Source organism: Pedobacter sp. CAN_A7, from assembly GCF_015752175.1.
GTDB lineage: Bacteria > Bacteroidota > Bacteroidia > Sphingobacteriales > Sphingobacteriaceae > Pedobacter.
On sequence record NZ_JADOUW010000005.1, the window covers coordinates 1 to 200,332 of the forward strand.

Here is a 200,332-nt window from a genome sequence, read left to right on the forward strand (position 1 = left end):
GATGGTACTGCGGTAACACGTGGGAGAGTAGGTCGGTGCCAAATCTTAAAGAAAGCCTGTAGGAAACTACAGGCTTTTCTTGTTTATAAGAAATTCTAACTGGCTTCCTGGCCAATCTATTCTGGGCATTCCATGATCATTTTTGACAAGCATGATACCCAGCCCTGGGTCATTAGAAATGTTAAAAAACCTTAAATCTTTTAAGCTTGGAGAATAAAAAACGTATTATTGTTTTATCTGTTATAGGTCAATACCATTGTCATAGCTAACCATTCATGAAAAATAAGTATACCTTCCTCCTTCTACTCCTGTCTTTTTGTTGCCTAAATGTTTCTGCCCAAAAGAAAGATGTGGTACTCCCTCCAAATTGGTATAACCTGGACCTGTTAAAGGATGGTTATTTTGGGGTAAGTACGGAAAAGGCATATCTGGAATTGTTAAAGGGAAAAAGTCCCAAGAAAAAAGTAATTGTAGCCGTAATTGATGGTGGCATTGAAATTACGCATGAGGATTTGAAAGGTGCCATTTGGACAAATCTAAAGGAGATTCCTAATAACGGTATTGATGATGATCAAAATGGGTATATCGATGATGTAAATGGATGGAACTTTATTGGCTCTAAAAAGGGCAACCTTGCCTATGATAACCTGGAACTTACGAGAATTTATAGGAAGTATAATCCAAAATACCGGTCAACCATTAATTCATTGCAATTGGATAGTGCAGAAAAGGAGGAATTTGACTTATACCGACGTGTGACTAGCGAATTTGGGAAACGTTATGACGACGCAGATAAGAGTTTTTCTGTGCTTACCTTAATTAATAACCTGTTAGATTCTGTAGCCGTAACAAATAAAACAGACACCCCCTCGTATACACAAATAGAGGAGTATAAAACTGATGATGCACGTGATTTGCAGATCAAAAAGATTATTCGTTCGGGAACCAAGGAGAGTGGAAGTTTTGACAAGTTTTATAAGGAGATCAAAGACGCTTACCGGCAGTTTAATGTGATGCTCAAGTATAACCTTAACCCTAAATATGACCAGCGGCAAGAGCTTGTTGGTGACAATTATGATAACCCGAGGGAAAGAATTTATGGCAATCATGATGTGATGGGGCCAAATGCCGAGCACGGTTCTCATGTGGCAGGTATCATTGCTGCAAATAGGAATAATGATATCGGAATAAAGGGTATTGCTGACCATGTGTTGATTATGCCCATCCGGGTGGTGCCAGAGGGTGATGAGCGTGATAAAGATGTGGCGAATGGTATACGCTATGCAGTTGACAACGGGGCCGACATTATCAACATGAGTTTTGGTAAAAGCTATAAATGGGCGAAGGAAGTGGTGGATGAAGCGGTTAAATATGCAGAAAGTAAAGGGGTGTTGCTGGTTCATGCAGCAGGTAATGACAACAAAGACAATGATCGTGTGGATAATTATCCAACTAAATATTACGATAGCCCGGAATCCATAGATTACCGTAAAAAAAATAAACCCAGGACAGATAGTTTACGCAGGCCTCCTGTGCCGATTAGGTCAAACCCTAATGCTTATAATGCACCAAAACCTGCTAAACCTTTACCTGTAGATACCGCAAAGTTTAATTTGCCTCATGCCAATAATTGGATTGAAGTAGGGGCAAGTGCTTATGCTGATGACCTAGACTTAAAGGCTGGTTTCTCCAATTATGGAAAACATACGGTAGATGTATTTGCACCTGGATTTATGATCAAATCAACTGTCCCTAAATCTAAGTATGAAGAGTTTGATGGCACCAGTATGGCTGCTCCGGTAGTATCGGGTGTGGCCGCAGTACTTTTAAGTTATTACCCAGATCTTCGTCCGAAGGATATCCGGGAAATTTTGATGCAGTCGGCAGTAAAGGTAAACCGTAAGGTGAAGCACAAAAATGAAAAGGGGGAAACGATACGGGTTAACTTTGAAGAGTTGAGTAGAAGTTCTGGTATCGTGAATATGTACAATGCGCTGAAACTAGCGGAGACTTATAAAAAATAGCATTTTGTTTCTGATGTTGTGTACGCATGCGTGCAGCAACTGTCCGTAAATGTACAATGCTTTTGCAATAGCTGCTTTGAAATGGGATAAGGACGTTATTTTGTCATGGCATAAGGATTGAATCAGCGGATAAAACTATCATTGTTATGTTTCAACATCATCTGCTTCTGATTTATCGAAATTTTAAAAGGTATAAAAATTCCTTTTTCATTAACCTGATAGGCTTGTCTGCAGGATTATCTTGTGCATTGCTTATTTACCTTTGGGTGAATGATGAGGTACAGAAGGACCAGTTTCATGCAAACCGTTTGTACCAGGTCATGGGAAATGAACACACAGCAGAAGGTATTAATACCGTGGATGGCACACCTGGCCCTTTGGCGGAAGCCATGTCTATGGAGCTGCCGGAAATAGAACATGCAGTTACCACTTCACCAACTTACTGGTTGGGGAAAAGTAAAATCGCTGTAGGTGAACAGCTCGCGATAACTGGGGCAGGGAAGTTTGCCGGACCTGACTTTTTCAAGATGTTTTCATATCCACTGCTTACGGGGAGCGCTGATCAAGTGCTAACCGAAAAGAATACTGTGGTTATTTCTGAATCCCTAGCCTTAAAGTTATTTAAGCATACTGATGTAGTAGGAAAGGAAATGGTGTTTAGTAATACGGAGATTAAAAATGAGAACCATGTTTTGATTGCTGGTGTTTTTAAGGATCTTCCTGAAAGCTCATCCGATCAGTTTGATTTCCTGGTGTCTTTGGACGTGCTCTTTAATGATGGAACTTATCAGAAATGGAGTAACTCTGGCCCTAATACTTTTATTACCTTAAAAGAAGGTGAAGATCCTGCGGCTTTTAACCAGAAGATTAGCGATTTCCTTAAGAAAAAGGGACAAATGACAAGTACGTTATTCATCAGGCCTTATGCCAACAGCTACCTCTATGACAATTTTGAGAATGGCAAAATGACTGGCGGCCGTATCGACTATGTGAAACTCTTTTCGCTGATTGCCGTGTTTATTTTAGTCATTGCTTGTATCAACTTCATGAACTTGTCTACAGCAAGGGCATCCAGAAGGTTGAAAGAAGTGGGTATTAAAAAAGTGATGGGTGCCCATCGATCAACTCTCATCTTGCAATACCTGGCTGAGTCTATGCTACTTACATGTATAGCCTTGTTTGTGTCACTGGCTGTGGTAGAATTACTGTTGCCGCAGTTCAATACGCTGGTTGGTAAGGAATTGTCCCTGCGCTTCACCGGCACCCTAATTTTAACCTTGCTTTGCATTACTGTATTCACGGGGCTATTGGCAGGAAGTTATCCAGCATTTTACCTTTCAGGTTTGAAACCTGTGTTGGCTTTAAAAGGCAAACTTAACCTCACCGCTAATGCTTTATGGACCAGACAGGGCTTGGTTGTATTTCAATTCGCCTTATCTATCCTACTAATTGTAGCCGTATTGGTGGTATATAAACAAATAGCGTATGTACAATCGAAAAGCCAGGGTTATCATAAAGAAAACGTCCTTTACTTTGAAACGGAAGGGGCTTTACAAAACAAAGTTCCATTTATCTTAGCGCAGGTAAAACGAATACCTGGTGTGTTGAATGCTTCCAGTATTGATCGGGAATTATTAGGAGATTTAAGTTTTACTTTCGGCGATTTCAATTGGGAGGGCAGGAACCCTAAAGAGGTGATTAAATTTCAGCGCGCGCACGTTAATGCAGATCTAATTGAAACGTTGGGCATAGAAATGGCTGAAGGTCGTAGTTTTTCAGACCAGTTTGGATCAGATACCTCCAAAATTATTGTTAATGAAGCGGGTATCAAAGTCATGCGCATAAAAAATCCAATTGGCAAAATCTTTAGCGTTTGGGGGAAAGATTTGCAAATCATTGGTGTGATCAAAGACTTTCATTTTGAATCTTTGCATGAACCAGTAAGGCCTATGTTTTTAAAATATGCTCCTTTGCGTACCAACCGAATTATGGTTAAAGCCAGTGCAGGAGAGGTTGGCAGCGTCATTAAAGATTTGCAAGCATTTTACGCCAAATATAATCCAGGTTATCCCTTCCAATATAGGTTTCTTGACCAAGACTTCCAGGCACAATATGAGGCAGAAAATCGGGTAGCGCTATTATCACGTTATTTTGCCATGCTGGCCATTACCATTTCCTGCCTGGGATTATTTGGGCTGGCCACATTTACAGCAGAGAAAAGAGCAAAGGAAATCGGGATAAGGAAAATACTTGGTGCTAGTGGCCTGAACATCATTTATACCTTATCGAAAGATTTCGCTAAACCTGTTATGGTAGCTATTGTGTTAGCGCTTCCCTTAAGTTACGTGCTGACTAAGACCTGGCTCGATAGTTTTGCTTACCGTATTGATCTACAGCTATGGTATTTTGTTGCGGCTGGCGTCTTGGCACTGCTTCTCTCTTTGGTCACTGTATTTTTTCAGGCCTTAAAAGCGGTAGGTACAAATCCAATTCAATCAATTAGAACGGAGTAAGTTTAAGGACTAACCGTTTCAACGGCATCGCGGGCATCATTTTCTCCTTTTTGGGTTCCTTCTGTGTTATTTTGATTTTCCTTTTCCTCAGGTGTGCCTGTGTTTGTATCGCCAGTTTCATCTTGCGCTTTTGTTTCTTCAGGTTGTGCCACAGGTGCCGGTTGGCTTGGCTCTTCAGCTTGTTTCGGTGCTGTAGGTTCCTCAGTTTGTTTTGGCGCTATATTTTCATCGGTTTGCACGGTGGGCGGTACTATGTTTTCCGTATCCGGTGTAACCGTTTCAATATCCATTTGTACTTCTTCTGATGGCTTTGGGTGGTTATTTGTTTCTTTTTCTGTATTTTCCATAATAATCAGTTGTTAACTATATATACAATGAAATAAATGATGGTTTTGTTTGAAAAGATCAATAATGAGCGCACCAGAGGCTGATTTACAGTTGAAAATAGGGCTTTAAAATGTGTTCGAAATTATAAAGGCCCTTAGGTAGTTTAATTAAATCTTTTGCTACAAATATAGCCCCATTGCCAAAAGCTTCTCTGGATATGGATTCGTGGATCAGCCTGACAGTCTGGAAAGGGAAACCAAAGATTAACTCATGTTTGCCAACAATCCCACCAGCCCTGACAGAGTTGATATTAGCCACGTCAATATCAAGTGCATGCGCAATTTTAATTGCCGTTCCGGATACGCCTTGCTTTTGTTTAAAATGCTCTTCAATGATTTCGATATCTACACCTGGTGCAATTTTTTGAAGAAATTTAGCAGAGAATAAAAGGTAATTGACACCAAGGGTGATATTTGGCGACCAGAAAACTGTAGTTTTTTCGGCAAGTACCGTCAAAAGGTCCAACTCTTCTGATTCGTAATGTGATATGGCGGAAATGATTTTTATATTTCTATCTGCGGCCGCATGACCATAAACATGGATACCTTCTTGTGATGAAAAGTCAATGATAACATCTACTGGGTGTTGAGCTAGCAAGTCTGCCACAGCAATATGCTCCGTTGAATAAATTAGCCCAGGCTCTTCACTTTCTAAACCTAAGAATTCAGGTACTGAACGGTTTTCTAATGTTGTTGTCCTTCTTAACACCCACTCCAGAGAAAACTCTTTGTTTTGTAAAATGACGGCAGCAACCGCTTTCCCTGTTTTCCCAAATCCTATTAAGCCGACTTTTATTTTCATATTAACGCTAGTGTTTTTTTGCAAAAGTAAGTATAATAAAATAAAGGTAATTTTCGGTTATGGTAAGGTGATGCTTTTGTAAAGAATGATGCGGATTTTCCTAGTTTTGAGTGGCTTTTCCTTTATTTGATCTATTATTAGGAAATGGATTGGGTGTTATCTAATTTGGTTCCATAATTCATTAACACCTAATAAAAAAGATGGATAAAATACATTCTGCCTACTTTTTTCTGGAGTTGGCCGGCACCTTTGCGTTTGCTTTGAGCGGTTCGACGGCGGCCAGGCAAAGGGGACTAGATCTGTTTGGGATTTGTGCCATTGCATTTACGGTAGCCTGCGGGGGAGGCATTATCAGAGATCTTTGTATTGGTGCCATCCCGCCCGCCGGATTAACTAACTGGTACTACCTGGTGGCAGCGCTCACTGCCTCAGCATTGACGGTAAGCTTTTTTCCTATTGTGCAACGAGTTAATCATCCAGTATTGTTGTTTGATGCCATTGGTTTAGCCTTATTTGCGGTTACGGGTGCTCAGAAAGCATTATCCTATGGGCATAATGCGCAGGTGGCTATACTTCTAGGAATTACCACCGCCGTGGGGGGTGGAGTATTGCGCGATGTATTATTAAACCGCGTTCCTATTATTTTACAGAAAGAGATCTACGCCTCGGCAGCGCTCATAGGAGCGGTGATTGTAGTTTTAGGGAATTACTTAAACTTATCAAGTGACTGGGTAGCTATTTTTTCGCTAATTACTTGTTTTACGATCAGAATGTTGGCACTGCATTTTCATTGGAATTTACCTTCGTCTGCTACCCCGTCTTCAAAAGAAAAACAAGAGGAATAAAGGGTACCCTAATTTGGTGCAATAGGGGCATAAGTTTTTTTGTAAACTTAGCCCCTCATTTTTAATTCCGGTTGCCGCTCTTTGCCTGCCTAACGGACTGGTCGCCGCTTAAATTAAGGCGGTAAACAAAGGTTAAACGATATCTTGCTGCATTTGGACTGCTTATTTGAGAAATGTTAAAATCTTTCCCGTTGGTGGTGGTAGCGTAACTGCGTAGGTTAAAAAGATTGCTCACATCAAATAACAGGCTGATCTTATCTTTCATAAGATTCTGACCAACAGCCATATCGATGCCGTGTATAGATTTTACATGACTTTGTGCATTGTTAACTGCAGCGCTGAAATTGTAACGAGCCTGTACACTAAATTTGTTAGGTAATTTAACCTGTGTACCAAATCGTGAGGTAAAGGTATTGCCGGCATAACTAAAGTCCTGGTTTGCATATATGCCAGCCTGGCTAAAATGATAGGCATTAAGCTCCAGATTCATTTGTATCCATTTATAAGGATTATAAAGCATGGAAAGCTCAGCGCCTGAGCGTTGTTCGAGCCTGATGTTCACCGGCATGGATATAAAAAGTTCGTTTTCGCGGTAACTGTAGTCGATGATCATCCCACTATTGTGCTGGTAATAAAAGGATGGATTTATAGTAAGCGTACCCATACGTTTTAGTAAACCAAGTTCGAACACGTCAGCATAGGATGGATTAAGATTGGGATTTCCAACATATCGCGAATTGTAATCGGGTATTTCATTAAAAGGATAAAGGCTATTTAAATCGGGGCGGTTAATACGTCTGCTGTAACTCAGTTGCAGTGAAGTGCGCTTGGCAACTTCATAGCCTATATGTATGGTCGGGAACAGTCTGATATAGTCTTTTTGGCTGTCATATATTCCTTTTTTGTCGATGATCTTTATTTCTGTGTATTCGCTACGAAGCCCGAGCTGGTACGAAAAACCCTTGGTTTTGCTTCTGAGTTGTACATAACCACTACCTATAAATTCATTGTAGGCTACCTCATTGTCGATTTGATCCATGATGGTCCAGACATTTGCTGTTCCGCTTTCTGCAAGGAAATTGGTGCTCACCTTACGGTTTTCGGCTTTTAGCCCGTATTCTAAGGTTGAATTACTATCCAATGGGATAACCATATCGCTTTGCGCTGCAAAATCTTTGCTCGATCCGATTGAATTTGTTCTGATTTCAGGCCTTTGCTGAATAGATGGCCATATACTTTTGGTAGAAAGGTTCCAGTTTTTAGCACTGTTCCAGAAATCATATTGCATATCCAGGGTTAACTTTTTATTCGTTTTTTTGAAAAGCCTGGTGTAGTTAAATTCAAGCTGGTTATAATTTCTGCGCTCCCATGATTCGCCTGATCGAACAAGCGCACTATCCTGCGCAGCACTTGAATAATTATAGGTTAATGTGGTTTTATCGTGGTCTTTGGTTGCATTACGTAGATAGGCAATCGTGATGGTGTTTAAGCTGTCTGGCTGATAATCGGCGCCGAAATAGGCCAGCCTACCATCATCGTGGCGCTTTTCATCCTGCCTCTGGTTTAGTTTTGAGCTTATGCCATTTTGGTTTACCGTTTGATCAGTTATATACAGGCCTACGTAATCAGAAAATCTCAGTCCAATGGTAGAAAATAGATTGAGTTTGTTTGATTTATAACTTAAACTGGGTGTAAACCTGGTGTCATTCGGACTGCCAGCAACCAGTCTTACCTGACCGTTAAAACCGCCATTTTTGTTCTTTTTAAGCACAATGTTAATAATGCCTGCCGAACCTGATGCATCATATTTAGAAGAGGGGTTGGCAATCACTTCCACTCTTTCAACCTGGTCTGCGGAGAGTTGTTCGAGCGCAGCTCCGGTAATTAAGCCTGATCGTCTGCCGTTGATGAGTACAAGTACGCTGCTATTTCCCCTTAGGCTTACTGCGCCACCCGGGGTAACGCTTACCGAAGGAACACCAGACAGCAATTCTGTGACCGAACCCGACTGAGCAAGGATGTCTTTGCCTACTTCGAAGATTTTTTTATCCAAGGTTAGGCTTACCGCCGATTTGGCGGCTGTAATCGACACCTCCTTTAATACCATTGGGTCAGGCTCCATAAAAATGGTTCCCAAATCAAGCTTATTTTTGTCGGTTTCTACAACCTGGCTCACTTTACGGTAGGACATAAAATTAAGTTCTAGTATAAGTTTACCATTTTGTGTTGTGCCTAAAGAAAAATTTCCTTTATCATCAGCCATGCCCGATGCGACAATTTTTCCATCCGTGTTTAGCATGGAAAGTGTAACAAAAGGTATTTCTAAGTTGGAGATATGTTCCTTTACCTGACCTGAAAATACCCGCTCTTTTAGTTGAGCGGAAACGTTTGCTGAAAAGCAGACTAAGAGCGTAAAAATGATGGCGATATGTTTCATACAGCAAGGTTACCACCTCAGCACTAGATGTAAATGGAAAAATAGGTGAACTGCTCTATATCCTTTTGAAATGCACCTTACCTAGTTTTCTTTATGTTACATTTGAAATATGAAGCGCTTATTCTCTTTTTTATTACTGGCTATTTTATGTTGTTCCTGCAAACCAGATGTATGGTATGAACAAGATGATCCGGTATTTAAAACAGGGGATGATGCTGCCTGGTCTGCAAAAAACTTAGACGAGACAGGCTGGTCAAAGGATCGTGGCCAGACGGGCCGTCAGGTATTCTGGATTAGGGCGCAGGCAAATTTGCCTGCTCCTGTTGCCGGAAGGCAAGGGGTTCAGGTAAATGCTTTTGGTGGTTATGAAATATATTGGGATGGCGTTAAAATTGGAGTAAATGGAAAGCCTGGCTCAGCTACCATTCAGGAAATTCCTGGTACGGAAACCAGGTATTATCTTATTCCGGATTCACTATCAGCGCCAGGCGCCCATACGATAGCTATTCGAAGTACGCAATTCAACTATCCGCAGTTGCAGCGGGGTATGTTCTTCAGGATCGATACCTATATTGATTTAATCAGGAAGCCACTCCTTGTATCGTCGATGATGTTCATCATGGCCGGGGCTTTTCTTGTCGCCTCGCTATATTATCTCCTCCTGTATTTCAATAGTCATAAAAAGCAATATCCGGTGCTCATATTTTCTATACTTTGCCTGTTGTTTTTCTCTCTGCTGGTTGTGGAATTTCTGAAATTCTATATTGAAATTCCTTATACCAAATTTTTTATCCGGTTGGAAGCAATCGGCTGGCTCACTTTTTCCATTTCTTTCCTCGTACCGCTTTATTTTTGCATTCAGTTTGCAGTTAAAAAGAAATACCTGCTCCTCTCGGCGCTATTTTGCGTGTTGTTATTTATTTACTTCTATCACTATGGCCATTATGACCTCACTGCATTTAATTACAGCAGGGCGATGTGGGCAGCGATGGTGCTGATTGCCATTGATGCCATCTATAGAAAAGAAAAAGGTAGTTTGCTTGTTCTGGTAGTTGTTTTAGCCGGTTCGATGATCAACTATCAACAGTTTTACGATTTAGGAATATTCATCTTTTACACGCTCCTTGTACTCTCTATGTTGTATCTGCATACCATGGGAATGAGAAAAATTGAACAAGAACATTCAGATTCCCTGCTGCTCTCTTCCCGTTTGCAGCTTGAACTGATTAAGAAAAATATCCAGCCACATTTTATAAAAAATACGTTAACATCGCTGATGGATTGGGTGGAGGAATCGCCGAAACAAGGCGCCGAATTTATACAGGCACTGGCCAGCGAATTTGATATCATGAATGCCATTGCCGAACAGCGTTTGATTCCCATCAGGCAGGAAATTTCCTTATGCCAGATGCACCTTAAAGTGATGGGCTTCAGAAAAGAGATCTTTTATACCTGGGAAGAATCGGGTATTCTGGAGGCAGAAACTGTCCCCCCGGCAGTTATTCATACACTATTAGAAAATGGAATTACCCACAATACCCCGCATGAGGATGGAACTATCGGGTTTAAACTTTCTTTTGTCAAGGCAGCGAATTACCAGGAGTATATCTTTGAAACGATAGGGGGGAACAGAGAAATGGAAGTAGGCAGGATTGGTGGAAATGGTTTTAGGTATATTAAGGCAAGACTGGAAGAGAGCTACCCAGGAAATTGGAGATTTAAATCTGGAGAAACGGCACAAGGATGGATAAGTACAATTAAAATAATCAATACTTAAGATGCGAATACTGATTATAGAAGACGAAGCGCGTATAGCGAGGAGAGTGGAGCGGATGGCTGCACTTTATTTTGAAGGAAACGCAGTGATTACCATTTGCGATTCGCTAAAAAAAGGCACGGAATTTATAGAAAAAGAAGCTGTCGACATTTTGTTACTCGATCTTAACCTTAACGGAAGAGATGGCTTCGAAGTGCTGCAGTCCGTTACCTCAAGATCTTTTCAAACCATCGTAGTTTCTGCGAATACGGAACATGCCATGCGGGCCTTTGAACTCGGCGTGTTGGATTTTGTAGCGAAACCCTTCGATCAGGATCGTCTCTCACTTGCCTTAAGTAGGGCTACGACCATAAAAAAGGAACTAACTGGTGCTGTCCGGTATCTTTCTGTCAGAAAAAATGGGAATATCCAGCTTATAGACATTGACCGGCTCAACTATATAAAAGGTGCTGGAATATATAGCGAGCTGCATCTTTTGGATGGCAGTACCGCACTTCACGATAAGGGCCTGGACGCACTGGAGAAAATTTTGCCAGCCGGTTTCGAACGTATACACAAATCCTATATCATTGAAATCAGCCAAACCGATCATATCGTCGTTGCTTCGGGTAGTAAGTATTCTTTGCGGTTACATAACGGCGTGATTTTACCCATCGGCAGGTCAAAATATAAAGCATTCAGAGCGCGGATTGACTGCGATTTGAGTAACAAATTCTTGGGAGTGTAAAAACTTTTAGGCATAAAAAAAGGAAACAATCATGTTTCCTTTTTAGTAGCGGGGAGCAGAATCGAACTGCCGACCTCAGGGTTATGAATCCTGCGCTCTAACCATCTGAGCTACCCCGCCGGGTGGTTATTTTTTAAAGAGTTGCAAATATAGAATAATTTCGCTTTCTTTAGAAATAAATCATCAAAATTATTCATTTAAGTCAAAATATAAGGGTTTAGAGATGTCAGAAAAGAAAAAGTTCACGCTAGAATACGAAATGAAATCATCTCCGCGTATTTTGTTTAGCTTTATTAGCGAGCCTAACGGCCTGTCACAGTGGTTCGCAGATGATGTATTATTTCGTGATCAGGTTTATACTTTTACCTGGGATGATGAAGTGCAGAAAGCAAAGCTGCTGAGCATAAAAGAAAACAAATTGGTAAAATTCAAATGGATTGACGATGAACCGCATTGTTATTTCGAAATGGAGATCGTTCAGGATGAGCTGACCAATGATGTAGCATTAAGCATTACTGACTTTGCCACGGCTGAAACGATTGCCGAACGTACCTCTATCTGGGATAACCAGATTACGTATTTGCTCAGTGTAATTGGCGCTTAATTATTCCGCCGCATTGACTACCTTTGTATATTGAAAAAGATACACTTACTTTTAGTCAAAGCTTTCATCAAGCCATTTATCGCCACGTTTTTTATCGTGATGTTTATCTTGCTGATGTTTTTCCTGTTTAAATATGTAGATGATTTAATCGGGAAGGGTTTCGAATGGTATGTCATTCTCGAGCTGATGTTATATGCATCGGCAGCGAATGTATCCATGGCGCTACCGCTTTCCGTATTGCTGTCGTCGATTATGACTTTCGGCAGCCTGGGTGAAAACTACGAGCTTGTAGCCATAAAATCTGCAGGGGTTTCCCTCCAAAAAGCCATGCGACCCTTGTTTATGGTGATCGTCATTATGGCTTTTAGTTCCTTTTTGTTTTCTGATTATATCCTTCCTAAGGCCAACTTAAAATTCGGGTCCCTGCTTTGGGATGTCCGCAATAAAAAATTATCCTTTTTAATCAAGGAAGGAGTATTTAATAACAGTATCCCTGGTTACTCTATCCGGGTAGATAAAAAGGGAGAGGATGGGATCTCCCTTGAAGGCATTATGATTTACGATCATAGTGCTACCAGTGGCATCGCCAAGGTAATTATGGCGAAGAATGGGAAAATGTATAAAACTACTGACGATCAATACCTCGTGTTGAAACTTAATGACGGAGTGAGGTACGAAGAAAAAACCGGTAAAACGGCCTATTATAATCCCCGCCAAGAACTCTACCGCATGCGTTTTAAAGAAACAGAGCAAAAGTTCGACTTTTCCAGTTTCAAAATGAACCGTACCGACGAAAGTAGCTTCCGGTCTAATACGCAAATGCTTAACCTGAAAGGCCTTGTAAAAAAGGAAGATTCACTGGCTAAAGTAATTGACAGCACCAACAACTTTGCTAAAATAAGTATAGGCAGTTATTATAAACAAAATAATTATACCAAGGGCTATACCAAAATTAAAGTACCTGTAAAGGTGCTTAAAGGTTCAATAATTAATACTTTTCCTGAAGAACAACGTTTGTCAGTTACACAATCTGCATTAGACCAGGTGACTTCTATTCAGCAGTCCACTGCCGGAAAAATTGCTGAACATAAAGATATGTTCCGGAATTATGTAAAAGTCAAAATAGAATACCAACGTAAATTTGTCTTAGCAGCCTCCTGTCTGTTATTGTTCTTTATTGGGGCCCCTTTAGGCGCCATTATCAGAAAAGGTGGACTTGGATTGCCAGTCGTGATGGCAGTCATGTTCTTTTTGATCTATCACATTATTTCTACGGTAAGCGAAAAATCGGCCATACAGGGCACCATTGACCCGGCGCTGGGGATTTGGATGTCAATCATTGTATTAAGTCCCCTTGGTGCCTTTTTAACCTATAAGGCAACCGTTGATTCTGCACTTTTTGATACCACCTATTACAAAAACCTGGTGGCAAGTCTTTTCAAAAAGAAAAAAGTATAAACCCTTCAGTTAGCGCTTTGGCGAAGGGGGTATCAATAGCTATTAATGATATTTTAAGGACATTAATTACCCTGAAGATTGTAACTTTGTATAGTAGCCAATAGTGCACATTTACACTATCGGACAAGAACATTTAAAAATGGAAATTAAATTGAACACAATAGAAGATGCTATTGTAGATATTAAAGCTGGTAAGCTGATTATTGTAGTTGACGACGAGGATAGAGAAAATGAAGGTGATTTCGTTGCTGCAGCCGAAAAAATAACTCCCGAATTAGTAAATTTCATGGCCACTTATGGCAGAGGTTTGATTTGCGTGCCTTTAACAGAAGAGCGCTGCGACGAACTCGGACTTGAATTAATGGTTGGAAAAAATACCGCTGCTTATGAAACTAATTTCACGGTTTCTGTAGATTTAGTTGGGCATGGTTGCACAACGGGTATCTCTGCCACCGATCGTTCCAAAACCATACAGGCCCTGGTGAATCCGAATACGGATCCTGATGAATTAGGAAGACCAGGTCATATTTTTCCCTTACGTGCAAAACATGGCGGTGTACTTCGTCGCTCCGGGCATACTGAAGCTAGTGTAGACTTGGCGAGGTTAGCGGGTTTACACCCTGCAGGCGTGTTGGTTGAAATTATGAAAGACGATGGGGAAATGGCTCGTTTGCCTGATCTTATTAAGATTGCTGCCCAGCACCAGTTGAAAATTATTTCTATTAAAGACCTTATTGCTTATCGTCTAGCCAATGAGAGTCTGATTATACCTGAAGTAACGGTCAACCTGCCTACAGAATGGGGAGATTTTAAATTAACAGCTTATACACAAATTGATACCGCCGCACAGCATTTAGCCTTAAGTAAAGGAGAATGGGCAGAAAATGAGCCGATATTAGTCCGCGTTCATAGTTCTTGTGTTACAGGCGATATTTTCGGCTCTTGCCGCTGCGATTGTGGACCACAACTACACAAATCGATGGAGATGATACAAAAAGCCGGAAAAGGCCTGATCGTTTACATGAACCAAGAGGGCAGAGGCATTGGATTGGTAAACAAACTGCTTTCTTACAACTTACAGGATAAAGGTTTTGATACCGTTGAAGCTAACATTAAATTGGGCTTCAAAGGTGATGAAAGAGACTATGGCGTAGGGGCACAAATCATCAGGGCACAAGGTGTGACTAAGATGAAATTGCTATCTAATAATCCTACCAAAAGGGCTGGCTTAATTGGTTATGGTCTGGAGATTGTTGAAAACGTTGCCATAGAAATTGAAAGTAACGTGCATAATGAATCGTATTTGAAAACAAAGAGAGATAAAATGGGCCACCAAATTATGAAAGGATAATCCTTTATTTACTCTTGGTCTTATTCTCTTTATCTTCTTTCAAAACAGCTTCCTTAATCAGGAGCTGTTTTGCTGCTTTAGCATCTTCTTCTTCTTTCAGTTTGCGCTGGTTCTTTTTATATTGACCAGTCATTTTCTGTAAAAACTCCCTAAAGTTTTCAAACTGCTGGGTGTAAATTAAACCAAAGGCTGTAACGTTGTTATTCTGGTTAATGCCACTGTTTAAAAAAATACTTTGCTGTGTCGGCGGTTTATTGGCCAGTTTACCCACTAGCGAGCCATCTTTTTTGATCAGAGCAAGTAATTCTACCTCTCCACCTACATTATTATCATTGAAGCCTATTGATAAGTCACTGGTACTGTTTTTATCAACAATACCTGCATTTAATATGATACGATCGTTAAAGAATTTAAAAGAAGCGTTGGCTTCACTAAAGGACCTGATGTTAATGTCTACGAAGTCCAGATTGAGTGACGAAAGCACGTTATTAAATTGATTAAACAATAGTTCAGTGGCCGTACTAGCTACACCTGAGGTCAGTTGTTGGCCAAGGTCTTGTTTTCCGTTTCCTGGTGCAAAACTCCTGCGAATGATTAAACTAAAAGCTTGTAGGTTTAAGTTGTTCGGATCACTGAAATATGCCTGTAAATCTTCTTTAATGGCAGGATTGGAAGGGAAGAATATATCTAGCTTAATTTCAGGTTTTAAGAGTAAACCCGAAAGCCCCATTTCCACTTCTGTTAGTACCCGGTCGCCCGAGTTACTGTTGGTTTCGCGGTTAGCTGCAGAAAATAAATCGTCCAGACTGGCCCTCAAAGAATAGATTGCTTTTAATTGGATCTGTGCAGCCGTCGGATTACCCGTCCAGCGTATACTACCACCCTGACGGATGGTAAATTTTTTGTTAATGACTTCCTGTGCTGTGAAATCGAAGTTACCAGATTCAATCACATAATCACCGGTCATTTCAAAATCGCCCAGGCTATTAATCTCCAGATTTAAATTCCCATTTCCTTTGCCACTTAGTTTACCCAGGTTAGTAAATATGTTAGCAGTACTGTTAGCATCAACGACCAGGTTAAAGCTCATTGTCAAGCCATCAAAACTTGTTTGTTTTTTAGTAACAATGGTGGTGTCCTTGCTTACAAAAGTGATAAAGTCTTTGGAAGTGACTGTTTCCGAGCTGTTGAGTGGTAAATTAAACACTGTACCGCTTTCGGTTTTTGCATCAATACCAATAAACATTTTATTAGTTGGCCCCCTAAAAATAAAGGTTCCTGTAGCATAAGCTTGTCCGAAGTAAAGTGGATTATCTTTCACTGTCGTATTTAAGGCCATAAAATCTAATGCCTTAACCACAATATCCAGGTCTGGTCTGCTAATGTTATTCAAATCCACCGTACCATTTGCCTGGGCTTTATTGCCACCAATATCTTGTAGCTCCAGGTCGTCAATTCTAATGATGCTGTTTCTTACAGTAACCTCGTCTGTAATGGTATAATTCGTTTTTAGGTAGTTAACCGTTAGCTGCGCTTTATCCAATGCAATATCTCCGTTGATTTCCGGTTTGCTAAATGGGCCGTTAATACGTAAGTCTGTAGTTATTTTTCCTTTTAAATCGCTTACCAATGTCTTCACAAAAGGAGCAAGGATGGCCATTTCACTGTTTTTCAATCTAACGGTCAGGTCAATTAGTTTTTCATTTAAATCTAGGTTTCCTGTTAATTTCAGTGTTTCCTCATTATTAGCCAAAATGCTGGTGTATACGTTGGCTATATTTTTGGTGCGGTCGTACGAAGAGGTGTCGGTAAGCGAGCCGATATAGGTGTCATTAAAGTTTAAGGAGTCGATACGGATATTATCAGAAACCCTGATGGAGCTAGTTATGCCATATAGTGAGGTTTCGCCATTTAACTGACCACCTAAATTCACACCAAAGCCTTTCAAAAAGGGATTAAGGGTTTTTAATTGAAAATCTTTAAAGCCAATGGTTAACAAATCTGTAGGGTCATTGGAAATCATACCGTCTATAGTCAATTGCTGATCTCCATTGCTCAGGTCAAAATTACTAACCTCAGTTTTGCCTGCGTTAAAGTTGATCTGAACTTTCTCTTGTATCGCCCAATCCTCCCGGTTTATGGTTAACAGAGAAGGCAAAATGCTAATGCGGGCTGTATTGTTCGTTCCAAATTCCACCAAGCCGTTTAAATCCAGTTTATTAACATCATCGGCATCAGACAATTTTACGTTCATTAACAAACTATCACTTCTGATAATGTTAGAAATGTTGACATTCTTAATATAAAGACTATCGTTGAGGTCAACACGGTCTGAGGTGATAATTGCATGCAACTGTTCATCGCTGGTGTTTTCATCGATAATGATGTTATTAACCACCACACCTTTGTATGTAAGTTTCCTGATGAATCCATTGAGGGTAGCAATTTTCTTTTCTGAATTAAAGTTACCGATCAGTATGGCGTCATCTTCAATTTCTAATCCAGGTATTAATAAGTGCGAAAGTGGCTCAAAGTGTTTGACTTTTAAGTTAAACTGGAAGTTCTGCACGCCATAGTTCCCAATATTCGTTTTTAATGATGGGATATAAGCTTTTGCCAGGGCTTTGTAATAAGATGGAATGGTGTTTAAATCATACTGGCCTTTAATGCTGGCGTCTAATATATCCGATTCAATGGTTAAAGCCCTTTCTATGCCAATGCCCTGGGCAGTAAGCTGCACAGAATCGATGTCATAAATGCCTTTAACATTATTCAGTTTAATATTACCAATGGAAAGATTTCCCTGAATATTATTTAAGTTGTTACCGGAAAAGTTTGTAGTGAAATCCGCATCTATTTGCAGCGAATCTTTAGTCAGGTTTAAAGATTTGAGCCTCGCTTTCTTAATGCTTGCTGTAAAATTGAATACAGGTAGCGTTGGGTTTAAATTTACCCCGCCATCAAATACGAGGTTAACATTTTTATCATCAATGGTTAATCGGCCATCAAAAAACTTCTTTTCAAACGTGCCGTCTATGTTTACATTGCTGTAGCGGTACTGGTTGAAGTCAATATATTTGATTTTACCATTAATTTTTTCAGTTAAGTTATTTATTTCTGTACCACGGCCTTTAATATTAACATCGGCGGTTACCCTTCCTAATGATTTTTCATCTAGTAAATTACCTATGTTAAAGTCGTAAGTTTTTACGTAACCTGAATAACTAGGTACGCCGGCTTTATCAATCTTCATGTTAACATCAGAAACTACTCGTCCTAGCTTGGTTTTGAATTCTCCATAAGCAATAAAGTCATTCTGAAAACCAGTAAAACTTCCTTTAAAATTAATGTTCCCAAATTTGTCTATAATAACCGGAATCTGTTTTACCTTTTTACCTGTTGTGCGGCTTAATAATAGATCAAGGTCTTTTTTATTGGTTCCCGCCATTTCAATCTTCAGGTCCATAAAGGTTTCACTTATCACCGGGAGACCTTTTATATGAAAGTCTCCTTTTATGTGCGTTGCTTTCCCTGCTTTAATGCTTAAGCCATTTGCCCTCAGGTTGTTTACATAGCCATTCACATCTCCATCCACATCAATGTTCATGTTCATTTCCTGTAGCGTCGGAGTGAAAAAGGAAATATCTTTGGAGTCTAGGTGACTGTTTTTTAAAATTGCTTTTATGCGTACTTTATTGAAGAAGTCACTGAAATCGCCGAATTTATTATAAGATAGCTGGAAATAGTCTGTTAGCCTACTTTGATTTGTGATCAACAATAAGTCTTTCAATTCTATCCGATTAGAATCGATGGTGGTAATTGCGGTTAAGTTTTTAAGGTAGAAACCACTTTTCTCTTTGAATGTGAGGTTTTTTACACTGGTTTTTAGAAAATGGTCCTTAGTATTGAATCCATCAAATATTCCATTCACATTGGTCAGGTCGATATCGTTAAAGTTGACACCTTTCATCATGGTATCTACTTTTTGATTTTTGTAACGGAAGCGCAGGTTATTGATAATGGCTGTTTTCAACGTCACATCGAAAGGTTTCTTTTCCTTTTTTACTTTTGGTGTTGCACCTGAACTGAAATAATTGATCAGGAAGTCTAGGTTGGTTGTGCCGTCTTTGTAGGTTTTTAAGTAAAAATTACCATCATTTACTTGAACGGAGGAGACATCTATAATTCGTTGTTTTAAAGAAAAGGTATTGACATCAACCAAAAATAGGGGAGTGTTCAACATGGTGTCTTTCTGTTGGTCTAACACCACCAGGTCTTCAAGTACCAATGATTTAAAAGGTTTTATATAGATGCTGCTTAAGGATACGGTTGTTCTAAGTTCCCTGGATAAATAAACAGCTGCTTTTTTTGCTACATAGGTTTGTACAGGCTTAAATTGAAGCGCAAATATCACGATGCAAAGCAACAATAGAATTGATGCGATCACCCAAAGAAGTATTTGTAATAGTTTTTTGATATTTTTGTAGCTTAAATTATTTAAACGTGTCAGTAATACTTGCTATCGAATCTTCTTGTGATGAAACTTCAGTTGCTATTTGTAACAACGGCAAAATTACAGCCAATGTTATTGCGAACCAAACAATTCACGAAAATTATGGTGGTGTAATTCCAGAGCTTGCTTCCAGGGTTCATCAACAAAATATCGTGCCAGTAATACAGCAAGCATTAATTGATGCTAATGTAAATAAAAATGAACTCAATGCCGTTGCTTTTACAAAAGGCCCCGGACTTTTAGGTTCTTTATTAGTAGGGGTTTCGTTCGCAAAATCTTTTGCCCTGGCATTAGATTTACCACTTATTGCCGTGAACCATATGCATGCGCATATTCTAGCCCATTTCATTGATGAGCCTAAACCGCAATTTCCATTTTTATGCCTGACGGTGTCAGGTGGGCATACCCAAATTGTGCTGGTAAGGGATTACTCCTCCATGGAAATTGTTGGCGAAACGCTTGATGATGCTGCAGGCGAAGCATTTGATAAAACTGCTAAAATTTTAAATCTGCCTTATCCCGGTGGACCATTGATTGACAAGCATGCCCAAAAAGGGAACCCAATTGACTACAAATTCCCCGAGCCTCAAATAAAAGGACTTGATTTTAGTTTTAGCGGTTTTAAAACCGCTATACTATATTTTATCAGAGACCAGGAAAAAATTGACCCTGATTTTATTGCGAAAAACCTTAATGATATTTGCGCTTCTGTACAATACAGCATTGTTAATATCTTACTTAATAAATTAAAAAGGGCAGCCAAAGAATATGGCATTAAAGATGTAGCTATTGCTGGAGGGGTTTCTGCTAATTCTGGCTTAAGAAACGCTTTACAGGAATTAGCGTTAACCCAACAATGGAATGTATTCATTCCTGCTTTTGAATACTGTACAGATAATGCGGCAATGATTGCCATTGCTGGTTACCATAAATATTTAAATAAAGACTTTGTGGGCCAGGATGTTTCTCCTGCAGCCCGAATGGAATTTTAAAACACGCGATATGAATTCAATGAGCTTATTATTTATAGGACTAATGTTAGTTCCTTATACCGCTTTTATTGTTTGGTTACTTAAACAAGATAAGCGCAAAAACACCATGGGTATTGTTGTGCTTATGGTGGCTATTTTAGCTACTTTATTGGTGGCCATCTATATCGATGCCAAGTACATGTAATCCGCATTGGGATCAAAAAAAATGGCTGCTTCCGTTCGGAAGCAGCCATTTTTTTATATTTAATACGAGAATAAGGCTTACAGTTTTTCTTCTAGCTTTTCGCCTGAAACCTCTGCCCTGATTTTTGCTTCAATTTCATCAGCCAATTCTGGGTTGTCTAACAATAATTGTTTCACGGCATCTCTTCCCTGACCCAATTTCGTCTCTCCGTAAGAAAACCATGATCCAGCTTTCTTAATAATGTTGAAGTCAACACCAATATCGATGATTTCCCCAACTTTAGAAATTCCCTGGTTAAACATAATATCAAACTCGGCAATTCGGAAAGGTGGCGCCACCTTGTTTTTTACAATCTTAACTTTAATTCTATTTCCAGAAACCTCATCAGAATCTTTGATCTGCGAAGTTCTGCGGATATCTAAACGTACCGAAGCATAAAACTTCAAAGCATTACCACCGGTTGTAGTTTCTGGATTTCCAAACATCACCCCAATTTTTTCACGCAACTGGTTGATGAAAATACAGCAACATCCTGTTTTAGAAATGGTACCTGTAAGCTTACGCAAAGCCTGTGACATTAAACGTGCTTGTAGGCCCATCTTAGATTCACCCATTTCTCCTTCGATCTCTGCTTTTGGAACCAATGCCGCTACAGAGTCAATCACAATTACATCAATTGCACCTGAACGGATCAGGTTATCGGCAATTTCTAATGCCTGCTCACCGTTATCAGGTTGTGCAATTAATAGGTTTTCTACATCAACACCTAATTTCTTCGCATAGAATTTATCAAAAGCATGTTCCGCATCAATAAAGGCGGCAACACCACCAGCTTTTTGTGCCTCTGCAATAATGTGAGTAGCCAAAGTGGTTTTACCTGATGACTCCGGGCCATAGATTTCGATCACACGTCCTTTAGGTACGCCCCCAATGCCTAAAGCAATATCAAGCCCGATAGAACCCGTTGAAATAGATTCGATAGCTTCAATAGCCTGGTCTCCTAGTTTCATTACAGCCCCTTTACCGTATGATTTTTCAAGCTTGTCAAGGGTAAGTTGTAACGCTTTTAATTTGTCTGTGTTTGGGTTCATCTCGTTAAGTTTTGTTCTTAAATATAAAATATTTATTCTTTATTATAACTATCTAATTGAATATCGGTACTAATTATTTTAGCAAAAATACTGAAACATTTGGTGATAAACAAAGATCTTTTAAATTATTATTTAGCTCATTTCCTGTTCACTAATATTCTTAGTTTTGAACAGTCGTTCATAATAACGGCATATATGTGTAATTTCACATATGCTGCATTTTGGTGAACGTGCCACACAAACATAGCGGCCATGCAAAATTAACCAATGGTGCGCTAAATGTATGGTATGTTCAGGTAAGTGTTTAACCAGGTCTTTTTCCACAGCCAATGGCGTTTTACCAGTAGTAAGGCCAATACGGTTAGCCACGCGAAACACATGGGTATCTACTGCCATGGCAGGCGCGTTATATATAACAGAAGCAATTACATTTGCTGTTTTGCGCCCAACGCCTGGTAATTTTTGCAGGTCATTTATATCCGAAGGTACTACGCTATTAAAATCATGAAGCAGCATATTCGCCATACCAACAAGGTGTTTGGCTTTATTGTTTGGATAACTTATGCTTCTGATGTAATCAAATACAATATCTGGTGTAACTTCCGCTAAGGCCTTCGGGGTAGGGAAGCGCTCAAACAAGGCTGGAGTAACCATATTTATTCTCTTGTCTGTGCACTGTGCCGACAGGATCACGGCAACTAGTAATTGAAAAGGATTATGATAATCCAGTTCCGTCACCGCATCTGGCTGTTTAACAGAAAAATGATTCACAAATTCTCTGTACCTTTCTTTTTTAAGCATCTGCAAATATAATATACCGGAAATAAAAAAAGCTGCCTGGTTAAGGCAGCTTCATTAATTACTTGGTCTTGGCATAAGCTAAGATTTTGTTTATGACATCATCACTTGGATCCCGAGTTAAAGAATCCAATTCTTTCTTCAGGTTGTCATAAAAGAAATTGTCATTTTCATCAAGATCTACCTGTAACAGGTGATCGTGTTGACGATAATGATCCGTGTTGTTAGTTGAAGTAGAGGTTGTTACCATAAGCATAATGCTGTTTTGTTTATTTATTAAACGCAGCAGTTTGCTATTTATTTTAACCTACACAACAATTTTAAAAAACATAATTTCGTACGGCAATTAACTTACCTCTTTTACTTTCATCATCTTCCTTAAATTACTCAATGCATACCTCATACGGCCTAATGCAGTATTAATGCTCACATCAGTAAGGTCCGCAATCTCCTTAAAACTAAGGTCCGCATAGTGACGCATAATTAGAACCTCTTTTTGCTCATCTGGCAATAGCCTAATCATTTCCCTCAAATCCGTATAGGTTTGTTCTTTTAGAATCTTGTCTTCAGCACTTTCCTCGTGGATCTGTAATAAGTTCAGTATGTCGGTCCCATCCGCACTGGTAATTACCGGTGCACGTTTTTCCCGTCTGAAATAATCGATCACCAAGTTATGGGCAATACGCATTACCCAAGGTAAAAATTTACCTTCTTCATTATATCTGCCAGATCTAAGTGTGTTAATTACCTTAATAAAGGCTTCCTGAAATATATCTTCTGCCAAATACTGATCTTTGACCAATAAATAAATAGACGTATATATTTTGGATTTATGTCTTCGAAGAAGTTCTTCCAATACCGATTCATCACCGTTAAGGTATAACTTCACCAATTCCTGATCACTATTTAATTGTAATTTCATAGGAGTGTCAATACTAAATTCCCTGCTGTTTGCTTTAAAATATTTAGTAGTCGTTTAATCGATAGTCTTTCTCCTTTAGTTGATTAGTGATGGTGGTTCAATTGTTGTGGTTAATTCTTCCAAAAGAAGCACTTTTTTATTAGAAATCAACAATAAATGTGCTAAAAAAAAATAAAAACCTCCTGACATACTTATTTTTACATTCTCAAAAAATGACCATCAATAAAATTCAGGGTATATTTGCAGTTCTATCCAATAACAATGACTAAGGAAACAGAGAAAGATCCACATAAAAATATAATCATAAAAGGTGCCAGAGTCCACAACCTCAAAAATATTGATGTTGCTATTCCTAAGAATAAGCTTGTTGTCATTACAGGAATGTCCGGTTCAGGTAAATCATCCCTCGCTTTTGACACTTTGTATGCAGAGGGACAGAGGCGTTACGTAGAAAGTTTGTCGTCCTATGCCCGTCAGTTTATGGGAAGAATGAACAAACCCGATGTGGATTACATCAAAGGAATTGCGCCGGCAATTGCCATTGAGCAAAAAGTAATTACCTCTAATCCCCGGTCTACTGTAGGAACCTCTACGGAAATTTATGACTACCTGAAACTGTTATTTTCGCGAATTGGTAAAACTTATTCCCCTGAATCAGGAAAGCTGGTAAAAAAAGATACGGTGAGTACAGTGGTCGATTACATCTCCAAGTTAGGAGATGGCACTACGGTAACGATCTATTGCCCTTTGTATCCGCATAATAACAGAACCATTAAGGAAGAACTAGCCGTATTACTCCAAAAAGGTTTCCTCCGGGTTTTATTTGAAGAGAAAATCACTAAAATTGAAGCCATACTGGAAGATGAGGATTTTGTTGACCAGGAACTGACCAGCGAAATGACTATTCGCATCATGATTGACCGCATAGTGGTTGATGAAGAAGAAGAAACCTTAAGTAGAATAGCTGATTCGGCTCAAACAGCATTTTTTGAAGGTAAAGGGGATTGTTACGTCGAGCATGATGGTAATACCGCTCATTTTTGCGACCGCTTTGAATTAGATGGCTTGAAATTCGAAGAACCTACACCTAATTTTTTTAGTTTTAATAATCCTTACGGGGCTTGTAAAAGATGCGAAGGTTATGGAAACGTGATCGGAATCGATGAAGACCTGGTTATTCCTGATAAAAGTAAAAGTGTTTACGATAGTGCCATTGCCCCATGGCGTGGTGAAAAAATGCGTGAATGGCTTAATAAACTGATTCGCACGGCAGATAAATTTGACTTCCCTATACACCGTCCTTACCATGAGCTTACTGATAAACAGCGTGCTTTATTATGGACGGGTAATAAACATTTTGGCGGACTGGATGCTTTTTTTAAAGAGCTGGAAACACAGACCTTTAAAATTCAATACCGCGTCATGCTCTCGCGATACCGTGGAAAAACTATCTGCCCCGATTGCAAAGGGTCGCGCTTGCGTAAAGATGCCTCCTTTGTCAAGATCGGAGAGAAATCTATCATCGATATCGTATTGATGCCACTTTCTACCATCCTTAATTTCTTTGAAAATCTTAACTTATCTAAAACTGATGAAAAGATTTCTAAACGCTTACTTGCAGAGATTTTTAACCGGGTGGAATACCTAAATAACGTTGGTTTAGGTTACCTTACCTTAAACCGATTGTCCAATACCTTATCAGGCGGTGAGTCGCAAAGAATTAACCTGGCAACATCTCTGGGCAGTAGTTTAGTTGGCTCCATTTATGTTTTAGATGAACCCAGCATTGGCCTGCATCCCCGTGATACCAATAAATTAATCGGCGTACTTAAATCCCTAAGGAATGTAGGTAACACGGTTATTGTGGTAGAACACGAAGAAGAAATGATGAAAGCCGCTGACCATATTATTGACATTGGTCCCGAAGCAGGTACCCACGGTGGTAACCTGGTGTTCAGTGGAACGTATGATCAGATTATAAAAGATAAAAAAAGCTTAACTGGCAGGTACTTAAGCGGTAAAGAAAGTATTGCCATACCTGAGCGCCGTCGTGCCTGGAATGACCATGTGCTCATTAAAGGTGCCCGTGAAAACAACCTCAAGAATATTGACGTTAAGTTTCCTCTTGGCATTTTTACCGTAGTAAGTGGGGTATCCGGATCTGGAAAAACCAGCTTAATCAAGAAAATACTCTTCCCGGCTTTACAAAAAGCGATCGGTAATTATGCTGGTGAGCAAACCGGGGCTTACGATGGTATCTTTGGAAACCTTGATCTGGTTAGCCAGGTGGAAATGGTTGACCAGAACCCAATTGGTCGCTCTTCTCGGTCTAACCCTGTGACGTATGTTAAAGCATGGGACGACATCCGCGCTTTATTTGCGGCCTTGCCTGCTTCAAAAGCGACGGGACTAAAACCATCAGCTTTCTCATTTAACGTAGAAGGTGGTCGTTGCGATGTATGTCAGGGTGAGGGAGAAGTGAAGATCGAAATGCAGTTTATGGCCGATATTTACCTGCCATGTGAAGCCTGCAGTGGCAAAAGATTCAAACCACAAGTGCTTGATGTTACCTACCAGGACAAGAATGTTTCAGAAATTCTTGACCTTACCATAGAAGAAGCTGTGGCATTTTTTAGTAAGGAACAAAAGATTTTGAACAAGCTGCAACCCCTGTTAGATGTTGGTTTGGGTTATGTTCACCTGGGGCAATCTTCAAATACCCTTTCTGGCGGAGAAGCACAAAGGATTAAACTGGCATCCTTCCTGATTAAAGGAAATAATGCCAATAAAACCATGTTCATTTTTGATGAACCAACTACCGGACTGCATTTTCACGATATCAAAAAACTGTTGATTGCATTAAACACCTTAATTGAACAGGGTAATACCATCCTGGTGATTGAACACAATATGGACATGATTAAATCTGCCGATTGGGTAATCGACATTGGTCCGGAAGGTGGCGACGGGGGTGGACAGGTAGTGTTCGAAGGTACACCTGAGGACTTGGTTAAAGCCAGTGATTCCTATACGGCGAAGTATTTAAATGAGCATTTGAAATAATTAGAATTCCACAAAATGCTTTTTTTAACCTTCTTCCTGGGGGTGGTGTTAAACGCAATTGGTTACATCCCTCCAGGTAATATTAACCTCACGGTGGTACAGATCACGGTAAATAGGGGTATCAAACAGGCATATTACTTTATCGCTGCCTTTGGTTTCGTGGAAGTAATTTTTACCCTGGTCATGATGCGCTTTGTGCAATGGCTTTCACTGAGTATCGAGCTGGATAACATTATCGATGTGGTTATGGTATTTCTATTTCTGGGGTTAGGATTCATCACATGGAAATCAAGAAAAGAGATGCCAAAAGACGATTACAGTAGCAAAGATAGTGTGCGCTACGGCTTATTACTAGGTGCAGTAAACCCTATGCAAGTTCCTTACTGGCTGTTTGTGGGTACCTATCTTATTTCGCATGATTGGATCGATATCGGCTACCTTTCCTTAAGTATCTTTAGCATAGGCTCAGGTATCGGTGCCGCATTGGCATTATATGGTTTCGCACGTTTCGCAAACTACATCAAAGAGAAATTTGCACTCAGTAGTTACCTAATCAATAAAAGCATCGCTATTTTGTTTTTCTGTTTGTCGGCCTATCACATTATCAAGGTTATTTATATTCACCTTATCAAAACCTAAGTTATTTCTTCAAAAACTCTACATTCCATATCTTTTCTGCTCTCCGTCCAATAATCCAGAACGAGGCGGCGAGCACACAAAAAAACAGGGCTTTATGCCAGGTATCCCAGAAATATTCGAAATAGCGGGTGTAGAGGTTTAAAAATAGAAAAGTAATGCCAAATTCCCTGGCCACATCATCTCTGTATTTAAGTCCTGCAAAAATGCTGATCAAACAAACAAGTGCCGATAAAATAGCCCAATAAAAAAGGCTAATCTGCCGAATATTATACCACTCTTCAATAGAGGCATAATTGCCGAATACAGAAATAAGCCAGAGGGACACAAACAGGTAAAGCATGCCGCCAATATAAGTAGTGCTATAAAATAGACTAAACTTTGGCTTGTTCTTAAACAAAAGTGCAGCACCAGTAAGCGCAAATCCAAAGATTACAAAACGTAAGGGATAATTCAAGCCCAGGAAATAGTAATCCCAGCGAGACAGGTATCCGGTTTCCGTACCAAACCAGGCTCCAAGAGAAATCAATACGAAAGCCCAAATTAACCTCGATTTAAAAATAAAGGCCAGTACAGCATAAATGATGACAGAAAACAGGATAAGTAAGGAAAAATGCGAATCGTTATTTCCAATGGCCTTACCTAAATAGGCTATGGCGTTCGCGGTTAGCATCACCGCTGTAAAAATGAGGGCATCATTGCTAAATACCTGCATGTAATGGGTCCTGCTACGTTTAAAACCCGTATAATATAATACGCCAGCCACCATCGCAGAGAGTAAACTGATCAGGCCATCTGGAGTCTCATAGAGTTTTTCTAAATAGGTGAGGATATCTTTATCCAATAATAAAGCGCCCAAGGAAATCACTCCGCAAGCCATGGCCACCCAGAAGGAATACTGCGCTAATCTGCGCCAATCGAAACTCTTGGTTTCATAGCTGTCCTTTAACTTCTTAACATGTTCTTCGGTCAGCAGTTGCTGGTCCTGCCATTGCTGAAGCATCTCGTCCAAAAACTCGCTCTTTTCCTGGTCTAATTTCATGTAAAAGTATTGATAGCCAAAATTAAGCTTTCTTAAGTAAATCTGGAATCTTCTTGGTATTCCCAACGATCCAAACAATATCCTCATTTTCAAACACCAGATCCGAGTCAGGATTTAAAATTCGTTCCCCTCTTCGCTCTATGCCTACAACCAGGCCTTGTGTAATGTCGCGTATTTTAGAATTACGGATACTAAAACCGTAAACTGGCGATTGGCTGTTAATCACCACCTTTTGTAAGGTCATGTCTTTTTTAGGGAAAGCCACTTCATCTGATTCATCATCCTTACCCTCAAATAAGGATTGCACCGATGCCAGTTGGTCGTCAGTACCAATCACCAGGATCTTATCATGCGGATATAACCTTTCATCCCGCCCTGGGGTAGGAATAATGATCTTTCCTCGTTCAATCATGGCAATATTAACACCGTATTTTTCTCTTACTGCCAACTCCATGAGCGTCTTGCCAACCATTTTAGATTCTGGAGCGATATCAAGCTCCACCAGGTGAGAATCCCAGGGTAAAATTTCTGGCTTTTTCTTTTGCTCTTCCCTGGCATTCAGGTTAATTAAAAACCGGGTCTCCAGTCGGGTGTAAAAAGACTGCAGTCTTCTGGAAAAGATCGTCATCACCAGAATTATCAAAGCTATAGCAATGCCTACGGAGATCCAGGTATTATAGAACTGGAAAATCAGAAAACCCACTATAAATACGGCAAGTCCTACACGTAAACTTTCCAACGCTACTAAAGGACCGCGGGTGTATTTTTTATTCAGCCATAAGTTACTATAGGCTTTGCGTTCCATTCTGCGTAGGGCAAGTGCCCACAGAAAGGGAATCATAATCATTAAGGTAAGCAATAAGCTTACGATGGTGCCATTCTGTCCGTCAATCAGGTTTTCTGCTACAAAAGGCTGCAGCATTCGCGACCCTAAGAATACCAGGGCTATCAGGATTACCGAGTGTATAATTACGCCAAAGGTATAAGCACGAAGAAACACCTTCCAGTCGCTTAAAGTGGTTATGCCTGCAGTACTGGTACTATACCTGTTTATGCCGGCAATCCATTTTCTTGGTAGCCTACGTTCGATAAATTCATAAATAGGTTCTGAATGTTTTATGAGGTAGGGCGTGGTAAAGGTGGTAATAGCAGAAACGGCTACAGCAATGGGGTATAGGAAATCGCTCGTTACCTTTAACGTAACCCCAAGGGTTGCAATGATAAAAGAGAACTCTCCAATTTGTGATAAACTGAGTCCTGCTTGTATAGATGTTTTTAAGGGTTGCCCAGAGAGTAAAGCGCCAAGACCAGAACTTATAAATTTACCAAAAACGGTGACAAGGGTGATGATCGCAATAGGCCCGGCGTAATCAACTAGTACACGGGGGTCAATCAACATACCCACGGATACGAAAAATATAGCAGCGAAGAGGTCTTTAACCGATTTCGTTAAATGTTCAATACGTTCTGCCTGTGTAGTTTCTGCTAAAATAGAACCCATAATGAATGCGCCGAGGGCAGGAGAGAAGCCTACTTTTACGGCTAGGATGACCATTAACAAACATAAGGCGATAGAAACAATCAGCATGGTTTCATCATTCATTAGTCTCTTTGTGGCCTTTAGAAAGGTAGGTACCAAAAAAATACCCCCAATAAACCAAAGCACCAGAAAGAAAGAGAGTTTCAGGATGGAAATTAGCATGTCGGCTCCTGCAAATTGACGACTAACAGCTAGGGTGGTCAGTAATACTAACATTAAAATGGCCACTAAATCTTCAATAATGAGAACGCCAAACACTAAGCCGGCAAACTTTTTATGCTTTACACCCAGTTCATCGAATGCCCTGATGATGATGGTGGTAGAGGATACGGAAAGCAGTCCGCCTAAAAATATGCTGTCCATGGTCGACCAGCTCATCAGCTTTCCTGCAAAATACCCAATGGTCAACATGAATACGGCTTCTACAATAGCAGTAATAGAAGATGATCCGCCTACCTTTGCCAGCTTTTTGAAACTGAATTCCAGGCCTAAACTAAACAATAGGAAAATTACGCCTATCTCTGCCCAGATGGTAATGCTTTTTAAATCTGCAACACTAGGAAAAAAATCAACATGTGGGCCTACCAGCAAACCTGCCAGGATATAGCCCAGAACTAATGGTTGTTTAATTTTTTTAAATAAAAGGGTTGTCACCCCTGCGGCGGCAAGTATTAACCCAAGGTCACTGATCAGTTCGGGAAGATGTATCATGCTCGTATTTCGTTTGAAAAAAGCTAAATGGTTTGGCGAGTAAGCATGTAACTGATTTGCAGGAATGCAAATAGCAATACCTCATGGCGTTAAATATACAAAAAAAACGATTTTATTTGCAAGGCATTAGGGCTGCGGGATATTATTTCAGCTGATTAAAATAAGCTAGCGTATTTTGCTTGTCCTCATGCAATTGCACCTTTAACGCTTCCAGCCCAGTAAACTTAACGTCGTGACGTAAAAATTGGAGGAAAGTCATCACTATGGTTTGCCCGTAGATCTCTTTATTGAAATCAAAAATGTTGACTTCAATATTGCGGGTCATGCCATTGATGGTTGGCCTTTGGCCAATGTAAGCCATACCGCGGTAATTTTCGTCGCCCATTTTAACGGTCACTGCATAAATACCATCAGAGGGGATTAATTTATAGGTTTCTTCAATGAAAATGTTGGCTGTTGGGTAGCCAATGGTGCGGCCAATTTTATCGCCTTTCACCACCCGGCCCTCCATAGAAAATGGGTATCCCAGGTATTCGGCAGCCAGTGCTACGTCGCCCTTCAACAAGGCTTGTCTTATTTTAGTGGAGCTAACAGCAACATCGTTAATGTCCTGCTCTTTGATCAACTCAATTTTATAGTCGAAATCTTTGGCATATAACTCCAGTTCCGGCATACCGCCTTTTCTGTCTTTCCCAAAACGGTGGTCATAACCTACGATGATGTACTTTGTGCCAATGGTATCTATCAGGATTTGCTGAATATATTCTCTGGCACTTAAATTAGAGAAATCGCGTGTAAATGGAATGATAATCAGGTGATCTACCCCTAAGCCTGCCAGTATTTCCGCTTTTTGCTTCACGGTATTGATCATCTTTAAGTTCTGGTTTTCCGGATCAAGGATCAACCTCGGATGTGGAAAGAACGTTAAGATTACACTTTCTCCACCCGTTTCCTTTGCCAGTTCGCAAAGTCGCTTCACAATCTTTTGGTGGCCGTAATGAACGCCATCAAAGGTGCCAATGGTGACAACGGCATTTGCTAATTTCTTAAACTCCGATAGGTGCTGATATATTTTCAATTTCTTTTTTATTCTTTAAGAAAGCTACCAGATCGGCAACCTCTAATGCGTTGGTTAAGCTAAATTCACCACTTCGGGTACGGGTGAGTTTAGATAGATAAGCGCCATTGTTCAGGTGTTTACCAAAGTCGGATACCAGCGACCTGATGTATGTTCCCTTGCTGCAAACAATACGGAAGTCTACTTCTGGCAAATCGATACGGGTAATTTCGAACTCCGGAACAGATACAAAACGTAACCGCGCTTCTGTTTCTTCGCCACGGCGTGCTTTAACGTATAAACGTTCGCCATTCACTTTTACTGCAGAATGTGCCGGTGGATATTGTTGTATGTCGCCAGTAAATGGAGCGGTAGCTGCATAAATAGCTTCTTCCGTCAGGTTGTCGATCGCAAACTCCTGATCTACTACGGTCTCCATATCATAAGAAGGGGTTGTAGCACCAAGTACCATTGTACCCGTGTATTCTTTTTCCTGAGCCTGAAAAGTGTCTATCTGTTTGGTCAATTTACCTGTACAGATAATCAGCAAACCCGTTGCCAATGGATCAAGCGTGCCGGCATGGCCAACCTTTAGTTTTAAAGGTTTCAACGAGTTCCTGATCTTGCCCACCACATCAAAGCTTGTCCATTGATAAGGCTTGTTGATCAGTAATAGTTCGCCTTCTGTGAAATTAAATTCTCTATCTATCATTATGCAACGGTCAATGGCACATCAGCAAAATATAACGCTAATATCACCACACCTATTATTATTCTATACCAGCCAAAGATACGGAAACCGTGCTTTGACAAAAATCCTATAAACGACTTGATGGCTATAATGGCCACTATAAAAGCAACCAGGTTTCCAAAAAGTAATAACTTAATATTCTCTTCATTCAGCAAATGATATCCTTGCAGCATTTTATAACCTGTTGCGGCACACATAGTAGGTACGGCAAGAAAAAATGAAAATTCTGCTGCCGCCTGGCGGGTTAACTTTTGTTGCATACCACCAATAATAGTAGCTGCGCTTCTGCTTAAGCCAGGAAGAGCAACTGCCAGAACCTGAAAACAACCGATCTTAAAGGCCGTCATGTTGCTGATTTCTTGCTCGTTATGTACCGATGGGTTTTTAAATACCTTGTCTATAAATAGCAGAACAATGCCACCTAATAACAACACCACAGCAATGAAAATAGGGTCGCCCAAGGTATTGTCGATAAAGTCGTTCAGTAAAAAACCAAAGAAAAGTGCCGGGATCACCGCAATGATCAGTTTCATGTAAAACTGCCACTTGCTGAAATCAATGAATTTTTTCCAGTACAACACTACAACGGCTAAAATAGCACCTAACTGTATCGCCACTTCAAATAACTTCACAAATTCGTCTTTGCCAATTCCCATAATGGAACTTGCAATAACCATGTGCCCGGTTGAAGATACCGGTAAAAATTCTGTTAATCCTTCTATAACAGCAAGGATAAAAGCCTGAAGATAGTCCATGTTTTACGCTATTTCTTAAGTATAGCGTAAACGCCAAAGCCAAAACCAAATAACACCACCAAGGGTGCCAAAAGTGTTTTTCTGAAATCGTAAATATTGGTGTCTCCAATCATGAGCACAAAGCCTAATACAACAATAGCAATGCTGATCAGGAGCAATTGATAATTTTTCTTGGTAAACACCAGTTCACTTTTGTGATCCTGATGTCCGGGAATTGTTTTTTTATCAGTCATTATCTATATAGATCGTAAATTTTAAGTCTTAAATATTTGCTAACAGCCATGGCAGTACAAATGGCCGTAATAAAGATACCTACAGCAACCAGGAAAATCAACACAAAGCCAAATTCGGTATAGTTTCTTAAGATAAGAATCTCAGGAATTTGCTTTTGTGTGTAATAAAGAATTCCTAATAACAGGATTACAGCAATTATAGCTGAAATCAAGCCATGTAAGGCGGCAACCAATACAAAGGGCTTGCGTATGAAATTTTTCGTTGCACCTACAAGTTGCATGCTTTTAATTAAAAAGCGCTGAGAATAGATAGCCAGACGAATGGTGTTATTAATTAAGGCTATAGAGATGACCAATAGAATGGCTGCGAAACCAAGGATAATTAAACTGATCGTATTGATGTTCTGGTTTACCATGTCAATCAGTGAGCTTTGGTAAATTACTTCTTTCACTACCGGACTTTGTCCGATCTGTGCTTTTAAAGCCTCAATACTTTTATTATTTGCATAATCGGCTTTCAGGTACACGTCAACTGTGGATAGTAAAGGGTTATACCCAAGGAAATTCACAAAATCCTCACCCAGGTCTTGAGTCAGGTTCTTGGCCGCTACTTCTTTGTTTACATATTGAGTGTTTTTGATGGCTACATTGGCATCAAGCTCTTTTTGAAATTGAAGAACATCTGCTTCTTTAGCGCCTTCGTTCAAAATAATATTAAGCACAATATTTTCCTTAACATAGTTGGACAAATTTTTGGCGTGAACCAAAATTAAGCCTAACATACCCAGCATCAGCAGAACTAAGGTGATACTGAATATCGTAGAAATATAGATGGTCTTCGTCTTCTTAGAAGCATCGCTCACTTCAAATTCTTCCATGTATTTGTATTTATGTTTGCGAAAATAAAAAAATTAAAGCAACTAAAATAAATTACTTGCCGATAGCGCCTTATTAATATCAATTGTACAACGGTTGTTTGAAAGAAATAGTTTAAAATGATGTGGAAAAGATGACCACCCAATTGTTTGCTTACAGCTCAAGTTTTTTATACAACATATAGATATGGAAGGTATATTTAGCGATTAAAATTAGAACCAATCAAATATACTTGAGTAAGAATGCGTATCAACCCACTTAAAATTGTTCTGCTTTATTTTCTGATCAGCCTGTGCTGGATATTGCTCGGTAGCGTAGTCGTTGATATGTTACATAGCTGGTTACCCTTTAGTAAAGATAAACTGGAGGTGATTAAGGGAGTTCTTTTTATTTCTCTTACAGCACTTCTTTTATACTTCGCTATCAATCGCCAGGGCGAAGCTGCTGATCGGTTAAGAAAATCTGAACATGAAAAGCTTCAGCAACTCTATGATACTGAAAAAGAGTTAAATCAATCTTTGAAAGAAAACCAAAAGTTGGCCGAAGTTATTGACCGCATCCATAATATGGTGGTCATTACAGATACCTATGGGCGGGTTTCCTGGGTTAACCAAACTTTTATAAATTTCACGGGTTATCAGCTCGAAGACATTCAAGGTAAAACCACCGACTTACTGCATGGACCTGAAACAGATAAAAAACTGCAACACAAAATTATGGGGGTGCTAGAAACTAGTCACCATGGTGTTTTTGAAGTACTAAATTACACCAGGTCGGGTACGAAGTACTGGGTTGAAATGACTATTTCAGGAATTTATAATGAACAGAATGAATTAATCAGGTACATTTCCATTCAAAACGTTATTACCGAAAGAAAGTTAAGCGAAGCCAAACTACAACAACAGAACAGGATATTAAGAAAAATGTCGTGGACAAACTCCCATGCCATTAGAAAGCCTGTCGCTTCCATCATTAGTCTGGTAGAATTAAGTAAACAGATGTCAGACCCAGACGAATTAAATGCCATACACGGACTCATCGGTATCTGTGCTGCTGAACTAGATGAGATTACCAGGGAAGTGAGCAAAATGATGAGTGATTCGATCTTAAAAGAGTAATCTGCTGTATACTGCATTGTTAGAAGGTTACAATTTACCAGAACTGCTGTAATAAGTCAACAAGTTTGCCGTTAAATTTTAAAAAAGTACGGATAAACAGTTGGTTATGAAATTAAAATTATTCAATATTAGCGCATTCATTTGCTTGTTAACCCTAAGCATTGCTTGTAAAAAAGAATCGTCAGATAGTATCCAGCCCAATATGAGCGGCTGGTGGCAAATTGAAAGAATTGAAACACGTACTTACGATGCCGGTGGCACCGCTGTTGTATCGTCGGCTTCCATCCCTTACCAACCCACAGATTACATCGACTTTAAAAACAATAAAAGTGATGAACTCGAAATAAACCTGGGTGATGGAAATCGCGTAATCGGCAACTACGTGGTGTTAATGGGAGGAATGTTTAACATTAGCCTGTCCAATAAATTGCTTTATTGTAGTGTCGATAACCTCACGGAGAAGGCTTTCACCTTTACCGGAACGGTAGATAAATCCAATCCTAAGGTTACCGAAACTTACTACCTGGTGAGGTAGCTTCCAAGGTAACATTGCTAAAAGGTAATTAATTTCATTATTTTCGCGCTATATAAGCAGAGCTGAAATGGATTACCAATTTAAAGACATAGAAAAAAAGTGGCAGGATTTCTGGGCAGAGCATAAAACGTTCCAAGCAGAAACTAATGCCGAAAAACCTAAATTTTATATATTAGATATGTTCCCTTACCCATCGGGAGCAGGTTTACATGTAGGCCATCCCCTGGGTTATATTGCCTCAGATATATTTTCAAGGTATAAAAGGTTAAAAGGTTTTAACGTTTTACACCCCATGGGTTACGACTCTTTTGGTTTGCCAGCAGAACAATATGCCATTCAAACCGGACAGCATCCCGCCATTACCACCGAAACCAATATTAACACTTATCGCAGACAGCTAGACCAGATCGGCTTTTCGTTCGACTGGAGCCGTGAAGTGCGTACCAGCGATCCGGGTTATTATAAATGGACGCAGTGGATTTTCATGCAATTGTTCAATTCCTGGTATAACCTGGAAACCGATAAGGCTGAAGACATTTCTACCCTGGTAGAAAAGTTTAATACCATAGGTTCTGAAGGCATCAAAGCGGTTTGCGATGAAGAAGTACTCAGGATTCTGCCTAGCGATTGGGCAACCATGTCATTTGAAGACAGACAAATAGAATTACTAAAATACCGACTTACTTATCTAAGGGAAAGTACCGTAAACTGGTGCCCGGCATTAGGAACAGTATTAGCCAACGACGAAGTGATCGGTGGTTTTTCTGAACGTGGTGGCCACCCGGTTGAGCAAAAGAAAATGATGCAGTGGAGCATGCGCATATCGGCCTATGCCGAGCGTTTGCTACAGGGCTTAAATACGATCGACTGGCCAGAGCCGGTAAAAGAAATGCAACGCAACTGGATTGGTAAAAGTGTGGGTGCCAGTGTGAGATTTGATATTGACAAAACCGCGGTAACAGCAGATTTGCCAGCAAGTTATATTGAAGTGTTTACTACCCGTGTAGACACTATTTTTGGTGTATCGTACTTGGTGTTAGCACCAGAACACGAGTTGGTTGCAGCTTTAACTACACCTGCGCAACAAGACCAGGTGTTGCAATACATTGCACAAACACGTAAGAAATCGGAGCTAGACCGCATGGCGGATACCAAATCTGTATCGGGAGTGTTTACCGGCAGTTATGTGGTTAACCCGGTAAGTGGCGACCGTGTGCCTTTATGGATCGCCGATTATGTATTGGCTGGTTATGGAACAGGGGCGGTCATGGGTGTGCCAAGTGGCGACCAGCGTGACTGGGCTTTCGCTACTCACTTCGGTTTACCGATCGTACAGATATTAGATGCGCAGCAACATATCGATGTGCAGGCTGATCCAACTAAGGAAGGTTTGTATATCAACTCTGGCTTTATCAATGGCATGGGCTATACTGAAGCTACCGAAACATTAAATGCGTGGCTGGAAGAAAAACAAGCGGGTAAAGCCAAAATCAATTACCGCATGCGTGATGCTATTTTTGGTCGGCAGCGTTATTGGGGTGAGCCCATTCCGGTTTATTTTAAAGACGGACTGCCTTATTTAACAAAAGAGGAAGAATTACCACTGGTGCTTCCGGAAATTGACAAATACTTGCCTACAGAATCAGGTGAACCGCCATTAGGCAGGGCCGAAAACTGGAGCTATGATGATGAATATGAGTATGAATTGAGTACCATGCCGGGTTGGGCGGGTTCCAGTTGGTACTGGTACCGTTACATGGATACAAAGAATGACCAGGAATTTGCTTCGAAAGATGCTATTGAGTACTGGAAAGATGTTGACTTGTACATTGGTGGCGCAGAGCATGCTACAGGGCACCTATTGTATAGCCGCTTTTGGAATAAGTTTCTAAAAGACATGGGTTATGTAACCGAGGAAGAACCCTTCAAAAAACTAATTAACCAGGGCATGATCCAGGGACGCAGTAATTTTGTGTACCGGGTGGTCGACGAAGAAGGTAAGGGTACGAATACCCTGGTTTCTCATGGTCTGAAAAATCAATATAAAACTTCGGCATTACATGTTGATGTTAACATTGTGGAAAACGAAGTGTTAAACATCCCTAAGTTTAAGCTGTTCAGACCAGAATTTCAGGATGCCGAATTTATCCTCGAAAATGGCAAATATATCTGTGGCGTGGAAGTGGAAAAGATGTCGAAATCTAAGTTCAACGTGGTTAACCCCGATGTGCTTATGGAGAGTTATGGTGCCGATACACTGCGGATGTATGAAATGTTTTTAGGACCGCTTGAGCAAAGCAAACCATGGAACACCAATGGCATCGAAGGGGTGTTTAAATTCCTTCGTAAATTCTGGCGTTTGTTCCACAATGAGCAATGGGAATTCCGCGTGTCTGACCAGGAGCCGAGCAAAGCAGAATTAAAAGCGCTACATAAAATCATCAAAAAGGTACAAGATGATGTGGAGCGTTTCTCATTCAATACTTCCGTATCTGCTTTTATGATTGCTGTAAATGAATTAACAGACCTGAAGTGTAACAACAAAAGTGTCTTGTCTGATTTAACCCTGGTTTTATCACCCTATGCCCCGCATATTTGTGAGGAACTGTGGACTTTATTAGGCAATGAGGCAGGCAGCTTGTCGTACACCTCATATCCAGAGTTTAATCCAGCGCACTTGTTGGAAGATGAGTTTAGCTACCCGATATCTGTAAATGGAAAAACCAGGTTAAACTTAAGTTTAAGCGCTACACTTGACGTGGCCGAGATTGAATCCGCTGTTTTAGCGAACGAACAGGTACAAAAATACCTGGATGGTAAAGCGCCTAAAAAAGTAATTGTGGTCAAAGGTAGAATTGTAAACCTAGTGATATAACCTTTATTTGTTATTGCCAATGTGAATAGCCTATATCGTTGAAAAACGGTACAGGCTATTTTTGTTTTAACTGTTTAAAGCGATCAACTAGCACCCATATCCGTTCAAATGTTCGCTTTTTGTAACATTAACATTGTTTTTAGTGCATGATGTAACAATTTGTCGTCACTTTGGACTAACAGAAAACGACACAGAATTATATGAAAAGAATTTTACTATTGTTTATAGTTTTAGGAATGGTGAGTAGTGCAAAGGCACAATTCCCAATGGGCGGCGGAGCTGCAAAAGTTACCGTAACAGGTAGAATCACCGCGGTGATAATTGATTCGCTTACCCAAAAGCCTGTCGATTATGCTACCGTATCGTTGGTGAAAGTGAAAGATAACAAGTCAGTTAATGGGGGTTTAACAGATGATAAAGGTAAAATCGTCATGCAGAATGTTGTTCCTGATGAATACAAATTATCCATCGGTTTTATGGGTTATAAAACTAAATCGGTACAGGTGAAAACCACACCTGAGCGTCCTGATAATAACATCGGTACCATCATTTTAGCCCCAACTGCAAGTAACTTAAAGGAAGTGGAAATCAGTGGCCAAAAGGCAATGGTGGAAAATAAAATCGACAGAATGGTCTATAACGCTGATCAGGATGTTACTGTAGCTGGTGGTACAGCAGGTGATGTGATGAGAAAGGTTCCATTATTATCGGTAGATATTGAAGGTAACGTTACCTTAAGGGGTTCTGCAGTCAGGGTGTTAATCAATGGTAAACCCTCAGGTACCATGGCTAATAGTGTGGCAGACGCCTTAAAAATGATTCCTGCAGAAGAAATTAAGACGGTAGAAGTGATCACCAGCCCTTCAGCTAAGTATGATGCGGAAGGTACTGGCGGTATCATTAACATCATCACCAAGAAAAAAACGGCACAAGGGGTAAGTGGTTCAGTAAATACGTCCGTAGGTACCCGCCAGAACAATGGCAACGTAAGTTTAAACGCCAAAAAAGGTCGTTTAGGTTTTACCAGTAACATCGGTACTCAATATGCCATCCCACAGGACACCCGTGTGGAGATTCTTAACCAGAATTACATAACCAATAGGGGAGTGTTACAACAGGGTACAACTAAAGCCAATCGCTGGGGTTACAATGGTAGTGCAGGTTTGGACTACGATATCAATAACTACAACAGTTTATCAACCAATGTGAAGTTCAACCGTTTTGAGAATGGTTCGGATGGTTCTTTAGACGTGCGCAATATCAACGCTGCTGGCGATACTGAAAATTATTCCAGGTATACAGATAATGCCATGGTCTTTAAAAATGTAGATTGGAGTGCAGATTATAGACGGACTACTAAAAAAGAAGGTGAAGAATTTGCTTTGATGGGCCAGGCTTCATTTGGACAAAATGTTAATGAATTTAACACGGTTGACCGTTTAGCGAATGGAAATTCAACCACTATTAATGGCGACAATACGGGTAAAAACAATGAATATACGGTACAGGCAGATTATACCTATCCCTTTTCGAAAGTAACGGTATTGGAAACCGGAATGAAAGGTATTTTTAGAAATATCCAAAGTAAATACCAGGATTCAGAACAAGATTTCGATTACGACCAGAATGTAGGTGCGGTTTACGGAGTAATCAGTTTTAAACTGGCTAAGAAAACAACTGTTAAAGGTGGTTTACGTGCAGAATACACCAAAATCGGCGGACAATCAGGCACCGAACTGAACTTTGATAACGACTACTTTAACTTGTTCCCTAGTGTGATCTTGTCGCAAACCCTAAAAGGAAATTCCAGCGTGAAGTTAAGTTATAACAAACGCATGTCGCGTCCAAGTCTGTTTTTCTTAAACCCCTTCCAGAACCAAAATGACCCGGAGAATAAAACACAAGGTAACCCAGGTTTGAGTCCGGAGTTAAGCGATAACATTGAACTGGGTTATTCTACTTATATCAAAGGTTCTGTGATTAATGCCTCTGTATTTTATAGAAATACACAGGATGTGATTGAAAATGTATTTGACCCTGCACAAAAGTTAACTTCTTATTATAACGTTGGTACGCGCAAGTCTTATGGTGCCAATGCTTTTGCATCGTATAACATCAAACCGAAATGGACAGTAATGGGTAATTTTAACCTAAATACATATGAAGTAGATGGTCAGGAATCGGGTGCTTCTACCGGTGTGAAGTTAAACTATAGTGCATTCTTACGCTCGGCAATATCCTTTAAAGGGGGATGGAACACAGAAATATTCGGAGTGTATAACGGACCGCGTTATACTTTCCAGGGTAAAAGCGGTGCCATGCAATTTTATGGTGGTGCAGTAAAAAAAGAAATCCTGAATAAAAAAGGAACAGTAGGTATTAACGTGTTTAATGTGTTCGCTAGAGACCTGCACATTGAATCGGTTAACCAATCGCCAACCTTTTTGCAAAGCACAAATATTTATTACCCTATTCGTTCTTTCGGTATTAACTTCAGCTATAGCTTTGGTAAGATTAATTATAACCCGACCAAAAAAAAGAAAATTAACAACGATGACCAAAAACAAGGGGAGCAACAAGGCGGCATGGGTACTGGCACTGGGCAAGGAGGTTTGTAGCCTTAATGTTTTTGAACCCTTTTAAGCACCATCAGGTTTAAGGGGTTCATCAAATAACCCGAGATGTTGTTTTGTAACATCACTACCGACTGGTCATAATAAACAGGCACTACAGAAGCATGTTCTAAGATCATGTTGTCCATTTGATGATATAGTGCATAACGCTTTTCGGGATCATTCTCGTAATAACTTTGCTCAAACAAACGGTCAAAATCATCATTAAAATACCCCGTGTAATTTGGTCCGAAAGGCACACGGTTTTTAGAATAAAATACACTGAGGTAATTTTCTGCATCGGGATAATCTGCAATCCAGGATCCCCTGAAGAAAGTTACCTCATTTTTTGACATCAGGTCGCGTAAACTGGCGCTTGGATTTACATCTACCTTTACTTTAATGCCGATGGCATGCAACTCCCCCTGGATAAATTCAATCAGGTCTTTTGACGTGGTGGAGGCACTCAGCGTAATTAGCGGCAGGCCTTTGCCACCGGGGAAACCTGCTTCTGCCAGTAAGGCTGCAGCTTTTTGCGGCTGATAGGAATAACCCTTTACTTTTACACTGTCGAAACCAGGCATGCCTGCAGGCACAAAGCCGGAAGTGGCTGGCGTGCCAATGCTGTTACGCAGGTACTTGATCAGTTTCTTCTTGTCGATGGCATAATTAATGGCCTGGCGCACCAGCTTATTTTTCAAAGGCGAATTTTTAACAATCGTCTTACTCGTGTCAACCAGTATGCCCAGGTATTCCGTACAAAGGTATTCGCCTTTTTTTAATTGAAAAGCATTCTTGTATTTGCTGGTCATTTTGCCGCTTTTGGTTAAAATATCATCGCGGTAGCTGCCATCTACCTTATCAAAAAAGTCAAGTTCTTTTTTAATAAAATTCATGAAGGCACTTTGTTTGTCGTTAATGAAAGTCACTTTCACCGCATCGAGGTAGGGCAGGTATTGCTGGCCATCGGTTTCCCAATAGCGCTCATTTTTAAGCAGCACCATAATTTCATCCTCTTTCCAGTATTTGAAGGTAAAAGGACCGGTTCCTATCGGGTGACTGCGGAAATCCTTACCATAATGTTCTACAACTTCTTTGGGTACCACTGAGCAATATTGTGCCGTTAGCAGGTTCATGAAGGCCGGGAAAGGTTTTACCAATTGTATCTGGAAGGTGCTGTCATTAAGGGCCACGAAACTCTTTGCGTCTTTCACCTTGTCGCTAAAAATCCATCCGCCTGATGAGCCTACTTCAGGGTCGATCAAACGGTTAAAGCTATAGGCAAAGTCGGCCGCCACTACTTTTCTCCCTTTGCCACCGGCAAACAGCGGGTCGTCATGGAAATAAACATCCTGGCGCAGGTTAAAGGTATATTGTAGTCCATCAGCACTCACCTGCCAGGTTTTGGCAATCGCTGGAACGGTGTTTAAATTGCTGTCTATTTGCACCAAGCCATTAAAGAGCTGGTTGATCATCCAAATGGCATTTTGGTTTCTGGCAAAAGCTGGATCCAAGGAAGTAAGGCCCTGGTCGATGTTTAGGTTGAATACTTTTTTATCGCTGTGATCAGGTTTATCTTGGCAGGAAAACAACAGGATGAATGGCAGGCTCCAAAAAATATATTTAATAGTACGATGCATCAGATAAGGAATATTACTTTTGCACAAAGTAATAAATAAATCGATATGTCTTTTTTAAATGCCGCTATTAATAATGTTGAGGATGAATTGGTCAGAGAAGAATTACAAGACCGTGTGGATCTGGTAAGGCATAAGATTAAGTTTATGGATAAAGTGCCGGTGGCGGTTCTTGATGCGCATAATGCACCTAACCCGGCGCTAAATGAATTGCTTAACCTGGCAGGAGGGCAGCTTGAAATTGACCCGAAATTAGCCAGGGTGGTGCTTTACCTGGAGCCTGGCAGCAGCATGCTTAACCTAATGGGAGTAGTGCCCGCCATGCTGGAAAAAGAATGGCCAGCGGTAGAATATAACCGTTTATACTTATTGGATGAAATCCAACCAACAGAACATCCTGCAGAACAAATAGCGCTGTTAGAAGACCTGGCGGAAATATTAAATCCAGGTTATTTTGTGTTTGGTAACGAAGGGAAAACCTGGATCAGCTTCGGGGTATAACCCGTTTTTAGAAAGCAATAAATTTATCCATTTGCTCATTGGTAAACTTCAGGGTGTCTTCTTTAAAAAGGTCTTCGCTATTGTTCATTTCCAGTTTTATCGACGATAAGTGTAAACGTAAAGGCATCACATTTAAGTGCAGGTAACTGCTGATGCCAGCGAAATGATCGATGCCCCGGATGTTACCATATTTCCCGGAAGATATGCCCACCAGGCAGGCTTTTTTATTGTAAAAACTTGCCGGAAATTCACAGGCGTCAACAAAGGTTTTTAACACGCCTGGAAAACTGCCGTTGTATTCAGGAATAATAAAAAGAAACTTCTCTGTATTGGTCACCATTTCCTGAATCGGTTTGAAGGCCTCACTCCGTTGCCCGTAAAGATCTGTTTTTATCAGGCTGTCGGGCAATTCTTCTAAACTAAATAACCGGGTGTCCGTTCCTTTTTTCAATAAAGTTTTCTGATAATATTTCGCGATTTTCAGCGTATTACTATGTGGTCTGTTGGTGCCTGATATGATGGTTATCATGTAAAAAGTGTTAGTAATATGTTTAAAACACTTACCGCTTTGACAGCATATATGCCAATAAGTTTGTATCTTAGCTAATCATTAAAAAGTGCCTGAATTGTACAAAAATAGCATTTTTTGGTGTAATAAAACCACGAATAATTAAGCCTCAGGCAAATAATTTATAATTTTTAAAAAAATAAATGAGTAAAATTATTGCACTGGCAAATCAAAAGGGTGGAGTAGGGAAAACCACTTCATCAATTAATTTAGCCGCTAGTTTAGCTGTATTAGAGTATAAGACCTTATTAGTTGATGCAGATCCTCAGGCCAACTCGACTTCTGGAATTGGTTTCGATCCCCGAAATATAAAGAACAGTATTTACGAATGTATCATTAACGATGTAGAGCCTTCAGAAGCCATACAAAAAACAGATACCCCTAATTTAGATCTTCTTCCTGCACATATTGATTTAGTAGGTGCCGAAATTGAGATGATAAACCTGAACAGCAGGGAATACAAAATGAAGGCGGTACTGGAGAAAGTTAAAGACCAGTATGATTTTATCATTATCGATTGTTCTCCTTCCCTTGGTTTAATTACCATCAATGCCCTAACTGCCGCAGATTCTGTAATCATTCCCGTTCAATGTGAGTATTTCGCACTGGAAGGATTAGGCAAGTTATTAAATACCATCAAAATTGTTCAAACCCGCTTAAATCCTGAACTGGAAATAGAAGGCATTCTGTTAACCATGTACGATGTGCGCCTTCGCCTGTCAAACCAGGTGGTGGAAGAGGTACGTACGCACTTTCAGGACTTAGTTTTTGATACCATTATTCAACGTAACACCCGCTTAAGTGAAGCCCCTAGTTATGGTATTTCTGTGATAATGCACGATGCCAATTGCAAAGGTGCAATCAATTACCTGAACCTAGCCCGCGAGATTGTTCGTAAGAATGGCTTGCTTGGTGAAGTTGACCATTTGAAAACCGCTATATAATTATACACCATGACATCTTTTCAGCGAAAAACAGGTTTAGGTAAAGGTTTAAGTGCGCTTTTAGATGACACCGATTCCGTTCATCAACCGAAAGGTTCCAAGAACGTTCCCAGCCACCAGACAACGATCGATCAGCGTCAGGAAAATAGCATTGGCGATATTAATATCAGTGAAATTGAAACCAACCCTTTTCAGCCGCGCACAGAATTTGACCAGGTTGCTTTAAACGAACTTTCTGAGTCGATTAAAACCCAGGGCTTAATTCAACCCATAACGGTAAGAAAAATCGCTGCCAATCAATACCAGTTGATTTCTGGAGAACGCCGTTTAAGGGCTTCTAAATTGGCAGGTTTGACCCGCATCCCTTCTTATATCAGAAGTGCTAACGACCAGCAGATGCTGGAAATGGCCTTAATTGAAAATATCCAACGGGAAAACCTGAATGCCATAGAGGTGGCATTGAGCTTCCAGCGGATGATGGAAGAGTGCAACCTGAAACAAGAACAACTAGGCGAAAGGGTAGGTAAAAACAGGAGTACCGTAACGAATTACCTTCGTTTACTGAAATTGCCACCGGTGATTCAAATCTCTATTCGCGACCAGAAAATATCTATGGGCCATGCCCGAGCACTGATTAACGTGGATGGTACCGATAAACAGCTGTTCCTGCACCAGGAGATCATTGAAAAAGGTCTTTCGGTGAGGAGAGTAGAAGAACTGGTGCGCGACCTGAATAACCAGCAGCTAAAGCCTAAGTCGGCAAAAGCGGCAGCTACGGCTTCTTTTGAATATCAAAAATTACAAAAAGACCTGGCATCCAGGTTTGCTTCCAAAGTGAAGCTGAAAGTAGGACAGAATGGAAAAGGAGCAATCGAGATTCCATTCGTATCTGATGATGACTTAAACAGAATACTTGAATTGTTGGATTGGTAATGTCTAAATGCTTAAGCTTTGCGGTTTGTTTGTTTTTTGCTGCCCTGGTAGTTAAAGGACAAGAACCTATGCCAATAAAAAAAGACAGCACAACGGCTAAAATAGATACGTTGAAGCCTGCTTATATCAATCCGGGTAAAGTTGCCGGTCGTCGTGCCGCCATCCGTTCTGCTATCGTTCCGGGTATGGGACAGATAGGCAATGGGGTAACGGTTTACCGCATCGCCAAGGTGGCCGCCATTTATACTGGTGCCACATTACTCACGCTATCCTACATAGATAACAATAAAGAATATCATAGGTACCTGGAAGAGCTACAATACCGGGTTAATAACGGTGGAGTAGGTAGGCCAGGTGGAGATTTGGAGCCATACCCCACAGAGGGTTTAATCCGCGCAAAGGATACCTATGGTAGAAACCGCTGGGTAATCATCTTCTCTTTCGGCGCTTTGTACGCGGTTAACATTATTGAAGCTTATGTAGATGCCCGTTTAAAATACTTTGACGTTGGCGACGACCTTTCTTTGAAATTATCACCCAGCCTGAACATGAACTCGGGAACCATGTATGGTTACGCCGCTGCGGCTCCGGGTGTAAAACTCACGTTGAGGTTTTAAGGCTGCCGGTAGTACAAGAAGACAAAGAATTATAAAATCAAACACTGATGAAATGATCATCAGCAAATACGCATAACCAACATGAATATAGTTGACGACTGCTTAAATAGAAAATACTAAAACAATGAAACTAGCTTTACTGGGTTACGGAAAAATGGGTCAGCTGATAGAGCGTTTTGCTTTAGAGCGCGGCCATGAAGTGGTGTTGAAAGTCAACATCGATAACATCGCTGATTTAACAACCTCCAATTTACGCAAGGCCGATGTAGCCATAGACTTTAGTGCACCAGACGCTGCCCTAAGCAATATTTATGCTTGTTTTGATGCCAACATCCCGGTTGTGGTAGGTACCACAGGTTGGTATGGAGAGTTACAGCAGGTTAAAAATGACTGCCTTGGCCGTAACAATACCCTGCTTTATGGGTCAAACTTCAGTATAGGGGTTAATTTGTTTTTCCATATCAATGAAATGATGGCCAGGTTGATGAATAATTTTCCTGACTATGAAGTACAGGTGGAAGAAATTCACCATACCGAAAAACTGGATGCGCCAAGTGGTACAGCCATGACTATCGCCGAAGGTATTATCGAAAACCTTGACCGTAAAGAAGAATGGGTGAACGAAATAGAAGGAACGCCATTTGACGATGTGGTAAAAGAGGAGCAACTGTTAATCACTTCACAACGTGTTGATCAGGTTCCAGGTACACATACAGTTGTTTACAGCTCTGAGGTAGACGATATTGAGTTAAAACATACCGCCCACAGCCGTGCCGGTTTTGCATTGGGCGCAGTGATTGCCGCAGAATGGCTGCAACATAAGCAAGGTTTTTATAACATTGCTGATATCTTTAATTTTAACAAATCATAACATATGAACTATAAGTTCTGGGAAAAGAAAAAGGATACTGATCATCAGGATACTACTCCAAAGAAAAAGAAAACTAAAAGCAGAGAATGGTTTGATGCCATCCTTTTTGCTGTTGTAGCTGCCACTATCATCCGTGTATTTTTTATTGAAGCTTATACCATTCCTACCGGATCCATGGAGAAGTCTTTAAAAATTGGCGATTTCTTATTTGTTAGTAAGGTTAATTATGGTGCCCGTATCCCGATGACACCTGTTGCCTTCCCTTTTGCACACCATACCATGCCAATTACTGGTGGTAAAGCCTATTACGATGGCATACAGTGGGCTTACAAAAGATTACCTGGATTCCAGGACATAAAACGTAATGATGTAGTCGTATTTAACTTCCCAGAAGGAGATACCGTTGCTTTAGAGCAGCAAGAGCATGATTATTACGACATGATCCGTAACCTAGGCAGAGAAACGGTACACAACCAGTTTACCATCGTGGCCAGACCAGTAGATAAACGTGAAAATTATATTAAACGTTGTATCGCCATTGGTGGTGATGTGGTGAGTATGCTCAATGGAGTGGTTTCTGTAAACGGAAAACCAGAGAAACTTAAAGCAACCGGACAAACGGGTTATGCAGTAACGTTTAAAACCAGCGATGTTAACTTCCAGGTATTTGAAGACATGGGTTTTAACCTGCAGAATGACATTACCGGAATGTCGGATAACACCTATGAGTTTACCGCTACTGAAACCATGATGAATGAAGTCCGTAAACTAAACTTTGTACAATCTGTGAAAGAAAATACACAAGCTACGGGCGTACAGGAATTGTCAGTTTTTCCACATGATCCTAACAGACCGTGGAATGTAGATAATTTCGGACCGATACAGGTGCCTAAAAAAGGCTGGACCGTGAAGTTAGATAGTTTAACCCTGCCTTTATACGAAAGAAGTATCCGTGTTTACGAAGGCAATACGCTAGAAAAAGTGGGTAATGATTTCATCATCAATGGCGTTAAAACCAATAGTTATACCTTTAAAATGGATTATTACTGGATGATGGGTGATAACAGACATAACTCTCTGGATTCGCGTTACTGGGGTTTTGTACCAGAAGACCACGTGGTAGGTAAAGCCTTATTCATCTGGATGAGCTACGATACCAATGGTTCGTTCTTCAGCAAAATCAGGTGGAACAGGTTATTAAGAGGGATTCATTAAAATCCCTCTTAATAACCAAAAAATATATTTACGACAGGGACTCGATACCGAGCTTTACAGCCAGTTCGTTTAAATCTTTTACAACGGCATCCACCAAAGGGATGCCGTTTTTTTTGCGCTCAATTTCTGCGGCATATTCAGGCTCACCAGGAATAATAACTTTTTTCTCCGGATCAATGGTGCCCGAGCTTTTAAACCTTTCAATCCAGTTATCCAGGTGGTTTTTGAAATCTTCGGCAGGGCGGAAGCCATCCACACGCATGGCCCCAAAGAAGTGCCCAATGCCTTCGCCAACCGGGTCGGTTGGTGGATCTAAAAAGGCAACAAAAGGAGGAACCCATGGCCCGTAATTGGCACCCGAAAGTACTGCCGATAAAATATCTACCGTGGCGCCTAAACCATAACCTTTGTGACTGCCATGGTCTTTATCACTCCCTAAAGGCAATAAAGAACCGCCGTTTTTTAAAGTATTAGGGTCGGTAGATGATTGCCCGTTTTTATCCTGTGCCCAACCTTCCGGAATGCTTTCATTTGCACGTTGTGCAATCTCCAATTTACCATTTGCTGCGGCTGCAGTCGCCATGTCTACAATCACCGGTGGGTATTTACCAGCTGGAAAGGCATAACACATGGGGTTGGTACCCAATAAACGTTCACTGGAATACGTAGGGGCTACCAGCGGACTGGCATTAGTCATGCTGATGCCGATCATATCCTGCTCAACAGCCAGCAAAGCATGGTATCCTGCAATACCAAAGTGGTTGGAATTTTTTACCGCAACCCATCCGCTTCCATAAGTAGCTGCTTTTTCCATCGCCAATTTCATGGCAAATGGTGCCACCACTAAGCCTAAACCGCCATCACCATCTACGGTGGCCGTAGTTGCGGTTTCATGAACCACTTTAATCACAGGTTGTGCATTGATGCGTTTCTTTTCCCATAGACGTACATACCCGGTTAAACGGGCCACCCCATGCGAATCAATACCACGAAGGTCTGAACGTAACAACACATCAGCGGCCAGGTAAGCATCAGCCACACGGCAGCCCATGGTTAAAAATACCCGCTCCGTAAAAGAACGCAGTTTTTCTTCAGTAAACGTATGGAAAGTCATATCAACTAGGCGTAAAGTATCGTGAATTTATAGTCTAAAGGTTTAAAGTTTTGTAGCAAAGCATCCAGGAAATCATCACCGTATAAAACGTATAGAGGCGCTAGATTCAATACCCGCTCTTGCAGTACACCTGTAGGAAACAGCCTGCTTTTTAAACCATCAATCTGGTTCAGGGAAGTGACATGTTTGCGTTTTTCAGCACGCAACATCTTCTTCTCTAAGGTGTAGATCAGTTTGAGGGCTTTGGTTTTTGCTCCGTCGGCGGTTTGCGACAAGGTTTTGTCTATTTTATAAGCATTCAGCTTAATGTGGTCAAATATGGCTGTAATAGAACGACGCTGGTCTTCAAGCGAGAGGTCTTGACTCACATGTGCTTTAATCCATGCATTTTTTAAATCTGCATTTGCATCAAAGATGTTTTGGTGGCTAATGCCCAAAATATGCATTTTGCGTGCACTTTGCTGGTCGATCACCATCGCCGAATTCCTCAGCATCACGACGGGGAAAGGAACTTTATAAAAGTCGAAATTGCTTTTTAGCTGCAGCCAGTAGGTTAATTCTGCCCCTCCACCAATGTAAGCCAGGTTTGGCAGGATCACTTCCTGGTATACAGGGCGCATCACTACATTCGGACTAAAACGTTCGGGGTATTCATTAATTTCTTGTTGTAAACTTTCTTTAGTAAAACGGATTTCCGTATTGTTCACCAGGTAGCCATCACCATCGTTCACTAACCGCTCCCTTAACTGGTCGGTCATGTAAAAGAAGTTGATTTCCCTGGGGTTTACCTGAGGTTTATAACCAATATCCGTTAAGGCGTTATTTGCTGCACTAATATGCTCGAAGCTGTGTTGTCCGGTAATATCCTGATAAGCGATAGACGCAAACTCCTTTTTTAATTCCCGTTCATCAGCATCTATACAAACCAGTCCATGCTCCCCAAATATACCGTTTACCAGTTCACGAGTAGCAGCACTAAGAGTTTGGTGACCAGCATAAGCCTTTTCAACCAGTTCACTTAACCTTTGTCCATTTTCAGTAATGCCCAGGTAACCCTGGTAGGCTTGTAACACCTCGGCCATGTCGGGTGTAGATAAACGTCCGGTTGCACCGGCAGCCTGTTTTTCCCAGGTCAGCATTTTATCCTCTACCTTAATGTGGTTAATCTCTTCAAAATCGTGGTCTTCCGTAGCCATCCAGTATACCGGTACAAAATTATAGTCGGGATAGGCCTGCTTTAACTCTTTCGCCAGGTTAATGGCAGTCACAATTTTATAAATAAAATATAAAGGACCGGTAAAGATATTCAGCTGGTGACCTGTAGTAATCGTGAAGGTGTTTTCTGCTTTAAGCAGTTGAATATGCCCATCGAGGGCAGCAGACTTGGAGATGCCTGTATATTGCTTTTGTATAATATCGGTTAACAGTTGCCTGTTAACCGTATATTTTCTGTTATTAATCGCTTCTTTAAAGCCTGCCAGTACAGGTTTATATGCATAAAAAGGCTCAAGCGCTTCTTTTCCATCCAAGTAATCTAATACAATAGGGGAAAAGGAATTGGTTTCTTTGTAGGATATGTATTTGGCAAGCATCGGTACGAATTTAAGTTTTTATGCCATCATTCATAGTCCGCTTGTTTTATTTTACAATTTGACCATACAGATCAAAATCCTCAGCCCGGTCTATCTTCACATTTACGAAACTTCCGTTAGCAGCATAACCAGTGGCTGCATCAATAAGAACCTCATTATCTACTTCTGGAGAGTCATATTGCGTACGGCCGATAAAGTAGTCGCCTTCTTTTCTGTCTACCAACACTTTGTAAGTTTCACCAATTTTTTCCTGATTGATATCGTAAGAAATTCCTTGTTGCAGTTCCATGATGGCATCTACACGCGCTTGTTTCACTTCTTCGGGCACATCGTCAATCAGTTGGTGTGCATGGGTTTTCTCTTCATGAGAGTAGGTGAAACAACCTAACCTGTCGAAACGTGTATCTTCTACCCAACGTAACATTTCTTCAAAGTCCTGCTCGGTTTCTCCAGGGTAACCACAAATTAAAGTGGTACGCATGGCAATTCCAGGAACTTTATCCCTAATCTGGTTAACGATGTCGATGGTTTTTTGTTTAGTAATACCACGACGCATAGATTTCAACATATTGTCAGTAATATGCTGTAAAGGCATATCCAGGTATTTACATATGTTTTCTCTTTCATTCATGGCATCCAAAATTTCCATTGGGAAACCAGAAGGGTAAGCATACTGCAACCTGATCCACTCAATACCCGGTACATCAGATAAGCGACGTAACAACTCATCCAAATTACGTTTGCCGTAAATATCCAGTCCGTAGTACGTTAAGTCCTGTGCAATTAAAATCAGTTCCTTGGTTCCGTTAGCAGCTAGTATCTTTGCTTCGTTCACCAGTTCATTCATGTCGCGGGAAACATGTTTACCACGCATCAACGGAATGGCGCAAAAAGAGCAGGGGCGGTTACAGCCTTCTGCAATTTTAAAATAAGCAAAGTGAGAAGGAGTGGTTAACAAACGTTCGCCAATCAGCTCATGTTTGTAGTTAGCACCTAAAGAGTGCAGGATGTTATTTAAATCGTTGGTACCAAAAAAGGCATCAACATTGGTTATTTCAGCTTCCAGTTCAGGTTTGTAGCGTTCCGATAAACAGCCGGTCACAATAACCTTGGCTACTTTACCTTCCTCTTTCAGCGCACTATATTGTAAAATGGTATCAATAGACTCCTGTTTGGCATTGTCGATAAAACCACAGGTGTTGATCACCACGATATCGTCTTTGTCCATGGTATCCGATTCATGAACAACATCCATGCTGTTTCCACGTAGCTGCCCCATTAAAACCTCCGAATCGTAGATGTTTTTAGAGCATCCCAGGGTAATCACATTTACCTTAGGTTTTTTTACGGGAATTATTTTGGAAGTAACTTTAGTATTCATGAATTGTTTTTTAATAATTTAGTTGAACAAGCTGTCTACAAAAGCTTTTTTATCAAATAGCTGGAGGTCGTTCACGCCTTCACCTACACCAATATATTTAACTGGAATTTTAAACTGGTCAGAAATACCAATCACGACACCACCTTTTGCTGTACCATCTAATTTGGTAATGGCTAAAGCATTTACGTCTGTGGCATCGGTAAATTGTTTACACTGTTCAAAAGCATTCTGGCCTGTAGAGCCATCCAATACCAACAGAATTTCATGCGGTGCATTCGGTATTACCTTTTGCATCACATTCTTAATTTTACCTAACTCGTTCATCAGGCCTATTTTATTGTGTAAACGACCAGCAGTATCAATAATCACCACATCCTCTTTATTGGCCACTGCCGATTGAAGCGTGTCGAAAGCAACGGAAGCAGGATCAGAACCCATGGCTTGTGCAACCACACGTACGCCAACACGTTCACCCCACAATTTAATCTGTTCTACTGCTGCTGCTCGAAAAGTATCAGCCGCACCAAGTACCACTTTAAGGTTTTCCGCTTTAAGTTTATGTGCCAATTTACCAATGGTGGTCGTTTTACCTACACCATTAACGCCAACCACCATAATTACGTATGGTTTATGATCGCCGTATTCAAATTTGCGAAAATCGTTACTGTTGTTCTCTGCAAGTAGCAGTTGAATTTCCTCCCTTAACAGGCGGTGTAGTTCTGAAGTTGATAAGTATTTATCCTTCGCTACGCGGTCCTGTATGCGGTCAATTATTTTCAGAGTTGTGGAAACACCGACGTCCGAAGTCACCAGTACTTCTTCCAGGTTATCGAGAACATCATCGTCTACGGTAGATTTACCAGCAACAGCTTTCGTAATCTTACTTAAAAAACCATTCTTAGTTTTCTCTAATCCCCTGTCTAAAGCCTCTTGAGCTTCAGGAGCAGTCTCCTTTTTTTTAAAAAAATCAAATAAACCCATACGGAATGTTTAGAAAAACAAAAAAAGCCCTCCCATAGTTAAGGGACGGCTCTAATATTATAGAATATTGAGATTACTTACCTGATTGAGGTCCAGCAATAGCATCTTTAACGTGTTCGTTATGAACAATGATTTCTTTGAAAGAGTAAGCACCAGATTTTGGTGATTTAGTCATTGTGATAACTTTCGAATACTCTTTTCCATTTCCCGTTTTAAGGGTTGCAACTACTTTTTTTGCCATGATCTAAATAGATTGTATTTAGTGAAATACTAAACGTATTACTTAATTTCTTTGTGTACAGTTACTTTTTTCAATACTGGATTGAATTTTTTCAATTCTAATCTCTCAGTAGTGTTTTTACGGTTTTTAGTAGAGATATATCTAGACATACCAGGCATGCCACTTGTTTTATGCTCCGTACACTCTAGAATAACTTGTACTCTGTTACCTTTCTTTGCCATTTTATTATAATTGTTAGTCGGTTAATACCGGCTTTTGTTTTTACAAAAATCCTTTTTTCACGAAGCGGTTGATTGCTTCTGTAATACCAATTTTATTGATGGTTTTGATAGCTGAAGTAGAAACTTTCAGTGTTATCCAACGATCTTCTTCAGGAATAAAAAATTTCTGAAGTTGTAAGTTCGGGTAAAACTTACGTTTAGTTTTAACGTTTGAGTGAGAAACATTGAAACCCGACATTGCTTTTTTACCGGTTAAATCACAAACTCTAGACATGCCTTTAAATATATGTTGTTAATTATTAGTCGCTTAATTTTTTAAGAGTGTGCAAATATCCAAATAATATTTGTAACCGTCAAGCCGGTACATCATATTTTTAAAAATAATGTTTTATCCCTCGCACAAAAGCGTTTTTTGCTTCGCTGCAAAGCTAATCATCTGGAGTTAAAATCTGCTATAAACTTTACATAACTTTTTATAAAAGCTATATTTGAGTTTTGCAAACTGAATTATCGAGCCACATGATACAAATTAACACCAAAGAGGACTACCAAAGGAGTTACCAGTTTAGTATAGAACAGCCAGAAGAATTCTGGGCAGGCATTGCCAATACTTTTCAATGGAGAAAGAAATGGGATAAAGTATTATCCTGGAATTTTAAAGAACCCAATATTAAATGGTTCGAGGGTGGTAAATTAAACATTACCGAAAATTGCCTGGACCGGCACCTGGAAAAAAATGGCAATAAACCAGCCATCATCTGGGAATCAAACGACCCGGAAAAACCTAGTATTACCCTCACCTACAAAATATTACACGAGCAGGTGTGCCGCTTTGCCAATGTACTTAAAAAGAACAATGTGCAAAAAGGCGACCGCATCTGTATCTATATGCCCATGGTGCCCGAGCTGGCCATTGCCGTCTTAGCCTGTGCCCGTATTGGCGCCGTACACTCCGTGGTGTTTGGTGGTTTCTCTGCCAAATCCATTGCCGATCGTATTAATGATGCGGAATGTAAACTAGTGATTACGGCCGACGGATCTTTCCGTGGTAATAAACAAATTCAGTTAAAAGAAGTGATCGACGATGCCTTGATTGGCTGTCCTACGGTGGAGAAAGTTATCGTGTTAACCCATACCCGCACGCCGGTATCCATGTTAAAAGGGCGCGACCTTTGGTTTGAAGATGAGTTGAAATTAGTAGATACCCATTGCCCGGCTGAAGAAATGGATGCCGAAGACCTGCTGTTTATTCTTTACACCTCAGGTTCTACAGGCAAACCTAAAGGGGTAGCCCACACGGTGGGTGGTTATATGGTTTATGCAGGTTACACTTTTTCCAATGTGTTTAATTACCAGCCTGATGAGGTGTTTTTCTGCACTGCTGACATAGGCTGGATCACCGGACATTCATACATCGTTTATGGTCCGCTTTCACAAGGGGCTACCACCTTAATGTTTGAAGGCATACCTACTTACCCTACACCTTCCCGTTTGTGGGAAGTGGTAGACAAACATCAAGTCAATATTTTATACACCGCACCAACCGCTATACGCTCCTTAATGAGTTTTGGTACTACACCATTGGATGGCGCCGATTTAAGTTCTCTGCGGGTCTTAGGGTCGGTTGGAGAGCCTATTAACGAAGAAGCATGGCATTGGTTTGATCAGAATATTGGTAAAGGGGAGAGCCCGATTGTGGATACCTGGTGGCAAACCGAAACTGGGGGCATCATGATTTCACCTGTTGCTTTTGTTACCGACACCAAACCGGGTTATGCTACCTTGCCTTTACCAGGCGTACAACCGGTATTAGTAGATGAGCAGGGCCAGTTAATTGAAGGCAATGGGGTGAGTGGAAACCTGTGTATCAAGTTCCCATGGCCTGGCATGTTGCGTACCCTTTACAAGGATCACGAACGTTGTCGCCTAACTTATTTCTCTACTTATGAGAACCTTTATTTTACCGGCGATGGTTGCTTGCGCGATGAAGATGGTTATTACAAAATTACCGGCAGGGTAGATGATGTGATCAATGTATCCGGTCACCGGATTGGTACTGCCGAAGTAGAAAATGCCATTAACATGCATGCTGGTGTAGTAGAAAGTGCGGTGGTTGGTTTTCCACATGATGTGAAGGGACAAGGGATATATGCCTTTGTGATCTACCCCAATACGCATGGCGATGACGAATTGACGCGTAAGGATATTTTGCAAACCGTTACCCGTGTTATTGGGGCCATTGCTAAACCCGACAAGATTTTATTCGTGACCGGCTTGCCAAAAACACGCTCAGGAAAAATCATGCGCCGCATCTTGCGCAAGATTGCTGAGGGCGATGTTTCCAACCTCGGCGATACCACTACTTTGCTTGATCCGGCGGTGGTTGATGAGATATTGGCCAGTGCAAAAAAACTTTAAAACAAACATTTTCGGGGTATAGGTGTTTTATTGACAGTAAATACGATTGTTAAACTTAAAATATACTATCATGGATAAGTTAGAATTAAAAGGAAAATGGAATGAAATGAAGGGTAAAGTTAAACAAGCATACGGAGATCTTTCGGATGATGATTTGACTTATCAGGAAGGACAAGAAGATGAATTGTATGGAAGATTACAACAGAAAACTGGTAAAACCAGAGAAGAAGTTGTAGACTGGTTAAGATCTTTGTAATCAACATCTTTATACGTTACCAATATTCATAAACGTATAATTAAATATAGTAAATAAAAGGGGCTGTATCATTTGCAAAATGATCAGCCCCTTTTTAGTTTAAAGAAATTCGACATTGATTCTGCTAGAATATAAGTTGTAAACAACTAGCATGTATGATGTATCCGTGTTTTTCCAGGAAAACATATATTCAACACGGATTCATGTCGTATTCATCTCGCTTTCAGGTGTAGCTTGTGTGGGGTCAAAATCAGGAGATTTTGCTGGAAATCCATTGCTTGTCTTTAACTCGCGGTAATGTATATTTCGTTATTACAATAATAAATTCTGCTGTTAGAAAACTAACAGGTGGTGAGCAAATCACCAGGTGCATGCGGTGTCATTTAGAAAGACAGTGCCTGTCGTAATGATTAATGGGAAAGGCTTATTTGCTTTTTCTTCCACTGAAAAATCAAGCCAGGACCAACCACAATTACTAATAAATCTTGTATTTTTGTTTTTTCCACCCATAAGATTATCCCTTATACAGCATATTTTTCCATGAAGAAACAACAAACAAGACCAAATATATTAGTCGTAAACGATGATGGTATTACTGCGCCGGGCATCAAGAATTTAATTGAAGTGATGCAGGAGTTGGGTAATGTTGTGGTAGTGGCACCCGATGGTCCACAATCGGGCATGGGGCACGCCATCACCATTGGAAAACCATTACGTTTTGACAAAGTTGATTTATACGAAGGTGTAGAAATGTATAAATGTTCGGGAACACCGGTCGACTGTGTAAAATTGGCGGTTAATAAAATTTTTAAAGGTAAAAAACCAGATTTATGTGTATCCGGCATTAATCATGGTTTAAACAACTCCATCAATGTTATTTATTCAGGTACCATGTCGGCAGCCATGGAAGGTGCTATAGAAAGCATTCCCTCCGTAGGTTTTTCACTGGATGATTTTTCTCAGGAAGCTGATTTTGAGCCTTGTAAGAAATTTGTGAAAATCATATGTGAGCAGGTGCTGGAACATGGTTTACCTGCAGCGACCTTACTGAACGTAAATTTCCCGAAAGATGGCGGACAAAAAGGAATCAAAGTGTGTAGACAGGCCAACGCCAAATGGGCGGAGGAATTTGATGAACGTGAAGATCCACATGCAAGAAAATATTATTGGTTAACTGGTGTATTCCAGAATTACGATAAAGGAGAGGATACAGATGTTTGGGCATTGGATCATGGTTATGTATCGGTAGTGCCGGTACAGTTTGATTTAACGGCACACCACGCTATTCCAGTATTAAATACATGGTCGTTTAATGATTAAAAAATTAACGGATACCGTGTGGACGGGCTTTAGTATCGGCTTGCTGGTGCCGGGTGTACTGGTTGGCATCACCTGGTTTGTGATGCAGCAGGTATCGTACCTGGCGAAAGCCGATCTGCTGCTTATTGGCTGTATTGGTGTTAACGCTGTGCTGTTAAAATATTTTTTCAAACAAAATAAAGAAAACATAGGCCGCGGCCTATTAGGGGCCACCTTTATCTGGGGCCTTGCTTTTTTTATTTATAAAGTGCGTCAATAATGCGGTATTATTTAGTAGCAGGGGAGGCTTCGGGCGATTTACATGGTGCCAATTTAATGCGGGCGCTAAAGGCACAGGATGCCGATGCGGAGTTCCGGTATTTTGGCGGCGACAAGATGAAAGCTGAGGGCGGCGAGCTGGTAAAACACTATTCTGATATGGCCTATATGGGTTTTGTGGAGGTAATGCTCAACCTGCGCACCATCCTTAAAAACATGAAAACCTGCAAAAATGATATCCTGGAACACCGTCCTGACGCCTTGATTTTAATTGATTTCCCGGGTTTTAACCTAAAAATTGCCGAATTTGCGGAAGCAGAGGGCATCCGCGTATTTTATTACATTTCACCTAAAGTCTGGGCCTGGAACCAAAAAAGGGTATTAAAGATTAAAAAGGTGGTCGACAGGCTCTTTTGTATTTTACCCTTTGAGGTGGCTTTTTACAAAAGCTGGGGCATGGATGTGGACTATGTAGGCAATCCGCTGCTCGATGAAATTGCCAGGTTTACGCCTGACACCACCTTCAGGGCTCAGCACCAGTTAACGGAACAGCGTATTATTGCTTTATTACCGGGAAGCCGTGTGCAGGAAATTGAACGGCTGTTGCCGGTGATGTTAAGCTTAACCGAGCAACTACCCGGTTATCAATTTGTGGTGGCGGCGGCTCCTGCTTTTACAGCCGACTATTACCAACAGTTCATTGGTTCAAAGAAAGTAAAACTGGTTTTTAACCAGACTTACGACCTTTTGCATCATGCACAGGCGGCGGTAGTGGCCTCGGGTACGGCGAACCTGGAAACAGCATTGCTTAAAATACCACAGGTGGTGGTGTATAAAGGGAGTCCGATATCCATCGCCATTGCTCGTATGGTGATTAAAATCAGGTTTATTTCACTAGTTAACCTCATCATGGATAGAAAGGTGGTGGAAGAGCTGATCCAGGAGGATTGTAACCCTACGAAGGTATTTCAGCACCTGGAGCCTTTACTCGATGGCCCTGAGCGTGTGCAGCAGCTGGCGGATTATGAGGCCTTAGCCAAGCTTATGGGAGAGCCTGGTGCGTCGGGTAGAACAGCTAGTTTGATTCTGGAGAATTTGGGTGATGTTTAATTATATTGCTGGCGTCAATTCATATTCCTAAATTCAACAGGGGTTTTCCCTGTCTTTTGCTTAAACAGTTTGTTAAAGTATTGAGGATAATCAAATCCTAATGCAAACGCGATCTCACTAACAGATTTATTTGAACTTATAAGTTTGCTTTTTGCTTCCTCAATTAAATAAAAATGGATGTGGTCCTGCGTATTTTTACCCGTTTCTTTTTTGAGTAAATCGCTTAAATACCCAGGTGATAAATGCACCTGATCTGATAGGTATTTTACAGTAGGCAAGCCCTTTACTTCTTTATTATCCTGGTTGTAATACTCGGTGAGAATTTTCTCAAGCTGAACGAGAACTGAATTATTGGAACTCTTCCTTGTTATAAATTGTCGTCCGTAAAAACGACTGCAATAATTGAGTAGCAATTCAATCGTCGAGACGATAATATTTTGGCTATGTACATCTATGTTTTCTTCAAGTTCAGTGTCAATTTTGGATATGCATTCATATAAAATCTGCTTTTCCTTTTCTGACAAATGAAGTGCTTCTGAAGTTTCATAAGAAAAAAAGCTGTAGTTCTTTATTTTGTCATTTAATGAAGTTGCCCGGATTAGTTTAGGATGAAAGAATAATCCCCAACCCTTTATGTTTTCTGACGCTTGTTCATCTTTATCAATTTCAATGACCTGGTTGGGCGCCATACAGATCAAACTGCCATCTTGAAAGTCAATGATCTTGCGACCGTATTTAAACTTATTACTGGGGTAGTTTTTGAACATAAGGGAGTAATAATCAGCAGAAAGTTTTATGTCATCGTCTAACTGCTGATTCACTTTGCTAAAGTCTACCACACCAACTAGAGGATGATGGATATCATTGTGCAGCCCGAATAATAAAAACATCTCCGAGATCGTTTGTACATGAATAAATTTACTCATCATATCATAGGGCTTTTTGTAAATATCATGATTATTGAAGCCATTACCAATCCAATCGTTCCAATAATCAGGTTAAAGGGGTTATATACCAAATTGGGCTTTTATCCCAGCTTCAAAAGATTCGTCATTATTTTGCTTATGATTTGCGATCATTAATTCCGCATCTACGCCTGCTGTATATCTTAATTGCGTAGTGCCATCTGTGGCTGCTTGGTAAATGACATTAGCAATAACACTTGCCGGGGAAGCATTTTGAAATAAAGACTGCATAGCCGACATGATCTTTCCAATAAAGGGTTGGTATTCTGTGAGGGTTTCATTGTTACTAAAATCAAGGGAACGCCCCGTAAAATCAGTAGTCATAGCACCTGGTTCAATTATCTTTATTTTCACTCCAAACTCTGCAACTTCATATTTCAAGGATTCAGAAATACCTTCCACTGCAAACTTAGTTCCATGGTACAAAGCTCCTAATGGAAATGCCATTTTGCCTCCAATAGAAGAAATATTAATGATTGTGCCGCTTCTATTTGCACGAAAATGCGGTAGCAATGTTTTTGTAACATCTAAAAGCCCAATCACATTTGTGTTAAACTGACGGATGATTTTCTCTCTTGGAAAAGATTCTAAAGGACCATAGGCACCATAACCCGCATTATTGAGTAGGACATCAATACTTCCAAAATTTTCGATCCCCTTATTTATCGCGTTTTTAATAGAATCTAAATCCAAAACATCTAGCCTGGTTACCAGTACATTTTCTAATGAATTTAATTCAGTTTCACTTTCAGGTGTACGCATGGTGGCAATAATGTTCCAACCTTCCTGCTGAAATAGTTTTGCTGTTTCTTTTCCTAACCCACTGCTTGCTCCCGTTATTAAGATTGTCTTTCTCATTTCTTTGATTTTATATTATGATATAAAGGTCGAATTAATGAATTGATGGCAGATAAGACGAATTCAGGAAATTTGTATTGTTTTTACTGAATTCTATGCCTAAGGGGGGGAAGACAGCCGTAAATATGGAGTTATTCTATTGTCACACCTAATTATATATTTCGTTTGTTGCTTTCCATTGCAATGAACTCCGGCAAGTAATTGGGAGTACAGCCTTTTGATACCATTTCACCTTTATAGAGACCTGTTTTCTCGCCAAGAACGATACACCTGTTTCGATACTGTTTTTCATAAACGCCAATCCAGCCTGCAGTGAAATTCATGGCCCATTGAACTTCAGGGTCTTCTGTGTTAATACGAGTCTCCATGGCAGAAAGTAATTCGGGCGTGTTATTTGGGGGCGTCTGTCCCATCCATCTCAATCTTGCTTGGTAGTACCAATAACTACGTCTTTGAAGTGAAGAAGCACTATTTTCCCAAGACAGAATCAGTGCAATTGTTTTTTTGTCCTTCATAAGCTGATTAGCCATTAGCCAATCCATTAGCTGAATTCGCTCATCAAATGAATGAGACTGCATATTCTTATCCAGTTTATTAATTAAATCTTCGGAAAGAAGCTTATTATCCATAATCAAGATGGCCAATAACCTGGGCAAAAATATTTCGGTTGACCATAGTTCCATAGCCAGTTCGTGATCCTTTTTGATCTCCTTAGCAATTTTCCGTAAGTCCCCTAACTTAGTTTTGGAATTGATTTGAGCTAAAATATTTTCAGCCTGTGAAGAGCGTTTCATATCAAAATCTATTGATGTTATAACCATAAATAATTCTACCCTACTTCATGGGGCGTTAATCTTATTCCTCGAAAGGTGGTTATTCAAAAAGCTGGTAAGCTTTGCGCAAAAACAGCGGATAAAGGGGCGCTCGACGCGGCATATTCAGGTAAAATAAGGCGATCATATTGTTTTCCGGATCAATAATATATTCAGTGCCGTACATGCCTCCCCAGGCGAATGCAGTGTTAGAGACCTCAGGAACGGGTTTCTTTTCTGCATTAAACAACTCAAAGCCCAACCCGAACTGGAATCCTTTGCCACCAGCATTAACTACAGGTAATTGGTTCACGGTGGTCATCAAGGCAATCGTTTCTGGTTTTAGGATACGCTGTCCATGGAAAGATCCTTTATTAAGTAGCATCTGGCAGAATTTAGCATAATCCGAAATAGGCCCGTTGAGCCCTATAGCGCCTTCAAAATAAGTCTGTTCCTTGCTGATCGTGCCCTCGCTAAACTTATTCGATTCAGCAACCAGCTTGCCATCCACAGCACTGTAAGCTTTCACAAAACGTTGCAGCGAAGCTGGTTCGTAATACCAGTCTGTTTCTGTCATGCCCAGTGGATCCAACACACTTGATTTTACATATTCGCGAAGTGTTTTGCCTGAAATGCGTTCAATCATATAACCAAGCATATTGGTGCTCACGTGATAATTCCACTCGCTTCCCGGATCGAATCCCAGGGGGTATTTGGCTAAGGCAAGCATATCCTCTTTGAGGTATTTCAGGTTGCCAGTACCAAAACTACGTTGTCCTACCACCCATTCCGGTTCTGGTGCTTTAACGCCATTGGAAGCGGCCAAACGGTTTGCCTTTTCTATTTGTCTGATTTTATCTACCAATCCTGCATTCAAGCCAGAGGAGTGCGATAGGAGGTGTGCAAAAGTCATCGGTCTTACAGCCTGACGGGTTTCATAGCTGCCATCCTTGTTCACCATGGTAACCACCTGATCTGAAATTTCCGGGAAATATTTTGACACAGGATCATCAATAGCGACCATGCCTTTTTCTACTAATGTCATGAATGCCACGCTTACTACCGCTTTAGTCTGTGAAAACAGAATATAATAGTCGTTCACACTTGCCGGTACCTGGGCTTCCATATCCTTCCAGCCAAAAGCTTTGTTGTAAACCACTTGACCACCTTTGGCAACATAAGCAACTACGCTGCTCGCTTTTTTCTGATCCACAAAACTTTGGAGTAAGGAGTCTATACCAGCAACCCTTGCTGCATTTGTACCTGCCGATTTTAATTGGATTTTGTGATTCAACTGCTGGGGTGCCTTAGTTTTTTCCTGCGCCATGGCGCTGAAGGTTAAAGCCGATAGGGCTAGGTATACGAAAGTTTTTTTCATAAATATTGGCGCTACTATTATCCGTCACGTAGTGGTAAATCAAATATAACCTTCTATCTACAATACTTATCAATAGAATTGACATCTTTCCATTTCAGGTTTCTTGTCACAAAATAATTTTTCGATATTGCACAAACCAAATACGCATGCCACTCAGGTAGCAAATAGAACCAACTGATCTTGAAAAACATCCGATATTTAAAATCCTGCGCCTTTACCATAACCTTTGTATATCTATTTATTTACGGTGGCCATATCCAGGCAGCGCAGGTCGATAGCCTTCAAAAGGTACTTAATAGCAGACTTTCACAGCGAGCAGCCTTTGATCAGCGAAAGGTTCTTACTATCGAAAGCATCAGGAGTGATCTTTATCGCAATTTTGCCTCGCCACAGCAACGTTACCAAAATTACGACAGGCTGCTAAATGCCTATAAGTCTTATGTCCACGATTCAGCCTATGTTTACTGTAAAAAACTTAACAGTATGGCTAGGTTATTGAATGATCCGAAGAAAATAAACCTATCTAAAGTTAAAATGGGATTTGTGCTCATTTCCGCTGGGATGTTTAAAGAAGGACTTGACACCCTTGAATTGGTGGATGCCACTAAACTTGAGGAGAAGGATAGGTTTAAATATTTATTCTTACAGGCGAGAAGCCATTTTGATCTCGCTGATTATGATAGGATCAGTGATTATTATTCAAGGTATAATCAGGTTGGGCTAAATTACTGCGATTCCATCATGAAAGGGGCAAAGAAATCATCATATGAATACCTTGCTGCGGAGGGGCTAAAATCTATCCGGCAACAAAAATACCTCAAAGCCTCCCGTGTGTATGAGCAGATTCTTAATTTAGAACAATCCTATCAGGATAGTGCCGTTAACCTGAGCTGCCTAAGCTTCACTTATTTTGAACTTAAAAAAACGAATCTGGGACTTGTAAATTTAATGAAAGCAGCCATCATTGATAATACACACTCTACCAAAGAAGGTGTGGCACTTACTAACCTGGCTAATTATCTTTATCAGCAGGGAGACATTAAAACAGCATTTACTTATATCAATTATGCTATTGACGACGCAGTTTTCTATGGCGCAAGGCACCGGGAAGCGCAGATTAGTAACATTATGCCCATTATTCAGAGCGAAAAAGTCAATGGCATAGAAAAAGAAAAAACCCGCCTAACGGTGTATGCTTCCACTATTACGGTGCTGGTTATCATCGTGATTATTTTTGCCTTCATCACCTTGCGTCAGCTTGGAAAGTTAAGGTTAGCAGACAAGCTGATTGTAGAAAAAAATGAAGATCTGAATAATGCCAACCAGAATCTTAAAAAGGTGATTTTAGAACTCGATAATTCCAATAAATCTCTATCCAGAATAAATATCAAACTGGATGAGGCCAACCTGATCAAAGATGACTACATCGGCCATTTTTTCAACATGCATTCCAGTTATATCGACAAAATTGATAAATTGAAAAGAGCGATAGAGAAAAATATTAAAACACAACAATTCTCTGAAATCAGTTATATCCTCAATAAGCTTAACATTAATATCGAAAGGGAAAACCTCTTCTACAGTTTCGATGAAGTATTCCTTAACTTATTTCCTGATTTTATAGGAGATTTTAATGCACTTTTCGAAGATAATAACCGGATCGAATTGCAAAAGGATAAGCTGTTAAATACTGAACTCAGGATCTTTGCACTCATCCGTCTTGGCATCAACGATAACGAGACCATTGCAAAAATCCTGAATTATTCAGTAAACACGATTTATACCTATAAAACTAAGGTGAAGAATCGCTCATTTATTCCCAATGACGAATTTGAGCATAGAATCATGCAGATCAGAGCCGTAAGGGAAGTGGTAGAATAGTTATTTTTCCAGCACTAAATAACTGTAAGGCTCCAAATTAACTTGATTGCCCATTTTGAAGCTTACCCCAGTAAAAGCATTTTTCCACTTTGATCCACGCAGTGATTTTGGGACTGTAAAGGTTTTCGCATCGTTTCTGAGGTTGGAAAGCACAAAGACCTTTTCCGAATCTTTAGTTTTTACAAAAGCACATACATCGTCGGAGCTATAAGATTCCAGGCTGCCCTTTCTCAACGCAGTACTGCGATTACGAAGCGCAATGACTTTTTTGTACTCCGCTGTAACCTCCGGATTCAGGCTCCATTCGATTTTCTTTGTTGTGAAAGGAAAAACCAAACGGAAAGGTGTACCAACTTCCTGCCCATTGTAAATCATTGGGATACTGTTCATGTAGCTGATGACAACAAAAGCGGCCATCGAACCTTTTTGACCTCCGAAAAGTTCTTGAGGCGTCCCATCAGATCCGTTAACATCATGATTGGTAACATACCTTACGATATCCTGGCCGTTTGTTGCACCTTCATGATCTGTAATATTAAGACTGTCAATAGATTTTACAGATCTGTGATCCTCGTAGATCTCTTTAAGGTGTTCAAAAAACTTAAATCCAAAAGTGTAGTCAAAGCCTGCTTTATAGTGATCGCTTCTTTTACCCTCCGCTAAAAGAAGCAATTTACGGTCTGTTTTTCTAAGTTCAGCTACTGCCTGCTTCCAAAAATCAAAGGTAGGTCCATCTGCATAATCGCAGCGGAAACCATCAATATTGGCGGCAGATACCCAATATTTCATTGCTGCAATCATTTCTGCCCTCATGTCCATGTTTTTGAAATTCAGCTGGGCTACATCATTCCATCCCATTCCCGGCGGACTGACGATTTTCCCCGTACTATCCTGTAAATACCAGGATTTGTCCTTTATCCATTTATGGTCATACGATGTGTGATTAGGTACCCAGTCTAAAATAACAGCCATCTTTCTACTGTGGATGCTATCCACCACAGTCTTCAGGTCTTCCAGCGATCCAAATTCTTCATTTACGCTGGTAAAATCGCTAATGCAATAAGGAGAGTTTACGGAGTTTACTTTACCAATAGGATAGATGGGCATCAGGTAAACGACATTAATGCCGAGATTTTTGATGGAATCGATCCTTGGAATGATTCCGCGAAGATTCCCTTCTTTACTGAAGGTCCTGATATTGATCTGGTAAAGGTTTACATCACTGCGCGCTGGTACAAGAGATGTGTTCGACTGCGCATAAATTATATTCAGATGGCAGAAATAAATAATTAGTGCTGACAACAATACTTTGGTGATTCTCATAACATTTAAAATTTGGTTATTCCCGCAAAATACGACTCATCAGCTTCAAGTGTGGTGCATAAAAATACCGATATAGAAAATTTGGCGCTAAAATTTTTATATAATGCTGGTATAAAGATCGTTAACACAGTATGTTGCCTTGTTAAATATGAATCTAAAACAGGGGAATTGTTATTGTTTATGCTGATTTTTTTGATTTTAATCGCCGTTGCTATCTATATATTCCAAAGCTGTATTTGATTTCAATTATTTCATTGTCAATAAGTTAATGGATAATTCTGTGTTTATTTTTAATATATGGATTCCATGACCTTGTTTTTGCTTCCCGCTTGAGCTTTATTTGATGTGCTCAAAGTAATTACCGGAGCAAAAATTAAAAACCAAATATATTCTTATGAAACAAGTTTACCTATACAAGTATGGTCTTACCATACTGTTCCTTCTCTTATCAATGCATTTATTTGCGCAAAATGGCACCTTTAAAGGTAAAGTTGTTGATGAGCGAAATCTGCCACTTCCTGGTGTTACAGTCAGGGTAAAAGAAACCGCCCAGGGTACTACCACAAATCAGGAGGGAAAGTTCGAATTTACGACGCCTAATAAAGGCCCTTTAACACTTAACGTGAGTTATGTAGGGTATGATGCTATTGAAAAAACCATTCTAGCAGATGAAACGCTCACGGTAGCGCTGGTTCCCAATGCGGAAGCCCTCTCAGAAGTTGTGGTTGTAGGTTATGGTACGGTGAAGAAATCTGATCTTACCGGATCTGTTTCTACGGTAGCGAGCAAGGACCTGAATCCCGGTGCTGTTACCAATCCTCTTCAACAATTGGCAGGAAAGGCCGCTGGCGTAAACATCACCCAGACCGGAAGCGAACCTGGCACCTCTCCCAGTGTACGCATCAGGGGAATTACCTCCCTAATTGGTGGCAATGATCCCCTGGTTGTTATTGACGGTGTACAGGGAAATATGGACCTGCTTACCCAGGTTCCACCGAGTGAAATTGAATCTGTTGATATTCTAAAAGACGCTTCAGCCACGGCCATTTATGGTTCCCGTGGCGCACCTGGGGTCATTATTATTACCACCAAGAAAAACAAGGCTGGCCAATCCAGTGTGGATTATACCGCCAATACCTCTGTTGATGTTTTGCCTAAAGGGTTGAAGATTCTAAATGCAGACCAGTGGTGGGAACAGGCGCAATTGTACAATGTTCCCGCATCTGCCAATCATGGTTCCAGTACGGATTGGTACGATTTGCTCACCCAGACCGGCGTAACACAGAACCACACCCTGGCCTTTGGGGGAGGTGCCAACAACTTTAATTATAGGGCCTCGGTTTCTGCTATTCTTCAGACTGGCTCGGTCATCAAATCAAATTACAAAAATTATATAGGCAGGATACAGGCAACCCAAAAAGCCTTTGATAATAAGTTGACATTGACCATGAATCTGAACAATGGGGTTAATAACACCAACTACAGTCCTACGGGGGTGGGCAGGGAAAGTTTCAGGTCAAATCTGATCACCAATGCTTACGTGACCAGACCGACGGATCCAGTGTTAGCTACGGACGGCAGCTATTATGCAGACCCTAACATTTTCCAGTATATTAATCCTTATGCCGTGGCAAATACCGTGGTTAATCAGAATCAAATTAACAGCTTGTTTGGTAGCTTTCGTGCCGATCTTCAGTTATATAAAGGGTTGAGCGCGGGATGGTTCGGCAGTTGGAGAAAGGTTGACGGTAACTCGGGTTATTACCTTCCTGCGATGTCAACAGTGGCCGCAGCAGTCGACAACAAGGGGATTGCGAACATCAATAATTTTCACAATGATGAGAAACTGATGGACATCAGCCTGAATTATAAGGCGGATTTAGGCGACCATCATGTGGATGCTATTGCTGTTTATGAAACACAGGGGCAAACCTATAATGGGAATTTTGCACAGGCTAAGGGGTTTATTAATGATGTTACAGCGTTTAATGCGCTGCAACTGGGAGATCTTACGAGGGTGACACCTGGTGATCTCTCTTCTTATAAAAACGACAGGTACCTGGTGTCCTTTTTAGGTAGGGTAAATTACAGTTTTAAGAACCGTTACCTGTTTACGGCCAGTTTTAGGAGAGACGGATCTTCCGTATTTGGCGTCAACCATAAATGGGGCGATTTTCCTTCCGGATCTGTGGCCTGGAAGATAGATGAAGAACCATTCATGAAAAACCAGCGGGTTTTTAGTTCCCTTAAGTTACGGGGTGGCTTTGGTGTCACCGGAAACCAACAAGGACTGTCACCACAAGGATCACTTCAGTTAGTCGGCTACTCGGGGGTAACTTATTTCGGCGGTGCGCCGGTCACCAATTTTGTGATTAGCCAGAACGCAAATCCCGACCTGCGCTGGGAAACACGTGAGCAAACTAATGTCGGAATTGACTTTTCCATGTTCTCCGGGCGCCTGAGCGGAACGATTGATGCCTTTACGGCAACAACGGATAACCTGCTTTTCGGCTATACTGTCCCTCAGCCACCATTTCCTTATCCTAATATTACGGCCAATGTAGGAAGTATCCAGAACAAGGGTTTAGAACTATCCTTAAGTTACGAGGTCATCAAAAAGGAGCACAGCGGTTTAACCCTTGCCGGCAATGCCTCCTTATTAAAAAATAAGGTGCTTAACTTAAGCGGAAACATTGCAGGGGTGCCCCTGAATACAAATTATGTGCCCTGGGGAGCTAATTCCTACCTGATCGAAGGCATGCCTATCGGTACCTATAACATTCTTCAGCACTTGGGCAAAGACGAGTCCGATGCAGAGACCGTCGTTGATCAAAACGGAGATGGACTTATCGATCAGGGCAGCCAGAGTCCTGACAGGGTTTTCAATGGTTCTGCTATCCCTACCTACACTTATGCATTTACACCAAGTTTCTGGTACAAAAATTTTGATGCTTCCATGGTATGGAGAGGTTCTGGTGGAAACAAGATATATAATTCCATCCGCCCAAATTTGAGTTATTTCGAGAACCTGGGTAAGTCGAATGTGCTGGAGAGTGCCATTCCTTTAGGCTTGTACACCTCACAATATGGGTCAGACCTGTGGTTGGAGAACGGTGCTTTCTTAAGGTGGGAAAATCTGTCATTCGGTTATACGATAAAAACCAAAAAGATTAAATATGTAAGCGCACTGCGGCTTTCACTTACGGGGTCAAACCTGTTGCTGATTACGGATTATACGGGCATAGATCCGGAACTCAATGTGAGCGGAGGGAATGGGTCAGGCGCAGATGGAGGTATTTATCCAAGAACGAAGACTTTTGCCCTTGGTTTAAATGTAGTTTTTAAATAGAAATGGATATGAAAAAGATATTAACAGTCATTTTGATCATTGCACTGGCAGCACCTGGCTGTAAAAAAGTAAATGAGCGTGTTTATGATAAATATGCTGCAAATGAATTTTACGGGTCTTCGGAAGGCGCCGATATTGCCCTTGCCAATGTTTATTCTCAGGTGTCTGGAAACTGGGGTACCGGATATGCTGGTGCCGATAATTGCTGGTATGACCTCAATACCATGTCGTCTGATGAACAAGTTATTCCACATCGAAATACAGGAGATTGGCAACTGGATTTTGCGCAGCTTTATAAACGGCAATGGCTACCCACTGCCGGTATCATTAACAATACCTGGAACTGGCTTTATAAATCCATTTACACTGCAAATCTTGCTGTTGATCAATTGGAGCAATCAAAGGCTGAGGCGTCAAAAATTGCGGAGGCAAAAGTATTGCGAGCCTTTTTCTACTACTTATTGATAGATGATTTCGGTTCAGTACCTTTCTATACGGACAACAATATTACCGTAGATAAAATACCACAGGCGAGCAGGGCTACGGTATACGAATTTATCGAAAAGGAACTTACCGAAAACGTTGATCAATTGGCGGAGACCAAAGGTGGTCAATATTATGGCAGGTTCAATATATGGGCGGGTTATGCCTTATTGGCAAAAGTTTATTTAAATGCGGAGGTCTACACCGGAACTGCGAAATGGGCAGAATGTCTGGCGGCTTGCGATAAAGTTTCCGAGGGTGGTTTTAGTCTACATGCCGGAAGCGCCAATGCGTCCAGTCCTTTAGGTTTTCAGTATTATGAGCTATTCGGAGATAAGCTGCCGGAAGATGAAACCATTCTTTCCATCTTTGCCACAGCAAACATCGTTTCCAGAAACATTTATGCCCTTCGCAGTGTAAACGGAGCAAATGGAATCGCTTTATTTGGTTTCAGCGGTTGGAATGGCACCATTGTACCGCGGCCCTTTTATGACCGTTATGACGACAATGATATCCGTAAAAAGCAGTTTTTAGTTGGCCAGCAGCCTGGCGGCGTAACCTATACCCTTGATGTCACTTCGCTAGACAACCCTGGCGCAGCACCAAACGAGGGAATCAGGAACGTCAAGTTTTTCCCTGTTCCACCACAGGATGGCAGCGGTGAATCAAACGATTTCCCGATCTATCGTTATGCTGATGTCTTATTAATGAAAGCAGAATGCCATGTCCGCATGGGCAATTCTGGCTTAGCCAAGCCATTCATTGATCAGGTCAGACAAAGAGCAGGCTTAAACGTCTTGTCTAGCCCTCCAACATTAGAGGATGTTTATAATGAACGTGGATTTGAACTCAATTGGGAAGGTCACCGCAGACAAGATATGATCAGATTCAATACATTTCTCCTCGCACATGATTTTGCGCCTGCAGCACCTGCATTTAGGTTATTATTTCCTATCCCTACAAGTGCACTTAATGCAAATCCAGGCTTGAAACAAAATCCAGGCTATTAACCTCAACGCCATGAAAAAACATATATATCTATTTGTATTTATTTGTGCAGGTATTTTACAATCCTGTAAAAAAGATATAGAACTTACCATGCTTCAAGCTGTTGCTTTTAGCACGCCATTAACAGCAGATCAAACATCGGTTAACCTGTCAGAGGCGAACGATACCACTGCAGTGATCACTTTCTCCTGGCCTGCGGTAAGTTATCCTATTAAGGCTTCCGTTTCCTATACGCTGGAAGTAGCTGTTCCGGCAGATACCATTGGAAGTGCGGCCTGGACTAAAGCCACAAGTGTTCCTATTGGGAATGATGTATTAAGTAAATCTTATAAAGGAAAAGACCTGAACGACCTGGCTTTACTGATGGGCATTGCCAGCGGTGCCACCGGCGAGCTGGTCTTCAGGCTGAAGGCCGAGCAAGACCGTGGCACCTATAGTAATCCAGTAACGGTTATGGTAACACCTTACGTTGCCCGGGTGATTTATCCATTGTTATATATCCCAGGAGATTTTCAGGGCTGGGCACCAGCCACTGCACCTACCGCAGCTGCCCTTCAGCCGGGCATTTACGAAGCCTATATCTATATTCCTGCAGGTGGAACCAATTATTTTAAAATGACCTCTGCAAGAGACTGGAACCACATCAATTATGGAGATGCGGGGGAAGGAAAAATATCTGTTGCGGGTGATGCAGCCGGATTACTTGCTGCGGAGTCAGGTTACATTCAAGTCGCTGTAAACCTCAACAGCAATACCTGGTCTGCCACCAAAATTACCTGGTCCATTCTGGGGGACGCCACTTCGGGTGGTTGGGATTCTGATACGCAGCTAACTTATGATCCTGCTGCTCAGGTATGGACGGTGACAGCAGATATGCTTGCTACCGGATCATTTAAATTCAGGGCAAATAATGCCTGGATTATCGATTTTGGAGTGAATGAAGAGGGGAAACTTGCCTATGCTAATAGTCCGGTTTATGGCTATAATTCTGCAGTGAGCAACATCACTGTGCCATCAAGCGGAAACTACACCATAACGCTGGATTTACACGATCCATCTAAGTACAATTTTAAGCTAAAGAAAAATGATTAATTATAGCAAAGCCACCATTCTAAAAATATTTTTATTATGGAGTGTAACACTTTTTACATTTTGTAAGAAAGACAATAGCCCTATTGTTCCGGATGGTTCTTACCCTCAATATGGCACACGTTTTAATCAGGTTCCAGATCCTGAAGATGCCATTATTTACCAGGTTAACCTGAGGGCATTTAGCGAGGAAGGCACTTTCAAAGGGGTTACAGCCAGAATGGATTCTATCAAAGCACTGGGCGTAAATGTAGTTTACCTGATGCCTGTTAATCCGATTGGTAAATTAAATAAAGCGGAGGGCTTAGGTTCACCCTATGCCGTTAAAGATTATAAAGAGGTGAATCCCGAATTGGGCAACCTGGATGATTTAAGGGCCCTGGTAAATGCTGCCCATGAGCGGGAGATGGCTGTGATTTTAGATTGGGTGGCCGGACATACGGCCTGGGACAATGCCTGGATTAGCAATAAAAGCTGGTATCAACAGGATGCGAGCGGAAATATCATTCAGCCTGCAGGAACAAACTGGAGTGACGTAGCTGCACTGGATTATACGAATCAGGAAATGAGGACATCCATGATTGATGCCATGAAATACTGGATTTTTAGTGCAAATATTGATGGGTTTCGTTGCGACGCAGCCGATTATGTTCCATTTGATTTTTGGAAAGAGGCCAATGATGCTTTAAAGAATATAAGTAATCGTAAGTTATTCATGATAGCGGAAGGAGCCCGGGCTAATCATTTCAAGGCTGGTTTTCCAATGGTTTATGGTTTTGGGTACTATGCGGCCCTAGAAAACAAGGTATTCAGAAACGGCAATTCAGTCACCCTCCTGCAGGAGCAGAATACAAGTGAATATGCAAGTGCATTGCCAGGATCTCATGTGATCAGGTACATTACCAATCACGACGTTTACCATACTGATGGAAGTCCGATAAATCTCTATGGCGGTAAATTCGGGTCTCTGGCTGCTTTCCTGGTTACGGCATATATGAAAGGTGTACCCATGATTTACACCGGACAGGAGGTAGGCAGTACGCGGTCGATGGACTTCTTTTATCGTACACCAATAGACTGGTCTAAAAATCCAGACATGACAGCCGCCTATAAAAAGATAATCAGTTTCAGAAAAAACAGCGATGCTGTGAAACGAGGTGATCTTGCGGTTTATCATAATGATGATGTGGCTGCATTTACCAAGTCGACCAGTAAGGAAAAGGTATTTGTCATAGCGAGCCTGCGTGGGAACAATACGACCTTCACTGTTCCCGTTGAACATCGTGGGATTTGGAAGAACGCCTTTACTGGCGCTTCAGTTACCTTAAACAATCAGGTATTCTTTCAACCTTATCAATACATGGTATTAACAAAATAATTATTAAGCGCAGCGGTTCAAATCAACCGCTGCGCTAATAAACATCATGAATTGAAACTGGGAGATATTTACTTCTCAAATTAAATTGATGTTAAACATAATGATGTCACCATGTGCTTATCAGTTAAGCTATGCGTTTAGTAACGCCCAGTTAACATAGAGTTAAAGTGTGAAATCAATCTTTGTGCTGTTAAAAAAGGTACACACAAAGAAAAATGAACAAGAATTTTACTAATCAAAGGCAAATTAAAAAAGCCATGCAATGCATGGTGTTTTCTATCCTTGCCGCTTCTACATTAAACCCTCAACTCACACAGGCTAAGTCGGCCCTCCGTGTTCAGGTGAGTCAGCAGCAAGAATCTATTCTCGTTAAAGGAACCGTAAAAGACGCCAAAGATGGTTTGCCTATTCCGGGCGTTACCATCAGTACAGCGCAAGGTCAGGTGTTTGCCGCCACCAATCAGGATGGCGCATTTAGCCTGCAGGTTAAAAAAGGAACCGTATTATCATTTAACATGATCGGGTATACCGCACAAACGCTGGTTGCTAAAGAAGCTACTCAAAATTTCAATATTCAATTAGCCGAATCCAGCAATGCACTGAATGAGGTAGTAGTTACCGCATTAGGTATTAAACGTGAGGCAAAATCTCTGGGTTATGCCATTACTACTGTAGAGGGAAAGGCGATTGCCGATGTTCCTTCCAACAACTGGTCTGACGCCCTGAAAGGTAAAGTGCCAGGACTAAACCTAACACAAGCAGGCTCAGGACCGCTAAACAGCACACGGATCAACTTGCGTGGCGACCGCTCCTTAAAACCGGGTGGTAACGATGCCCTGATCGTGGTTGATGGTATTCCATTGGCTTCAGGATCTGTAAGCTCGGGTGTTAATGATGCTTATGGCGCCGGAACTTCTGGCAGTGATAAAGATATTCCAATCGATTTTGGTAATGGGGTCTCGGATATTAATCCGGATGACATTGAATCGGTTACCGTTCTAAAAGGTGCGGCAGCTTCAGCCTTATACGGTAGTCGCGCTAACAATGGTGCGTTAATTATTACCACTAAATCGGGTAAAAGAACAACAAATGGTTTAGGTGTGAGTGTTAATTCAAACACGAGTTTTAATGATGTATTGCGCTGGCCAGATTTTCAACACCAATATGGTCAAGGCAACCTGAACAAAAATGCGGCAGGTGAGCTTTACTATTCCTATGGTGCATCAGAAGATGGACCAAGCACCAGTGGAACCTCCAGTGCCTGGGGACCAAAATTCGATGGTCAGGAGTTTTTTCAATATGACCCTAATGTAGAAGGACAAGGTGCGGTTAGAACGCCCTGGGTACCCTACGAAGACAATGTGAAAAGCTTTTTCCGTACTGGTTATACCTTGCAGAACAGCGTATCGGTTGATGGTGGTAATGAAAAATTTACGGCCAGAAGCTCGGTTTCGCATACTAAAAACGAATGGATCATGCCTAATACAGGTTTTGAACGCTTGGTGGCTTCTTTTAACTCCAGCATGCAGCTATCAGACAAACTGAAGTTAAACGCTAAGTTTAGCTATACCAATAAAAATAGCGACAACTTACCTGGAACAGGCTATAATAACCAGAGTATCTCTTATTTTATGATCTTCCAAAATCCTAATGTGGATTTGGAATGGTATAAACCGATGTGGCAAAAAGGGCAGGAGCAATTAAAACAGATTCATCCTTACAGTTCTTATATTGAGAACCCCTATTTGATTGCTAATGAGATGACCAATAGCATTAACAGTCATAATATTGATGGAAACCTTCAGGGGGTCTATACCTTCAGCAGCAAATGGGACTTAATGTTCCGCTCTGGTTTAAGTACCAGACAGGATCAGATTGAGCAACGCCGTACGTTCGATACCGCTAATTTCCCTGTTGGTTACTTTAAACAACAAGATATCACTTACTTCGAATCGAATACCGATGCGATGTTGAACTTCAATGATAAACTATTGCCTAAACTTGATTTCAGAGCTTCCTTAGGTGGAAACTTGATGAAAAGAAGTCTTAAATCAAATAATGCCATTGCTAGAGGTTTATTACTACCTGGTATTTACAAGTTGTCGAATGCTTTAACGACGGCAGTAGCAGAAAACGAGTTAACCGAGAAAGCGGTAAACAGTGTATACGGATTTTTAAACTTCGGATGGGATGATAAAGTGTTCCTTGATGTAACTGGCCGTAACGACTGGTCATCTACTTTACCTAATGGAAATAACAGTTATTTCTACCCTTCGGTAAGTACCAGTTATATTTTAAGTGAAATGTTCCAAATGCCTAAAGCGGTTTCCTTTGCTAAATTAAGGCTTTCTTGGGCGCAAGTAGGATCGGATACTGATCCTTACCAAACCCGTAAATATTATGGAACATCGGATTTTCCAGGATCAGCAGAGGCACCAAGTGTATTGCACAATGCATTGCTTAAGCCAGAACGTACCAATTCATGGGAAGCTGGAATGAACTTCGGCTTGTTTAATAACCGGATTACTGCAGATGTGAACTATTATCATACCACCACTAAAGACCAGGTATTACTTGTTCCTTTAGATGTGACCACCGGTTTTAGCAGTGCCTATATTAATGGTGGTGTGATTAAAAATAGTGGCGTAGAGGTGATGTTAAGTGGCAGACCAATTGTAACGGATAACTTTAGCTGGACCACAACTGCTACCTGGGCAAAAAACCAGAATGAAATTGTGTCGTTAAGTGAAGATTATGAAGGTTACCAACAGATCCTTGCTCAAAGTGGTTCTGGTAGTGTACAAATCATCGGTACCAAAGGTGGTTCTACCGGCGATATATGGGGTTTTCCCATGGTTCGTAATCCGGAAGGACAGATTATCTATACGGAGAAAACAGGCCTGCCTGTTAGACCGACAGAGAAGTCGTATATCGGCAATGCATATGCCGACTGGAAAGGTGGTTTCCAAAATGAGTTTGCTTATAAAAACTTTAGCCTGAGCGTATTGGTAGATGGACAGTTTGGTGGTATCGTTTATTCGCAAACCAACCACAAAATGTCGGAGCAGGGTAAATTAAGCCATACCATTGCCGGACGTGAAGAAGGCGGAATTATTGGTGATGGTGTGATTCAGAACGCAGATGGTTCTTATTCGCCAAACACGACCAAAGTGCCTGTTAATACTTTCTATGCCGACTTTTATCGTCGTGCTAACACAGAGACCAACAGTTTTGATGCTTCTTATTTGAAATTAAGAGAGGTGCGTTTTGAGTACCGTTTGCCAAAAAGCTTGTTAAGTAAGTTAAAAGTTTCTGGCGCAAGTGTGGCGGTGTACGGCAGAGACTTAGCTATGATCTCTAAATTCCCAATTTTCGATCCGGAAACAGCGGCTTTAAATGGTGGAAGTATTATGCCAGGTGTAGAAATGGGCCAGATGCCAAGCACCAGAACTTTTGGTTTAAACCTAAGGTTGCAATTATAATTTAACAATTGACAGAAGGCTTGTTGTAAGCCAAAAAAATATTTGATGATGAAAACAAAGATAATAGCTGTTTTTGCCCTGATGAACGTGATGGTGCTTGGCGCTTGTACGAAAGATTTTGAAGAGCTGAATACCAATCCAAACCTGATTGAGAAAGTTACCCCCGGAAGTTTAGTTACGCCGACGATATATGGCATGAGTACTTACTTTTCGGTAAGAAGTTACGATTTTACCTGGCAGATGATGCAGGTGGGTTTACCTAACCCCAGTGTGGCTTTAGGGGCACACCGTTATGATATTTCGGAATCTGCTGGTAACGGTACCTGGAATGCGGCTTATAAATACTTGCGTAATATTCGCGAAATGGAATCGGCAGCAGTAACTTATAATCAGCCAGTTTACGGGGCAGTGGCTACCACCTTAAAAGCATACATTACTGGAATTTTAACGGATAGTTTTGGTGATGTTCCTTATTCAGAAGGCTTGCTGGCAGAAGAAGGGATAACAAAACCTAAGTTTGATACCCAGGAAGAGATCTATACCAGTTTAATCCAGGAATTGGAAGCGGCGAACACTATTTATGCCGGTGAAGGCGTGATGAGTGGTAACGATTTACTTTACAACAATAATAAAGAGAACTGGCGTAAGTTTAACAACTCGCTATTGATGCGCATGTTGTTAAGGGCATCTAATAAGCCGGCTTTTAACAGTTATAACCGTTTGAAAACCATGATTGCTAATCCGGCAACTTACCCGGTATTTACCAGTAATGCCGAAGCGGCCTTAGTTAAAGTAAATGGTATTGCACCTTATGATTATGCCTGGGGCAGACGTCAGGATTACGTGAATAGCCAAGCCATGGGTAGTTTCTTTGTTGATATGCTTAATGGTTTAGAGGATCCACGACGTGCATTGTTCATGACCAAGGCTAGTCAGATTGTAAACAAAGTACCGGTAGACCTGGGTTACAAAGGTATTCCTCATGGTCACTCGGGTGATGCATCACAATTTGGCTATTCACCAAGTACCCCTAACGGCGATATCATGTATCCGAATGCTGTAGGGACTGAAATTTTAGAGGTAATGATGGGGTATGCGGAAGTAGAATTTATAAAAGCGGAAGTGGCTTTGCAAAGCAGTGATATGGCTGCGGCAAAAATAGCCTATGAAAAAGGGGTAACTGCTGCGATCACGCAATGGAAAACCGCGGTGATGCCGGCTACGTATTTCCAAAATACCAAAGCTGCATTTAACGGAACCTTAGAACAGATTATGAATCAAAAATACCTTGGTTTGTTCTTTAACGATTACCAGCAATGGTTCGAATACCGCCGTACAGGTTTTCCAAAACTACCAAAAACAGAATATATGCTGCACGGTGGGGTGATGCCGAGTCGGTTTATGTATCATACCGATGTGAAACAAACTAACTTAGAGAATTATAAGATTGCAGCTGACCGAATTGGTGGCGATAATGTGATGACAAAAGTTTGGTGGGAAAAGTAATTATTGATAGTTTCGTTTAGACATCCAGGTGCCTAAACGAAACTATTGTTTTATCATGTAAAAAACATTCCGATGGTATTTAGCAGGACCGTATTCCTTAAAGAATTAGAACGTCAGCAGACCTGGGATGTTATTATTATTGGTGGTGGTGCCACCGGACTGGGTATTGCAGTTGATGCTGCCAGCAGGGGCTATCGCACTTTATTGTTAGAACAAAGCGATTTTGCTAAAGGTACTTCGAGTAGAAGCACCAAGTTGGTGCATGGTGGCGTGAGGTACCTTGCACAGGGCGACATTGCCCTGGTTTACGAAGCGCTTCATGAGCGCGACATGCTGTTGAAAAATGCGCCACACCTGGTGCATGAGCAGCAGTTTATCATTCCCTGTTTCCATTGGTTTACCAAGTTGTTTTACCTGATTGGGTTAACCTGTTACGACCTGCTTGCTGGTCGCAGTTCCTTTGCCAAATCGGCTTCCTTAAATTCTTCACAAGTGCTAAAGGCTATACCCGGACTTTCGAAAGAGAAACTGGTGGGTGGCGTAAGCTATAGCGATGGGCAGTTTAATGACGCGCGCCTGGCAATTAACCTTGCCCAAACTGCTGCTGAACAAGGTGGCGTGTTATTGAATTATGTTAAAGTTTGTGGTTTAGTAAAAAACGCAAGGGGTAAGTTAAACGGGGTAGTGGCTAAAGATTTAGAAACTGGCCAGTCGTATCATTTGAAGACTTCCGTGGTTATCAATGCCACTGGTGTTTTTGCAGACGACATTTTGAAAATGGATGTGCCTGGAGCAAAACCATTGCTGCGGCCAAGTCAGGGTGCACATATTGTAGTCGATAACAGCTTTTTGCAAGGCAATGTAGCCCTGATGATCCCTAAAACCAGTGATGGGCGGGTGTTATTTGCCGTGCCCTGGCATGATAAGGTGCTGTTGGGTACCACAGATACACCGGTTGAACAGCACAATATGGAGCCGAAACCATTAGCTGCAGAAATTGACTTCATTCTTAAAACAGCAGGGCAGTACCTGATTAAGAAACCGGTACATGCTGATATTTTATCTTCTTTTGCAGGTTTACGGCCGTTGGCAGCGCCAGACGACCATCATTCTGCAACCAAGGAGATTTCCAGAAGCCATAAGTTAATGGTGAGTGCTTCAGGGCTGATAACGATAACTGGAGGAAAATGGACCACCTATCGTAAAATGGCAAAAGATACATTGGATAGGGCTATACATGGAAAACAACTGTCACCCGCGGCCTGTGTTACCGAAAAGCTGCGCATACATGGGTCTTTAGGTCCTGCTGAAATTGGCGAATGGGCATTTTATGGTAGCGACGCTGCAAAAATAAGGAGCCTTATTCAATCGTCAACAGATTTAAGGCTCCCCGTTTATCCGGGATTGCCTTTGTTGAGGGGGGAGGTGATTTGGATGATGCGGCAGGAGATGGCGCGAACGGTAGAGGATGTTTTGGCCCGCCGGAGCCGCCTGTTGTTTGTAGATGCCGAAGCTGCGAGAAAACTGGCGCCGGCAGTGGCACAGCTTATCGCAGAAGAATTACATCGGGATGCAGATTGGGTAACAGCACAACTGTTATCTTTTAATTTGCTGGTTCAACAGTATTTGTTCAAATTTGAGAAACAAGAAGTGGAAGGACCGGTACTTCCTTAAACAGTAAAACCAACGATATCGATGAATAAAATAAAAAATAGCCTTTTATTAACACTGGCCTTTTGTGCCGCTATGGGCTTATCGCCATTAACAGCGCAAACTTTACCTTGGGATAGCACCATGCGCCCTCAAAACTTTAAGGCAAAATTGCTGGAGTATCAAGCCAATCCGATTGTGAAAGGTGATTACGTTTTTATGGGTAACAGCATTACGGCAGCAGGTAATTGGTCGCAGTTGCTAAATTTACCTCAGGCAAAGAACCGTGGTATTTCAGGCGACATTACTTTTGGGTTGCTGGAACGTTTGGATGAAGTGATTGCAGGGAAGCCAGCGAAGTTGTTTGTGTTGATTGGCATCAACGATATTTCCAGGAACATTCCTGATTCGGTGATTCTGGCTAATTATAAGAAACTGATTAGCCGGGTAAGAAAAGGATCTTCAAAAACACAGCTCTATTTTTATACCTTATTGCCGGTTAACGCCAGTTTTGAAAGGTTCAAAAATCATTACGGTAAAGACGAACATATTTTATGGCTGAATGAAGAGATTAAAAAGCTAGCCGCAAGGAAAGTAAAGGTAATTGACTTGTATTCTCATTTTACTGATCAGGATAAACGTTTAAAAGCAGAATTGACCAAAGATGGTTTGCATTTAATACCGGAGGGATATAAAGTATGGGCAGAAGTGCTTAAAAATGGAAAATATTTAAGGTAATCTGCCCTTCACTCGTGTCTTAATGTTTTTTTCTTTGTCCGGGTGCGTAATATTTCGCTGAATTCTTTCCCTTTTTCTGGCCGTTATATTTTTTTGCCTGCCCAGGAGGAACTTTACCGCTGCGGCCGGCAGTTTGAGTGTAACAAGAGCTGAAAAGCAAGAGGCCCGAAAGCGCTAGTATAGTGTATAATTTTCTCATGTGTATTTTTATCGGGTAACATGCTAAACTCATGCCAGAAAGCTAATCACAAAAAAAACGGATGCTTTTAAGGGCACCCGTTTTTACATAGTTGGTTGGTTTGGTTTAATTATCGGTCATGAGTTTGTTTAATGATAATTCGTCTGAAGATATAGGCCAGATGTAACCCACTTCGCCTAATGTTTTAGCTGGTGCACTTCCTTTTGCTGGAAGAGGTAACAGCAGTCGGGTAAGGTCCGGACCTCTCAGGCCTTCGCCTAAAAACTCAATCCTACGCTCTGTTAATAGGGCATCTGTGAAAGCAGCAACCGTAGCAGGGGCAATTACCGCTGCGGCATCGGAACGTTGTCTAACCCTGTTGATTAATGCTAAAGCCTGTGCGTCGATCGTGTTGGTGCTGCGCACCCGGGCTTCGGCAAGGTTTAATAACACTTCTGGCCACCTGATGACCGGCACAAAGTCGATATATGGATTTGGGGCGGTAAATTTTGCCATAAACGTTTTTCCCGCTGCGCTTCTAAACAATAAACTCCTTCTTTTATCTGTAGCCGACCAGCTGGTGTTGGCAATAATTCCCGTTGGGTTTAAAGAGTATTCCGTTGTTCCTGGAAGATTTCCTGTAAAATAGAAATACGATGCCAGGGAGTTTTGAGTGCCAGGGTAATCTATAGGACTCGCCGCACTTGACATGGGTAAGGAGAAAATAGACTCGTTGGTGGTATAAGGTGCTTTAAACACATTCGTTACATCGGCTTCTAAAGCATGCGGTACATTTGCAGTGGCCTGAAAAGGGAAAGTCGGGGCTACAATTTTATTAGCTTCAGTAATTACCTCTGCCCATTTGCCCATGCTCAGGTAAACCCTTGTTTTTAGGGCGATAGCTGTGTTTTTATGTGCCCGGGTTGTATTTAATAAAGGTGATGCGTTAGTAGAAGCCAGGTTGGTTTCTGCAAAGTTCAAATCGTCAATAATTTGTGCATACACTTCGGCCACCGTGCTTCTGGCCAGGTCAGAAAACCCTGGCCCGGTGATACCCGTTAACCGAATGGGCAAGCCCGGTTTGTTTCCTTCGCCATCGGCATAAGGAAGGGCGAATAACTGTAGGAGGCTATAGTAGGACAAAGCCCTGATTAAACGCGCTTCTGCAATGTATTTGGTCGTGCGCTGGTCGCCAACCACAGCGCTTCCTTTTGCGGTCATGCCATCAATAAATACGTTGCAGCGATTGATGGTTAAATAACCTTGCGACCACAGGCCTTTGGCCGAAGTAGCACTATTGGCTACGTTCATACTCCACACATCAGATGCAGTAACCAAGTTGCTTGTTTCGTTAATAAAATCTTCGCCACGGAGGTTGCCATACACCAGGTAACGGCCGCCGTATAAAGTCCCTGATTTTAAGGAACCATATAATGACAAGGCCTGACTTTCGATTCTAAATTCGGTGTCGAAGGCATTGTCGGCCGCAACAGCTGTTTCCAACGTTGGATTAAGGTATTCTCTTTTGCAGGCACTGGTAAATAGGAGGGTGGCGCCTAAAGTGATGATATATAAATTTCTTTTATTCATGATGTTTGCTGTTTATGATCAATTAAAAACCTACGCTTAAGCCCATGGTATATGTTCTGGCATTAGGACCAGAGTTCCTGTCTGAACCCTGACCCGAGGCACTTGTTCCATTGGAAGAAACCTCCGGGTCTGAGCCTGGATAATCGGTGATCATGGCCAGGTTTTGTCCTGCAACATATAACCTAAGGTTGTTAAGTTTAACTTTTCCTAAAACTGATTGTGGGATGGTGTAACCCAGGCTAAGGTTTCTTAGTTTAATAAAATCGCCTTTGAACACGTTGATGTCTAGGGGTATGGTGTTTCCGTAAGAAACGTTATCACCGTAAATTGGTCTAGGGAAATCGGTGACGTCTCCAGGGTTCTGCCAGCGGTTTAATACATCGTTAGCATTGTTCCAGTAACGCTGATCGTGTAAGCCGGCATTGGTTCCATAAGAAACATAAAAGCCTAATTGGTAGGTTAACATCACATTCAAATCAAATCCTTTGTAGCGGAAAGTATTATCGAAACCACCATAGATTTTTGGTGCTGTATTTTGGTACATCATGGCATCTGCACTTTGCGTAATGGCCGGCGCTCTAGATCCATCATCAAGGTAAGTCCAGTTAGATCCGCCTGTAGGCACAATGTGCTGGTAAGTTACCGCACGGCCATCCTTGTTGTAGAAAATTCTTCTGCCAGTTTCAGGGTCAACACCACCAGTTTTAACCACATAAAGGTAACCCACTGAATAACCAGGAACGGTTCTGTTGACGTTTTCTCCTGTTGCTGTTGATCCTGTTGGGGTAACGATTTCTGTTAAGCCAGGTGCCAGTTCGGTAACTTCGTTTTTATTGAACGAGATGTTGAAATTGGTGTTCCATGAAAAAGCAGCGCTTTGCACTGGTGTAGCACCAATTGCTAATTCTACACCACGGTTATACATAGAACCTACATTGGCCAATACACTGGTAGGAACACCTGTAGAAGGCGCCTGAGCGACGTTAAGTATCAAGCCATCAATACTGTTTTTGTAATAGGCGACTTCTACCGTAATGCGGTCCTGCAGGATGCCGAAGTTAAAACCTAAGTCCAGTTTTTTGCTGGTTTCCCAGGTCAGTTCACTATTGCCTGCTGCAGAATATAAAGAGCTTGGTACACCGCCATATAAACCGGAGCCAAAAGTTGAGAAGGTTGCGTAATTGCCAATACCAGAGATGTTACCAACTTTACCGTAGCTTCCTCTTAATTTGAAGCTGCTAAAGATGTTGCTGGCATTGGAGTTAATCCAGAAGTTTTCTTTAGTGATTTCCCATCCGGCAGATGCACCCCAGAAAGTTCCTTTTTTCTCACCCAGTGCAGAATATTCATCCTGACGTAAGTTGCCACTTAAGAAATACTTGCCAGCGTAATTATAGTTTAAGCGGCCGAAGAAAGACAGTAGGTAGTTTTCGCCATAAGTTGTACCGGTTGAGTTATTGGTTTGGTAACCTGCCTGAACCACATCGTATGCCGGGTCAGTTAAGCCCCTACGATCGATTCCATAGCCTGTTACGGTGTTCCTTTGTTGTTCCTGGCCTACCAGTAAGTCGAAATGGTGTTCGCTCAGGCTGTAGTTAGCCTGCGCCGTGTTGGTCCAGGTCCAGTTTTTAGATTTTCTGAATATACTGATGGCCTGGCCATTGAATCCCTGACCGGTACCGTGAATGGGGTTGTAAAATTGGTTGTTATCACTATTGATGTAGTCGATGCCGTAAACAGATCTTAGGTTAAGCCATTTTAGGGGTGTCAATTGTACATAGGCATTGGATTGCAGGTGGTCCATCTCATTGTTCTCCCTATCATTTTCCAAAATCTGTGCAAAGTTGTAAAAGCCAACCTGGTTACCACTTACCACATTATTCATAGGGCCTACAAAGGTTGCACCCAGGTTATAAGTGCCATCATTGTTAAAAGGTGATACGTTAGGAGCGTTTACCAGCGCTGTTCTGGCTATACCAGCGGTGCCATAAGCTTCTCCGTTTAAGGAGCCTGAAGAAATGGCGGCTAAGTTTTTCTCATTAGAATAAGATAATTTACCGCCTATGCTGATAAAACTGTTGATTTTGCTATCGATGTTAAAGATGGCATTTAGACGTTGGAAGTCGTTTTTCTGAATAATACCCTCTTGGTTGGTATAGCCTACTCCCAAGTAGTATTTTGTGGCTTCGGTACCTCCGGAAACATTCATGTTATGGTTTTGTGAGAAACCAGTGCGGTAGGCATAATCGTACCAGCGGGTATTGATGGGCTGACCATCAGGGCCGTTGGTTAAGGCAAAGACTGGAAGTTGAGAAACCCCGTTTACAGAGATATTTACACTTCCACTGCGAATGGCATTGGCATTGGCCAAGGCTTCATTTTTATAATCTGTATACTCAAAGGCATTTAACAATTCAGGTAGGCGGTAGGGGCTGGACCAGCCTGCGTAAGTATTGTAAGACACTTTAGGGACCCCGGTTTTACCTTTTTTAGTGGTAACGAAAACCACACCGTTAGCGGCCCTGCTTCCGTAGATGGCGGTAGATGCTGCATCTTTAGCGATATCGATGCTCTCAATATCATTAGGGTTGATGCTGGATAATGCATTCCCTGCTGCTGCGGTTAGTCCCTGATCGCCAGTGGTAGCCACGATACCGTCAATGACAAACAAAGGCTGTGAACTTAAAGAGATGGAGTTGGTACCGCGAATACGGAATACCGGCGGACTGTTTAATACACCGGTGGCATTGCTGACTTGCACACCTGAGGCGCGACCAGCTAAACCAGCTTCTAAACTTTGGATAGGCTTATCGGCAATGGCGGCACCGCTAACAGAGGAAGTGCTTCCTGTAGTTTCGCCTCTTTTCTGAGTGCCATAACCCACAACCACGACGTCATTTAAAGTTTTGGCGTCGTTTTCTAAAATAACGCTCATGCTTCCGGAAGTAATCGTTACGTTTTGGGGAAGGTAGCCAATAGTAGAAACTTCTAAGGTGGTCACGTCTTTTGGTACGCTTAGGGAAAAATTTCCGCTGGCATCAGTCTGAGCACCGCCTTTCGCACCTTTTAATCGGATGGTTGCTCCTGGAATGGGAAGCTTGTCGTCTTTGGCGGTCACTTTTCCAGAAATGGTTCTATCCTGAGCTAACGCGATGTTCGCAAAAAGCGTAAGGATACATAAATTGAGTAGAAGTTTTTTCATAAAATGGTTTAGTTTTAAGTTAATTGAAGTTGTTTGTTGGTTTTTTTAGGGTTATTTTGTTTGTATTATGAGTAATTAAGTAATTTTTAATGAATAAATGATTTTAATTTGTGCTAAATTATAATTTTACTTGAAATATTAGTGTTTTTTTTCAGTATTTTATTTGGGTTTATTAGTTAAAAGCTAGATATTTTTAATGTTTTGATGTGATTTAATAGTTTTTTTGAGATTAATTGCTAAAATATTACGTTGTTTCTATGGATTTTTAGTTGAATAAGCTCAAAAAAGTGGCATATAAATATATTTAACATTTTATTTGCAACACACCTATTTTTATTTACTTTTGCCCCACTACGGGGGATTAGCTCATTTGGCTAGAGCGCTTGCCTGGCAGGCAAGAGGTGACCGGTTCGAATCCGGTATTCTCCACTCCGTAAAAAAGCCTTTCAGAGAAATCTGAAAGGCTTTTTTGTTTTGAAACTATAAGATATAGCAGGTAGGTTCAGGGATAGAAAATTGTAACCTAATTTTATGATAATAGTTTGTCGGGCGTAATTGGGAGTGATCTGATTCTTTTCCCTGTTGCATTAAAAACAGCATTGGCAATTGCAGCGGCGACACCTACGATGCCTACCTCTCCAATACCTTTCACGCCCATTTTATTAGGTATCAAATCTATTTCGTTGATAAATATGGCGTCTAGTTTGCCTACGTCAAGGTTTGAAGGTACGTGGTAATCCGCAAAAGACCTTGTTGCAAAATTTCCATAACGGGGGTCAATAATGGATTCCTCGGTCAAAGCCATTCCGATACCCCAAACTGCGCCGCCAATAATTTGTGACCGCGCCGTTTTAGGGTTTAAGATTTTACCGGCACCTGTAACCGCAAGAAAACGGGTCACTTTAACCATACCAGTAATGTTATTTATCCTCACCTCCGCAAAATTAGCATTGAAGCTATGGCAGGAATACTTTTCCGCCTCTCCTGGAGCAGTGGATTCCGATCGGGTCTCGAAAGAAGCAGTATTTTCTGAGATCATGAGATCGCTAGCTGTTGGGCGAACAAAAAACTGTTTGCCTGACTTTAAAAGCAGCTCATCGGTAATTTTGGTACAAGCATCATTAACTGCATTGGCAAAACTGGCAGCACCAACAGAACCCACCGAGCCTGCAGCAGGAGGGAGGGAAGAATCGCCAATCTTCATAGTGATTTGCGAAACGGGGATCCCCAGTCCATCTGCGGCCGTTTGCGCAAGAATGGTATTTGTTCCGGTACCAAGATCTGAAGCCGCAATTTCTACAGTTGCAAAAACAATCTTATTTTTGAGGCTGAGCTTTATTACTGCAGAACTGTCGCGTTGCCGGGCAGGGTATGTTCCACAAGCTACCCCATAACCAACAAGGTCATCCCCGATTTTATTTGTTCCGGGTTCCGTTTTTCTCTTGTTCCAGCCGAAGGCTTTTGCGCCTTCTTTTAAGCACTGTACTGTGGTTCTTGAACTCCAGGGCTTTCCATTGGAAGGGTCTTTTGTAGGTTCATTTATTATTCTCAGGTCTATGGGGTCCATTCCCAGTTTATGGGCAAGCTCATCCATAGCAGATTCCAAAGCAAAACTTCCTGTTGATTTTCCCGGGCCACGGGTATAGGTTGGCAGGATAATATGCATGGGTACGGAGCGGTAAGAAATCAAAACATTTGGTACCTCGTACATAATCTTCGAACAATCGCCACAAGGTTCAATATATTCATCATCTATTGCCGTGTGCGAAACTGTTTCATGCGCAAGGGTGGTAAGCTTACCGTCTTTGCTTGCGGCTAGCGTTATTTTTTGAACATTCCGTTGACGCAGGCCAACTGAATTGAACATTTGTTGTCGGGTTAGAGCAAGCTTTACAGGTCGGTTAACCATTTTGGCGGCAACCGCTGTAAGTACCAGATTTGCCCATTGACCTCCTTTAGAACCGAAACCACCACCTATATAGGGTGAGATGATTCTAACCTGTTCGGGTTTAAGATTCAATGTAGCTGCTGCGGAATTCTGTGCCCCGTTAATAATCTGTGAGCCATTGTATAGGATGAGGTTATCGCCTTCCCATACGGCAACGGTGGAATGTGGTTCTAATGGGTGGTGGTGTTCAATAGGGGTTTCGTAGTGTTCTTCGATTTTAACATCCGCAGATACCGTTGCTGATTTGCCAGCACCCTTGACGAAATCCTGAAGCGCTGCCCCTTTTGGCATCACAGGATTTTTAGCTTCCTGCTCAAAATCAGTTTTTTCGCTTTTGCTTTGCTCGTATTCAACCTTTATTAGGTGTGCTGCGGTAGTAGCCTGTTCAAAGGTTTCGGCAACGACAAGGCCAATGTGCTGGCCGTGAAAAGTAATTTCTGGATCTTGCAACAAAGCGCCACCCCTTAGCCCCCCTTTGATGTTTAACTTTGGCGCATTTTCATGGGTAATAACAGTTAAAACCCCTGCTGCGTTTTTAGCTTCATCACTATCTATCTTTATGATTTTACCAGAAGCAATAGTACTTTTAAAAAGGACGGCATAGGTCATGTTTTTTGCAGGGTAATCTGTTGCATAAGCTGCTTTTCCTGTTATTTTAAGTATGCCGTCTATACGATCAATACCTTTGCCAATAGTTTTATTTCTATCTTCCATTGTCATGTGATCATTAGCCTTTATGTGCTACTTGGAGTGCACTGGTTATCGTATTGATGCCCATTTCTACTTTAAATTTATTATGCGAAAGCGGTCTTGCGGCATTCATTTCCTCCTCGGCAGCTTTTCTGAAATGCGCCGCTGTTGCCGGTTTGCCCTGCAAATATTGCTCTGCTTTTAAAGCCCTCCAGGGTTTATGAGCCACCCCACCCATCGAAATGTGGGCAGCACCAATCCTGCTGCCTTCCATTTCTAGTCCGGCGGCGACTGAAACCAGCGCAAAAGCATAAGAATTACGATCTCTGACTTTAATATAGGCAGAATGTGAAGCAAAGTTATTTCTCGGGATTTCAATGGAAGTAATCAGTTCGCCATAGGTTAAGGTATTATCCTTTTCCGGATTGTTACCAGGAAGGACATGGAAATCATCAAAATTAATCACCCTTTCGGCTCCATTCAGCTGTAACACCTTTACCGATGCATGTAAAGCGGAAAGGGCAACAGCCATATCTGATGGATAAACGCTTACACATTTATCCGACCAACCAAAAATAGCATGCATCCTATTGAATCCTTCCATGGCTGCACAGCCGCTGCCGGGAAGGCGTTTGTTGCAGGGCATGGAAATATCATAGAAATAACTGCAACGTGTCCTTTGTAATAAATTTCCACCGTTTGTTGCCATATTTCGTATTTGTGCTGATGCACCGGCAAGAATTGCCCGGCTTAATATTGGGTAATCTTTTCTGATTGCTGGATGCTGAGCAGTATCCGTGTTATTTGCAAGTGCGCCCAAGGTGACGCCGGTGGTAGTTTGATTAATAGCTTTTAAATCCAGGCGCCCGATATAAATGATTTCACTTGGGTTATAAACATGCTCTTTCATTAAATCCAGCAGGTTGGTGCCCCCACCGAGGAATGCAGCGCTGTCATTTTTTGCCAGCATTGCAACGGCATCAGAAGGTTGCTTTGCAGTTGAATATTTAAAAGGATTCATAGCGTAGGGTTAAATTAATCGGCATAAAGCCAGTTTTGTTCAATGCTTTTACCAGTTTGTGCTTCCTTAATCGCTGCTACAATATTTGGATAGGCTCCACAACGGCATATATTACCAGACATTCTTTCTGCGATCTCTTCGTCAGATAACATTAGTTTCTGTTGATTATCTCGAATGTCTGTCGTCACAAAACTTGCCTGACCTTCTTTCGCTTCTTTCATTAGCGCTACTGCAGAACAAATCTGTCCGGGTGTGCAAAAGCCACACTGAAAACCATCATGTTTTAAAAATGCATTTTGCATAGGGTTAAGTTCGTTACCCTTTGCAAGTCCTTCAATGGTGATCACCGATTTCCCCTCACAGCTTGCGGCGAGGGTGAGGCAGGAAAGTACCCGGTTACCATCAACAATTACGGTACAGGCTCCGCACTGGCCATGATCACAACCTTTTTTAGAACCCGTTAAACCGATCCGTTCACGCAGGGTGTCCAGCAAAGTCATTCTCGAATCCACAAGAACCTTTCTAGTGCTTGCATTCACCTTAAAGCTTACATTAACCCCGTTTTCAACTGCTTGAGGAATTAAATCTGGAATTTCTTCGATGTCAATTGCCCTTGCAAAGAGCTGCTCAGCACCGATGAGGTGACTAGCCAATAGCCCCGCAGTCGCCAGGCCAATTAGTTTTAGGAAATGCCGTCTGTGGAATCCCGAATGTAGAACCTCTTCCAATTCTTCGGGCATTAAATCGCCGAAAAGCCTTTGCTCTTCAGGTGTTAGGTCCGTTTTGTTTTGTGTCATGGTGCTGAGTTTTGATGATAACAGCTTGCAACCAATAGAAAATGTGATCACTTATATTAAACAACATCGTTAATACAAGGTTTCAATTAATCAATAATGATACAAAACATTAAAAGCCACATCACGCAAAGTATCTTATAGCGGCAGGTTGCCAAATAAAATTACTAAAACTTAACATTATATTAACATTACTTTACGTCCCCCAAAACCCCTTCTTGCTAAACCCCCACTTTTAACAAATTATTGTAAAATTTAATTTTTTCGCCCTTTTTACGGGTGACTAGAGCTGTTTTTCAGCCCCTGCCTGCCTGAAATTTCTTATATTGAGCAAATATGCGCTGAAATGAAGCACATAGGTAATGCGAGATGAAGGAAAGTAATCACGTTAGAAATTTAAAATAGAGGATTGAAAATAAACCATAAACTATACCACCATATCTCCTTTGATTTATGGTTAACCCTGATCAGATCAAATCCTGAATTTAAAGGTAAGAGAAACCTGCTATTCAGAGATTTTTTTGAAATCGATGCATCCATGGAGGAAGTTACCCAGGTGATTAGGTACTATGATGTGTTGTGCAATAAAATGAATGAAAAAACAGGGCTTAACATCAATACGTACGAGATTTATTACTTTATATTGAATAAATTGAATGTTGATATATCAGAAGTTAGCCTTACTCAGTTAGATCAATTTTATAAAGAAACAGAAACGTTATTTTTTGCCTACAAACCCCAATTAATGTACCCGGGTATTGACCGTCTTTTTGAAGAACTGAAATCAGAAAATAAGTCCATGAATATATTAAGTAATACCGGATTTATTAAAGGCAAAACCTTAAGAAAACTGATGACGGAATATGGCTTTGAACAACATTTTGACTTTCAGATTTACTCAGATGAGGTTGGAGTATCCAAACCAAACCTTGAGATATTCAAATTAGTGGATGATCAAGTTAAAAAGAACAGGAATCTAGAACAAAAAGACGTGGTACACGTAGGTGATAATATTATTGCCGATTATAATGGGGCTAAATCCTACGGTTTTGGTGCAATTCTTTTAAATACATAAACGTGAATAGAAGTTATAGCTTACATAAAATTGTAGAAGAGCTGAATAGTCCGTTTAAAATGGACGAGTATAGCTGGTTTAAGTTCGGCGACAAACATTATGCAGAGAAATTTGCAACACAATTGTTCGATGGCTTTATTGCAGAACATGAAGACCTTGTACTATCAGGACAAGATATTGTGATCTTACCAAGTCCGTACCTTTCCATCCCGACGGCTTCAAATTTCCTATGCCATTTTTTTAAAATGAAATTGAACAACTACTTGTTTCAACATCATAAAAAAGCGTGTGCAGAATCTAAAATATATAGAAACCAAACCTATGTAACGGATTATGGTAACCTGGATTTTGAAGAAAGGGTGTTGTTGATCTCAAATGATACCTATTACATCGATAGAAACTTTATTGAAGGCAAGCTGTGCATATTTGTAGATGACATCAAAATCACCGGTAGCCATGAGCATACTGTGAACAAGATATTAGACCAGTACCAGGTAAAGGGAGATTTTATCTTCTTATATTACGCTGAGTTAATTAATAAAGAAATTCATCCCCGGGTGGAGAACTTTTATAACTATTACGCGATTAAAGATGTCGCTGATATTGTAGAGGTGATTAACAGGGCAAGTTTTCAGTTCAATACGCGAATTGTAAAGTATATTTTAAGTTTTAACCAGGAGCAGTTTAATTACGTGCTGGACCACATTCCTGTAGAGAAACGTACTGATTTATTCCACCTGGCGATAAGCAATAATTACCACCAGATTACAGATTATCAAAATAATATAAACACTATTAAAACAGCTTAATTATGGCAATTAATTTACAGAAAGGTCAGCGCGAAAATATCAACGCCCCTAAATTTACCATTGGCTTAGGATGGGATACCAACAGCAGTTCTACAGGAACTCAATTTGACTTGGATGCCTCCATTTTTATCTTAGGTGCAAACCAGAAATTAGTATCAGATAATCATTTGATATTTTATAATAACCTTCAGTCACCTGATGAAGCAGTAATACATACCGGTGATAACTTAACCGGCGACGGTGATGGCGATGATGAGCAAATCAAAATTGACCTGACTAAAATAGATCCATCCGTAAAAGAACTTTGCATTGTGGTAACTATTGACCAGGCTGAAGCACGTAACCAAAACTTTGGTCAGGTGAGAAACTCTTTTGTAAGAATCGTTGATGAAGCCACTAATACTGAATTGGTTAAATATGAATTAGATGAAGACTTTTCTATTGAAACGGCCATAGAATTTGGCAGGTTATACAACAGAGAAGGACAATGGAAATTCGAAGCCATCGGTATGGGAATGAAAGGCGGCTTACAAGATTATTTAAACAAATATCAATCATAACAACATGGCAATCAATCTTCAAAAAGGACAACGTATAAATCTTGAAAAAAGCAACGGCAGTAAACTCCAAAGTATTTGTGTTGGCATAAACTGGGGCGCAATAGAAAAGAAAAACTGGTTAGGTATCGCTAAAAAAGAAGCGGTTGACTTAGATGCTTCCTGTGCGTTATATGACGATAATAAAAATGCGATCGATGTGATCTACTTCGGAAGCCTGACTTCAAAAGATGGTGCTGTAAAACACAGTGGCGATGATAGAACCGGGGATATGGGTGGCGATGACGGACTAGACAATGAAGTGATCACACTTGATTTTCAACGCTTAAATCCTTCAGTTAACCATGTGGCTTTTGTATTAAATAGCTTCCAGGGGCAGGATTTTGCTACAATTCCTTTCGCATCTATCCGCATCTATGAGGGCTCACCTAAACAGGTAAGAGAAGTATTCGCCACATTTGATATTGCTAATGGAAAAGGCTTCGCAGGAAGTGTATCCATGGTGATGGGCGTGTTCTATAAAAGAAATGGTGAATGGAAATTCAATGCGATTGGCGAGCCAACAAAGGATAGAAAATTAGAAGAAACTATTAAAACTGTAACTAGTCAGTACTTATAGCATGAGAAGATTACCAGTATACTTATTGTTAGATACTTCTGGATCCATGTCTGGAGAGCCGATTGAAGCCGTGAAAAATGGTGTTCAAATTATGATCAGCTCTTTGCGTCAAAATCCACAAGCTATAGAAACCGCTTTTTTAAGTGTCATTACTTTTGATAGCTCGGCGCAGCAAATTATTCCATTAACTGATTTGGCTTCTTTCCAAATGGTCGACATCAGAGCTACCGGGGTTACAGCCTTAGGCGAGGCCTTGAAATTGGTAAGTAGCAAAATTGATTCTGAAGTTGCAAAAACAACAACTGAGCAAAAAGGCGACTGGAAACCTTTGGTATTCATCATGACAGATGGTATACCTACAGACGACTGGCAAAGTGGTTTAAACGAATTCAAACAAAGAAAAGTGGCCTTTACTGTTGCCTGTGCTGCAGGTAGTGGTGCAGATACCAATATCCTTAAACAGATTACCGAAAATGTAGTGAGCTTAGATACAGCAGATAGTGCAAGTATCGGTAAGTTCTTCCAATGGGTGACAGCCTCTATCGGCGTAACTTCTACAAAAGTGGAAGATTCTGGGAAAGAGGTGACTGGCCTGAATGAATTGCCGCCACCGCCTTCTGAGTTGAATATCGTTGTTTAAGATACTACCAGTAGGTATTCAATTTAATCCAATGCTATTGAGAGATCTAAAAATAAAATGAGAAGATTACCTGTATATTTTTTATTAGACACCTCCGGGTCCATGTTTGGCGAACCCATCCAGGCGTTGAACAATGCTTTAAGTGGAATGATCAATACCCTTCGATCAGATCCACAGGCATTAGATTCGCTGTGGATTAGTATCATCACTTATGACCGGGCAGTGACCGAAATTGTTCCCTTAACGGAGTTAGTGAGCTTTCAACTGCCCGAAATTACTTGTCCTCAAAGTGGGCCCACCAACACAGGTGCTGGTTTAGACTTCGTTATCCAAAAGGTAAAGGTGGACCTCATCAAAGGTTCAGCTACTGAAAAGGGCGACTGGAAGCCTTTACTTTTTGTTTTTACCGATGGTAAACCTTCTGATATTCAATTGTACAGAGAAAAGATACCTGAAATTAAAGCATTGAACTTTGGCGCTGTGGTGGGGTGTGCTGCAGGGCAGATGGCTGATGATGCCATTCTGAAAGAATTAACCGACAATGTTGTTCATCTGGATTCAGCAGATAGCTCCACACTAAAACAGTTTTTTAAGTGGGTATCAGACACCATTGAACAAGGAAATAAAAGCCAGGGAACTGGTGAAACAATGACCTTGCCTCCACCACCAAGTGAAATTACCGTTATCATATGATCAAATTAATCCCAATACTGTTCAGCTTTCTCATTGTAGGCTTGTTTTTATATTCGAAATTACTTCCTTACCAGGATAAGTTAAGTCCTGGTTATAAAAAGGTTTTTAATGTGTTTCATAAAATTTTCTCGCCTATTTTTGGCTTTTTGAAGAAACGCATGCAACCTGTTCAAGTAGGCACAGGTATTTTCGTCGACATGAGTCAAATCTTTATCCTGGTTATTTTTCTGGCGCTTGTAAACTCCTTCTAAATGCGTAGACTTCCTATTTACTTTTTAATTGATGTTTCTGAATCGATGGTGGGCGAGCCTATCCAGCAGGTGGAAGAAGGCATGGCAGCCATTGTGTCTGCGCTAAAGTCTGATCCTCATGCCTTGGAAACAGTGTACGTATCGGTCCTGGTATTTGCCGGTCAGGCAAAAACATTGGTGCCCTTGCAAGAAATCGTGTCCTTCTATCCCCCTAAATTTCCCATTGGTAGCGGAACCTCGTTAAGCAAAGGACTTAGCCATTTGATGGCCGAGTTAAAAGCAAATGTGGTGAAGACTACCTATGAGGTAAAGGGAGATTGGAAGCCGATCGTGTTTTTGTTTACTGATGGGGTACCAACAGACGATTGTCAAAAGTCAATAAGCGAATGGAAGCAGAACTGGCAAAAGGCCGCTAATTTAATAGCAGTTTCTTTTGGTGAGGAAACCGATATTAAGGTGTTAAGTGATTTGACAGATCAGGTGTTAAACTTCAAAAACACCAATCCGCAAGCTTATAAGGAGTTTTTTAAATGGGTAACGGATTCTATTAAAACGAGTAGCATCAGTGTAGAGAAAAGTTCGGCAGGTTTTGAATTAGCTAAAATATCTGGACAAACCTTGTCTAAAATTGACCTGACTAAACCTGCTCCTGTACAGCAAAAGGTTGATGATAACTTTGTGGTGCTTAATGGAAAATGCCAAAATACTAAGCGTCCCTATTTACTTAAATATAAGAAGTCAATTTCCCCGTCTTCTTTCAAAGAGATGCCTTTAACTACCCGGAGTTATGAATTAGTTGGCGCCTATCAGGTAGACCAGAGTTATTTTGAACTGGCTGATCAAAGTAAAATCGACCAGCGTGTAAACACCCAGGAGTTGATTGGCGTTCCGCCTTGTCCTTGTTGTGGCAACCACATCGCGTTTGCCGTTTGCAGCTGCACTAAAATACATTGTATAGGGCAGGAGAAGGTAAGCAAGTGTGCCTGGTGTGGCACAGAAGGAACTTATGGGCAAGGAAAAGCTGGCATTGACGTAAACCGAACGCAGGGCTAATGATAGAGGAGATGAAAAAATTCATGGAGGCTTTATTAGCCTCTAAAAAAATTGACATTCCAATCAAGAAAAGACCATTGCTTAATGATTTTGTTGCCAACGAAATGAACATTAACCTGGTGCGGGTAATACATGAAAACCAACAAAAACTTATGGCCAACTGGAAGTTAAAAACTCGTATTGATGATATTCTTTCACAGGTAGTTTATGTGCCAAATGGGACAGTAAATAAAGACTATCGTGCCCCTGTAGATTTTATAAAATTAGGCTGGAACGATATTGTCTATTCTGAAATAAATGGTTTAGAAGATTCTGGTTTAACTTACGACAGCAGTGAGGAACTAATTACCGGAACTCCAAAAGTGAGTGGCGATCTTAAAATTAAATTATTATTCAGGATTGAAGGCGAAGCCGAAGATTCGACCCTTAATGAAAAAGAAATTGTCATTATTATCAACCCTGATCCAAAGTCCTTATGGAAACATATAGACAGCGATGTTAACGATCCTTATTGGAAAGCAGATGATACCCATGTGGCAGGTGACTTTTTAGACAAAAAAATCGTCATTTCTTCCAAACGGGGCAGAAGCCATGCTAATGTGGGCTCTTTCAGAGATGACGACTTTGCTTTTAAAAACCTGGAAAGTACAGGCTGGAGTATACTCGCCGTTTCTGATGGCGCAGGGTCCGCTGCCTTGTCGAGAAAAGGTTCTCAATTGGCATGTGACTTCGTGCTGAAGTACTTCGAAGAACACTTTACCCCAGAACACTTGAAAGATTTTGATGAAGTATTGTGGAGTCACCATAACAAAACAGATGTTGATTCTTCTAAGAAAATCAGTCGTTTTGTGTATGACAACCTGTCGAAAGCGGCACACTCCGTACACAAGCAATTGGCGGCTTTTGCATTGAGTGTTGAAGCTCCATTAAAAGATTTCCATTCTACCTTAATTTTTGCTGCGGTTAAAAAATATGAGTTTGGATATGCTATTTTGTCCTTCGGCGTGGGTGATTGTCCCATTGGCTTGTTGAACAAAGATTTAACTGAAATTAAGTTAATGAATTGGCTAGATGTTGGCGAGTTTGGTGGCGGTACCCGTTTCATTACCATGCCCGAAATATTTCAAAGTGATAAGTTATCCACACGTTTTGGTTTCAAACTGATCGAAGATTTCTCTTATTTGATGCTGATGACCGATGGTATTTACGATCCTAAGTTTGTGGTAGAAGCTAACTTAGAAAAAATTGAATGCTGGAAAGCCTTTTTAGAGGATTTAAAAGGGCAAAATGAGGATGGCATAAGTGTAGACCTCAGCCACAGTAATGATGCCGTTGCAGAACAACTTTCCAGCTGGATGAATTTCTGGAACCCCGGAAATCATGACGACAGGACGCTGGCCATAATTTATTAATCCATGAAGACAATTACCGTAAAATCCGTTAACGATCCTTCAAAATCCTATCAATTTGTTGATAGTAGTGAGCCGATGCGTGGGGGTGTCAAAGACGTATTCTTTAGTCCTGATCGTAAATACGTAGTCGCTATCTTCAGAGATAAATTAGATTTTAATCAGAAAGAAAGACTAAAAAAAATCACCAGTTATTATTTACCTCAAATTGAAACTAAGGAAGCTGGCGACTATTATTTAAACGAGGTTTACCGCTGGCCTACTGATGTGATAGACCATAATGGTTTAACCGGCGTCATTGTACCCATCTACAATGGGAAATTCTTCTTTAAAAAAGGTTACGAAACCAGTGACCTGATTAGGGGCAAAGAGAAAAATGGGAAATGGTTTGCCGGTGCTAAATTTAGAAATAAAAAATTCCCGTTAAGTCTGGCCAGTTCAGAGTTAGGCGATTGGCTTAGCTATTTTCAAATCTTAGTGAACTTAACGCGTGGCGTTAAAAAAATGCATGCCATGGGGCTTGCCCATTCAGATTTATCTTATAATAATGTATTGGTAGATCCGGTAGAGAAATCTGCATGTATTATCGATTTGGATGGTTTGGTGGTGCCTGGTTTATTTCCCGCAGAAGTTATTGGTACGGCAGAGTTTATTGCCCCTGAAGTGCTCTCCACAAAACACTTAAGTAAAACAGATCCTAACCGGAAATTACCGAGCAGGCTAACTGATTTACATGCATTACCTGTGCTGATTTATATGTTTTTATTGCATAGACATCCGCTTAAGGGAGGCAAGGTGCACGACCTGGATACTGAAAAGGATGATTTATTATCCATGGGTGAAAAAGCCATGTTTATCGAACACCCAACAAATCCAGCCAATCGGCCAAAGCTTAACCAGGTTTCTAAATGGGATCTTCCATGGGCAGACATTTCTCTACTGCCTTATACCATTACCGGACCTTACCTGAAAGCACTTTTTGATAAAGTGTTTATTGACGGGCTGCACCAGCCTATGCAAAGACCTACCGCAGAGGAATGGGAAATAGCCTTGTTAAAAACCACGGACCTCATGCAAAAGTGTTTTAATCCGGCTTGTGAGCAAAAGTGGTATGTATTCGATAATAGCCATACCCCTAAATGTCCTTTCTGCGGCACAAAACACCAGGGTACCTTGCCGGTTTTAGATCTTTACTACCAATTTAAAGAATCGGTATGGAAACCAGAAAACCATAGGTTAATGGTTTATAAAGACCAGTATTTATTCCAATGGCATGTGAACCGAAATGTGACCAGAAATGAGAAATTAAGTGCTGCACAAAAAATTCCTGTGGGTTATTTTACGTTTCATCAAAACAAATGGGTGTTGATAAATCAGAAATTAACATCTTTGAAAGATTTAACGGAAGGGAAGGAAATTCCTACGGGGGCCATGGTCGAATTAACAGATGGAAAAAGACTACTCCTTTCAAAAGAAGATGGCGGTAGGGTAGTGGTCATCACCATGGCAAATAAATAGTATACACACGTTTAAACTGATAAAAATAATGCAAACAAGTATTTTAGATTTACATCCCGGGTTAGTTTGGGGTTTTGTTATCGTCGTGGTAATCATGTTATTACTCGATCTGGGCGTTTTCAATAAGAAAAGTCATGAAGTTACCTCCAAAGAAGCTACCATATGGTCAGTGGTCTGGATTTCATTATCCATGTTATTCTCTTTGGTGGTCTACTATGTATTTAATAATGATGCAGGCGGTCATGATGTGGCCATTGAAAAACTAACACAGTACCAGGCAGCCTACTGGATAGAAAAGGCCCTGTCTGTAGATAATTTATTTGTATTTATCCTGGTCTTCGGTTATTTCAAAGTACCTAAATATTTACACCATAAAGTGTTATTCTGGGGAATTATAGGTGCCCTTGTCTTCCGTGCAATTTTCATTTTTGCAGGTGTTGGTATCATTAACATTACCTTTTTGCCAGAGATGGAAATTTTCGGAAAGTCTGTGCAGATAAACGCAGTACTTGCCTTATTTGGAATCTTCCTGATCTATGCAGGTATAAAATCATGGGGTGGTGGTAATGAGGATGAAAACGAAGATTATAGCAGCTCGACTGGTGCTAAAATGGTGAAGAGTTTTTATAAAGTGAGCGACAACTATGATGGAGATAAATTTTTCACCGTTAAAAATGGTGTAAAAATGGCTACGCCTTTATTAGTGGTGGTTGCTGTAATTGAGTTTACAGATATTCTATTCGCCGTAGATTCAATCCCAGCTATTTTTGCTATTTCGAATGATCCATTCATTTTATATACCTCGAATATTTTCGCAATCTTAGGCTTAAGATCTCTTTATTTCTTGCTGGCCAATTTCATCTATATGTTCAGTAAACTGTCTTATGGATTATCCATCATCCTTACGTTTATTGGTATTAAGATGCTTATCGCACCTTGGTTACATATTTCATCACCGGTTTCATTAGCTATCGTGGCAGGGGTGTTAATTGTATCTGTAATCGTTTCGCTGATCTTTAAAGACGAACCACCTGCAGAGAAGGTCTAATTAATTTGCTTATAGCTAGTTAAGTGTTTTAACTGGCTATAAGCAAATTTTATATTACTATCGAACAGCCTGATTGGCTGTTTTTTTTTGCTCTTTTATGGCGTTTATTGCATTTATATGCAGTTTTTTACTGCGCGGATCGTATATTTGAGCCGTTAGCCTTAACAAAAGTAAGGGGGGATACCAGAGTGGCCAAATGGGACAGACTGTAACTCTGTTGTCGCGAGACTTCGAAGGTTCGAATCCTTCTCCCCCCACACTCAAAAGCAACTGCTTTTTATTGCAGCTAAGTCACTACAACACTCCCTTGATTTTTCCTTAGCCCGCTAACTTCATGTTATTGCAGCAAAGCGATTTGAGGTCTTTAAACATCAGTTTTTAACTTGTCGCTTACTGGTGTAGCGGGTATCAAGTTTTCTGCACGCAATTGCTCAAATAAATCATAAAAGCTTTCCTCGGTATTTTGAAACACGGTGAAGCCTAATTTCCGGCTTTTAGCCATGTCCGTCATCACCTCAATGGGCCTTCCAAGATCCAGGTCGGTATGCCAGGCTGTTGCCATGCGACTTAAATCCTGTTCCTTTAATTGATGTTTTTCTGCTATTTGACGCCAAAGATCAGTATCGTTTGCCATTTCCTTTTCCAGAGGTTGAATGCTTCCATGATAACCAACTGCTTCTACACCAAAATAATTGGCTAAACGATTCCATAACCAGCTCCAACGAAAAATATCACCATTAACTACGTTAAATGCCTCATTGCGTGCAGCATCTGTAGTAGAAGCCCAGATTAATTGTTTCGCTAATACCCTGGCATCGGTAACATCCGATATTCCATTCCATTGTGCTGCTGATCCAGGCCAAACAAACGGTCGCCCTGTTTCCTGACAAATCGTGGCATAAACTGCCAGCGTGGTGCCCATATTCATGGCATTGCCAACGGCTTTTCCAATGACAGTATGTGGCCTGTGGATGCTCCAGCTGAAGCCATCACGATCAGCTGCGGCATAAACCTCATCTTCCTGTGCATAATAAAAGTTCTCTACATCTAACCTTGGGTGCTCTTCTCTAACGGGGGTGTCTGGTAAAAAACCATCTTTGGCATAGGCCTCAAAGGGACCTAAATAATGTTTTAACCCGGTTACCAAGGCTACATGTTCAACCGATTGATGCGAGGACAATACTTCTAAAAGGTTGCGGACCATCAGGCTATTTACCCTAATGTTTTCGGCTTCCGTATCGTTGCGCAACCAGGTGGTAAAGTATACATGGGTAGGCCTGATGTCTGCTAATGCGGTTTGAAGACTATTTTTATCTAAAAGGTCTGCAGCTATTGGTTTAAGATCTTTGTTTTCTGTATTGGGATTGCGGGCTAAACCGTAAGTGTTCCATCCCTCTTTAATTAGCTGCTCGGCAAGGTTGCTGCCCGCCAGGCCGCTTGAGCCTACTACTAATGCTGTTCTTTCCATCATATCTTTTTTTCTTATCAAGTAACCAGCGCCGTGGCCTACTTGTTTTGCTGCAAAATTACCTATTCCTTGTCAGGCGGCCTATGGTTATGGTGCACTACGAAGTTTTATGTGATGGCAATGACCTATTGCATGAGGGCAAACTGCGTAGTACGATGGTTAGGTTTTGTTAGCTACTGAAGGGAACCTCTGGCAAGGTACAGTTAAGCCAATAGTAGGCAATCCTCACCAATCAATTCAAAGAAAAACCCCGGTTAGTACCTTAAATTAATCTTGGTTTAGTAATTTAGCAATATTAGTTCAAAGTTTTACCTGTTCATTTTATTACATGAAACGATCTGCAATTCTTTATTTTTTCCTGGTATTATGTTGTTTCGGTTGCGGCCTGGGCGACCGTGAAAAAGAGCTTAAAATAAAAGAAGATGCGGTAAGCAAAAAACAACAGGAACTGATTTTATGGGAACAGCGCCTTACCATTAAAGAGAAGGATCTTGATGCCCGTAAGCAGTTACTCGATAGCAATAAAATTATTGATACCGTCATGGTATACGACAAAAATCTGCCAGGTAAGTGGTTGGTTAAAATGGTATGTACAGAAACCAGTTGTGACGGATCTGCTATTGGCGATACAAAAACCGAACAGTGGGAGGTAACCTCTACCAATAATAATGTGGTGGCCAAAGCGTATACAGGTAAACAATTGAGCCGTATTTACAATGGGGTGTATAAGCAAAACGGACTATTGTTAACCGACCAACTGTCTACCACCGAAAGTTTGATTCGCATTAACTTACGCCCAACGGCAAATGATGTGCTGGAAGGCACCAGAGAGATTATTCAGGAGAATTGTAAAATTGTTTATTCATTGGTTGCTAAAAGAATACCATAAAGGTTATGTATACAAGTATGGTTTTATTATCTGCCCTGGAATTCTCACTACCTTTAAAAAATCCGGTGATTATCTTTTCGCTGGTCCTTTTTATTATCCTCTTTGCCCCAATTCTATTCAATAAAATTAAAGTCCCCCATATTATCGGATTAATCATCGCCGGTGTCATTATTGGCCCCTATGGTTTAAACCTGTTACGACGCGACGCCAGTATGGTGTTGTTTGGTACGGTAGGGCTCTTATACATCATGTTTCTTGCTGGATTAGAAATTGACCTGGCCGAGTTTAAGAAAAACAGGAACAAGATCCTGGTGTTTGGTTTAATCACGTTTATATTGCCCCTGGTTTTCGGTACACTGGCCAGTTATTACATATTAGGTTATGGATTTCTGGCATCGCTACTTTTAGCCAGCATGTTTTCCACACATACCCTGGTATCATACCCTATTGCCAGTAAATATGGGGTGTCGCGTAGCCGTGCGGTTTCGCTAACCGTAGGCGGTACCATGATTACCGATATCCTTGCCTTATTAATCTTAGCCGGTATTGCGGGTATGACTAAAGAAGAGGTTACCGCAGGCTTCTGGATACAATTAGGCTTATCATCAGTAGTATTTGTGTTGACCGTTCTTTTTGTGTTTCCTATTATCATCCGCTGGTTTTTTAAACATTTTGAAGACAGTGTATCACAATATATTTTTGTACTGGCCATGGTTTTTCTGGCCTCGTTCCTTGCCGAGGCAGCAGGTATCGAAGCCATTATTGGTGCCTTTTTCTCTGGATTGGTGCTCAACAAGTTTGTGCCGAATTCTTCGGCTTTAATGAACCGGATTGATTTTGTTGGGAACGCTATTTTTATCCCATTTTTCCTGATTGGTGTGGGGATGCTGGTGGATATCAGTGTGCTGGTTAAAGGTTGGGGTGCCTTGAAAGTTGCGGGTGTAATTATCAGTGTGGCCCTGGCTACAAAATATGCTGCGGCCTACATTACACAAAAGCTGCTGCGTTTATCGCCTGCCGAAGGAAAGATGATTTTCGGGTTAAGTGCATCGCATGCCGCGGCTACCTTAGCCATTATTTTAGTGGGTTATAACATTATCATTGGTGAAACGCCCGCAGGGGAGCCCATCAGGTTGTTAAATGAGGACGTGTTAAACGGAACAATTTTATTGATCCTGGTGAGTTGTGGCGTGGGGTCTTTTGTGGTGGAACAAGCCTCACAAACCCTGGCTTTGCAGGAAGAAGAAGCCAGTGGTCAGGCACAAACGCAGGAATCGGAAGACAAAATCATGGTTTCATTAGCCTATCCGGATATGATTACGGAGCTTATTGATTTCGGGATCAGGTTAAGGCCACAAAAAAGTAACATCCCGATCTACGGACTGAATATCATTGATGATGAAAACACTATCAATAAAACGTCTAATGGCAGCAAAAAAATCCTTGAAAAGGCGGTTTCTTATGGTGCGGCATCCGATAATACCATTATACCTTTAACGAGGTATGATTCCAGCATCAGCAACGGAATTGTGTATACCATTAAAGAACATCACATTAGTGATGTGGTGATCGGGATGCATAAAAATGCAGATCAGCACACTTTCCTGGGGCAGAAGGCGGAGAATATTATTAAACGTGTTCACGAAACCATTTATATCTACAAACCGGCACAGCCTTTCAATACCTTAAAAAGGATGGTGATTGCGGTTCCGCCGCTTGCAGAAACAGAACCTGGATTCCTGCACTGGTTACACAAGTTAGTGGTGATGGCCAAAGAATCGGGCATGGCGGTGAGCTTTTATGCCAATGCCGACACGCTTGAAGTGATTAAGGATGTATTGGAGCGCAGTTCGGCTTTCATTTCGTCGTCTTCACACTTATTCAGCAATTGGGATGACTTCCTGATCTTTAAAAGTGAGCTTAAAGTGAACGATATTCTCATTATTATTTCGTCTAGAAAAGGCCACGATTCTTATCAGCCACAATCACAAAAATTGCCTTACTACCTGTCTAACTATTTCGGGAAGTACAGTTTTATTATTTTGTACCCTAAACAACTGGAACTGGGTATTAACATGGGGAATATAGAACAAACAGATAGTGCTTTAATCGAAAGCATCAGCGAGCAGATTGGTGCCATTGGAAAAGCAGGTGACTTTCTGAAAAAGGTGTTTCAACCGACGAAGAAGTAAACAGGTTTCTTAAACAAATGCTTTTCAGGGATGTTTATACATTAAAGTATCCACATTCCTATGTCAGATCAAACCAAGAAAACCGTTATAGTTACCGGTGCCAGCTCTGGCATCGGCCAGGGAATCGCCATCGCCTTTGGTAAACAGGGCGCTAATGTTGTTGTCAATTATTATGGCGACGAAAAAGGTGCTCAATTCACTTTAGATGAAATTATTAAAGCCGGCGGCCAGGGTTTTATCCACCAGGCCGATGTGAGCAAAGAGCAGGAAGTAATTGGTCTTTTTGAAAAGACAAAGGAAAAATATCAAGACCTGGACGTGTTAATTAACAATGCCGGTATACAAAAAGATAGTGCCTTTGCGCATATGTCGCTCGACGAATGGAATAAGGTGATCAGTACCAATTTGACAGGTCAGTTTTTATGTGCCAGAGAGGCCATTAAACAATTTGAACACAAAACTACAGTGCAGGCACATGAAGTGGCTAAAGGCAGCATCATCTTTATCAGCTCCGTTCACGATTTAATTCCCTGGGCCGGGCATGTGAATTATGCCTCTTCAAAAGGAGGGGTATTGATGTTAATGAAGTCTCTTGCATTAGAGGTTGCCCCTAAAAAAATCCGCGTCAATGCGATCTCCCCGGGTGCCATAGCCACCGATATTAATGAGGAGGTATGGAGCGATGAGGAAAAGAGAAAAGAACTGATCAAATTAATTCCCTACCAACGTATTGGTGAGCCTGAAGATGTTGCCAAAGTGGCCGTATGGCTGGCTCATGAAGATAGCGACTACATTACCGGAACCACCATCTATGTAGACGGTGGTATGACCTTATATCCCGGCTTTGTAGACAATGGATAGTGCGATCAGGCTATATTTTTTTCATGTTCTATAGAGATTACACCGTCACCCTCAATGAGGAAACAGATTAATCCGATCAATACGAAAGATGATAACCAGATTTCTGCATATGGCCTAAATATATCCTCCCGGGTGTTAACAAAGAACACTGCAAAAAAGAGGATGGGGATGTTGAGCAGGCAGGAGGTTCTGGTTCTTGAGCCAATAGCGATTAGCAAACCTCCAATAATATGAATGACGATGACCAGGTGTGCTGCCAGGCTAATGGAAGCAGCACCAATCAGGTTGGTTTTGTTCATTAGGCTTGTAAAGGCATCCAGGTTGGTCATAAAAGCAATGCCTTTCCAGATAAGAATTAAGCCCAATAACATTCTGAAATAGTCGAGCCATTGTGGGTGATGATTGTCTCCCCAGTTGCGGATTTTCGTAAGTAGGTTCATAACAAGATATTTTGGTTATTATAAGTTACACAACCTTCTTGTATATTCCAAATGATTAGTGGGTTATCTGGTTTTATATATTGTGTAAACTATTAGCAGATTATACATTTTTTATACGAAATACATCACTATAATCAATATAGCCTTGGCGTGTAAAATTTCATTGGTAATTTCAAATTCCAAACCCATGAATATGAAGGTTATTTTTTATACTGCAAACTGCTTTATGGACACTTCCATAGAAGTCATCAATATTTTAAAGCAGGTTGTAGAATTACATGTGATCATTGAAGTCAGACAAGCGACTAAAAGTCAAACGATTATTGATGTGACGAATTTTCCAGAAGGCCAGGACATTGTACCTGTGGAAAAGATGTTGAATTCGACAAATTACGCAAAGCTTAAACCTTATTTAGACGGCACTGCAAGTGCAAATTTTGTGGCCTATGCCCGCCCAGGCATTGCAGGTCAGCTGAAAACCGCTAAAGCACTTCACCGGCATATCAAATCCATCAACGCAGATACCCTTCACCTGGAAGCGTTATTAGTGAGGTCGCTGTCCCTTTTACCTATCTTGTTTTCTTTCAAAAAAATATACCTCACCATACACGATCCACTGCCGCATATGGGTGAAAAGGACTTTAAGATTGACCTCACCAGGTTTATTTATTTTCATCTGCCTAAGCTAAAAGGTTTTTTCTTCTATTCAGAGTATGCAAGGAAACAGTTTCAGCAGCATTATAAAATTAAAAACAAACCTTGCTGGGTAATCAAAATGTACCCATTGTCGTACTATAAGAAACTAGCTGTTAATAGAAATATTGATAAGCGAAGTTTATTGTTTTTTGGCCGCTTATCGGCCTATAAAGGGGTAGAAGTTTTGTTAAACTCCATATCTAACGTATTTGAAAAATTCCCACTTACCCACCTGGTCATTGCCGGACGCAGTATCAATAATTATAAAATACCACAGGACGTTTTAAACAAGTTTCCTGATAAAATAACGGTGCTAAACCGCCATATTTCTAATGAAGAACTGGTCAAGTTAATTGGGGAGGCCAAGTTTGTCATTTGCCCTTACATCGAAGCTACACAAAGTGGTGTGCTGATGACCAGCTTTGCGCTGAATACACCTGTCCTGGCTAGTGCTGTGGGTTCTTTTGAAGAATATATTGTAGATAACCAAAACGGCTGCCTGGTTGCCCCAAATGACAGTGATTTACTGGCTGAAAAGACCATGGTGCTGCTGGAAAATGACTTTTATAAAAGCTTGTCCATGAACTTAAAGATGCACCAGCACCGTAACCCCTGGGATTTAAATCAGCCTATCTATCTTCATGCTTATCAAACCAATTGATGATAAGCTGTACAGCATTAATTCAGGCTTTTCTCTATTTTTAATTGTAAAAACTGTAAAATTGCATCATATTTTAAGTTACAGTTGAAACAACGATGAGTATTTCTGAAATTTTACTTGCATTATCCCTCCTGGGAATGATCTATCTATACGCTCGTAAAAACCGAAAAGTAAGTAGTGAAAAACCTGCAAAAACTGATCTTTCTGCACAAACATTGCGCATTAGCCCTGAAAAAATAATTGCCGCAAAGTTGTTAACAGCCGAACAACAGGCCGCCTTAAAACCACAGGAAGTGCTAGCCATTCTAAAAAAAGGTAATGAAGATTTTGTGAATGGCGACCTGACCGTCAGAAAAAATGCAGAGCGAGTATTACAGGCTTCAAGCGGACAGTTTCCACTTGCGGTGGTGTTATCTTGTCTGGATTCCAGGGTCCCTGTAGAAGACGTATTCCAAAGAGGTGTTGGCGATATATTCGTTGTACGTGTTGCAGGAAATATTGTTAATGAAGATATTTTGGGTAGCCTGGAATATGCTTGTAAAGTATCAGGATCAAAAGTGATCGTGGTATTAGGTCACGAAAATTGTGGCGCCATTTTTTCTACAGTAGCCAAAGTAACTTTGGGAAACATCACCCCACTATTGGCGAAAATACAACCAGCGGTTGAGGCCTCTGCCAGTTTTCCAGGTATTCAAAACGTTACCAATCCGGCTTACCTGCATCACGTATGTGCTGAGAATGTGAAAAACTCTGTGCAGAATATCAGGTCAAAGAGCCAGATATTAAATGATATGGAAGCAGCCGAAGAAATCATCATCGTATCTGGAATTTATGATATGGAGACTGGAAAAGTTAACTTTATGTAACATAAATACTAGATTTGGGCATTATGGCAAAATTGTTGCTATTATCCGTGTTTAAACGCACGCTATACAAACTATTATGGTAAAAAGAATACATGTTCTTGAAGACGATACTGATATCAGGTATATCATAGAATTTCTGCTTAAAGATGAAGGTTACGAACTTCAGTTATCTTCTTCGTTTTCAGAGCTTAAAGAAAAATTAACGGATTCTGTTCCAGATCTGTTTATACTTGATGTAATGCTTCCTGACGGTGATGGTGCTGAAATCTGTTCTGATTTGAAGAATGATCTGTTTACTAAACATATCCCGATCATTGTGATGTCAGCAAATGACCAGAACAAAGATAAAAGCATTGAAGCCGGTGCCGACGATTACATCAAAAAGCCTTTTGATATTGATTACATTGTCACTAGAATCGATAAATTAATTGGTAAAACGGTAAAATAATTAATTTACTATATTTGAATTCTCAATATATAAATTAATATGCCAGATCAGAAAGAGGAAATATTTAACGGTATTGCACAACGACTTAAGATAGAAGGTTTTAATGTTGTTAATGTTGACGATACCCGCCCATGGGGTGGTTTTTTTGTCATCGATGAGCAGCAAGCCCAACAGTTTGCTAATGTTTATTTCGACGGATTAAATGTTGATGAACTTAAAATTAGTGGAAAATTAAGTCCTAAAATTCTTGTTGTTGCACCAGAAAAACGTTTATCATGGCAGTATCATCACCGCAGAGCCGAAATATGGCAGGTAGTGAGTGGAACTGTTGGCGTGGTCACCAGCAATACAGATGAAGAAGGTAGTTTACAGAAACTTCCCCCTAATACGCGTATCAAGTTGGAAAAGGGCGAAAGACACCGTTTAATCGGCCTAGAAGATTGGGGCATTGTTTCAGAAATCTGGCAACATACCGACCCCGAAAACCCATCCGATGAATCGGATATTGTAAGGGTACAAGACGATTTTGGGAGATAAACAACACAAAATATAATTAAACGCCCGCATCAATTTTTGATACGGGCGTTTTTTTTACCAAAAAACCATACCAAAAACGAGTCAGATTCGTTTAATAAAGCAACTACCCTATATGACTATTTTATTATTTTTTTTACTACACTGGTTTCTATCCCTTTTCTCCCAAACGTTTTTTCTCCATCGTTACGCTTCGCATAAGATGTTTAAGATGAATCCTTTCTGGGAAAAGTTCTTTTATACCATCACCTTTATCGCACAGGGATCATCCTTCCTGAATCCGCGAGCATATGCTATCATGCACAGAATGCACCATGCTTACAGCGACACGCCTAAAGATCCGCATTCGCCACATTTTATTAAAGATGTTTGGGGTTTGATGATACAAACAAAAAACATATACCTGGATCACCTGAAGTTTAAAACTGAACCTGAAGAGCAGTTCCGTGGTCATTACCCAACCTGGGCATTTATAGATAGAATTGGTGATGCCTGGCCAACAAGAGTAGCCTTTATCCTTTTCTATATTGGATTTTATGTTGCTTTTGCTACACAATGGTGGATGTTCTTCTTATTGCCCATTCACTTTTTAATGGGGCCCATTCATGGTGCTATTGTTAATTGGTGTGGTCACAAATATGGTTACTCCAACTTCGATAACCACGACCACAGTAAAAACTCCTTACCATTAGACTTCCTGATGATGGGCGAATTGTTCCAGAACAATCACCACATGCGTCCTAATAGTCCAAATTTTGCCGCTAAATGGTATGAATTTGACCCAACTTACCCTATACTAAAAATGATGCACTGGATGCGCATCATTAAAATTAGGAAAACCTAGAAATTTGTTAAAAGAAAGAACTAGCGAAGGCTAGTTCTTTCCACTCCAACGGCGACTTCCGCTTTTGGGTGTTCTTTTTGCTCCGCTTAAGTTAGGATCACGATCCTGACTACGTGGTGCTGATTTACTTTTAGCAGCAGCAGATGCATTCGCATTGCCACCTCTGCGGTGATTACTTGCAGATGGTTTACCACCCTTAGGCTTATCTTCTTGTTTCGCCATCAGGCCCTGCCAGCTCATTGCGTAAGGGTTATCTTCCGCAACTGGAATAACCAGCCCAATCAGCTTTTCAATATCTTTTAAATATTCCTTTTCTTCTGCATCACAGAAAGAGAAAGCCGTTCCGCTTAATCCTGCGCGACCCGTACGGCCAATTCTGTGTACATAAGTTTCTGGAATGTTTGGTAATTCGTAGTTGATCACATGTGTCAATTCATCCACATCTATACCACGCGCAGCAATATCTGTTGCTACTAAAATGCGGGTTGTTCTATCTTTGAAATTTGACAATGCTCTTTGTCTGGCATTCTGCGATTTATTACCGTGTATCGCTTCTGCTTTAATGCCCGATTTAATCAGGTCTTTAACCACCTTATCTGCACCATGTTTGGTACGGGTAAAAACTAAAGCAGTTTGTATTTCTTTATCCTGAAGGATATGGTTTAATAATGTTCTTTTGTCGTTTTTAGCAACATAGTAGATCGATTGCACAATTTTCTCTGCGGTAGATGATACAGGTGTAACCTCTACTTTTGTTGGCGCATTTAAAATGGTGTTCGCCAGTTTCTGGATTTCTGCAGGCATGGTGGCCGAGAAAAACAAGGTTTGTCTTTTTGCAGGAATTTTGGTGATAACTTTCTTCACATCGTGAATAAATCCCATATCCAACATTCTGTCGGCCTCATCCAATACAAAGATCTCCAGGTCCTTTAGGTGAATGAAACCCTGGCCCATTAAGTCTAATAACCTTCCTGGCGTAGCCACTAAAATATCAACCCCTTTGTGCAGGGCATCGGTTTGTGCTTTCTGACCTACACCACCAAAAATAACCTGGTGTTTCAAAGGTAAGTTCTTGCCATAAGCTTTAAAACTTTCTTCTATTTGTATAGCCAGCTCACGGGTAGGGGTCAATACCAATGCTTTAATCGGTCGTGGACCTTTCGTATTTGCATGTGGTTTATGCAGCAATTGCAACATCGGGATGGCGAAAGCAGCAGTTTTACCTGTTCCTGTTTGCGCACAACCTAATAGATCTTTGCCTTGTAATATAGTTGGAATAGATTGTTCTTGTATGGGGGTTGGTTGAGTATAACCTTCTGATTGCAGCGCAGATAAAATGGGCTCAATCAGATTTAATTCGTTGAATAACAATATGTAAGTATTTAATGTTTAATAGTGTGGATAGAACATATTTCAATCCATCGCAAAGGTACGTATAATTTTATCCTTAAATAGATTTTTTACACCCGCTAAATTTGCTGGTAAAATTTAGTTTTATAATTAAAATTACAATTAACCCGCTTATTGATTAAATTTGCAAATCTAGAACCTCACAATCATCATGGCAGAACCGAAATATAACGAAGACAGTATACGGTCACTCGACTGGAAGGAACACATTAGGTTGCGTCCCGGAATGTATATCGGGAAATTAGGCGATGGTTCTGCACACGACGATGGGATTTATGTGTTGCTGAAAGAGATCTTCGACAACTCCATCGATGAGTTTGTGATGGGGGCAGGGCGCACCATTGAAATTACCGTTTCTGAGCATAAAGTGAACATCCGCGATTATGGTCGCGGTATCCCTTTGGGTAAAGTGATTGATTGTGTATCTAAAATTAATACTGGCGGTAAATATGATAGCAATGCCTTCCAGAAGTCTGTCGGTCTAAACGGTGTGGGTACAAAAGCGGTAAATGCCTTATCTAACTCCTTTATTGTACAATCGTACCGCGATGGAAAAACTAAAAAAGTAGAGTTTTCCAAAGGAGAGATTGTGGTTGATCATCCGGTGATTGATACCACCCAAAGAAATGGTACTGCCATCACGTTCTATCCTGATGAAAGTATTTTCAGAAACTATCATTACATCTCTGAATTTGTAGAAAGCATGATCTGGAACTATGTGTTCCTGAACGCTGGATTAACCGTGAATTTTAACGGTCAGAAGTATTTCTCTGAACGTGGTTTATATGATTTACTGAATAAAGTAGCCGATGTAGAACACCTTCGTTACCCCATTATACACCTGAAAGGTCACGATATTGAAATCGCCATGACCCATGGTCAGCAATATGGCGAAGATTACCATTCCTTTGTTAACGGACAGCATACCACACAAGGGGGTACACACCAGGCGGCTTTCCGTGAAGCGGTGGTAAAAACCATCCGTGAGTTTTACAAAAAAGAATACGAAGCATCAGATATCCGGTCCTCCATCATCGCCGCCATCTCCATCCGCGTACAGGAGCCAGTTTTTGAGTCGCAGACCAAAACAAAATTGGGTTCACAAAACATGGGTCCCGATGGACCATCGGTTCGTACTTTTATTAACGACTTCGTTAAAAAAGAACTGGATGATTACCTACACCGCCATACAGATGTTGCCGATGCCTTGTTAAAACGCATCCTGCAATCAGAACGCGAAAGGAAAGATATTGCAGGCATTAAAAAGCTGGCGAACGACCGTGCTAAAAAAGCTTCCCTGCACAATAAAAAACTGCGTGACTGTAAAGTGCATTTTAACAGTACACACGATAAACGCTACGAAACTACGCTATTCATTACCGAGGGAGACTCCGCTTCTGGTTCCATCACTAAATCTCGTGATGTGGATTGTCAGGCGGTATTTAGCTTGAAGGGCAAACCTTTAAACTGCTACGAACTTACCAAAAAAGTAGTGTATGAAAACGAGGAGTTCAACTTATTGCAACATGCGCTAAATATTGAAGACGGGCTGGAAGGTTTGCATTACAATAACATTGTGATTGCTACAGATGCCGATGTGGATGGCATGCACATCAGGTTGTTGATGATGACTTTCTTCCTGCAATTCTTCCCAGACCTGGTGCGTGCAGGGCATGTCTATATCTTGCAAACGCCATTATTCAGGGTGCGTAATAAAAAGGAAACCATCTATTGTTACAGCGACGAAGAACGTAAACGCGCCATTGAGAAGTTGGGTAGTAAACCGGAGATCACGCGATTTAAAGGGCTAGGGGAGATCTCACCTGATGAGTTTGGCTTGTTTATCGGAAAAGATATCAGGTTAGACCCAGTGATCCTGAAGGAGCAAACCATCAAAAGTTTGTTGGAATATTACATGGGAAAAAATACACCGAGCAGGCAACAGCACATTATCAGAAACCTTCGTGTAGAAAAAGATACCGTGGAAGAGCTGATCTCTGCCGATTCCGACGCTGCCGTAGCTGCGGTTACTGAAGATATTGTTGACCTGGCCTAAACACCAGGTCTGGTTTAATCTGTAGGCACTTTGGTTTCTTCAGGATGCTGTGGTGGAAGCACGTCCACTTCTTTCTCAATAATGATGATCTTAGTGTGAACCGCATATTTGCTTGGCACAATACCGCCATCATATTTCTCTACATAGGCCTGGGTAAATTCGGCGCCGAAGTAAAGGATGATCGATGAATAATAAATCCACAGCAGCATAATGATAATGGAGCCGGCGGCACCAAAAGCTGAACCCGGATTACCCTTATCCAGGTAAATTCCAATCACTGCCTGACCTAGAATAAATAATACCGCAGTAAAAAGCGCACCTACAAAAGCACTTTTCCATTTGATCAGTACATCGGGCAATACCTTAAAAATGATGGCAAATATACCTGTAACCACCGCTAGGGTAACAGCGCGGGTGGCGAGGTCCATCATCAGGGTGGTCACCTCAGGAATGTACTGTGAAACTTTATTGCCCAGGGCTACAATCACACTGTTGACCACCAAAGAAACCAGTAGCAGGAAACCCAGGGAAACAATCAGTGAAAAGGATAAAAAGCGGTTCACCAGCATTTTCTTCCAGCCTTTTTTAGGAATTGCTTTTACTTTCCAGATCAGGTTAATACTGTCTTGAATTTCTATGAATATCGCTGTAGAACCCACCACCAGTGTGCCTATCCCTATAATAAGGCCGAAGCTGCTCTTTCCACTTAGGTTAGCATTGATCACGTAACTTTGTAATTGCCGCGTAGCGGGTTCACCTATATAATCATTAAGCTGTTCAAATAACTGTGTACCTGGATTAAGCTCGTGGCCAAAAAACAAAGTAGCCGAAGCAATCACAATGAGCAACAAAGGCGTGAGGGCAAAGATGGTGTAATAAGCCAGTGAAGCACTTAACTTGGTCACCTTATCTTCCATAAAACCTTTACCAGCTGCCATGAACAGGTGCCCCATTGATTTAAAAAAACTCTTTATCTTCTTCATGCAGCAGAATTACGTTAAAACGGGTAACCTATACCAATGTTGTAGATCAGGTTGTCCTTACGCCATGTTTTGTCGCCAAAATCAACCTCATCCATTACCCAGCGTTCACCCGGAGCAAGGTATGGTTTTCTAATTGGGAAGGCTACATCTAAACGGATAACGAATATTTTTGCATCTACACGTAGACCCGCACCAGTACCTACGGCCATTTCACTTAATGCATTTTTAAAGTCAAATCCCGAACCTGGTTTTGTAGGATCTTCCTGTCTCAACCACACGTTTCCTGCATCAGCAAATAAAGCCCCATGTAAAACACTTACCAGTTTAAAACGAAGTTCTGTATTAAACATCGCCTTTACATCACCACTTTGATCTGCGTAAGATTCACGGGTAGGTACCCTATATGTTCCGGGACCTAAAGAACGGGCGGCGAATGCACGGATGTCATTACTACCTCCTGCAAAAAATTGCCTTACAAAGGGTAGGGAAGAACTGTTGCCATATGCATAACCATAACCAAAGTTTAAACGGTTAGCCCAGATCAGATTTCTTGTAATTTTGAAATAATCCCTGAAATCAAGTTCCAATCGAACAAACTGATTGATGGGAACACCTGCCACAACTTTTTCACCTGCTTCATTTTTGTTGGCAAATAAACCCCATACATTTCCGCCGGTTTCTACGCCCCCAAAGAAATACATGTTGTTTCTCCGGCTGTCATCCATCTGGTTGGTATAAGTAAAGTTGTAATTACTACCAATAATGAACTGCTTTTCTAAAACCTTCCTCAAATCAGGAATAGCTGCTAATAAACTGTCCGGATTGTTGGCTGTGATTTTCGAAGTCACAAAGTTTACGGAGACCGGGTTAAAGGTGTGGTCTTTATATAAGTTTTCTTTCCAGGTATAACCAAACTCGCCTTTGAAACTGTTCAGGTTATAATTAGAGCCCCTGTTTAACAATTGATAAGACAAGGAAGCAACCGTTTTAGGAATAAAGTTGTTGGTGTTGGAAGGGCGGAAAAAAGGCACAATAAATTGTGGAAAGGTCAGTTTTCCCGTAGCTGTAAAAGAAGAAGAGTTTAGGTTTTGCGTTTGCCCGCTCACCTGGGTCTCAAAGCCACCACTTACACTTAAATCCAGCTGCTCTGCCCCCCTGAATACGTTACGCGTGGTATGTGTCAGGGTAATTTCAGATCCAACAAAGTTGTTTGATTTACTTGTTCCTGTTGCCGAAAAGGACATTGACTTTTTCTTTAATGGCGTAAGGTAGATGTTTAAGTCCAGCTGGTTGTTTTTAAAGCTGTCTAATGGTAAAAATTCCGCTTTCACATATTGGAAAGCGCCAATGTTAACCATCCTGTTCAGCGACTGATTGTGGTCGCGTCTGTTGTACAACTCATCTTTTTTGAAAAACACCAGGCGGTCAAATAACTTAGGCTTAAAGGTTTGTCTGCGGTCGTAAATGTTAAAGTCGTTGTATACCTCTGGCGTCGAGCTCCTCAAGGCGCTGTCGCGACGCAGTGAATAATTTGGGTAGATGTTAATGTCGTTGATGGTGTAAGGTTTCAGGCCTGCCTCAGGGGCAATGTCTTTCACCCTAACCGTTACATCTACCTTGTTATTTCCAATGGTACTGTCCACCTGCAGAATAAGGTAATCCGGACTAAAATAAAAATAGCCGGCTTCTTTAAGGTCATTATCGATCCGCTCTCTTTCAGTTTTGAAAACATCCAGGTCATAATTGTTACCTGCTTTTAAAAGTGTTTTATCCAAATGTTGGTTAATAATACGAGGGATTCCCGCACTGTCTTTAGGGAAAGTAACACTATTAATGGTATACCGATTACCCGTATTGACCGTATAGATGGCTGTTGCACGTTTGCTTTTTACAACGGTATCGCCGGTAACCACCGATTGCAGGTAGCCCTGGCTAATCAAATAACTGCTCAGTACGGCATTATTATAAGTCAGGTTTACCTCACTTAATAATACAGGTGGTTCACCCACTTTATTACGCAGCCAGTTCCTGATGCCCTTAGGTTTTTTAGGTTCACCGGCCAGGTTATATATTCCTAGTTTAAAGCGTATTCCTAAAATCTTTTTGTTCGGTCTTGGTCGCGTTTTCGCCAGCAGGGTGTTTTTTACGTCCTTCTGGTTGTCAATTCTCACTGACGAGTCCGGGTTAATTTTTACCTCAGCGCCCACGTACAAATTCTGCCCTGGTTTCAAGTGCCTGGTATTGCTGCAGGCACTTAAAATCAAACATCCTAGTATAAATAAGCTGGTCTTAATTCGTTGTCTCATCCTTTGGTCGCTGTTCTATTTTAACTTTATTTCTCTTTTTCAGGAAGTTTCTGAAAACTTCCCTGAACCGGTTATAGTCTACCACTAAAGCGAAACCTATACCCGTTTCTATAATTTGTCCTTCAATAATTCCTTCATTCTGGTTCCTCCTATAGGCCCGTAGTCTATACCTGCCATCTGCCGATAACATGTACTCCACGTTTACGTTTCCAGCAATATTGGTTGAACTCTGGCCCTGGCGTTCTGCTCCTTCCAATCCAAACGAACTTCCTACAGTAACCACCAGGCGGTCGTTAAGCAGCTTTTTCGAAAGCCCTACTTCCAGGTCTGTACGTTGCTCTAGGCTACCGCTAGAGTAATCTTCTGATGAGTTCACCCCGAAGTTGATATCAACCCCCTGTATCAGGTCGGATGCCAGGTTGTTTAGTTGCTCCGTTAACAACTTACTCACACTCGAACGTGCCAGGGTAGACATGCCACCGCCGCCGCCAGCTAAACTCTGGAAAGGGTTGTCGGCAATGAAACGGTTTAAGGCCAACAAAGCAAACACTTGTTTGTTGAGCTCCCCTTCATCATTGTTTACCTGCAGAAGTTTAGTATACACTTCACCGCCTAATGCACCACGTTCGTTTTCCGGCAAGTCAAGTCTGAAACTAATAATCGGCTTCATCAGCTCTCCCTTCATCATCAGGTACACCTGGAAAGGCAATTTGGTTTTATAGGTATTTCTGGTGTTATCATTTTCAGCATTAGCCTGATTTGCCAGTAAGTCAATCGGTGCTGCGTTCACTTCATAGAGAGCGGTCAGATCTACATTGGCCGACATTACTTCTCCTGTCCACACAATGGTACTTCCCTGCACCAATTTGAACTCTTTCTTACCCATAGGGCCTACAGAAAGGTTGTAAGAGCCGTCGGAAATCTCATAACTTCCGGTTAAACTCATTTTTCCACTCGGATCCATGGTAGCGGCTAATGTGGCCTGGCCCCTTATATTTAAGGCATCACCATTGGCTGGGTCAACCACTACGTTTAACTCCGCATCCGGATCAATCGCAATGTTTGCGCTAAGGTTCATCCCTTTTACCGGAGCCTTACTTACAGAATCAGATGAACTTAATACTTTCTGGCCATTATAAGGTGCCACATCCATATCAATAAACTGCACAATACCTTCCTGATCAATCACTGCAGGGTCATTTGGTGGCATCGCATAAAAAAACCTGGTTTTATCTTCAACCTTCAAATCCATGTCCACGTCGGGCTGGTTTAAATCGCCTCTCACACTGATGGTACTGGTCAGGTAAACCTGCCCATAAATCAATTCATTATCGGCCGCGGTGGAGTTCATCAACCTGAAATTATCAGTTTTGATGTCCATGTTAAACTTAAAGTCCTGATAGTTCGTGGTTAACACCCCACCGTTAATAGTTGCCTTCTGGTTTAAGGAATCGATAATGGTAAAGTTGTCAAAGTTTACCCCGGTATTGGTAAATCTGATGGTCTCATTTGGCATCCTGAAATAAGAGTTTACATAAGTGGCATTGAAAGCCGCTTGATTAAACTTAATATCGCCTAATACCTGTGGCGCATCCAGTGTGCCAGTAATCCCAAGCTTTCCAGTAATGGTTCCTGATCCTTGTTTTATTTGCCCCATAGACAAACTTTCCAGGTTCTTTAAATCTATTTTATCGATATTCAGGCTCAAGTCTAATGCACTTTGCGGTGCGGTATAATAAAAACCGTTAATCCTCATTTCGTGGACACCTGAAAGGGCAATATTGGCTTCGTAAGCATTTTCAGTATTGTTATTCACGGCAATCCTTAAAGTGCCCAGCATGTCTTTCTGGTAACGCAGCTGTTCCACAATTAAGTTGGCTTCTACCTTTGGTGTGGCCTGCAAGTCTTTAACGTTTACTGTTCCGTTAATTGATCCGCCAGCTAAAGAGCTGTCTTGTTCAGCAAAGCTGGTTAATGTCTCAATCCTGAAATCTTTAAAAGTCACTTCCAGTGGAGAATTTGGTGTGCTTTCCGTACTGTTTATTCCTAATAACTGACCCTGATTCGTCAGGTTAAACTGGTTCGCCAGGATGCCCGATTGCCCAAATTGCAGGTAGTTTTCCGGACTTACTGCCCATTTCTGATAGTTTAATAACAACTTTTCCGGGTCAAAACTAAAGCGGAAGTCTTTCTGTATCGATTGGAAAGTACCACCCATCACATAACGGTCTTTTAATTTACTATCCCTTAAAAAGATGTTTACGCCTAAGTTGTTATCTGACGCGGCACCACTAATTTCAGAGTTGTAAAGGGCCACCGACGGGTTCTGTATACTTTTAACCGTAAGCTTGTAATTCAGCATCTGGTTATCATTATTGATGTTCAGACGCGTGGTATCCAATTTATTGCTGCCATACACCACTTGTGGGAAGTAAGCATTCATCACCAAACTGTCTTTTTGTGTATCCAGTAAACCAAACATGCGCGAAGGGGCGAAAGTGGTTAATTCAGGTACAAAATCACTTAAAATTTTGGTGTTATAAAAGTTGACGAAAAAGCGGAAACGCTGGTCAGGAATTTGTTTAACCTCGCCAAAGGCATAGTATTTATTAATCTGGTTAATGATAGCAGGAGCAAGGTTGGTTAACTGGTACTTTCCATCCACGCGTGCCCGCAAAATTTCTGAACGTAACGTAAGCAGGTTATGATCAGCCGTAGCTTCTGAGTGCAACACGATGGTATCAATGTTAATACGCTGACTTTCTTTAACCACCTGTAAGCCAAGGATGGATACATCACCGTTCAGGTAATCTGGGTCGGCACTGGTTATATCCATGTCTACCAAACCTGCAAGTTTAAATTCTGTCGGACTAAAGTTTAGCTTTTGTAAGTCAACTTGTTTCAAGTCGAGCGTACCTTTAACTGCAGGATATTTACCCGCGATATTCACCATGGCATCCAGGTTAAAATTGGCATTGGTATCGGCCATGCTGCTTTTAAGGTTCAGCTTTTCTTTCGCATAAGTACCACTTAGTAATAAGTTGCGGTAAGTATATTTGTTATAGGTGGCACTTACCACATTGGCTTTAATATTGGCAGCAGCAGTTTTAGCATCCAAGCCAGTACCTTGTACTTGCGCTTTAAGTGTTAAACGGCCCAGCTGGTCTTCCATCTGCATCATACGCCCTACATTAAAGTTGTTCAGGTTAACGGTTGCCGTATAACGTTCACGACCTTTAGGACCCTTCATGCTGGCCAGTAATTTAGCCGCTCCCATGTCGGTGTTCACATTAAAGTTGGTATTAAAATCTGTCATCGTTCCTTTGAACTTACCATTTGCCTGAATGGTGTTCGGCAGCGTAAGGTTAGTAGGAAGTGTGTTTTTTGGAATCACCACCATCAGGTCCCTTTTGGTCATGTTGAACTTTTTAATGTTCATATCCAAAAAGGTTTTATTCATATCCGGTAAACCTTTAACCGTTCCGTTTACGTCAATCACCGTGCTTTTTAAGCCTGTAACCTGCAAGCGGGGAATAACCAGGTTATTCATATAACCCTTGGCCAGCGCATTTACCTTAATGGTTTCGTTGCGGTAGCTGGCAGGTACAGCATCACTAAAATAAGCAGCATCCCTTAAGCCAATGCTGGTGTTTTTTACCTCCACAAAAATCTTCACCTTTTCAGGGTTTTTAGTCAAGTCCTCCATAGACGTATAGTCTAACTGGGTATTGTTTTCAATGGTAGTGTTTGGTGTTTTTAACAAAAGGTTATTAATGCGTGTCTGTTTGCCTGTATACAACACATCGCCTTTTAGTGCCAGTAATTTAAATCCACTTTTTTCGCTTAGTTTACCCTCTTTTACATTTACCCTAATGGCAGTATCGCTATAAGCGATGCCGGTGGCATTCATGCCTAACTGCGTTAATTTTAAATGGTTAAAATCCATGCCTTTCATCGGCTTTTCAGCCATGTTATCAAACTGGATGGAGTTGTCGGCCAGGCTGAGGCTGTTCAGCAAAAAACTCAAAGGGGCAGCTGCTGTAGTATCGACTTTCTGATCAGTGGATTTTACGGCTGCTACAGGTTTAAAAGCAAACACTACGTTTGATTTGTTCAACTTCGCATCACCAACTGTATATTTCCCTTTGGTTACATCTGCCAGCATATTGGTAAAGCTAAACTCCCTTAACTTAAGGTCTGCCTTCATGTCGTTTGTGGCACTGTTAAACTTCACTAAAGTTTCATTCAGTTGTGCATCGTCCAGCTTATACACATTTTTTGTTAAGTCGATAAACAACTTTGTTAAAGCCAGTTTATTGAAGTTTACGTCGGCATCCATTTTTGTAATGCGATCGTTGAATTTCACTTTAACATTGTCAAAGGCAAAGTTTTGAATCTCGACCAGGGGAAGTTTACCACTTTCAGTTTTAGTGGTATCAATACTTTTTTCCAGGTGCGCCTGTAATTCTGTTAATGGTTTCTGCTGAAGGTAACTCACCGAAGTGTTATTCAGGTTGACATTATTAATCACATAATGCTGGTTATCGAGGTCGAAAGTTTTCAGGTTGGTGGTCAGCTCACCTAAGTTCAGGCGCATTTCATTTCCTGCAACGTCATCGCGATAATTAATACCAATGTCGGTGAGGGCTACTTTGTCTATCGAAAATTTAAGGGTAGAGGTAGTGTCGGCTTCCACCTGTGCTTCAGGTTTCTCCTCTTCCGACATAAAAGCGTCTACTAAAAAGGAAAAATTAAAGGTAGTATCCGGGTCAATCCGGGTTACATTGGCCCTTACTTTATCGAGCTCGATATTATTAATCTCAACTTTGTTGCTTAATAATTTTATAAGGCTAATATTAACCGCCAGTTTTCCGGCATACAACAAGGTATCTTTTTTCTGATCCTCGATATAAAAATTGTTCAGCACGATATCCTTCGGAAAAGCAATTTTTATACTTTCCAGTCGCACTTCCGTTTTCGTCTTGTCTTTCAGATAGTTTATCGCTTTGTTTTTAACAAAGTTTTGAACCGCTGGTATATTTAAGGAAAGCGCAACCGTCACCACCAGGATAATGACGATGGAGATAATCCATAAAATAACCTTTAAGCTTTTGCGTAAGTATATATTCAATTGTAGCAGTTTGAGTGGTTAATAATGCTAATTTTTAACTAAAATCATGCCAGTAGGGCGCTTTCAAAACCAATGGAATGACAATTTTGTTTTATAATTTTGTTGAGCAGATTTTTAGCGGCCTTAAACAAAGTTTATTACGCAGCATGTATAGGTTAACGACCAAAAATAGAATTAACATTCGGTTGCCTAAAGCTGATTTTCTTAGGAGACCAACAGGGTAGCAATTCCCTACCTGCTCCGTACCACATTCAACAAAACCGAAACCTGGGGAGTTGGTCGCCTTCTGTAATGCTTACAAAACCTGTGTGCTATAAGCCATGATAAACCGATAGCAAGACCATGCTAAAAATAGTTTGAAGGGCACCATGTAAGTTAATGATGGAATTCCGTATGTTTAGCTATGAATTCTTTAAATATATCTATCGATTATGAAGCCTACAAGAGTTTAGCAGAACTTAATGAAAACGATCAACTCTTGTGTACACAAGCTGAGGAAGCCTTAAAAAGCTCTTATTCGCCTTATTCAAATTTCAAAGTAGGCACCGCCATTCGCCTGGCTAACGGTCAGACCGTGATGGGCAGTAACCAGGAAAATGTGGCCTATCCATCGGGCCTTTGCGCAGAGCGGGTAGCCCTTTTTGCTATTGGTGCGGCTTATCCTGGGGTAGTCATCGAAAGTATGGCGGTTACGGCACATACCGATAACTTCAACATCTCTACACCTATTACTTCTTGTGGCGCTTGTTTGCAGGTGATGGCCGAATTTGAACAACGCCAGAAGCAAGAAATTGAAGTGATTTTTTACTGTTTAAATGGGCAGGTGCTCAAATTAAAAGGTGTTAAAAGTTTACTGCCTTTTGTGTTTATTGAAGATCGTTTGTCAGACTAAATTTGTGGTATTTTCATTATATTTGCCCAACCCGGAAGCATTAAAAACTTCCGTGCGGAGATTTTCATCTCCGCACCTATTTTTACCCTAATAACAATTACTTTTTGATGAGCGACGAAGAACAAGAAAACGTAAACGAAGAAAATAAGCATACCATAATCCCTATTAATGGGTTATATGAAAACTGGTTCCTCGATTATGCTTCTTACGTAATTCTGGACCGGGCAGTTCCCCATATTAATGACGGATTGAAACCTGTGCAACGCCGTATTATGCACTCGCTGAAAGAAATGGACGATGGACGTTTCAATAAAGCAGCGAACGTGATCGGTAATACCATGAAGTATCACCCGCATGGGGATGCTTCCATTGGTGATGCTATGGTGCAGATTGGCCAGAAAGATCTGCTCATCGATTGTCAGGGTAACTGGGGAGATCCCATTACCGGAGATAGCGCCGCTGCAGCACGTTATATTGAAGCGCGTTTATCTAAATTTGCTAACGACGTGGTCTTTAATGCTGATACCACCGTTTGGCAATTAAGTTATGATGGCCGTAACAACGAACCCATTACTTTACCCGTTAAGTTTCCTTTGCTGTTGGCACAGGGTGCTGAAGGGATTGCCGTTGGTTTAGCCACCAAAGTAATGCCACATAACTTTCTTGAATTGCTTGATGCCTCGATAGAAGCCCTGAAAGGGGTGCGACCAAATATATTACCCGATTTTTTTACAGGTGGTATGGCCGACTTCTCCGCATACAATGAAGGAATGCGTGGTGGTAAAGTCAGGGTACGCGCTAAAATTACGGAAAAGGACAAAAAGACCCTGGTGATTACCGAAATTCCTTACAGTACCACCACGGGATCGGTGATTGATAGTATTTTGCTGGCTAATGATAAAGGCAAGATCAAGATTAAAAAGATTGAAGACAATACGGCGCAACATGTGGAGATTGTCATCCAGCTGGCACCGGGCATCTCGCCTGATGTAACCATCGATGCCCTTTATGCTTTTACTTCCTGCGAAGTGTCTATTTCGCCCAATACCTGTATCATTAAAGATGATAAACCTCAGTTTTTAAGTGTCAACGAAATCCTGGTTCAAAACACCAAAAACACGAAGGCCTTATTAAAACTGGAACTGGAAATACGCCTGAATGAACTGGAAGAGAAAATATTCTTCAGCTCATTGCTGCGCATATTCATCCAGGAAGGGATGTATAAAGACCATGGTTACGAAACGTCTGGCAATTTTGAGGGTGTGGTGCAGGTATTGTATCAATTGTTTGAGCCTTTTAAAATACAATTATACCGGGAAATTCTTCCTGAGGACTTCAAAAAGCTGATCGATAAACCGATGAGCAGCATTACCCGCTTTGATGTTAAAAAAGCGGATGAGCAAATGAAAAGCCTCGAAGATGAAATAAAGGTGGTTAAAAACCACTTGCGCCATTTGACGGATTATGCCATTGCCTGGTTTCAGAAGTTGAAAGACAAGTATGGTAAAGGACGTGAGCGTAAAACGGAGATCAGGTTGTTTGACCGGGTAGAGGCTTCAAAAGTGGCCCTGGCCAATGTGAAACTTTATATGAACCGCGAGGATGGCTTTATTGGTACCGGCTTGCGTAAAGATGAGTTTGTTGCCGATTGCTCAGATCTTGATGAAATTATCGTTTTCCGCGGCGATGGCAAGTGTATGATCACAAAAGTGGCAGATAAAACTTTTGTGGGTAAAGACATCATTCATGCGGCGGTATTTAAAAAGGGTGACGACCGGACAGTTTACAACGTCATTTATAAAGATGGCGCCAGTGGTGTAAGTTATATTAAACGTTTTGCAGTAGTTGGGGTAACCCGCGACAAAGAATACGACCTCACCAAAGGCAGTAAGGGCTCTAAAATCCTTTATTTTACCGCTAACCCTAACGGGGAGGCCGAAGTGGTGAATGTACAGCTGAAACCGCATACCAAATTAAAGAAATTGAATTTCGATATCGACTATGCCGAAATCGCCATCAAAGGCCGTGCTTCGCAAGGTAATATCGTATCAAAATATCCAGTCAAGAAGATTTTATTAAAAAGTAAGGGGGTGTCTACTTTATCGGGATTAAAGATCTGGTACGACGATTTATTGCGCCGACTGAATGTTGACGGTCGTGGGAAATACCTTGGTGAGTTTGATGGGGATGATAAGATTTTGCAGGTACATAAAGAGGGTTGGTACGAACTGAGTACGTTTGAACTGAGTAACCACTTTGATGCTGACCTGATCTTGATCCAAAAGTATGATCCGGAGAAACCATTCTCTGTGGTTCATTATGAAGGTAAGGCCAAAAACTACTTTGTGAAAAGGTTTACCTTCGAAAACATTGCCGTAGGAAAGAAATTGAGTTTGATTAGTGAGGAAACGGGCTCTAAGTTTGTATACTTAACGGGAAACCCAGCAGCGAAATTAACTGTAGAAGTGCGGAAAGGTAAATCGCAGCTAGCGGAAACCCTGGAGATTGTACTGTCGGAGTTTATTGACCTGAAAGGTATTCGTGCCAATGGAAACCGATTGAGTCAGCATGAAGTGAAAAGCATGGCGCTTAGTGAAGAAACCGAACCTGAGCTTTCTGCAGATGCAAATGAAGAAAAAACAATTGCTGCAAATGAAGAAGAAGAGGATGAGGATACCGGCAATGGAGGAGGATCAGGTAATGATGCGGATGACGCAGCTGACTTAGGGGCGGCAGAAGAAACTGCATTGGCCGCTCCGGAAGTGGAACTGCCTGAAGTAGAAGAGCCAGAGGCTAAAGCGCATGAAGTTAATGAAATCAAAGTTGAAGAGCTGGAGGTTGTAACGCAATCTAAAATAGAAGAACCTGAAGTTGAAATAAAAAAGGCTGCAGCACCGGCAGTAATTGCAAAAGCTGCAATAGAAGAACCAATAGCTGAAGTAACTAAGACTCATGATCCTGCGGTTATTGCACAACCTGCAACAGAAGAACCAAAAGTTAAAGTAACTGAAGCTGCAGCACCGGCGCAAATAACGCAACCTGAAACAACAGAAAAACCTGAAGTCACGGAAGCGCCTGAAGTATTGCAGAAGCCGGTAGTGAAGCCAAAAGCTAAACCTAAGTTTACGAGTCAGCCAACCTTAATACCGGCAGCAGAGCTGGAAGTATTGGCGAAAAAGGAAAAGCCGGCGGCCGAAGCGGAAAATGAGCAGCAAGCCTTTGCAACAGAGAAACCAGTGAAAGTTAAGAAACCCTTCGTTTCATCGAAACCTGCAAAAGGTGAGGCGGCAACGGATACCCCGGGCACGAAGCAAAAGAAGGAAGTAAAATTAGAAATTACGAATCCTGAAGATTTGGAAGATAAACAGCTGGGCTTATTTTAAAAAAGCCCGGCTAAACGTTCTGCACTCATCACAAAGGAGATTCCGAAAATAGCGGAGGAAAGGAAAAATGCCCAATCTGCTTTTCGTACTTTCACTACCCAGATCAGGAAGAAAGAAAGTGCCAAAGTAGCTAGTACAATCAGGATTTGCCCGAATTCCAGACCTAGATTAAAGGCAAATAACTCCGCCACAATAGTATTGCTTTTTCCTAATAAGGCTTTCAGGTAATTGGAGAAACCCATGCCATGGATTAAGCCGAAAAACAGCGCCAGTATATATTTTATAGTGCTTTCTTTTTTCTGTCTTCTTTTCTGGAAGATGTTAGAGGTTGCAGTAATCAAAATAGTTACCGGAATCAGAAATTCAATTAAACCCGCATCAACGGTAAGTACATTCAGCGCACTTAAGGCAAGGGTAACACTATGGCCTAAGGTAAAAGCGGTGACCAATATTAATACTTTTTTCCATTCGGAAAGGCTGTAGGTGCCACATAGTACCATCACAAATAAAATATGGTCATAGCCCTGCCAGTCTAAAATATGCTGCCAGCCTAATTCAAAATAAAGATTGAAATCCTGCATGTAACCGCAAATTCGGATTTTTTATCAACTAATGCAAAAAATAGCTAATTAACTAGTGGTTAAAATACAAAGGGCTGCCTCTTCTATAGAAAAGGCAGCCCTTAGGTGATATAGGCAATTTTATATTGCTTATTGATATTGAATGTAGATCGGTGCCGGTTTTAATTTCAGCAACTCTTCTGGTTTCATTAAGCGGTTAGGTGCTTTTTTAAGGTCGTTTTTATAGAATATTTTAAATCCTGTAAACTGAACCGGGTCACGGTGGATAAAGTGACGGTAAGTGCCAATTTTAAGGTCGGGCTGGCCCCAGCCATCCATGTGCATCACCATTTGAACTTCCGGACGCAATTTAATGTCTTTGGCGTTGGTTACCATTTTGCCCGTAAAACGGTGTACAATAAATACTTTTGGCGGTAGGTTATGCTTGTTCACCAGGTCTGCCAGGTATTGCGAAGTGTAGTTAATATCGCTGGCATCAAAAGTTCCTATTCTACTGCCTGGTTTTGCGCCGGTTTTCATGGAAAACTCCGGGTCAATCCCTAAATGTACATGTGGTAACTGCAGGTATTTTTCAATTCTTGGCAATTCATCTTTCAGGCTACTTAAAGCTACCTGTAAATCTAAAAACACAATGGCATTATGCATTTTGGCAATGGCCATTACAGAGTCAATCTGCGAGTTGCCCATACGGTTTATGTATTTTCCATCTTTTCCGGGTGTACCGCTGGCTACAGCTGCAATGTAGTGTAAACCTACTTGTACGGGTGTAGATGGATCTGCTTTTTCCCAGTTAGCTACTTCTTTGTTTAACCTGCTCCACATTTCTTTTGGTGCATATTCACCTAAAGCACCCATTTTTTTAGAGTGAAGGTTTCCGTAATAAACTACAATACGTTTAAAGGGTAAAATGGCACCTGCTAGTGGGTATGGGTATTTATCTTTTTTAACAGGCCATCTTCCTGTGGTATCGCCATTGGCTAACTTTAATACGGCTGCATTATAAGCTGCTGTATCTACAGGTTCACGTACAGTGCCTACTGCGGCGTCTTCTTTAACAACAGTATCTACTTCGCCAGCGACTGCTGGTTTGACGATGCCGTTTGTTTCGTTTCCTTGAGAACTGCAATTGGCCAAAAAGCAAATGGTTGTAAAGCCGATAAGGTATGTTTTTAATAGGTGTGGTAATTTCATATGTTACAAAAATACACATTCATCCGACTTATACGAATATGTGTCGGTGAATGTGTAAAATTCATGGTAACAGGATTTTGCTGCTTATAAATCCTTTATTTTTTTACTTCAGAATAAATGATTTTTCTAATAGCGGGGTGGCCGCGTCCTTTCCGATCACCAGCTGGTAGGTACCCGGGTAAAGCTTTTGTTTGTTGCTTTTCTCATCCCATTTCTGCAATTCGCCCAGCGGTATTTCTATGCTGACCACCGATTCCCCGCCTTTTTTCAGGCTCACGCGTTTAAAGGCTTTTAGTTCTTTAAAAGGCATGTTGTCCAGATTAGGGTATTGGATGTAAGCTTGTACCACTTCATCAGCATCCACCTGACCGGTGTTTTTAACGGTTAAAGAAAAACGGATGGTTTCTCCAGCTTTAAAGGTATTGGCTGGCTGATCTTTCCATTGGTAGGCAAAAGTAGTATAGCTGAGTCCGAAGCCAAAAGGATACTGCACTGGACCATCATAATAACGGTAGGTACGCCCTTTCATATCGTAACTGTTATAATCGGGTAAGTCGTTTACGGAGTTATAAAAAGTAAGGGGCAGGCGTCCAGATGGCGATACGTCGCCAAACAGTAAGTCGGCCAAAGCATGACCACCTTGTTCACCAGGATACCAGGCCAAAATGACCGCATCGGCATAGGGGGCAATCGCTTGCACATCAACATTACTACCTGCAGTGATCACTGCTATAATGGGTTTCGTCGGATTTCCTTTACGCAAGGCCTTCATGAAAGCAATGTTGCCGGCAGGTAAGTTTAAGTCGGGTTTATCACCTTTAGTGGGCGATAAAAAAGCATCGCCAGCTTCACCTTCCAATACTGGCGATAAGCCAATTACGGCAACAGTAATGTCGCTGTTCCCGGCGGCCCAAATGCCTCCGAAATGGGTGGTATCGGTATAACTGGAACCTAAATCATATTCAACACGGGTGTCCATGCCTACAGCAGCAGTAATGCCTTCTACAAAATTCACCATTTTGCTGCTCACGCCATGGTAACTTCCGGCCAGTACATCGAGCGAGGCGGCATTGGTGCCCAACACGGTTATGCTTGAATATTTACTTTTTTGCAACGGCAGGATCAGGTCCTTGTTTTTTAAGAGCACCATGCTTTGCTGTGCCACTTTCCTGGCCAGGGCCGTATGTGCAGCATTGCTAATGCTATCTGCATTGTAACTTGCATAAGGGCTACTGGCGGCTTTGTCAAAAAAGCCCAGTTTAAACTGGGTGCGCAACAATGGGGCAAGGGCTTTATCCACCTCTTTGGCCTGCAGGAGTTTCATTTCAACGGCTTTCACCACATCCTTTTGCAAGATGCTGGAGCAGTCGAGGTTAATGCCCGCTTTAATGGCTGCGGCAGCAACTTCTACCGAAGTAGGTAACACTTTATGGTGGGTGTAAACATCGTCCAGCGCACCACAGTCGGTCACCACATGGCCTTTAAACCCCCATTCTTTGTACAGGATATTGGTTAAGTAAGACTTGCTGGTGGAAGCGGGTTCGCCGTTAATGCGGTTGTAGGCCGTCATTACGGATTCTACACCGTTATCAACCAGTGCTTTAAAAGCATATAAATATGTATCGCGTAAATCTTTTTCAGTGACGATGGCATTAAACTCATCGCGGGTGGCTTCCGGACCGCTATGCGCCACGAAGTGTTTTGCTGTAGCCGATACCTTTAAATGGTTAGGGTCGTCGCCTTGCATACCTTTCACATAGGCGATGCCCATGCGCGAAGTTAAAAAAGGATCTTCACCATAGGTCTCCTGTCCACGGCCCCAGCGCGGGTCTCGGAAGATGTTTACGTTAGGCGACCAGAACGTCAGTCCCATATACATCAGGCGCTGGTTTTTAGCAACGGCCAGGTTATATTTAGCACGTGCTTCTGTAGAAATCACGGTAGCTACCTGCTTTAATAAGTCGTCATTGAAGGTGGCAGCCATGCCAATGGCTTGTGGAAATACGGTGGCCTGACCAGCACGAGCTACCCCATGTAAACCTTCGTTCCACCAATTATAAGCAGGAATGTCTAAACGCGGTACCGCCTGGCTGCGGTACCCGAGCAGCGAAGCTTTTTCTTCGAGCGTAAGCAGGGAGATCAGGTGTTGTACCCGTTTTTCTATCGGTTGATTTTCTTGTTTATAAAGAGGAGTTTGCTGTGCAAAACTGAGTTGTGTACCCAGGGTAAGTAAAAGCAGTAAGCCTTTTTTGTAGCGGTTCAATAAGGGTGTTAAGGTCATCATGTGGTTCAATATAATAAAAAAGTGGTGTCCGGGTTACGAACACCACTACATTAATTTGAGCGGATGGTGTTAATTTACATCCCAGAAGATTTTAGTCAGGCGGGTATCTTCTGCCTGAACTGCAGCATAATTAGCCGAGTTATATGATTTTTCTCCTGATGGGTAGATCAACCGCGTTGGCGGTACATCAAAGCCCGATATTTTTCCAGTGGTTACAAACTGCAGGGCAGGAGTATTCGTGCGCCTGTATTCTGACCAGGCCTCGGTGGCCTGAAGGATACCGAAATGCAGCCATTTCTGGGTATGAATATTAGCCAGTTTATTAGTTGCCGTAGCATAAGCGATGCCAGGTGAATCAACAAATGCCTGGATTACCGATGGTGCCGGTAAGGTTTCCGTTTTTACCCCTGATGTATTCAGGTTGTTCAGGTAATAGTAAAAAGACACCGATTGTTTTAGGGCAAGGTCGTACGCCGCTTTTGCAGCCGTTGTACTTCCCCAGCGTTCCTGTGCTTCAGCTTTCAGCAGGTTGACTTCTGGCGCTGTAATCAGGATCCCCGGAAGGGAAGCATTTAATAAAAATGTTCCTGAATCTACCAGTGCATAATCAGCAAAACTTGCTTCCTGCTGTGCCGTGGTAAAGTTATACGGCATGGCGCGGAAGGTTGGATTTTGAACTAATTTGCCATTGACAGTTTTGCTGCCTTTATCGTAAATAACAGGAATCCTTGGATCGTTAGCCGGCAACATCACTTTGTTCAACATGTAGTCAGTAGCATACCAACTGCCTTCTCTAAAGGCATCAACCAATGTAGAGGTGCTGTTGGTTAATGGACTTAATAATATATCCGTAGTCCTTGGGTTATAAGCAGCAACGTCAGCACCATCTACCAATGGGAAATTGGCAGGATCGCTTAACATGGCTAAGATCTCCGTTCTTGCGGTGGTCTCGTCCACATTTGACATGCGCATCAATAAGCGCAGGCGAAGGGAGTTAGCATAACGCGCCCATTTATCAACACTTCCACTTAACAGGATGTCATATTTTGCAAATTCTGCTGTCGACTGTGCATTTTTAAAATAGGTACCTGCATCTTTTAAGTCGGCAATAAAAGAAGTGTATAATTCCTTTTGATCATCAAACTTAGGCAGGGTAATGGTACTGTTGGTCGGTAAACTACCTGCTTCGGTATAAGGGATATCTCCCCAAAGGTCTACCATTTTAGCGGCCTGTTCAATCAGAACCACTTTACCGGCTTTCATAAAGATTTCTTTAGTCGCTTTTTCTGCATCAGTAGCTTCATTAAAGGCCACTTCCATAGAACGGTACTGAGCCATGCTGCCACTGCCATTCCCTCCCGGGGCATAGAAATCATCCCAGTATTGCTGACCGTAACTATCGCTTTGTTGATAAGCAGCGTTGCCATTGGCAAAATAAGAAGTTTGTGCATAAACGCCTGGTCCGATGCTCAAAAACGTACGCACGTTCCAATATTTAGCGGCTACACGATCATTGTTCAGCATGGCCGTAAAAAAGCCAGGTATGCTTGCTGTGGTGGATTTCTCCGGGTTTGTATATTTTTCTTCGAGTGCTTTTTTGCAGCTGCTGAAAGAGCCAGCTACCAAAACAAAAAGACCCATTCCGATGATGTATTTTTTCATGTCTTTTGATTTTTGATACTTAAAAATTAGCGTTTAGTGAGAAACCGAAACTTCTGGTAGCTGCAGTAGAACCTACATCTACACCTTGTGACCACCATTTGTTACCTAATGGGGCTTCAGGATCCAGGTTTTTCATGGTTCTGTACAGGTAGAATAAGTTTCTGCCCACTAAGGAAACCCTAAAATTGTTAATACCGATTTTTGAGGCGAAAGATGCTGGCACTTTATAGCTTAACACGGCTTCACGTACTTTCACAAAGTTGTTTTTAAAGATGGAACCTTCTTCCGACCAGGAGTCTTCTCCCCAGTTAAAGGTGTTGATGTAGTATTCACCTGCACTGATGATTTTCTCATTTGGCAATCCTGTGTTTTGGTTTACTCCGGCTAATAATACACCGTCGTTATACGTTACGCCACCATCAGTATAAGTTAATCCACCGTTTTCCGTATCGCGGTATTGCATGGAGTTGGTTAACATCCCCGCACCGGTCATGAATTTTGTTGGCGGAGAAACCATTTTACCACCTAAGCTATAATCAACGGTAAAGTCAAGAGAGAAAGCTTTGTAGCTTAAGGTATTTGACATACCACCAACCATTTTAGGCATAATGTTACCGGCAAGCACATAGTTAGCTTTATCCATTACATATAAACCATCGTCATTGATAACTAAATTACCATTAGCATCTTGTAAACGTGGGTTCACATAGATGTTTCCAAGGCGTTCACCAACTTTGGCTACAATTTTTACTGTATTTTGCTCTGCATAATAGAATGGCAATTCCGTTACACCTGGCATTAAACTATGTACTTTTGAACGGTTAGAAGAGAAATTAAGTCGGGTATCCCAACGGAATGAATCACTAACAATTGGTGAGGCATTGAAGGCAATCTCCAAACCCTGACTACCAATTTCACCAACATTCACCAATTGGCTGGTTGCACCTACAGTAGAGCTGGTTTGCAATGGTAAAATCTGGTCTTTAACTCTATTGCTGTAATAACTGATGTCGAAACCTAAACGACTGTTTAAAAAGCGAGCTTCTAAGCCAAACTCTGCTTCATGTTTCATTTCAGATGTTAAGGTGTTGTTTCCGTAAAAACGCCCGCCTGTTAATGCTGGTACTGAACCATTAACGGTTTGTAGCGAGGTTTGGGTGTAAAAGATATTCGACTCATACATTGGAGGGGCATTACCTACGATACCGTAAGATGCACGCACTTTACCAAATGAAAATACTTCTGGTAATTGAAAAGCTTCACTAAAAACAAAACTCGAGTTTACGGAAGGATAGAAATAACTGTTGTTTGCTACCGGTAAAGTCGACGCATATTCTTGTCGGGCAGTACCTTCAATAAACAGGTAATCTTTATAGCTGAAGTTTAAAATACCCAAGTAAGCATATTTTACCAACTCTTTTCTGTTTTCGGTAGAAGTAACAACACCATAGGAGTTAGATAAACTGAACCAGTTTTCTGATACTAGACCCTGAGCTGTACTCGACTGTCCGTCGCGGTATTCTTCTGTTCTGCCTTGAAAACCAGCACTTGCAGAAAAAGCAAAGTCTTCGCCTATTTTATTGTCGTAAGTCACCAATGCATCTCCATAAAGAATTGCATACTGCCCTTGTGTGGTCGCATAATTCCCTGTACTGTTACTAGTAGGGTTGTTTGCTAAAGGCAATTCGTTGTACTGTCTGTTTTCGCTTCTTACAGCGGTGAAGTCATTACCAATCCTTCCCCTAAATTTCAGGTGATTGGTGGCATTCCAGTTGATGGTTGCACTGGAAAGCAAGCGGTTTTCTGTTTCATCATAGCTATTACGCAACTGCTGCCAGTAAAAATCTAGGAGGTTAGTGGCGCGAATGTTATAAAGAAAAGGCTCCGGACGATCGGTTTGATCGAAAGTAGCATATTTATATCCGCCACTAGTCTGGAACTTTTGTTTCATCAGGTTCATGTCTTCAGCACGGCTAAAGAAACCACCAAAGGAACCGAGTACCTGACCTAACTGGTAAGGACGGTTATGCGTTTTGGTGTTTACATAACTCACCACCACATCTGTAGTTAAGTTCGGGTGAAGTTTAACAGAAGAATTCAGGTTAAAGGAGTTTTTCTGCATGTTATTTCCAGGCTGTGTTCCGCGGTAATCTAATCGGGTAGCTGAAAACCTGTAATTAACGGCATCTGTTTGATTGGAAATGGCTACGTTGGCGGTCGAGTTATAACCGGTTTCGTAAACATCTGCATAGTTATCAGGTTGTGCAGAAAAAGACCTGATGGAACCATCCCACCATTTCACTTGCTGTCCTTCCATTTTAGGGCCAAAATTTCCATAGGCCCTGAAGTATGGCCTGAAGCCTGTAGGTGAGGTTGCATCAGGAATCCAGCCTTCAGCAGTGGCACCATTAGCCAGGTTTGTAGTATGGTCGTAACCCGGACCGTAAACATTTTGAAATTCAGGTAAGAAAGCGGCATTCTCTATGCTTGCCGTATAATTGAAGTCAATACCTAAACCTCTGGCTTTTGAGCCTCTTTTGGTGGTAATGACTACCACACCGCTATTGGCATCAGATCCGTAAAGGGCCGTTGCACTGGCACCTTTTAATACGGTTAAACTTTCAATATCGCTAGGGTTGATGTCGAGGATACCGTTACCACGAATCCTTTGATCACCCCAATAATCATTGTTATTAGCACCGGCGGCGCCATTTTGCGCATCATTTCTGATCATTACCCCATCTACTACATAAAGTGGTTGCTGGTTATAACCCAAAGAGTTGATACCCCTGATTTGTACGTTAACCGCACTGCTTGCACCACCGGGAGCCGTTGTAATTTTTACCCCTGCAGCTTTACCATATAAGGCAGAAGCAAAATTGGTATTACCAGCTTCGGTAAGTTGTTTCGAAGTAATGGTGCTCACCGCATAGCCTAATGATTTTTGTTCTCTTCTGATACCCAGGGAAGTAACTACTACCTCTTCGAGGCTTTTGGCACTTTCCATTAGGGTGATCGTAAGTGTTGTCTGGTTGCCAACAGGTAATTCCTGAGTGGTATAACCGATCATGCTAATCACGAGGAGGTCAGTTGGTTTTGCACTGATGCTAAACCGGCCTTCTGAATTGGTTTGTGTACCTGTGCTGCTGCCTTTTAAAAGCACACTCACGTTAGGGAGCGGACCCGTAGCATCCCGCACGGTTCCAGTAATGTTATTCTGAGCAAATGCCATCGTATGGAACAGGCATAATAACAGAATGGCCATACTTTTTAGATAAAGTTTTTTCATGTTGTTAAGTTTAGTTGGCTTATTAATGTTAAATAGTTGGTTAAATGGTGTTTATTTAGAATGTTTGATCTAAGTACTGCAATTTTATTTAAACTACCTATATCTTTTTAAAAAAATTAAAAAGATTTTGATAGACTGGAAAAATGCGCTATATATGTAATACATAATCTCTATAACATGCCATCAAGGAAGCTTAGCCCGCTCGTTCGCTATTGTGAAACCGTAAAGAGTCTATATTATAATAAAGTATTAACCAGTACAGAAATCTCTGAACAAACAGGTAAAAGTATTCCCTACACCATAAAAGTGTTGAATGAGCTGATTAAAGAAGGTTACGTTGTAGAAAAAGGGTATGCTGATTCCAGAGGTGGACGTAAGCCGATCAACTATTCCTTAGTGGCCAATACCCATTATATTTTATCTGTGGCTATGGACCAGTTTTCGGCGCAGGTAGTGGTTGTCGATATGAATAACAAATTTGTTACTGAAATTGGCGAGTATGAATTTGATATCTATAAGTTAACCGCTAACACTTTTTTAAGTTATTTAAAGGCATACCTGGAAGGAATGACCATCTCCAGAGATGACTTAATCGGCATCGTTGTGACCATGCCAGGTTTTGTAGATACGGATAACGGCATCAACCACTCTTTTTTAGCTTTACCTGACCAGACGCTGGTCGATTTCCTGCAGGAAAACCTCTCGTTACCAGTATTCCTGGATAACAATTCTACCGCCATTGCCCTGGGTGAACAAAAGTTTGGTGTGGCATCGCATGAGAAAAACGTGATGGTGTTAAACCTGGGCTGGGGGATTGGCCTGGGGATGATTGTAGACGACACCATATTTAGGGGCAATAACGGTTTTGCCGGGGAGTTTAGCCATATCCCTCTTTTTCAAAATGGCAAACTTTGTACCTGCGGCAAACGGGGCTGCCTGGAAACAGAAGCTTCTTTAATTGCCATCACTGCAAATGCTAAAAAGGGTATTGCCGAAGGACAGATCACCAGTTTATCACGTTATAAAGAAATTAATGCCGATGACATCATCGCCGAGGCGGTTAAAGGAGATCTGTTTTCCGTTAAGCTAATCTCAGAAGCAGCCTACCATGTAGGCCAGGGTTTGGCCATATTAATCCACCTGATGAACCCGGGGGCAGTAGTGCTCAGCGGAAAAGGAAGTGTGGTGGGCAACCTGTGGATGGCACCCATCCAACAAGCCATCAATGAACATTGTATACCGCGATTAACTAAACTGACCGAGTTTTTTGTATCGGATTTAAATACCAAGGCACAACTGATCGGTGGTGCCGCCTTAATGGTAGAGAACTTCGGTAAGAAACTGGAAAAGAAAATGACCACCATGAAAGAACTAACCGTGTAATCCTAAAACTAAGCGTATGAAACTTAAACCAACTATTTATCTCCTCCCCGTGTTTGCCTTGTTATTGGGTATTCCTGGCTTGCATGCACAGCAACACAATATGTCAGCCACTTACCAGGCGCCTACTGATCCGGATGTGAAAAAGAAAATTGCGGAATGGCAGGATTTAAAATTCGGACTATTCATGCACTGGGGTCCATACAGCCAATGGGGTGTAGTAGAAAGCTGGACCATTTGTCCGGAAGATGAAGGCTGGACCCAACGTAAAGGTCCCCATTCAGCTACTTATGAAGGGTATAGAAAAGCTTATGACAACCTGCAAACCACCTTTAATCCGGTAAAATTTAATCCGGAGAAATGGGTAGCTGCCGCTAAACAGGCGGGCATGAAATACATGGTTTTTACGACTAAACACCATGATGGCTTCTCCATGTTTGATACGAAACAAACCGACTATAAAATTACAGATGAGAAAACACCATTTTCATCGAACCCCAGGGCTAACATCACCAAAGAAATATTTAGTGCCTTTCAAAAGGCAGACTTTATGGTTGGCGCCTATTTTTCGAAACCCGACTGGCATAATACCGATTATTGGTGGCCTTATTTCCCCCCTAAAGACCGCAACGTTAATTACGACCCTGCTAAATACCCGGAGCGCTGGAATAAATTTAAGGACTTTACCTATAACCAAATTGAAGAGCTGATGACCGGTTACGGCAAGGTGGATATTTTATGGTTAGATGGTGGCTGGGTGCGCCCAAGAAATACCATCGATACCGCAATCGACTGGCAACGTGGTATTAAGTTCGATCAGGATATTGATATGGCCAAAATTGCGACCATGAGCAGAAAACATCAACCCGGACTTATTATGGTAGATCGTACCGTTACCGGGCCTTATGAAAATTACACTACCCCCGAGCAGGAAGTTCCAGAGAAACCTTTAAGCAATCCTTGGGAAACCTGCATGACCATGGGAAATTCCTGGAGTTATGTTCCTGACGATAAATATAAATCTTCTGCAGAAATTATATCCTTACTCATTAAAGTGGTGTCCCGTGGGGGCAACCTGCTGATGAATATAGGGCCTGGACCTGATGGCGACTGGGATCCTGCTGTATATGAAAGGTTAAACGGGGTAGGCGACTGGATGAAAATCAACAGTGAGGGTATTTACAACTCCGTGTCGGTAGCGCCATACTCCAGTGGCAATGTGTATTTAACCAAGAACAAAGACAAACCAGTGATCTACGCCTTTTTGTGCGGGGAAAAAGAAACGCTGGAAATGCCTTCTTCATTGGCAATCCCTTTAGATGATATTAAATCCGTTAAACAGGTGCGTCTGCTGGGCAGTTCACAAAAGTTAAGCTGGAAAAAGGAGGGTAATGGAATCCGTATCACGATTCCTGAAGCCCTTAGGAAAAGCGACTTGAAAACAGCGGCTTGTTTTAAAATTAACTATTAGCTTCCTATAAATCCCACGTTTTCCTCATCATGAACGCTAATAAATATTTTTCTTTCCTGGTTTTAGGGCTATTGCCTGTGCTGCAACTCTATGCTCAACAACCTGTGGCAGGGGTAGACCGGCTATTTCCAACACCACTGAATTATGTTATACGGCATACCACAGCAAGCCTAAAAGTAGATGGGAATTTATCAGAACTGGCCTGGCAAAAAGCACCATGGACAAGTGAATTTGTTGATATTGAAGGAGCCAAAAAGCCGTTGCCAACCTATAAAACACAGGTGAAGATGCTTTGGAGTGATAGCCACTTGTATATTGCAGCTCAGTTAGCAGAGCCGCATATCTGGGCTAAACAGCTAAATCACGATGATATTATATTTAAAGACAACGATTTTGAGGTTTTTATAGATCCCGACGGCAATGGGCATGATTATTTTGAAATAGAAATTAATGCCTTAAATAAAATCTTTGATCTTTTTATCACCAAACCTTATCGCGTAGGTGGCAATGCACTAATTAGCTGGGACATTACAGGTTTTCAGTCTGCCGTTAAGATTAATGGAACCCTAAACAAAGCCGATGATGTAGATCAAAGCTGGACCATTGAAATGGCTATTCCCCTGAAGGCCTTGTCTATCGGTCATCCTTTTCGCCCACCTGCGGAAGGAAGCCTTTGGCGCATCAATTTCTCGAGGGTGCAATGGGATACCGACATCAGTAAAGGTCAATATGTTAAACGTAAAGATGCCAAGGGTAATGACTTGCCGGAGCACAATTGGGTATGGTCGCCACAGGGCCTGATCAATATGCATTACCCCGAACACTGGGGATACCTTTTGTTTACCAAAAAGGAGCAGACCACCTTTAAGCTACCTGACCAGGAGCTACAAAAAAAATACTTATGGCTGGTGTATGAGCGACAGCAACAACACCGGAATAAAACTGGCAGCTATGCGCACAGCCTAAAAGCACTGGGCATACCTGCACAGCAAACCATAAACGGACAATTAAATGAAATGCATATGGAAGCCAATTCTCGCCAGTTTACCACCCGTATCGGGGTAGCTGGTGGAAAGGTAACCAGGCTCAATCATGAAGGTTTAATTCATTAATACCATGGATAAATATCATCGCAGAAAGTTTTTAAAAGGAAGTGTGCTGGCGGGTTTGTCGGCAGCAGTACTTCCATTAACGGTACATGCAGAAGTGTTAGCTGTTGCGCCGCAAAAGAAGTTCAAACATTGGGTATGGACAAATCCAGACCTTAAAGATACACCAGAGGAGTTGGCGCTGCGGTACCGCAAGTATTATGAAGCGGGTATCCGGGGTATATTTTTTGAACACGACAGTGAGCTTCATTTCCGTGCAGCAAAAGCACAAAAGCTGGAGGCCCATTATTGGATCTGGACGATGAACCGCGGGGAGAAATCACTGTTAGCTGAACATCCGGATTGGTATGCAAAAAATAGAAAAGGGGAGTCTTGCGCTGATCAGCCCCCATATGTTAATTATTACCGCTGGTTGTGCCCTTCTAGAGAAGAGGTTCGCCAGTATTTAGAAAGTGTATATGAAACCGCTTTAAAAAAGGACTATGTGGACGGCATCCACCTGGATTATGTGAGGTTTTGTGATGTGATTTTGCCGGTCAACCTTTGGGCTGATTATAAACTGGTGCAAACCAGCGAAGCTCCGGAGTTCGACTATTGCTATTGTGAGGTATGCCAGGCGAAATATAAAAAGCAAAGTGGCATGACGCTATCGGACATCGAATACCCGGAGGCCAGTCCTTCCTGGCGCTCCTTCCGCTACCAACAGGTAAATGAGGTGGTGCAGCGCTTAAGCAACCTGGCCGCAAAATATAAAAAGCCCATTACGGCGGCAGTTTTTCCTACACCTGATATTGCTCACCGCAATGTAAAACAGGATTGGGTAAACTGGAAGATGGATGCAGTGTGCCCGATGATTTACCATGGCTTTTATAAGGAAAATGTAGGCTGGATAGGTACTGCCGTGGCAGAAGGCGTGAAGGCCTTGCAGGGAAAATTCCCTCTATATGCCGGATTATATTTGCCGGACTTTAAAAATAATGAAGAACTTGGGCAGGGAATTTCCCATGCACTCGTTAATGGTGCAGCGGGGGTATCTTTGTTTGGCGACGTAACAGATGCCAGTTTAGCCGCTTTGAAAAAAGCATCCATCGATAAATAAGAAGCCTCCAGGAGATCATTGAATAATAAATACGTAAGAGATAAGATGAGTTATAAAACTATTTTTAAGAAGTCCTTTTTACTGCTTTTCAGTGGGGTATTAGTGAACACCACAACGATTAATGCGCAAGAAAAGTTAACCAAATATGTAGATCCGCTGATAGGAACAGGCTTTCACGGCCATGTGTTCGTCGGTGCAAACGTGCCTTTCGGTGCCGTGCAATTAGGTCCTTCCAACCTTTCTGAAGGCTGGGACTGGTCGTCGGGCTACCACATTTCTGATTCTACCATCGTTGGTTTCCAGCATACGCATTTGAGCGGAACAGGCATTGGCGATTTAGGCGATATTTCTTTTATGCCAACCACCGGCCCTTTAAAAGTGACTAAAGGCAGTCATAAAGATATGTCGGGTGGTTATGTTTCCTTGTTTAGTCACCAGGAAGAAACCGTACGCCCCGGCTATTATGCTGTTAATTTAAAACGTTACCAGATCGGCGTAAAACTTACGGCTTCTGAACGTGTAGGTATGCATGAATATACCTTTCCTCAAAGCGATCAAGCCCATATCATTATCGATTTGAAAGAGGGGGTAGGTTGGGACAGGCCCACAGAGAGCTCCATTAAAAAGCTAAACGACTCTACCGTGGTGGGGTATCGTCACTCCAGCGGTTGGGCAAAAGACCAGCGCATTTACTTTACGGCCGTGTTCTCCCGTCCGATAAAGGACTTTGTGGTTTACGACAGCCTGGCCCTGAAAACAGGTGTAGCACTGACCGGCAGAAAAGTGAAAGGGGTAATACACTTTAAAACCAATGCTGGCGAAAAGGTGCTGGTAAAAGTGGGTATCTCGCCTATTAGTGTGGAAAACGCGATGATGAACATCAAAGCAGAGATTCCAGGATGGAACTTTAACCAGGTGGCAACAGCAGCCGACGAGGCCTGGAACAAGGAATTGCAAAAGGTGGTGATCAAAACTAATGACCCTAAGAAAAAGACGGTATTTTACACCGCTTTATACCATGCGCTGATTGCGCCGTCAATTTATAACGACCATAATGGCGACTACCTGGGTACGGACAAAAAAGTGTATAAAAATCCTGGGTTCACTAACCTGACCACCCTTTCTTTGTGGGATACTTACCGTGCCTTAAATCCGCTCTATACCCTTATACAGCCCGAAAAGGTTAATGATATTATCAGCTCCATGCTGGCCATTTACCAGCAGCAGGGAAAATTACCGGTATGGCATTTAATGGGCAATGAAACCAATACCATGCCGGGCTACAGTGCGGTGCCGGTGGTAGCCGATGCTTATTTAAAGGGTTTCAAAGGCTTCGATGCCAACCTGGCATTTGAAGCGGTTAAAACCACCGCCATGCAGGATGAACGCGGTTTGAAACACGTGAAGGAATTGGGTTACATTCCTGCAGATAGTCGCGTTGAATCTGTGGCCATGGGACTGGAATACAGCCTTGCCGATTGGGGCATTGCGGAAATGGCCAAACGCCTTAACAAAAAGGAAGATGCAGCATACTTTACTAAACGTGCCGGTTACTATAAAAACTATTTTGATGCCAGCACTAAATTTATGCGTGGCAGGTTAGGGGAGCAGGAATGGCGTACACCTTTCAGTCCTTTTGTGGCTCGCCATGAAAAAGACGATTATTCTGAAGGTAACAGCTGGCAGTACTCCTGGCTGGTGCCACATGATGTGAAAGGTTTGATGGCTTTGCAGGGTGGCGAGAAACCCTTCATTAAAAAACTGGACTCCTTATTTGTTGCGGAGGGTGATATGGGCGATGAAGCTTCTAACGACATCTCCGGTTTGATCGGGCAATATGCACATGGCAATGAGCCAAGTCACCACATTACTTACTTATATGTTTTTGCGGGACAACCATGGAAAACGGCAGAAAAGGTACGCTACATCATGAACAACTTTTACACCGACAAGCCTGATGGCATTATTGGTAATGAGGACGTCGGACAAATGTCGTCATGGTACATTTTATCATCGTTGGGTATTTATCAGGTAAACCCCGCTAATGGGGTTTATGTTTTTGGCAGTCCGCTGTTTGATGAGGCTACCCTAAAGCTGGGCGCAGGGAAATCTTTACGCATTGTTGCCAATAACAACAGTGATAAAAATATATACATCCAGGGCATTACTTTTAACGGTAAAAAGCATAACCGTTCTTTTATTACTTACCAGGAGTTGAACCAGGGTGGCGAACTGGTGTTTAACATGGGGAACAAACCAAGTAAACGCTGGGGTACTGCAAAAAAAGACAGGCCCTAAGATCGATCACCTATTTCCATTAAAAGCTGCGCTTTAAACAAAAATAAGGTGGGCATTAAACATAAAAAAAGAGCTGCTTGTAGAAAAACAAGCAGCTCTTTTTGGTATAATTAAAATCTTTTATTTGAATTTATTGAACTTTCCGAACACGCCTAACGGTAGCTTAATACCGGAAGTTGCCTGCAGGTAAAGCTCACCTGTTTCCAGGTTTTCTACCTGTGGGAAAGATGTTTTAATCAGGTTTTCCACAATAACAGAAGAGAAACCCAGAGAATACGTGTTTAGAATCAGGAAATGCTCCTCTTCATCTAACAGTTGTACCACTTCCTGCATCATCTCCTGAATATGGTCTTCCAGTTTCCACTTTTCACCGTTAGGTCCATGACCAAAAGCCGGAGGGTCTAAAATAATGCCATTGTATTTTTTACCTCTTTTAAGTTCTCTTTTCACAAACTTCAGGGCGTCTTCCACCACCCAGCGCACATCCTTTAATTTCGATAGTTCCTGGTTTTCGTTAGCCCAGTTTACCACTTGTTTAATGGAATCCACGTGCGTAGTATCTGCACCAGCAGCTTTTGCAATCAGCGAAGCCGCACCTGTATAAGCAAACAGGTTAAGCACTTTGGGTACCGGTGTTTTAAACTTTTTCACACAGGAAGAGATGTAATCCCAGTTTACAGCCTGTTCAGGAAACACGCCTACATGTTTAAAAGAGGTTAAGCCTAAACGAAGGTTAATGGTTACATCATCGTTTTTGTACTCCACATTCCATCGTTCCGGAAAATGGTTATTGCCCTTAACCCACTCGCCGGTAGTTGCTGTACGGCCTTTAAACTTAATGTGGGTTTGTTTTTTCCAGATTTGCTCAGAGAGCGTTTTTTTCCAAACTGCCTGTGGTTCTGGTCTGCATAATACCAGGTTACCAAAGCGTTCTAGTTTTTCAAAATCACCACAATCAATCAACTCGTAATCTTTCCAATGTGTGGGTGTTAACAGGCTTATCATAAAATGTGTTTGTCAGTATATGTGTTAAAATTTGCCTTTAGCAGCTTTCATAAAGCGGCTGGCAAAAACGAAGTCATTTAATTCGGCAATATCGGTATGTGCAATTTCATCTTTTGAACCTTCCCAGAATTTCTTTCCTTCGTGCAGAAACATGATGTAGTCGCCAATACCCATTACCGAGTTCATATCATGGGTAACCACAATAGTCGTCGTATTGTATTCTTCAGTTAATTCTTTGATGAGCTCATCGATCACAATCGATGTTTTTGGATCCAGGCCTGAGTTCGGTTCATCAACAAACAGGTATTTAGGGTTCATGGCTATGGCGCGGGCTATACCCACACGTTTTTTCATCCCCCCGGAAAGCTCTGCCGGAAATAATTTATTCTTTCCTTCCAGGTTAACCCGATCCAGGCAAAAGTTTGCACGGTCCAGTTTTTCACTTCTGCTTTGATCGGTAAACATGTTCAGGGGGAACATGATATTTTCCTCTACCGTCATCGAATCAAATAAAGCAGATCCCTGGAAAAGCATCCCAATTTCCTTGCGGATTTCAATGCGTTCTTCAAAGTTCATTCCCGTAAATTCCCTGCCATCGTATTCTACTGAACCTATTTCAGGTTGATGTAAACCGATCATGCACTTCAAAAGGGTCGTTTTACCAGAACCCGATCCACCGATAATCAGGTTGGTGATACCGGACTCAAACTTGCCGGATATGCCTTGTAAAACGTGGTTATCGCCGAAAGATTTATTGATGTCTTTAACTTCGATCATAGTAGTAATTGAGTTATAATATAATCACAGGCTAGAATAGAAATACAGCTCACTACAACGGCCCGCGTACTGGCTTGTGCAACTTCCAAAGCACCGCCTTTTACATAAAAGCCTTCATAAGCCGGAACAGAGGTAATGATAAAGCCAAATACAAAGGCCTTGGTTAAAGATACCACAATGGTATATGGGTTGAAGTCAGTGGTAATGCCTAAAATATAATCTGCCGGTGAAACTGCTCCTGATAAAGTGCCACCCAGGTAACCACCGAAAATGCTCAAAAACATAGATACGGTAACCAACATGGGTACCATGGTAATGCCTGCAAGAATTTTTGGTAAAATCAAGTAACCCGGAGAATTTATACCCATAATTTCCAGGGCATCAATTTGCTCCGTTACCCGCATGGTACCAATTTCAGAGGAAATGGCAGAGCCGATTTTTCCTGCCAATACAATGGCCGTAATCGTCGGACTTAACTCCAGGATACTGGAGTCTCTGTTTACAGAGCCAATAATGGTTTTCGGAATGAAATCACTCACTAATTGGAAAGCAATTTGTAAAGTCATTACGGCGCCAATAAAAGTAGAGATGATAGATATCAGCCCTAATGAACCTACGCCAATGAAGTCCATCTGCTTGAAAATAGCTTTACTGTATATCGACATTTTTTCCGGCTTTCTAAATACGGCTTTCAAGAGCAGGATATACTTGCCAAAGTTGGTGAAATTCATTTATCGAATATTTGCTGAGGTATAAAAACAATAATAATACAAAGAAACAATAAATATTGTTGTGCCTTTCTTTTTTTTAATTTGATTTCTTTAGATACTGATAGATTTCACTATTTGTGGAAAGTACCACAGAGGTCTTGTCACTGAACGTTTTTTCCAGGGTCTCCATCGACTTCAAAAAGCTGTACAAGTTCTTGGCCTGCGGACTTTTATTATATGCTGAAGCGTAAATTTCGGCGGCAGTGGCATCGGCCTTTCCTTTAATTTGTTCCGCTTGTTTGAAGGCTGCCGACTGGATGTTTTTCAACTCCCTGTCTTTTTCTCCGTTAATCCTGGAAGCTTCTCCTTGGCCTTCAGACCTGAATTTATCAGCTACATTATAACGTTCACTTTTCATCCTTTCGTAAACCTGTTCCTGCACTTCTTTCACGTAGTTGATTCTTTTGAAGCGGAAATCAAGTATCTTAATGCCCAGTTCTTTCGCTTGTTTATTAGCGGAGGCCAGGATCATTTCCTGCATTTTATCGCGGCCAACAAATACACGTGCCAGCGAATCGCCTAACACTTCGCCAATGGAATCCAGTTCTGGTTTGCGGTTAGTGCTTCTTACCAGCTCTTCAATATTATGCTTAGCCACCACGTTTCTAGTCTCCCCATCTAATATATCATCCAGCCTTGATTGTGCACCCCGTTCATTAGTTAAACGTTTGAAAAACTGTAGAGGATCGGTGATCTGCCATCGGGCATAGGTCTCTGCAAAAATAAACTTTTTGTCTTTTGTGGGTAACTGGTTAGGATCGCCTACCCATTCCATAAATCTTTTTTCAAACACATTGGTGGTTTGCAGGAAAGGAAGTTTAAAATACATGCCCGGCTTGGTAATGGCATTGCCTATGGGGCGGCCAAATTGGGTAACTACAACCTGCTCATATTCTCGTACGGTATAGGTGCTCAGCAACAAACAAATAAGCCCTATAAATGCCACGATGCTGATCAAAATTTGTTTTCTTCTCATGTTAGTTCTTCTTAGGGGTTTCTTTATCTTTATTAAATTGCATCTGTAATAGGGGTAACACATTTGCACCATTTTGATCGGTGATCAGCACATTCCCCAATTTGGAGATGGCACTGCTCATGTTTTCTAAATAGATCCGCTTTTTGGTTACCTCCGGTGCTTTTACATATTCTGTATACAGGTCGTTAAACCTGGCTACTTCCCCCTGTGCATTGTTTACCCTTTCTATAGCATAACCTTCCGCCTTTTGGATGGTTGCTTTTGCTTCGCCACTGGCTTTTGGAATTACTTTATTATATTCAGACTTGGCCTGGTTAATCAGCGTTTCTTTCTCCTGTTGAGCCTCGTTTACCGCATTAAAGGCAGCTTTTACCGGATCAGGTGGATTCACATCTTGTAACACCACCTGCTCAATTTTTACACCCAGGCTATAATCGTTACAGATTTGTTGAATAAGTTCATGTAACTTCACTGTAATTTCCGTTCTTCCAATGGTTAAAACCTCATTAACGGTACGGTCGCCAACCACCTGACGTGTGGCAGCTTCAGAGATGTTCCTTAACGTACTTTCCGGGTCGCGAACTTTAAACAGGTAGTTGTAGGCATCGTTAATCCTGTATTGCACCACCCATTCCACATCGGCCAGGTTAAGGTCGCCGGTAAGCATAAGCGATTCATCGGACACGCCATCTTTGGTGTATTGCGATTGCTGGCTGCCGTTGGTGGAGCGGAAGCCAAACTCCAGTTTTTGCTGACGCTCTACGGGTACTTTGTGCACACGTTCTGCAAAGGGTACTTTTAAATTCAATCCGGGTTCTACGGTACGTGAATAACGGCCTAACCTGGTGATGACACCGACTTCTTCTGTTCCAATTTGAAACACGGTGTTCCATAATAAGATAATGCCTGCAAGGCCTAAGAGTATCGCGCGACTGTGTTGTAAAATTTGGGTAAGGTTTCTATCCATTTGAAAAGTTTAGTGAATACAGTGGTTTGCCGTAAAATAATAAATTTTAAGTTAATATCCAATTTGTAGATTCCTGTTTTTGATGTCGGCAGTGCAATAAAAAACGGTAGAATCTTCGCATAATTTTTCGACATGGACTAACCCTGCATCCGGGTTCAGTCCAAGTTCAGTCCAAGTTGAAACCAAGTATTTCTAGAATAACTTGGACTCATTATGGTTTTACTCTGGAACCAATATGGAAATAGGATTAATCCATATTAGCTCCTAGTTGAATTTCTTTAAACTAAATATGCGTTTGCCATCTTTTATGTACATTAGAAAGTATAAATCCCATAAAAAATGAATGCATTAGTAACCGGGGCAACCAAAGGAATTGGACGCGCCATCGCCCTCAGGCTAGCAAAAAGTGGTTATAATTTAGCCGTATGTGCCCGGAATGAGCATGACCTTCAGGTATTTGCTCAGGAGTTAAGTGCCTATGAGGTGAGGGTAGTTTATTTAGCTACTGACTGCAGTGACCGCGATGCGGTACAGCGATTTTGTGAATATACGGCTACCACATTAGGGGAGATTGATGTGCTGGTCAATAATGCCGGTGCTTTTTTACCCGGCCCCATCTTAGATGAGCCTGAAGGAAACCTTAGTTTTCAGCTGCTGCTTAACCTGAATGCCGCCTATTATTTTTCCAGGTATTTTGGTAAAGTGATGAGAGACAGGCGGTCTGGGTATATTTTTAACATCTGTTCCGTCGCCAGTAAAGAGTATGTAAAAAATGCTGGTAGTTATAGTGTAACTAAAGCAGCCTTGCTCAGTCTTAATCATGTATTGCGGCAGGAATTAGCTCCATACAACGTTAGCGTTACCGCAATTATACCGGGTTCTACATTAACTGCTTCCTGGGAAGGGACAGAGATCCCTAAAGAACAGTTTGTTCAGCCTGAAGACATTGCGGATACGATAAACACCATTTTGAATTTAAGTGTTGGTGTAAATGTTGATGAAGTAATTTTAAGACCAAGAGATTTTAATTGACAAAGGAGACCAAGTTATGGAAAAGAGATTGTTTAGAAACGAGAACGATAAAGTGATTGCGGGCGTTTCATCTGGAGTGGCGACGTATATGGAGGTAGATGTAACCATAATCAGGCTGCTTTTTGTATTGTCCAGTATCTTTTTAATGGGTACAGGTATACTAGTGTATTTAGTGATGTGGATTGTGGTGCCCGTAAATTATAGTCCCACAGCCCGTTTTGGAAAATTTAACGATTTTTTCAAATCGCAGCAACCTGGCGGTGCAACCTACCAGGAGCCTACACCTTTTGGCGCTGCAGAAAATGTAACGTCAGAATCGGCACCTAACTGGAGCTCATCAACTTTCAGTGAAAGCGATTTCAAAACCGCTAATCCGGCAGATTATAAGTTTATCAAAAAAAATAGTGATACAGGCAGAACCATAGGGGGTTTATTTTTACTGGTCATCGGGATGTATTTTTTAATGAACGAGTTTAACATTATCCCGCATTGGTTTAGCTTAAGCAGGTTATGGCCATTAATATTCGTTGCCATTGGTATAAGTTTTATTGCAAAGTCTAAACGCCAGAATACCTGGGAAGACTGGAAAAAACAGCAGGATGAAAATGCTGCTACACCATCGGATCCCGAAAAGGCGGGTGAAACCAACGCCACATCATTGTAGTTGCGCCGTTACAAATTTAATCACCTAAAATAACAAGAAAATGAGACTGGATAGAATAATGTGGGGTATTATACTGCTGTTTGTTGGTGGTGTGCTCTTACTGGAGAACTTTAACGTAATTGAATTTCACTGGGGTAATGTGTGGCGTTTCTGGCCCGTGTTTTTAATTATTGCAGGGGTAAACATATTATTTAACCGTAAAAATTCACAAGTGGGTATGAGCGTTTCCATTGGTATTCTGGTGGTCATGCTGGGTTTCCTTTTTTATAAAGGCCAGCAAGCCCCTCGTGAGCAGCACTGGTTTTCTGATGGAATCCATGGAGATATAGATGTTGATATAGATGAAGATGCTGATACCACACCCTCCAGAAACATTCGTTTCAGTGAACCTTTTGATATTGATTCGGCAAAACAAGTTTCCCTTAACATTTCTGGCGGAGGAACATCTTTTGGTCTGGAAGGAGAAACAGATAGTTTAATTGCAGCAGAAGTAAATGGCCGTGGTGGTAACTATACCCTTAAAAAGGAAATTACTGACAGCACCCAGACCCTGACTTTTAAAATGCAAAGCAAAAAGACCAAGTGGAACATGAAGGGTGGGGGTAATGAAGTGCGTTTTAAATTAAATACCATTCCGGTTTGGGATATTAATTTTAATATGGGTGCCGGAGAGGTCGATTTCGACCTGTCACCATACAAAGTACGCTCCATCCGTTTTGATGGTGGTGCAGCAGCGCTTGACATTAAGGTGGGCGACTTGTTACCCATTACAGACGTGGTGGTGAAAACCGGGGTTGCCAATGTGGTGATCAGTGTGCCGGAAGAATCAGGTTGCCGCATTAAATCAAAAACAGGTTTGTCCTCACAGGATTTCGCTGGATTCACAAAAATTGATGATAATGTTTATGAAACCCCTAATTATAAAACTTCTACCAAGAAAATATTTATCAACTTTGATGGTGGTTTGAGTAACTTTGAGGTGAAAAGATATTAAAGATCAAATTGTGCAAAATGATTCATATACCGTCGTGATCGACGGAAAACCACAGGGGCCATATGCACTGGAGCAGCTCTCCACATTAAATATAAAGTCGGGTACTTTTGTGAGAAAACCCGGTATGGATGATTATAAAGAAGCGCACGAATTCCCAGAATTACGTGCACTTCTTGGTTTTACTTTCCAGCACACGGCGCCGCAATATTTTGCATCTTTCGACCAGCGGTTATTGGCTTCGGTGATCGACTTTTTCTTCATCACCTTGTTGTATATTGCAGTGATGCTGGTCTGTTTCCTGTTTGTTACAGAAAAGATGGAAAGGATCATGTTGTTTGCTGCATTTTCGCCAACCATCATTCTTGCTAAATTTGCTTACGGTACGCTGGCCGAAGCCTCCAGGGCGCAGGGAACTATTGGCAAAAGATTGCTCAATATTAAGGTGACTGACCTTTTGGGTAACCGGATTTCGCTTGGCAAGAGTTTTACAAGAAATATAGCTAAAGTGCTGTCAGTAATTCCAGTTTTTTTTGGTTACCTCTATAGTTTCCTCAATAAAAAGCAACAATGCTGGCATGACATTGCCGCAAATACATTAGTTATTAAAGATAGATTGATTTAATCTTTATCTTTGGCGTTCATGGAAAAGATAGCATTGCAGTACTCCAGATTTTTAACCCGGGAAGTTTCCATTGGACATATCCCTATGGGCGGTCATCATCCCATCAGGATACAATCGATGACGACCACCGATACCATGGATACCCTGGCCACCGTTGAACAAACGATCAGGATGGTAGATACCGGCTGTGAGTATGTGAGAATCACTGCACCAAGCATCAAGGAAGCAGAAAACTTAGCAAACATTAAGAAAGAACTTCGCCTGCGGGGTTATGACGTGCCCTTGGTTGCTGATATCCACTTTACCCCCAATGCTGCCGAAACTGCCGCCAGGATTGTGGAGAAAGTAAGGGTAAATCCAGGCAATTACGCCGATAAAAAACGTTTTGAAAATATAGAATATACCAGTTTGGCTTATGAAGCTGAGTTGGCGCGCATTTACAAGAAGTTTACCCCATTGGTGAAAATCTGTAAAGAATATGGCACTGCCATGCGCATTGGTACCAACCATGGTTCCCTATCAGATCGCATCATGAGTCACTATGGTGATACCCCAAGGGGCATGGTTGAGTCGGCCATGGAATTTATCCGCATGTGCGAAGACCTGAATTATTACAACCTGGTGATTTCCATGAAAGCCAGTAATACACAGGTGATGGTACAGGCCTACCGTTTATTGGTTGATACGATGACCAAGGAAGGCATGAATTACCCATTGCATTTGGGTGTTACCGAAGCAGGTGATGGTGAAGACGGAAGGATTAAATCGGCAGTAGGCATTGGTACCCTGCTGGAAGACGGGCTGGGTGATACCATTCGGGTGTCGTTAACTGAAGATCCGGAGTTTGAAGCACCAGTGGCAAGGGCTTTGGCGGCACGTTACGAAAACAGGGTTATTTTGCAGGAAGCTGCAGCCGAAAAAGGGATCACTTCGAGAGAAAGTATCCTGGTGAAAGACCTTCCTTATAGTCCTTATGTGTATAACCGCCGGACAACTGTGCCAGTGCAACATATCGGTGGTACCCATCATCCGGTGGTGATGCTTGATGTAACTTCACAAAACCTGAAAGATCCTTACTTTTTAGCCGTTGCCGGTTATCGTTATGATGCGGTATTGGATAAATACAATATGGCCGATCAGGCCTGCGACCTGGTATACCTTGGCGATCAACTACCATCGTTTTCATTTCCGGGCAACTTAAAACAAATCTATAATTATAACACCTGGCTGGCTTTGCAGGATAAAACCAATTGCCATCCCATCATACCATTTGCTTATTATACCAACACGGTGGTGAAAGATGATTTCCTTAACCTGGTGTTGATCAAAGCTGGTGAAGCGGTAGATTTATCTGTGCTTGGACCAGATACCGTAATTTTGCTGGAAACTGATGCCATTAATGGCATGGCAGAACAACGGGCTTTCTTTATTGCGATGTTAGAAGCAGGGGTGTCTGTGCCGGTGATCATTAAACGGAGTTACCCGGATTTAAATGCAGAAGACCTGATGCTGTATGCCGCAACTGACCTGGGGGCACTGCTGACAGATGGTTTTGGTGATGGTATTTGGGTTGAGGCGCCTCAGGTGGCCTTACCTTCGATTAATGCAACCAGTTTCGGCATACTACAAGCCACTCGAACAAGGATTTCAAAAGCGGAGTATATTTCCTGCCCAAGCTGCGGCAGAACACTCTTCGACCTGCAGGTGACCACACAATTGATTCGGTCGCGCACAGACCATTTAAAAGGCATAAAAATTGGCATTATGGGTTGTATTGTGAATGGCCCGGGAGAGATGGCTGATGCAGATTATGGTTACGTAGGTACAGGCCCAGGAAAAATCACACTTTACCGGGGTAAAGAAGTGGTGAAGAAAAACGTAAATACCGAAAGAGCACTTGACGATTTGATTGACCTGATTAAAGGCGACGGCAACTGGCTGGAACAACGTTAATTAAACGGTTTCTTCGAGGAATTTCAATGTTTTATCACAAACTTCCTGCAGGTGGCGGGGCATCAACTTTTCTGTATAAGGGTGTGAAGCGCCGTATACATGATTGGCACCAGCAATCTTTTTGATAACGGCTTTAGGTTGTGCTTGTGCTAGCTGTTGCGCTACGGAGAAGGGAACATTGACATCTTCATCGCCATGAACAATCAGCCAGGGCAATTCCAGCTGGCTGGCGGCATCTAAAATATCAAATTCATTTTTATGCGCTTTATAGTCCATCAACAACTCACTCCCTAGAGGCATTTTTTCTTTTGTACGCGCATTTTCTACATAAATGCGGCCTGTTTTTTCCCATTCTTCTTCCTGTTCAGGTTTCCAGAGGCTACTAAAATCGGCTATGGCACTCCAGGTGACTACGCGGTCAATTCTGGAGTCAGTTTCCCCTTTGATTACTGCAAGGCCCCCACCACGGCTATGACCAATTAGGGTAATTTTAGCACCTGCATAGGTATGGGCAATATAGTTGACCACGGTGTTCACATCGGCCAGTTCCTTGCTGATGGTATTTGCCGCAAATGCATCCATATCGTTTACATCAAGCGGGTTTTCGGCACCGACACCACTATGTGAAAGGTTAAATTTGAGGAAACGATAGCCACGTGTGGCAAAGAATTCGGCCACCAGGTTATGCGCACCCCAGTCTTTAAATCCCTTAAAACCATGGATAAATAATATGACCTCTTGTTTTGTGTTCGTATCGTCATAAGTATTGTCACCCAGTATGACTTTTTCCCGTGATCCCGTTAATATAAACTCTGTCTTCTTTATCATAAGGCTGTTACTTGGCTAGTTAACAGCTGTAACAATCTAACACGAAGTAATGTTTAGTCTCTTCATTTAATTTAAAATCTTTCTAAATAAAGCTTAATTACAGCATAATGACAGACGATGACAATGGTCTTGCTACTTTTGTTTCGCAAAAAAATAATACTCAAACACAATTGGAATATTTAAGGATTATTGCTTTTACACATAAACAGATCGACCTAAAATCATTAGGTAAGTTGGTTATATGTGAGCAAACGCTCGATGATAGGTTAAAAAACATTCAGGAACAGCTGAATGTCAAGGAGATATTTTACGTTGGAACCTGTAATCGTGTGGAGTTTATTTTTACATCTGGTAATGAACTTGATGCTGAATTTATCACACGTTTCTTAACTGTCCTTGACATGGGGCTGCCAGAAGAATACATGGATCAATTTGTGGAGAACGTTTCCACCTATGAAAAAGTAGCTGCTTTTAACCATTTACTTCGCACTTCCTGCTCTTTAGAGAGTTTGGTGGTTGGCGAAAAGGAGATTCTGGCACAAATACGTAAAGCTTATGAGTCATGCCGCCTGGCAGGATTTACTGGCGATTATATGCGCACCATGATGGATCGTGTGGTGAAAACCGCAAAGGAAGTGTATACGCTAACCAATATTTCTAAAAATCCAGTTTCTGTAGTATCACTTGCTTACCGCAAACTCCGAGACCTGAACATGTGTGCCAAATCCAGGGTGCTTATTGTTGGCGCCGGAGAGACAAACCATAATATTGCACAATATTTAAAAAAACATACCTACTCCAGCTTTTCTGTATTTAACCGTACCCTGGAAAAAGCTGAACATTTGGCTGCCGAGTTACATGGCAAAGCTTATACTTTAGCAGAGCTCGAAAACTATACGGAAGGTTTTGATGTGATCGTTACCTGTACAGGTGCTACAGAACCCATAATCACAGAAGAGATTTATAAGAAATTGTTACAGGGCGATGTAACCAAGAAGGTAGTGGTTGATTTAGCCATTCCGAATGATACTGCTCCTGAAATATTGACCAAATATCCTGTCCATTACATCGAGGTAGAATCTTTGAAAGAGATTGCCCGTAAAAACATCCAGGAACGTTACAATGAGCTTGTTAATGCAGAACAAATCATTGAACAGAATATCAAAGAGTTTGATTTGGTGCTTCGCCAGCGTAAAATAGAAATTGCGATGAGCAGCGTTCCTCAAAAAATTAAGGAAATTAAACACACCGCCATCAATGGTATTTTTGCGGAAGAGATTAATGGACTTGACGACAAATCAAAGGAAGTTTTGGAAAGGGTAATGAACTATATGGAGAAGAAATACATTAGTGTTCCTATGGTCATGGCAAAAGAAATATTAGTGAATAACAGCTAATTCTAGCTATATTAGTCAGCAATTACATTATAGTTTCGTACGTGAAAAAACTCATTATAGGCACAAGAGGCAGTGATCTTGCCTTATGGCAGGCCAATTATATTAAAGACAGGTTAGCAGCAATTGGTGTTGACACTGAACTGAAGATTATCAAAACACAGGGGGATAAGATCTTAAACCTCAGGCTTGATAAGCTGGAAGGAAAAGGTTTCTTTACTAAAGAACTGGAAGAAGAATTATTGGATGGCCGCATCGATCTGGCCGTGCATTCTCATAAAGATTTACCGACTACACACCCAGAAGGATTGATTATTGCGGCAGTACCAGAAAGGGAAGACGCTAATGAATTGCTACTGATTTTAAAGGATTGTGTAGATGTTACTCAAAAACTTTCGTTAAAAACTGGAGCTATGGTGGGAACTTCTTCCAACCGTCGTAAAGCCCAGTTACTGGCGCTGCGTCCGGAATTAAATATAGAAGACTTACGTGGAAACGTACCTACCCGTATACAGAAATTAAGAGATGAAAACTATGACGCGATTTTACTGGCTAAAGCTGGTGTAAACCGTTTAGGGATTGACTTAAGTGAATTCCATGTGGAAGTGTTGGATACCACAGAATTGGTTCCTTCGCCGGCACAGGGTGCATTAGGTATACAGATTCGTGAAACAGATCAGGAATTGTTTGCTGTATTGCAACAACTTCACCACAAGGAAACTGCAGAAGAAATTGCTGTAGAGCGTAAAGTATTGAACCTTTTTCAAGGCGGATGCCATATGCCGCTAGGCTGTTACTGTAAAAAAGATAATGGCCAGTATGAAGTGTGGACTTCTAAAGCGGAAACCGACGAACATTTTCCTGATCGTCTTTTCTTCCGTGTACCTACCTTAGATGGCCTTGCCGAAAAGATTGTAGGCAAATTTACGGCTACACGTAGATTACCTTCCAAGGTGTTCATTTCCCGTGAAATAGGGGAGAACAACTATTTAAGAAGAGCACTGGATAAACACAAGATTGAAATTGACGGACGTTCTTTAATCCGCACTTTCCCCATTGTACGTACATTGGATCCTTTTTATTTAAGAAACTTACATTGGGTCTTTTTTAGCAGTCGTAATAGTGTGGAATACTTTTTTAAGCTTAATCCGGTCTTGTCAAAACACATTAAATTTGGTGTGGTAGGCAGAGGATCTGAAGATGCACTAAGGAAATATGGTCACATTGCAGATTACGTTGGCGAAGGTGGCGATATTGATGAGGTAGCACAGCTTTTTGCTGATGTGGTAGAAAACCAGACGGTATTGTTCCCAAGGGCACAAGATTCACTGTTGAGCATGCAAAAGTTTTTAAAGCCAAGCACCAAGGTGGTTGACTTACCGATCTATGAAACCGTTATTGAAGAAGAAATAGACCGTACTTCTGCACAAGTGTTGATTTTTACGAGCCCTTCGAACGTTGAAGCTTATTTTGCAAAGAACTTATTAGACCCGGAACAGCAGGTGATTGCCATTGGTCATTCGACAGGCAAAAAATTTGATGAGATGGGTGTGAAATATATTTTACCCTATTCTCCTGACGAGATTGGCCTTGCCGAAGCAGTTTTTGGAATAGATGTCAAATAATTAAAAAGAGAGGTTATACATGTTACACCGACCAAGAAGGTTAAGAAAAAATCCAATCGTTAGAGAGATGGTTGCGGAAACCCGCCTATCTAAAGATATGTTCATTTATCCTTATTTTGTTGTACCAGGGAATAACATCACCCATGCAATAGATGCTATGCCAGGCATTAATCACTTTTCTGCTGATACGCTGCTTAAGGATGTGGAGAAAGGCCTGAAATTAGGCGTAAACAAAATTATGCTTTTTGGTGTTGGTGAGGAGAAATCTGAAGATGCCCATGTAGCTTACCACGACCACTCGTTGATTCCGGAAACGATCAGGGAACTGAAAAAGAACTTTGGTGAGGATATATATATCGTAACGGATGTTTGTGTATGTTCTTATACCACACACGGGCACTGTGGCATCATGAGAGATGATTATGTGCAGAATGATGAGTCTGTAGAACTGATTGCAAAAATGGCACTTACCCATGCTCAGGCAGGTGCAGATATGTTAGCACCATCTGACATGATGGATGGACGTATACAAGCCATCAGGGAGAAATTAGACCAGAGCAATCTGGTGAATACGGCAATCATGTCGCATGCTACTAAATTTGCTTCTGCTTATTACGGCCCGTTCCGCGAAGCCGCAGATTGTGCACCAAGTAAAGGAGACCGGAAAGCTTACCAGATGGATTTCAGAAATGGAAACGAGGCGATCAGGGAAGCTTTATTAGATGAAAGTCAGGGGGCTGATGTGTTAATGGTGAAACCGGCTTTGGCCTATATGGATATCATTCACCATTTAAAACAACATTCAGATCTACCAATTGCCGCTTATAACGTATCGGGTGAATACTCGATGGTGAAAGCAGCAGCAGAAAAAGGATGGATTAACGAACAACAAGTAGTGATGGAAACGATGCATGCTTTTGCAAGAGCTGGCGCCAGTATCATTACCACATACCACATAAGGGATATAGTAGAAAAGAATTGGTTATAATATGTTAGAGTCTTTAAAAAAAATATTTTCTGGAAATGAAGGCGATACGCCTGCAAATGCCGGAAGCAAGCCCGATATTTCTCGTGAGAAATCTGCAGAGCTGTTTGAAAAAGCCAAGGCTTATTTTCCAGGTGGGGTAAACTCGCCGGTAAGGGCTTTTAAATCCGTATACGGTACACCTTTGTTTATTCAAAAAGGTGATGGCTGCTTTGTTTGGGATGCCGATGGTAACCAGTTTATAGATTTTTGCGGAAGCTGGGGTCCTTTAATCCTGGGGCATAACCATGCTAAAGTACGTGATAAGGTGACTGAAGTGATGCAAAACGGCATGAGCTTTGGCGCACCAACGGCTTTAGAAAATGAATTAGCCGAGTTAATTATTAAAAACAATAAACTGGTTGAAAAGATCCGTTTCACCAGCTCGGGCACTGAAGCGGTGATGTCGGCAATTCGTTTAGCCAGGGGATATACAAAGCGCGATAAGATCCTGAAATTTGAAGGCTGCTACCATGGTCATTCTGATTCCCTGTTGGTAAAAGCAGGCTCAGGCTTGGTCACTTTCGGAGAATCTTCTTCAGCAGGTGTACCTCAATCTTTCGCTGCCGAAACCATCGTTATTCCATTGAACGATACCACTGCGTTAACAGAGGCTTTCGCACAGTTTAAAGATCAAATCGCTGCGGTCATTATTGAAGGTGTTCCGGCAAACAACGGTTTATTAATACAGGATAAAATCTACATTGAGTTCCTGCAAAATATATGTAAAGAGAACCAAACCTTACTTATTTTTGATGAGGTCATTACCGGTTTCAGGTTAGGTTTTGAAGGTGCTGCTGCTTATTATGGCGTAAAACCTGATATTGTAACCTACGGCAAAATCATTGGTGGTGGCTTACCTGTAGGCATGTACGGTGCTTCATCTGAAATTATGTCGCACATCTCTCCTGATGGTGGCGTTTACCAGGCAGGTACCTTATCAGGTAATCCGGTAGCCATGGCAGCAGGTATTGCACAATTAACCGAGTTGCTGCGTTCTGGTTTTTACAAGGAACTGAACAACAAAACGGCTGAATTTGCAGAAAGCATTAAGCGTTTCGTTACCGCTAGAAATTATAAAGTTAAACTCTTTTATATAGGTTCTATTTTCTGGTTTGCGTTCACTGAAAAAGAACAGATACAATGTGCGGAAGATATTGATCCAGCTAGCATGGAGAAATTTAAAATCATGCACCGTGAATTGTTAAACAGAGGGATCTATTTAGGCCCTTCAGGTTATGAAGTTGGATTTGTATCTGCAGCACACACAAAAATTGAATTAGAAAAAGCAAAGAGAGCGATCATCGAATCATTGGAGATTGTTTTTAGAAGCAAATAACATGAAGAAATCCCTCGTCATATTCTATTCCCTGTTGCTGTATAGTTTGATACAGTTGATTTCATGGGGAATGCTGGTGATTAAATTGCAGCCTTCCAGGATGGCAATGATCATGGGGGAGGGCTCTGTGTTTTTATTTTTGCTTTGTATCGGTGCTTATTTTTTGCACCAGTCGATTAAAAAGGAAGACCGTTTACATGAACAGCAGACTAATTTTTTGCTGTCGGTAACACACGAATTGAAGTCGCCTTTGGCAGCTATCAAACTTTCTTTGCAAACCATTGTTAAAAGAGATCTGGACAAGGCGAGACAACAGTCTTTACTGAGCAACTCCTTAAAAGACATTGAGCGTTTGGACGACCTGGTGGAGAACATGCTTTTAGCGACGAAAATTGAGAACCGTTCTTATTCATTTCCTAAAGAGGAGTTTGACTTTTCTGAACTGGTGCTGAAGGTTTCTGACCGCCTGCAGATTCATACCTGTGATTGCGATCAGAACATTATTACAAAAATACAACCGGGTGTAAAACTCTCTGGTGACCCATTTGCCTTATCTTCTGTGGTGACTAACCTGTTGGAAAATGCAGTAAAATACTCCGGCCCCTGTGCTAGTGTAAGTGTAGAATTATCAAAAGTAAATGGCCATGCGTTCTTGAAAGTCGCAGATAATGGTCCGGGCATTCCTGATGAGGAAAAAATGCTCATCTTTGATAAGTTTTATCGTGTGGGTGAAGAAAGGGTGCGGAAAGCAAAAGGAACAGGATTAGGCCTGTTTATTGTTAAAGAAGTATTACAAAACCACGACGCTGACATCAGTGTTAAAGATAATGTGCCAAAGGGTACTATTTTTGAAGTTACATTTAGTTGATTCCTATGCAACAGAAACTAAGAATTTTATTGGTCGAAGATGAAGACCACTTGTTAGATGCGATAAAACTTAACCTTGAATTAGAGGGTTATAAAGTACATGCCGTTAAGGATGGAAAAACCGCACTTAAGGTATTTAAGGAAGAGCGTTTTAACTTGATTATTCTGGATGTCATGCTTCCTGAAATGGATGGTTTCCAGGTTTGTGAAACCATACGTTTGGAAAACACGGAAGTGCCTATTCTTTTTCTAACCGCTAAGAATACCAGCGAAGACCGTGTGATGGGACTCAAAAAAGGTGCTGATGACTATCTGGTGAAGCCATTTAACCTCGAAGAACTTATTCTTCGTGTGGGTATCCTGGTTAAACGAAGCATGAAATCTGATGATTTAAAGGAACTTAATTCTTATAAAATAGGCGATAAAACCATCTATTTTAATTCATTCGAATTGAAACAAGATGACGGTACCATTGTTCCACTGACGAAGAAGGAAACCATGTTATTGAAGTTACTGATTGAGCGTAAGAACGAAGCCGTATCAAGAGAGCAGATTCTGGAAACGGTTTGGAATTACGATGTATATCCTTCTACCCGTACGATCGATAATTTTATATTAACCTTCCGTAAGTATTTTGAGCCTGATCAGAAAAACCCGGTGTACTTCCATTCCATCAGGGGAGTAGGGTATAAATTTACGGACATAAATAATCACTAATGTTTAGCGCAAAGGGCAGATATGCACTGATGGTGGCTACGGCCATTGCAGCCATAGGATGCCTGTTTTACAAGGAAAACCAGTTAGCCGCTTTTTTAGGGCTGATGTTGCTGTTATTGATCTGGAGCCATTTTAAACAAAGCTCTGTATTACTGGCTTCTAAACATTTCAAAAACGGCGATTATCAGGCCACGGAAGATGCATTGGATGAGGTGCCCGATCCGGAGCGCCTGGCTAAAAACAGAAGAGGCTATTATGAATTTATGCGGGCTAATATTGCCTTGCATCGCGAAGAATACGAAGAGGCTGAATACCATTTCCAATTAGCTAGTCGCTTTCCCCTGGGCGGTAAAACCGATAAGGTGTTTGTGATGATCCACCTGGCGAACCTCGCTTTACGTAAAAAAGACAAAGTAAGAATCCTGGCCTACCTGGAAAGGGCAAAAGAAATGGTGAGTACACCACGGGCCAAGGAAATTATAAATAGAATTGAGAAAGAAGCAAATAGCTTATAAAAACTCTTATACAATCAAATGAACACGTTATTTTTAGATGCTGCTTTTTCAAAGCAAACCGAACGTCCACCCGTATGGATGATGCGCCAGGCTGGCCGTTTTATGCCCGAATATTGGGAGATAAAAAACAAGTATTCTTTTCTGGAAATGTGCAAAACACCAGAAATTGCAGCTGATGTAACGATGTTGCCAGTAGATTTGCTGGGCATTGATGCCGCCATTTTATTTTGCGATATCCTGGTAACAGGAGAAGCCATGGGTGGCGATTTAAGCTTTACCCAGGGTGTTGGTCCGCGTTTCGCTAACCCGGTAAGTACTTTAGCTGATGTAGAAGCTTTAGAAATTGACGTATTAGACAAACTACAATACGTAGCGGATGCCATTAAAGTGATTCAGCAACGTCTGGATAACAAAATCCCTTTAATTGGTTTTGCAGGAGCCCCTTTTACGGTAATGAGTTACCTGGTTGAAGGTGGTTCATCAAAGGACTTCAAAAAGACAAAATTATTAATCCACAATAAACCAGAGGTTGCACACCTGTTGCTGTCTAAAATTGCAAAAGTAACTGCCGATTACCTGAACTTACAGATTGCTGCCGGTGTTAACGCTGTACAGATTTTCGATAGCTGGGCTTTGGCCTTGTCGTGGAACGATTACCAGGAATTTTCACACCGTTATATCCAGGAGATCATTGCCAACCTAAATAGAAAAGATATTCCGGTAATTTCTTTCTGTAAAGGAAGTTCTGTATTTGCACCCATTATGGCTCAGGCAAATCCAGATGTAGTTTCTGTAGATTGGAATGCCGACTTATTAAACATTAAAAATAGCCTGCCTGCAGGTATGGCGGTACAGGGTAACCTGGATCCCCATGTTTTATATGCAGATAAGCCGGTGATTAAAAAACATATCCTTCAATTATTTGAACGCATGCGTGGAGAGAAAGGGTTTATTTTTAACCTGGGTCATGGCATTATGCCAGACATTCCATTCGATAACGTGAAGTATGCGATTGAGGTGGTAAAAGAATTTAAATACTAAAGCAACATGGCTTACTTATACGTTCAGGCGGTCCACATTATCTTTGTTGTAAGCTGGATGGCCGGATTGTTTTATAGCGTACGCCTATTTATTTACCATACGGAAGCCAATGATAAACCTGAGCAAGAAAGGTTGATCTTGCAGCGGGAATACGAGAAGATAGAGCATAAGTTATGGCATATTATTACCACACCAGCCATGGTGCTTACCGTGGCGGCAGGGGTTACGATGATTGTGCTTAGGCCTGGTTTGCTGCAAATGCCCTGGCTGCATGTTAAACTTGCTTTCGTGATTGGACTTTTAGCCTACCATTTTATTTGTCAACGTATGATGAACCAGCTTAAAAACGGAGTTTTTAAGCTGAGTTCATTTAAACTGCGCCTGTGGAACGAGGTGGCTACTATTTTATTGGTGGCGATTGTGTTTACGGTAGTGTTGAAAAGTGCAGTGGACTGGCTGTATGGGTTAATTGGACTGCTGTTATTTTCTACCGTGATTATGATGGCGGTAAAGTGGTATAAAAGCTACAGAAAAAAACGGGAACATTAATTTTATGAAAAGAACGCTACTTACCCTGAGTTTGAGTTTGTTGTTAAGTGTGGCTTTCGGCCAATTTGACCCCACGGCCATGGAGAACCGCATCCGTCCGGATAGTGCGGCAACAGGCCAATTGCAATTCAATTTCTACAACTTTAATTACGTCCGTAATTACGAATATACCAACGAGTTTCATGATGGTTATACCTTGTATGGTACACAATTGCAACCACAGCTGGTTTACCAGGCACACCCAAACCTGGCCATCACCGCTGGTGCATTCATCAGAAAAGACTTTGGTGATAATGGCGTTTACGATGCTAAACCATTGTTTAGCGTAAAATACAGTAAGAAGGACCTGAGCCTGATTTTCGGTAGCCTGGAAGGTGGTATCCACCACCGTTACATGGAGCCCCTGTACAACTTTGAACGCCAAATAACAAACCCTGTAGAATATGGGACACAGTTGTTAGTGGAGAAAGAAAACTTTCAGCTAGATGCCTGGATTGCCTGGCAAAAAATGATTTATAAAGGTGATGCCGCCAAGGAAGAAATTATAGGTGGACTATCCACAGAAACCATTTTATCGAACCGTAATGGCTGGAAATTTAGTATTCCGGCACAGTTTATTGTTTACCATGAAGGCGGACAAATCGACGTGTTAAAAGAAATTCCGATCAGTACTTTGTTTAATGGCGCCACTGGTTTTAAGTTACGCAAGGTCATTGACACTAAAATCAAGTCGGTTTACACCGATAATTATGTAGCCGTCTATAAAGATTTTTCATCAGATAAACGACGCGCTTACCAGGGCGGTTATGGCCTATGGTTAAATGCCGGGATGGAAACTACCTTCGGTAGTTTGGTGGCCTCGTATTGGAAAGGAAATAACTTCATTTCTATTAAAGGAATGCCTTTATATGAATCTGTATCCAGTACCCTTAATCACCAGGGTTTTACCCAGCAAAAACGCAACATTTTGTCGCTTCGTTATGCTTACCAGAAAGAATTGATTCCTAATTTCTACCTGGATGTGCGTTTAGAGCCGCATATAGACTTAGACCAATCCGCTAAACAACTCCAGTTTAACCATTCTTTCTTTTTGACTTATAAGCAGAATTTCACGCTTTTTACACCAAAAAAATAATTTCTAAAGCCCTGCAACCTTTTGCAGGGAATCCGCATCTTCATTATACCAACGCAAACGATGAAGCTGATTAAAACCTATACAATTGACGATTTGATGGAGGGCTGCAAGGCCGGCGACCGGAAGATGCAGGAATTGCTGTACAAGCAAACCTCAGCTAAAATGTACGCACTTTGCCTCCGTTATGCCAAAGACCATATGGAGGCTGAAGACTGTCTGCAAATGGGCTATGTAAAGGTTTTTCAGAAAATACAGGATTACCGTGGCGATGGCGCTTTTGAAGGCTGGATCAGGAAGGTGATGGTGAATACGGCCATCGGCAGCTATCGCAAGAACCTTCGGAATTTAGCTGTTGTGCAGCTGGAAGAGGCTTACGAACAACCATCAACAGGTTTTGATTTCAGCAAACTGGGTATGCAGGACCTGATGAAACTCATTCAGCAGCTGGCTGATGGTTATCGGATGGTATTTAATTTATTCGTGATCGAAGGATATTCACACAAAGAAATTGCCGAGATGCTTGAGATTACAGAAGGAGCGAGTAAATCGCAGTTGTCTAGAGCTCGGGCTATTTTAAAAGAGAAGATTATAAAGATGGAGGGCATTAATTATGAAACCTATGCAGGATAAGGAGTTTGATCAGTTCATGAAAGACCAGTTGGCGCAGGCTGAAGTGCCACCACCTGCTATGCTTTGGGCAAAAGTGGATGCTCAACTAACACCAGTACCTAAAAAGCGTTTCCCGCTGTTGTGGATGGCTGCTGCATTAGCGGTTGTAGCGGTGAGTGCAGGTCTTTTGTTTAATCAGCAGCAAGAAAGGCCTGTTTTGGGGCAAGCTGTAGTCGTAACCACCGCTGAAAAGCCTGTAGCTGAAATAGCACCATTGGCTACTGCGACAGAAACGAAAGTTTTACCTACAACAGGTCAGGATAAACTTGAAGTGCCCTTTTCGCCAGTGGGTGGAGAAGAAACTAGCATGCCAAGCCAGGTAGTTGCAGCTCCGGTAAAAAAGCAAGGGAAAAAAGAATTGCTAGCGATGCAACCTTCGGGGCAGGAGCAGCATCTTATTCATAGCGGCAACGAAGTGAAGCAGCCACAAAAAGAAACCATGGTTGTTGAGGACATGGAATTAACCTCTGCTCTAACCATGCAAGAAGAACAAGTGATGGTTGGTGTACAGGAAATACCCCAACAGGATGTATTGGTGGATGAACCCAATGCCTTGCCCGAAAAAAGGGGCATTAGCAATGTAGGCGACCTGGTTAATTTTGTTGTTGATAAAATAGATAAACGTGAGGAGAAATTCCTGCAGTTTAACCCGAATGATGACGACCAGTCGTCGCTGGTATCCATTAATATTGGCATTATCAAATTGAACACCAAGCAAAAAGCTAAAAGATAACAAACACAGCAAAACGAATACACAAGATGAAGAACTTATTGATTGCCGCATTACTGGTTGGCGGACTGGCCGGAGCGATGACACAACCCCTACAAGCACAAGAAACGGATACCTTAAAAAGGGAAACAGATAGCACCACCAATAACAAGGAAAAGGTGCTGACCATTAGGTGGGGGAAGAAAAAAAGCACGGTAATTGCCAGTAAAACTGATAGTGCAAAATTGAGAGAGGCATCTAAAGGTCGTTTTATCGGCGGCATTACCTTTACGCGGGTAGACCTTGGTTTTTCTAAGTTAATAGATAACGGCAGTTTCAGCTTATCGCCAACTAACGATTTCTTAAGTTACAAGGGTGTAAAAACCTCTACGGTTTCTTTCGACGTACTGCAATTTGGCTACCGTTTTAACCCACACTTTAAGGTTTATGTGGCCGGTGGTTTCGACTGGACATTAATCAGGTTAAGAAATGACATTACCATTCAGCAGGCTACGCCAAATCTAGAGTATGTGGAAGAGGACATCCGTTTTAGTAAAAACCGTTTCTCCAATAGTTATGCACATATTCCTTTAAACTTTGAATTCCGTTCTAAAGAGAATGAAAAAGGTAAGCGCTTTTATTTTATCGTTGGTCCGGAGGTGAGTTTCCTGTTAAACGGAAAAGTGAAACAGGTGAGTGACGAGAATGGAAAAGTAAAATATAAAGACGACTATAACTTTCAACCGTTTCGTTATGGTGGTACTGCCCGTATAGGTTATGGCGGTTTAGGCTTGTTCACTAAATACTATTTCAACGACATGTTCGACAGTCCGGCACAAAAAGGATTAAGAAATATGTCATTCGGTATCACATTTGGGTTAAATTAATTCAAATGGCCTGCGGTGAATTGTTAAGTTAATCAACACGCTATAACATTAGGGTAAGTTGACCCCTACTATAAGCTAAACTAAGATTTAATGGGTAGGGTTAAACCAAACCCAATAATCACAGTCAAATTAAACATACACACAAATTTAACCAATCCCGTAGCCTTCTGGTTGCGGGATTTTTTGCGTCAAAAATCTTTATCTTTACGGTGTGAAGGAACAGGTCATCAGCGTACAGCAATTAACTAAACAATACCAAAGTACACAAAACTCAGGCATCAGGGATATCAGTTTTGATATTGAAAGTGGCCAGATCATCGCTATCCTAGGTGAAAGCGGAAGTGGGAAATCGACCTTACTCAAATGTATATATGGTTTACTTAAAGTAGATGCCGGTCAGGTATTGTTCCAGGGGAAACGCGTAAAAGGACCAGATGAGCAGCTGATTCCCGGGCATAAGGAGATGAAAATGGTGACGCAGGATTTTTCCCTAAACATTTATGCTAAGGTGTACGACAATATCGCTTCCATGCTTTCCAATACTGATGTGAAAGCTAAACAAGAGAAAACGGTACAAATGATGGAGCACCTGAACATCCAACATTTAAGAGATAAAAAGATTACGGAGTTGAGTGGGGGGGAGCAACAGCGTGTAGCCATCGCTAAAGCGTTGATTAGCGATACCACTTTGTTGCTGCTCGATGAGCCATTTAGCCAGGTAGATGCGCTCCTGAAAAATCAGTTACGTGCGGACATTAAAAGAATTGTGGCCGAAACCGGTGTAACCGTGGTGTTGGTGTCTCATGATCCTGCTGATGGATTGTTTCTTGCTGATAAGTTGTTGTTGATTAAAGATGGACAACTGGTACAGCAAGGTGCACCAGCGCAGGTATACAACCACCCTGAGCACGCTTATGCTGCCCGTTTATTAGGTAACGCCAATGTGTTAAGCGCTGAGGATGCCGAGAAACTCGGCCTGCACACTACTGGCCAGGAAGTGGTGGTTTACCCCGAATGGGTGGAACTGAAGAGCTCCTGGAGCAGTCGCAGGTATGAGGTGAAAGATGTGTATTACAAAGGTTTTTACGAAGAGCTGTTGCTGGAACGCGAGGGTGTGCAGATTAGGGCGATTCAGTTGAACCGCGGCGAACATAAAAAACATGGATATTTGCAGGCTAGTGTATTGAATTCCCTCTTTTTTTAACATTGTTTTTAGACTATGGGCTATTTTAAACTTTTAGCAATTTTCATGACGTTGGGTTCCAGCTGTATGTGGACGCGGAAGCGGTAAAATGTGTAGTTGAAGCTCGGGTTAGGTTTAATTTGGAATAATGTATCGGTAATCAAACAACGAATGTTTACTAACTATAAGGTTGAGTTTAATATGAGGCGCGTATGATTCAAAGTTTGGTATATTTCCAACCCTATTACATCGTTGACACTTTTTATTATAATCGACTATCCCTTTAATGAAAAAAGCGATTAAGGGATTAAGTCGTAGAAAGGCGAGAGCTCGATTTCTACATGGTGTTTACATAGTAAACAATCTGAGAGTTAGACAATATGGATGATGAGATGTTGAAACTTTACGTCATGGATTCCTTTAATGATTTTAAAGCGCTATAATCACAGGAAACGAATTTTCGTTTAATGTAATATAAAGATTAACTTAAATGCACTTTGTTATTAAGCGAAAATATAAATTTTTTGATAGCTCTTCAATTTTGATATCATTAAGACGGTCAATTAGATATTGAGGCAGGCCAAGTCAGCCTTCTGTTAGAATTTAAATGCTGAATACTAGTATGCCAGTTCCCCAATGGATTCGGTATATGGTCTAGTAAATGGGTTCATAAGTAACACAGATTGCCAGTCAGATGTGAGTTTGATAAAAGTGAAAGTACTGATTAGATAAGGTAACACTATAGCGAAGTAAACTCACTGCTTGCACCATTGCAAAAGAACCTTTTATCTACAATTTAATTGTGGTATAAGTAAAGGTGCAAACAGTGATGAGAGTGCATAAATGGTATGACTAGTAGAGGTTAAGTGTTATTATCTTGAATGTAATTATTTTAATTTTTATTCTTTAGATCTAAATATCGAAATGTTTTAAAATGATCCTCGCCAATGTGGGTAGCCATTAGACTGAACACTATTAGTGTAACAAATACCTTACTTATAATTATTCGTTAAATATTTTTCTAACCTTAGTTAAACTTTAACAAGTCTATGTAAATATGAAGTTGAAAAAAATCTACCTAAGCTTAATGGTACTGTCAGTGATGCTGCACTTTAGTTGTAAAAAGGAAATTTATGATTCGACAGGAATCAAACAAAAGTCTTCGTTGGACGAAATTAGCTCAATAAAGGAGAAATATTTCAGTAAAAAATATGGAAGTAAATTATTACAGACTATTAATGATACTACGAAGCTAGACTATAATGTAGATTGGGAGAACTATGAAAAAATTGATGTAAACGACTCTCTTTCATATTATCATTTCCCAATGATTCCATACTCATATAATCCAAAAAGTAGGTCTGAGGAAAGATATGTAAAGGAAATAAACCAAAAAAAATATTTAATAGTTGGTAAATCAAAAATGGACGATTCATTTAGAGTAGCAACATATTATTCGGATTCTATCAAGGATGAATTGGATGTTCAGGTAGTATCTAAGAATTTTTCAGGTAGTGTAACGTATTTTAATTTAGACGCAAACACTCATAGTTTCAGAAAGTACAGGCAAGGAAGTTCAATTAACAGAACTGTACCAAAAAAAGTATCCGGCATAAACTCTAGCTCAACAACTGCCTCTAGCGAAGATTGTTACATGGAATTTCGTTGTTCTTTTAATGGAATTTGTGATGGATACTTAATTGTAACATCTACTTTAGGAAAAGATGCATGTGCTAGTCCTAAAAATTTTTATCCGTCAGAATGTAGGAATTACTTTACAGGTTGGGAGTATGTTCATTCAGATGTAAAGTTTATATGCATAGACGATTATCCCGATCCTGGTATACCTGGAGGGCCCGGAACTGGCCCAGATAATCCAACACCAGGTGATGATGTTGACCCTGATAAGATTCCCTGCCTAGGTGACCCAATCAAATCGCCAACTATAGCTAGATCAAATGCGACTAACATTAATGGTGGCCGTTACGGATATACTCGGACATATAACGGGAAGCCAAAATTCCATCATGGAACAGATATTTATGCACCCGTCAACACTCCAGTTTTCCCATTGACAGGCGGAACAGTGATAAGAGTAGTGAGAGATATTGCACCCGGAACATATATTGAGAGTTCCTTTGGTAACTACATCGAAATAGAGTCAGTTCGGTATTCAGATGGTAAAACAATTAAGTTTCTTTATGCGCATTTAAATTCAATTGGTAGTAATATAAAACCTGGCACCAGAATAACAACACAAACAAATCTGGGACTATCAGGTAATACTGGAAATGCAGCTGGAGTAGATTATCCACATGTTCATATTGAAGCTCGAAAAGATGGTATAAGAATTAATCCAGAACCTTATATTAGAACTAAATTTAATACTAACGGAACAGCTATTGTTGTACCTTGTCCATAAAATCATGAAAAAAATATTCATTTATATTACTATTATTTGTTTGTGTATTGTTGCGATTGTTGAAGCAAAAAATACTACTGTACTCAGTATCTTTGGAGTTCAAAAAGATATGGGGGTTAATTCCAAATTACGAGGCGTTAAAACCCAGGTTGAAGTTGCAGTCAACCAAATTGATGAAGATCCAACAATTGCCCTCGAATCAATTTTCTTATATAAAAGTCGCGCAAGCATCAATTTAGGGAGTCTTAAAAAATCCAACTTTATAAGTGTATTTGGTGAGCCAACTTCGATAGAAACAAAATTTTCTGAGGTATATGATAACACAGTTGTTACTTATAAATATGATGATTGTTTATTTCAATTTCTCGATGATGATTTAGTGACTTTTTACTTAAGAGACCCCACATTTCGTTTGACCCTAGGGATTCTTAGGGAGTATACTGCAGCAACACAATCTACATTTTATTTTCACCAACGATTTACGGATGCGTGGCAAAAGGGTCATGATAAACTAGTGAGGATGTATATAACGAGTAACGGTATAAAATCTGACGCTGCACTTACCTTTATGTTGAAGAATGATCTCACTGATATAGAAAATAACATTATTGTCGGTATAACGTTTCAATTTTAGCTTTTTCAAATTTCACCCATCATATTGAGGTAATCCAAATCATGATTTATCTTATCTATGTCACCTGGCTGATATCAAATTCCAAGTGCAAAGCCAGCAAGAAAATAGTATCTTTTTCTGCTGGTTTTGCGCCATTGGCAAGCTGATACCACTGTCATTAATTGATTCGTGATGTACATTTGCAATATGTCCTGCGCTCTATTCGGAAAAGTGGACAATTTGTTGCCAGGTAGGGGGATGTGGAGCTTAAATATACTTACATCAAAAGGACCAAGATTGAAGCCAACGTAAAAGTATATCTATCTCTGGAAAACCCAAAACATACTAATTAGGAGAAGAAAATGATGCCGCTAAACTTACCTACAATATATCGCTGCCTAATAACAAGATGTGATTTGAACTACTTGACACAGCACTATCAATCCTGAACTGTAAATCCGACTGGGTGAGAAGCTAAATAGAATATTTTAAAATGATCGAATAAAAAACTAATACGAGAGTTGAGTTCCATCAACATTACTTTCCGAAATATTCCTGTTCAGGAAATCAGGTAGCACTCATAGGCGAATCCCGATGCACTTCTATGCACATGCAATATGATTGAGCGCAATAGTCATTATTACCTGAAGGCCATATGCAACTCAAACCTATAGCTCGTTATAATATACCTCTAGGCAACAGAAGTATAAGTTTAACACTATTAGAAACTGGTAAATTACTTATAGCAATGCGGTACTTTCCACAAATGCAGGACGAATTAATAGAATTATTGCTGGCTGGCGCACAAACGAAACAAAGGACTGAATGGTATACACGGTGTTGTTGTAATAGCACAAAACCAAATAGAAACTAGCGAAACAGGAGAGCTTTTTTTCTCCAAATAAGATTTTTAAAGTTCTTTATTCAAGAAAACTTCTAATACAGTTAATAAAATAATAAAGTGAACTCCAAAGCTGAAGAATATTTTTAGGGTTCATTATTATGTCAAAACGCACATATCAGGGGAAACTCGATATAGTTTCTCAATTTAGAAGGGGGATGCCGATACGATGTATATCGGCTAATGCCTCATCCGCAAAGTATGATATGGAATGGATTCTGAAATATGATTTTATATGGTGGAAATGGGCCGTTCTATCTGCCCAAGGTCAAGTTTACGCCTTATTTCAAGAAAAAAGTTGTAAGACTCGTACTTGAAAAAGGGCTACCGTTAATCCAGGTTGTTCTAATTATAAAACAAGGAATACTTGCTTTAGAGAGCTGGATAGACACAATACGCATATGCAGTCCTATAACAACAATAGAATCATGAAGAGTTATAAAGGGCATGAGACAATCAAAGAAGCATCAATTTGAAACAGAATTAGAGAACCAGGCGGAGAATGCCCAATTGTTCGAGAACGCACTATTAAAAGGAGTAGCGTCCTTAATTAACGAAGAAGACCCCACGAACACTTGAGTGGGCGAAAGTCTACGAAGAGAAATAAAGGTCGAACATGATATGGCAATTCTATTGGATGTAAACAGGTGCTCTCGTTCTGTATTTTATTATCATCGCAAGCGCATTAATGATGAAGATAATACACAATTAAGAAGAAGAGATTGTACACATTATTACTTGCATAAAGGAACGTACGGCTATCAGCGGATAACTGCCTAAATGAAGAACTTGGTTGTAGGATAAATCATAAGACTGTTAAAATATTAAATAGATACATTACGCTTGAAATGTGCTATCAGAAAAGTAAACTATCGTTCATATGGTGAGGTCGGTAAAATTGCCCACAATGTACATGAAAGGAATTTTGAAGCAAGTTTACCTAATCAGAAATGGGCTACGGGTTGTTAGTCAGATGATCTACTTGTCTCCTATTATAGACATTTCAATTGGGAAATATTTTCTTGTATTATTTCAAAGTGCAAATGCTAGAGTATATATTTTATGACGCTTTGACAAAGTCCAAATAACAAAGGGACTTATTTTTCTGACCAAGGGCACCTACCGACATTATCAAATATAATGGTTAAGCACATGGAATTATTCAAAGCATGTCCAAGAAAGGGAGACTGCATCAGATAAGGCCTAGCCGAAAGCTTTTTAAAAATCGTGAAGAAATATTTACTATGCACAGAGCTGTTGAAACTGCAAAAGGGTTTATTACTTCATTAAAAGGATCCATTGACTACTATAACAATAATAGAATAAAAAAACAGATCCAAAGGAAAAAGCCCGGTGGAATACCGAGCTCTTGTAAAAAAATTAATTTTATAACCTATCTAACCATTAATGGTCGCACCAACAACCTCCTAATATTCAATATGATGATTGTTAGGGGGTGTAATTCGAAGGAATCAACACGATTTTTGCTTTAATAACCCCAGGTCTAACCGGTGTCGCGGCTTGCTTATCTGAACTTTGTATGTCAATGGCAATACCGCCATTATAATGTTCATAGCTATAAGCATTTTTATTGAAAGTGAAAGGTAATTGGATGAAACTGCTTTCATTGACTGGATGATTAATGTAAACCAATACACCTTCATCATCTAGCGCAATCTGATCAAACTCAGGAATACCAAGTTCAGCAGTTAACGTTAAACCGTCTGCACTTAAAACCCATTGGTTTGGCTGAACAGTATAATTAAACGTCCTGTTTGGTGTTTCGTAATAGATATTATCTTTCTTGCAGGAAGCCAAACCTAGTGTAGCGATGCAAAGTAGGAGTAAAATGCTTTGTTTCATATGCTTGTGTTTCCAAACTGGAAGCAAATATATTGCCACAAATGTCTAAATCGGTTAAACCAAATATTCGAATAAGGTATGGTTGTTATTTAAATCGATATATTCGAACTTAAACTCCTTCATTCTTTCTACAAGCGAGTTATAATCAGAGGGTTTTGCCAATTCTATACCCACCAACGCTGGTCCGTTTTCCCGGTTGGTTTTTTTAATGAACTCAAAACGGGTAATATCGTCCTGCGGACCTAACACATTGTTCACAAATTGTTTCAACGCACCTGGACGCTGTGGAAAACGTACAATGAAATAATGCTTCAATCCTTCATATAACAAAGATTTCTCTTTTATTTCCTGCATGCGCTCAATATCATTGTTTCCGCCACTAATAATGCAGACCACAGTTTTGTTTACAATAACGTCTTTCAGCTGGTCTAAAGAGGCCACAGATAGGGCGCCGGCAGGTTCTACTACAATGGCATCCTGGTTGTATAACTTTAAAATCGTTGTGCACACTTTTCCTTCGGGTACCAGAATCATTTCATCTAACAGTTCTTTACAGTACTGGTAGTTTAGATCGCCTACTCTTTTTACAGAGGCCCCATCAACAAAGCGGTCTACAGTTTCCAGGGTAATAGGGCCGCCGTTTTCCAGGGCTTGTTTCATGGAAGGGGCACCTAATGGTTCTACGCCAATCAATTGTACACCAGGCTTGGTTTGGCGCAGGTAGCTGCTTACGCCAGCAGCCAGTCCGCCACCACCAATGGGCATTACCACCACATCCAGCTCGGGCAGGTCTTCATATATTTCTACACCCACGGTTCCCTGACCTTCAATGATTTTAGCATTGTCAAAAGGGGGAACAAAATGCATTTGGTGAGCTTCAGTATAAATTAATGCCTCCCGCATGCAATCGTCAAAAGTATCACCCACCAGTACAATTTTAATATTGTCGCCACCAAACATTTCTGTTTGAGTCACTTTTTGTTTAGGGGTAATTTCGGGCATAAAGATCACACCCTGTATGTTTAGTTTTTTACAGGAGTGGGCCACACCTTGTGCATGGTTTCCCGCACTGGCGCAGACCACTCCGTTTTTTCGTTCCTGTTCCGTAAGCGAACTGATCAGGTTATAGGCACCGCGTAACTTATAAGAGCGTACAATTTGTAAATCTTCCCGCTTTAGGTAAATATTTGCATTATACTTCTTCGAAAGTCCGGCATTATATACTAAGGGTGTTCTATTAACGGTATCGCTGATTCTCGCTGCAGCGGCAAGAAAATCAAATTCCACTTCTTTAGTTACATTCATGGTTATAAGAATTTATTGATCGCATCCAGGTAGGCATTTGCCGAAGCTTTTACGATGTCGGTACTAAATCCATAACCGACATACTGTTTGCCATCATGGGAAATCTTCATATTCACTTTACTGACGTCATCACTACCGCCATGCATCGCTTGAATGGTAAAGTCTTTCAGTTGTATTTGTTTGCCTATAATGCTATCAATGGCCTTAATGGTGGCGTTAACCGGACCATTACCATTGGCTGTAGCTTCATGCTCCAGGCCTTCAAATTCTAATTTAATGCTTGCCGTAGGACTTAAAGGATCGCCACAAACCACCTGTAACAGGTTTAGTTTATAGCCATTTTTATATGGATTATCTTCGCCATCGCTCATCAAATAAAGCAAGTCGTCGTCGGTAATTTCTTTTTTTTCATCTGCCATGACCAGAAAACGTTCGTAAACATGATCCAGGTTTAAACGATCATTATTGTAGCCAAGGCGAGTTAAATGATGTTTTAAGGCATGACGGCCACTGCGGGCGGTTAGGATGATATCAGCCTGGTTAATGCCCACATCTTCCGGGTTCATGATCTCGTAGTTCTCGCGGTGTTTCAAAAAGCCATCCTGGTGGATACCTGAGCTGTGTGCAAAAGCATTTTGACCGATAATGGCTTTGTTGGGTTGTACCGGCATGCGCATCATGCGACTTACCATGGCACTGATTTCGCTAAAATGTTTGGTGTTTAGGTTGGTGTGTAAGTTTAAGGCATGGTGAGTTTTCAAGATCATGGCTACTTCTTCCAAAGCTGTGTTACCTGCACGTTCACCAATCCCATTGATGGTACACTCGATCTGGCGCGCACCACCCAATACACCGGCAAGGGTGTTGGCGGTAGCTAACCCTAAATCATTATGGCAATGCACGGCAATAATGGCCTGGTCTATGTTTTTAACATGTTCTTTCAGGTAGCGGATTTTTGCACCATACTGCTCTGGCAAACAGTAACCGTTGGTATCGGGAATGTTAACCACCGTAGCACCAGCAGCAATAACAGCTTCCACCATTTGTGCTAAAAAGAAGTCGTCGGCACGGCCGGCATCTTCGGCGTAAAACTCAATATCCTCCACAAATTGTTTAGCATATTTTACCGCATCAACGGCACGTTCCAGAATGGCTTCACGGGTACTGTTAAATTTATATTTGATGTGCATATCCGAAGCGCCGATTCCCGTATGGATACGTGGGCGTTTGGCGTACTGTAAAGCCGCTACGGCTGCATCAATATCTCCTTTGTTAGCTCTTGTCAGCGCACAGATAATTGGTTCCTGTACCGCTTTAGAAAGCTCCACCACACTTTGGAAGTCGCCCGGACTAGAAATTGGGAAACCGGCTTCAATCACATCAACACCCAGGGCCTCTAACGCTTTAGCAATTTCTACTTTCTCATCTGTTGCCAACTGGCAACCAGGTACTTGCTCGCCATCACGTAAGGTGGTGTCAAATACGTAAACTCTATTCGGATCGTGTAACATATGGGTGTGAATTATTGTGTGTTAGTGGATTGTGTAATAAATTTGATGACAAGCTGTCCCATTTCCTTGGTGCCTAACACCTTGTATGGGTTAATGCTTTCATCGGCAATATCATTGGTGCGGAAACCTTCTTTTAATACCTGGTCTACCGCATCAATAATCACTTTCGCTTCGGCTTTTAGTCCGAAACTGATGTCTAACATCAGTGCAGCAGATAGAATAGAAGCCAGTGGATTGGCCAGGTCGCGACCGGCAATATCGTGTGCAGAACCATGGATGGGTTCAAAAAATCCGGTGCCATCGCCAATAGAGGCGGAGGCTAGCATACCCATGGAACCTGCAATCTGCGAGGCCTCATCTGTTAAAATGTCGCCGAATAGGTTAGCTGTTAATACTACATCAAAACGTTTAGGGTCTTTGATCAGTTGCATGGCCGCATTGTCTATAAACATATGTTCTGTTTCCACCTCAGGGTATTGTTTTGCAATTTCCTGTACGGTTTCTCTCCATAAGCGTGAACTCTCCAACACATTGGCTTTATCAACAGAACATAATCTTTTGTCGCGTTGCATGGCTGCCTGGTAAGCTTTATGGGCAATTCGTTCTACTTCATAGCGGTGGTATATCATGAGGTCTGATGCCGTATTGCGGTCTTCAGAACGGGTTTTCTCCCCGAAATAAACATCACCAGTCAGTTCTCTGAAAAACAGGATGTCGGTCCCTTTTAAAATTGCCGGTTTAATGCTTGAAGCATTCAGAAGCTCATCAAACAATAGGATAGGACGCAGGTTGGCATACAGACCCAGTTCTTTCCTGATTTTAAGTAAACCTTGTTCCGGGCGCACTTTCAGGGAAGGATCGTTGTCGTATTTGGCATGACCTACCGCACCAAAAAGGATGGCATCACTATTTCTTGCCTTTTCTAAAGTTTCGTCTGGCAAAGGGTTGCCTGTACTTTCAATGGCCACGTGGCCCATTTCAGCTTCATCAAAGGTAAATTGATGGCCAAAAGCAGTAGCTATTTTTTCCAGTACGGCTTTTCCCCAGGTGGTTACTTCGGGTCCGATACCATCGCCTGGTATCACTAATATATTTTTGTTCATGTGTTTATCTCCTGTTCTAAAATGACATCTATTTGAGTGGCTACGCCTTGATGAAGACTAATTCGCTTGCTAATACTTGCTGGCAAGCGGTTTTCAAAATGCCCTACATAGATTAAGGTTCGGTTGTCGCTGCATATCGCATCCACAAATTGGTTAAATAACCGGGTTTGCTGTTGGTCCAGCCCCTGACAAGGCTCATCGAGGATGAGCAATGGCGGGTTTTTGATGATTGCCCGGGCTAATAAAGCCAGGCGTTGTTTCCCTATTGGGAGTTGTGTTAATAAAGTATGTTCCTCAGCGCTCAGGTCAAATACCTGGAGCAGCTGTTTCACCTGGTCGCTTTGTTGGGTATTGACCGTTCTGAATAGACCTGTGGTGTCAAAAAAACCCGAAGCTACGGCTTGAAATACGGTAGACGAGGGTTCAAAATACCATTGCAGTTCAGGAGAGATAAAACCGATATTGCGTTTAATGTCCCAGATGCTTTCGCCTGTTCCTCTTCTTTTTCCAAACAAGTAAATTTCATTGGCATAAGCCTGAGGGTTGTCGCCGGTTAGCAAACTAAGCATGGTTGATTTTCCAGAACCGTTAGGGCCTTGTAATAACCACTTTTCGCCAGTTTTTACCGTCCAGTTAATGTTATTTAAAATTATTTTGTCGCCATACTTAACCTGCACATTTTTTACTTTTACAAGTTCTCTTTCATCAGTTTCGGCCATGGTTAAAAATGACGGAATGGCAAAAGAGCGGGCTATAGTTGTATCTATTTGATTCACTTCTTTTTGAGCAGAAGTGTAAAGTATTCCTTGGTTTAAGGTAGCATAATGGCTGATGCAGGAAGGCTCGTTACCATCATTACTTATCAGAATCAATTGCATGCCCTGTGCACAGGCGTCATTAATCAGGCTGTTTAAATTTTTCCTGGTGTTAACGTCTAATCCGGTATATGGATTGTCTAATATTAATAGCTGCGGTTGCAACAATAAAGCTTTGCTTAACTGCAGTTTTTTATGCTCGCCACTAGATAACTGAATTAAGGAGGCATCGCGGCGGTGTAATAGCGCTAAAGATTTAAGCACAGCGACAATATCACTTTCCGTTCTTCCTGCTTTGCTAGCATAGGCGGTCATTTCTTCCCATACGGTTACACTGGCTTCCGCTTCGCTGCTGTTGTAACGCTGCTGGTAATAGAAGTTAGCTGTGCCTTGTTTATCTTTAAATGGAAACCATTGCGCTACATACAATACTTTTGCTGCTGCCGTTTCGGCTTCGTTGTACTGCACTTTGATATGGCCGCTAGACTGCATTAATCCAGCAATAACTTTGGCCAAGCTGGTTTTACCGCTGCCGCTGTTGCCCATTAACAACCATTGCTCTCCTTTGTGGATACTCCAGGAAAGCGCCGACCATACCACATTCTTGCGGTAGTTGAGGCTTAGGTTATCGATATGGACAAAAGGTTTAGTCATGAGTTTAAATGCGGTTGTTTTCGAAATTGGTGACGGCTTCTTTTTGGTTTAATATAAAATCGATATCGTCATAACCATTAATCAGACAAGATTTTTTATAAGCATTGATTTCAAATGATTCGTTCTCCAGTGTAGTTTGTAATTCAACCACCTGCTCCTGCAGGTCAACTGTTAATTGTGTTTTTGGGTCTCTGGCTACGGCCTCGAATATTTTGGCTAAAAAGGCATCAGAAACTTGTATTGGTAAAAGGCCGTTGTTCAGGGCATTTCCTTTAAAGATGTCGGCAAAAAAACTGCTGATCACTACTTTAAATCCATGGTCCTGAATGGCCCAGGCCGCATGCTCGCGGCTACTGCCACAGCCAAAGTTTTTACCAGCAACCAGGATTTCACCTGCATAGGTAGGGTTGTTCAATACAAAATCTTCTTTTTTGTTACCATTAGCATCGTAACGCCAATCGCAAAACAGGTTTTCGCCGAAACCTTCCCTGGTGGTTGCTTTTAAAAAGCGCGCAGGAATAATCTGATCGGTATCGATATTTTCAACCGGTAATGGAACCACGGTAGAAGTTAATTTTACAAATTTGTTCATCAGTATATCTTTTAATTTACCGGCTTAAGCCTCGGCTGGTTCCTTTAACATATCTCTTACATCAGTTACTTTACCAGTAATGGCAGCTGCTGCTGCAGTTAAGGGACTGGCGAGTAAAGTACGGGAATTTTGTCCCTGGCGACCTTCAAAATTCCTGTTGGAAGTAGAAACACAGTATTTACCTGCCGGGATTTTATCTTCGTTCATTCCTAAACATGCACTGCAACCTGGTTCGCGCAATTCAAAGCCTGCGGCTTCAAATACTTTGTCCAAACCTTCGGCAATGGCCTGCTGTTCTATTTGTTTAGAACCCGGAACAATCCAAACGGTAACATGTGGTGCTTTTTGTTTGCCTTTAACAAAGTCAGCAATTTCTCGCAAGTCTTCCAGGCGTCCATTAGTACAGCTACCTATAAATACATAGTCGATCGGTTTGCCAACTAACAAAGCATTGCCTTCCAGACCCATATAATCCAAAGCTTTTTGAAAAGAGGGTTGTTCAGATGGTGTCTGACTTGCGGTGGAAGGGATGTGCTGACTAATACCCATACCCATACCTGGGTTGGTACCATAAGTAATCATTGGTTCGATAGCTGCAGCATTAAAATGAAGCGTTTTATCAAATTCCGCATCTTCATCACTGTACAATGTTTTCCAATTGGCCAATGCTTTATCCCATTCTTCGCCTTTAGGGGCAAACTCTCTGCCTTTTACATAGTCGAAAGTGGTTTCATCAGGTGCAATTAATCCACCACGGGCACCCATTTCGATGCTCATGTTACAGATGGTCATACGGGCATCCATGCTCAGGTTTTTAATGGCTGATCCGGCATATTCGATGAAGTAGCCTGTACCACCTGCAGCAGAGATTTGTGAAATGATGTAGAGAATAATATCTTTTGCGGAAACGCCCTTACCCAGTTCGCCATTCACTTCGATTTTCATGGTTTTAGGTTTCTGCTGCAATACACATTGCGTTGCCATCACCTGTTCAACCTGTGATGTACCTATACCAAAGGCTATACAGCCGAAAGCGCCATGAGTGGAAGTGTGACTATCACCACAAACTATGGTAGATCCAGGTAGGGTAATGCCTAACTCAGGACCGATAATGTGCACGATACCCTGGAAAGGATGGCCTAGGCCATACAGTTCTACGCCAAATTCTGCACAATTTTTAGTTAACATGTCTACCTGGTAACGGGAAAGTTCTTCCTTGATGGGCAGGTGCTGGTTAAGTGTAGGCACGTTATGATCTGCCGTAGCAATAGTTTGTGCTGGCCTGAATACCGGTAAGCCTCTTTTTCTCAAACCATCAAAGGCCTGCGGGCTGGTTACCTCGTGAATGAAGTGTGTGTCAATGTATAAAATATCGGGAAAACCCACGTCGCTTTTGACGACGTGAGCATCCCAGATCTTTTCCACTAATGTTTTTCCCATGAGGGTTAGTTTTTATAAGATTAAGCTTGAGTTTCTTTTTCTGCTGGTTGGTTTTCAGGACGTAAACTACGTACAGTTTTACCTGCCTGCCATAGTTCGCTGTCGCGAAGTTCTGCAAGTTCAGCATTAAGTTTCTCGCGGTAATCAGGTTGGCTGTTCGAATCAATAGAACGTTGTGATTCTTTACCTGTAGCTACGCTATTGTATAATTCTTCGAAAACAGGTTTAGTAGCATCTCTGAATTTCTTCCACCAGTCTAAAGCACCACGTTGTGCTGTTGTAGAGCAGTTAGCATACATCCAGTCCATACCGTTTTCTGCTACCAATGGCATTAAACTCTGTGTTAATTCCTCAACCGTTTCGTTGAAAGCCTCAGAAGGCGAGTGTCCATTGGCGCGCAACACATCATATTGTGCAGCGAAAATACCCTGGATACAACCCATCAACGTTCCACGCTCACCAGTTAAATCACTGAAAACTTCTTTTCTGAAATCAGTTTCGAATAAGTATCCGCTACCTACCGCAATACCTAAAGCGATAACACGGTCATACGCTTTACCCGTTGCATCCTGGAAAATGGCGTAACTAGAGTTTAACCCACGTCCTTGTAAGAACATGCGACGTAATGAAGTACCTGAACCTTTAGGTGCTACTAAGAAAACGTCAACATCTGGTGGAGGAATAATACCTGTTTGTTCGTTGAAAGTAATACCGAATCCATGAGAAAAATATAATGCCTTACCTGGAGTTAAGTGTTTTTTAACTGTTGGCCACAATTCAATTTGTGCAGCATCACTAAGTAAGTAACAAATGATGGTACCGCGTTCTAATGCTTCTTCAATTTCAAATAAGTTTTCACCAGGTACAAATCCATCAGCAATTGCTTTATCCCATGTTTTTGAATTTTTACGTTGTCCAACTATTACTTTGATGCCATTGTCTTGTTGATTTAAAGCTTGACCGGGACCTTGAACGCCATAGCCAATGATGGCTACAACTTCTTTACTCAATACTTCCTGTGCTTTTGCTAACGGAAATTCTTCACGTGTTACTACGTTTTCTTCTTTTCCGCCGAAATTTAATTTTGCCATGATCTTTTTATTGGTTTTATGATTGGTTGTTTATTAAAGCAATAGACAAAAGTCTATTACATGGTAAATACATTGTCTTGTTTGTCCAGGAATTCGTTTTCCACTACATCCTGTCCGGGTTCTTTTCTTTCAAACTCACGTAGTTTGGCATTGAAGCCTTCACTATCTTTAATGATGGCCACACGGGCACTTCTCACAAATTCAATGAGGCCATATGGCTGCAACACTTCAATCAGTTTGTCGGTTTCTTCGCGGTGTCCCGTAGTTTCAAACACGGTGTAATCTTTACGGATCACCACAGCTCTCGCACCATTTTCGCGGAGTAAACGTTCTACCAGTACTTTTTCGGTAATGGTATCTGTAGGTACTTTATATAAGGCAAGTTCTTGCCAGATAATGTCCTCGTTGGTGTTAAAATACACTTTCAGTACCTCGATTTGTTTTTCAATCTGACGTGAAAGTTTACGTACCACATCTTCCGTTTCGTGGATAACGATATTAAAACGGTGGATATGTTCAATTTCAGAAGGAGAGGTATTTAAGCTCTCTATATTGATTTTTCTTCTGGAAAATATAATAGCGATACGGTTTAATAAGCCGATCTGGTTTTCAGTGTATACGGTAATGGTAAATTCCTGTTTGGTATTTGCCATTTCTATAGCATGGGTATTGCTCATGATCGTTGTTATTTTAATCTGATTTCACTTACACTACAGCCCTGAGGTACCATAGGGAATACATTATGTTCTTTTGCCACCATTACTTCCAACAGGTATGATCCTTTATGTTGCAGCATGGCTTCCAGAGCAGGAATCAGGTCCTCACGTTCCACTACTTTTTTGCCGGGGATATAATAAGATTCAGCAAGTTTTACAAAATCAGGGCTGGTAATATCCACAAAAGAATACCTTCTGTCGTTAAACAGTTGTTGCCACTGGCGTACCATGCCTAAAAACTGGTTGTTTAAAATCATGATTTTCACATCCACACCAAATTGCATAATGGTTCCTAACTCTTGTAGCGTCATCTGGAAACCGCCATCGCCAATTACGGCCACTACGGTACGGTCGGGTGCACCATATTTAGCACCTATGGCTGCTGGTAAGCCGAAACCCATCGTACCTAAACCACCGCTGGTTACATTGCTGCGGGTGTTGTTAAATTTAGCATAGCGGCAAGCTACCATTTGGTGCTGACCAACATCACTTACAATGATAGCTTCCCCTTTGGTTAATACGTTTAACTGGTTGATTACTTCGCCCATCGTGATTTCGCCGGTACCTGGGTTCAATTCCGGATCGATTAAATCTTCTTTTTCTATTTTAGCAAAAGCGTGAAACTCTTGTACCCATGCTTCATGATCACCTCTTTCTACCAACTCGGTTAATAAGGGAAGTGTTTCTTTACAATCACCCCATACCGGCACATCAGCTTTCACATTTTTATCTATTTCTGCCGGGTCGATATCCAGGTGTACAATTTTAGCTTGTTTAGCGTATTTATCCAGGCGACCAGTTACACGGTCATCAAAGCGCATACCGATGGCGATTAACACATCGCAGGAATTGGTTTGTACATTCGGGCCGTAGTTACCGTGCATGCCCAACATACCCATGTTTAAAGGGTGATCTGTTGGAATAGCACCAACACCTAAGATGGTCCATGCGGCTGGAATGCCGCTTTTTTCTACAAAAGCCTGAAATTCTTTTTCTGCTTCACCTAACAAAACACCCTGTCCAAATAAAATGAACGGTTTCTTTGCACTGTTGATCAATGCGGCGGCCTGTTCTATATATTCTTTCCTGATTTTTGGGGTAGGACGGTAGCTGCGGATATGATCGCAAGGGGTATAACCATGGTAATCGAAAACCTGCAATTGTGCGTTTTTGGTAATGTCAATTAACACCGGCCCTGGTCTGCCTGTTCTGGCAATATAAAAGGCTTTGGCCAATACGCCTGGAATTTCACTCGCATCCGTTACCTGGTAATTCCATTTGGTTACTGGTGTGGTAATGTTAATTACATCAGTTTCCTGAAAAGCATCGGTACCTAATAAACTGGCGAATACCTGTCCGGTAATGCATACTAATGGTGTGCTATCAATTTGTGCATCAGCTAAACCGGTCACCAAATTGGTAGCCCCTGGTCCACTAGTTGCGAAAACAACGCCAACCTTGCCTGAACTGCGCGCAAAACCTTGGCCGGCATGAATACCACCTTGTTCATGTCTGACCAGTATATGGTTTAATTTCTCTTTGTAATCATACAAAGCATCATAAATTGGCATGATGGCGCCTCCAGGATAACCGAAAATAGTTTCTGTTCCTTCGGCAATTAATCCTTCTAATAAAGCTACGGAACCGGTAACCTGCGTAGTTTGCTTAGGTTCGGTTAGGGTGGCTGCTTCCGTTTGTGCTATATCCATGTTATTATGTTTTTGGTGTTTGTCAATCTTTTAATCGGTGTAAGCGTCGGTTACACAACCTTCACTGGCATCGCTTACTTGTTTATGGTATTTATATAATACACCGCCTTTTACCGGTGGTGGTAACTGCGTCCAGGCTGCTCTGCGAACGGCTAGTTGTTCGTCTGTGATGTTCAACTGTAGGATATTGTTAACCGCGTCGATGGTAATGATGTCGTTATCATGAACCAGGGCGATGTTTCCACCATCCCAGGCCTCAGGTGTGATGTGACCTACAACGAAACCATGTGTTCCGCCAGAGAAACGGCCATCTGTGATTAAAGCCACAGATTTACCCAAGCCTGCACCAATGATCGCGGAGGTAGGTTTAAGCATCTCAGGCATACCCGGAGCGCCTTTAGGGCCAACCTGTCTGATCACAACTACATCTCCTTGATGTACTCGTCCGCTTTGGATACCGGCAATCAATGATTGCTCGCCATCAAAAACCCTAGCCGGGCCTTCGAAACGTTCTCCTTCTTTACCGCTAATTTTTGCTACCGAACCTTTTTCGGCCAGGTTGCCATACAACATTTGCAGGTGACCAGTAGCTTTTAAAGGCCTGCTTACAGGAAGGATAACCCGTTGTTGGGTGAAGTCCAGATCTATTGCATCAGCCACATTTTCTGCCAATGTTTTTCCAGTTACCGTCAGGCAATCGCCATAGATCAAGCCTTCTTTTAATAAATATTTTAAAATTGCAGGTACACCACCAATCTCATGAACATCCTCCATTAAATATTCACCGCTTGGTTTTAAATCAGCCAATACCGGGGTGCTGTTGCTGATCTGTTGGAAATACTCCAGCGTTAAAGTGATTCCTACAGATTTAGCCATGGCAATCAGGTGAAGCACCGCATTGGTAGAACCACCTAACACCGTAACTGTAACGATTGCATTGTGAAATGCACGTTCGGTCATAATTTGTGAAGGCAGAATATTTTGTTCCAGGAGTACCCTGATGGCACGTCCTGCATCTAAACATTCTTGTTTTTTATGCTCGCTTAATGCAGGGTAGGAGGAGCTGTAAGGTAAACTCATGCCTAAAGCCTCGATGGCGGAAGCCATGGTGTTGGCGGTGTACATACCACCGCAGGCGCCTGCACCTGGACAGGTATGCCTAATAATTCCCTGGTAATCTTCTTCAGATAGTTTTCCAGCCAATTTCTCTCCAAGAGCTTCAAATGCTGAAACAATGTTTAAAGATTTTCCTTTGTAATTACCGGAGTGAATACTTCCACCGTAAACCATAATGGCCGGACGGTTTAATCGACCCATCGCCATTATTGACCCTGGCATATTTTTATCACAGCCTGGTAAAGCGATAACTGCATCATAGTATTGTCCGCCACAGATCGTTTCAATCGAGTCTGCAATCACATCCCGTGAAACCAGCGAGTAACGCATGCCAGGTGTTCCGTTAGACATTCCGTCACTTACACCAATGGTATTAAAGGTTAAACCAACCATGTCGTTTTTCCACACACCTTCCTTTACAATTTTTGCCAAATCGTTTAAGTGCATATTGCAGGTATTGCCATCATAACCCATGCTGGCAATGCCCACCTGGGCTTTATTGAAATCGGCATCGGTAAGGCCAATTCCATACAACATGGCTTGTGCGCCTGGCTGTGTTTGGTCTTGTGTAAAAACTTTGCTGTAACGGTTTATCTCGGTTGTTTCTGACATTTTATTATATAATTACTTCGTAGTTCTGTTTTTCTAACACTAAGGCTTTGTAAGTACGCTGGATGGTTGCACCAACGCTGTCCGGCCACTTTACAGGGTATTTAACACCATCTATGGACTCGATTCCTGCTATTTCGGCTGCGGTGCCGCAGAAGAAAGCGCTGTCTGCTTCTTTAAGTTCATCCACACTAAGCACTTTTTCTATACATTCAATATCCAGGGTTTTACATAAACCAATAACGGTTGCCCTGGTAATGCCAGGTAAAATGTGCCCAAGGGGAGGTGTGTAAAGCTTTCCGTTTTTTTCGATGAAAACATTTGCGCCTGGTGCTTCGGCCACATTGTTGTGCATATCCAACAGGAGGGCTTCATCGTAACCATTTTTGGTGGCTTCGGTGGTAGCGAGTATGGAGTTTACATAATGTGCACTAATCTTGGCATCGATAGGAATAGACTTAGGGTTCGGTCGCTGGTAACTTGATAAACCAACTTTTAATTGTTTATGACCAAGGTATGCGCCCCATTCCCATGCACAGATCATGATGGAAACTGATTTGGGTGCCGACAAAGTCATGTTGGCTCCACAAAACACTAATGGGCGTATATAGGCATCATTCAGGTTGTTTAAACTTAATATTTTATAGGTTTCTCTGATCAATTGGTCAATATCCCAGGTAAATGGAATGTGGGCTAATTCGCAGGAACGCTTCAAACGCTCAAAGTGTGCTTTTGCTTTAAAAATACGGGTGCCGTTATGGGTTTTGTATGCCCTGATTCCTTCGAATGCTGCATACCCATAATGTAAAGACTGGCTATACAAGTCGGTATTGGCGTCGGTTGCTTTAACGAAAGAACCGTTTAAGTAGATGACTGTTTTATCATTATAGTATGACATGGCTTTTTCGGTTGATATCTGTTACGCTAATTATTTATTAAAAAAGCGCCTCTTTTGGAGGCGCTTCAGTCTTTTTGATTAAATACTCGTTTACAGCGCCTTGTACTCCTGGTTTAGCAGCAGTAGGTTTAGGTTAATAATGACGTTGTAAAAGTTGTTAATCATGGTGTACATGTTGTGGTTCTTTTGTTTGTTTTAGTAATTACAATTTAAGAGAAGACGGCTAAGGTTGCAATAGCTGGCTGAAATATTTTGAAAAAAAATTAAATATTGTTAATATGTTTAATTTGTTATTTTTATTTGGCCTAAAAGGCGTAATTGATACAATTGACGGGACGAAATAGACCAAATATGAATTCGGTATTCGGTATAGTTATTATGCCAACATATTATTTTTTGACAAATTCGGCGTGAAATGCCTGAAACCCTTCATAAAGTTTGAAAATTTTAAAAAAACAGGAGCCAATAAAAAAGCCCCCCACAAATGAATGTGAGGGGCTGTATATTATTAAATTAGATATTAAGCAACACCTTCGGCTAAAACAATAATTTTGTTTTTCAAAACCTCCACAACACCACCTTTGATCACAAAGGTTTGTTCGTTGGCATTGCCTTTAATAATTACTGGTCCGTCTTCTAAAGTAGAGATAATCGGTGCATGGTCTCTCAAAATTTGAAAAGAACCCATGGTACCTGGTACGGTAACCGATGTTACTTCGCCTTCGAATACTTTTTTATCTGGTGTTAAAATTTCTAATGTCATATATATATGTTATATGCGCTTTAATTAAGCGTTTGCTTCAGCTAATATTTTCTTACCTTTTTCAATCGCTTCTTCAATACCACCTACTAAGTTAAATGCTGCTTCTGGATATTCATCTACTTCACCATCCATAATCATGTTAAATGCTTTGATGGTTTCTTTAATGTCTACCAATACGCCTTTTAAGCCGGTGAACTGTTCTGCCACGTGGAAAGGTTGTGATAAGAAACGTTGTACACGACGTGCACGGTGAACGGTTAATTTATCCTCTTCAGATAACTCATCCATACCCAGGATGGCAATAATATCCTGAAGTTCTTTATAACGTTGTAAAATTTCTTTAACACGTTGTGCACAGTTATAGTGCTCATCGCCTAATACTGCTGGCGATAAGATACGTGATGTAGAATCTAGTGGATCTACCGCTGGGTAAATACCAAGCTCAGAGATTTTACGGGATAATACAGTAGTAGCATCTAAGTGGGCGAAAGTTGTTGCCGGAGCCGGGTCAGTTAAATCATCTGCAGGTACGTAAACCGCTTGTACAGATGTAATTGAACCACGTTTAGTTGAAGTAATACGCTCTTGCATTAAACCCATCTCTGTAGCCAAAGTTGGTTGGTAACCTACCGCTGATGGCATACGACCCAATAGGGCAGATACTTCAGAACCAGCCTGCGTGAAACGGAAAATGTTATCAACGAAGAATAAGATATCTTTACCAGCACCTTCACCATCTCCATCACGGAAATATTCAGCAACTGTTAATCCAGATAAAGCAACACGTGCACGTGCACCAGGAGGCTCGTTCATTTGTCCGAACACCAATGTAGCTTTAGATTCTTTTAATTTCTCGGTATCAACTACAGAAAGATCCCATCCGCCTTTTTCCATCGAATGAAGGAATTCATCACCATAGTTAATTACACCAGATTCGATAAACTCACGTAAAAGGTCATTTCCTTCACGTGTACGTTCACCTACACCAGCGAATACAGATAAACCAGCATGCGCTTTTGCGATGTTGTTTACCAGCTCCATGATCAATACGGTTTTACCTACACCCGCACCACCGAATAAACCAATTTTACCACCTTTAGCATAAGGCTCTAATAAATCGATAACTTTAATACCGGTAAAAAGAACTTCAATTTCAGTTGATAAATCTTCGAATTTTGGGGCAGCAGCGTGAATTGGTTTACCATTAGCTTTATCAATTGTATTGATTCCGTCAATAGCATCACCAACAACATTGAACAAGCGACCTTTAATTTGCTCACCAACGGGCATTTTAATAGGGGCACCAGAGTCAACAACGTCCATACCGCGAACCAAACCATCGGTTGAGTCCATTGCGATTGCACGAACACGGTCTTCACCAAGGTGCTGTTGAACTTCTAAAACGACCTTCTGACCGTTTTCTTTTGTAATTTCTAAAGCCGAGTAAATCTTAGGTAAATAAGCATCGACAGCAAAACTTACGTCAACTACCGGGCCTATAATCTGCGCTATTTTTCCAATGTTAGGCATATATTGTTTTGGGTAAAATTATAAATATCAAAATGTTAAAGGCTGTTTTACGGCCCTGTAATTTGGTCTGCAAAGTTAAGTTTTTTCCACTTATATTGTATACATAAATAAAAAGTTTTTCAACTGTTTTTTAATTGATACTTTAGTCGGGAGATAATTATCCTAAAATCCTGTTCATATATCATGAAAACCATCCTGGTAACCGGAAGTAATGGCCTTTTAGGTCAGAAACTTACCGAAAATATACGATCTTCAAATAAGTACCATTTAATTGCTACCTCCAAAGGGGCAAACCGTTTTCCGGAAGCAACCGGATACAACTATATCGAAATGGATGTCCTGGATCCGCAAAGCATTCACGCTGTATTAGAGAAATATCGCCCGGATGCCGTAATTCATACTGCTGCGATGACCAATGTCGATACCTGTGAAGCTCAGCCTGAAGAAGCATACCAACTGAACGTGGAATCCGTAAAGTCGTTGTTGCGTGCTTGCGAGCAATTTAATATCCAGTTTATACACCTGTCGACAGATTTTATCTTCGATGGCGCTGACGGACCATACGATGAAACGGCCAGCCCAAACCCTTTAAGTTATTATGGCGAAACAAAGTTGGCCGCAGAAAAAGTTGTGCAGCAGGCTACGTGCCCATGGGTCATTATCAGAACCATTTTAGTGTATGGCATCGTAGCAGATTTAAGCAGAAGTAACATTGTTTTATGGGCCAAAGGTGCCTTGGAGAAAGGGCAACCACTGAATGTGGTGAACGACCAGTGGCGTATGCCAACCCTGGCTGAAGATCTGGCTGAAGCTTGTTTACTCGCCGCTGAACGTGAGGCGCATGGTGTTTATCATGTGAGTGGTAGCGACATGATGAGTGTAGTTGAATTAGTGAGGCGTGTGGCAGCTTATTGGAAACTGGATGCAAGCCTGATTAATGAAGTCACCAGCGCCAGCCTAAATCAAACTGCGCCAAGACCCATGCGTACAGGGTTCATCCTTGACAAAAGCCGTAAAGATTTGGGTTATGCACCTCATGGTTTCGAAGAAGGTTTAGCACTGGTTGATCAGCAGCTGCATTTACATGGGCAACATAAAAATGAGAATAAGTTGACCTAAGGGCAATTTTCCAGTATTATATTTACAAAAACAAAAATTAAAACTATGGCTTTACAAACAGGTAATCAAGCACCGGATTTTAAATTATTTAGTTCAGAACTTGAAGAAGTGTCTTTAAGTGATTTTAAAGGGCAAAAAGTAGTGGTGCATTTCTTTCCAATGGCCTTTACAGGTACTTGTACCGAACAATTATGTACCATGAGAGATTCTTTTGGTTATTACGAAGGTTTAAATGCAAAAGTGGTAGCCATATCGGTTGACTCACCATTTACTTTGGCTAAGTTCAAAGAAGAACAAGCTTATCAGTTCCCTTTACTGTCTGATTTTAACAAAGAAACCTCTCAAGCTTACGGCGCATACTACGATGAATTTGTGTTTAATTTAAAAGGTGTGGCCAAAAGAGCGGCTTTTGTGATTGATGAAGAAGGAAATATCAGCTATGCTGAGGTTTTAGAAAATGCAGGTGATCTACCTGATTTTAATGCGATTAAGCAAGCTGTAGAAGCTTAAAGGCGTATTATTGGTAATTATTTTTCAAATTTAATTGCAGAATAGTTGCGTAGTTCAAATGCAAATGTTACTTTTGCATTCCCTTAAACGAAAGGGAAATGCATTTGTAGCTCAATTGGATAGAGCATCTCACTACGGATGAGAAGGTTTGGGGTTCGAATCCCTACAAGTGCACATCAAGCCTTAGAGAAATCTAAGGCTTTTTTATGCGCCAGAATTTCCATTATGGTTCTGCTTAAAGCTTAATTATGCGCTTATCAAATTCAAAATGAGCTATTGTTAAGGGTATGCAGATTATCAGACGAATGCATTGATTAATTATGTCAGGTAGAAGTATAATTTATTTAGTGTAAAAATATACTAATTCTGGCATATTTAGTGTACATTAATTCACATGAGAATACTGCTAACGGGTTCCACCGGTTACATTGCCCAACGTCTACTACCTGTTTTACTGGCCAACAAACACCAGGTCATCTGCTGCGTGAGGGACAAAAGCCGCTTTTCCCTAGAAAAATTTGAAGGTTTTGATATCGAAGTGATTGAAGTCGACTTCCTGAAAAAGGAAAGTCTTGTTCAAATACCACAAGATATCGACGTTGCTTATTACCTCATGCACTCCATGTCATCAGCTAAAGAAGACTTTTCTAAAGCAGAGCTTTTAACGGCCACTCATTTTAAGGAAGCTGTAGCTCGGAGTCAGGCAAAACAAGTCATATTTTTAAGTGGAATTGTTAACAGTGACACCTTGTCAAAACATCTTCAATCGCGATTTAACGTCGAAGATGCCCTGAAGTCTGATCACTATGCATTAACCACCTTACGTGCAGGTATTATAGTTGGCTCTGGCAGTGCCAGTTTTGAGATTATCCGCGACCTGGTAGAAAAACTGCCCGTTATGGTAGCGCCTAAATGGTTAAATACTAAATGTCAGCCGATAGGCATTCGTGATGTAATCAGTTTTCTGGAAGGGGTATTGATGAAAAGTTACGCCTTTAATAAAGCCTATGATATTGGTGGACCAGAAGTTATTACTTATAAGGGTATGCTGTTGCGTTTTGCAAAAGCACGGGGACTTAAAAGACACATCTTTACTGTTCCTGTGATGACACCAAAACTATCTTCTTATTGGTTATATTTTGTTACTTCAGTTTCTTACCCGTTAGCCAGTAGTTTAGTAGAAAGCATGACTGTAGATGTGGTTGCAGAACCTAACGACTTACAGCAAAAATTAAACATACAGCCTATGACTTATGAACAGGCTATTGAACTGGCTTTCGGTAAAATAGAACAAAATCAGGTGGTATCCAGCTGGCGCGATGCAATGAATCGTGATGCTTACCCAGATCGGTTCAAAAAGTTGATCGAGGTCCCTCAGGAGGGTTGTTTCAAAGATGTTAAATCTATGAAAGTAGATGACCCGGAAAGGGTGTTGAAAAACATCTGGTCAATTGGTGGTTCTACAGGTTGGTATTATGCCGATTGGCTCTGGGCTGTCCGTGGCTTTCTAGACAAAGTGTTTGGTGGTGTAGGTTTGCAAAGGGGCAGGACGAGTTTGGATTCCCTCTCCACAGGTAATGTTATAGATTTCTGGCGTGTAATCCTTGCAGATAAAAATAATAAACGGTTATTGCTATATGCCGAGATGAAGTTGCCGGGAGAAGCCTGGCTAGAATTTAAAATAGATAAGGACAATGTATTTACACAAACGGCTACTTTCCGTCCCTTGGGTATTCCAGGCAGGATGTATTGGTATGCTGTTTTACCCTTCCATGCTTTTATCTTTAAAGGAATGATGCAAAATCTTGTTCAGCATCAAGCCTCAGCAGCTGAGTTATAACGCTCCCCGGGATTTTAATTCATGATAGTTTTCAAGTTTCTGAAGCAGCCTCACTAAATCCATCTTTTCAGGATAGGATAGGGGCGCTGTCACATTCCGCGATGCCATTTTTATGTTCTCCATACTTTCCATTAATTGCTGTGTCCCTTTTTCAGTAATGTGTATCATCCTGTTTCTTTTATCATGACTTGTTGCTGATTGTTCAGCCAACCCACTGCTAATTAACCTGTTCACAATTTGTATACCTGCAGATTTTTCATGAACATTTAATTTAATTAATGCCGTTTTTGTCATGCTTCCAAAGGAAACCAGACTAATTAAATAAATAAAGTCATCAGGAGTAGAAAAAGGAGTATCTACAATTGCCTCCTTAGCGTGTAGCTTTGCATACCGGTACAAATGTACCAGCGATGTATTAATTACACTGTCGGCCGAACGCCCACTCGATTTACCCAACCATTCTGGTTCTGGGAGTGTCAGGTTTCCTTGCTTTTTTTGATATTCATTTAACCATTGTCCAAATAACAATACGTCTTGCGTATGGTGTTCAGATTCCTGCTCGTAAATTTTAACCAAATCAACTAAATCTGTTACTAAATCGTAATACATCTTTATTTATTTTCTGTTAGCAAATATACAAATTTAGTATTAATATGTACTAATTAGATTGATAGCAGATTGCTCTAGTAGCATAAATAGTATAAATTTATACTAAATGGCATAATGTTTGGTGGGAAATTTGTGTAAAAAAACACTAAAATCATGAAAACATTAAAAGCTAACTTATTTAAAAAATCTGCCATGCTTATTGGTTTGGTAGCAGTGGTCTTATTCAGTTCATGTAAAAAAGATGACGACGAAATGCCAGCAAATGAAAGCATCACCGATATCGTTGTAGCCAACAACAATTTTTCATTGCTTAAAGCTGCACTTACTAAAGCTGACCTTGTCAATGTATTAGATGGCAAAGGTACTTTTACAGTTTTTGCGCCTAATAATGAAGCCTTTGTAGCTGCAGGCCTGGATACGGAAGCTAAAATTAATGCAGTACCGGTAGAAACCCTGAAAAAGATTTTGCTTTACCATGTATTAGGTCAGCAAGTAACGTCATCTGCCATTGCTACAGCGTCCAACACACCGGTAGAAACCTTAGCTAATGGTAATGTATTTGTAACTAAAAATACCTCTGGCGTTTTTGTAAATGGGGCTAACGTGATTCAGGCAGATATCATGGCAAGTAATGGTGTGATCCATGTAATCAATACGGTATTGATGCCTCCTACTGGAAACATTGTAGAGGCAGCTCAGGCAAATCCTAATTTCACCTTTCTGGTAGAAGCTGTGTTAAGGGCTAGTCAGGGAAGCACCAACTTAGCGCAAGTGTTATCAGGTGCAGGACCATTTACTGTATTTGCACCCACTAATCAGGCCTTTATGAATGCGGGTTTTGCTAATGTCGAAGCCATTCGTGCTGCAGATCCTGCTGTATTAACCAGCATTTTAACTTACCATGTTGTTGCTGCCCGAGTATTTTCAAGCGACCTTACTGAAGGTGCTCAACCTGCCACAGTAAACGGTGGTTCGGTAACCATTACCCTAAATGGTGGTGCTAAAGTTAAAGGAAATACAAATACCACAGCTTCAGTAATTTCGTCAGCTAATATGTTAACCACCAATGGCGTCATCCATGTAATTGATCAGGTATTATTGCCTTAATTAACAGTCCCCTATATTAAATTTCTTAATCCGCATTGGTGTTGAGCTTTTATTAACACGAATGCGGTTTTTTTGTGCCATTGTTAAGCCTTATGCATTTGGATGAATATAAAATATCCGTCACTTCATGTTGAACAAATAATAAGATCAATCAGCTATTTTAATAAAAATTAACAGGCTGTTGTCGAATTGTTTACATTAGTTAAAGTAATCATAAGGCCAATGAAACACAGCCAAAACAGACCCCTGAAACCGGTCCTGCAGTTACCTTCACTCCAGCATCCATGGTCTTTAACCATCGTGACCATACCCAGACTCCGACTTTCTACGGCTTAAATTGTTGCTTTCTTCCATTCCATCCTCCATAAAAAGTAACATAATAAATTAATAATTATATATTTGCAGCTTTTAATGGAATACGCAAGTAGACTCAACTATTACCAAGAAAAGCAAGCTTTAATCAGCATCAACGCTTTCCTATAACTTTAAAGACAACCCAAATGCTAAATTTTGTTCTCTTTGGCCCCCCGGGTGCAGGCAAAGGCACTCAATCTCAAAAATTAATTGATAAATATCAATTGATACACATTTCAACTGGCGACCTGTTTAGGGCGCACATTAAGGATCAGACCACACTTGGTCAAAAAGTAAGTCAGCTTATCGCTGACGGGCAACTTGTTCCTGATGAGATAACCATTGCCATGTTGGAAGAGGAAGTGGATAAAAATCCTCAGGCACAAGGTATTATTTTTGACGGTTTTCCTCGTACAGTACCCCAAGCTAAGGCTTTGGATGCTTTTCTGGAAAGCAAAGGCACTGCCATTTCAGGAGTGATTGCGTTAGATGTTGACCAGGCTGAACTGACTAAAAGAATCGCCCAGCGCCAGCTAGAAACCGGTAGGGTAGATGATCAGGCCGATAAACTTCAAAAACGTATTGAAGAGTATTTTAATAAAACAGTACAGGTTTTGCCTTATTACGAGGCGCAAAACAAATTAACCAAAGTAAATGGTACCGGGGAAATCGAAAATATTTTCACTGATCTGGTTGCTGTGGTTGATCAATTTTAATAAAGATTTGTTAAGGTAGCGGGACGAATGTAAGTTCTTCCCGCTATTTTTGTATATAAGAAATAAGAATAGAATATGTCGCAAGGCTCAAATTTTGTAGATTACGTTAAGATATGCTGTCGTTCCGGTAAAGGTGGAGCGGGGTCTGCACATTTACACCGCGATATTAGAACCGCCATGGGTGGTCCTGATGGTGGTGATGGCGGACGTGGCGGGCACGTAATCCTAAAGGGAAATACCCAGTTCTGGACACTTTTGCACTTGAAATACCGTAAACACATTATGGCTAAAGACGGTGAACCAGGTTCCAGCAGTTTATCTTCCGGTAAATTCGGTAAAGATGAAGTATTGGATGTTCCTTTGGGTACCATTGCTAAGGATGCCGAAACCGGTGAGGTATTGTTTGAAATTACCGAAGATGGCGAAACAAAAATTCTTACTGCTGGTGGTCGCGGTGGTTTAGGTAACTACCACTTCAAAACCCCAACCTTACAAACTCCACGTTTTGCACAACCCGGCGAAGCTGGTAAAGAGCAGTGGGTGGTATTGGAGTTGAAAGTACTGGCGGATGTTGGTTTGGTTGGTTTCCCAAATGCGGGTAAGTCTACCTTGCTTTCTGTAGTTTCTGCAGCTAAGCCCGAAATTGCTGATTATCCTTTTACCACATTGGTACCTAACTTGGGTATTGTTGATTACCGTGGTGGCAAGTCCTTTGTCATGGCCGATATTCCGGGTATTATTGAGGGGGCGTCAAGCGGAAAGGGGTTAGGTTATCGTTTCCTACGTCACATTGAGCGTAACTCAGTGCTCTTATTTATGGTGCCGGCCGATACGAACCGCTCCATCAAAGAAGAATATGAAATCCTTAAAAGGGAATTAGAGTTATACAACCCAGAATTGATGCAGAAACCCCATGTATTGGCGGTGACTAAATCAGATATGTTGGATGAGGAACTTACGGAAGAAATGAAAAAAGACCTTCCAACTCATCTCCCAACCCTATTTATTTCTGCAGTTGCACAAAAAAATATTACCGAATTGAAAGATTTGCTTTGGAAGGCCATTAACGAATAGGTTAATCGTATCTTATAATAGATCTAAAGCCGCTAATATCACAGCACAAGTCTTGCGGATTTCTTCTTCTTTAATAATTAAAGGAGGAGCAATCCGCATTGCTGTTTCACAATGAAGGAACCAGTCGATCACCACCCCACGTTCCCGGCACAGTTCACTCACTTTCTCTACCTGGGTAAAGCTATCCAGCTGTATGCTTATCATCAGCCCAATCCCCCGTACTTCCTGAATTAATGGATGCACAAGTAATGATTTAAACAACCTTCCTTTTTCATTAACCTGCTCGATCAGCTTTTCTTCCAGTAAAACTTCCAGACTTGCCAAACCAGCGCTGCAACAAACCGGATGCCCTCCAAAGGTGGTAATATGCCCAAGAATAGGGTTTTGTTTCAATACCGCCATCACTTCTTGTTTTGCAATAAAAGCACCCATCGGCATGCCGCCACCCAGGGCTTTGGCTAATAACAAAATATCTGGCTGAATGTCAAAATTTTCAAAAGCAAACAATGTACCCGTGCGGCCAAAAGCCACCTGTATTTCATCAAGTATCAATAATGCGCCAACTTCGGTGCAACGTGCACGCAATTTTTGCATATAGGTGCTGGTGGGCACCCTGATTCCTGCTTCTCCCTGTACCGTTTCCACAATCACACACGCTGTTTGCGTTGTGATAAGCTGTAAATCGGCTTCCTCATTGAATTGTATAAATTCAACGTTTGGAAGTAAAGGGCCATAACCTATTTTATATTCCTCACTACCCATCACACTTAAGGCACCATGGGTACTACCATGATATGATTGGTAACAAGATATTATTCCAGTTCTGCCCGTATACTTTTTAGCCAGTTTTAAAGCACCTTCCGTTGCTTCCGCACCCGAGTTCACAAAATAAACATTGTTTAATTCGGCGGGAAGTACTTCAACCAGCTTCCTTGCAAAAGCAATCATGGGGGTTTGTACATACTCACCATATACGGTAACATGCATATACTTGTCAAGTTGTGCTTTAATGGCAGCTAATACTTTAGGATGGCGATGGCCAATGTTGCTTACCGCAAAGCCTGATACCAGGTCAATATACGCCTTGCCGTCTTTATCATACAGATAGATTCCTTCAGCAGAATCTATCTCCAACAAGTTGGGAGTAGTAGAGGTCTGCGCGTTATTTTGAAGGAATAATTGTTTATTGCTAATCATTGATCTTTTAAATTAATCGTCTTGTTGTGCCTATTAATCTACAAGGCTGGTTTTTGATGTTCTCTTCAAGGCGATGGTACCTAAAATACCTGCGATGATAGACGCCAATAAAATACCATATTTAGCCTGGTTGATCATATGCGGATCAGTAAAAGCCAGGTTACTGATAAATAATGACATGGTAAAGCCTACACCGGCAAGTAAAGCCACACCGATGATGTGGTTCCAATTGGACTGATGGGGTAGCTTCGCTACTTTAAATTTAACCATTAACCAGGTAAATAACAGGATGCCGGTAAACTTACCTACAATTAAACCTATAATTACACCTATACTTACCGGGTTAATAATTGCGGTAAAAAAATCAGCACCAATGACCATTCCAGCGTTAGCCAAGGCAAATAATGGCATAATGATAAAGGCTACGTAGGGGTGTAACGAATATTCTATTTTTTGAAGTGGCGTTTCTGCAGCCACACTTAGTGCTTTTATCTCTTCTATTGTTGCATGTTGTTCTGGCGTAGTTAAAGTACTGTTTCTAGGGATTTCTTTTTCAAAAATGGCTAAGAGCGATTTTAGTTTGGAGGCATACACCAATTCATTGATTTTAACCGTGGCCGGAATGGTGAAAGCAGTAAGCACACCTGCAATTGTTGCATGTACACCCGAAAGCAGGAAGCCCATCCACACGCCGGCGCCCATCACTAAATAAAAAGCAGAACTTCTAATGCCCATCAGGTTTCCCAACATCATGAATATCAACACAAGTCCAGCTATTGCTAAAGGAATAAAATTAAGGTCGGCCGTATAGAAAAAGGCAATAACCAATACAGCGCCTAGATCGTCAGCTACGGCGAGTGCCGAAAGAAATACTTTTACGCCCACAGGAATGTGTTTTCCGGCAATAGATAACAACGCTAAAGCAAATGCAATGTCTGTTGCCATGGGAATACCCCAGCCATGTGCAGCTTCAGTACCTTGGTTAATTATAAAATATAATAGGGCCGGCACCACCATACCACCTAGTGCGGCAACCATTGGCAGTGATGCTTTTTTTAAGGTGGACAGCTCACCGTCCATAAATTCTCTTTTAAGTTCTAAACCTATGACAAAGAAAAACACTGCCATTAATCCGTCATTAATCCAAATGTGCAGGGGTTGATTAAATACATAGTTGCCAAAACCTACAGATAGCAGGGTTTCCCATACATGATGGTAACTTTCTGAAAAGGAAGAGTTTGCCCAAAATATGGCTACGATTACACTAAGCAGTAAAACTGCACCACTGGTATACTCGAGGTGAATGAATCTGCTCACTGGAGCTATAATTTTGTCAATAGGGGATTTCTGCATCTTTTAAATAATTTATTGGATTGTGGCAAAAATAAGGTTATTAAATTAAATGGGCCAGTTTGAGCACCATTAAAAACAGATCGCCTTTAGAGTTGTTATTTATAAGTTAAATAAACGTGATATGGCAACTTTCTCAGAATTAATAAAGTCAGATAAACCGGTATTGGTCGATTTTTCTGCTACCTGGTGTGGTCCTTGTAAAACAATGGTGCCGATATTAGATCAGTTAAAAGGTATGGTGGGTGACCAGGCCACCATTTTAAAAGTTGATGTGGATAAAAATCCAGCTGTATCAAGAGCCTATCAAATTCAGGGCGTACCGACATTAATTCTGTTTAAAGGAGGTGAGATTAAATGGCGGCAGTCTGGCGTCATCCAGGCTAACCAGTTAAAATCCATCATCGATGGACACTTGGATTAATTCGCTATTGATATTTTGGTTAGGAAGAGCGGTCTTTAAGAAGGTCGCTCTTTTTCATTTATAAAAACTATATAAAAATTCATAGGAATTGTTACACTCTATACATTCCGGTGCTGATGACGCAATCAGAATTTTGCAGTAAACACTTAAAATATTAAGGGTGTCAAGGTTTCAATCCATGTTTCTTTTTTATTCGATACCTGATCAGGCATGTGATGGTAAACTCAGATTTTGCCCAAATCAGGTCGATATGGAGTACACATGAGTCCATAATGAATACGACATGAATCCGTGTTGAATCCGTGTTTTTCTAGAAATAGTCGTATTCAATAGGTATTGTTGTTAAATTTAACTTTCATTCATGCAAAGGTCGTCTGCTCTCCTGGCAAAATGCCATGAAGCGGAGCAAAGACCTTTACTAAATAAATTCGTTGATTTTTACTATGAATATTGTTGCCAGGATTGGCGTAACCATGGTATTGGTGTTGAACATCTCTTTTAGTTCTGGTGTCAGGGACTAGTTAGGGGGTGCAACGGAATGATTGCATTTGTTTAAATCTGCTTTATGTTCGCCTACTAAAATGATAGCAGTATCGTTTTCATATTTTTGATTTTACTTTTCGTGCGGCCTAGGATATCGCTTAAACCGTGGATAAGAGTTATTCCTTTCGTTCTTAATTTATACATTAGTTTATAAACGATTGAAGTGTTGTTGTTGATATGTTATATAGGTTGCAGAGGCATTTGTTAAACATAGTTACAATCCAATGCGTGTGATAAATACAGGTAATCTTTTAAGTTGAATTTATCAACACAGCTAGTCCTATCCTTTGATAATATATATACAACCGAATTTGGAGATATATAATAGGGGCATCTAAATGTATCGAGCAGTAATATATATGTAGTTAATAACAATATACTTTAATAAGCAGGATTGTGATGATCATCCAGTATATAATATACATCGTATCTTACCTTTGCAGGCCATAGGATGTAGGTATTTAATAAAGTCAAAAATTCTTTTATCAGTAACAGAGCGACTTAGCTATCCTATACAAATATAAGCTACAATTGTTTTGCGGGGATAGAATATTTTCCTACTTTTGCATCCCGCTTCGGAGGAAGGGAAACAGGGAAAAGGATAGAGAGAAGGTTGATTGAAGAGCTAAGTGTAGTAATGTTGTCCTTTAAGGATTGGTTTTCGGACTAAAGAAATTAAAAGAAAAAAGTTTAAATAAAAGCTTGACAATGTTAAAAAGATTACTACCTTTGCCATCCCAAACAACACGGGAATCTTAGCAGCGGAGCTGC

160 protein-coding genes, 4 tRNA genes and 1 pseudogene are annotated in these 200,332 nt (G+C 41.2%); 95 read left to right on the top strand and 70 right to left on the bottom strand.

Features of this window, described 5'->3' with window-relative positions; all coding sequences use genetic code 11:
• Window positions 1–275: 275 nt before the first annotated feature.
• Together IWX76_RS16700 and IWX76_RS16705 are read left to right on the top strand one after the other, a co-directional pair.
• Entirely contained in the window at window positions 276–2,024 is a 1,749-nt protein-coding gene (locus IWX76_RS16700) for a S8 family serine peptidase (RefSeq protein WP_196861179.1), read from the top strand.
• A 146-nt stretch (window positions 2,025–2,170) separates the two neighbouring features.
• Window positions 2,171–4,537 carry an ABC transporter permease gene (locus IWX76_RS16705; protein ID WP_196861180.1) on the top strand — a complete coding sequence of 789 codons (2,367 nt, stop codon included), beginning with the start codon at window positions 2,171–2,173 and terminating at the stop codon, window positions 4,535–4,537.
• A gap of 2 nt (window positions 4,538–4,539) precedes the next feature.
• On the opposite strand, the gene IWX76_RS16710 is transcribed toward IWX76_RS16705, so the two are convergent.
• Window positions 4,540–4,884 carry a hypothetical protein gene (locus IWX76_RS16710; RefSeq protein ID WP_196861181.1) on the bottom strand — a complete coding sequence of 115 codons (345 nt, stop codon included), beginning with the start codon at window positions 4,882–4,884 and terminating at the stop codon, window positions 4,540–4,542.
• An 85-nt stretch (window positions 4,885–4,969) separates the two neighbouring features.
• Window positions 4,970–5,725, bottom strand: coding sequence for a 4-hydroxy-tetrahydrodipicolinate reductase (locus IWX76_RS16715; RefSeq protein ID WP_196861182.1), 756 nt, complete (start codon window positions 5,723–5,725; stop codon window positions 4,970–4,972).
• A 200-nt stretch (window positions 5,726–5,925) separates the two neighbouring features.
• Between IWX76_RS16715 and IWX76_RS16720 the strand changes: the two genes are divergently transcribed.
• Window positions 5,926–6,570: a trimeric intracellular cation channel family protein gene (locus tag IWX76_RS16720; RefSeq protein ID WP_196861183.1), complete on the top strand. Its 645-nt coding sequence runs from the start codon at window positions 5,926–5,928 to the stop codon at window positions 6,568–6,570.
• Between the two features lie 61 nt (window positions 6,571–6,631).
• Here the strand turns inward: IWX76_RS16720 and IWX76_RS16725 are convergent, their stop codons facing one another.
• The gene (locus IWX76_RS16725) at window positions 6,632–9,007 is read right to left on the bottom strand and encodes a TonB-dependent receptor domain-containing protein (RefSeq protein WP_196861184.1); all 2,376 of its coding nucleotides are present in this window, start codon (window positions 9,005–9,007) and stop codon (window positions 6,632–6,634) included.
• 109 nt (window positions 9,008–9,116) lie between these two features.
• Here IWX76_RS16725 and IWX76_RS16730 point away from each other — a divergent pair, with 109 nt between their 5' ends.
• Both IWX76_RS16730 and IWX76_RS16735 read left to right on the top strand, forming a co-directional pair.
• Complete coding sequence (locus IWX76_RS16730) at window positions 9,117–10,784, top strand: histidine kinase (protein ID WP_196861185.1); 1,668 nt, start codon at window positions 9,117–9,119, stop codon at window positions 10,782–10,784.
• A gap of 1 nt (window position 10,785) precedes the next feature.
• Window positions 10,786–11,511 carry a LytR/AlgR family response regulator transcription factor gene (locus IWX76_RS16735; RefSeq protein WP_196861186.1) on the top strand — a complete coding sequence of 242 codons (726 nt, stop codon included), beginning with the start codon at window positions 10,786–10,788 and terminating at the stop codon, window positions 11,509–11,511.
• Window positions 11,512–11,557: 46 nt separating this feature from the next.
• On the opposite strand, the gene IWX76_RS16740 is transcribed toward IWX76_RS16735, so the two are convergent.
• A tRNA-Met gene (locus tag IWX76_RS16740) sits at window positions 11,558–11,631 on the bottom strand.
• Window positions 11,632–11,734: 103 nt separating this feature from the next.
• On the opposite strand from IWX76_RS16740, the gene IWX76_RS16745 reads away from it, so the two are divergent.
• The 3 genes from IWX76_RS16745 (at window position 11,735) to IWX76_RS16755 (ending at window position 14,924) form a co-directional block, all read left to right on the top strand.
• Entirely contained in the window at window positions 11,735–12,115 is a 381-nt protein-coding gene (locus IWX76_RS16745) for an START-like domain-containing protein (protein ID WP_196861187.1), read from the top strand.
• Between the two features lie 30 nt (window positions 12,116–12,145).
• Window positions 12,146–13,573: an LptF/LptG family permease gene (locus IWX76_RS16750; RefSeq protein WP_196861188.1), complete on the top strand. Its 1,428-nt coding sequence runs from the start codon at window positions 12,146–12,148 to the stop codon at window positions 13,571–13,573.
• A 139-nt stretch (window positions 13,574–13,712) separates the two neighbouring features.
• Window positions 13,713–14,924 (top strand): bifunctional 3,4-dihydroxy-2-butanone-4-phosphate synthase/GTP cyclohydrolase II, encoded by a 1,212-nt coding sequence (locus IWX76_RS16755; protein ID WP_196861189.1) that lies wholly within the window; start codon window positions 13,713–13,715, stop codon window positions 14,922–14,924.
• 4 nt (window positions 14,925–14,928) lie between these two features.
• On the opposite strand, the gene IWX76_RS16760 is transcribed toward IWX76_RS16755, so the two are convergent.
• Window positions 14,929–19,371, bottom strand: coding sequence for a translocation/assembly module TamB domain-containing protein (locus IWX76_RS16760; protein ID WP_334642129.1), 4,443 nt, complete (start codon window positions 19,369–19,371; stop codon window positions 14,929–14,931).
• 56 nt (window positions 19,372–19,427) lie between these two features.
• Here IWX76_RS16760 and tsaD point away from each other — a divergent pair, with 56 nt between their 5' ends.
• Together tsaD and IWX76_RS16770 are read left to right on the top strand one after the other, a co-directional pair.
• Window positions 19,428–20,429, top strand: coding sequence for a tRNA (adenosine(37)-N6)-threonylcarbamoyltransferase complex transferase subunit TsaD (gene tsaD / locus IWX76_RS16765; RefSeq protein WP_196861190.1), 1,002 nt, complete (start codon window positions 19,428–19,430; stop codon window positions 20,427–20,429).
• A 10-nt stretch (window positions 20,430–20,439) separates the two neighbouring features.
• Window positions 20,440–20,613, top strand: a complete 174-nt coding sequence (locus IWX76_RS16770; RefSeq protein ID WP_196861191.1) for a hypothetical protein — start codon at window positions 20,440–20,442, stop codon at window positions 20,611–20,613.
• A 77-nt stretch (window positions 20,614–20,690) separates the two neighbouring features.
• On the opposite strand, the gene recA is transcribed toward IWX76_RS16770, so the two are convergent.
• The 4 genes from recA to IWX76_RS16790 all read right to left on the bottom strand — a co-directional run bounded on the left by recA (window position 20,691) and on the right by IWX76_RS16790 (window position 23,424).
• The gene (recA, locus tag IWX76_RS16775; protein WP_196861192.1) at window positions 20,691–21,704 is read right to left on the bottom strand and encodes a recombinase RecA; all 1,014 of its coding nucleotides are present in this window, start codon (window positions 21,702–21,704) and stop codon (window positions 20,691–20,693) included.
• Between the two features lie 132 nt (window positions 21,705–21,836).
• Window positions 21,837–22,505, bottom strand: coding sequence for an endonuclease III (gene nth / locus IWX76_RS16780; RefSeq protein WP_196861193.1), 669 nt, complete (start codon window positions 22,503–22,505; stop codon window positions 21,837–21,839).
• 58 nt (window positions 22,506–22,563) lie between these two features.
• A complete protein-coding gene (locus IWX76_RS16785; RefSeq protein WP_196861194.1) occupies window positions 22,564–22,758 on the bottom strand; it encodes a hypothetical protein in 195 nt (64 codons plus the stop codon).
• A 90-nt stretch (window positions 22,759–22,848) separates the two neighbouring features.
• Window positions 22,849–23,424: an RNA polymerase sigma factor gene (locus IWX76_RS16790; protein ID WP_196861195.1), complete on the bottom strand. Its 576-nt coding sequence runs from the start codon at window positions 23,422–23,424 to the stop codon at window positions 22,849–22,851.
• Between the two features lie 261 nt (window positions 23,425–23,685).
• Here IWX76_RS16790 and uvrA point away from each other — a divergent pair, with 261 nt between their 5' ends.
• Window positions 23,686–26,487 (top strand): excinuclease ABC subunit UvrA, encoded by a 2,802-nt coding sequence (gene uvrA / locus IWX76_RS16795; protein ID WP_196861196.1) that lies wholly within the window; start codon window positions 23,686–23,688, stop codon window positions 26,485–26,487.
• Between the two features lie 15 nt (window positions 26,488–26,502).
• The gene (locus IWX76_RS16800; protein ID WP_196861197.1) at window positions 26,503–27,126 is read left to right on the top strand and encodes a LysE family transporter; all 624 of its coding nucleotides are present in this window, start codon (window positions 26,503–26,505) and stop codon (window positions 27,124–27,126) included.
• A 1-nt stretch (window position 27,127) separates the two neighbouring features.
• Here IWX76_RS16800 and IWX76_RS16805 read toward each other — a convergent pair whose 3' ends face one another.
• The 7 genes from IWX76_RS16805 to IWX76_RS16835 form a co-directional block, all read right to left on the bottom strand.
• Complete coding sequence (locus tag IWX76_RS16805; protein WP_196861198.1) at window positions 27,128–28,165, bottom strand: DUF2157 domain-containing protein; 1,038 nt, start codon at window positions 28,163–28,165, stop codon at window positions 27,128–27,130.
• Between the two features lie 22 nt (window positions 28,166–28,187).
• Complete coding sequence (locus tag IWX76_RS16810) at window positions 28,188–30,416, bottom strand: cation:proton antiporter domain-containing protein (protein WP_196861199.1); 2,229 nt, start codon at window positions 30,414–30,416, stop codon at window positions 28,188–28,190.
• 142 nt (window positions 30,417–30,558) lie between these two features.
• Window positions 30,559–31,494: a bifunctional riboflavin kinase/FAD synthetase gene (locus tag IWX76_RS16815; RefSeq protein ID WP_196861200.1), complete on the bottom strand. Its 936-nt coding sequence runs from the start codon at window positions 31,492–31,494 to the stop codon at window positions 30,559–30,561.
• Window positions 31,463–32,185, bottom strand: coding sequence for a tRNA pseudouridine(55) synthase TruB (gene truB / locus IWX76_RS16820; RefSeq protein ID WP_196861201.1), 723 nt, complete (start codon window positions 32,183–32,185; stop codon window positions 31,463–31,465). The genes IWX76_RS16815 and truB overlap by 32 nt, the downstream gene beginning before the upstream one ends.
• A complete protein-coding gene (locus tag IWX76_RS16825; protein ID WP_196861202.1) occupies window positions 32,185–32,979 on the bottom strand; it encodes an undecaprenyl-diphosphate phosphatase in 795 nt (264 codons plus the stop codon). The genes truB and IWX76_RS16825 overlap by 1 nt, the downstream gene beginning before the upstream one ends.
• Before the next feature lie 8 nt (window positions 32,980–32,987).
• Window positions 32,988–33,212, bottom strand: a complete 225-nt coding sequence (locus IWX76_RS16830; protein ID WP_196861203.1) for a DUF3098 domain-containing protein — start codon at window positions 33,210–33,212, stop codon at window positions 32,988–32,990.
• Entirely contained in the window at window positions 33,212–34,090 is an 879-nt protein-coding gene (locus IWX76_RS16835) for a cell division protein FtsX (protein ID WP_196861204.1), read from the bottom strand. Before IWX76_RS16835 ends, IWX76_RS16830 begins: the two co-directional genes overlap by 1 nt.
• Before the next feature lie 240 nt (window positions 34,091–34,330).
• Between IWX76_RS16835 and IWX76_RS16840 the strand changes: the two genes are divergently transcribed.
• The 4 genes from IWX76_RS16840 to IWX76_RS16855 all read left to right on the top strand — a co-directional run bounded on the left by IWX76_RS16840 (window position 34,331) and on the right by IWX76_RS16855 (window position 41,234).
• A complete protein-coding gene (locus tag IWX76_RS16840; protein WP_196861205.1) occupies window positions 34,331–35,206 on the top strand; it encodes a PAS domain-containing protein in 876 nt (291 codons plus the stop codon).
• A 106-nt stretch (window positions 35,207–35,312) separates the two neighbouring features.
• Window positions 35,313–35,741, top strand: a complete 429-nt coding sequence (locus IWX76_RS16845; protein WP_196861206.1) for a hypothetical protein — start codon at window positions 35,313–35,315, stop codon at window positions 35,739–35,741.
• A 67-nt stretch (window positions 35,742–35,808) separates the two neighbouring features.
• Window positions 35,809–38,616 (top strand): leucine--tRNA ligase, encoded by a 2,808-nt coding sequence (gene leuS, locus IWX76_RS16850; protein ID WP_196861207.1) that lies wholly within the window; start codon window positions 35,809–35,811, stop codon window positions 38,614–38,616.
• A gap of 200 nt (window positions 38,617–38,816) precedes the next feature.
• Window positions 38,817–41,234 (top strand): TonB-dependent receptor domain-containing protein, encoded by a 2,418-nt coding sequence (locus IWX76_RS16855; RefSeq protein WP_334642130.1) that lies wholly within the window; start codon window positions 38,817–38,819, stop codon window positions 41,232–41,234.
• Between the two features lie 2 nt (window positions 41,235–41,236).
• Here the strand turns inward: IWX76_RS16855 and IWX76_RS16860 are convergent, their stop codons facing one another.
• Window positions 41,237–42,868, bottom strand: a complete 1,632-nt coding sequence (locus IWX76_RS16860; protein ID WP_196861208.1) for an ABC transporter substrate-binding protein — start codon at window positions 42,866–42,868, stop codon at window positions 41,237–41,239.
• A 45-nt stretch (window positions 42,869–42,913) separates the two neighbouring features.
• Between IWX76_RS16860 and IWX76_RS16865 the strand changes: the two genes are divergently transcribed.
• Window positions 42,914–43,366 (top strand): hypothetical protein, encoded by a 453-nt coding sequence (locus IWX76_RS16865; protein WP_196861209.1) that lies wholly within the window; start codon window positions 42,914–42,916, stop codon window positions 43,364–43,366.
• A 7-nt stretch (window positions 43,367–43,373) separates the two neighbouring features.
• Here IWX76_RS16865 and IWX76_RS16870 read toward each other — a convergent pair whose 3' ends face one another.
• On the bottom strand, window positions 43,374–43,895 hold the full coding sequence (locus tag IWX76_RS16870) for an NADPH-dependent FMN reductase (protein WP_196861210.1): 522 nt from the start codon (window positions 43,893–43,895) through the stop codon (window positions 43,374–43,376).
• Between the two features lie 182 nt (window positions 43,896–44,077).
• Here IWX76_RS16870 and IWX76_RS16875 point away from each other — a divergent pair, with 182 nt between their 5' ends.
• From IWX76_RS16875 to lepB, 5 genes are all read left to right on the top strand, one after another.
• Window positions 44,078–44,878 carry a ParA family protein gene (locus IWX76_RS16875; protein ID WP_196861211.1) on the top strand — a complete coding sequence of 267 codons (801 nt, stop codon included), beginning with the start codon at window positions 44,078–44,080 and terminating at the stop codon, window positions 44,876–44,878.
• A 9-nt stretch (window positions 44,879–44,887) separates the two neighbouring features.
• Window positions 44,888–45,811: a ParB/RepB/Spo0J family partition protein gene (locus tag IWX76_RS16880; protein ID WP_196861212.1), complete on the top strand. Its 924-nt coding sequence runs from the start codon at window positions 44,888–44,890 to the stop codon at window positions 45,809–45,811.
• Entirely contained in the window at window positions 45,811–46,428 is a 618-nt protein-coding gene (locus tag IWX76_RS16885) for a DUF5683 domain-containing protein (protein WP_196861213.1), read from the top strand. The genes IWX76_RS16880 and IWX76_RS16885 overlap by 1 nt, the downstream gene beginning before the upstream one ends.
• Window positions 46,429–46,552: 124 nt before the next feature.
• On the top strand, window positions 46,553–47,299 hold the full coding sequence (dapB, locus tag IWX76_RS16890) for a 4-hydroxy-tetrahydrodipicolinate reductase (protein ID WP_196861214.1): 747 nt from the start codon (window positions 46,553–46,555) through the stop codon (window positions 47,297–47,299).
• Window positions 47,300–47,302: 3 nt separating this feature from the next.
• Window positions 47,303–48,514 (top strand): signal peptidase I, encoded by a 1,212-nt coding sequence (lepB, locus tag IWX76_RS16895; RefSeq protein WP_196861215.1) that lies wholly within the window; start codon window positions 47,303–47,305, stop codon window positions 48,512–48,514.
• Window positions 48,515–48,542: 28 nt separating this feature from the next.
• Here the strand turns inward: lepB and IWX76_RS16900 are convergent, their stop codons facing one another.
• The 7 genes from IWX76_RS16900 to rpmB form a co-directional block, all read right to left on the bottom strand.
• Window positions 48,543–49,628: an Ldh family oxidoreductase gene (locus IWX76_RS16900; RefSeq protein WP_196861216.1), complete on the bottom strand. Its 1,086-nt coding sequence runs from the start codon at window positions 49,626–49,628 to the stop codon at window positions 48,543–48,545.
• 5 nt (window positions 49,629–49,633) lie between these two features.
• On the bottom strand, window positions 49,634–51,220 hold the full coding sequence (gene bshC / locus IWX76_RS16905; protein WP_196861217.1) for a bacillithiol biosynthesis cysteine-adding enzyme BshC: 1,587 nt from the start codon (window positions 51,218–51,220) through the stop codon (window positions 49,634–49,636).
• 46 nt (window positions 51,221–51,266) lie between these two features.
• Entirely contained in the window at window positions 51,267–52,601 is a 1,335-nt protein-coding gene (gene rimO, locus IWX76_RS16910) for a 30S ribosomal protein S12 methylthiotransferase RimO (protein ID WP_196861218.1), read from the bottom strand.
• An 18-nt stretch (window positions 52,602–52,619) separates the two neighbouring features.
• Complete coding sequence (ftsY, locus tag IWX76_RS16915; RefSeq protein WP_196861219.1) at window positions 52,620–53,582, bottom strand: signal recognition particle-docking protein FtsY; 963 nt, start codon at window positions 53,580–53,582, stop codon at window positions 52,620–52,622.
• A 73-nt stretch (window positions 53,583–53,655) separates the two neighbouring features.
• Window positions 53,656–53,823, bottom strand: a complete 168-nt coding sequence (locus IWX76_RS16920) for a DUF4295 domain-containing protein (protein ID WP_196861220.1) — start codon at window positions 53,821–53,823, stop codon at window positions 53,656–53,658.
• Window positions 53,824–53,861: 38 nt separating this feature from the next.
• Complete coding sequence (gene rpmG, locus IWX76_RS16925) at window positions 53,862–54,044, bottom strand: 50S ribosomal protein L33 (protein ID WP_008242799.1); 183 nt, start codon at window positions 54,042–54,044, stop codon at window positions 53,862–53,864.
• Between the two features lie 40 nt (window positions 54,045–54,084).
• Window positions 54,085–54,318, bottom strand: a complete 234-nt coding sequence (gene rpmB, locus IWX76_RS16930) for a 50S ribosomal protein L28 (RefSeq protein ID WP_196861221.1) — start codon at window positions 54,316–54,318, stop codon at window positions 54,085–54,087.
• 245 nt (window positions 54,319–54,563) lie between these two features.
• Here rpmB and acs point away from each other — a divergent pair, with 245 nt between their 5' ends.
• From acs to lpxB, 5 genes are all read left to right on the top strand, one after another.
• A complete protein-coding gene (gene acs / locus IWX76_RS16935; protein WP_196861222.1) occupies window positions 54,564–56,462 on the top strand; it encodes an acetate--CoA ligase in 1,899 nt (632 codons plus the stop codon).
• A 70-nt stretch (window positions 56,463–56,532) separates the two neighbouring features.
• The gene (locus tag IWX76_RS16940; RefSeq protein ID WP_196861223.1) at window positions 56,533–56,718 is read left to right on the top strand and encodes a CsbD family protein; all 186 of its coding nucleotides are present in this window, start codon (window positions 56,533–56,535) and stop codon (window positions 56,716–56,718) included.
• 540 nt (window positions 56,719–57,258) lie between these two features.
• The gene (surE, locus tag IWX76_RS16945) at window positions 57,259–58,038 is read left to right on the top strand and encodes a 5'/3'-nucleotidase SurE (protein ID WP_196861224.1); all 780 of its coding nucleotides are present in this window, start codon (window positions 57,259–57,261) and stop codon (window positions 58,036–58,038) included.
• The gene (locus IWX76_RS16950) at window positions 58,031–58,297 is read left to right on the top strand and encodes a stationary phase survival protein SurE (RefSeq protein ID WP_196861225.1); all 267 of its coding nucleotides are present in this window, start codon (window positions 58,031–58,033) and stop codon (window positions 58,295–58,297) included. The genes surE and IWX76_RS16950 overlap by 8 nt, the downstream gene beginning before the upstream one ends.
• Window positions 58,297–59,406, top strand: coding sequence for a lipid-A-disaccharide synthase (gene lpxB, locus IWX76_RS16955; RefSeq protein WP_196861226.1), 1,110 nt, complete (start codon window positions 58,297–58,299; stop codon window positions 59,404–59,406). Before IWX76_RS16950 ends, lpxB begins: the two co-directional genes overlap by 1 nt.
• A 14-nt stretch (window positions 59,407–59,420) precedes the next feature.
• Here lpxB and IWX76_RS16960 read toward each other — a convergent pair whose 3' ends face one another.
• From IWX76_RS16960 to IWX76_RS16975, 4 genes are all read right to left on the bottom strand, one after another.
• Window positions 59,421–60,335, bottom strand: coding sequence for a helix-turn-helix domain-containing protein (locus IWX76_RS16960; RefSeq protein WP_196861227.1), 915 nt, complete (start codon window positions 60,333–60,335; stop codon window positions 59,421–59,423).
• A 78-nt stretch (window positions 60,336–60,413) separates the two neighbouring features.
• The gene (locus tag IWX76_RS16965; protein WP_196861228.1) at window positions 60,414–61,229 is read right to left on the bottom strand and encodes an SDR family oxidoreductase; all 816 of its coding nucleotides are present in this window, start codon (window positions 61,227–61,229) and stop codon (window positions 60,414–60,416) included.
• A gap of 152 nt (window positions 61,230–61,381) precedes the next feature.
• On the bottom strand, window positions 61,382–62,023 hold the full coding sequence (locus IWX76_RS16970; RefSeq protein WP_196861229.1) for a DNA alkylation repair protein: 642 nt from the start codon (window positions 62,021–62,023) through the stop codon (window positions 61,382–61,384).
• Between the two features lie 79 nt (window positions 62,024–62,102).
• Window positions 62,103–63,419: a serine hydrolase domain-containing protein gene (locus IWX76_RS16975; protein ID WP_196861230.1), complete on the bottom strand. Its 1,317-nt coding sequence runs from the start codon at window positions 63,417–63,419 to the stop codon at window positions 62,103–62,105.
• Between the two features lie 180 nt (window positions 63,420–63,599).
• Here IWX76_RS16975 and IWX76_RS16980 point away from each other — a divergent pair, with 180 nt between their 5' ends.
• The gene (locus tag IWX76_RS16980) at window positions 63,600–65,300 is read left to right on the top strand and encodes a DUF6377 domain-containing protein (RefSeq protein WP_196861231.1); all 1,701 of its coding nucleotides are present in this window, start codon (window positions 63,600–63,602) and stop codon (window positions 65,298–65,300) included.
• Here the strand turns inward: IWX76_RS16980 and IWX76_RS16985 are convergent, their stop codons facing one another.
• The gene (locus IWX76_RS16985) at window positions 65,301–66,623 is read right to left on the bottom strand and encodes an alpha-amylase family glycosyl hydrolase (protein ID WP_196861232.1); all 1,323 of its coding nucleotides are present in this window, start codon (window positions 66,621–66,623) and stop codon (window positions 65,301–65,303) included.
• A gap of 394 nt (window positions 66,624–67,017) precedes the next feature.
• On the opposite strand from IWX76_RS16985, the gene IWX76_RS16990 reads away from it, so the two are divergent.
• The 8 genes from IWX76_RS16990 (at window position 67,018) to IWX76_RS17025 (ending at window position 81,306) form a co-directional block, all read left to right on the top strand.
• Complete coding sequence (locus IWX76_RS16990; RefSeq protein ID WP_196861233.1) at window positions 67,018–69,972, top strand: SusC/RagA family TonB-linked outer membrane protein; 2,955 nt, start codon at window positions 67,018–67,020, stop codon at window positions 69,970–69,972.
• An 8-nt stretch (window positions 69,973–69,980) separates the two neighbouring features.
• Window positions 69,981–71,465, top strand: a complete 1,485-nt coding sequence (locus tag IWX76_RS16995; protein WP_196861234.1) for a RagB/SusD family nutrient uptake outer membrane protein — start codon at window positions 69,981–69,983, stop codon at window positions 71,463–71,465.
• Window positions 71,466–71,475: 10 nt separating this feature from the next.
• Window positions 71,476–72,555 (top strand): SusE domain-containing protein, encoded by a 1,080-nt coding sequence (locus IWX76_RS17000; protein WP_196861235.1) that lies wholly within the window; start codon window positions 71,476–71,478, stop codon window positions 72,553–72,555.
• Complete coding sequence (locus IWX76_RS17005) at window positions 72,548–73,930, top strand: alpha-amylase family glycosyl hydrolase (RefSeq protein ID WP_196861236.1); 1,383 nt, start codon at window positions 72,548–72,550, stop codon at window positions 73,928–73,930. Before IWX76_RS17000 ends, IWX76_RS17005 begins: the two co-directional genes overlap by 8 nt.
• A 215-nt stretch (window positions 73,931–74,145) precedes the next feature.
• The gene (locus IWX76_RS17010) at window positions 74,146–77,412 is read left to right on the top strand and encodes a SusC/RagA family TonB-linked outer membrane protein (protein WP_334642131.1); all 3,267 of its coding nucleotides are present in this window, start codon (window positions 74,146–74,148) and stop codon (window positions 77,410–77,412) included.
• 45 nt (window positions 77,413–77,457) lie between these two features.
• On the top strand, window positions 77,458–78,918 hold the full coding sequence (locus IWX76_RS17015; protein WP_196861237.1) for a SusD/RagB family nutrient-binding outer membrane lipoprotein: 1,461 nt from the start codon (window positions 77,458–77,460) through the stop codon (window positions 78,916–78,918).
• A 72-nt stretch (window positions 78,919–78,990) separates the two neighbouring features.
• A complete protein-coding gene (locus tag IWX76_RS17020; RefSeq protein ID WP_196861238.1) occupies window positions 78,991–80,592 on the top strand; it encodes a glycerol-3-phosphate dehydrogenase/oxidase in 1,602 nt (533 codons plus the stop codon).
• 21 nt (window positions 80,593–80,613) lie between these two features.
• Window positions 80,614–81,306, top strand: coding sequence for a GDSL-type esterase/lipase family protein (locus IWX76_RS17025; RefSeq protein WP_196861239.1), 693 nt, complete (start codon window positions 80,614–80,616; stop codon window positions 81,304–81,306).
• Between the two features lie 19 nt (window positions 81,307–81,325).
• Here the strand turns inward: IWX76_RS17025 and IWX76_RS17030 are convergent, their stop codons facing one another.
• From IWX76_RS17030 to IWX76_RS17040, 3 genes are all read right to left on the bottom strand, one after another.
• Window positions 81,326–81,505 carry a quinol oxidase subunit 4 gene (locus IWX76_RS17030; protein WP_196861240.1) on the bottom strand — a complete coding sequence of 60 codons (180 nt, stop codon included), beginning with the start codon at window positions 81,503–81,505 and terminating at the stop codon, window positions 81,326–81,328.
• A 105-nt stretch (window positions 81,506–81,610) separates the two neighbouring features.
• Window positions 81,611–83,074 (bottom strand): RagB/SusD family nutrient uptake outer membrane protein, encoded by a 1,464-nt coding sequence (locus IWX76_RS17035; RefSeq protein ID WP_196861241.1) that lies wholly within the window; start codon window positions 83,072–83,074, stop codon window positions 81,611–81,613.
• 22 nt (window positions 83,075–83,096) lie between these two features.
• The gene (locus IWX76_RS17040) at window positions 83,097–86,276 is read right to left on the bottom strand and encodes a SusC/RagA family TonB-linked outer membrane protein (protein WP_196861242.1); all 3,180 of its coding nucleotides are present in this window, start codon (window positions 86,274–86,276) and stop codon (window positions 83,097–83,099) included.
• 355 nt (window positions 86,277–86,631) lie between these two features.
• Between IWX76_RS17040 and IWX76_RS17045 the strand changes: the two genes are divergently transcribed.
• Window positions 86,632–86,705, top strand: a tRNA-Ala gene (locus IWX76_RS17045).
• 100 nt (window positions 86,706–86,805) lie between these two features.
• Here the strand turns inward: IWX76_RS17045 and IWX76_RS17050 are convergent.
• From IWX76_RS17050 to IWX76_RS17060, 3 genes are read right to left on the bottom strand one after another with little or no spacing between them, the layout of a single operon-like run.
• Complete coding sequence (locus tag IWX76_RS17050; RefSeq protein WP_196861243.1) at window positions 86,806–88,944, bottom strand: xanthine dehydrogenase family protein molybdopterin-binding subunit; 2,139 nt, start codon at window positions 88,942–88,944, stop codon at window positions 86,806–86,808.
• A gap of 7 nt (window positions 88,945–88,951) precedes the next feature.
• Window positions 88,952–89,935, bottom strand: a complete 984-nt coding sequence (locus IWX76_RS17055) for an FAD binding domain-containing protein (RefSeq protein ID WP_196861244.1) — start codon at window positions 89,933–89,935, stop codon at window positions 88,952–88,954.
• Window positions 89,936–89,949: 14 nt separating this feature from the next.
• Complete coding sequence (locus IWX76_RS17060) at window positions 89,950–90,732, bottom strand: (2Fe-2S)-binding protein (protein ID WP_196861245.1); 783 nt, start codon at window positions 90,730–90,732, stop codon at window positions 89,950–89,952.
• A gap of 406 nt (window positions 90,733–91,138) precedes the next feature.
• On the opposite strand from IWX76_RS17060, the gene IWX76_RS17065 reads away from it, so the two are divergent.
• The 12 genes from IWX76_RS17065 to IWX76_RS17120 all read left to right on the top strand — a co-directional run bounded on the left by IWX76_RS17065 (window position 91,139) and on the right by IWX76_RS17120 (window position 100,658).
• Window positions 91,139–91,804: an HAD family hydrolase gene (locus IWX76_RS17065; protein WP_196861246.1), complete on the top strand. Its 666-nt coding sequence runs from the start codon at window positions 91,139–91,141 to the stop codon at window positions 91,802–91,804.
• 2 nt (window positions 91,805–91,806) lie between these two features.
• Window positions 91,807–92,613, top strand: coding sequence for a phosphoribosyltransferase family protein (locus tag IWX76_RS17070; RefSeq protein WP_196861247.1), 807 nt, complete (start codon window positions 91,807–91,809; stop codon window positions 92,611–92,613).
• Window positions 92,614–92,615: 2 nt separating this feature from the next.
• On the top strand, window positions 92,616–93,173 hold the full coding sequence (locus IWX76_RS17075) for a TerD family protein (RefSeq protein WP_196861248.1): 558 nt from the start codon (window positions 92,616–92,618) through the stop codon (window positions 93,171–93,173).
• A 4-nt stretch (window positions 93,174–93,177) separates the two neighbouring features.
• A complete protein-coding gene (locus IWX76_RS17080; protein WP_196861249.1) occupies window positions 93,178–93,789 on the top strand; it encodes a TerD family protein in 612 nt (203 codons plus the stop codon).
• A gap of 1 nt (window position 93,790) precedes the next feature.
• On the top strand, window positions 93,791–94,429 hold the full coding sequence (locus IWX76_RS17085) for a vWA domain-containing protein (RefSeq protein WP_196861250.1): 639 nt from the start codon (window positions 93,791–93,793) through the stop codon (window positions 94,427–94,429).
• 57 nt (window positions 94,430–94,486) lie between these two features.
• On the top strand, window positions 94,487–95,122 hold the full coding sequence (locus IWX76_RS17090) for a vWA domain-containing protein (RefSeq protein WP_196861251.1): 636 nt from the start codon (window positions 94,487–94,489) through the stop codon (window positions 95,120–95,122).
• Window positions 95,119–95,373: a hypothetical protein gene (locus IWX76_RS17095; protein WP_196861252.1), complete on the top strand. Its 255-nt coding sequence runs from the start codon at window positions 95,119–95,121 to the stop codon at window positions 95,371–95,373. Before IWX76_RS17090 ends, IWX76_RS17095 begins: the two co-directional genes overlap by 4 nt.
• Window positions 95,374–96,426, top strand: a complete 1,053-nt coding sequence (locus tag IWX76_RS17100) for a TerY-C metal binding domain-containing protein (protein WP_196861253.1) — start codon at window positions 95,374–95,376, stop codon at window positions 96,424–96,426.
• 11 nt (window positions 96,427–96,437) lie between these two features.
• Window positions 96,438–97,838 carry a PP2C family serine/threonine-protein phosphatase gene (locus tag IWX76_RS17105; RefSeq protein ID WP_334642132.1) on the top strand — a complete coding sequence of 467 codons (1,401 nt, stop codon included), beginning with the start codon at window positions 96,438–96,440 and terminating at the stop codon, window positions 97,836–97,838.
• A 3-nt stretch (window positions 97,839–97,841) separates the two neighbouring features.
• A complete protein-coding gene (locus IWX76_RS17110) occupies window positions 97,842–99,353 on the top strand; it encodes a helix-hairpin-helix domain-containing protein (RefSeq protein ID WP_196861254.1) in 1,512 nt (503 codons plus the stop codon).
• A gap of 28 nt (window positions 99,354–99,381) precedes the next feature.
• Entirely contained in the window at window positions 99,382–100,401 is a 1,020-nt protein-coding gene (locus tag IWX76_RS17115) for a TerC family protein (protein ID WP_196861255.1), read from the top strand.
• 174 nt (window positions 100,402–100,575) lie between these two features.
• Window positions 100,576–100,658: transfer RNA gene (locus IWX76_RS17120), tRNA-Tyr, on the top strand.
• Window positions 100,659–100,765: 107 nt separating this feature from the next.
• On the opposite strand, the gene IWX76_RS17125 is transcribed toward IWX76_RS17120, so the two are convergent.
• Window positions 100,766–101,872: an SDR family oxidoreductase gene (locus tag IWX76_RS17125; RefSeq protein WP_334642133.1), complete on the bottom strand. Its 1,107-nt coding sequence runs from the start codon at window positions 101,870–101,872 to the stop codon at window positions 100,766–100,768.
• 325 nt (window positions 101,873–102,197) lie between these two features.
• On the opposite strand from IWX76_RS17125, the gene IWX76_RS17130 reads away from it, so the two are divergent.
• The 3 genes from IWX76_RS17130 to IWX76_RS17140 are packed head-to-tail and all read left to right on the top strand — an operon-like array spanning window position 102,198 to window position 105,811.
• Window positions 102,198–102,758: a hypothetical protein gene (locus tag IWX76_RS17130; protein ID WP_196861256.1), complete on the top strand. Its 561-nt coding sequence runs from the start codon at window positions 102,198–102,200 to the stop codon at window positions 102,756–102,758.
• A 5-nt stretch (window positions 102,759–102,763) separates the two neighbouring features.
• The gene (locus IWX76_RS17135) at window positions 102,764–104,950 is read left to right on the top strand and encodes a cation:proton antiporter (protein ID WP_334642134.1); all 2,187 of its coding nucleotides are present in this window, start codon (window positions 102,764–102,766) and stop codon (window positions 104,948–104,950) included.
• A 60-nt stretch (window positions 104,951–105,010) separates the two neighbouring features.
• Window positions 105,011–105,811, top strand: a complete 801-nt coding sequence (locus IWX76_RS17140) for a glucose 1-dehydrogenase (RefSeq protein WP_196861257.1) — start codon at window positions 105,011–105,013, stop codon at window positions 105,809–105,811.
• A 5-nt stretch (window positions 105,812–105,816) separates the two neighbouring features.
• Here IWX76_RS17140 and IWX76_RS17145 read toward each other — a convergent pair whose 3' ends face one another.
• Complete coding sequence (locus tag IWX76_RS17145) at window positions 105,817–106,251, bottom strand: DoxX family protein (RefSeq protein ID WP_196861258.1); 435 nt, start codon at window positions 106,249–106,251, stop codon at window positions 105,817–105,819.
• 193 nt (window positions 106,252–106,444) lie between these two features.
• On the opposite strand from IWX76_RS17145, the gene IWX76_RS17150 reads away from it, so the two are divergent.
• The 5 genes from IWX76_RS17150 (at window position 106,445) to IWX76_RS17170 (ending at window position 110,300) form a co-directional block, all read left to right on the top strand.
• Window positions 106,445–107,608 (top strand): glycosyltransferase family 4 protein, encoded by a 1,164-nt coding sequence (locus IWX76_RS17150; protein ID WP_196861259.1) that lies wholly within the window; start codon window positions 106,445–106,447, stop codon window positions 107,606–107,608.
• 95 nt (window positions 107,609–107,703) lie between these two features.
• Window positions 107,704–108,474 (top strand): carbonic anhydrase family protein, encoded by a 771-nt coding sequence (locus tag IWX76_RS17155; protein ID WP_196861260.1) that lies wholly within the window; start codon window positions 107,704–107,706, stop codon window positions 108,472–108,474.
• A 76-nt stretch (window positions 108,475–108,550) separates the two neighbouring features.
• The gene (locus IWX76_RS17160; RefSeq protein ID WP_196861261.1) at window positions 108,551–108,922 is read left to right on the top strand and encodes a response regulator transcription factor; all 372 of its coding nucleotides are present in this window, start codon (window positions 108,551–108,553) and stop codon (window positions 108,920–108,922) included.
• 39 nt (window positions 108,923–108,961) lie between these two features.
• Window positions 108,962–109,459: a phosphoheptose isomerase gene (locus tag IWX76_RS17165; protein WP_196861262.1), complete on the top strand. Its 498-nt coding sequence runs from the start codon at window positions 108,962–108,964 to the stop codon at window positions 109,457–109,459.
• Window positions 109,460–109,571: 112 nt separating this feature from the next.
• Window positions 109,572–110,300 carry an acyl-CoA desaturase gene (locus tag IWX76_RS17170; protein WP_196861263.1) on the top strand — a complete coding sequence of 243 codons (729 nt, stop codon included), beginning with the start codon at window positions 109,572–109,574 and terminating at the stop codon, window positions 110,298–110,300.
• A gap of 30 nt (window positions 110,301–110,330) precedes the next feature.
• Here the strand turns inward: IWX76_RS17170 and IWX76_RS17175 are convergent, their stop codons facing one another.
• Window positions 110,331–111,671: a DEAD/DEAH box helicase gene (locus IWX76_RS17175; RefSeq protein ID WP_196861264.1), complete on the bottom strand. Its 1,341-nt coding sequence runs from the start codon at window positions 111,669–111,671 to the stop codon at window positions 110,331–110,333.
• A 190-nt stretch (window positions 111,672–111,861) separates the two neighbouring features.
• On the opposite strand from IWX76_RS17175, the gene IWX76_RS17180 reads away from it, so the two are divergent.
• Window positions 111,862–113,766 carry a DNA topoisomerase IV subunit B gene (locus tag IWX76_RS17180; RefSeq protein ID WP_196861265.1) on the top strand — a complete coding sequence of 635 codons (1,905 nt, stop codon included), beginning with the start codon at window positions 111,862–111,864 and terminating at the stop codon, window positions 113,764–113,766.
• A gap of 14 nt (window positions 113,767–113,780) precedes the next feature.
• Here IWX76_RS17180 and IWX76_RS17185 read toward each other — a convergent pair whose 3' ends face one another.
• From IWX76_RS17185 to IWX76_RS17195, 3 genes are read right to left on the bottom strand one after another with little or no spacing between them, the layout of a single operon-like run.
• Window positions 113,781–114,749, bottom strand: a complete 969-nt coding sequence (locus IWX76_RS17185) for a YihY/virulence factor BrkB family protein (RefSeq protein ID WP_196861266.1) — start codon at window positions 114,747–114,749, stop codon at window positions 113,781–113,783.
• 14 nt (window positions 114,750–114,763) lie between these two features.
• The gene (gene tamL, locus IWX76_RS17190) at window positions 114,764–117,055 is read right to left on the bottom strand and encodes a translocation and assembly module lipoprotein TamL (protein WP_196861267.1); all 2,292 of its coding nucleotides are present in this window, start codon (window positions 117,053–117,055) and stop codon (window positions 114,764–114,766) included.
• Window positions 117,039–122,186 (bottom strand): translocation/assembly module TamB domain-containing protein, encoded by a 5,148-nt coding sequence (locus IWX76_RS17195; protein ID WP_196861268.1) that lies wholly within the window; start codon window positions 122,184–122,186, stop codon window positions 117,039–117,041. The genes tamL and IWX76_RS17195 overlap by 17 nt, the downstream gene beginning before the upstream one ends.
• A gap of 403 nt (window positions 122,187–122,589) precedes the next feature.
• Here IWX76_RS17195 and IWX76_RS17200 point away from each other — a divergent pair, with 403 nt between their 5' ends.
• A complete protein-coding gene (locus IWX76_RS17200; RefSeq protein ID WP_196861269.1) occupies window positions 122,590–123,078 on the top strand; it encodes a cytidine deaminase in 489 nt (162 codons plus the stop codon).
• A 107-nt stretch (window positions 123,079–123,185) separates the two neighbouring features.
• Window positions 123,186–125,753 (top strand): annotated as a pseudogene (locus IWX76_RS17205) (DNA gyrase/topoisomerase IV subunit A); the annotation flags it as partial.
• 704 nt (window positions 125,754–126,457) lie between these two features.
• Here the strand turns inward: IWX76_RS17205 and IWX76_RS17210 are convergent.
• The 5 genes from IWX76_RS17210 to IWX76_RS17230 form a co-directional block, all read right to left on the bottom strand.
• The gene (locus IWX76_RS17210; protein ID WP_196861270.1) at window positions 126,458–127,042 is read right to left on the bottom strand and encodes a HupE/UreJ family protein; all 585 of its coding nucleotides are present in this window, start codon (window positions 127,040–127,042) and stop codon (window positions 126,458–126,460) included.
• 129 nt (window positions 127,043–127,171) lie between these two features.
• Window positions 127,172–128,233 (bottom strand): hypothetical protein, encoded by a 1,062-nt coding sequence (locus IWX76_RS17215; protein WP_334642135.1) that lies wholly within the window; start codon window positions 128,231–128,233, stop codon window positions 127,172–127,174.
• A gap of 103 nt (window positions 128,234–128,336) precedes the next feature.
• On the bottom strand, window positions 128,337–130,517 hold the full coding sequence (locus tag IWX76_RS17220) for a glycoside hydrolase family 3 N-terminal domain-containing protein (protein ID WP_334642136.1): 2,181 nt from the start codon (window positions 130,515–130,517) through the stop codon (window positions 128,337–128,339).
• Between the two features lie 69 nt (window positions 130,518–130,586).
• A complete protein-coding gene (locus IWX76_RS17225) occupies window positions 130,587–132,179 on the bottom strand; it encodes a SusD/RagB family nutrient-binding outer membrane lipoprotein (RefSeq protein ID WP_196861271.1) in 1,593 nt (530 codons plus the stop codon).
• A 19-nt stretch (window positions 132,180–132,198) separates the two neighbouring features.
• Window positions 132,199–135,468 (bottom strand): SusC/RagA family TonB-linked outer membrane protein, encoded by a 3,270-nt coding sequence (locus IWX76_RS17230; RefSeq protein ID WP_196861272.1) that lies wholly within the window; start codon window positions 135,466–135,468, stop codon window positions 132,199–132,201.
• 177 nt (window positions 135,469–135,645) lie between these two features.
• Between IWX76_RS17230 and IWX76_RS17235 the strand changes: the two genes are divergently transcribed.
• Genes IWX76_RS17235 through IWX76_RS17255 form a run of 5 tightly spaced genes read left to right on the top strand, consistent with a single transcriptional unit; the run spans window position 135,646 to window position 142,825 of the window.
• Complete coding sequence (locus IWX76_RS17235; RefSeq protein WP_196861273.1) at window positions 135,646–136,851, top strand: ROK family protein; 1,206 nt, start codon at window positions 135,646–135,648, stop codon at window positions 136,849–136,851.
• 16 nt (window positions 136,852–136,867) lie between these two features.
• Window positions 136,868–138,319, top strand: a complete 1,452-nt coding sequence (locus IWX76_RS17240; RefSeq protein WP_196861274.1) for an alpha-L-fucosidase — start codon at window positions 136,868–136,870, stop codon at window positions 138,317–138,319.
• Window positions 138,320–138,348: 29 nt separating this feature from the next.
• Complete coding sequence (locus tag IWX76_RS17245) at window positions 138,349–139,431, top strand: carbohydrate-binding family 9-like protein (protein ID WP_196861275.1); 1,083 nt, start codon at window positions 138,349–138,351, stop codon at window positions 139,429–139,431.
• 4 nt (window positions 139,432–139,435) lie between these two features.
• On the top strand, window positions 139,436–140,527 hold the full coding sequence (locus tag IWX76_RS17250; protein WP_196861276.1) for a putative glycoside hydrolase: 1,092 nt from the start codon (window positions 139,436–139,438) through the stop codon (window positions 140,525–140,527).
• Between the two features lie 45 nt (window positions 140,528–140,572).
• Window positions 140,573–142,825 carry a GH92 family glycosyl hydrolase gene (locus IWX76_RS17255; RefSeq protein WP_196861277.1) on the top strand — a complete coding sequence of 751 codons (2,253 nt, stop codon included), beginning with the start codon at window positions 140,573–140,575 and terminating at the stop codon, window positions 142,823–142,825.
• Between the two features lie 120 nt (window positions 142,826–142,945).
• Here the strand turns inward: IWX76_RS17255 and IWX76_RS17260 are convergent, their stop codons facing one another.
• The 5 genes from IWX76_RS17260 to hflK all read right to left on the bottom strand — a co-directional run bounded on the left by IWX76_RS17260 (window position 142,946) and on the right by hflK (window position 147,320).
• A complete protein-coding gene (locus IWX76_RS17260) occupies window positions 142,946–143,830 on the bottom strand; it encodes a class I SAM-dependent methyltransferase (RefSeq protein ID WP_196861278.1) in 885 nt (294 codons plus the stop codon).
• Window positions 143,831–143,854: 24 nt separating this feature from the next.
• Window positions 143,855–144,607, bottom strand: a complete 753-nt coding sequence (locus tag IWX76_RS17265) for an ABC transporter ATP-binding protein (RefSeq protein ID WP_196861279.1) — start codon at window positions 144,605–144,607, stop codon at window positions 143,855–143,857.
• Window positions 144,604–145,338, bottom strand: a complete 735-nt coding sequence (locus IWX76_RS17270; RefSeq protein ID WP_196861280.1) for an MlaE family ABC transporter permease — start codon at window positions 145,336–145,338, stop codon at window positions 144,604–144,606. The genes IWX76_RS17265 and IWX76_RS17270 overlap by 4 nt, the downstream gene beginning before the upstream one ends.
• 76 nt (window positions 145,339–145,414) lie before the next feature.
• Window positions 145,415–146,353, bottom strand: a complete 939-nt coding sequence (hflC, locus tag IWX76_RS17275; RefSeq protein ID WP_196861281.1) for a protease modulator HflC — start codon at window positions 146,351–146,353, stop codon at window positions 145,415–145,417.
• Window position 146,354: 1 nt separating this feature from the next.
• The gene (gene hflK / locus IWX76_RS17280; protein ID WP_196861282.1) at window positions 146,355–147,320 is read right to left on the bottom strand and encodes an FtsH protease activity modulator HflK; all 966 of its coding nucleotides are present in this window, start codon (window positions 147,318–147,320) and stop codon (window positions 146,355–146,357) included.
• A 339-nt stretch (window positions 147,321–147,659) separates the two neighbouring features.
• Between hflK and IWX76_RS17285 the strand changes: the two genes are divergently transcribed.
• Genes IWX76_RS17285 through ispG form a run of 5 tightly spaced genes read left to right on the top strand, consistent with a single transcriptional unit; the run spans window position 147,660 to window position 152,585 of the window.
• On the top strand, window positions 147,660–148,352 hold the full coding sequence (locus IWX76_RS17285) for an SDR family oxidoreductase (protein ID WP_196861283.1): 693 nt from the start codon (window positions 147,660–147,662) through the stop codon (window positions 148,350–148,352).
• 16 nt (window positions 148,353–148,368) lie between these two features.
• Entirely contained in the window at window positions 148,369–149,016 is a 648-nt protein-coding gene (locus IWX76_RS17290; RefSeq protein WP_196861284.1) for a PspC domain-containing protein, read from the top strand.
• A 40-nt stretch (window positions 149,017–149,056) separates the two neighbouring features.
• Window positions 149,057–150,010 carry a LiaF transmembrane domain-containing protein gene (locus IWX76_RS17295; protein ID WP_196861285.1) on the top strand — a complete coding sequence of 318 codons (954 nt, stop codon included), beginning with the start codon at window positions 149,057–149,059 and terminating at the stop codon, window positions 150,008–150,010.
• A gap of 10 nt (window positions 150,011–150,020) precedes the next feature.
• Window positions 150,021–150,632 (top strand): RDD family protein, encoded by a 612-nt coding sequence (locus IWX76_RS17300; protein WP_334642137.1) that lies wholly within the window; start codon window positions 150,021–150,023, stop codon window positions 150,630–150,632.
• 18 nt (window positions 150,633–150,650) lie between these two features.
• A complete protein-coding gene (gene ispG / locus IWX76_RS17305) occupies window positions 150,651–152,585 on the top strand; it encodes a (E)-4-hydroxy-3-methylbut-2-enyl-diphosphate synthase (protein WP_196861286.1) in 1,935 nt (644 codons plus the stop codon).
• On the opposite strand, the gene IWX76_RS17310 is transcribed toward ispG, so the two are convergent.
• Window positions 152,586–153,413 carry an alpha/beta hydrolase family protein gene (locus IWX76_RS17310; protein WP_196861287.1) on the bottom strand — a complete coding sequence of 276 codons (828 nt, stop codon included), beginning with the start codon at window positions 153,411–153,413 and terminating at the stop codon, window positions 152,586–152,588.
• 170 nt (window positions 153,414–153,583) lie between these two features.
• Between IWX76_RS17310 and hemA the strand changes: the two genes are divergently transcribed.
• The 17 genes from hemA to IWX76_RS18105 all read left to right on the top strand — a co-directional run bounded on the left by hemA (window position 153,584) and on the right by IWX76_RS18105 (window position 171,582).
• Window positions 153,584–154,810, top strand: a complete 1,227-nt coding sequence (hemA, locus tag IWX76_RS17315) for a glutamyl-tRNA reductase (protein ID WP_196861336.1) — start codon at window positions 153,584–153,586, stop codon at window positions 154,808–154,810.
• Window positions 154,811–154,851: 41 nt separating this feature from the next.
• The gene (gene hemC / locus IWX76_RS17320; protein WP_196861288.1) at window positions 154,852–156,432 is read left to right on the top strand and encodes a hydroxymethylbilane synthase; all 1,581 of its coding nucleotides are present in this window, start codon (window positions 154,852–154,854) and stop codon (window positions 156,430–156,432) included.
• A 19-nt stretch (window positions 156,433–156,451) separates the two neighbouring features.
• Window positions 156,452–157,420, top strand: coding sequence for a porphobilinogen synthase (hemB, locus tag IWX76_RS17325; protein WP_196861289.1), 969 nt, complete (start codon window positions 156,452–156,454; stop codon window positions 157,418–157,420).
• A gap of 1 nt (window position 157,421) precedes the next feature.
• Window positions 157,422–158,795: a glutamate-1-semialdehyde 2,1-aminomutase gene (gene hemL, locus IWX76_RS17330; protein WP_196861290.1), complete on the top strand. Its 1,374-nt coding sequence runs from the start codon at window positions 157,422–157,424 to the stop codon at window positions 158,793–158,795.
• A 1-nt stretch (window position 158,796) separates the two neighbouring features.
• A complete protein-coding gene (locus IWX76_RS17335) occupies window positions 158,797–159,663 on the top strand; it encodes a sensor histidine kinase (protein ID WP_196861291.1) in 867 nt (288 codons plus the stop codon).
• 5 nt (window positions 159,664–159,668) lie between these two features.
• The gene (locus tag IWX76_RS17340; RefSeq protein WP_196861292.1) at window positions 159,669–160,379 is read left to right on the top strand and encodes a response regulator transcription factor; all 711 of its coding nucleotides are present in this window, start codon (window positions 159,669–159,671) and stop codon (window positions 160,377–160,379) included.
• The gene (locus IWX76_RS17345) at window positions 160,379–160,894 is read left to right on the top strand and encodes a hypothetical protein (RefSeq protein WP_196861293.1); all 516 of its coding nucleotides are present in this window, start codon (window positions 160,379–160,381) and stop codon (window positions 160,892–160,894) included. The genes IWX76_RS17340 and IWX76_RS17345 overlap by 1 nt, the downstream gene beginning before the upstream one ends.
• 18 nt (window positions 160,895–160,912) lie before the next feature.
• Window positions 160,913–161,935, top strand: coding sequence for a uroporphyrinogen decarboxylase (gene hemE, locus IWX76_RS17350; RefSeq protein WP_196861294.1), 1,023 nt, complete (start codon window positions 160,913–160,915; stop codon window positions 161,933–161,935).
• A gap of 6 nt (window positions 161,936–161,941) precedes the next feature.
• Complete coding sequence (gene hemJ, locus IWX76_RS17355) at window positions 161,942–162,484, top strand: protoporphyrinogen oxidase HemJ (RefSeq protein WP_196861295.1); 543 nt, start codon at window positions 161,942–161,944, stop codon at window positions 162,482–162,484.
• 4 nt (window positions 162,485–162,488) lie between these two features.
• On the top strand, window positions 162,489–163,619 hold the full coding sequence (locus IWX76_RS17360; protein ID WP_196861296.1) for a hypothetical protein: 1,131 nt from the start codon (window positions 162,489–162,491) through the stop codon (window positions 163,617–163,619).
• A gap of 60 nt (window positions 163,620–163,679) precedes the next feature.
• Complete coding sequence (locus tag IWX76_RS17365) at window positions 163,680–164,249, top strand: RNA polymerase sigma factor (RefSeq protein ID WP_196861297.1); 570 nt, start codon at window positions 163,680–163,682, stop codon at window positions 164,247–164,249.
• Window positions 164,230–165,021 (top strand): hypothetical protein, encoded by a 792-nt coding sequence (locus IWX76_RS17370; protein ID WP_196861298.1) that lies wholly within the window; start codon window positions 164,230–164,232, stop codon window positions 165,019–165,021. The genes IWX76_RS17365 and IWX76_RS17370 overlap by 20 nt, the downstream gene beginning before the upstream one ends.
• Window positions 165,022–165,047: 26 nt before the next feature.
• Entirely contained in the window at window positions 165,048–165,884 is an 837-nt protein-coding gene (locus IWX76_RS17375; protein ID WP_196861299.1) for an outer membrane beta-barrel protein, read from the top strand.
• A 211-nt stretch (window positions 165,885–166,095) separates the two neighbouring features.
• On the top strand, window positions 166,096–167,088 hold the full coding sequence (locus tag IWX76_RS17380; protein ID WP_196861300.1) for an ABC transporter ATP-binding protein: 993 nt from the start codon (window positions 166,096–166,098) through the stop codon (window positions 167,086–167,088).
• A gap of 1,036 nt (window positions 167,089–168,124) precedes the next feature.
• On the top strand, window positions 168,125–169,489 hold the full coding sequence (locus IWX76_RS17385; protein WP_196861301.1) for a M23 family metallopeptidase: 1,365 nt from the start codon (window positions 168,125–168,127) through the stop codon (window positions 169,487–169,489).
• A gap of 4 nt (window positions 169,490–169,493) precedes the next feature.
• Window positions 169,494–170,123 (top strand): hypothetical protein, encoded by a 630-nt coding sequence (locus IWX76_RS17390; RefSeq protein ID WP_196861302.1) that lies wholly within the window; start codon window positions 169,494–169,496, stop codon window positions 170,121–170,123.
• Between the two features lie 1,327 nt (window positions 170,124–171,450).
• Window positions 171,451–171,582, top strand: coding sequence for a hypothetical protein (locus IWX76_RS18105; protein WP_334642138.1), 132 nt, complete (start codon window positions 171,451–171,453; stop codon window positions 171,580–171,582).
• 870 nt (window positions 171,583–172,452) lie between these two features.
• On the opposite strand, the gene IWX76_RS17395 is transcribed toward IWX76_RS18105, so the two are convergent.
• The 14 genes from IWX76_RS17395 to atpD form a co-directional block, all read right to left on the bottom strand.
• Window positions 172,453–172,866 carry a hypothetical protein gene (locus IWX76_RS17395; RefSeq protein WP_196861303.1) on the bottom strand — a complete coding sequence of 138 codons (414 nt, stop codon included), beginning with the start codon at window positions 172,864–172,866 and terminating at the stop codon, window positions 172,453–172,455.
• 54 nt (window positions 172,867–172,920) lie between these two features.
• Window positions 172,921–174,171 carry a threonine ammonia-lyase IlvA gene (gene ilvA, locus IWX76_RS17400; RefSeq protein WP_196861304.1) on the bottom strand — a complete coding sequence of 417 codons (1,251 nt, stop codon included), beginning with the start codon at window positions 174,169–174,171 and terminating at the stop codon, window positions 172,921–172,923.
• Window positions 174,172–174,173: 2 nt separating this feature from the next.
• Window positions 174,174–175,682, bottom strand: coding sequence for a 2-isopropylmalate synthase (locus tag IWX76_RS17405; RefSeq protein ID WP_196861305.1), 1,509 nt, complete (start codon window positions 175,680–175,682; stop codon window positions 174,174–174,176).
• Window positions 175,683–175,693: 11 nt separating this feature from the next.
• Window positions 175,694–176,785, bottom strand: a complete 1,092-nt coding sequence (gene leuB, locus IWX76_RS17410; protein ID WP_196861306.1) for a 3-isopropylmalate dehydrogenase — start codon at window positions 176,783–176,785, stop codon at window positions 175,694–175,696.
• The gene (locus tag IWX76_RS17415; RefSeq protein WP_196861307.1) at window positions 176,782–178,254 is read right to left on the bottom strand and encodes an ATP-binding cassette domain-containing protein; all 1,473 of its coding nucleotides are present in this window, start codon (window positions 178,252–178,254) and stop codon (window positions 176,782–176,784) included. Before IWX76_RS17415 ends, leuB begins: the two co-directional genes overlap by 4 nt.
• 4 nt (window positions 178,255–178,258) lie before the next feature.
• A complete protein-coding gene (gene leuD / locus IWX76_RS17420; protein ID WP_196861308.1) occupies window positions 178,259–178,846 on the bottom strand; it encodes a 3-isopropylmalate dehydratase small subunit in 588 nt (195 codons plus the stop codon).
• A 24-nt stretch (window positions 178,847–178,870) separates the two neighbouring features.
• Window positions 178,871–180,286, bottom strand: a complete 1,416-nt coding sequence (gene leuC, locus IWX76_RS17425) for a 3-isopropylmalate dehydratase large subunit (protein WP_196861309.1) — start codon at window positions 180,284–180,286, stop codon at window positions 178,871–178,873.
• Between the two features lie 20 nt (window positions 180,287–180,306).
• A complete protein-coding gene (gene ilvC, locus IWX76_RS17430) occupies window positions 180,307–181,377 on the bottom strand; it encodes a ketol-acid reductoisomerase (protein ID WP_196861310.1) in 1,071 nt (356 codons plus the stop codon).
• 56 nt (window positions 181,378–181,433) lie between these two features.
• A complete protein-coding gene (gene ilvN / locus IWX76_RS17435; protein ID WP_196861311.1) occupies window positions 181,434–182,054 on the bottom strand; it encodes an acetolactate synthase small subunit in 621 nt (206 codons plus the stop codon).
• An 8-nt stretch (window positions 182,055–182,062) separates the two neighbouring features.
• Complete coding sequence (gene ilvB, locus IWX76_RS17440; RefSeq protein ID WP_196861312.1) at window positions 182,063–183,802, bottom strand: biosynthetic-type acetolactate synthase large subunit; 1,740 nt, start codon at window positions 183,800–183,802, stop codon at window positions 182,063–182,065.
• Window positions 183,803–183,832: 30 nt separating this feature from the next.
• On the bottom strand, window positions 183,833–185,530 hold the full coding sequence (ilvD, locus tag IWX76_RS17445) for a dihydroxy-acid dehydratase (RefSeq protein ID WP_196861313.1): 1,698 nt from the start codon (window positions 185,528–185,530) through the stop codon (window positions 183,833–183,835).
• Between the two features lie 4 nt (window positions 185,531–185,534).
• Window positions 185,535–186,425: a branched-chain amino acid transaminase gene (locus IWX76_RS17450; RefSeq protein WP_196861314.1), complete on the bottom strand. Its 891-nt coding sequence runs from the start codon at window positions 186,423–186,425 to the stop codon at window positions 185,535–185,537.
• A gap of 520 nt (window positions 186,426–186,945) precedes the next feature.
• Window positions 186,946–187,188, bottom strand: a complete 243-nt coding sequence (gene atpC / locus IWX76_RS17455; RefSeq protein ID WP_196861315.1) for an ATP synthase F1 subunit epsilon — start codon at window positions 187,186–187,188, stop codon at window positions 186,946–186,948.
• Between the two features lie 24 nt (window positions 187,189–187,212).
• Window positions 187,213–188,718, bottom strand: coding sequence for a F0F1 ATP synthase subunit beta (gene atpD / locus IWX76_RS17460; RefSeq protein WP_196861316.1), 1,506 nt, complete (start codon window positions 188,716–188,718; stop codon window positions 187,213–187,215).
• 183 nt (window positions 188,719–188,901) lie between these two features.
• On the opposite strand from atpD, the gene IWX76_RS17465 reads away from it, so the two are divergent.
• From IWX76_RS17465 to IWX76_RS17480, 4 genes are all read left to right on the top strand, one after another.
• Window positions 188,902–189,837: an SDR family oxidoreductase gene (locus tag IWX76_RS17465; protein WP_196861317.1), complete on the top strand. Its 936-nt coding sequence runs from the start codon at window positions 188,902–188,904 to the stop codon at window positions 189,835–189,837.
• A gap of 45 nt (window positions 189,838–189,882) precedes the next feature.
• Window positions 189,883–190,347, top strand: a complete 465-nt coding sequence (locus IWX76_RS17470) for a redoxin domain-containing protein (RefSeq protein ID WP_196861318.1) — start codon at window positions 189,883–189,885, stop codon at window positions 190,345–190,347.
• 100 nt (window positions 190,348–190,447) lie between these two features.
• A tRNA-Arg gene (locus IWX76_RS17475) sits at window positions 190,448–190,521 on the top strand.
• Window positions 190,522–190,741: 220 nt separating this feature from the next.
• Entirely contained in the window at window positions 190,742–192,187 is a 1,446-nt protein-coding gene (locus tag IWX76_RS17480; protein WP_196861319.1) for an SDR family oxidoreductase, read from the top strand.
• Here the strand turns inward: IWX76_RS17480 and IWX76_RS17485 are convergent.
• Window positions 192,182–192,796: a MarR family winged helix-turn-helix transcriptional regulator gene (locus IWX76_RS17485; RefSeq protein ID WP_196861320.1), complete on the bottom strand. Its 615-nt coding sequence runs from the start codon at window positions 192,794–192,796 to the stop codon at window positions 192,182–192,184. The genes IWX76_RS17480 and IWX76_RS17485 overlap by 6 nt on opposite strands.
• A gap of 153 nt (window positions 192,797–192,949) precedes the next feature.
• Between IWX76_RS17485 and IWX76_RS17490 the strand changes: the two genes are divergently transcribed.
• From IWX76_RS17490 to obgE, 3 genes are all read left to right on the top strand, one after another.
• Window positions 192,950–193,903 carry a fasciclin domain-containing protein gene (locus tag IWX76_RS17490; protein ID WP_196861321.1) on the top strand — a complete coding sequence of 318 codons (954 nt, stop codon included), beginning with the start codon at window positions 192,950–192,952 and terminating at the stop codon, window positions 193,901–193,903.
• 500 nt (window positions 193,904–194,403) lie between these two features.
• Window positions 194,404–194,973 (top strand): adenylate kinase, encoded by a 570-nt coding sequence (locus tag IWX76_RS17495; protein WP_196861322.1) that lies wholly within the window; start codon window positions 194,404–194,406, stop codon window positions 194,971–194,973.
• 75 nt (window positions 194,974–195,048) lie between these two features.
• The gene (gene obgE, locus IWX76_RS17500; protein ID WP_196861323.1) at window positions 195,049–196,047 is read left to right on the top strand and encodes a GTPase ObgE; all 999 of its coding nucleotides are present in this window, start codon (window positions 195,049–195,051) and stop codon (window positions 196,045–196,047) included.
• Window positions 196,048–196,059: 12 nt separating this feature from the next.
• Here obgE and IWX76_RS17505 read toward each other — a convergent pair whose 3' ends face one another.
• On the bottom strand, window positions 196,060–197,244 hold the full coding sequence (locus tag IWX76_RS17505; protein ID WP_196861324.1) for an aspartate aminotransferase family protein: 1,185 nt from the start codon (window positions 197,242–197,244) through the stop codon (window positions 196,060–196,062).
• 33 nt (window positions 197,245–197,277) lie between these two features.
• Complete coding sequence (gene nhaA, locus IWX76_RS17510) at window positions 197,278–198,597, bottom strand: Na+/H+ antiporter NhaA (protein WP_196861325.1); 1,320 nt, start codon at window positions 198,595–198,597, stop codon at window positions 197,278–197,280.
• A gap of 121 nt (window positions 198,598–198,718) precedes the next feature.
• Here nhaA and trxA point away from each other — a divergent pair, with 121 nt between their 5' ends.
• Window positions 198,719–199,018: a thioredoxin gene (gene trxA, locus IWX76_RS17515; protein WP_196861326.1), complete on the top strand. Its 300-nt coding sequence runs from the start codon at window positions 198,719–198,721 to the stop codon at window positions 199,016–199,018.
• Window positions 199,019–200,332: the final 1,314 nt, after the last annotated feature.

Bases quoted from the DNA above. Each gene is read 5' to 3' on its own strand.
- leuD (WP_196861308.1), bottom strand. From the start codon at position 178,846: ATGAACAAATTTGTAAAATTAACTTCTACCGTGGTTCCATTACCGGTT.
- IWX76_RS16715 (WP_196861182.1), bottom strand. From the start codon at position 5,725: ATGAAAATAAAAGTCGGCTTAATAGGATTTGGGAAAACAGGGAAAGCG.
- IWX76_RS16830 (WP_196861203.1), bottom strand. From the start codon at position 33,212: ATGACTGATAAAAAAACAATTCCCGGACATCAGGATCACAAAAGTGAA.
- IWX76_RS17395 (WP_196861303.1), bottom strand. From the start codon at position 172,866: ATGAAACAAAGCATTTTACTCCTACTTTGCATCGCTACACTAGGTTTG.
- leuB (WP_196861306.1), bottom strand. From the start codon at position 176,785: ATGAACAAAAATATATTAGTGATACCAGGCGATGGTATCGGACCCGAA.
- IWX76_RS17505 (WP_196861324.1), bottom strand. From the start codon at position 197,244: ATGATTAGCAATAAACAATTATTCCTTCAAAATAACGCGCAGACCTCT.
- IWX76_RS17100 (WP_196861253.1), top strand. From the start codon at position 95,374: ATGCGTAGACTTCCTATTTACTTTTTAATTGATGTTTCTGAATCGATG.
- IWX76_RS17240 (WP_196861274.1), top strand. From the start codon at position 136,868: ATGAAACTTAAACCAACTATTTATCTCCTCCCCGTGTTTGCCTTGTTA.
- atpD (WP_196861316.1), bottom strand. From the start codon at position 188,718: ATGCCTAACATTGGAAAAATAGCGCAGATTATAGGCCCGGTAGTTGAC.
- IWX76_RS17150 (WP_196861259.1), top strand. From the start codon at position 106,445: ATGAAGGTTATTTTTTATACTGCAAACTGCTTTATGGACACTTCCATA.
- hemE (WP_196861294.1), top strand. From the start codon at position 160,913: ATGAACACGTTATTTTTAGATGCTGCTTTTTCAAAGCAAACCGAACGT.
- IWX76_RS16970 (WP_196861229.1), bottom strand. From the start codon at position 62,023: ATGAAACGCTCTTCACAGGCTGAAAATATTTTAGCTCAAATCAATTCC.
- IWX76_RS17075 (WP_196861248.1), top strand. From the start codon at position 92,616: ATGGCAATTAATTTACAGAAAGGTCAGCGCGAAAATATCAACGCCCCT.
- IWX76_RS17005 (WP_196861236.1), top strand. From the start codon at position 72,548: ATGATTAATTATAGCAAAGCCACCATTCTAAAAATATTTTTATTATGG.
- IWX76_RS16870 (WP_196861210.1), bottom strand. From the start codon at position 43,895: ATGATAACCATCATATCAGGCACCAACAGACCACATAGTAATACGCTG.
- IWX76_RS17340 (WP_196861292.1), top strand. From the start codon at position 159,669: ATGCAACAGAAACTAAGAATTTTATTGGTCGAAGATGAAGACCACTTG.
- IWX76_RS17370 (WP_196861298.1), top strand. From the start codon at position 164,230: ATGAAACCTATGCAGGATAAGGAGTTTGATCAGTTCATGAAAGACCAG.
- IWX76_RS17035 (WP_196861241.1), bottom strand. From the start codon at position 83,074: ATGAATAAAAGAAATTTATATATCATCACTTTAGGCGCCACCCTCCTA.
- dapB (WP_196861214.1), top strand. From the start codon at position 46,553: ATGAAACTAGCTTTACTGGGTTACGGAAAAATGGGTCAGCTGATAGAG.
- IWX76_RS16735 (WP_196861186.1), top strand. From the start codon at position 10,786: ATGCGAATACTGATTATAGAAGACGAAGCGCGTATAGCGAGGAGAGTG.
- atpC (WP_196861315.1), bottom strand. From the start codon at position 187,188: ATGACATTAGAAATTTTAACACCAGATAAAAAAGTATTCGAAGGCGAA.
- IWX76_RS17385 (WP_196861301.1), top strand. From the start codon at position 168,125: ATGAAGTTGAAAAAAATCTACCTAAGCTTAATGGTACTGTCAGTGATG.
- IWX76_RS16745 (WP_196861187.1), top strand. From the start codon at position 11,735: ATGTCAGAAAAGAAAAAGTTCACGCTAGAATACGAAATGAAATCATCT.
- IWX76_RS17105 (WP_334642132.1), top strand. From the start codon at position 96,438: ATGAAAAAATTCATGGAGGCTTTATTAGCCTCTAAAAAAATTGACATT.
- acs (WP_196861222.1), top strand. From the start codon at position 54,564: ATGATACAAATTAACACCAAAGAGGACTACCAAAGGAGTTACCAGTTT.
- hemB (WP_196861289.1), top strand. From the start codon at position 156,452: ATGTTACACCGACCAAGAAGGTTAAGAAAAAATCCAATCGTTAGAGAG.
- ftsY (WP_196861219.1), bottom strand. From the start codon at position 53,582: ATGGGTTTATTTGATTTTTTTAAAAAAAAGGAGACTGCTCCTGAAGCT.
- IWX76_RS16725 (WP_196861184.1), bottom strand. From the start codon at position 9,007: ATGAAACATATCGCCATCATTTTTACGCTCTTAGTCTGCTTTTCAGCA.
- IWX76_RS17290 (WP_196861284.1), top strand. From the start codon at position 148,369: ATGGAAAAGAGATTGTTTAGAAACGAGAACGATAAAGTGATTGCGGGC.
- bshC (WP_196861217.1), bottom strand. From the start codon at position 51,220: ATGCTTGCCAAATACATATCCTACAAAGAAACCAATTCCTTTTCCCCT.
- IWX76_RS16985 (WP_196861232.1), bottom strand. From the start codon at position 66,623: ATGAGAATCACCAAAGTATTGTTGTCAGCACTAATTATTTATTTCTGC.
- hemL (WP_196861290.1), top strand. From the start codon at position 157,422: ATGTTAGAGTCTTTAAAAAAAATATTTTCTGGAAATGAAGGCGATACG.
- IWX76_RS17265 (WP_196861279.1), bottom strand. From the start codon at position 144,607: ATGATCGAAGTTAAAGACATCAATAAATCTTTCGGCGATAACCACGTT.
- IWX76_RS17225 (WP_196861271.1), bottom strand. From the start codon at position 132,179: ATGAAAAAATACATCATCGGAATGGGTCTTTTTGTTTTGGTAGCTGGC.
- IWX76_RS17360 (WP_196861296.1), top strand. From the start codon at position 162,489: ATGAAAAGAACGCTACTTACCCTGAGTTTGAGTTTGTTGTTAAGTGTG.
- IWX76_RS16730 (WP_196861185.1), top strand. From the start codon at position 9,117: ATGAAGCGCTTATTCTCTTTTTTATTACTGGCTATTTTATGTTGTTCC.
- IWX76_RS17490 (WP_196861321.1), top strand. From the start codon at position 192,950: ATGAAAACATTAAAAGCTAACTTATTTAAAAAATCTGCCATGCTTATT.
- ilvB (WP_196861312.1), bottom strand. From the start codon at position 183,802: ATGGATATAGCACAAACGGAAGCAGCCACCCTAACCGAACCTAAGCAA.
- IWX76_RS16785 (WP_196861194.1), bottom strand. From the start codon at position 22,758: ATGCTTATGGTAACAACCTCTACTTCAACTAACAACACGGATCATTAT.
- IWX76_RS16845 (WP_196861206.1), top strand. From the start codon at position 35,313: ATGAAATTAAAATTATTCAATATTAGCGCATTCATTTGCTTGTTAACC.
- IWX76_RS17080 (WP_196861249.1), top strand. From the start codon at position 93,178: ATGGCAATCAATCTTCAAAAAGGACAACGTATAAATCTTGAAAAAAGC.
- IWX76_RS17465 (WP_196861317.1), top strand. From the start codon at position 188,902: ATGAAAACCATCCTGGTAACCGGAAGTAATGGCCTTTTAGGTCAGAAA.
- IWX76_RS17335 (WP_196861291.1), top strand. From the start codon at position 158,797: ATGAAGAAATCCCTCGTCATATTCTATTCCCTGTTGCTGTATAGTTTG.
- IWX76_RS16825 (WP_196861202.1), bottom strand. From the start codon at position 32,979: ATGGACTATCTTCAGGCTTTTATCCTTGCTGTTATAGAAGGATTAACA.
- IWX76_RS17295 (WP_196861285.1), top strand. From the start codon at position 149,057: ATGAGACTGGATAGAATAATGTGGGGTATTATACTGCTGTTTGTTGGT.
- IWX76_RS17485 (WP_196861320.1), bottom strand. From the start codon at position 192,796: ATGTATTACGATTTAGTAACAGATTTAGTTGATTTGGTTAAAATTTAC.
- IWX76_RS17250 (WP_196861276.1), top strand. From the start codon at position 139,436: ATGGATAAATATCATCGCAGAAAGTTTTTAAAAGGAAGTGTGCTGGCG.
- rimO (WP_196861218.1), bottom strand. From the start codon at position 52,601: ATGAATACTAAAGTTACTTCCAAAATAATTCCCGTAAAAAAACCTAAG.
- ilvA (WP_196861304.1), bottom strand. From the start codon at position 174,171: ATGAATGTAACTAAAGAAGTGGAATTTGATTTTCTTGCCGCTGCAGCG.
- truB (WP_196861201.1), bottom strand. From the start codon at position 32,185: ATGATAGATAGAGAATTTAATTTCACAGAAGGCGAACTATTACTGATC.
- IWX76_RS16840 (WP_196861205.1), top strand. From the start codon at position 34,331: ATGCGTATCAACCCACTTAAAATTGTTCTGCTTTATTTTCTGATCAGC.
- IWX76_RS17255 (WP_196861277.1), top strand. From the start codon at position 140,573: ATGAGTTATAAAACTATTTTTAAGAAGTCCTTTTTACTGCTTTTCAGT.
- IWX76_RS17140 (WP_196861257.1), top strand. From the start codon at position 105,011: ATGTCAGATCAAACCAAGAAAACCGTTATAGTTACCGGTGCCAGCTCT.
- ispG (WP_196861286.1), top strand. From the start codon at position 150,651: ATGGAAAAGATAGCATTGCAGTACTCCAGATTTTTAACCCGGGAAGTT.
- IWX76_RS16875 (WP_196861211.1), top strand. From the start codon at position 44,078: ATGAGTAAAATTATTGCACTGGCAAATCAAAAGGGTGGAGTAGGGAAA.
- IWX76_RS17110 (WP_196861254.1), top strand. From the start codon at position 97,842: ATGAAGACAATTACCGTAAAATCCGTTAACGATCCTTCAAAATCCTAT.
- IWX76_RS16880 (WP_196861212.1), top strand. From the start codon at position 44,888: ATGACATCTTTTCAGCGAAAAACAGGTTTAGGTAAAGGTTTAAGTGCG.
- IWX76_RS16835 (WP_196861204.1), bottom strand. From the start codon at position 34,090: ATGGAAGAATTTGAAGTGAGCGATGCTTCTAAGAAGACGAAGACCATC.
- IWX76_RS17090 (WP_196861251.1), top strand. From the start codon at position 94,487: ATGAGAAGATTACCTGTATATTTTTTATTAGACACCTCCGGGTCCATG.
- IWX76_RS16705 (WP_196861180.1), top strand. From the start codon at position 2,171: ATGTTTCAACATCATCTGCTTCTGATTTATCGAAATTTTAAAAGGTAT.
- leuS (WP_196861207.1), top strand. From the start codon at position 35,809: ATGGATTACCAATTTAAAGACATAGAAAAAAAGTGGCAGGATTTCTGG.
- IWX76_RS17170 (WP_196861263.1), top strand. From the start codon at position 109,572: ATGACTATTTTATTATTTTTTTTACTACACTGGTTTCTATCCCTTTTC.
- IWX76_RS17220 (WP_334642136.1), bottom strand. From the start codon at position 130,517: ATGATGACCTTAACACCCTTATTGAACCGCTACAAAAAAGGCTTACTG.
- IWX76_RS17495 (WP_196861322.1), top strand. From the start codon at position 194,404: ATGCTAAATTTTGTTCTCTTTGGCCCCCCGGGTGCAGGCAAAGGCACT.
- IWX76_RS17270 (WP_196861280.1), bottom strand. From the start codon at position 145,338: ATGAATTTCACCAACTTTGGCAAGTATATCCTGCTCTTGAAAGCCGTA.
- ilvN (WP_196861311.1), bottom strand. From the start codon at position 182,054: ATGAGCAATACCCATGCTATAGAAATGGCAAATACCAAACAGGAATTT.
- IWX76_RS16990 (WP_196861233.1), top strand. From the start codon at position 67,018: ATGAAACAAGTTTACCTATACAAGTATGGTCTTACCATACTGTTCCTT.
- rpmG (WP_008242799.1), bottom strand. From the start codon at position 54,044: ATGGCAAAGAAAGGTAACAGAGTACAAGTTATTCTAGAGTGTACGGAG.
- IWX76_RS17285 (WP_196861283.1), top strand. From the start codon at position 147,660: ATGAATGCATTAGTAACCGGGGCAACCAAAGGAATTGGACGCGCCATC.
- IWX76_RS16800 (WP_196861197.1), top strand. From the start codon at position 26,503: ATGCTTTTTTTAACCTTCTTCCTGGGGGTGGTGTTAAACGCAATTGGT.
- IWX76_RS17230 (WP_196861272.1), bottom strand. From the start codon at position 135,468: ATGAAAAAACTTTATCTAAAAAGTATGGCCATTCTGTTATTATGCCTG.
- IWX76_RS17020 (WP_196861238.1), top strand. From the start codon at position 78,991: ATGGTATTTAGCAGGACCGTATTCCTTAAAGAATTAGAACGTCAGCAG.
- IWX76_RS17375 (WP_196861299.1), top strand. From the start codon at position 165,048: ATGAAGAACTTATTGATTGCCGCATTACTGGTTGGCGGACTGGCCGGA.
- IWX76_RS16810 (WP_196861199.1), bottom strand. From the start codon at position 30,416: ATGATACATCTTCCCGAACTGATCAGTGACCTTGGGTTAATACTTGCC.
- IWX76_RS17040 (WP_196861242.1), bottom strand. From the start codon at position 86,276: ATGAAAAAACTTCTACTCAATTTATGTATCCTTACGCTTTTTGCGAAC.
- nth (WP_196861193.1), bottom strand. From the start codon at position 22,505: ATGCTTAAAAAAGAAAGGTACAGAGAATTTGTGAATCATTTTTCTGTT.
- IWX76_RS16710 (WP_196861181.1), bottom strand. From the start codon at position 4,884: ATGGAAAATACAGAAAAAGAAACAAATAACCACCCAAAGCCATCAGAA.
- IWX76_RS17180 (WP_196861265.1), top strand. From the start codon at position 111,862: ATGGCAGAACCGAAATATAACGAAGACAGTATACGGTCACTCGACTGG.
- IWX76_RS17115 (WP_196861255.1), top strand. From the start codon at position 99,382: ATGCAAACAAGTATTTTAGATTTACATCCCGGGTTAGTTTGGGGTTTT.
- IWX76_RS17050 (WP_196861243.1), bottom strand. From the start codon at position 88,944: ATGACAATGGAAGATAGAAATAAAACTATTGGCAAAGGTATTGATCGT.
- IWX76_RS17165 (WP_196861262.1), top strand. From the start codon at position 108,962: ATGCCAGATCAGAAAGAGGAAATATTTAACGGTATTGCACAACGACTT.
- surE (WP_196861224.1), top strand. From the start codon at position 57,259: ATGAAGAAACAACAAACAAGACCAAATATATTAGTCGTAAACGATGAT.
- IWX76_RS16860 (WP_196861208.1), bottom strand. From the start codon at position 42,868: ATGCATCGTACTATTAAATATATTTTTTGGAGCCTGCCATTCATCCTG.
- IWX76_RS17415 (WP_196861307.1), bottom strand. From the start codon at position 178,254: ATGACTAAACCTTTTGTCCATATCGATAACCTAAGCCTCAACTACCGC.
- obgE (WP_196861323.1), top strand. From the start codon at position 195,049: ATGTCGCAAGGCTCAAATTTTGTAGATTACGTTAAGATATGCTGTCGT.
- IWX76_RS17405 (WP_196861305.1), bottom strand. From the start codon at position 175,682: ATGTTACACGATCCGAATAGAGTTTACGTATTTGACACCACCTTACGT.
- IWX76_RS17480 (WP_196861319.1), top strand. From the start codon at position 190,742: ATGAGAATACTGCTAACGGGTTCCACCGGTTACATTGCCCAACGTCTA.
- IWX76_RS17260 (WP_196861278.1), bottom strand. From the start codon at position 143,830: ATGATAAGCCTGTTAACACCCACACATTGGAAAGATTACGAGTTGATT.
- IWX76_RS16885 (WP_196861213.1), top strand. From the start codon at position 45,811: ATGTCTAAATGCTTAAGCTTTGCGGTTTGTTTGTTTTTTGCTGCCCTG.
- IWX76_RS17200 (WP_196861269.1), top strand. From the start codon at position 122,590: ATGAATTCTTTAAATATATCTATCGATTATGAAGCCTACAAGAGTTTA.
- IWX76_RS17345 (WP_196861293.1), top strand. From the start codon at position 160,379: ATGTTTAGCGCAAAGGGCAGATATGCACTGATGGTGGCTACGGCCATT.
- nhaA (WP_196861325.1), bottom strand. From the start codon at position 198,597: ATGCAGAAATCCCCTATTGACAAAATTATAGCTCCAGTGAGCAGATTC.
- IWX76_RS17365 (WP_196861297.1), top strand. From the start codon at position 163,680: ATGAAGCTGATTAAAACCTATACAATTGACGATTTGATGGAGGGCTGC.
- IWX76_RS17030 (WP_196861240.1), bottom strand. From the start codon at position 81,505: ATGAGAAAATTATACACTATACTAGCGCTTTCGGGCCTCTTGCTTTTC.
- IWX76_RS17210 (WP_196861270.1), bottom strand. From the start codon at position 127,042: ATGCAGGATTTCAATCTTTATTTTGAATTAGGCTGGCAGCATATTTTA.
- IWX76_RS16790 (WP_196861195.1), bottom strand. From the start codon at position 23,424: ATGAAATTACAATTAAATAGTGATCAGGAATTGGTGAAGTTATACCTT.
- lpxB (WP_196861226.1), top strand. From the start codon at position 58,297: ATGCGGTATTATTTAGTAGCAGGGGAGGCTTCGGGCGATTTACATGGT.
- IWX76_RS17025 (WP_196861239.1), top strand. From the start codon at position 80,614: ATGAATAAAATAAAAAATAGCCTTTTATTAACACTGGCCTTTTGTGCC.
- IWX76_RS17390 (WP_196861302.1), top strand. From the start codon at position 169,494: ATGAAAAAAATATTCATTTATATTACTATTATTTGTTTGTGTATTGTT.
- IWX76_RS16995 (WP_196861234.1), top strand. From the start codon at position 69,981: ATGAAAAAGATATTAACAGTCATTTTGATCATTGCACTGGCAGCACCT.
- IWX76_RS17470 (WP_196861318.1), top strand. From the start codon at position 189,883: ATGGCTTTACAAACAGGTAATCAAGCACCGGATTTTAAATTATTTAGT.
- IWX76_RS18105 (WP_334642138.1), top strand. From the start codon at position 171,451: ATGAGACAATCAAAGAAGCATCAATTTGAAACAGAATTAGAGAACCAG.
- IWX76_RS16755 (WP_196861189.1), top strand. From the start codon at position 13,713: ATGGAAATTAAATTGAACACAATAGAAGATGCTATTGTAGATATTAAA.
- IWX76_RS17130 (WP_196861256.1), top strand. From the start codon at position 102,198: ATGAAACGATCTGCAATTCTTTATTTTTTCCTGGTATTATGTTGTTTC.
- rpmB (WP_196861221.1), bottom strand. From the start codon at position 54,318: ATGTCTAGAGTTTGTGATTTAACCGGTAAAAAAGCAATGTCGGGTTTC.
- IWX76_RS16720 (WP_196861183.1), top strand. From the start codon at position 5,926: ATGGATAAAATACATTCTGCCTACTTTTTTCTGGAGTTGGCCGGCACC.
- IWX76_RS17085 (WP_196861250.1), top strand. From the start codon at position 93,791: ATGAGAAGATTACCAGTATACTTATTGTTAGATACTTCTGGATCCATG.
- IWX76_RS17160 (WP_196861261.1), top strand. From the start codon at position 108,551: ATGGTAAAAAGAATACATGTTCTTGAAGACGATACTGATATCAGGTAT.
- IWX76_RS16855 (WP_334642130.1), top strand. From the start codon at position 38,817: ATGAAAAGAATTTTACTATTGTTTATAGTTTTAGGAATGGTGAGTAGT.
- IWX76_RS16900 (WP_196861216.1), bottom strand. From the start codon at position 49,628: ATGACTTTCCATACGTTTACTGAAGAAAAACTGCGTTCTTTTACGGAG.
- hflK (WP_196861282.1), bottom strand. From the start codon at position 147,320: ATGGATAGAAACCTTACCCAAATTTTACAACACAGTCGCGCGATACTC.
- ilvD (WP_196861313.1), bottom strand. From the start codon at position 185,530: ATGTCAGAAACAACCGAGATAAACCGTTACAGCAAAGTTTTTACACAA.
- IWX76_RS17185 (WP_196861266.1), bottom strand. From the start codon at position 114,749: ATGAAGAAGATAAAGAGTTTTTTTAAATCAATGGGGCACCTGTTCATG.
- recA (WP_196861192.1), bottom strand. From the start codon at position 21,704: ATGAACCCAAACACAGACAAATTAAAAGCGTTACAACTTACCCTTGAC.
- IWX76_RS17095 (WP_196861252.1), top strand. From the start codon at position 95,119: ATGATCAAATTAATCCCAATACTGTTCAGCTTTCTCATTGTAGGCTTG.
- IWX76_RS17015 (WP_196861237.1), top strand. From the start codon at position 77,458: ATGATGAAAACAAAGATAATAGCTGTTTTTGCCCTGATGAACGTGATG.
- IWX76_RS16965 (WP_196861228.1), bottom strand. From the start codon at position 61,229: ATGAGAAAGACAATCTTAATAACGGGAGCAAGCAGTGGGTTAGGAAAA.
- IWX76_RS16940 (WP_196861223.1), top strand. From the start codon at position 56,533: ATGGATAAGTTAGAATTAAAAGGAAAATGGAATGAAATGAAGGGTAAA.
- IWX76_RS17010 (WP_334642131.1), top strand. From the start codon at position 74,146: ATGAACAAGAATTTTACTAATCAAAGGCAAATTAAAAAAGCCATGCAA.
- IWX76_RS16950 (WP_196861225.1), top strand. From the start codon at position 58,031: ATGATTAAAAAATTAACGGATACCGTGTGGACGGGCTTTAGTATCGGC.
- IWX76_RS17000 (WP_196861235.1), top strand. From the start codon at position 71,476: ATGAAAAAACATATATATCTATTTGTATTTATTTGTGCAGGTATTTTA.
- leuC (WP_196861309.1), bottom strand. From the start codon at position 180,286: ATGGGAAAAACATTAGTGGAAAAGATCTGGGATGCTCACGTCGTCAAA.
- hflC (WP_196861281.1), bottom strand. From the start codon at position 146,353: ATGAGAAGAAAACAAATTTTGATCAGCATCGTGGCATTTATAGGGCTT.
- IWX76_RS16975 (WP_196861230.1), bottom strand. From the start codon at position 63,419: ATGAAAAAAACTTTCGTATACCTAGCCCTATCGGCTTTAACCTTCAGC.
- IWX76_RS17310 (WP_196861287.1), bottom strand. From the start codon at position 153,413: ATGATAAAGAAGACAGAGTTTATATTAACGGGATCACGGGAAAAAGTC.
- IWX76_RS17125 (WP_334642133.1), bottom strand. From the start codon at position 101,872: ATGATGGAAAGAACAGCATTAGTAGTAGGCTCAAGCGGCCTGGCGGGC.
- IWX76_RS17155 (WP_196861260.1), top strand. From the start codon at position 107,704: ATGAGTATTTCTGAAATTTTACTTGCATTATCCCTCCTGGGAATGATC.
- uvrA (WP_196861196.1), top strand. From the start codon at position 23,686: ATGACTAAGGAAACAGAGAAAGATCCACATAAAAATATAATCATAAAA.
- IWX76_RS17060 (WP_196861245.1), bottom strand. From the start codon at position 90,732: ATGACACAAAACAAAACGGACCTAACACCTGAAGAGCAAAGGCTTTTC.
- IWX76_RS17235 (WP_196861273.1), top strand. From the start codon at position 135,646: ATGCCATCAAGGAAGCTTAGCCCGCTCGTTCGCTATTGTGAAACCGTA.
- IWX76_RS17215 (WP_334642135.1), bottom strand. From the start codon at position 128,233: ATGAAATTACCACACCTATTAAAAACATACCTTATCGGCTTTACAACC.
- IWX76_RS17055 (WP_196861244.1), bottom strand. From the start codon at position 89,935: ATGAATCCTTTTAAATATTCAACTGCAAAGCAACCTTCTGATGCCGTT.
- trxA (WP_196861326.1), top strand. From the start codon at position 198,719: ATGGCAACTTTCTCAGAATTAATAAAGTCAGATAAACCGGTATTGGTC.
- IWX76_RS16805 (WP_196861198.1), bottom strand. From the start codon at position 28,165: ATGAAATTAGACCAGGAAAAGAGCGAGTTTTTGGACGAGATGCTTCAG.
- lepB (WP_196861215.1), top strand. From the start codon at position 47,303: ATGAACTATAAGTTCTGGGAAAAGAAAAAGGATACTGATCATCAGGAT.
- IWX76_RS16770 (WP_196861191.1), top strand. From the start codon at position 20,440: ATGAATTCAATGAGCTTATTATTTATAGGACTAATGTTAGTTCCTTAT.
- IWX76_RS17450 (WP_196861314.1), bottom strand. From the start codon at position 186,425: ATGTCATACTATAATGATAAAACAGTCATCTACTTAAACGGTTCTTTC.
- IWX76_RS16920 (WP_196861220.1), bottom strand. From the start codon at position 53,823: ATGGCAAAAAAAGTAGTTGCAACCCTTAAAACGGGAAATGGAAAAGAG.
- IWX76_RS16960 (WP_196861227.1), bottom strand. From the start codon at position 60,335: ATGATGAGTAAATTTATTCATGTACAAACGATCTCGGAGATGTTTTTA.
- IWX76_RS17145 (WP_196861258.1), bottom strand. From the start codon at position 106,251: ATGAACCTACTTACGAAAATCCGCAACTGGGGAGACAATCATCACCCA.
- IWX76_RS16700 (WP_196861179.1), top strand. From the start codon at position 276: ATGAAAAATAAGTATACCTTCCTCCTTCTACTCCTGTCTTTTTGTTGC.
- IWX76_RS17135 (WP_334642134.1), top strand. From the start codon at position 102,764: ATGTATACAAGTATGGTTTTATTATCTGCCCTGGAATTCTCACTACCT.
- IWX76_RS16865 (WP_196861209.1), top strand. From the start codon at position 42,914: ATGTCTTTTTTAAATGCCGCTATTAATAATGTTGAGGATGAATTGGTC.
- ilvC (WP_196861310.1), bottom strand. From the start codon at position 181,377: ATGGCAAAATTAAATTTCGGCGGAAAAGAAGAAAACGTAGTAACACGT.
- tamL (WP_196861267.1), bottom strand. From the start codon at position 117,055: ATGAGACAACGAATTAAGACCAGCTTATTTATACTAGGATGTTTGATT.
- IWX76_RS17245 (WP_196861275.1), top strand. From the start codon at position 138,349: ATGAACGCTAATAAATATTTTTCTTTCCTGGTTTTAGGGCTATTGCCT.
- hemJ (WP_196861295.1), top strand. From the start codon at position 161,942: ATGGCTTACTTATACGTTCAGGCGGTCCACATTATCTTTGTTGTAAGC.